Consider the following 227,735-nt stretch of genomic DNA (forward strand, 5'->3'; position numbering starts at 1 on the left):
GCGACCTATTAGGCGCTGATTAGTCATGAAAATAATTGATTCACATTGTCATCTTGATAGAGTTGATTTATCCGCTTTTGGTGGCAGCATGGAAAGCATGTTGGCACACGCTAAGACGCTATCGGTTGAAGAATTTTTATGCGTTTGTATTGATTTAGAACATTTTGATGATGTGTTTTCTTTGGCAAAAAAGTATCCGCGAATTTATGCGTCGGTTGGCGTGCATCCCTGCGAATTAGAAGGTCAAGACCCCACAGTAGAAGAATTATTAATCCTTGCAGCGCACGATAAAATCATCGCTATTGGTGAAACGGGGCTGGATTATTTTCATGTAGAAAAAGACACGGCTGATTGGCAACGAGAACGGTTTAGACGACACATTGCTGCGTCTAATCAATCGGGTAAGCCGATGATTATTCATACGCGTAATGCGAGAGAGGATACCATTGCCATTATGCGCGAGGAAAAAGCCGAGAAAGGGGTGATACATTGTTTTTCCGAAAATTGGGATATGGCTAAAAAGGCGATGGACTTAGGTTTTTATATTTCATTTTCAGGTATTGTTACTTTTAAAAGTGCAAAAGAGTTGCAAGAAGTGGCTAAAAAAATGCCATTGGATAGGATTTTAGTAGAAACAGATTCACCCTATTTGACACCAGTACCATTTCGTGGCAAGCCTAATTCTCCCGCTTATACTTATTATTCTGTGGAAAAAATTGCAGAAATTCGAGGCGAAAGTATTGAGAAGATTGCCGAATCGACGACGAATAATTTTAGACAATTGTTTTCAATGTAATGGCAGTTAGTTTTCAAACGATTGATGAATTTGCCACTGGTCAGCGCTTAGATAATTATCTATTAAAGCACCTGAAAGGTGTGCCGAAATCGCATATTTATCGCGTTATTCGTAAAGGTGAAGTGCGGGTCAACAAAGGTCGAAAAAAAGCAGACTATAAATTAGTGCTGAATGATATAGTGCGGGTGCCACCAATTCGGGTGTCGGAAACTAAAACGCTTAAAACCTCAGATAGCCTTAAGAAGTTATTAACCGAAAGCATTTTGTATGAAGATAAGGGTTTGTTAATCCTCAATAAGCCGAGTGGTTTGGCAGTGCATGGTGGTAGTGGTATTGATATTGGCGTGATTGAAGCCCTCAGAGATATGTATCAAACACCTGTTGAATTGGTGCATCGTATTGACCGCAGCACTTCTGGCGTGCTATTGATTGCTAAAAAGCGTTCGGTGTTGAAAAATTTGCACGAGCAATTGGTCAATCATCACATGGAAAAACGCTATACCGCTTTGGTTAAAGGCACTTGGTCAAAAAAACGCCATACTATTGACGCGCCTTTATATCAAAATTCGCGTTGCACGGTGGTGGATGCCAAAGGTAAAGATGCTGTTAGTCATTTTCAACCGATTAAGAATTTTGAAAACCTTGACGCGTCCTTGGTTGAGGTATTGATTGAAACAGGGCGTATGCATCAAATTCGTGTGCATGCACAATATGCAGGGCATCCGTTAGCAGCTGATGACAAATATGGTGATAGAGAATTTGACCGAAAAGTGCATTCACAAGGGTTAAAGCGCTTATTTTTACATGCCCATCAACTGACTTTTACCAACCCAACAACCGAAGAAATTCAAACTGTTAAAGCCCCACTTTCTAAGGAATTGATTAAATTTTTAGATAAGTTATGAACGCCTACTACCGTCTAATGCGTCTTGATAAGCCAATTGGCATTTATTTATTGCTGTGGCCAACGCTGTGGGCATTATTTTTGGCAGCTGATGGTTTTCCAGATGTAAAAAATTTACTCATCTTTATTGTCGGTACGATTTTAATGCGTAGTGCGGGTTGTGTGATTAACGATTATGCCGATAGAAAAATCGATAAATTGGTTGAGCGCACGCAACAGCGCCCAATTACTTCGGGGGAGGTTTTGCCAAAGTCGGCATTGGTTTTGTTTTTTGTGATGATGTTGCTTGCTTTTGTATTGGTATTGCTTACAAACATATTGACCATTCAATTGGCTATTATTGCAGGTGCATTGGCAACACTTTACCCTTTTACAAAACGCTGGACGCATTTGCCACAGTTTGTTTTGGGCGTCGCATTTGCAATGAGCGTGCCGATGGTATTTGCTGCAACGAATGGCTTTGTGCCGATGTCTGCATGGTGGTTATTTTTAGCGACCATTATTTGGACGGTTATTTATGACACGATGTATGCAATGGCAGATAGAGAGGAGGATTTGAAAATCGGGGTCAAATCCACGGCGATTTTGTTTGCAAAATACGATAGATTTATTATTGCTATTCTGCAAATTCTCCTACTTTTGACATTAATTCAGGTGTCGAAAGCCTTTAATCTAGATATTTTTTACGATATTTCTTTAGCAATAGTTGCCGTTTTAATGATTTTTCATCAAAAATTGATAAAAAACAGAGAAAAAAATGCCTGCTTTCAGGCTTTTTTGCATAATAATTTCATCGGCATGGCAATTTTCATCGGCATTGCATCTTCTGTTACATTGTAAAAAACTAAATGCCCCTTAATAATTCGTTAATACCAACTTTTGAGCGTGTTTTCGCATCCACCTGCTTAACAATCACTGCGCAATAAAGTGAATAACTGCCATCTTTAGAAGGTAAGTTACCAGAAACAACCACCGAACCTGCTGGTATGCGACCATAAGTTACTTCGCCAGTTTCACGATTGAAAATCTTAGTCGATTGACCGATATAAACACCCATTGAAATCACCGCACCTTCTTCAACAATCACACCTTCAACCACTTCCGACCTTGCGCCAATAAAACAATTGTCTTCAATAATCGTTGGACTGGCTTGCAATGGCTCTAATACGCCACCGATACCCACGCCACCTGATAGATGCACATTTTTACCAATTTGTGCGCAAGAACCGACCGTTGCCCAAGTATCAACCATTGTGCCTGAATCGACATACGCACCGATATTCACATACGACGGCATTAGCACCGTATCTTTACCAATGAACGAACCTCGACGCGCCATCGCAGGTGGCACGACACGAACCCCCATTGCATCAAAATCAGCTGGCGACATATCTGCAAATTTTGAAGGCACTTTGTCATAATATTGTGTAAAACCACCTGACATCGGAACATTGTCTTCTAATCTGAATGAAAGCAAAACTGCCTTTTTTAACCATTCATTCACCACCCAGTCGCCAACACCTCGTTGCTCGGCAACACGCGCTTGACCTGAGTCAAGCATTTGGATGGCTTGTGCAACAGCTTCTTTGATTTGCGCGCTGGCAGTTTGCGGAGTAAGGTTTGCCCTGTCTTCAAAGGCAGCTTCAATGATATCTTTCATAATATGTCCGTAAGTTCTAAAAAGTAGATATTATATCAGAGGAGCTAACTGCATTAACCCATCACAACTTAATCTTCGTGGCAATGGTTGTGATGATGCTCATAAGTTGCCATCAATTCATCCATTTGGTCGGCAAACAAATCGTTAAATTGACTGTCTTTAATAATGGTCTCTGGTTTTCCCATGCAACAAATATGGTGATATAGGCATAAAACCTGTGTTGATTCCTTCATCACCCGATGCAAATCGTGAGAAATCATCAATACCGCACAGCCCTTTTGCTGGTGGATGTCTTGAATGAGTTTGTAGAGTTGCATCTGCCCACTGACATCCAAATTTTGTGCGGGTTCATCGAGAATTAACACATTTGGTTTATTTAATAAAGCACGAGCAAGCAAAACGCGTTGCAATTCACCCCCTGATAAATTTTTTAACGGGGCATCTAATAGGTCTTCAATTCCTGTTAATTGTGCTGTTTCATGCAAAAAATATCGCTCAACTTTTAAATTTAAATTAAGAAAATCAATGACAGAAATCGGAATAAACGGATTTGGCGTAAAAGTCTGCGGCGTATAGCCCAATCTAATATTTTTTGAGCGTTTAACGCGACCACTATCCGCCTTAATCAAGCCTAATAAAACTTTAATCAGCGAACTTTTTCCAGCCCCATTTGGACCAATCACCGTGACAAAATCACCTTGCTGTAACTCAAAACTAACTTTGTCCAGCACGCTTTTCCCTTGATGTGTTAGACTGATATCGTGAGCGCTAATCAATGTTTGTGAGTCTTTCATATTGTCATTCAAAATAACACCTATTTTATACTGTTGATGGGTAAAATTTTCCCCTATGCCACATAAACTTATATTACTTGACGGTTCAGCCTTTTTATTTAGGGCTTATTTTTCCACGATTTCACAAAATCTTACCAATGATGCGGGTTTTCCAACGGGTGCAATGTTTGGCGTTATCAACGCTATCAAACAATTGCAACGGAAATACCCAGAGGCAAAAATGATTGCCATTTTTGACGCCAAAGGCAAAAACCATCGCCACGAACTTTATTCAGATTATAAAGCCCATCGCAAGCCTGCTGAAGACGATTTAGTGGTGCAAATCGAGCCTTTATATGAAATCATTCGCGCTATGGGTCTTCATTTTATGTGTGTGCCCAGCGTAGAGGCGGATGATGTGATTGCGACTTTGGCAAAGATTGCTGATAAACGCCAAATCAAAACTATCATTGCCAGTGGCGATAAAGATTTGATGCAGTTGGTCAGTGACAACATTACTCAATTGGATATGAAGGGGCAATTATACGACCGCCAAGCCGTGATTGAAAAAATGGGTGTTGCTCCTGAATGCATTTTAGACCTATTAGCGCTCACGGGTGATAGTGCAGATAACATTCCTGGGGTACCGAGTGTTGGGCCAAAAACAGCAGTCAAATGGTTAGAGAAATTTGAAACTATTGAGGGTGTGAAAGACAATGCCGAACAAATAGGTGGAAAAGTTGGCGAAAAACTGCGTGACAGTTTTGATAAATTAGACCTGTCTTACCAATTGGTTAAGCTCAAGTCTGATGTTGAATTACCATGCAATATCTTAGACGATGAGCCTGGCGTTGACAATGTAAAACTTGCCAATCTATACCAGCAATATGGTTTTGCAATGTGGTTGAAGCAGTTAGATGGCACAACCCCCACACCTGTTCAGACGCCACAACCAACCGAACCTGCTGCCGAAGTAGAACGCCCCTCTACTGAGTGGCTAAACGACTACACTCAAACCACTATATTCGCACAATCCGATTTTGATAATTTGATCAAACGCCTAGAATCGTGCAAGACTTTTGTCTTTGATTTAGAAACCACCTCATTAGATTATATGAACGCCAAAATCGTTGGTTGGGTATTCTTAGTTGATAAAGACAGTTTCTACATCCCTGTTGCCCATGATTATTTGGATGCGCCACAACAATTGAATTTTAACGCTGTATTAAATATTTTAAAGCCGATTTTAGAAAGCAATACCATCGGCAAAATTGGACAAAATCTTAAATACGACAGTCACATTTTGGCCAATTATCAAGTAACTTTGCAACATATTGCCGACGACACTATGATAAAGTCTTACTGTCTAAATTCAGTTGCCACTCGTCATAATATGGACGATTTATCTGAGCATTATTTGGGGCATAAAACCATTCATTTTGCCGATGTTGCTGGCAAAGGTAAAAAGCAACTGTCGTTTAATCAAGTTAATTTGGAAGTCGCCGCCCCATACGCCTGTGAAGATGTCATTGTCACCCACAGACTTAATGAAGTGTTGGCTAATGCGTTGGTTAAATTCCCTGATTTATACAAACTTTATCTAAAAATAGAACTGCCTCTCATTCCCATCTTGGTGCGAATGGAGCGCAACGGCGTGGCATTAGATGTACAAGCCCTTGCCACCCAACAAGTGGATATCGTCAAACAAATGGCAGATATTACCACGCAAGTGTTTGCATTAGCGGATAAAGAATTCAACTTAGAGTCGCCAAAACAAGTCGGTGAGGTGTTATTCTCAGAAGAGGGCTTGGGTTTAGAAGCCAAAAAGAAAACCCCAAAAGGTGTGCCTTCCACTAACGAAGAGGCATTGAGGTTATTAGACCATCCTGTTGTTGATTTAATCCTCAGTTACCGCGCCCTGACCAAACTCAATTCTACCTATCTTGAGGCCTTACCAAAACAAGTTGATTTGCACACCAAACGCCTACATACTTCTTATCATCAGGCTTTAACTGCCACAGGTCGCTTATCTTCCTCTAATCCAAACTTGCAAAATATTCCGATTCGCTCTGAGCAAGGTGCTCGTATCCGTGGTGCTTTTATCGCCCGCGAGGGCTGTAAAATCCTCGCTGCCGATTACTCACAAATCGAACTACGAATTATGGCACATATCTCTCAAGACACCCATTTATTAGATGCTTTCAACAACGATATGGATGTCCATAGTGCCACTGCATCAATGATGTTCGGCATCCCCATTGACGAAGTTACCAAGGACCACCGTCGCAAAGCCAAAGCCATTAATTTCGGACTCATCTATGGCATGAGTGCGTTTGGTCTTGCCAAACAAATTGACATTTCTCGCACAGAGGCTAAGCAATACATTGACGCTTATTTTGCTAATTATCCTGGCGTCGCCCAATATATGGAAAACATAAAAGAAACCGCCAAATCCCAAGGCTTCGTAGAAACCGTCCTAGGTCGTCGCCTCTATCTCCCCCAAATTAATCACAAAAACAAAATGCTGCAACAGCACGCCTTACGCACCGCCATTAATGCCCCGATGCAAGGCTCTTCTGCCGACATCATTAAAAAAGCCATGATTGATGTCAACAACTGGATTGGCAAAGATAATCCTGATATTAAAATGATTATGCAGGTGCATGATGAATTGGTGTTTGAAGTTAAAGATTCAAGGATAGATGAGTTTGCTCAGAAAATACAAAGTCTGATGGAAAATGCACACGGACTAGATATTCCGCTAAAAGTGGACGCGGGTATTGGTGATTCTTGGCAGCAGGCACACTAAAAATGAAAAAATTTAATCAAAACAATTTTATTAAAAGGCTATCTGAAAATATAATGTCTGAAGCTGAATTTGATCAGTGGATGGATAATGAAAAAAATTGGAATGATAATAGGACTAGAAATAATACTAGAAAACATGCTGACACTCATTGGAATAAAATAAGAAGGGTATTTAATGAGGCACATAAAAACCACAATACAGCTAACCCAGATGAAGAAAATCAATTAAATAAAAACTTTTTAAATAAGCGTATTGGATTGGAAGAGTATTTTAATAGGCTAAAAAACGGTCCTATGTCTGATGAGACATTTAAAAAGATATGTTCCTCTGATAACACCTCATCTGAGTTTAATGAATACAAAAAGAATGGAGAGAAAAACAAGAATAAAAAAGTTGTTTTTTATAATTTAATAAGAAAATATATTAACCACATTTACAAAAAACAGATATGAATACAAAAGAAATACACGAAAAAGCATTTGGCGTTTACTTAAGATATTACGAGTCCACAAAACAAACTTTTTATTTACGCAAGAATAAAACAAAAGAGTTGATTAATGGCTATTGGTTCCAAGGAAAGAAGGAAAATAATTATGTTGCTACTTCACCATTTAAACCAGCTGATAACGATAATAAAACTCAAAGAATATGTTTTGTAATCAAAAATGATAAAAGCTGTTGTTTAGAATTTTCTTATAGGGCGTTTACTACAGAAGAAGAAAAATATCAAGACTTTTACAAAAGCGTGCTTGAATATTTTGATATTTCTTTTGGTAGCCTTAAAAATAGACATATTAAAAAAATCAATTATTCATCCACTCATCAAAACTGGGAGACAGAATTACAGAAGTTTTTACATACAGATGTAAAAAAAATTATCGAGATTGCAAAAGAGCATAATGTTCCAGATGAATATTTGTTTTTTTCAGATCAAGAGTTTGAAACAAGAAGGTCAGCTATCAATAAGATACAGATAGTGTTAAAACAAATGGATTTGTATGATGCCCGTTCTGGTGGTTTTAAAATTAATGCTAATGTCCATTGGCATTTTAAAATACTAGGCAGGGAGGGTGAAAAATCTTACCCCACTAAGGCAATCACAAAAAATATTGCTAGTGAAATAGACTTAGCTAACGAATACTCTACTCGTCAGGCAGAGTCTAATTTAAAAAGTATTTTTGGCAAATATGTTGGGTTTATTGATATTAATGATAAAGGATACACAATGACGGCATCAAAACAACCACTAAACCAAATTTTGTACGGACCACCAGGCACAGGAAAAACTTATTCTACCGTTGAGAAAGCGTTAAAAATTCTCGCACCTGATGACTATGAGTTACAAAAAGAATCAATCACAAGTATTGGAAAATTAAAAGAAAAATTTACCCACCAGGTGGAATTTGTTACTTTTCATCAAAGTTTTAGTTACGAGGATTTTGTGGAGGGGTTGAAAGCTAAAACTGAGAATGGGAAAATTTCTTATGAAATCGAAAACGGTGTTTTTAAAGAAATTTGTAATAATGCATCATCAAAAGCAGAAATAACAAATGTAGGTATAGATCTTAAGACAGATATAACAATTTGGAAAATGTCTCTTGGTAGCAAAGGGGACACAGCAAAACAATATTTTTCTGAGGCTGAAGAAAGCGATTCTTTAGTGCTTGGCTGGGGTGAATTGGTTGATTTTACTGATTGTAAAAATAGAGAAGAAATTAACGACAAATTAGGCAACAATATCAAAGCCTCCCAAGTTAATTATTTTAAAAATGAGATGAAAATTGGCGATATTGTTATTATTAGCGACGGTAACTATAAATTTAAAGCTATTGCTGAGATTACGGGAGAATATTATTTTGACGAAGCGTCAGAATTGCCACAAAAAAGAAAAATAAAATGGCTACAAAAGTTTTCAAATTCTCGCCCAGTATTGGAAATCAGTAGCAAAAACTTTACGCAAACTACCATTAACAAGCCAAAACATATTGATAGAGGTAAGTTGCAAGCCTATTTAACCGATACGCAAAGTATCGATAACAACAAGCCCTACATCTTAATCATCGATGAAATCAATCGTGGTAATATCTCACGGATTTTTGGCGAGTTGATTACCTTGATTGAGCCGAGTAAACGAACAGAAGAGGAGGAAGAAATATCCGTTAAATTACCTTATTCTAAAGATGATTTTTCAGTGCCAAAGAATCTTTATATTATCGGCACGATGAATACCGCTGATAGAAGTTTGGCGTTGATGGATACGGCACTTCGTAGGCGGTTTGATTTTATTGAAATGATGCCAGATGTCGGTTTAATTACTAATGATTGTGGTGGTGTCAATTTACAAGAAATGCTAGAAACTATCAACCAAAGAATTGAGGTTTTGTACGACAGAGAGCATACGATTGGACATTCTTTTTTAATGGGTATTGATAATTTAGAACAATTACGAAACGCGTTTAAAAATAAAATTTTGCCGTTATTAGAAGAATATTTTTATGATGATTTTGAAAAAATAAATCTTGTTTTAGGTAACGATAGTTTTTATAAAAAAGAAACAAAACAAGTAGGAGAAATTAGTAAGGATATTTATCAAAAACAAGATATTAGCGAATTGAATGCCGAATACTTTATTCAAATTTATTCACAGAAAGCTGATACGGAATAATGCAATTGCTATACATTCGTGAGTTTGGAAAAATTGTCAGGGGTGAAGAAAACGAACAGAAAAGTGTTGATGAGATAACACTCAATCGCAGTGCTTGGGATTTTTTGGCAAAGTATGCTGAGTCTGATAAAGAAGACGATAGATTTATTAGATTTGTTAAGTCTACAACCTTGAAAGTTAAAAATTTTGTCGGCGTAATCACAACACCTGATGGCACGCAGATTGAGATTTTGCCGAAAATTGAAGAAGTGGCAAATGACAAGAGCGTTGAGCAGAGTCGTTCTATTTTAGAAAAAATGCTCAAAGTAGTGAATGATTTGCCGTTTATTCAAACAACTGAAGCGGATTTAAAATTAAAAAACCGACCTTTGCCTGAAGTGTTAATTGGGTGGTTTTTAAAATCGGTTGATAAAATTATCAAGCAAGGTATTCGCAGGGATTATTTAAGAATGCGAGGGCACGAAAAGTTTTTAAAAGGGCAACTGCAAACACATAAACAACTCAACGAACCGCCACACAAGCAGCATTTATTTCATATTGAGTACGATATTTTATCGCCTAATCGATGCGAAAATCGGTTGATCCATTCGGCACTTTTGCAGATATTGAAGTGGAGTAAGGATTTTGATCATCAGAAAACGGCAAAGCATTTTTTGATGCTTTTTGACGAAGTGCCTGCGTCTGAAAATATCAAAAATGATTTTAATCAATGGGCAAGTGGGCGAGATATGAATTATTATCAAAGCGTTTTACCGTGGTTGAAATTGATTTTAAATCAACAAAGCCCTTTTGCTTTGAAAGATAAAAACGCAGGTATTTCGTTTTTGTTACCGATGGAGGTTTTATTTGAAAGGTATGTGGCAAAGAAGTTGGCAGAGCGGTTGCCAAAGGGTTATAAACTGACTGAGCAAAAACCACAAAAACCTTTGGCGTATTTTGAAAATAACGGTGTTTTTATGATGAAACCAGATATTGTCATTTCAAAAATTTCAAATAAAAACCCTGTTTGCATCCTTGATACTAAGTGGAAGTTGATTGATGAAAATCAAACTTATAAAAATGGCAGTGTGGATAATAAGAGGGGTATTAGTCAGAGCGATATGTATCAACTTTTTGCCTATGGTAAGAAATACAAAGTGGCAAAAGTGGTGTTAATTTACCCACAATGGACGCAGTTTGAAAATGAATTTGCATTTCAGATTGACGAGAATTTAGATTTATGTGTCAAGCCTTTTGCACTTGATGACGATAAGATGACAGCCTTTGGTTTAAGCATTGCTGGATAAAATTCTCATCTTAGTGCGAATGGAATGCAACAGCGTGGAATTAGATATACAAATCCTTGCCGCTTAATAATTGAATTGGTTTGTAGATATTGGAAACTCTTGGCAAGAGGTATATTGATGGCAATATTAAATAGTGTATAATAATACTTAACCACTAAAAAAGGGTTATTTTTAAATGAGTAAGCAGCAAAAAATCTTAGATGTGATGAAAAGCAACCCTAAGAATGTTGACTTTAAAATATTAAGAAAGTTATTGGAAAAATCAGGTTACGAGTGTATCAACAGTGGTGGCAGTCATTTTGTTTTTCGTAAACAAGGCTGTTCAAGTGTTACTATCCCGTTCAAACGCCCGATTAAAGTAATTTATGTAAAAAGAGTGTTAGAAATTTTGGAGAGAAACAATGATTAAAAATAAAGAATATTACCAAGCAATTGATTACGACATTATCGTTTCAACAGTGAGCGAGGATGATGGCGGTGGCTATATGGCATACTACAAAAATATCGATGGCGTGATGGGTGATGGAAAAACAGAATCCGAAGCCGTTGCAGATGTCAAAAATGCGTTTGATTGTTATTTGGATGTTGCATTAAAAAACAAAGATGCCATTCCAGAGCCAGAAAATCTAAACAAAGCCAAGAAAATTAACATTTCAATGGCTGCCAGCAAAATCAAGAGCTTAGACATTTATGCCAAACGGCTCAACACAACAAGAAGTGGACTGCTGACTATGTTGAGCGACAAGTTATTGAATGGCGATATTGAATTACATCCAAAACCTTAATAGAGTGGCAACATATTTAAAGGCAGCTGGCTTGATAATGATAAAATGACGAGCATATCTTATTTACCAATCAAACGATGAAAGAAAAATTACAAGAATTATTGAAGCAGGCGTTAGCGATACTGGTGCAGGACGGGGGGTTGGCGTATGTGCCAGAAGATATTCGCATTGACCATTCTAAGGATAAGACACAGGGAGATTTTGCGACCAATATTGCGATGGTGCTGTCAAAGCAGGCGAAGTGTGCGCCGAAGGTTTTGGCAGAGCGGATTGTGGCGAGTTTTCCTGAATCAGATGTGGTGGAAAAAGTTGAAATTGCGGGACCAGGATTTATTAATTTCTTTATGTCACAGGGGGCAAACGCCTCTGTGGTGGGGCAGATTATTGAACAAGGTGAGGCGTATGGGTTGTCAGATTTGGGTGCGGGACAGCGGATTTTGTTGGAGTTTGTTTCGGCAAATCCGACCGGGCCTTTGCATGTGGGACATGGACGAGGGGCAGCGTACGGAGCGACGGTTTCCAATCTTTTAAAGGCGGTCGGGTTTGAAGTCGATAATGAATATTATGTGAATGATGCAGGTCGGCAGATGGATATTTTGGCGACTTCGGTGTATTTACGCTATATAAAAACTAATAAATTTCCTGATAACGGTTATAAAGGCGATTATATTTTTGATATTGCCAAACAAATTAGCGCTGTGGAAAAATATGATATTTTTACCGATGTGTGTAAAGACGAACGAGACGGTGGCGATAAAGAAAAGCATATTGATGGGCTGATTGCAAATTGTAAGAAGGCACTAGGGAGTGATTATAAAAAGATATTTGATTTGTCCATTACTGAGATTTTGGGTGATATTAAAGTTGATTTGGGCGAGTTTGGGGTTGCATATCAGCAGTGGTTTAGTGAACAATCCTTAGTGGATAGCGGGCTATCAAAGACAACGGTGGAGACTCTGCAGGCATCAGGACATATATACGAAAAGGATGGGGCACTTTGGTTTAAAACCACCGATTTTGGCGATGATTTAGACCGTGTGGTGGTGCGTGATAATGGGTTGCATACTTATTTTGCCTCAGATATTGCCTATCATCGGGAGAAGTTTGAACGAGGCTATGACAAGGTAATCAATATTTGGGGAGCAGACCATCATGGCTATATTGCCCGTGTAAAGGCAGCGATTAAGGCGCTAGGATTTGATGAGGGTAAATTAGAAATTTTGTTGGTGCAATTTGCAAATTTGTATCGCCATGGCGAGAAAGTGGCAATGTCCACGCGCTCGGGCTCGTTTGTGACTTTAAAAGAATTGCGTGAAGAAGTGGGGAATGATGCGGCGCGCTTTTTCTATATCTTGCGTAAGTCAGAACAGCATATGGATTTTGATTTGGATTTGGCAAAGTCAAAAACCAATGAAAATCCGGTGTTTTATATTCAATATGCCCACGCGAGGATTTGCTCAGTATTAGCCAAGGCACAGGGCAATGGGACGGCAGATTTATCGTTGTTAAATGATGAATATGAGCAGGCATTGATTAAGCAATTAGGGCGTTATGCAGAGATTGTAAAAAATGCTGCCATCAATTATGAGCCGCATATCTTGGCGTATTATTTGCGTGATTTGGCGAGTGATTTTCACAGTTATTACAATAATTGTGAGTTCTTGATTGAAGATAAAACATTGCAAGCCAGTCGTTTAGAATTGGCGAAAGCAACTAAGCAAGTGATTCAAAATGGTTTGCAATTATTAGGCGTATCTGCCCCTGAAAAAATGTAAAATTAGTTTATGGATAATTTATCTCACATTAAAATCAAAGGCTTTAAATCTATTAAAGAGTTAGATTTAGAAATGAAGCCGATTAATGTATTGATCGGGGCGAATGGATCAGGCAAGAGTAATTTTATTTCGGTTTTTGAATTTCTTAAATATGCTGTTGATGATAACATAGAAAAAACCGAGTTATATGTAAAACAACACGGCGGTAGTGATGCTTTTTTACTTTTTGGTAGCAATATAACCAAGAAAATAAATATTGATATTAACATACAAAAGCATAAATATAGTTTGGGATTTGAAGTAGATTACAACAAAGATGTATTAACAAGCACAAGTATTGCCTCAAATTTAGAAAATTCTTATGATAATTTTATTTATTTTGAAAAAGACATAAAAAGCATAAATACTTACCATTTTCACAATACTGGTAAAGCCGTTAGCTTTAAAAAGTATCAGGAAAAAAATGACTACGCTTTTTTGCGTTCAGATGCTAAAAATATAGCACCATTTTTATACCACATAAGAGAGAAATTTAATCAAGAGTATAGACAAATAGTTCAATCTATTCAAACAGTTGCCCCTTATTTTCATGATTTTGTGCTAAATTTAGTGGGTGAAAAAAATGACGAAAGGATTTTGTTAAGATGGCAGCATAAGAATGATCTGGACAATGATTTTTCAGCCAATCAATTGTCAGATGGCACAGCCCGTTTTATCTGTATGGCAACACTATTTTTGCAGCCTAAGGAGTTGCGACCTAAAACCATTATTTTAGATGAGCCAGAAATTGGGCTGCATCCAACTGCAATTGCTGTCTTATCAGAAATTATCCAGACAGTGGCAAATGATGGGGCGCAAGTTATTATTTCTACTCAGTCTGTTGAGCTCGCTAATTATTTTGAACCCGATGATTTTATTATTGTGGATTATGAAAATGGCGAGTCAAAATTTAAAAGGTTAAACGCACAAGATTTAGGTGATTGGATTGAGACTTATCAAGTGGGAGAGGCTTGGAGTGAAGGCTTGTTGGGCGGTGAGCCAAAATGGTAAGACTATTAATCTCGGCAGAAGGGCATTCGGAATATAAATTTATAAAAGAGAGCGTTGATCCGTATTTAGCAGGATTAAACATATTTGTGGAAATACAAAATATGAAAGGCAATGTTGGTGTTGACAGGGTGAACTCAAAACTTAATAAGTTGATTTACAATTATGATTATGTGACAACCTTGTATGATTTTTATGGCTTTAAGAAAAAATCCCAAGAAGAAACAAAACAAAGTTTAGAAAGTAGGATTAAGCAAGGTATTAAACAAGCACAGCAACATAAGATAATTCCTTATATTCAAATGTATGAATTTGAAGCCTTGCTTTTTAGCGATGCTGAAATTATGGCAAATGGGCTTGATACTTCGCAAAACTGGATTGATAGCATTGTGAATGATTTTCCAAACCTGGAAACAATTAATAACTCTAAAGAAACTGCACCATCCAAGCGCATTGGAAAGAATGCAAAGTACATAAAAACCCAACATGCACCAAAAATATTACAAGAGATTGGCTTGCTAAAAATAAGAGAAAAATGTCAAGGTTTTAATGCTTGGCTAACACAATTAGAAAAATTAGGTGAATGACCAAAAACAAAGAAATCAAGCCTTAGATATTAGCCAGTCTTTTATCGTGCAAGCGCCAGCAGGATCGGGAAAAACAGAGTTATTAACGCAACGCTATTTGAAATTATTGGCACATTGTGTAGAACCTGAGAGTGTCATTGCGATGACTTTTACCAATAAAGCGGTGGATGAGATGACGCATCGGGTGTTATCGGCGTTGAAATCGACAGTGCAATCACGACCTAGTGAGCCACATAAACAAACGACTTATGATTTGGCAGCAGCGGCAATGAGGCACTCGGATGAGCAAGGGTGGCAGTTGTTGCAAAATCCGAAACGCTTAAAAATCTCAACCATTGATGGGCTTTATAGTCTGATTACTAATCGTTATCCTTTGCCAGGTCAGTTGGTTCCGAGACAAATTATGGCGCAGCAATGGGAGCGAAATAAAGCCTATCAGATAGCAGCACAGCAGACATTAATGTTGATTGATGATGAGGAGTATGGCAAGGATATTCAAAATTTGTTGTTACACCTGGATAATAATGTCAGCAAGTTTGAGAGCTTGGTGGTGCAGATGCTGTCGAAGCGGGATCAATGGTTGGGGCGCTTGTATCGGGATAATGTGCTAGATTTACAAATATTGCAAGACAGTGCTAGAACGATTGTGAAACAATATTTTGAGTATTTACAACCATTGGCTAAAGTGTATTTAGATGATGAATTTTTTGGATTGTTGTCTGCTCGTGAAGGTAAGTTATACACCCTGCCAACGACTAATTTTTCGGATTTGGAGGCGTGGCAGACCATTGCAGATTTATGTTTGACCAAAAAAGGCACATGGCGTACAGCAGTTAATAAACTCAAGGAAAACTTGTCCGAACAAAAAGCACTTGGCGAAGCATTGCAAGGCTTAAGGAGTTTGCCAAATATTGATTTTTCGCAAGCACAGGCGGATATTTTGCAGACCATTGCACAGGTATTAAAATTATCTGTGGCACAACTCAATATCTATTTTGAAGCGCAGCAAGCACACGATTTTATTGAGGTGGCGTTGAATGCTAATCAGGCATTGGACAGTCAAATTGGCGTGAGCGATATTGCCCTATTTATGGATTATAAAGTGCAACATTTGCTGATTGACGAGTTTCAAGACACTTCGGCATCACAGTTTAATACGGTTGAAAAATTGATAGAACAATGGCAAACAGATGATGAAAAAACGCTGTTCTTGGTGGGCGATCCAATGCAATCAATTTACCGATTTAGAGAATCTCAGGTGGGGTTATTTTTGCAAGTGCGAGATAAGGGAATTGCGAACATTCGTCCAACTTCATTGGTATTGAGTACCAATTTTCGCTCTTCAAAAAGTATTGTTGAGGGCAATAATGGATTTTTCAGTAAGATTTTCCCTGAGTGTGACGATGTACATAAAGGTGCAATTTCTTACTCACCATCGCTTGCAAATTCGGATACAAAGGATGACAATGCCATTGCATTCTATCCCTTTGCCCACGACCAATATCTATGTGAAGCAAAAACGATTGGCACGATTGTCGCCGCTAGTTTGGCGAAAAATACACAAAATACAATTGCGATTTTGGTGCGTGGGCGGGCACATTTGTTGCACATCGCACAACAGTTAATGGATGAGAAAATTGCATTTGAATCGGTAGATATTACCGAATTAAAAGACCATTTATTGACGCGGGACCTGCTCTCGCTAAGTAAGGCTTTATTGCATTTGGGCGATAAACTGGCGTGGTTGAGTGTGTTGCGCGCCCCTTGGTGCGGCTTGATTTTGGATGATTTGTTGGTGCTATCTGAGGATGATAATCAGATAATTTATAGGCAACTAAATGATGAGGCGATATTGGTAAAAATGAGTGCAGATGGGCGTGAGCGTGCACAGCATCTATATCAGTGTTTGCAAGAGGTTATTAGCAATCAAGGGCGATTTAATTTTGTGGAATTATTGACCCATACAATGAATCAATTGGGGTTAAAAAATGAGACTTTAGCAAAAACGGAATTGGCAATTAAAGACAAATTTTTGCAGATTATTTATGAATGCGAACAGCAACAATTACTGAGCGCGGATACCATTGAACAGATGATAGAAAAGTTATATGCACCGAGTGAAAAGGCGCAGGTGAAGTTAATGACAGTGCATGCATCAAAGGGCCTGGAGTTTGACACGGTGATTATTCCGGGCTTGGGTCGGAGTTCTGGGAGGGATGATTCGCTGATTATTCGATTGCGTGAATTTTCGAATAAGGATTTACTATTAGCACCAATGAAGTCGGCATCTGCCACACAAGAAAGTGGGGTATATCGGTATTTGAAATCTATTGAAACAGAGCAAAACTATTATGAAAGCATGCGCTTATTGTATGTGGCAATGACGCGAGCAAAAAGCCATTTACACCTATTGGGGGCAGTAAATAAGTCAGGGAATATCGGTAAAAATACGCTGTTGGAATTATTGGGGCAGTTTTTTACACATCGGTTTGATGATATTGACAAGACGCCTGATACAGTGGAATCAGCGGAAATTTTGCAGTTAGCGCGTGTTTCCGAGTTAAAAACGCCAGTTAATCGAATGCAAGAAAAAGGCGAAATGGTAGAATATCAGCAGAATTTTGAACGCTTATTTAAGCGTGCATTAGGCACTTTGGTGCATCAATATTATGAGCATCAATTGTTTGAGCCGAGCGCAGAGAATATTCGTAATCAATTGATTAGTATAGGCACGCCGCCGAGTGAGATTGAAAAATGGCAGGCGGTTATCACTAAATTATTGAATAACACCAAAAATGATGCTCAATTCGAGTGGCTGTTTAAAGACCGAGCATCCGCACGAAATGAAGCGGAATTTAGCATTAATGGTAGCACCATCGCTATTGACAGACTATTTATTGATGAGGGGACTTTATGGGTGATTGATTTTAAAACAGCCAAACCTGCTGAGGATGAGCCATTAGAAGCCTTTATTAAACGACAACAGCAAGAACACACAAAACAATTGCAGTTCTATAAAACCGCAATGTCTGAGATTTACGACTATCCTGTGCGTTGCGCACTATATTGCCCTAGCGTCAAACAATTAATCGACATTTCCTAATCCCACAAAGCATTAATCATTGCCACCGAATTACAGCCTGCATCATAGGCAAGTTGTTGATTGTCAAAATTAATGCCACCAATGCCGACAATAGGGATAGTTAGGTTCTGTTTTGCTTGGGCGATGAGGGTTAATGCACATTGAGATGCGTTAGGCTTGGTGATTGATGTGAATAATGCACCAAATGCGACATAATCCGCGCCTTGTTGCTGTGCATTTTTTGCCAAATTAATGTCGTTATAACACGATACACCAATGACGGCATCGACACCAAGTTGTGTCCGTGCGTATTGGATTGCGCCATCATTTTTACCTAAATGTACACCATCTGCTGAGATTTTTTTCGCCAGGTTGATGTCATCATTGACGATAAATAAAGTATGATGTTTGGCACACAGTTGTTGTAATTGTGTTGCTTCGTTGAGTTGAATTTTTTTGTTAAGCGTTTTATGTCGGTATTGTAAAATACGGATTTTGTGCGTCATTATTACTTTTTCAATAGCGTCAAGGTCTAAGGCACGGTCTGGCGTAATCGCGTAAATGCCATTTATATTATGCAAAAAATCAGTTTTCATTCAAAAGGGAAATTATTAGTCACGGGCGTTATTATAGCGTTTGTTGGCGTTGTATGGCTTTTTATATCTTTGGTTTCTTTGGTTTTTATAGTGAATGAAAAAGAATTAGTAGACTTGAATGAAATCACTAACTATGTTGAGAAAATCGATAAATTTGTATTGCAAGGGTTTAATCAAAAGCAACAATTGGTGCATTTTATTGAATCGGATAAATACTATAGTTTTAAAGAAAAACCTGCTTTGTTATTAGAGCCAAAAGTGACCGTTTATAACAAAAAAGGCGAAGAACTTTATATGCTGACTTCAAAGCGTGCCAATTATTTAGAGGATGGAGAGATTATATTTAAGGGTAAGGTAAACATCAATTCTAAGTCTGGTGCCAGTTATCAAATGAATGCCAAAGAATTGTCGGTTAACACCAAAACTAACAATCTAAAGAGTGATAAACAAATTATCTATTTAGATAAAAAGGCACGAGTGGTCGCCCAAGGGATGTTGATGAAGTCTACAGAAGATAAAATGCATTTGCTTGGTAAAACAACGATTAATCAAAAGGGTGGGCAAAAAATATTTACCAAAGATTTATTTATTGACCAGTCTAACGCTAAGAAACGATATTATTCCAAACATAAAACCACTTATTTGGCATCGGGTAATAAAATTTATTCTCAAGGTTTAGATATGGATACAGGTGAAGGCATTACTATTTTACTTGGCAAGGTTGATATTTTACAAAAATCTGGAGCTAAAATTAATACCAGTAGGTTAATTGTTGACCAAAGTAAAGGTCGGGATATTTATCGGACCGTGGCGCAAGTGCATTACCAATCGGGAATATCGAATATTCATGCGAAAAAAGGTATGTATTACGATGTTAAAGACCAAAAATTGAGATTAACAGGGGGTGTTGTTGGTCGTTATGAGTAGAATTTTTCTTATTTTATTGCTGTTGCCTTTGGGGGTTCAAGCGATATTTGACAGCAAGTCTGAGATAGTTGTGCAAGCGCATACGGTGGTGGTTGATGGGCGTTCGGAGTTAAGCACTTATACGGGCGATGCCAAAATCACACAAGGCGATTTACTCATTATGGCGCAGAAGATACAAGTATTTAATAAAGAACAGGTGGTTAGCAAAATAATTGCAACAGGTGTAAAAAAGAAACCTGCCTATTACAAACAAAATCAGCCTAAGCAGTCAGGCTTTGTTGAGGCGACAGCGCAGAAGATTACCTACTTCATTGATAAACAATTAGTGCGTCTTGAAGGCAACGCCCATCTGACCCAAGATTCTAATTCTTTTAGTGGCGGGCTTTTAAATTACGACATTAAAAAGAATAAAATTATTGCCAAAAAATCTAAAGACGGCATGCAGCGTGTTAAATTTAAAATAAAATTATAGGAGACCTTGTGTAATATCTCTTAGGGGGTATAAAAAGAATGCGTTATTCAAACACTATTTGGTATAATTTCTTCTTTTAAAATCAATATAGGATGAGACATGTCAAAATTAGTCCCACCACATGGTAGCGATACAATTAATGCGTTAGCATTATCAGGCGATGCTTTAACAGCGGAATTATCAAGAGCAGAATCATTGGCAAAAATCGAATGTTCTTCAAGAGAAGAAGGTGATATTGTTATGTTGGGTATTGGCGGTTTTAACCCATTAGACGGTTTTATGGGTGAAGCAGACTGGAAAGGCGTTTGTGATAACATGACAATGACTAATGGCTTGTTTTGGCCGATCCCTGTTACTTTATCGACTAACGATGAAGCTGTAAAAGCAGGCGATGAAATTGCAATCACATCCAGTAAAACGGGTGAGGTTTTAGCAACGATGAAGGTCACTGAAAAATATACAATCGACAAAGACCACGAATGTGAAACAGTTTTTAAGACTACTGAAGATGCACATCCAGGTGTTGTTATGGTTCAAGCGCAGGGTAAATATAATCTTGCAGGACCTATTAAAGTTTTATCTGATGGCGGCTTTCCTGCGAAGTTTGGTAACTTATATATGACACCCGCTGAAACGCGTAAATATTTTGACGATAAGGGTTGGAAGACAGTTGCTGCGTTTCAAACGCGAAACCCTATGCATCGTTCACACGAATACTTAGCAAAAATTGCGGTAGAAATTTGTGATGGCGTGATGATTCACTCGGTATTGGGTGGACTTAAAGCAGGTGATATTCCTGCCGATGTGCGTTCAGAAGCGATTTCAACTTTAATTGAAAATTATTTCGTTGACAACACAATCTTGCAATCGGGTTATCCGTTGGATATGCGTTATGCAGGTCCTCGTGAGGCATTGTTGCACGCATTATTTAGACAAAACTATGGCTGTTCGCATCTAATCGTTGGTCGTGACCACGCTGGTGTTGATGACTATTACGGTCCATTTGATGCGCATAACATCTTTGACGAAATCGCTGACGATGCACTCATAACACAGCCATTGAAAATTGACTGGACTTTCTGGTGTCATGAATGTGGCGGTATGTCTTCAATGAAGACTTGCCCGCACGAAGCCAAAGACCGCGTACTATTGTCAGGTACCAAAGTGCGTAAGATGCTTTCAGAAGGTGAGGATTTGCCAGAAGAGTTCTCACGCCCCGAAGTAGCTAAAGTTTTACAGGCTTATTATGCGAGCATTAAGGACGAAGACAAAGTAGAAATTAAGTTGAGTGGCCACTCAGCTAAGTAAAAGTAGAAAATATTTAAACAGAAAGGGCTGATAGTATATAATTGTCGGGTTTTAAAAATTCGACGATTTTTTTTTAATATGATTAAACAATACAAAGGAGAAGTAAAATCATGATGGACTTTATCAATAACACACCAATTGCTAATTTAGCAAATTCAGGTATGTCATATGACACAATGCAGACTTACGTAATGGTAATGGTTGCACTGGTTATCGTTATGACAATAATGGATATGTTGCACAAGAAAAGTGCAAAATATTTCTTTGCTAATGCAAAAAAAGCAAAAACCAATGCAACAACAGAGTTAGGTGCTGGTGATAAAATCGGTATTGCAGCGGCAACAATCGTAACAGATGTTATTTCGGCGGGTGAGTTCCATAACCCGGTGCGTCGTCTTGTTCACTTGTTGACTATGTACGGTTTTATTTTATTCAACGCAGCAACTGCAATAATGATATTTAGTGCAGATGGCGCCAATTCAATGTGGACACAAGTGTGGCACATTGGTGCAATTATGCTATTGGTAGGTAGTTTTTGGTTTTGGTTTTTCTTTAAAGTGGATGTGGTTGCCGAAGGTAATTCACCGTTTAGTATTGACCTTAAAAGAGATGCGTTTAGTTTGTCGTTAATGGCAACTTCTGTTTCTGCACTTATTTGGTCTTTCAATGGCAACGCAATGGGCTGGGAATTTGGTTTTGTTATCCTTGCGACTGCTTCATTATTTGGCGGCGTTTATTGGTCTAAGTTCTCACATATGTTCTTTAAGCCATTTGCTGCATACGACAAACGCATTACTAAAGCGGACGGCTCTGCTGAAAACTTACCAACAATCACCAGAGATGAGAAAGATCAGCGAGAGCGTCATTCTATGGAATTATTAGTAGATGCCCCTATGGACATGGGTCTTGGCATCAAGCGCGAAAAGCCGCAACACTACTAATCTATTAATTAATTAAACTAAGGAGAATAATATGCCAACTTTTGTATATATGACCCGTTGTGATGGCTGTGGACATTGTGTCGACATCTGCCCATCTGACATTATGCACATCGATAAGAAGTATCGTCGTGCGCTTAACATTGAACCTAACATGTGCTGGGAATGCTACTCATGTGTAAAAGCATGCCCACATCAAGCAATTGATGTTCGTGGTTATGCAGACTTTGCACCACTAGGTCATAGTGTTCGTGTAATTCGTGATGAAGAAAAAGGCACGATTGCATGGAAAATTAAATTTAGAGATGGTCGTGAGAAGAATTTCTTATCGCCTATCACTACCAAGCCATGGGGTTCTGCAATTCCTGACTTTAGAAATGAAGCTGAGCCTACGGCTGAAGCGCGTAACTCTGAGTTGTTGGCATTTGAACCTGAGTCAATTCGTTTAGATGACGGTGGTTTACATACATTAGAATCTAATGGTTTAAAACTGGTTGAAGGAGTATATTACTAATGAGTTACAAGACAATTATTGAAGATAACATCGACATTTTAGTGGTTGGTGCAGGTTTAGGTGGCACAGGTTCTGCCTATGAAGCGAGACATTGGGGTCGTGATAAGAAGGTTGTGATTGCTGAAAAAGCAAACATCGACCGTTCTGGTGCGGTTGCACAGGGTCTATACGCGATTAACTGTTATATGGGTACGCGTTGGGGCGAAAATAATCCAGAAGACCATGTGCGTTATGCACGAATGGACTTGATGGGTATGGTTCGTGAAGACTTAGCCTTTGATATGGCGCGTCATGTTGACTCTGCTGTTCATAAGTTTGAAGAATGGGGTTTGCCTTTAATGAAGGACCCTAAGAGAGCTGAATTACCTGAAGGTGATATCGGTAAAGGTGCTTATATGCGTGAAGGTCGCTGGCAGATTATGATTCACGGTGAATCATACAAGCCTATCGTTGCTGAAGCTGCAAAAGTGAATGCTGACAAGACTTTCAACCGTATTATGGTCACACACTTATTAATGGACGATGCACAAGATAACCGTGTTGCAGGTGCTGTTGGTTTTAATGTGCGTACAGGTAACTACCATGTATTTAAATCTAAGACTGTTATTGTTGGTGCTGGTGGTGCGTCTAACATCTTTAAACCGCGTTCAGTGGGTGAAGGTGCAGGTCGTGTTTGGTATGCACCATGGTCATCAGGTTCTGCGTATGGCTTATTAATTGAAGCCGGTGCAAAAATGACACAAATGGAAAACCGTATTGTTCTTGCTCGATTTAAAGACGGTTATGGTCCTGTTGGCGCATACTTCTTACACCTTAAGACTTACACTCAAAACGCTTATGGCGACGAGTATGAGTCTAAGTGGTTCCCAGAATTAGCAGAAAGAGTAGGTAAAGCCTATCTTGATACTGAAAACCAACATTTCTCACATAAGCCTATTCCGACTTGTTTGCGTAATCACGCATTCATCTCTGAAGTGGCGGCTGGTCGTGGTCCAATTCACATGGTTACTGTTGAAGCATTCCAAGACCCACATTTAGAAGAAGTAGGATGGGAAAACTTCTTAGGTATGACGGTTGGTCAAGCGGTATTATGGGCTGCAACAGACATTGATCCTAAATATATCAACCCTGAATTAACGACTTCTGAGCCGTATGTAATGGGTTCACACGCGACAGGTTGTGGCGCATGGTGTTCAGGTCCTGAAGATATCTCAGGTAACATTCCTGAGTACTTTTGGGGCTACAATCGTATGACTACGGTTGAGGGTTTATTTGGTGCAGGTGACTCTGTTGGTGGAACGCCACATGCGTTTTCTTCGGGTTCGTTCACTGAAGGTCGTTTGTCTGCTAAAGCTGCTTGTAAATATATTGATGACGGAAAAGCCGAAGGTATCAATGTTTCACAAAAGCAAATTGATGATCGTAAGGCACAAATCTACAAACCTTTAGAAACTTATACAGTGGGTCGTAACGAAATTGTTGGTGGCACTGTGTCGCCAAGTTACATCTTGCCAATGCCGGGCCTTCAACGACTACAAAAGTTGATGGACGAGTATGCGGGTGGTGTAACCGTTCAGTATATGACGAACGATAAACTTCTAAATATGGGTCTTCACAAGTTGAAGATTATGGAAGAAGATTTAGAGAAGGTTGCTGCCGAAGACATTCATCAGTTATTGCGTGCATGGGAGCTTAAGCACCGTCATCGCACTTCTGAATGCGTAGTTCATCACACTTTATTCCGTGAGGAAACTCGCTGGCCTGGTTACTACTACCGTGGTGATAAGATGAAACTTGACGATGAAAATTGGCATGTTTTGACGACTTCACAGCGTGATCGTGTTACTGGTGAGTACAAGATGGAGAAACAACCATTGTATCACCTAGTTGGCGACGACGAGAAGTAAAAATCTCGCTTGACGAAGGGCTGGTAACAAGTCTTCATTAGACAAAATAAAAGACCAACATTTTTATGTTGGTCTTTTATTTTGAGGAGAGCTTTATATGCATTAGGTTTATACTTAGTGTATATAGCGGTCTTAAAAAAGAAAATTTAATTATAAGAGTAACAAATGAATATTATTGATAAAACAGATGAAGAATTATTAGCTATTGCCAATCCATTTTGGAATGACTTAGTGAAATTCTCTAATAATAAAAACTATGGTGCATTCACTAGAAATTTTTCTGAAGAAATGCTTCGCGGTGCAAACGAAATTGAAATGGGTAAGCAATTTGCCCGTAGTAAATTAACCAAAGGCCTGGAAAAAGATCCTGAGCATTTAGGTATGATTCGTCGTGGTGAACATGTGACTGTTCTTTATAAGCAGACTAACAAAAATATGGTTGGCGATGAATATTTAGGTCGCTTAGTTTTGGGTTATAACGAAGATGGTGATGTCAAAATTTTTGGTGCAACTATTTTTTAAAGGTTAGATAATGGTTATTGAAGACGGAAAATTTGTTGAATTAAATTACAAGGTTATTGATAAAAAAACCAAAGATGTATTGTCTGAAGTGGAATTTCCACTCGGCTATATACAGGGTATCAGTGAGATTTTATCACCTGAAGTTACCGCAGAATTGGCAGGACAAGAGCAGGGTGATGTGATTGAATTGCCAATTAATTGTGATTTAATTTATGGGCCAAGGGACGAGTCTTTGGTGTTTACTGATCATCTTGAAAATGTACCAGAAGCGTTCCGTAAAGTTGGTACAACCATTACCATGGAAAACGAGAAAGGCGAACCTAAAGATTTTATTGTTATCCGTGTCAATGAAAAAACAGTCACCGTTGATGGCAATAACCCGCTTTGTGGTAGAGATGTTATCTTTACCTTGGAAGTGTTAACTGTGCGTGAGCCTACCGATGAAGAAGCGGCAGCAGGCGGTCCACTTAATGACATTCCACCGGAACTTAAACTGCCAAATGCGCACAAAATTCATTAATTGATATGACTATTATGGCAACAGACTTTACACAAGCAGAAATAGATATTATTAAAACCCATATTGATGGGCGTTGGACCAAGAAGGACCATGGTGTTCATATGGGTGATATTGAGGTAGGCGGCGAAGAAAAACCCGCAGCTATTTGGGAAGACGGTTATTATACTTTTGTAGTGCTTAAAATAGCAGAAGGCACCTTTAAAAATATGTTCTACTTTATGCGTGACAAGCGTTTTGATACAGGTACTGATGAATACACTGATTTGGATGAATGTGTTGATTCTATTATGAGGGCGCAGGCAGATTTTTCATTGTCAAAGAACACCAAGGGTTTAACGGTAGAAATTAACAAGGCTTAACGCCATATTCACACTTTCTATTTTAATAAGGTCTCAAGATAAATCTGAACGAGTAGATTTGCGTTTAGAGCGTGGGATTTTTTCTTTCTTGCGTTTAATTTGCTCTGCTTTAGAAACGATGCTGTTGACTGACACTAAATCATCGACACTTTCACTGATTTTTTTGAAGGCTTTGGGTGCTTGGATTTCTATCATTTGTTGTACAATCCATTTTTCATCAACATCGGTCATTGCTAGTTTGACTTTTTCCGAAAAGTATCTTAAAAAATGGTAATCAGGTTCGTTGCCGACAAATTTGTATTCTGAGTAATCTTTTGAGCGTTGATTGTAAGTGTTAATAAATGCTTTCCAGTGATTGCCTTCGCTGATGCGTTCTGTTTTATTTTCTTGGTAGTAGAAGGCAGATTGTTTGGCCAGTTTATTAATTAATTCTTGGCGTTGTTCGGTGCCAAGGGTTTTAAATACTAATCTGTCAATTGATTGAATAAGGAAGCATAGATACTCTTTGATAACATCAAAGACTTGTTCTTTTTCAATCACAAAACCTTCGTTGATTAAATCTTCAAGGTGATTTTTAGTGATACGCCAGCAAATAAATGCCATTGCACTGCCAATATCCTCGATAGTTTTGACCTGAGTTTTATGCCATTTACTCTTTATTCGCATAAGCGGATTTTAACAAAGATTACACTTACTCGCAATTGTAGTTTTTGAATGAGCCTAAGTCGTTGACATTGTCGAAACCCATTTGCACTAAATAATTTTTAGCAGTGGATGAGCGGGCACCACTAACACAGTATAAAACGATGGCTTTACTTTCGTCGAGAATATTTTTGGCATTCATAACCGATTGCAAAGGCAGGTTAATGGCATTAGGCAATGATCCTTGTGAGAATTCAGAACTTGAACGAACATCGACCAATTGGGCACCAGCGGCTAAAAGTTTGCAGGCATCATCGCCCGAAAATGAGTTGAACATAGTATAATCCTTAATAAGTTTTTTGAAGGGGTGCTGATTTATCTAGCACCCCTTCTATATAAGGATATAATTATATACTAATGTTAGACATAAAACAACTAAGAAATGATATTAAATCGGTTGAAATAGCGTTAAAAAAGCGTAATTTTTCTTTTGACGCTGATGTATTGACCAGCTTAGAAGCGCAGCGTAAAAAGAATCAAGTGGAAACACAAGCACTGCAAAACTCGCGTAACGCACAGTCGAAAGCGATTGGCAGTGCAAAGGCTGCAGGCGAAGATATTAAGCCATTATTAGATGCAGTTGCTGATTTGGGCGATAAGTTAGATGTGGCGAAAAGTGAGTTGCAAAATATTCAGCAAAAGATTAATGATATCATTATGGCGTTGCCAAATATACCGCATGAATCCGTGCCAAAAGGCAATTCGGAAGATGACAATGTAGAGGTATCAAAATGGGGTGAGCCAGGAAAATTCAATTTTGAAGTGAAAGACCATGTTGATTTGGGTGAAAAACTTGGTTTGGATTTTGAGACAGCTGCAAAAATATCAGGCGCACGCTTTTCGGTAATGACAGGTAAGATTGCGCGTTTGCATCGTGCGTTGACACAGTTTATGATTGACCATCATGTTAAGAATGGCTATACAGAGGTTTATGTGCCGTATTTAGTTAACGCAGAGTCGCTGACGGGGACGGGGCAGTTGCCTAAATTTGAGGCAGATTTGTTTAAGACTGCTTTGCATGGTGAAGCCGGCGATGCAAAAACTTTGTATTTGATTCCGACAGGCGAGGTGCCGATTACCAATATTATGCGTGATACAATGGTAAAGGAAAAAGATTTGCCAATTAAATTTGTTGGACATACGCCGAGTTTTCGTTCTGAAGCAGGGGCTTATGGGCGTGATACGCGAGGTTTAATTCGTCAGCACCAATTTGAGAAAGTAGAAATGGTGCAAATTGTTAAAGCAGAGGATTCTTATGCAACTTTAGAGGCTTTAACCGAACATGCAGAGGGTGTTTTACAAGCCTTAGATCTACCTTATCGCAAGGTTAATTTGTGTGCGGGTGACTTGGGTTTTTCGGCGGCTAAGACTTATGATTTAGAAGTTTGGTTGCCAGGACAGAATGCGTATCGTGAAATTTCTTCTTGTTCATGTTTTGAAGATTTTCAGACGCGTCGTTTGCAAATCAGATGGAAGAATCCAGCGACAGATAAAGTTGAATTATTGCACACCCTGAATGGTTCGGGGTTGGCAGTGGGTAGAACTTTGGTGGCAGTGTTAGAAAACCACCAACAAGCCGATGGAAGTATTAAAATACCAAATGTGTTGCACGGCTATATGGGCGGCATCACTATTATCAATTAAACAATTTTTTATTAGGAGAAAAAGCAATGAATTTATTAGATTTAATCATATCACCAGCATTCGCTGAAGGCGAAACAACTGCGGCGGTATCGGGTTTTGGTGGGTTAGACAATTTAATACCAATGGTATTGTTGTTTATCGTTTTTTATTTTTTATTAATTCGCCCACAGCAAAAGCGCGCCAAAGACCACAAGGCTTTATTGAAAGCCTTAAAAACAGGTGACGAAGTGGTGACCAATGGCGGCGTTATCGGCATTGTAAAGTCAGTTGATGAATCTTTTGCAACTGTTGAAGTGGCGAGTGGTGTGGTAATTAAAGTGCAAAAGCAAGGCATTAATCAAAAACTACCTAAGGGTAGTGCGAAAATTTAATAATTAGGTTAATTTAATGAATCATTACTCAGGCTTAAAGAATGCATTGATTGCGTTTTTTTTACTACTTGCTACCTTGTATGCCTTGCCAAATATTTTCGGTTCGGACTTGGCAGTGCAGGTTTCCAGTGCGGGCGATAAGGCGATTACATCGGCAGATTTAACCAAAATCACAAGCGTATTGAAAAATAAAGGAGCGGGCTATAAGTCGGTAACTTTGTCAAATCGTCGTATTTTGATACGCTTTGACGATACGGCGAGTCAGTTGTCTGCCAAAGATGCGTTGAAAGAAAATTTAGGTCGCAATTATGTAACGGCGTTAAATCTTGCTCCTTCCGTGCCTAAATGGTTGACAAGTTTAGGTGGTAGGGCAATGTCATTAGGTTTGGACCTTCGTGGTGGTGTACATTTCTTATTAGAAGTAGATATGCATTCGGTACTGCAGATGTCGATGGATAAATACTATAACGAATTGCGTACACTACTGCGGACTGAACGTTTGTATAAGCGGATTACCAAGCAGAATGACAGCATTGCAATTCAATTGAAAACGGCAGATTCAAGGGCGAAAGTGTTAAAGCTTATTAAATCAGAGTTGACTGATTTAGTGATTTTAGAAACGGATAATGACAATACCCTAATGATTTTTGTAGGTATTAGTGAAAGTGCGAAAAAACTGGCTAAAAGTAGTGCGTTGAAGCAGAATATTACCACGCTGAGAAATCGTGTGAATGAGTTGGGCGTAGCAGAACCTATTATTCAACAGCAGGGATTAGAGCGTATTGTGGTGCAGTTGCCAGGTGTGCAAGATACGGCGAGAGCGAAAGAGATTCTAGGTGCGGTTGCAACATTAGAATTTAGATTGGTAGATGAAAAGAATGATCCGCAAACAGCGGTTCAATCGGGCAGAACGCCAGTTGGGTCGAAATTGTATTACTTTAAAGACGGTAGGCCTTTGTTATTAAAAACTCGAGTGATTGCAACGGGTGAGAATATTACTGGTGCAGCATCTGGTATTGACCAAGAAAGTAGCACGCCACAGGTTAATATTACTTTGGATAGTGCAGGTGGTCGTGCGATGTTGGATACGACAAAGAAATACTTGCGCCATCGTATGGCAGTTGTGTTTATTGAGAATAAGGTGGAAACGATACGCAAAGATGGTAAGGTTGTGAAAAAGCGTACTAAGACTAAAGATATTATTAATGCAGCAACGATTCAAGGGACTTTTTCGTCGCGTTTTCAGATTACTGGTATTGACAGTGCCCGTGAGGCGCGTAATTTGGCTTTATTGTTGAGAGCGGGCTCACTTTCAGCGCCGATTGAAATCATTGAAGAGCGCACCATTGGTCCTAGCTTGGGTAGCGATAATATCAATAAAGGTGTGTTGAGCGTAATTGTGGGGTTTGTACTGGTATTGCTCTTTATGGTGGCGCGTTATCGTGTATTTGGTGTGGTGGCAAATATAGCGTTAACACTTAATTTGGTGATGATTGTGGCAGTATTATCGATGTTGCAAGCGACACTGACTTTACCAGGTATTGCTGGTATCGTCTTGACGGTGGGCATGGCAGTTGATGCGAATGTGTTGATTTTTGAGCGTATTAAGGAAGAATTGGGTGCGGGGAATAATATTCAAAAGGCCATTTCAAGTGGTTATGACAAAGCAGTATTGACGATTGCAGACGCAAATATTACCACGCTAATTGCGGCTTTGGTATTGTTCAGTTTTGGCACGGGACCGATTAAAGGTTTTGCGATTACTTTGTCTATTGGTATTATCACCTCAATGTTTACGGCGATTATTGTTTCAAGGGCGATTATCAATAAAATTTATGGTGGCAAAAAAGAAATAGAGGAGTTATCAATATGAAGGCGTTAAACATCCCTAAAATTGACTTTGTTGGTAGGCGTATTTACGCCATTATTTTTTCAATGCTGTTGATTGTTGCTTCTGTCTTTTCACTAACAACGAACGGTTTAAAATTTGGTATTGACTTTACAGGCGGCACTTTGCTTGAGGTGGGTTATCAGCAAGATGCGAATTTGGCTGAGGTGAGAGAGGTACTTAATAAAGCAGATTTTAACGGTGTGAATGTTCAATATTTTGGCTCAACCAAAGAGATTTTAATTCGCCTTGAGCCACAAAAGATTTCCAGTGCTAAACTCAGCTCTAAAATTATCCATTTATTGGGTAATGAAGTTGATATTCGCCGTGTGGAATTTGTTGGCCCTAAAGTTGGTGAAGAACTGGCTAATGATGGTGGTTTGGCAATGTTATACGCATTAATCGGTATTTTAATTTATGTGGCATTTCGTTTCGAATATCGTTTTGCTTTGGGTTCAATTTCTGCCCTTATTCACGATGTAATTATTACCTTGGGTATCTTTTCAATTTTTCAAATTGAGTTTGATTTAACGGTGTTGGCAGCGATTTTAGCAGTGATTGGTTATTCACTAAATGATACCATTGTGGTCTTTGACCGTATTCGTGAAAACTTCTTATCAACACGGCATGCAGATCCTGCGAAAATTATTAATGATGCACTTAATCAAACTCTTTCTAGGACGATTATGACCTCAGTAACCACCTTATTGGTATTGGTGGCATTGTTCTATTTAGGCGGTGAAATTATTCACAGTTTTGCTTTGGCATTATTGATTGGTGTTGTTGTTGGTACTTATTCTTCAATTTATGTCGCAAGTACAATGATTTTGGCGTTAGGTATTAGCAAAGAAGATTTGCTGCCGTCAGAGAAAGAAGCGCAGGCAGTTGATAATCGCCCTTAATACAGGGGGTTTCAATCCAAAATCCACATAAAAAAAAGACCGCTACTGCGGTCTTTTTTTTATTGTCTCAAGAAGGGTATTTATTTCTTAAACTTTTCAAAGACTAAACAAGCATTCGTACCGCCAAAGCCAAAACTATTTGACATCACTCGGTTGAGCGCTTGTACAGTCGTTGCTTGAACGATTGGCACACCCTCAGCAGCCTCGTCTAACCTATCAATATTAACAGATTCTGCCATAAAATTATTTTGTAACATTAGTAATGAATAAATAGATTCATTCACACCTGCTGCACCTAATGCGTGACCAGAAAGGGATTTGGTTGAGCCAACATTTGGCACATTGTCACCGAATACGGCTTTAATTGCACCTAATTCCTTGGCATCGCCAACGGGTGTTGAGGTGCCGTGTGCATTGATGTAATCAATGGGGCCGTCAACGGTTGAAATGGCAAGTTCCATACATCGTTTGGCGCCTTCACCAGATGGGGCAACCATATCATAACCGTCAGAGGTAGCACCGTAACCTGTTAATTCTGCAAGAATGGTTGCACCACGCGCCTGCGCATGTTCTAGTGATTCTAATACTAAGGCACCACCACCACCAGAGATGACAAAGCCATCACGGTCAGCATCATAAGCACGAGAGGCTTTTTCAGGGGTTTGGTTATACTTAGAGGACAATGCACCCATTGCGTCAAATAACATTGTTAATGACCAATCTAATTCTTCACCACCGCCTGCAAATACCACATCTTGCTTGCCCAATTGGATTTGCTCCATTGCATTACCGATGCAATGAGCACTGGTTGAACAAGCAGAACTGATTGAATAATTAATACCTTTGATTTTGAACATTGTAGAGAGGCAGGCGGAAGTTGTAGAACCCATGGTGCGAGGTACGCGGTATGGACCCACGCGTTTTATACCTTTCTCTCTCAAGATATCAGCCGCTTCAACTACATTTTGGTTGCTTGCACCACCAGAACCCATAATTAATCCTGTGCGAGGATTAGAAACTTGGTCTTCGGTTAAGCCTGATTGCTTAATGGCTTCGTCTAAGGCAACGGCATTATAAATTGCCGCATCTGCCATAAAACGCTTCATTTTTCTGTCAATGATTTCACTTGAATCTACTTCAGCAACTTGACCTGAAACATGGGATCTTAACCCTAATTCTGCATAGGTTTCATCAAATTTAATACCCGATTTTGCAGTTTTTAAAGACGCTAATACTTCGGTGCAATTTGCACCCAAACTTGAAACAATACCCATTCCTGTAACAACAACTCTTTGCATTAGAAGTTGCTCGTATCTGTGAATAATCCGACCTTTAAGCCAGTGGCCTCATAAATAATTTTACCGTCAACTTCCATGGTGGCATCGCCGATACCCATGTAAAGTTTGCGTGCGATGACGCGTGACAGGCTAATTCTATAAGTTACTTTCTTAGCCGTTGGCAATACTTGGCCGGTAAATTTAATATTACCCGAACCCAATGCACGACCACGACCAGGTCCACCTAGCCAACCTAAGTAAAAACCAATCAGTTGCCACATTGCATCAACACCTAAGCAGCCCGGCATAACGGGATCTTCGCTGAAGTGACAATCGAAAAACCATAAATCGGGGTTAATGTCTAATTCAGCAATGATTTCACCCTTACCAAACTCACCCCCGTCTTCATTAATAGTGACAATCCTATCTAGCATTAACATTGGTGGTTTAGGCAATTGTGCATTGCCTGAACCGAATAATTCACCGTTGCCACACTGAATGAGTGTTTCGTAAGAATACGAATTTTGTCTTGTTTTATCTATCATAACTGAAATTATACCGAAAGTCCTTTGTTTATATCGTTTATTAAGTCGTCAGCGTCTTCTAATCCAATAGAAAGTCGAATCAATCCGTCGGTGATATTAGCACTAATTTTGTCTTCATCGCTCAGACGCCCATGCGTTGTTGTTGCTGGGTGGGTGATGGTGGATTTTGTGTCACCCAAATTGGCAGTAATAGAAAAGATTTTAGTGGCATTAATTAATTTAAATGCTGCCGCTTGACCACCATTAACTTCAAAGGACACAATACCACCAAACCCTGACTGTTGTGTTTTTGCCAGTTGATGATGAGCGTGAGATTCTAAACCTAAGTAATGTACTTTATTTATTTTAGTTTGACCTTCTAGCCAGGTGGCAATTTTCATTGCATTCTCAGAATGCGCTTTCATTCTTAGGCTTAATGTATCCAACCCTTTAAGTACAATCCACGCATTAAACGCACTCAAACTAGGGCCTGTGGCACGAGTAAAGGTCGTTATTTGCTCAATAATCTCTTCATTACCCAAGACTGCACCTGCCAAACAACGACCTTGACCATCAATATATTTGGTGGCAGAATGAATGATAATATCTGCCCCTAATTTAATAGGGGTTTGTAATGCTGGCGACAAAATTGCATTGTCTACCGCTAATAAAATATTGTTTGCCTTGCTAATTTTACTTAGCGCCTTGATGTTTACTACCTCGCCCAATGGGTTAGATGGTGTTTCTAATAAGAATAATTTTGTGTCGCTTTCAATGGCATTTTCCCACTGTGATAAATCACCCAAATCAACATAAGTGATACCGACATTGAACTTACTCACAACGGTGTTAAGTAGTACGATAGAAGTGCCAAACATATTGCGCGAAGCCACAATGTGGTCACCCGATTTAACCAATGCCATAATCACAGCAAAGATTGCTGCCATCCCCGACGCCGTAGCAACACACGACTCTGCCCCCTCAAGAGCGGCTAATTTCTTCTCAAAAGCATCCACCGTAGGATTGGTAAAGCGTGCATAAATATTACCCGGCGCTTCCTTAGAAAATCGTGCCGCCGCCTGCTCCGCTGAATCAAACTTAAAGCTGGAGGTCATAAAAATTGCTTCAGAATGCTCTTGTTCGTTGGTGGTTTGATAGCCTTCACGAATGGCTTTTGTGTTGAATTTTTTGTTTTTCATATTTTTATGCGTTAAATTTTTTTTCGGTAAATTACAAAATTATCGTTTTCTATATCTTTTTTCTTGATTGATATTTTTATTTTTCTTTCTGCTCCATTACTATTTTTTCCTTGCTTAAAATCTACTAAATATTTTTTATTAAATTGATTGATTTCCAATATAGCAAAATTATCCAGAATAACAGAGTGCTTCATTCTCGATAAATAACTATCTAATTTTTTAAACTTACCTTTACCAGTTTTTTCATAGCGTTCATTTATTTTTTTATTCCAAAATTCAGTAGTTAAGCCATTTTTATCTTTATCTTTATCTTTAATTGTACTATGGGAAAAAACTATATACCAAACTTTATTATATTGTCTTAATGCTTCGTTAATATTAGTTTTATCATTACCTATCAAATCTCTATCAACACCATGTGCTTTTAAATCCCCATAAAATTGCTTTTCTTCAAACCATAAATCCAAATCTATTGCTGTATGTTCTTTATTTTGAACATACTGACAAATGTCTTGATAACCAGGATTGTTTCTTAAAAATTCATCAAACTTATATTCTAAATAATATCCAGCCCATTCGCCAAGATAGGCTAAATTAAAATTATTATTCATCATTTCAATGTAACAATCAACACCTAGCCAATTAGCATTTAAAGTGTTAGAAAAATCATTAAAAATATTTATTTCGTTTGATAAAGTGGTTTTTTTATTTAACAAAACCACATCAAATGCCTTTTCAAAATTTTGTTCAGTAAAAACAATGATGTTATTTCCTTTTTTATCAGTTTTTTCAAATAGGCTTAATTCTTTTGCCTTGAGTATATCCATTGTATGGATGTGAGCACTTGCATTATTTGCTGAACTATTTTCATAACTTTGTTTATCAAAAATACAGAATACATTTGCATTGTCATAATGATACACGCCTAATAGCAAGGTGTTTTTTTGTTTAGATATTGGTTTAAAGTTTTCACCAATTTGTATTCGTTTTTTATAATGCTCCCAATCATCATAATTGCCAAGTTTATCTTTTTTCCTACCTAAGTAAGTAATGTTTTTTACATATAAATTTATGTCTTTATTTTTATATTTGACAATGTAGGGATTTTTGTTAGATTTAATTTCTATATACTTCTGTTTAGATAAAAGTAACTTAATTTCATTTGGTTTTAGTTTTTCATCATAATCACTAACAACCCGCCCAGTTTTTGTAATTTGCTCTATTTTAATTGGCATAACTTCTCATATTTTGAATAACTTTTTTAACTACTTCTATATTGACAGAGTTTCCTAGTTGTTTTAAAGCGATATTATTTTGGATAGGTAGTGCAAAATCAACAGGAAAAGATTGTAATTTCTTAGTTTCCTTTGGCGTTAATCTGCGTTTGTATTTTCCAATAATTTGCGGTTGGTTCATTGCCACTAAAGTTGAAAATTTATTAGGTCTTTTGACTCGAATACCAGATGGTCTAAATTGAATTAAGCCCTCATAAATATTATCAATATCTGCACCAGCCTGCCATTCCATTTTTTGTTGTGTTGGTTTCATCCAATCTAAATAATTATATTTTTTTAGCCATTTGTCAATAAATTTTTTATTACGCTTATAAAGTTCTCTATTTTTTAAAATAAAATTTACCTTCCATTTTGGCGTGTCAATAATTTTATAGTCTTTATTAAATTCCTTTGCCCATATTGGGTAACCAATGACTTTAATATCAATACCTAGATAAAATTCATTCCAAGCCTCTAAAACTTTTGTTTCATAATCAGAAATATAGAACTCTTTATTAACAGGTTTTTTATCTACAATAGCGTAAGCTCCTTTTTCATTAGCTAAAGATAAAGAAGTAGAAAGGTTTAATGAAAATTTATCTTTTTTTATTAACGCCTTTTTAATGGCTGGTATAAAAATACGCTTTCTAATGGCTGGGATTCCAAAATCATCAGGGCTTAAAATTAAAGGACTGGTATTTATTGCATAACCCAATTCATCCAAAGTATTGCAAATTGTTTCAAATGTTTTACCATTATCGTGAGTGACTAAATTTTGTACATTTTCAAGTAGTATGTAACTAGGATTATGGTGTTTTATAATTCTAGCGACATCAAAGAACAAAGTACCCCTCGTGTCTTCAAAGCCTTTTCTATGCCCTCCTTTAGAAAATGGCTGACAAGGAAAACCTGCAAATAAAAAATCAAAATTAGGGATGTCCTTTTCGTCAATCTTGGTAATATCACCTGCAAAGTTGCCTGAATAAAATAAATCTTTATTGTGCCTCAAAAAATTTGCTTCGTAAGTTTTTCGGGCATTTTCATCAAACTCACTGGCAAAAACACACTTTCCACCTAAGCTTGAAGCGGCGAGGTGAAAGCCACCAATACCTGCAAATAAATCAATAAAAGTAAAATCAGGTTTATTATAGTCATGTTCTTCTGTTTCAAAATGGTCTAATAACCCCACTTGAAAGGCATCCTCCACACCATCAAGTGTTTCTTGGTGTTCTAAGACTGGATAAAAACTACCGTATTCTTTTTTTGAGGAATAATCAATTTTAGAAATGTCTTTGATTTTTGCCATAGGGTTATTCTACGTCATTACAGATAAGTTCTGAACTTTCGTTGGATTGGTGTTTTTGTTTGACAGTGTCGGAGCGTATATCTTCGATGCCTTGTAGGTAATTTTTATCAATATCACCAGTAACATATTTACCGTCAAAACAAGAATTATCAAAGGTCTTAATATCCGGATTGCCTTGCTGTACGCACCAAATTAAATCCTCTAAATTCTGATAAATTAATTTATCAGCACCAATGGCTTCGCACACTTGCTCGGTGGTTTTGCCATGGGCAATAAATTCTTTCTCGCTTGACATATCAATACCGTAAACATTTGGATAACGCACCGCAGGAGCGGCGGAGGCAAAAAAGACTTTTTTAGCGCCCGCATCACGAGCCATTTTGACAATTTGCTCGCTGGTGGTGCCACGCACGATAGAGTCATCGACCAATAAAACATTTCTGCCTTTAAATTCAAGTTCAATGGCGCTGAGCTTCTGACGCACTGATTTTTTACGCTGTTTTTGTCCAGGCATAATGAAAGTGCGAGCGATGTAGCGATTTTTAATCAAGCCTTCGGAATATTTTACGCCGAGTTTTTGTGCCAATTGTAGGGCTGCTACGCGCGAGGTATCTGGAATTGGAATAACCACATCAATTTTTTCATTCCACTCATTTTGGATTTTTTCTGCTAATTTTTCACCCATTCTTAGGCGAGATTTATACACAGAAATATTGTCAATCACAGAATCTGGACGGGCAAAATAAACAAATTCAAAGATACAAGGGGCGTATTGAGCCTTGTCTGAACATTGCTTGGTGAAAACATTGCCTTTTCTATCAATCACAACACCTTCACCCGGCGTGATGTCACGCGTTACCTTGTAGCCCAACGCTGTGAGTGCAACGCTTTCTGATGCCAACATATATTTAGTACCACCATTCGTGGTGCGCTTGCCTAAAATCAATGGGCGAATGCCATTTGGGTCGCGGAAACCAAAAATACCATAGCCTGGAATCATACCAACCGCTGCATAGGCGCCACGGACTCTTTTGTGTACTTGGGTAATTGAGGTGAAAATATCTTTTTCATTAATGCGCTGTTTTTCTAATTTTGCCAATTCTCCAGCGAATACATTCAGTAGGATTTCTGAATCAGAATTGGTATTAATGTGGCGTAAATCCTGTTCGAATAATTCTTTTTCCAATTCTTTTGTATTGGTTAAATTGCCATTATGAGCAAAAGCAATACCGTAAGGGGAATTGACATAAAACGGTTGCGCCTCCGCACCTGATGAGCTGCCTGCTGTCGGATAACGCACATGTCCAATACCCATATCGCCTAAGAGTCCAGCCATATGCTTGGCTCTAAAGGCGTTTCTAACCAGACCATTTGACTTACGCATATAAAAGCGACCTTTGTGCGAAGTAACAATGCCAGCAGCATCTTGTCCACGGTGTTGAATAATGGTTAACGCATCATAAATATAAAGCGCTGTGTCTTTTTTTGTGGTGGATAAAATACCGACAATGCCGCACATAATTATTTCCTAATCGTTTTTGATAAATAGTAGATGTTGTGATAACTCAAGCTTAATGCTGGTAACGACATCTTGGAATACTCCTAGTGAACTTTGGGATTCAGCCCAAAAATACCCCTGTGAAATAGTGTCAATGCTTTGCAATATTAAAATCATTAGAATAATAAATGCAAAACCTTTGATGAGTCCAATAATAGCGCCGAATATGTAATTATCTCCACCACTTATGTTTGTTGCATTGAGTTTATCATCTAAGGCGGATAGTGTATTTAAAATGCCTTGAATAAAAGCACTTAAAAAGCAAGGATACGATGTGCTGATTGGGCGCTTGAATAGTTTGGACAAGGTAACAAAGAAACCAATAAATGCAAAGAACATAATGGCGAAGGATGTCATAGAATGAAAGAAATTAGAGGTGGCCATTATTTCAATAAAATTGAAATCAAAAATTACATCAATATAATAATTAAATACAGCAGTAGCAATGAGTAAAAATCCTACTAAAAAAGACTTATTTAAAGTACAAGGTTCAGAGATTTTCGATGCCATTGCTATCACTTTATAAAGCACCATTTTTGCCGCCTCTACTAAAACAAAGATAACACCAAATGCAATTGCCATATTAGATTGCAGTGATAATGACATCCAAGTGATGATCGGATGACCGGATAAATCAATATAAAACAACCAAGCAACAGTAAAAGATAGTACTAAAAAACCAAGTCCAATGAGTTCTCTTGCCATGCCGCGTTCATATCCGCGCACACCAAAACCAATAAAAATAATCAAAGAAACCCAGACGGACCAATGATAATTGCCAATATTTGTAATAAATTCAGTCATTGTTGTTAAATTCATTTAATGATTAAAAGAAGTTAATTTTACAAGATTTTGAGCGCATCGGTAACAACATAAAAAGAGCCAAAAATAACAATGCGTTGCAGTTGTTTTGTTTTTAATGCCCGATGGATTGCAGAAGACATATCTTCGCAAGCCGTTACCCTATCAGATAAAGAAAATTTTTGCGTTAAATCTTGCATGGAAATTGCACGCTCTGTATCTAGTGGAACGAGTAGCCACTCGTCAATAATTGGAGAAATAATTGAAATCATTTCTCTAATATTTTTATCTTCCAAGGCAGAAAAAATTGCAATGGTTGGCTGTTTGTTTTGTTTAAGGGTACTACTTAAGACTTGAACGGCTGCAGGGTTGTGTGCAACATCTAAAATCACCATTTTTCCATTAATTTTCTTAGTTTGAAAACGACCTGCTAATTTTGTATTTTTAATGCCATTGAAAAATTGATTTTGAGTAATAGAAAACTCAGGCAGTTGCTTAATTGCCTCAATCGCAAGTGCGGCATTGCGTTGTTGATGTTCGCCTTGTAAACCAATATCGCCCATGTAAGGTGTGTTAACAAATGTTAAAAAAGCCTTCATTTTTTTTGCCACCGCTTCAATTGTTTTTGGCGGGTTTAAATCACCACAAATACAAGGCATATTTGCACGCATAATGCCCGCTTTTTCAAAGCCAATCATCTCACGCGTATTGCCCAAATAATCTGTATGGTCAATATCAATATTGGTAATCACTGCCACATCACTATCCACCACATTGACCGAATCCAAACGACCACCTAAGCCAATTTCTAATACGGCAATTTCGACTTTTGCGTGGGTAAAAATCAATAATGCCGCTAAAGTAGAAAATTCAAAATAAGTTAAAGAGGTATTCTCTCTTGCCTGTTCGATTTGCTCGAAGGCAGTGCATATTTGTTGGTCGCTAACTTGCATGCCATTAACGCTAAAGCGTTCGTTATATTGATTGATATGTGGGGAGGTAAATGAGGCAACTTTAATGCCTGCTTGTTGATAAATGCTGCCAATAAAAGCGACGGTTGAGCCTTTGCCGTTAGTCCCCGCAACGGTGATAACTTTAAAATTTACCCCACTTGGAAAGAGAGTTTGATAAACTTTTTGTATGCGCTCTAATCCTAAATCAATCCCTACCGCATGTAGATTTTGCTGATAATCTAGCCAATCGTTGAGTTTTTTCACTCTTCCCAAAATTCGCCTTCAACAATCTTGTCGTCTTGCCTATTTTTTTGCTTTTGTTGTTGCGTTTGTGTTGAAGTAAAAATTCTATTCACATTCTTCTCCAAGAAATACCTTAAAAAGAACGCTCGACTCCAAGGCATTAGCCCTAACAATCCAACGCTATCCGTAATAAATCCAGGTGTCAAAAGCAATATGCCCGACACCATAATGACGACGCCTTGCAACATTTCAAACGACGGATTTTGCCCTTGAATCTGCATTTGTTGCACTTTTTGCAAGGTAGAGAGCCCCTGTTGTTTTAGTAAATAGGCGCCGATAAAAGCCGTCAAAATAATCAATAAAATCGTATTGCCCGTGCCAATCGCACCACCAACTTCAATTAGTACCATTAATTCTAAAGTCGTTGATATAACAAAAATTAAAAGTAACATTATGATTTCTCGTTAACAAAAATTAAATCCCAAACGCCATGACCCAAGCGATGTCCGCGTTTTTCAAACTTACTTAAAGGTCTGAAATCTGGTCTTGGTGTATATGTATGGGCGCATTGCGTGTTTTTAAAGTTTTTATTTTCTTCTAGTGTCTCCATCATATGTTCAGCATAGTTTTCCCAATCTGTTGCCAAATGAAATTTGGCCCCATTTTTTAGTTTTTCCGATAATAAATTCAAAAAACTGTGCTGAATAATCCTGCGTTTATGATGCTTTTTCTTGTGCCACGGGTCAGGGAAAAATAATTGCACGCCACTCAAGGTATCCTCTGCAATAATTTTTTCCAAGAATTCTACTGCATCACCTTTTAACACTTTTAAATTTTTCAGCGCATTGCTATGCGTACTACTAATCAATCGCCCAATCCCTGCCTCATAAACCTCAACCCCTACATAATTCAACTGTGGATTGTTCTGTGCCATATTCACCAGTGTATCGCCATTGCCAAATCCAATTTCCAAAACCACTGGATTGTCATTCCCGAAAACTGTTTCAAAATCAATTGTCTTGTCAGTCTCAATAGAATAGTCTGCCCATAATTCTGTCAAACCTCTTTTTTGAGAAAGCGTCAAACGACCAGAGCGACGGACGAAACTCTGTATTTTTCTTAAAGCAGCCATTAAAATTTATATTCCATAATCAGTGGCGCATGATCTGAAAAGCGTTGGTCTTTATAAATTTGGGTATTTTTAACCGTGCCTTTAAGGTTTGGCGTAAGAATTTGGTAGTCAATGCGCCAGCCAGTGTTGTTTGCCCAGGCTTGCCCACGGTTGCTCCACCAGGTGTATTGTCCATCTTCTTGGTTGATTTCACGAAAGGCGTCAATGAAGCCAACTTTATCGAATAATTCGTCGAGATAGGCGCGTTCTTCTGGGAGGCAGCCTGAGCGATTTTTGTTGCCAGTGAAGTTTTTTATGTCGCGTTTTTGATGGACGATGTTAACATCGCCGCAGAAGATGACTTTTTTTCCATTGGCTTTTAATTGCTTAAGGTGAGGCATAAAGCGTTGCGTTAAAAACGCCATTTTTAAATCTTGTCTTTCTTGCTTAGAGCTACCTGAGTGGATATAAATAGACACCACGGATAAATCATCAAAATCGGCTTGAATAATTCGACCTTCAAAATTCATATCTTCCCAATCGGTTTTTTTGACGACCAAGTTGGGTTTTTTCTTGCTAAAAATTGCAGTACCAGAATAGCCTTTTTTCTCGGCAGGGTGGTAATAACAGTGGTATTCTTTAGGGTAGAAGCGTTCGTCTAATTGGTCTTCTTGTGCTTTGATTTCTTGCAAGCACACCACTTCTGCATCTTCTTTTTTCAACCAATCAAAAAAACCTTTTTTTTCAGCTGCTCTAATTCCATTGACATTGACTGTTATAATTTTCATCTTTAAATTTTATCTTATTAAATATTGGACAACTATGAAAGATTATCAAAAAGACTTTATTAATTTCGTTTTAGAAGTGGGCGCATTAAAATTCGGAGAATTCAAACTAAAATCAGGTCGCATCAGTCCTTATTTTTTCAATGCTGGATTATTTAACCAGGGTAAACATCTGTCACAACTTGGTCATTTCTACGCACAGGCCATCGAAGACAGTGGTATGGATTTTGATGTTCTGTTCGGCCCCGCCTACAAGGGCATTCCTTTGGCTACTGCCACCGCAATGGCGCTCAATGACAATTTTAATAAAAATATCCCTTATAGTTTCAACCGCAAAGAAGCCAAAACCCACGGCGAAGGCGGCAACATCGTCGGACACCCGTTAACAGGAGACATTTTAATCATCGACGATGTTATTACTGCTGGCACTGCAATCCGCGAGGCAATGGACATTATCTCAGCCAACGGCGCCACCGCAAAAGGTGTTATCGTCGCATTAGACCGACAAGAAAAAGGCAAAGGCGAAAAATCCGCCATTCAAGAAGTTGAGCAAGATTTTGGACTAAGCGTTTTAAGCATCATCAATCTTTCAAGTGTTATTAATTATTTAAAACAAGGCAATGATCAAAAATTAATCACCCGTATTGAAACATATCGTGAACACTACGGAGTATGAGTACTGTGAATACGACTGATTTTTCTGAATTAAAATTAAATCCAGATTTGCTAAAAAACCTAAGTAGTTTAGAGTATGAGTCAATGACACCTATTCAGGCATTGAGTTTGCCGGTAATTTTGGCGGGGGACGATGTGATTGGGCAGGGTAAGACAGGGTCGGGGAAGACGGCGGCGTTTGGACTGGGGTTATTGCAGAAATTAGATGTAACTTCGTTTAAGGCACAGTCAATTGTATTGTGTCCGACTCGTGAGTTGGCAGACCAAGTGGCGAGTGAGATTCGAAAATTAGCCAGAGCAGTGCATAATATCAAGGTGTTGACGCTGTGTGGCGGTACACCGTTTGGTCCGCAAATTGGGTCATTGGCGCATGGGGTGCATATTGTAGTGGGGACACCAGGGCGGATTGAGGAGCATTTGCGTAAAGGTACATTGAAGTTGGGGGCTGTTAATACGCTAGTGCTGGATGAGGCAGATAGGATGTTGGATATGGGGTTTCAGGATACCATTGACGAGATTATTGAGAAGGTGCCAGAAAATCGCCAGACTTTGTTGTTCAGTGCCACTTTCCCTAAGGAAATTATGTCAATTGCGGATAAGGTAATGCAAAACCCCACTATTGTTGAAGCGCCTTCGATTGAAGAAGGGTCAACCATTAAACAATATTTTCACCTGACTAATACAGATGATGAACGAATGAAAGCATTGCGTTTATTGCTAGCAAAACACAAACCCAACGCCGCACTGGTATTTTGTAATACCAAGAGCGACACACAGGATGTGACAGACGAATTAGCTTATTATAAGTTTTATGCAATTTCTATCCATGGGGATTTAGACCAACGAGAACGAGACCAGGCCTTAATTCGTTTTTCCAATGGCAGTGTGTCAGTACTGGTGGCAACTGATGTAGCAGCCCGAGGACTGGATATTGATGACTTGGATATGGTGATTAATTTTAATGTTGCACACGACCCCGAGGTACATACACATCGCATTGGACGCACAGGCAGGGCGGGAAAGCATGGCATTGCCTGCACTTTGTATAACGATAAAGAAACACGAAAATTAGAATTATTAGATGTTGACTGGGTTGATTGCACTAGCCCATTGCCGAGTGATAATTATTTACACAAACCAATTAAACGACCATTAATGACCACGCTGAAAGTTGATGGTGGTAAAAAACAAAAGCTACGCCCTGGTGATATTGTCGGTGGATTAACAGGCAAGGATGGCATCCCAGGTGATAAAATTGGCAAAATTAATGTGGTGAGTAATTGGTCGTATGTCGCTGTCAGTTCAGAATTGGTAAAAACAGCCTTGCAAAAAATTCAAAATGACAAACTCAAAGGTAGGACTTTTAGAGTGAGGATTCTGTCTTAATTCCTAATCCAAAGATAGAAAGTGTAAATATGGCGTCAGATTTGCATTTTCTATTTTTGGATTAGGGTTAATCAGTAGGATTGTCGTTAAGGGGCTTAATGGTAAAATCTTCCCATTTTTCACTGTCGTAAGTTATCTCAAAGCCATATAATTTTTGTGAGACTTCTACTTTCGCTTCATCGGGTAATTGCCAAACTCGGTTGCATTCAGTTGGGCCTTGAATATCCATAAAATTGTTCACCCGAATCACATCTTTTTTGCTTAGTTCTAAATTGGTAAAAGTGGTAATCACTTCGTTGATAAACTCAGGTTTGGCAAGGTTGTAGTAACCCATTTTTTCATACTGTCGCACTAATCGTATGTTCTCTTTTATGTGTACTTTAACTTTGTCAAGGTCATAATATTCCTGAGTCACGGACGCAACTGTGGAATCGTCATTCAAAATAACAGTGGTAACTTCTGGGAACACCTTGATGGTTTCAGTGCTCATTGCTCCCCCTTAGTGTTTGAAATGGCGCATATCAGTGAAGACCATGGCGATGCCGTGTTCGTTGGCAGCTTTAATAGTTTCGTCGTCACGCATTGAGCCACCAGGTTGGATAATGGCTTTGATACCTGCTTCTGCGGCGGCGTCGATGCCATCTCTGAATGGGAAGAAGGCGTCGGATGCCATGACGGAACCTTCGACCACTAAATTTTCATCGGTAGCTTTGATACCAGCAATCTTGGCAGAATAGACGCGGGACATTTGTCCTGCGCCGATGCCGATGGTCATTTGGTTTTTAGCATAAACGATGGCGTTTGATTTAACGGTTTTTGCAACTTTCCAGGCGAACATTAAATCATTCATTTGCGCTGAAGTTGGCTGAACTTCACTAACGCATTTTATATCGTCAGCTGTAATTACGCCAAGGTCTTTGTCTTGAACTAACAAACCACCTGTGACGCGCTTGTAGTCAAGAGATGGCTGGGCTTTGCTTAAATTGCCACACTCTAAGGCACGAACATTTTGTTTGGTTGATAATACGGCTTTGGCATCATCATCCACACTTGGGGCAATGATGACTTCGACAAATTGACGCTCAATAATGATTTCTACGGTCTTTTTGTCAAGATTGCGATTGAAGGCGATGATGCCACCAAATGCAGAAGTGGGGTCGGTTTTGAAAGCATCGTCATAAGCATCAAAAATATTGTTACGAACGGCAACACCACAAGGGTTAGCATGTTTAACAATCACACAGGCAGGCTCGTTAAAACTACGAACGCATTCCAAGGCGGCATCTGCATCTGCCATATTATTGAATGACATTTCCCTACCTTGGAATTGCGTTGAAGATGCTACGCAAGCCTGAGTAATGTTATTTTCAACATAGAAAGCTGCATTTTGATGCGGATTTTCACCGTAACGCATTGATTGCACTTTGTGGAATTGCAAGTTTATTGTGTTTGAAAAGCCCCCTTCACCTTTGCCTAAATAGTTAGCAATTGCACCATCATATTGGGCGGTGTGTTCGAAAGTTTTTAAGGCTAATTTGACTCTAGTGGCTAATGAAGTGTCGCCGTTTTCGGTAATTTCATCCATTACTATTTGGTAGTCAGATGCGTCAACGATAACGGTTACTGAGGCGTGGTTTTTGGCGCTTGAACGCAACATTGCTGGGCCCCCAATGTCAATATTTTCAATTGCATCTTCTAAGGTGCAATCTGGGTTGGCAATGGTTTCCTGGAAAGGGTAAAGGTTAACCACGACTAAATCGATTGGACTGATGTCATTTTCTGCCATAACCGCTTCATCAATGCCACGACGCGCTAAAATGCCACCATGGATTTTTGGGTTTAAAGTCTTTACCCGACCTGCCATCATTTCTGGGAAGCCAGTGTAATCCGATACTTCGATAACAGGGATATTATTGTCGGCTAATAATTTTGCTGTACCACCTGTGGATAGGATTTCGATGTTTTTACTGGCTAATAATTTTGCCAATTCAAGTACACCTGTTTTATCAGAAACACTAATTAATGCGCGATTTATCATTTTTAATCTCTTAAAGTTTATAAAGCTCAATTTTCTTTTTAAGTGTGCCGCGATTCATACCTAAAATCCTGGCGGCTTCACTCTGGTTTTGCCCAACTTTATCTAACACGAATTTAAGGGTAATCGATTCACCTTCATTCATCACCATTTTGTGTACGCCAGTCGCTTTTTCGCCTTTTAATTGGGAGAAATAGTGCTCTAATTTTGCGTTAATGCAAGCGGGTAAATCAGTCGAGTTCATGGATGCAATTTTTGAAGTGTTGATGTTGTTGTTTAGAAGTGTCAATTTTACTAATTTTTGCCCAACAAGATTGAGGTTTATCTGAAAAATATTGTAAATACCAAAGAATGTGTTTTCTGGCAATGCGCACGCCCAATCCTTCGCCGTAAAAAACATGAATTTGCTGAATGTGCTCAATGGCAGTTTGTTTTTTTACGGTTAATGCAATCGGTTTGGCGTGTGTATTTGTTTTTAAATAATGGTCAATTTCTCTGATAATCCATGGGTTACCTTGCGTCGCTCTACCGACCATAACGCCACTTGCCCCTGTTTCGTCTAATATGCGTTTGGCTTTTTCAGCGGAAGTAATGTCGCCATTGGCAATCACGGGGATAGTGACTTGTGAGACTACTTGGGCAACGGTATCGTATTCGGCTTTTCCGTTATATTTATCCGCACGGGTTCTGCCATGGATACTGAGCATTTGAATGCCAGCTTCTTGGGCGATTTGGGCGATGGTTGGCGCGTTTTTGTTTTCACGGTTCCAACCGGTGCGTATTTTCAAAGTCACGGGTACATCAACGCTACTGACAACTGAATTAAGGATGTTTTCGACTAGGGCTTCATCTTGCATAAGTGCCGAACCTGCGGCTTTGTTACATACTTTCTTGGCGGGGCAGCCCATATTAATATCGATAATATCAGCACCAAATTCAACGGCTTTTTGTGCGGACAAGGCTAATTCTTTGGCTTCAGATCCTGCAATCTGAATGCTAATCGGGGCAGATTCCCCTAAAAAATCCAAGCGCTGTTTGGTTTTATTAGTATTGAGTAAATGTTGTTGGATTACCACCATTTCGGAAGTCGTTAGTGCCGCACCTTGCGCTCGACATAGCATTCTAAATGGTTTGTCACTGGTGCCTGCCATCGGTGCCAATAACACCTGAGAGTTGAGTTGGTAGGGGCCGATTTGAATCACTTGGATTTTCTAAACTTTTCTTTGAGTCTTTGTTGTTTAAGTTTAGAAAGATAATCAACGAATAAAATACCTTTCAAGTGGTCAAGTTCATGCTGAATGCAAACGGCCAATAAATTGCGCGCCTCTAAGGTGAAGGACTCGCCATTTTCATTAAGGGCCTCAACCACAACATGGTTAAATCGTTCAACATCTGCGTAATAACTGGGTATCGATAGACAGCCTTCTGAATGTGTTTCTTTACCCCCTTTCTCGATAATTTTTGGGTTGATAAAACACAATGGATGTTTTGCTTCAAGTGGTTTTTTTGTTTTACTTTCACGCTTTTTTAACAACAGTTGGTAGTCTTCCCCTGAATCCGGTACATCCATCACTACAATTTGCATATGACGGTCAACTTGCGTGGCAGCTAAGCCAATACCATCTTCGGCGTACATGGTTTCAAACATATCGGCAACTAAGGCTTTGATGCTGGCATTCACCGTTTCAACTTTGATGGCTTTGGTGCGTAAGCGCTTGTCTGGGAATTTTAAAATAGGCAATATCATAGTTTTATAGTAGTATTTTTAATAATATCGGATGTATTTGGGTAATCTATATTGTAATGTAAACCACGACTTTCTGTTCTTGAAATTGCAGATTTAACAATAATTTGTGCTGTAGTAATGAGGTTTCTGAGTTCAATTAAGTCACTTGAAATCAGGTATGAGCGGTAATATTCATCCACTTCATTTTGGATTTGTGTCAGACGCATTTGTGCGGTGTGTAGGCGTTTGTTGCTGCGAACAATGCCGACAAAATTCCACATAATACGCCTGATGTCATCCCATAAATGCGATACCATTACTTTTTCTTTAGACAGGCTTACCTTTGATGCATCCCAATTGTCAAAGTCTGGGTAAGGTTGTTTAAAGGGTTGTTGATTAATGTGCTGAGCACAAGTTTTAGCAAATACAATACATTCCGACAAGGAGTTGCTTGCCATGCGGTTAGCCCCATGAACGCCAGTATGAGCGACTTCGCCAACGGCATATAAGTTGTTTAAATTACTTCGTGCATTAAGGTCAGTTTGAATACCACCACAGGTGTAATGGGCAGCAGGGACGACGGGAATAGGTTGCTGAGAAATATCAATACCAAATGAAGCGCATTTGTCATCAATGGTTGGAAAATGTGCTTGTATCCATGCTCTTTCTTTGAAGGAGATATCCAAATAAACACAATCAAATCCATTTTCTTTCATTTCTGAATCGATTGCTCTGGCGACGATATCGCGAGGTGCGAGTTCGAGGCGGTCGTCATATTTATGCATAAATGCATCGCCGTTCGGTAGGGTAAGTTTGGCGCCTTCACCGCGCAGGGCCTCTGAAATTAAAAACGATTTTGCATGCGGGTGATATAGGCAAGTTGGGTGGAATTGTGTGAATTCCATATTGACAATGTTGCATTGCGCACGGTATGCCATGGCGATACCATCGCCTGTTGAGGTATCTGGATTGGAAGTATAAAGATAGGATTTAGAGGCGCCACCTGTGGCAATAACAGTTTGGTGAGCGATGAAATTTTCAACTTTATGGCTGGACTTGTTGAGCACATAGGCGCCATGGCACTGATTATTTTTTGTCAATAAATCAACGGCAATAAAGTTTTCAAAAAGGTGGATATTGTCTTTTTTTCTAACACTTTTTAATAAGTTCATCTGAATAGATTGCCCAGTTTTATCTGCGACATGGGCAACACGCCTGTTGCTATGCCCACCCTCAGTGGTTAGATGGTAGCGGTCTTTTTCTTGCGTAAAAATAACACCAGCTTGTTCTAAAGATTGAATCGCATCTGGCGCGTGTTCTACCATAAAACGAATAACTTTTTCATCACCCAAATGACAACCTGTTGATAGCGTATCGCTAATATGGGATTGGAAATTATCAGCAATGTCTAATACTGCCGAAACCCCCCCTTGTGCGTAATAAGAGCTACCCTCTAACAATTTATCTTTGGCAATTAAGGCGACGGACAAGTCGTTAGAGAGTTGTAAGGCACTCATTAGCCCTGCACTGCCCGTGCCAATAATTAGAACATCAAAGTGTTGTTGTGCAGACATTAGTTTGATGGCTCGTTCGCTTAGATTTTTGGCTTAACCATTAAAATTAATTTTGGTAACAAAGTTAAGTTGGCAAGTAGTGCACTAATCATTGCAATCGCCGTGAACACGCCAAAATAAATACTAGGGATAAAGTTTGAAAGTGCCAAAATTAAAAAGCCCAAAGTGACAGTGATAGAGGTATAGAACATAGCCAAACCGATAGAATTATGCGAGCGATACATGGTGGCAAGGTAGTCCTTGTCTTTTTGAAATTCCTCTTGAAAACGATGAATGTAATGAATAGCATTGTCAACACCAATACCAATAGCAATTGCTGAAATAGTAATGGTCATCAAATCCAGTGGAATATTCATCAGACCCATAATGCCTAAAATAAAGAGTGATGGCAACATATTTGGAATGATTGCTAACAGCGAAAGCGTAAAAGATTTAAAGATAAATAAAAACATAATAAAAATCATTGCAAACACCACAGCAATGGTTTTTATCTGTGAATCAAATAAACTTTGTAGCATATTGTTATACAGCACCAGCATACCTGTGGTGTGGAAAGTATCCTTTTTAAAGCCAATATCTTTGCTGATAAAATGTTCAATTTTCTCAATTAATGCTGCGCGTTTAAGTTCTGTATTGGTCTCACGAATGCGAATAACCATGCGTAATTGACCGCTGTCTTCGGAGAGGTATGGGTCGATTATCTGCGTTCTAGCAGCGCCTGAAATCTGATTCTTAATAATATTTAAGAAGAAGCCATTGGGCAGGGTATTATCATTTGCTTGTGCCAATATTTGCATCAGTGTGTCAATGGAAAGCACCTTGCCAGTCTCATTAAGTGAGTCTAAATATTGATGAATTTTATGAATATCAACCCGTAAATCTTCGTCATACCAATAGTCTTCTGCTAAATCATCAAAGACGATTTCTAGTGGAATGGTGCCACCGAGTTTTTTATCAATCAAGGTTAAACCTTGATTGATTTCAGTACTTTCTTTGAAGTAATCAATAAAACGATTTTCAACACTTAATTTGCTAATGCCTACCGCTGAGATGCCAATAAATAAAACTAAAACGATTAATAAGTGGTTGCCAAATTTCTCAGTAAAGCTTGCTAAACTATTAGTGATGCCTAATTCAGTATTAAAGGTTTGAATTTTTGCCTTAGGTAAAAAACTCATTATTATCGGGAAGATAATAAATGACAAAACCAAAGCAATGGTAACACCAATTGACATCATCCAGCCGAAATCAATGACTGGTCTGATGCCACTAATTAGTAGGGAGCCAAAGGCGGCAATTGTTGTTAGTGTCGTGAATAAACACGGCTTGAGCATTTGTTCCAAAGTGGTTTTAATCAGTGTTATATAATCTAAATCAGGGTCATTCTGTGCCAATTCTCGATAACGCACCACCAAGTGAATGGTCACTGAGAGTGTCATTACCAGTAGTAATGAGAAGAAATTACTGGAAATAACTGTGACTTTCCAACCTAAAAACGCCAGTACGCCTGTCATCGTTAATGCGCCAGTAATACTGATACCAATCGGTATCAATACCCAGCGAATACCTTTAAAAATGAAAGCCAAGATAAGTGTCATTAAGCCAATAACGGCAATACTGAAGACCACTAAATCACTGCTAATATAACTAATGATATCGGTGGTAATCATTGGTAAGCCACCTAAGAATAACCCTGCTTTATCACGATATTTACCGATGGTAGTGCGAATTTCTGCAATCGTTTTTGCCTGTAAATCACTTTGGGTTGTTGCATCTTGCAATACTTGTTTTTCAAGGCTGATTAACTGTGTTAATTCTTCTGTGGAGAGTTCGTTATTTGCTCTTTGAATGCGCATCGTATTGCGTTTTTGACGTCGTTGTGCAAAAACTTCATTACCCTTAAGGGTGATTAAAATCGCACTGGTTTTACCGTCTTTACTGACTAAATTATCTGCATACAATGGCGATGTTTTAAATTCCTCGAGGGCAAGTACAAGATTGGCATTACCGTTATCAATAGAGATATTTTTAGAGGCTAACTCTGTTAGTGACAAGGGTGGAGATTGAAATAAAGGTACATCTAAAATAGTGGTCACTGCTTTAACTTGATCAACGGTTTTCAGGTCTTTTCTGAAACGCGCTAAATGCTCAAGTTGTTCAGGAGCAAGAAGATTGTCTTTAACTTGGTAACTGATGATTAAATAATCATCAGAGCCATAATTCTTTTTGATGTTTTCATAATAACGAAGATTGTTATCTCCTTCTAAAACTAAAGAGTCTGAGGAGGCATCCAATTGAAAATTGGGAATTTGCAATATAAAAAACCCAAGCACAAATAATAACAATACAATGCTATAGCCTGATTTTTTTAACACAAAGTTATAAAAATATTTCATTTCAAGTTTTTTTTAAAATTCAAATTTTTCTATAGATTCTAAGCCTCGCATCGTATCTAAGTGTGTTTCAAATAGAGATTTGGTGACCCATTCGTGCTCACTGATACGCGTAATTAATTTTGCTTGCATTGCATTGCCCACACCTTCAATGACAAAAATGCGACCACCAACATTCAACAAATGGAAATAACGACCTGTGATTTTTGGTACCGAACTGCCAACGATAACCACATCAAAAAAGTCATTGGACTGCCAACCTTCAGATGCATCACCCACTTCAAGCGATACATTATTAATACCTAATTCTTTAATTTTTGCCCCTGCACTTTGGCTAAGTTCTTCATCGATCTCAACGCTAGCAACAGATTTACATAGCTTTGAAATCACTGCAGTCAGATAGCCACTGCCTGTGCCAATTTCTAGAACTGTCTCGTTTTTCTGGATATTAAGCGCATCCAGTAAGCGACCCTCAATTTTAGGGCTGAACATTTTTGCTTTATTCGTTAAAGGAATTTCAATATCTGCAAAAGCTAAATTCTGATACGCCGTAGGTACAAAAACCTCTCTTGGTGTGCCCATCAACGCATTATTGGCAATGTAATTCAATCCACCCCAAGGGCGAATTTGCGAATCAATAGCATTTTGTCTTGCTTGTTGTATATTATCCATATCAATCTTTTTGTTAAAAACAATGCTTGTAATTTTAATATATTTATTAAGGTCTAACGCGTAAAAACACAGGATATTTAAATTTTCCTTTTTTCGTTAAGTCATAATATTTAAAAGTAACGCTAGTACCAATAGTAGGTGGGTTTTCACGCTGAACATCTGTAAATCCTGACCCAATTTTAACCATTGTACCATCTTTGGTTTTACATAATGGTGAACCCATCTTGTCCGTGTATTTTCCTTTGCCAGGCAAAATTTCTGTTACCACACACTCCGTATCGAAATATTGTTTCACTTTAAGTGCCGAGCTCAATCTACCTGTTTGATAAGCAGTATTTGGGTTTCTCACCACTACGCCTTCACCACCTTTATGTACAATATCACGCAAAAATTTCTTAACTTGATTTTGATGGGTAATCGGATATTGTTTAATAATTTTAATCGGCGTATTCGCTTGATTTTTTAAATAATTGCGTAAAACCTTCAATCTATTCAACAATCCACCATCTTGATTTGGCACTTCAAAAATTTGATGACTAATTTTATGCCAGCGTTCATCAGGATTTTTGCGTCTAACAATACTACTAATTTCTTCAAAATTCCCACGCTTCGTCCATAATTCACCGTCAATCGAAAATGGCGGATAATTCTCAACAAACCAATCAGGTGCCATAATTTGTTGACCACCACGCGTTAATAATTGTTCCCCATTCCAAAAACCTCTTATCCCGTCAAGCTTTTCACTCTTCACCCAACCCACAACAGACTTTTTATCATCATAAGTTTTGAGTAGAAATAAATCTGGCTTATTTACCGCTAACAACAAACTCGGCAAACACAACAAACACAATATTTTGATTATTGTTTTCACATCTTTAAACTAATCGATATTTTTGCGTTGGGCTATTGGGTTTATCTGGTTGCGTCATTTCAATTAAGTTATTAGATATTGCAGGTAATAAATAGCGTTGACGAAAATTCTTAGCATCTTTTAATGATAAGACAAGCATTAATTCTTTTTTGCTCATCTCGCCATTTATGATTAAAATCAGCCGCTTTACTTGGGGGCTTACTTGAGGGGTTACTTGGTGGGTATCCTTATTGCAATTATCAAGAATTATCGTATTTTTTTGTGGTTATTCACGGTTTTTTTTAACCATTACCTTTCTTTAAGTTACAACTAGCACATAAAGTTTGCCCATTTTCTATAGTTGTTTTTCCACCTTTTGAATGAGGGATAATATGGTCAGCATGCATATCTTTAAACTCAATTCCACACCCGCATTGTTTGCATTTTTCATTATCTCTACGCCACATGACTATTTTTTGATTTGCATCAAATGCCCTTTGAGCATCCTTGGTTTCTAAATTCATAATTTCTCTAAATAATTTATGTGTATAAACCTCATTTCTAATTTTTATATTTCTACGCACCCCACCTGCTTTGAATGCATCAATATAATCATACAAATCTTTTGCCCAAGTATCATTTTGTTCTATCAATTCTGACGGGTCTTCAACACTTCTTCTTTCTTGCTCAAAACCAACATAAAAAGCTGCAAAATCTTGTTTTTTATTATTTGTGATATACTCTCTTGAAAGTAGTGAAATCAATAAATAAAAATCAATGAATCCCCATTGAACATTTAATTCTGGCACAACTTCATCAAATGCATCAAAAATAAAATTAAGTATTTTTTTAATGTTTTTTGCTTCTTTAGACTCAACATCAAAATTTACATTATTCTGATACATTTCTTTTAAATTTTTAGCTTTAATATCCGTCTCACCACCTGCTAATTCTAAGCAAACTACATGTGCCAACCAGTCTGCATATTTATATCTTTTATCTTCTACGGGAATAATTTGAAACACTTTATGAGTTGTTAATTCAGCAATAAAATCACGCATATTTCCCATAATAGCATTTCTATTTTCTGGAGCATTTAATGGCATTCCTTTTTGCAATCGTGAAAATAAATCTCTAATTTCTACATCAGAAGCATCTTCAATGAATACTACAGATAAAACATAAGCATCTAATTTATCTTTGGCATCAATTGGTAAATGTTCATGCTTTTTACCCGATAAATTCCCTATAGGTAAATTTATACTATCATCACCTAATGAATAATCATTATTATAATAACCCCAAATAGCTCTCAACCGTTGCTGTCCATCAATAACTTCATATTTATATTTATTGTTACTACTGTTAGTAAGGTAGATTTTAGGCATATCATAGCCTCGCAATATTGTATCTATCAATAGTTGTTTTTTCTTATCTGACCATACCTCGGGTCTTTGATATTGTGGTTTAGGATTAATTTCATTTTGCCTTCTACTGATTGAGATTAGTGGTAAAGGCTGAGGATTAATTTTCATGTTTCTTCCTTATAAATTGTTAGCAATTAATTTTATTTCTTCTCTATTTAACTCGGGAGTTTGAATTTCTATAGCCTTCCAAGCACTTAAATATGAGATTGTTTTAATGACATTGTTTAATTTTCCTTTTAAATTATTTTCATTTAAAAACAACAAAAGACCACCAAGCGTATTAATTTGGCTGATATAACTATCTTTTGAAAACATTCTTTCAGAAAAAACACCATAACTTGTTTCGTCAAAAATTGTTAGTATTTCCTCAAAATTCAAACTAATTTCGTTTGACATCTTGTTTGCCCAATTCCAACGCCAATACGCCTTACCCAAATAAAAATCATTAAACACAATTCGTTTTCCTCGAGGTGCTGGATTACCCATGGAGCGAAGAATTCTACGAACACAGTCATCTACTTTCTTGTTATCATCAGAAGTAATAGCACTATCAAGCATATAAATTCCCGTTTCATTAACGCCGTTTAAATTAGAAGCCAAATATTCAGGCTTGATACAATCATATTTAATCATATTGATAATCACATTACCCCAAAAACCACAATATCCCATATATTCTCGCTCTACTTTTTCAAAAGCATCCCAAATTATTTTTTGAGTATCTATTGGTGGAAATCTAAATTCCGCTTCGGTAAATTGATGGTCAAAATATATATTACCTCCCTCTATTATTATGTCTTTATCATTGATTAATTTTTCATTTAAATAATTTAAAAAATCTTTTTTACCATTTCTACAAATTTGTAAAAATTCTATTTGTTCATCAGACCCCTTATTATTTAAAAGACTTTTCCCAAAATTATTCCAAGCACTCTCATCAATTCTTTTATATTCAGTCATTTAGTTATCCTCCTTATTTAAGGCTTCAATATCATAAGGTATCATTTTTGTGGCAGCAAAACTTGGATTGAAATCATTTTCATTTTCCCAATCTTGTCCTGTCTGCTCCTTTACATTTTCCATATGCATTAACAACCCACTATGAATTGTCATCTGTTTTGTCTTTTATCTGATTCATATGAGCATAAACAGCACATAAAATTTGCGTAACAATTGATTGCCTCATTGCCATTTTTGTATCCATTATATTGCCTGAAAAGCCTTTATCCAATTCGTCATAAACATCTTGAGCACAAATAATTTTAATAGGCTGCTCCCCTTCTCCTTTATTTACATCAACAATAGTTCTAATAACACCATTGCTGTAACTTTCCTCCATATCTTTCCACATCAATGAAGATACATCACCACTGGTAAATTTTAATTTTGAATAATGTGCTATTCTTGCATAGGCGGGAATAGTAAATATTTCACCATTCCAAAAACCACTTAAACCAGAATTATTATCAACAGTAATTTTGACATCTTTAAAAATGATAATATTTGGTGTTATTTCAGGTGCGTAACGAAAATCAATATTTATTTCTTGTTTAGAAGTAATCTCTTTGGACTTATCATTATAATCAAAATCCTCACAAACAAACTTTTGTCTTTCGGCGTTATCTTTATAAAACAAAGCCACAGAAAATTTAGCCTTTTTATCTTTTATAAGTTGAGAAATAAAGGAATTTCCCTTAAGTGTATGAGTAATGTAGAGCTTTCTATTATTTTGTGCTTGTGTTGCCTCTACAACATAAGAAATACCATCTAAAAAATCACCGCCACCATTTTTTAAAACTGGGAAACTTAATATTAAATCATCAGTCATTATTTACTCCTTTGTTTTAAGCCTAAAAATGGCCTTAGAGCCACACTAATATCTTTGATATTTTTCGGTTTTTTGATTGTAGCTTCTACGCTATAAGTCTGTGCCTCTGACAATGTTCCTAATTTAATTTGGGTTTTGTCTGCTTCTTGTTTTTCAATATTTCCATCCTCTTGTTCTACTTCCACAAACTCTGGTATTTCTATATCCACCCCATCTATCGACAAACTAATAAAATCTAAGGCGTTTCCACTTTCATCATTGTCTTTATCTTGTGCTAAACTCATTGATAAATAAACCTCATCTTTTGCTTCAATTTTTTGTGGCGTTATATTTAATTCAATATCGATAGTGCCTCCCTTATCTTTCATTCTCATTGAATTTTTTGCCTCTAAATATCTACTAACAATGATAGGTGCCGGTCGTTTTTTACCTTTATTGGTCGTTTTTACTTTGTTGATAGGTGGCTTTGGCTTATTAGCATTAGGCTTAGCTTTGGGTGTTTGACTCCTAGGTCGACTAGTATTTGAACCCTGTGCTTCAGCCTTATTTGGAATTTCCAATAAAGGCATTGACACTAAAGATCCACTTCTATCTCTTGCTTTTAAAAAGATTTTATTTTTTCGCTTAACTCTTTCAGTAATGCTTTTAGCTGTTTTTCATCTTTTTTAATAAGACGATTTTTTTCTAATTTATTATGATATGGATTTTCTGCCCCTTTGATTAGTTCAAATAATTTAGGACATTCTTTATCATCAACATTAATTACCACTGAAAATGGTTCAAAGTCTTCATTTTTTCTAAGACTGTTTATTTCATTAGCAAGCATTTTGTCATGTCTAGCAATTAGCATACCATTTCTAATCAAGACAATAACTGAATTGGCTTCAATATTATTTCTAATATGAACACAAACCTCGTCACCATTATCTAAATCAATTTTTGATTTGTGGTTATTATTTTTAACCGCTAGCCACGCTTGATAAACATCACTACCGCATAAGATGTTGCCATCCATTGCTCTTGTATTATCTTGATTTTTTTCTAACAATCTATCAATATCACTTTTATCAATAGTGTCATGGTCAATCTTTACTATTAATTCTTGCTTGTTGATGGCATAGAAAAAATTACTAACAATAGCGTAATTTGCCTCTTTATCCCATTCTTTGTTTAACCCTAAAATCGCCACCATTGAACCAGTAGCTTCCAATTTATCCATTTTATTTTGAATAAAACTGGGGTATATTGTCGGAAAAATAAATTTTGGTTTGTTCTCATTCTCTGGAATACTTTTTAAAATTCTGCCAGTAGCTCCTCGAGTTGCGTCATCGTCTTCGAAACCAGCCAAAATTGGTGTACCGCTAAATAAAGTTTTAATAACCTCGTCGTTGTTTTTGTATTTACTAGCATATAAGACATAACGAAGAGATGATAAAAAATAAGGCGATAAATGCCCAACACCAAACGAACCACCAGACCCTTCGCTAGACTTTACACTTCTTTCACCAATTAGACCGTTCAATATATCGGGTGACATGCCTTTACCATTATCAACAAACATTAAAATTTTTAATTTATCTTTTCCTAATTCTTGCTGAATGGTATTTACTATTTGCTCTGCATTATGATTATAACTATCTACACTTTTGTGGAATTCAATTGCTGTATTTAAGGTGTCTTCATAGTCTTTTATGTGCGGAATAGTGGTCTTATTAATACTTTCAATATAAATATTTATCTCACATTTGTTATTGTCCGCATCTTTAGAAGCGTCTAAACTATTTTGTAATAATTCTCTAATAGGATTAGCGTATCCACTCTTTTTATCAGCTAATTTCTTAGAAGTAAAGCCCTCAGTTTCGCCTGTTCTAAAATACAATTTTGACATTTTTTTATTCTCCTTTTAATCGGTGCAGTTACACGGAATAGCACTATCTAACTTTAATAATTCTGGATCAATTTTTTCGCCACTATCAACTTTCTTTTTAATGTCTTCAAAAACAAACTTATTAATACCGCCAAAAAAACCCACAAATTTAGTGTTTTCTTTAGTAATAGGCCTGCCCTCTGCAACTAAATCACGACTATATTTTTTTTCTATATTTATCCACCAGTCTATGCTTTCTGGCGTGTCTTTGTCAATATTTTTTTCCAATTGCAAAGTGGCAATCTGCTGTAATTTCGCTTTGCTTTTAAGTGGGCAATAAAGACAATTAGAAAAAAGCCCTGTATTGGATAATTTTAAATTAAAGTTTTGTCGCTCCCAAAACTCTATTACTTGTTCTTGAGTAATATTATTATCAACCAATGGGGCGTAAATACTTTCACCATGAGGTTGGTTAAATAATGATTTTCCTTGATTTTCTTGAGCTTCATCAATTCTATTTTCAATTTTAGTTATTCGTCTTTGCTCATCGTTTCTAATACCTAGGACTGATACATAATCCACTGCTAAATCACCATATAATTGTGCTTTATTACCAATAACACTTTCTACCAAGTCTTCATTGTCAATGATGATATTTGCTTTTGTCCAATCCTGCCAAAACTGTTTTTCTCTAACAAACGCACAACTTCTAACAAATTCTTTTTTAGACAGCAAGATAGCCTCTGGAACGCTACCGCCATTCTTTTTATGTATTTTTTTAACATCATCATCTGACATTTTAGGATTTTTACCATAATGCCCTAATCTCTCAATACCTTGTTTTTGTGCAAACCAGTCACTTAAAAAAGCATTAGTGATAAAAATTTTCATTGATATAGTGCAAATTCTAGACACCATACTTGGTAAAAATCCGCCAAGTGAAATCATTTCTTCAAATACTTCTCCCTTATAACGATAACCGCCAAGATTATCTTGACTAAGAGGTTGGTCATTAACTAATTTATAAGAAGGTTTTCTTGACCATTGATAAGTACCACTTGAATCCTCATAAGTTTGGTATTCAATCCAAAAAAATGGAATATTATATTGCTCCTCTGACATTTTTTTCATTTGTCGAGTAAATTCATAAGTAGCAGAATGTTCAGCAGAAGTATTATTAAAGATAATGATATCACCTCGTTTTGGATCAAGCTGACCTTCTTCAAGTAGATTCATCAACATCATGCCTGACGACCTACCCCCTGAGAATTTAACAATGTGTGGCTTATTATTCATCGTTTTTGCCTAAACTATTTGGATTTAAAAAGTTGTTGTCATTAACAATTTTTTTCGTAGTTTTTTGTTCTAATTCTTTTCTAGCATTTTTGGCGATACTACCGCCTTTCTTGGCAGATTCTTTGTTTTCATTAAAGCCAATTGCACCATCACTTTGTGCAATTTGGCGGGTGGACAATTCTGCTAAAGCGGTAAAAAGTAATTCTGCTTCGCTCATATGGTCGCGCAAGTTTTGAGTGTCTAAATTTTTAAGTGCTTTGTGTTCTTTGACTGATAGATCGCTCCATTCAGAGTGAATAATGTTAGTAAGTGTTGCAAATTCTAAGCCTGTTTTAACTTCATTTTCTTGCCAATAATCCGTAAGTTTGTTACGGGTTTCTTGCCCGCTCATTCTCTTTTCAATCCATTTTTTACTTCTGCCTGCTTTCTGCCAATTTTCTCTAGCGCGATTAAGCGACTGTTCAGGGTCGGTGATTTCTTGGATTCTCTCGTTGCCTACTTTTGCAAGCCAAAGTTTAATTGGTTCGGCTTTTTTACTGGGGACGGACTGGATAATTCTAAAAAGGGTTTGGGTGTCTGCCACATCGGTGAGATATTTTTTACCATCTGCTGCCGGTAATTTCAGTTGGTCACAATTTGTGACCAACTGAGAGTTTTCTTTGTTTAGTCTTTCTTTAAGGGTGCTCCAATAAGATTTTGCTTTTTTGTAGTTATGCTGTTCAGTCAAAACTGCGACAATATCAATCACTGAGAAAAACCATTTCTCTTGTTCTTTATCAAAATGACGGCGGATTTTAAAATCTTCAAACAGTTGTGGAGCTCTTGTGATTTTTTCAGCCATTATTATCTTTTCTTCGGTGGCAGTAAGTCGGTAATCGTGCCTTCTGCCATTTCAACGGCGAAAGCAGTAGTTTCGCTGAGGGTTGGGTGGGCGTGGATGGTGAGTGCAATGTCACTCATATCGCAGCCCATCTCAATGGCAAGGGTGGGTTCGGCGATGAGCTCACCTGCGTTAGTACCGCAGATGCCCATGCCTAAAATACGGTGTGTGTGTTTGTCGAATAGGGCTTTGGAGATACCTTCACTTCTGCCGATACTTAAACTTCTTCCTGAGGCTGCCCATGGAAATTTTCCGACTTCATAATCAATACCTTCTGCTTTTAATTCTTTTTCAGTTTTACCTGTCCAGGCGACTTCTGGGTCGGTGTAGGCGACTGAGGGGATGGTCAATGCATCAAAGCCTGATTTGTGTCCACAGATAACTTCAGCAGCCACTTTGGCCTCGTGAACGGCTTTGTGGGCGAGCATAGGTTGGCCGACGATGTCGCCGATGGCGTAGATATTTTCTACATTGGTTTTCATTTGTTTATCGACTTTGATAAAGCCCCAGTCGTCAACATTAACACCTGCTTTATTGGCGTCAATTAGTTTGCCATTTGCACTGCGACCAATGGATACCAAGACTTTGTCAAAAGTATCTGTTTCTGGTGCATTTTTGCCTTCAAAGCCGACTTTTATGCCGTCATTTTGTGCGTCCATACTGGTAACTTTGGTGTTTAGAAAGATATTTTCGTATTGCTTTTTAATGCGTTTAAATAGTGGGGCAACAATGTCTTTATCGGCCGCTGCAATCAGTTGGTCTGACAATTCTACCACCGTGATTTCACTGCCTAATGCCGCGTAAACCGTTGCCATTTCCAGTCCGATGATACCACCACCAACGACCAATAAGCGTTTTGGCACACTGTCTAATTCTAAAGCATCGGTTGAGTCCATTACGCGTGGGTCGTCGAATGGAAAAGCAGGGATTTTACTAACGCGAGAGCCTGCGGCAATGATACACTGTTCAAATTCAACGATTTCGTCACTGCCCTCAATAGCAATTTGGGTGTTGGAAATGAATTTCCCGTAGCCTTTGACTACTTTCACTTTTCTTGCATTTGCCAAGGCTTTAATGCCATCTGTTAATTTAGCAACCACGGCATCTTTGTTCTTTCGTACGCCGTCAATGCTGATTTCTGGACTGCCGAATGTCACACCAAGATGTTTTGCTTCTGCGGCTTCGTTAATGATTTCTGCGGTGTGAAGTAAAGCTTTTGAAGGGATGCAGCCGACATTTAAGCACACGCCACCCAAACTTTCATAGCGTTCAATTAGCACCACTTGTTTGCCTAAATCTGCCGCGCGAAATGCAGCCGTGTAGCCTCCTGGGCCTGAACCAATAACAACAACTTGCGTTTTAATCATAATCTGCCTCGCGTAAGATTGTATTCAGTTGCGCCATAAAGCGACCACCCTGTGCGCCATCAATGACTCTGTGGTCATACGATAGGGCAAGCGGCAAGGTTAATTCGGGTGTGAAATTTTCGCCGTTCCAAATAGGCTTGTTAAATGAGCGAGAAACACCCAAAATTGCCACTTCTGGCGCATTGACAATTGGTGTAAATTGTGTGCCACCGATGCCACCAAGACTAGAAATGGTAAACCCTGCACCTTGCATATCAGCAGGTTTAAGTTTGCCATCACGAGCTTTTGCGGAAATTTCAGCTAATTCTGTGGCAAGTTCTTGCAACGATTTTTGTTCCACATCGCGAATCACAGGGACGACCAAACCATTCGGCGTGTCCATGGCAATGCCAAGATTAAAGTATTTTTTAAGGATTAAATGCTCGCCCGACTCATCTAAAGACGCATTAAATCGTGGATGTATTTGCAATGCTTGCACCACGCCTTTCATAATAAAGACTAACGGGGTTAGTTTTACGCCTGCGGCTTTTTGCGCTTGTCGGTAGACTTCCATTTTGTCAATATTAACTTCGTCAAACTGCGTGACATGCGGTATATTTAACCAGCATGCCGTTAAATGTTTGCCTGATAATTTGTTGATTCTTGAAAGCGCCAAGGTTTCAGTTTCGCCGAATTTAGAAAAATCAATAACAGGTGTTTTTGGTAAGGCACCGCCTGTGCCACCCGATAACATAATTTGTTTAACATAACCTTTTAGGTCATCTTCCAACACCCTGCCTTTTTGCCCTGTGCCCGATACATTTGACAAATCAACGCCCAATTCACGCGCCAATTTACGAATAGAAGGTGAGGCGTGAGAAGTGCCTTTTGGCATATTTGACACAGATTGGTCAAAGGTTTTCGGTGTGGGTTTCTGGGTGGGCGTTGTATGTGTCGGTGCGGTGACTGGTGTTGGTGTTTGCTCGGCAGGGCTTCGTGTTGGCGTTGAAGCACCTGTGCTTTCTATGTTTAAAATTAAATCGCCCAACTTAATTTTATCACCCAAAGCAACTTTAATATCAAGCACTATGCCCGCAAGTGGCGTTGGGATTTCCATAGAAGCTTTATCACTTTCAAGGGTAATAATACCGTCTTCTTCGGACAACTCATCGCCGACATTGACCAAGATTTCAATAACTTCAACTTCGTCAAAATCGCCGATGTCGGGGACGACAACAGGCATGCTTTTTGGTTTAGTATTGACCACTTCTTCAATAACCTCAGCGTCCTTTTCTTCACTTTCGATGGATAAAATAATGTCGCCTTGTTTAATTTTGTCGCCAAGGCTAACTTTTATTTCGCTGATAATACCCGCTGAAGGGGCAGGAATTTCCATCGATGCCTTGTCGCTTTCAAGGGTTATTATGCCGTCATCTTCGGCGACTGTGTCGCCAATAGATACTAAAATCTCAATAACTTCAACTTCGTCAAAGTCGCCGATATCAGGTAAAGGTACATTTTTAATGTCAGACATAGGTCAAAATATAGTGCAATTTTAAAGTGGGTAATTATCGCATAAATATTACTGATAGCGTATTAAAAGTGGATAATATTCGCCTATGTTGAGAGCACTTGAAATTAATAACCTTACAAAAACTTATGCCAACAATTTTTATGCCTTAAAAGGGGTGAATTTATCGGTAACAGAAGGCGACTTTTTTGCCTTATTGGGTAGTAACGGCGCCGGAAAAACGACAATGATTGGCATTATTTGCGGATTATTAGAAAAAACAGCAGGTGAAATCAGCGTACTGGGACTCAATCAATCAAAAAATGTTGCCAAAGTAAAAGGGTTGATTGGCTTGATGCCACAAGAATTTAATTTCAATCCCTTTGAGCCGATTGAAGAAATTTTGATTAATCAGGCGGGTTATCACGGTATTGAACGCAGTGAGGCGAGAAAAAATGCTGAGATTTTGCTTAAACGCGTGGAATTGTGGGACAAACGCCGTGATATGGCGAAGTCGCTTTCGGGCGGCATGAAAAGGCGGTTAATGTTGGCAAGAGCGTTGATTCATCAGCCGAAAATTCTGATTTTAGATGAGCCAAGTGCGGGTGTTGATGTGGAAATCCGTCGTTCAATGTGGGCTTTTCTTAAAGAATTAAATCGGGATGGGATGACCATTATTTTGACCACGCATTATTTAGAAGAGGCAGAATCTCTGTGCCGAAATATTGCTATTGTTAATCAAGGAAAAGTGGTTGAACAGACCAGTATGAAGCAATTATTGACACAAATTTCGCAACAAGTGTTGATTTTAGAAAGTGCGGAAAAATTGACGGATATGCCAACAGATTTGGATTTTTCAATCACAAAATTAGATGAGTATTCTTTAGAGGTATTGGTAGAATCTGGCGTTAGCATTACTCAAATATTGCAAAATCTTGCGCAAAAAGGTGTTGAAATTACCCATGTGAAAAGTGCACAAAATCGCTTAGAAACTTTGTTTTTAAATTTGATTGAGAAATAATATGCAAAATAATATATTCATCCAATACAAAACCATTGTTATTAAAGAAATCCTGAGATTTTCACGGATTTGGTTGCAGACAATTTTCCCACCGGTTATCACCACTTCTCTATACCTTTTAATTTTTGGTGGCTTGATGGGTGAACGCATTGGAGCAATGCAAGGTGTGGGATATTTGCAGTTTATCATTCCTGGCATTATTTTAATGACGGTGATTCAAAACTCGTATTCAAATACGGTTTCCTCATTTTTCCTGGCAAAATTTAACCACAGTATTGAAGAAATTCTGGTATCGCCCGTGCCTTATTGGGTGCTTTTGTTGGGCTATGTTTCGGGTGGTGTAGCCCGTGGATTTTTTGTCGGTATTGGCGTGTTTATTGCGGTTTCATTCTTTGTAGATTTTCAGATTTATTCTGTGCCGATTGCCCTTGTTACTTTCTTATTGACTGCGATTTTATTTTCCTTAGCGGGATTTATTAATGCGATATTTGCACAATCTTTTGACGATATTTCTATTGTTCCTACCTTTATTTTGATGCCGATGACTTATCTTGGCGGAATGTTTTATAGTGTTGAAATCCTGCCTGAATTTTGGCAGTCAGCGAGTCAGTTCAACCCGATTTATTATATGGTAGACAGTTTTAGATTGGGCTTTTTGGGTACGAGTACTTCTGATTTTGCAACTTCAATATTGCTGTTAATTGTGATGATTGTTATCCTTATTTCGGTGTCGCTTTATTTGCTGAAAAGAGGGGTAAATATTAAGACCTAATTTTGCCTTCATCACCTGAGATAATTCTTTGAATGTTATCTTTATGCGTAAAGAAAACCCATACACAAATAAGGGAAATCACATAAGTTGCATTTAAATCTTTGCCATTTAAAAAATAAAAAATAGCAGGAGTGAGTAGGGTGGCAATCAATGCAGACAGAGAAGAAATTTTCAACACTTTGGCAATGAAGATCCAAATCAAAGCGAAACTCAAACCGACAAAAATATTCAACGCAAATAGCGTACCTAGTAGTGTTGCTACGCCTTTTCCACCTTTGAATCCAAAGAAAATTGGATAAACATGCCCCAAGAATGACGCCAAAGCAACGAAGGTTGTTGTTAATAAATCAACCCCTAAATATTGAGCAATAAGCACGGGAATTGCCCCTTTGGCACCGTCGCCAATTAGGGTGATGGCAGCGGCTTTTTTACCGCCGATGCGCAATACATTGGTGGCACCTGGGTTATTTGAGCCTTGTGTACGAGGGTCGGGAAGTCCGAAGGCTTTACAGACTAAGATTGCACTGGAAATTGAGCCGATTAGATAGCCAATAGTAATCAAAATAGGTAACATAGCGGTCTCTTTTAATAAAAGTTTGAATGTTACTATGGATATTGTATTTATACAAGGTTTGAAGATTGATTGTGTGATTGGTATTTATGATTGGGAGCGTAAAATTCGTCAAGATATTGTACTAGATATTGAAATGTCAGCAGATATTAAGGCGGCGAGTGAGACCGACCATATTGACCAAACGCTTGATTACAAAGCGGTTTCCAAGAGATTGATTGATTTTGTGAAAAACAGCGAATTCCAACTGGTAGAAACCTTGGCGGAAAAAATTACACGAATTATTATTGATGAATTTGGCGTGGAAAAAGTAAAATTAACTTTAAATAAAGGTAAGGCAGTGACGGGCGCAAAGGGTGTCGGCGTGATTATTGAACGCCATGCATAAGATTCATATTAATATTGGTTCAAATGAAAATCGTGAGCATAATATTCTGCAAGCGGTAGAGGCTTTGCGAATGAACTTTTTTGATATTGAATGTTCAGATGTGTTTGAAAGTGCATCAGCGGGCTTTAAGGGTAATGATTTTTATAATGTGGGCGTGAATGCAACCACGGATTTGAGCATCGTAGATGTTATCAGCGTGCTGCATACGATTGAAGATAAACAGGGGCGTGATAGGTCACAACCAAAATTTTCTGATAGGGGTGTGGATTTGGATTTGGTATTGTATGATAATGTGATTGATAAAGTACACAACTTGCCAAGAGAGGATATTTTAAGATACAACTTCGTACTTGCACCATTGGCACAACTTAATGCAAAAAGCATACATCCAATTGAAAATAAAACTTATGGGCAATTAAATGCAACAATGGCAATGTTAAAATCGTATAATATTGAAACTTTAATGGAGTAATCTTATGAAAAATTTTTCACTGGCTTTATTGTTAATATTCTCAACGCTATCATTTGCTGAATCTGATTTTGATGAAGGTATTGATTATGTGGTGCTAGAAAAACCTGTTAAAACTGTAACAGGAGACAAGGTAGAGGTGCGAGAGTTGTTTTGGTATTATTGTTCACATTGTTATAATTTAGAGCCTACACTTAACGCTTGGGTAAAGAACATACCTGAAAATGCAGAGTTTTTACGCCAGCCTGCGATGTTTTCTAAGCGTTGGTTAAATGGCGCTAAATTCTACTTTGTATTAAAAGAATTAAATTTACTTGATAAACTTCATGAGCCTCTTTTTAACGCCATTCACGAGCAAAACAAAAAATTTAGATCCAAACAAAGTTTTGTTGATTGGGTGGCAAGTTTTGGGGTTGATAAGCATAAAGTCGAAAATGCTTTTGACTCTTTCAGCGTGAGCGTCAAAGTCAATAAATCTAAAATTAATACCGCTAAATATAAAATCAGTGGCGTACCAACCTTGGTTGTTAATGGTAAATATTTGGTTGATTCTACCCATGCAGGGTCTCGCGTACGAATGATGAAAGTTATTGACCATCTTATTAAAATTGAAACCAAGGTTGAATGAATCTGTTTTAGTTTTATCAGGGCTTGATCCTTGTGGTGGTGCAGGTATCAGTGCTGATATTGAAACCATTCATCAGTTTGGGTTAACTGCATTACCAATAATAACCACGCTGACAGTGCAAAATACGCAGTCGGTTACAGACATTCAAGCTGTTGATACGGTGTTCATTGCTAAGCAATTCTATCATCTTCAAATAGATATAGATATTCAAATAGTTAAGATTGGACTGCTTTCTTCTGTGTCGCAAATTTATGAAATCGCTAAACTATTAAAAGACAAAGCATTGAAAATCGTCTTGGATCCGATTGTCAAATCTAGCACTGAAGATACCTTGTTAAAAGAACAAGCGATAGTCATTTTAAAAGAATATTTATTACCTTTGGTGTATATTCTCACGCCCAATTCAGCAGAATTATCTGCGTTATCGGCGGGTAATAGCGAACAGGAAAAAGTGGCATCTCTGCCATGTGAATGGATATTAGTAACCACAACGGATGTGTCAGACAGTGAGATTGAACACCGCTTATACCAGTATGGTAAATTGAAGAAGCGTTACGCCTATAAAAAATTATTAGGTGATTATCACGGTTCAGGTTGCACTCTATCCAGTGCCATTGCTGCTTTGATTGCTCAAGATTTGTCGGTAATAAGCGCTTGCCAGAAAGCCTTGGACTACACCTATCAAACTTTGTTAACGGCAAAGAATATTGGTAAAATGCAGAAACATCCTAATAGACAAAAATCATTATGAGTTTTATTGACAATTGGCTCCGCGTAGACATTAAAGACATTAACGCATACCATGTCCCCCCATCGAAAGATATGGTTAAATTGGACGCAATGGAATCCCCATTCCCGTTGGCAGATGATTTAATCGGTCAATATTTAGCCTATTTAGCAGATGCAGATTTAAATCGCTATCCCAATCCAAATGCCCTAGAATTGCAGCAGACTTTACGAGAATTAATGGCAATTCCAGAAGAATTCGGCGTGCTATTAGGTAATGGCTCTGATGAGTTAATCCAATTATTAGCCTTGGCCTGTGAGACAGGAGACACGGTTTTGAGTGTTGAGCCGAGTTTTGTGATGTACGATATGATTTCAAAATTTACCCGCTTAAACTATCAGGGTGTGGATTTGACTGAGGATTTTGAGATTGATTTGCCCGCAATGCTATCGGCAATCGAAACCCAACAACCAAAACTGATTTTCATCGCCTATCCAAATAATCCAACTGGTAATTCTTTTGACAGAGTAACGATTGAAAAAATCATTACTTCAACCAATGCAATGGTGGTGCTAGATGAGGCATATTATGCCTATGCTGACGACAGTTTTTTAGCCGATATTGCAAAATATCCAAACCTAGTTTTACTGAGAACTGTGTCAAAAATCGGTTTTGCCGGTTTGCGTTTGGGCTTGTTAATAGGTGCAAAAGATACCGTCGAGCAATTAGACAAATTACGCCTACCTTACAATATTAATATACTAACTCAAGTGAGTGCTAATTTTTTATTGAGTGAGCGAGAAGACATTGATGCCAATGCAAAAACCATATTAGAAGAGCGCACCAAGTTATCTTCCACACTCACCGAGATTTCTGCCTTAAAAGTCTACCCATCGCAAGCAAATTTCATCCTATTTAAAGCCCCAAAAGCCAATGAATTATTCGAAAACCTCAAACAAAATGGCGTGCTAATTAAAAATCTAGCTAACGCCAAAAAACTTAACGATTGTTTGCGTGTTACCGTTGGCAGTAGTGAGCAAAACCAACAATTTATGCGTATTGTGGAGGAATTTTATGGTTAACAACAAGACCCTATCTGAGTATTGTCATGCTTATTTAAATGTTGATGCTTTTAAAGATTATAGCCCAAACGGCTTACAGGTTGAAGGTAGGTCTGACATTCAAACCATTATTTCAGGTGTTAGTGCCAACCAAGATTTAATCGACCGTGCCATCGACGAAAAAACTGACGCACTTTTTGTCCATCATGGTTTTTTCTGGAAGGGCGAAGACCAACGCATCACTGGTATCAAAAAAAATCGCATCAAAGCCTTATTGGATAACAACATCAATTTATTTGGCTACCATTTGCCCCTTGATGCCCACACCGAAGTCGGTAATAATTTCCAACTTGCCGAACGCTTTGGTATCAAAAATCCCACACCCATTGGCGATACCTTGGTTTGGAAGGGGGAAGTTGATACAACACTGGGCGCACTTTCGAAAACTATTGAACAGGCGTTAAGTCGCAAGCCACTAATATTTGGCAATGAAGACAAACCTTTAAAAACGATTGCTTGGTGTAGTGGTGGTGCACAAAATTATATGGATCACGCCATCGATATTAACGCCGACTGTTTCATCACTGGCGAAGTCTCCGAACAAAACCCCGCCATTGCTAAAGAGAATAATATTGCTTTCATCGCTGCTGGACACCACGCCACTGAACGCTACGGTGTGCAAGCCCTTTGTCAGCATTTAAGCGAAAAATTCAATCTCAAACATCAGTTTATTGATATTGATAATACTGTTTGAGGTTTTTTGGTGATGTATTATGAAACACATAAAACATCACCTTTTCCACTCAAAAACTCGTCAAATAACTGGCTATTTGTTTAATCCCACAATCTTATGGTGTGTCATTACCCCGGCTATAGGAGACTAACTTATGGGAAACATAAATAACAAGCAATCTTTTAGAGAAAATCCAAACCATGAGATTGTAGGGCTAAACAGATAAGTAGAGAAAAAGCAAAAAAAAAAACGATTATTTTCTGTGTATAATGCATGTTTTATCTTAGTCCATTATTAATTTATATTATGAATACATTATTAACAAACTCAACCCAAACCCACTCATCAATAGCAAATATCGCGGGGGGGCACATTTCTAATGTACTCAACAAACTCAAACAACTCCTCCTCTTCAGCGCACTAACCTTATCACTGAATGTTACCGCTGTTGACAAGCCTCAAAGCTTTGATAAAGAAGCCTACTTAAACCTTAACCAAGAATACAACTGGAACAACCCTCAAACTTATTACAAAAAAGACAACCAAGGGCTGCTAATACTCAAGCAAGTCGGTAGCACAGTGCGTAACACTCTAGGCGCTACTAATTCAGACAATGCCAACCAATTTGGCAGCACACTTAAAAACAACCTTAAAAACCAAGCCATTAACCAAGCCGTTAGTGGTACCGAAGGCTATATCAACAACAAAGCCAACGAATATGCCAATCAATTTGGCGCTGGTCGCACTGAAATCCAATTAGGTGGATTTAACTCAGAAGCACTCAATTACAACATTAGAACCATTCAACCCCTCTCTGAACTTAACGAAGACAGCCAAGATTTAATCTTCTTCCAAGGACAACTAACCTCAGGTCAAAATCACAGCGAACGCCGTGAAACCTTAAACCTAGGTATCGGCTATCGCAAATTACTAGAAGCAGGGCAATCGATTGCCGGCATCAACCTCTTCACCGACTATGAAACCCAATCTGCACACAAACGCGCCAGCATCGGCTTAGAATACCAAAGAACCAATTTTAAAGCCAACTTTAACAAATACCAATCACTCTCAGACAAAAAAGTCATTGGTAGTTTTACTGAAGAAGTACTTGATGGTTATGATGTGAAACTAGAAGGACAAATCCCTTACCTGCCTTGGGCTAAAATCAAAGGCACCCGCTATGTTTGGGACAAAACCACCAACGCCAACAGCGTAGATATTAAAGGCACCATTCTTGGTGTTGAAGTGCAACTCTCTGACGCCGCTCGCTTTGAGTTCGGCACTGAGAAGTCCAACAGCGCTGATAGTAACAGCTACGCCCGCCTAAGCATGGCAATACCTTTTAAAGACAGTAAGTTCACCAACTTTAAAATAGCCGATAAAGCCTTTAAAAACACAAACAAAATGCAATTGGGTGAATTTGCCTGGGTAGAACGAAGCAACAAAATCCGTATTGAAAAAGTCACAAATGGTGGCACTATTATCCTAGGTGAATACAATGCCTTTACTGTCGGCGCAACTTGTACCATCACTGACAGTGCAAGCGTATCAACAGTCGCAACCACAGGATCCGATGGCTCTGTTACCCTGCCAAGTCTTAGTATTCCAGCAGGCTTAGTGACTATGAGTTGTACTGGCGGTACCTACACCGATGAGGCAACAGGACAAACTGTTGACCCTGCACCAACCTTACGCGTGGTAAAAAAATACTCAGGCACAGGCCCTTTAACGATAATAGCTTCACCACTGTCTGAGATTGCTTATCAATTAGCAGACGCAGCAGGTGGCATTGCAGGTAATATTGCCGACAAAAACACTGATGTTGCTACTGCCTTTGGTATTAAAGGGGTTGACTTTACTGGCACCATTCCAACTGATCTTAATAACGAAGCAGCAGGCAACGACGACGCTGGCAAATTTGGTTTGGTATTAGCAGGCATCTCACAAATGCAAGAGTCTACCCCATCAGTTACCATCGCTACTTTGGTCGCAGACCTAAATACTGACGGTATTTTAAATATGCCAAATCAAGATTTGACAACTGCGATAAACACTTGTATGGCTGGAAACACAGCTTCTGATACAGACGGTATTGCTTGTAATGGCGCTTCAGGTAATCCAGGCACTGCAGCCACAGCCGTCAAAGACAACCTAGCCATTCTTGCCTCTGACAGTGTGCTAGCCGATATTGGTACTGATGCTAATACTTCTAGCACCTCTGACACCACCATTGCTGAGTTTGGCAGTATCTTGCCAGCACTCACTGATTTTGTGAATGCCAACTTGAGCGCTTATCAAACTTACATTGATGCCAACCCAGGCAGTTTTGCCTCGCCTGCCACGCAAGCTGAAGTACAAGCAATGATTACTGCGGTGAATGCTGCGGTAACTGCTGCTGCCTCTGACAGTGTGCTAGCCGATATTGGTACTGATGCTAATACTGCTAGCACCTCTGACACCACCATTGCTGAGTTTGGCAGTATCTTGCCAGCACTCACTGATTTTGTGAATGCCAACTTGAGCGCTTATCAAACTTACATTGATGCCAACCCAGGCAGTTTTGCCTCGCCTGCCACGCAAGCTGAAGTACAAGCAATGATTACTGCGGTGAATGCTGCGGTGAATACTCCACCAACTCTAAGCAGCTCTACCCCAGCTGACAATGCATCTGCTGTTGCTGTCGCTAGCAATATCGTACTAACCTTTAGTAAACCTATGATAAAAGGCAGCAGTGGTGATATCGTACTCCGTAGATTGATTTCAGGCACCGACACAATCATTGAAACCTTTGCTTTTAATAGTGCAAAAGTTACGATAGGCACAGGTGCCACACAAAATGTGGTTACCATTAACCCAACGGCTGATTTAGTGTTTAATGGTGTCTACCATATCACCATTGCCAGCGGTGCACTAACAGATGTTTCAGCCAATGCCTATACAGGTATTACTAATGCTACGACACTGAACTTTGAAGTGATTGCACAAAGTATAGACGGCTATAAAACAGTGCGCTCTCCAGATACAGATAAACTATGGCTAGATAGAAACCTAGGAGCAACACAAGTAGCCACTTCAAGCACAGATAGCGCTAGTTATGGTGATTTATACCAATGGGGCAGAAAGGCTGATGGACATGAAGACAGAACAAAGACTAGCACATCAAGCACACTGACTTCTGATATCACCAATGCAAGCACAACGCTATTTATTACTAGTGCTAGTGATTGGGTAAATGTAGATTCATCAGGTGCATCGCGCACTGCCGCTTGGGCAGATGGTGGCAGTAATGACATTTGTCCAGCAGGCTTTAGTGTGCCAACTGATGCTGAACTAGCCGCTGATACTACCGGTGCCACCACCACGGATATTATCAACAGCGCCACAGCCTTCTCTAGCTTCTTGAAAATCCCACTTGCTGGCTTCCGCGCTCGGTCGAATGGCACGCTTAACGGTGTTGGCACTTACGCCCTCTTGTGGAGTCGCTCTGCTTATGGGTCGTCGGCTGCTCGCAGTTTGTACATCGGTGGTGGCGGTGCGGACTTCGCCAGCGATGATCGTGCCCTCGGCTTTAGTGTTCGTTGTATTAAGGATTAAGCGCAGCGTGATACTTTGATTTATTTGCACACTTTGACCCTTGACACAGACATTCCGCAGGGTGGCTGGGTGCTCTTAAATATAAAGGGACGCTACCCTTTTTATGCTAAAATATCCAAATGCCAAGACAAGCCAGAAGTGTATTTGCCAATATTCCACACCATGTAACTCAGCGAGGTAATCGCAAAACTGATGTGTTTTTTTGTGATAAAGATAAAGATTATTACCTAGAATTATTACAAGAATACACTACAAAGCACCAAGTGAAAGTATTAGCATATTGTCTAATGACAAACCATATTCATTTAATTTTACAACCAGCCACAGCAGATGGGCTACAAAAAGTCTTAAAACTATTGCATATGCGCTATAGCCAATATATCAATAAACAACAAAATACGAGTGGTATTTTATGGCAAGGCAGGTTTTTTTTCTTGTGCTTTGGATGAAAAATACACTTATTACGCATTTGCTTATGTTGAGAATAACCCTGTAAAAGCAAATATGGTAGAAAATGTGCAAGATTATTTTTATTCAAGCGCAAGATTTCATCTTGGGTTGAGTAAAAATAGTTTGTTGGTTGAGTATGATATTGGCGTTAGGCAAGATGAGTATGACAATTATTTAAAAAGTATGTCTTTTCAAAATAATGATATTTTAAAATGCAATACTAGAAAGGGCTTACCTTGCGGAAGTACTGGTTTTGTAAAAAAACTTGGAAAAATTGTAGGTAGAGATTTGAGTTTTAAAGGCGTTGGTAGATCTAAAAAAGGGTAGCGTCCCCTTTAATCCAAAAACTGACGCACTTTTTGTCCATCATGGTTTTTTCTGGAAGGGCGAAGACCAACGCATCACCGGTATCAAAAAAAATCGCATCAAAGCCTTATTGGATAACAACATCAATTTATTTGGCTACCATTTGCCCCTTGATGCCCACACCGAAGTCGGTAATAATTTCCAACTTGCCGAACGCTTTGGTATCAAAAATCCAACGCCCATTGGCGATACTTTAGTCTGGAGGGGGGAATTGACGCAACACTGGGCGCACTTTCAAAAACGATTGAACAGGCGTTAAGTCGCAAGCTACTAATATTCGGCAATGAAGGCAAGCCTTTAAAAACGATTGCTTGGTGTAGTGGTGGTGCACAAAATTATATGGATCACGCCATCGATATTAACGCCGACTGTTTCATCACTGGCGAAATCTCCGAACAAAATCCCGCCATCGCTAAAGAAAATAACATTGCTTTTATTGCCGCCGGACACCATGCCACTGAACGATACGGTGTGCAAGCCCTTTGTCAACATTTAAGCGATAAATTTGGTATTAAGCATCAATTTATTGACATTGACAATCAAGTATAATATCTCATTTTTATAATCTTTACATTTTTATATAATGAGCAAAAAATTTGATGTATGTGTTGTTGGCGCAACAGGGGCTGTGGGCGAGACGATTCTTTCTATTTTAGAGCAACGAAACTTTCCGATTAATAATTTATATCCGTTGGCCAGTAGCAATTCTGCGGGTAAGAAGATAATGTGCCAGGGTAAGACTTGGATGGTGCAAGATTTGGCAACTTTTGATTTTTCACAGGCGCAGATCGGTTTGTTTTCGGCGGGTGGGCATATTTCTGAAAAGTATGCGCCAATTGCAGCGCAAGCAGGCTGTGTGGTGATTGATAATACAGCGCATTTTCGTCGTGATGAAGATATTCCATTAGTGGTGCCAGAGGTGAATCCACACGCGATTGCGGGTTATACAAAACGCAATATTATTGCCAATCCAAATTGTTCAACTATTCAAATGTTAGTAGCGTTAAAACCTATTTATGATGCGGTGGGTATTGAACGAATCAATGTCGCGACTTATCAGGCGGTGTCGGGTTCTGGCAAGGAGGCGATTTCGGAATTGACCAATCAAGCGGTTAATTTGTTGAACGGTAAGGAGGTCGATGTTGAAGTTTATCCTAAGCAAATTGCGTTTAATGTGATTCCGCATATTGATGTTTTCCAAGACAATGGTTACACCAAAGAAGAAATGAAAATGGTGTGGGAAACAAAGAAGATTTTTGAAGACGAAGACATTTTGGTTAATCCAACTGCGGTGCGTGTGCCAGTTCTGTATGGGCATTCTGAGGCAATTAATATTGAAACTAAGACTAAAATTACAGCAGCAGAAGCCACTGCAATTTTAGAAAAAGCCGACGGCGTTAAGGTGATGGATGTGCGCGGGGATGGTGGTTATGCGACACCATTTGTTGAGGCGACGAACCACGATGAAACTTTTGTTAGTCGTATTCGTGAAGATATTTCACACGAGAAAGGCTTGAATTTATGGGTGGTTTCTGATAATATCCGCAAGGGTGCTGCATTAAATAGCATTCAAATCGCTGAAATTCTAATTGAAAAATATTTATAGGAGCGTATTATGGTAGAAAAATTACCAACTAAAAGCCTTATTGTTGCTATCCTTTTGGCGGTATTTTTTGGTCCAATTGGTTTATTTTATGCTAGCGTTGTTGGTGCATTAGTTATGCTAGTTATTACTGCAATTATCGGCTTTGTTACTTTCGGATTTGGCTTGTTTGTTCCTTATATTATTTGTATTATATGGGCAATTATTGCTGTTAATAATTACAATAAAAAGATAATTGAAATTTCAAAATAATATGATAAAAGTATCCAGAAAAACCAATGAGACTGACATTGAAGTAGCATTAAATTTGTATGGTACAGGTCAGGCAAATATTGATACAGGCGTGCCATTTTTAGACCATATGCTTGACCAAATTGCACGCCATGGTTTGATGGATTTAACCATTAAATGTGATGGTGATACGCAAATTGATGACCATCACAGTGTTGAAGATATTGGCATTACTTTTGGTCAGGCGTTCACCAAAGCGGTGGGTGACAAAGCAGGACTTACTCGTTATGGGCACGCTTTCGTGCCGCTAGATGAAGCATTGTCACGCGTGGTTTTAGACTTATCTGGTCGTCCAGGTTTGGAACTTAATGTCGCTTTCACTCGTGCGATGATTGGCACATTTGATGTAGACTTAATCTCAGAATTTTTTCAAGGTTTTGTCAATCATGCGTTAATTACGCTACACATTGACAATCTAAAAGGGGTGAATTCCCACCACCAGGCTGAAACGATTTTCAAAGCATTTGGTCGTGCATTGCGTATGGCAGTTACTTTAGACGATCGTCAGGTAGGCATTATTCCTTCAACCAAAGGTAGTCTGTAAAATCTAATGCCCCAAAGTATTGCGATTGTTGACTATGGTATGGGTAATGTGCGTTCGGTGCAAAAGGCATTGGCGCATGTTGCGCCGAACGACAACATTTTCTTAACCGATAATGCTGATTTAATTCGTAGTGCAGACCGCGTTGTGTTTCCTGGACAAGGGGCAATTGGTGCTTGTATGCAGGCATTGAATGCGCATAATTTGGTTGAGGTTATTAAGCAATCAGCACTCGAAAAACCATTTCTTGGTATTTGTCTTGGCTTGCAATTATTGTTTGACCATTCACAAGAAAATGGGGGTGTTGAGGGTTTATCTATCTTGCCTGGGAATGTGGTGCATTTTCCAAAAAGTGCACTGAAAATCCCGCATATGGGATGGAACACTGTCAAGCAAACCTCAGAGCATCCACTTTGGCACAATATTGATGATAATGCGCGCTTTTATAGTGTCCACAGTTATTTTGTGGAGACGCTCGATACTGATGTAATTACAGGGTCAAGCAGTTATGGTATTGATTTCACTTGCGCTGTGGCAAAAGACAACTTATTCGCCGTGCAATTTCACCCTGAAAAATCTCAGCACGACGGCTTACAATTATTGGAAAACTTTGTTAATTGGGCGTGAATTAACGCAGAGAGTTGTTCTCCAGGCAGTGTATATATGCTTGATGATCCATCGGGGTTTTGTTTTTTTGTGAAGAGAAGATCATTTCGGCGATACAGTCCATCATCTTGTGTTCTGCTGCGTGAGGGTCTTGGACTTTTTTCACAATTTTTTGATAATACCCTTGAATGCCTATTGGCTGGTTGATGGATAATTGTTCTCTGAGAGATAGGTGTAAATTAATGTGTAAAAAAGGGTTGACTTCGCCCTGTTCTGGAAAATAATCTGACTCTATGTCATTGATGTATGTGTGATATTCAGGGTGCATTTCAATCACTTTCGTGAGCTGATCTTCTAGGGGGTCTAAGGGTTTTTTATTTAAAAATTTTTGCCATGCATTAGCAAGGAATTGGCGTTGTTGCGTTCTATCTTGTGTGTAAAGCACTTAGTCTAAATTCTTTTCTTCGTACTCACATAAGTCAAGCAAAATACACTCAGGGCACAACGGCGAACGCGCTTTACAAGTATAACGACCGTGTAAAATCATTAAGTGATGTGCGGGCACACGATATTCATCAGGGATGAATTTAACCAATTTCTTTTCTACTTCTAACACAGTCTTACCACTGGCAATCGCTGTGCGATTGGCAACACGATAAATGTGTGTGTCAACAGCAATGGTCGGATGTCCAAAAGCTGTGTTTAAAACCACATTTGCTGTTTTGCGACCAACGCCTGGCAGGGCTTCTAGTTCTTTGCGTGTTTCGGGTACTTTAGAATCGTATTTATCAATCAAAATTTTGCATGCTTGAACGATATGCTTGGCTTTTGAGTTAAACAGACCGATGGTTTTGATGGTTTCTCTCACTGCATCTTCACCCAATTCATAAATTGCTTCAGGTGTATTTGCCAATGGGAAAAGTTTCTCCGTGACCTTGTTGACACTTTTATCCGTCGCTTGTGCTGATAAAGTTACCGCGACCAACAATTCAAAAGGCGTTGAATAGTTTAATTCTGTTGTTGGATTAGGTATCTTTTTTAGTAACCTACCAAATATTTCACTGCGAGTTTCGGCGTTCATTGTTTTTTTTGTATCACTTTGATTGAGCAAATATTATACAGTGAAAACCCATAAATAGCAAAGTCATGCTACAGCATACTTTATAAGAGATATGGGTCCTATAAAAAGGATTCTGCATATTGTTCTAATTGCGCCCATAAGTTTTCTTTTTCAGGGTGTATCTTACGCATTGTATTGATGGTATTTGAATATTTATCAATTGACAAATATCCATTTTCTCCAGACTGCATACGCCCCTGCACGGTTTCAAACCAGTTTTCTTGCTCATCTTCAGTTAAAGATTCTGGATAATTTCTAGCTTTAAAATGGATTAATAAGGTATTGAGTTTTGCATCTTTAAATTTTGGATGAAATGCCTTTAACTGCTCTACACTCAGTGTTTGAATTTGATCGCAGATTACCCTATCTGTGTTATCTATAAAACCGTCATACAACAACTGGTCGGCATCCGTACTTGGTGCAGGTCTATCGCCTTCATTGCGATATAAATCTTGTGCTACTTTACCAAGTGCAATTTGATTATCTTTAATAAATTCCAACCTTTGTAACCTAATATCCATATCCAGTTGCAATTGCCCTGCAATCGCAGGGTCTAATTTGTAAACATTTGGTACAAACATTGGACTTTTGTTAAAAATTAAATCTTTAATTTGCAATCTTTCCATGCCCTCTGGTAAATCTGACTGTTTGGTGAACATTAATTTTTTTAATTCATCAATTTCCAATTCCAATAAAATTGCAGGATCTTGGTCAAGATTAAACACAATTGCACGGTCATTATATTCAGGGTGATACGCTAATGCTGTACATAGACGCGTACAAGAAAGCATAGCAGGATACATTCCTGAAGTATGCAGCATTGGTTCAAACAGTTTGATTTTATTCTCAACCGTTTTCTTTTCTCTGAGACTGAATGCATACGCAAATAATTTCGGTTGCGTGTCCTTGATAATTTTCGCAATCGCAATCGTCGCCCGTACATCTGCCAATGCATCGTGGGCATCACTATGTTCAATGCCATTCGCAGGTGCAAGTTGGTCTAATCTAAAGACAGGTTTACCATTTTCATCAAATACCCATTTTAGGCAATTGTCTTTTTTTAATGCATAACACAAGCGCACTACATCTAAAATATCCCAACGCGTATTGCCATTTTTCCAATGCCAAGTATAAGGATCAATGAAGTTTCGATATAAAGTGTAGCGGGTAAATTCATCGTCAAAACGAATGCTGTTGTAGCCAACCACACAGGTGTTCGGCGCTGAAAATTCAGTGTGAATTTTCTTAATAAATTGGTGTTCAATTAAGCCATTTTGCTCACAATATTGTGGTGTGATACCCGTCACTGCACACGCCTCTGGCGATGGTAAGCAATCATTCGTCGGCTTACAATAAAACATATGCTCATCTAAGATATTTAGATTTTCATCTGTGCGAATGCCTGCAAATTGTGAGATGCGAGATGTTTTCGGGCTCAATCCAAAAGTTTCGTAGTCGTACCAATAAAATGTTTTCATATTTATACAAAGACCTCCATGGGTTATTTTAGCAATAAAAAACCCAGTCATTAAGACTGGGTTTTTTTAATTCTAAATAAATAAATTTACTGTGGAATTACATTTACAGCTTGAGGGCCTTTAGCACCGTCTTCTAAATCGAACACAACTTCCTGACCTTCATCTAGTGATTTATAGCCATCACCCTCAATAGCGCGGAAGTGAACGAATACATCGTCACCACTTTCTTGCTCAATAAAACCAAAACCTTTTTTTGCGTCAAACCATTTGACCTTTCCTGTTGTAGACATAATAGTCTCCTTTATTATAAAAAAAAATACCGAAAAAAAACGAGACCACTTTTATAACTCAGAGTTGATGCAAAGCATCAGTACCACATAATAAACAGCAGCTGTATTCTTACCAGCATTTGCTATTTTAATGAATTATACGACGATGTGAAGCTTATTTGAATTTTATTGGGAGTGACACTCATGGAAAATCTGCGCTGGACAGGTGGCACAGATTTCCCTCTCCAATCTTTTGTAAATAGAGGCGATTGCCTGTGATTTTGAGTCAAAGAAATTCGCTCTACCGATACGCTCAATGAAATGTGACTTGGCGGAAAATTCATAAACAGGGGCTTTTAGACCTACAAAATATAAGCCACCTCCATTTTTTACCAAACTATTGTTCTCCGAAATGAGTGCCTCTGTGCCTGCTAAGTCAATAAAGTTAATGCCACTGGCAACAATTAAAATATGGTTGATACGCTCATTTTCAACAATGGTGGCAATGCGTTTTTGAATGTGACTCACAGAGCCAAAATAAACCGACATATCGATACGGATAATTTTAAGTTGAGGACATTGTTTGAGTGGTTTTTCCTCAATATTGATCAATTTGCGCTTACCACTAGTTTCGACATTATCCAATGATAGAGTGGGGATGCTTGGGGTGGAGGTTTTACTCAAAAATAGCACCAATGAAAGCAAAACACCCAAATAAATAGCAAATTCTAATTCAAGAAAGAGGGTGGCCAAGAAAGTGGTTATTAAAACTGCCGACTCTTCCATGCTAAAACTCAGAGTCTCGCGAATATGATGAAAATCAATCAAATTATAGGCAACCACCAAAATCACACCTGCCATTGCAGCAATTGGTAAATATGCCATTAAGGGTGCGATTAATAACACGATTGCCATCAAAATAATGGCTGCAAAAATAGCAGATAACGGGGTTTTTGCACCAGATGCATAATTCAATCCTGAGCGGGTAAATGAACCAGAGCCTGCGTAACTTGACATAAAACTACCGAATATATTTGACATGCCTTGTCCAATAAATTCTTGGTTAGAATTGATGCGTTGATTGGATTTAGTGGCAACAGCCCGGCTGATTGAAACAGCTTCAATTAAACCCAGTAGAGCCACAGCAAAGGCCTCAGGTGCTAGCATCTTGATGGTTTCAAGAGAGAAACTTGGCATTGACAATGGTGGTAAATGTGCGGGAATTTCACCGACTAATTTAATTTCTGAGGTAAATTCCTTAAAATACAAAGCAAGCACACTACCAACAATCATTCCTATTAATAAATTCGGCAATTTAGGTAGAAATTTTTTGATTAAAATCGTTGTAATTAGGGTGGCTAAGCCAATAGTGACAAGATAAAAATTGGTATTACCTACGCCTTGATATAAGTCTATTAAAGTGTGAAAAAAAGACTCACCTTTGGGGATAAAAATCCCTGTAATATGCTTTAACTGACTGCTGGCAATTAAAATCGCTGCACCTGCAGTAAAACCAATAACCACTGTATGCGAAACGAAATTAACCATTGCACCTAATCGTGCCAAGCCAAAGGCTAATTGATATACGCCTGCAAGGAAAGTGAGCGTCAATGTTAAAGAAACAAATTCAGTAGTACCAGGTTCTGCATGATGAGAAATCGCAGAAAAAACCACAATAGAAATTGCCGTTGTTGGCCCCGACACTAGATGTAGTGACGAGCCAAATAAAGCAGCAATAATCGGCGTGACCATTGCGGTATAAAGTCCGTATTCAGGGGGTAATCCTGCGATTGTTGCAAATGCCACACCTTGTGGTAGGACGATAACTGCACCTGTTAAACCTGCGATTAAGTCTGCTTTAATCGTGTCTTTAGTAATAAGTTTGAACCACGCTAAAAAAGGGAAAAAGTTTCTAAAATTAAAATTCATTACTTACCTCGAAAATTTTGGTTTCTTGCTGCGTCGGTTATTTCCATCGCTGCCTTTGCCTTTGTAGTTTGAACTTTTTCCTTTACTTCTGCGGTCTTTTGAGAATTTCTTGCGACCAAATTTACGGTCTCTATCACCACCATTAAAATTTGAACCACCGATTCTTGCTGTGTTATTTTTATCCGTCAATGCAACTATATTTAGACGCTTACCGCAAACCACAGTTTTTTGTAATAATGTCAAAACCTCTTTTGGCATTTCATCTGGTAAATCAACGGTTGAAAAATTATCAAAAATCTGAATTGAACCGATATATTCACTATCAATATCGGCTTCATTTGCAACCGCACCCAAAATATTGCCTGGCTTTACGCTGTTATTATTACCGACATCAACACGGTAACGCAACATTGGAACTTGTGGATTGTCTTTGAGTGGTGAGGCTTCTGTTGAAATGGTTTTTTCTTCGCCTTGCCTTTGCTCTCTGCCAAAACTTTGGGTTTTATCAGAAATCAACAATGGCTCTTTGCCTTGTGCGATAAATGCTAAGGCAGCAGCTACTTTTACCGATTCTAATTCTGGATTTGCTTCTTGGAATTCAGTCACTAATTTCTCAAAAACTTCTAAGTTTTGGTTGTTAATCGTGTCTGAAATATTGTTTTTAAAAGTTTCAATGCGTTTTGCGTTGATAATTTTGGCAGTCGGCAATTCAATTGGTTCAATTTTTTGGCGTGTGACTCGTTCAATGGTATTTAGCATGCGTCTTTCACGGTTTGAGACGAATAAAATTGCCTCTCCAGAACGACCTGCACGACCTGTTCTGCCAATGCGATGCACATAGGTTTCGGCATCTTGTGGAATGTCGTAATTAACCACATGTGAAATTCGTTGTACATCTAAACCACGCGCGGCTACATCTGTTGCCACTAAAATATCAATCTTACCTTTTTTGTAATTATTAATAATGCGTTCGCGTTGATTTTGAGCGATGTCGCCGTTGATTGCAGCCACAGAAAACCCACGAGCAGAGAGTTTTTCTTCTAATTCAACCGTCATGGTTTTAGTGCGAGCAAAAACAATCATTGCGTCGAACGAAATAACTTCTAAGATACGCGTCAACGCATCTAATTTCATTGCCATATTACTCACCATCATATACTTTTGAGTAATTGTTAGCGCTGTTTCTGTCTTGTTTTTAACTTGGACAATCTTTGGGTTGTTTAAAAACTTTTCTGCCACTTTCTTAATGACAGTGGGCATTGTCGCTGAAAATAAGGCAATTTGACGCGCTTCTGGAATGCGCTCCATTACCCATTTAATATCATCAATAAAACCCATCTTTAGCATTTCATCGGCTTCATCTAAAACGAATGATTTCAAGTTATCCAACTTCAAAGTGCCGCGTTTAATATGGTCCATCACCCTGCCAGGTGTGCCAACCACAGCGTGGACGCCGCGTTTTAACGGTCGTAATTGCACATCGTAAGATTGCCCGCCATAAATTGGCAATACATGAAAACCTTTTAAACCTCGTGCATAGGTCTGCACTGCCTCGGATACTTGAATGGCAAGTTCACGCGTTGGTGTTAAAATCAGAAGTTGTGGCGCATTTAAATCCAGATTAATTTTGTCTAATAAAGGTAAAGCAAAAGCGGCCGTTTTACCTGTGCCTGTTTGTGCTTGACCGATGACATCTTTACCATCTAGTAGGTAATTAATACATTGTTCTTGAATGGGTGACGGTGTCTCATAACCGATTTTGTCCAAAACCCCTAAAATAGAGTCAGATAATCCCAAGTCACTAAACTTGATTTGCGGTTTATTGTTTTCTTGCTTTTCTTGAGAATCAGACATGGTGTCTTTTATAGGGGGCGTGTGTTAAAGAATGAAATTATACACTATTGCGTACCTAATATTAGTATTTCATTATATAATAATCAACTTTTACGATAATAGGCGATTTTTATGGTATCGTTAAACAAATGAAAACTCAGATAAATACGGCTAATTTAGAATTTTCTGATTGTAGCCAATGTGCTGTCAGGTCAAGAGCTTTATTCAGTGCAGTTGACGAGGACAAAGTGCATATTACGCAAGAATATCGTGACAAATGCCGTGTTTTTTCAGCGGGTGATATTATTCATATAGAGAAAGAGCCTATTAATTATGCTTTCACACTACGCACTGGCTGTTTGATTTTGTACAATGATTTAAGCAATGGCGAGCGCCAGATTTTAAGAGTTGCGCTACCAGGTGATTTTGTCGGCTTTAGTCGTAACCGTAATGGCGAATTGTTGTATTCCATCAAGGCAGAAACCGATTCCAGTATTTGCTTATTTTTTGATGATAATGTCACCAAAATGATTTCAGAGAATGCTGAAATTGCCAAAAGATTGATTGAATTACAATCGCACGAAGCCAGTTTATGCCAACAACGCCTCTTAAATTTAGGGCAGAAAACGGCGACTGAAAGTTTGGCTTATTTGATTATGGAGCTTTATTCACGCATTCGCATGCAATCCCCCAAAGAGTTTAACTTTACAACGGGTGAGGCATTTTTCCCACTCAGTCAGGCAGATATGGGCGATGCCTTAGGATTAACTAAGGTGCATGTAAATAGAGTAATTACCAATTTTAAAAAGCAAGGATTGATTGCTTATAGTCGTAAAAAAATACGCGTGATTGACGAACAAAAACTCTCTGAGGTCGCACAGTTTGATATTGCGTTAATTGAAGATCCATTTCGCCAATTTATTTAAACAAAAGCAACATAAGTTATTTATTTAAAATAAATAACTCGATATAATGTTCAGCAATTATCAAAAAAATGTAGTGTTAGATGCAATATTTTAATTATTCAACTGGTAAAGACACAGGAAGGTTATTATGATTCAAGCAAGTATTCAGCGTTTAGTAGATTCGCAATATTCCCCCGCTAAATTATTTTTTGGCTTTTCAGTTTGGTTGATTCTTATTCCACCTATTAGCGCATTTTATGGCAGTTATTATACGGGCTGGTCATTAGGTATTGGCGAACCAATTCACTTGTCTTTTTCAGAGTCTATCGCTATTGCAATTTTTTATGCTATGGCATTAATCATAGCCTGGTTTTTAACCGCATTTATTATTAAATGGATGTCCAGAGTTTATGCCCCAGAGGCAACATTAAAAGACGCCTTTGCTGTTGTAACAGTAGTAACTACACCAATTATGATAGGCGGTTTTGCACATTTGTATCCTTCTGTGTTATTCCATGTTGTTGCACTTACGCCTGTTTTTATTTTAAGTGGGTATTTATTATTTGCCTCTATTCCAGTATTGTTAAAAACCAACTATGATCGTGGCATTTTTATGGGTTGCTCACTATTAGGATTTGTGGCGACTGGTTTTTTATGTTTTTTAGGTATTGTTACTACCGCTTGGGTACAAGGTATCGGCCCTAACTTAGGAGTTTAAAATTATGAACAAAAATAGTTACTACACGGATTCTACAACTGTATTTTTAATTGCCTGCACCATGCTTTGGGCGGTAATAGGTATGAGTGCCGGGGTTTATTTGGCGGCTGAGTTGGTGATGCCACATCTTAATTTTGATATTCCGCAAATCACCTTTGGTCGTTTACGCCCCTTTCATACTAATGCCGTTATTTTTGGTTTTGGTGGGTCAGCTTTGATTGCTACCGCATTTTACACAGTGCAACGCACCTGCCATGTGCGTTTATTTTCACCAAAATTAGCATGGATTGTGGCGATTGGTTGGCAAATTGGCGTAGCTCTTGGTGTGGGTAGTTTGCTAATGGGTTATACTTCAAGTAAAGAATATGCAGAATTTGAATGGCCTATTGATATTGCTGTTACCATCGTTTGGGTTAGTTTTGCTATTGTATTTTTCGGCACATTGGCAACCAGAAAAATTCGCCCTATTTACGTGTCTAATTGGTTCTATGGTGCTTTGATTATCGTAGTGGCAATGCTACACATTGTTAATAATTTGGCGATTCCTTATAGTTGGACGCAGGCTTATCCAATTTATGAGGGCGCACAAGATGCCATTGTGCAATGGTGGTATGGACATAATGCGGTTGGTTTCTTTTTAACCGCAGGTTTCTTAGGTATGTTTTATTATACATTACCCAAACAAGCAGACAAACCAGTATGGAGTTATCGCCTTTCAGTGATTGCATTTTGGGCATTTGTCTACACTTATATTTGGGTAGGTCCGCACCATTTACACTACACCGCTATCCCTGATTGGCTGATGACAGTGGCAATGATAATGAGTGTGATTTTAGTCCTGCCTTCTTGGGCAACCATGATAAATGCAGTGATGACCATGAGTGGTGCTTGGGACAAACTCAAAACCGACCCAGGAATGAAATTTGTGGTTGTGTCGATGATTTTTTATGCCATGGCAACCTTTGAAGGGCCGATGATGGCGATTAAGAGTGTGAATGTAATTAGTCACTATACCGATTGGACGATAGGGCATGTGCATTCGGGTGCGCTTGGTTGGAATGCTTTTGTAACCTTTGGGACACTTTATTTCCTAGTGCCTAAATTATTAGGCACAACAGAGTTATTTAGCAAGCGATTGGCAAATATCCATTTTTGGTTAGCACTAATAGGTGTTTTGCTTTATATTGTGGCACTTTGGGGCTCGGGCGTTTCACAGGGCGTTATGAACTTATCTTTGAATAATTATGGACAATTGAATTATAGTTTTATTGATATAGTGATTGTTACTATTCCTTATCATTGGATTCGATTAACGGGTGGCTTGTTATTCTTATCAGGTGCATTGTTAATGACTTATAATTTATATAAAACTTACTCTACTAACAAAAGTGCATTACCAGTATTGGTGAAGATACCTAAGGTTCATCCAGGTAACGAAATTTAGGAGATTTATAATATGTTAAAACTACATAAAACCATTGAAAGCAATTCAGCGTTATTAATTTTTGGCATCTTGATTGTTGCCTCAATTGGTGGCTTCGTGCAAATCGTGCCAAATTTATTTGATGAATCTTTACATAAAGGCACGGAAAATGTTAGACCTTATTCTGCTTTGGAGTTAACAGGCAGAGATATCTATATTCGCGAAGGTTGCGTTGGTTGTCACTCCCAGCAAATTAGACCTTTGGTGGCAGAAGTAATGCGTTATGGCGAGGCTTCAGTAGCAGGAGAAGGTATTTATGACCGTCCATTCTTATGGGGTTCAAAACGCACAGGTCCTGATTTGGCACGCTTAGGTGGTAAATATAGCGACAAGTGGCATGAGTTACATTTGAACAACCCAAGATCGGTTGTACCTGCTTCTATTATGCCAGCTTACCCTTGGTTGACTAAAAATAAGGTAGATAGCAAAGACATTGTTGCTAAATTAGAATTGCTTAAATGGTATGGGCATCCTTACACAGATGAAGAGATTAGGCAATCAAAATCAGCAATTGAAGGCAAGACAGAATTAGAGGCCATTACTGCCTACCTACAAATATTGGGCACTTTCCGATAATGTGGCAGTTTGTTCTTATTGGCGATATGATAGCAATGGGCTTTATGATTGTATTGGTGATGTGGATGTCAATGAAACAAAGCAAAGAGGCACAGGATTTTTGTATGAATATTCCATTATTTGACGAAGAAATAACAACAGGAGATAATAACCATGGCTAATTTACCTTTTTTATGGCAGACCGTTGTCGTTGTATTAACAGTTGCGGGGTTATTGTATTTACTATTTTTAGGTATTACGATTTACTTTGACAAAAAGCCAGTTGCGCACGAGGTTATCTGGGATGAAAATTTAGAAGAAGGACAAGCTCCCGTTCCCTCTTGGTGGTTTTGGTCAGGTATTGCTGCTGCGATTTTTGCTTTATTGTATATGGCTTTCTATCCGAGTTTTGGTAATTACAAAGGCTTATTTGAGAATGCACTTAATGTTGAGCGTTATGCCGAAAGTAAAGCAAGTATTGATCATGATTATTACAGAGAACTTGAAGCATTGAAGCAAGAAGATATAGCAACTTTGCAATCTAATGACGATGCAATGAAACTGGCAAAAAATACCTTTGCCCAAAATTGTGCTGTTTGTCATACCAGTAATGCCAAAGGTCAAACCAATTTTCCCAACTTAACCGACCATGCTTGGATTTGGGGTGGCTCATCTAATCAAATTACTCGTAGTATTGCTTTTGGCAGGAAAGCACTAATGCCACCTTGGGGTTCAGCTTTAGGTGAAGAGGGGGTAGATAATGTTGCCCGATATGTGAAGAGTATTGCTGATAATACTTACAATGAGGGTGACCATGCCGCTGGAAAAGCAATTTTTCAACAATCCTGCGTTGGTTGTCATGGTGCTAATTTACAAGGAAACCCAGCATTGGGTGCGCCTAACTTAGGTGATAGCGCTTGGATTTATGGCGGTGATTTAGACAGAATTAAGCAAACAATTAAATTCGGTAGAAACGGCGTTATGCCAGCACATAAAGACCGATTGACGCCACTACAAATAAAGTTATTAGTGGCATGGTTAAGTCGTAATAAAGAAGATAGCACGCCTTCACCAGCGTCAACAGTAACAAAAAAAGTTTCAGCAGCGCCAGTAGTGGTAGAAAAGATAGCAAATTCAACAGATCAAGTAGATGGTAAAGCGGCATATGCAGCTGGTGGTTGCGCCGCCTGTCACGGCGCTGCTGGCAAATCATCGGTTCCAATTTATCCAAAGTTGGCAGGTCAAAAATCCGCTTATATCGTTAAACAACTAAAAGACTTTCAATCTGGCGCACGCAAAGATCCAACCATGAGTGCAATGGCGGCAATGGCAGCTGGCAAAGAACAAGCAATTGCTGATTGGTTAGCCACACAATAATTCTCGACAGAGAACAAATAAAAAAAACACCTTTCGAGGTGTTTTTTTTATTTATACAAAGGTTTTTTAATAATATGAATACAATCAATATTTGCATAAATACGAACAAAGAGTATAACTTGAGAACTATACTTTTCAAAGGCCTTAAGTTATTCTTTTGGATAGCGCTATTAAGTTTCAGCCCTTCAAGTATGGCTGATAAGACGCAGGCTTCACAAGAATCTGCCAAAGCGCAATATATTCAAGCCATTGCTTATTACGATAAGAAAGATAAGAGACAGGCGCTTATTTGGCTTAAGAAATCAGCCGAACAAGGTTATGTTGAGGCGCAGTTTTTATATGCAAATAAGTTACCTTTTGAGCGCGCTATTAAATGGTACGAAAAATCAGCCAAACAAGGGTATATCAGAGCACAATATATGCTAGGATTGATTTATTTTACTGGTAGTTATACACAAGCAAAAAAGTGGACGCAAAGGGCCTATGAGAGCAAGGACTCTGCCATGAAAAATAATATGGAATCTTTATGGAAGGCGTATAAAGATCGTTAAAAAATGAATGACATAGGATTACCAAGTAAAGATGAGGATGTAGAAAAGGCAGCTAAGGCGCTAAAAGCGATGACACACCCATTGCGCTTAAAGATTTTGTGTATATTAAAGAATAATTTGAAATCAGGAAACAAGCTGAGTCCTCGCAATCCAATGTTTCCCAGCATATTGATATTCTTAGATCTAAAAATATTATTGAATCACGACGCGAAGGTAATAAAATATTGTGTAAAGTAAAAGATGAAAAAGTTTTGGCGCTAATCACCAATATACAAGCAACTTTTTGCGTTAAAAATAGTATAACTTGAATAAAAATTATATTAGAATATCATTGTTTTCTAATATAATTTGTGTATAATGCGCATTTGTCAAGAAGGATATTTGGCGCAAACAAGGTGTATCAATAATGATGCATTAAAATTATTTGGGAGAATAAAATGAAAAAAATTATCGCAATCACTGCTTTAGTGGCAGCTACTTCAGCTTCGGCTTTCTTTAACAATGGTTCTAACGGCAACAACTGGGATCCAATGAACGGTTCTAGTAACTGGGATCCAATGAACGGTTCTAGTAACTGGGGTCCAATGAACTCTGGTTCAAATTTTGGTCCTATGAATGGTGGTTCAAACTGGGGTCCTTTTAACGGTGGCAACAACTGGGGTCCTTTTAATGGTGGCTCAAATGCTGGTCCTTTCAGCGGCTCTAATAACTGGGGTCCTTTCAAAGGCGGCAATAACTGGTTGAATGATACTGACTTCGGTATGAATTTCGATACTAAGAATAAGAACGACGCTCAAGCTGCTGGCATTGCTGATGCAACTGCTAAAGGTGCTGCTGATGCATTCGCTAAAGGTCAAGCTGACGGTTTTGCTAAGGCACAAGCAGATGCATACGCTAAAGGCTACGCTGATGCAATGGCTAAGGCTAAGGCAACAAACAATACTAAGTAACTCTTAAAGTATTGTTCAAAGAAACCACCCTGCGGGGTGGTTTTTTTATGGGTAAAGCAATTGGATAAGACTTTTAGTAGTCATTATCAGATTGATACTTCTTTTCTGTATATTTCAATACACCTGCAGCAACCGCTAGAACTAAAATCGCAGATACCATCACAATAATGTTAAGCTTATCATGTGATACTAAAGATTTCATATCGATAACCAGGAAACGCGTAATCGCTGTTATGGCAATAAATATTAGGAAAACAACGGGCATTTTATGGGTTTTAAAATAAATACCTGTCATCGCCCCTAATTCCAAATAAATAAATAAAAGTAAAATATCTTTAAGTGTGGCAAAGCCCATCTCATGCTGCATAATAATTAAGTATTCGTGGACAGACGACCAAACAATAGTGCCACCAATCACAAACAAACCAATAATATGAAACAATTCAATCAGCGCATCACCAAATTGGTCAATTTTCTTTTTTGTCGTTGTGCTTAGCATATTACATCTCCCTTTTTTATTAAATGTTAATTGTAACTTATAAATATTAAATCTAATACCATTTAATAGAACAACCTATTGACGGGATTTGTTGTTTTGGACCTTTACCAGTTGTCGCTACTTGGCGCATTGCTTCAAATAAATCACGCTTAACATCCGCCTCCGCAGATTCTTTACCAGAGGCATCAAGTCGTCCGCGATATTGCAATTCCAAATTGCCGTTATAACCAAAGAAATCAGGTGTGCAAACAGCACCATAAGCCTTTGCCACTGCTTGCGTTTCGTCAATCAGATAAGGAAATGGAAAAGCCATTTGTTTGGCAATTTTTTGCATATTTTCAAAAGAATCGGCTTGGTATTCATTAGGATTGTTTGACATAATTGCCACTGCATTTACCCCCAATACCTTGAGTTCTTTGGTATCACGAATAATGCGGTCGATGATGGCTTTGACATACGGACAGTGGTTACAAATGAACATGATTAACAGTCCATTCTCGCCCTTGCAACTGTCCAAAGTATGTGTTTTTCCATCTGTGCCTTTGAGATTGAAATCAATCGCTGGGGCGTTAAAATCGCAAATTGGGGTTTCTGTACTTACCATTAGTCCTCCTTGTTCATTAATGTTTGAATGATATATCCTGCCATCATCAATCCGAAGATATTAGGCATATAAGAAATTGCACCATTCACTGCTCTTGGCCTTCCAGCGGGGGCGGTGTCGGTTGCTGTAACTGCTTGATGGGGTAACGCTTTAATTGGCACTTCAACAGAATGCACCACTGGGAATTTCATTGAGGCACGAATGCGTCGTAATTGTTTACGCATTTCTCTCGCCAACGCACAATTCTCCGTTTTATCCATTCGTGAAATCTTAACCTTCGTTGGATCCAGTCGTCCTCCAGCCCCCATACTTGAAATAATCGGCATTCCAGATTGATTGCAACTGTCAATGAGTACCGTTTTGTAGGCAATTGCATCAATGCAATCTGCCACAAAATCCAAATCCTCTTCAACAGCAATTGCCTGAGCTTTCTCACGGTCAATAAATTCATTGCGCTTGTTAATAATTGTATCAGGATTAATGTCGTGTAATCTATCTGCCAACACATCAATTTTCATTTTTCCAAGGGTTGAATTCAATGCAACCAATTGTCTATTAAGGTCGGTTTTTTCAATAATATCAAAATCTACCAAAGTGAGGGTGCCAATTCCGGCACGACACAATGCTTCCGCACAAGCACCACCAACACCACCTAATCCTGCGATGAGAATGTGTGATTCTGCCAACTGCGCCAATCCGTATTGTCCGAGTAATATTTCTGTGCGTGCACAACTTCCGCCCATTATTGCAATCTAAAAAGTGAAATAGCGTTATTATCACATTGCTGGACCAATTTTTCCACCGAAATTTTCTTAAGTGCCGCAATTTCTTTCGCAACAATAGATAAATCTGCTGCATTTGGATGGTCGTCAGTTTCAATTAGTAAGGATTCTATCGGTAAATTTTTCACAATTTCTCGTAAACGGATAGATTTTTGGTTGGTAATTTGCATGCCAAATCCTAAATAAAATCCCATTTTCACCAGGGTATTTGCCTGTTGTTCACTGCCCGAGAAGCCGTGAATTTCACCAACTACTTTAGGGTATTTCTTTAATAAAAAAATCACATCTTCGGTAGATTTCACTGCGTGAATAATAACAGGCAAGTCATATCGTTGTGCTAAGTCCAATTGTGATGTGAAAAAATGTAGTTGCACCTTTTTATCAATATCTTGCGTGTAATCTAGTCCAAATTCTCCAATTGCAATTGGGTTATTACATTTAATATGGTATTCCAAATCCTCTAAATCTCGCTGTTGATGATGCGCTACCATCCACGGATGAATCCCTAATGCAAAATAGGGATACATTTGCACGAGTGCCCAATTCTGACTGCCGATACTTGGTACAATGGCAACTGCATTTTCGGCAATACCTGCGACTTCGTCAAAATCAAGATGTGCATGTGAATTAATCATCTTGACTATGATACTTTATTTACAGATAATCAACATTTAAGTTTAAAAATGATTATAATAGTCCGATTATTTTGTACGAACTATAGATTTATGAAAACATTTAGCGCCAAAGCACATGAAGTAAAAAGAGATTGGTTATTGATTGATGCCGATGGCAAAACATTAGGTCGTTTGGCAACGCAAGTTGCATCTCGCCTTCGTGGCAAGCACAAGCCTGAGTTTACACCACATACAGATACTGGCGATTACATCGTGATTATCAATGCGGAAAAAGTGACAGTGACAGGTAACAAATTTGATGACAAAACTTACTATCACCATACAGGCTATGTTGGTAATTTAAAGTCAATCAAATTTAAAGATTTACAAGCAAAAAAACCTGAAGAAATCATCAACAAAGCCGTTAGAGGTATGTTGCCAAAAGGCCCTTTAGGTAGAGATATGTTCAGAAAAATGAAAGTATTTGTGGGTAGCGAGCACACGCATGGTGCACAGCAGCCACAACTTTTAGAGATTTAATTTTAAGGTAAACAATTATTATGGCAAAGACAGAAATATTTTACGCAACAGGCAGAAGAAAGACTTCAGTAGCTCGTGTTTATATGACAAAAGGTAAAGGTGTATTTACCGTTAATAAACGCCCAATGGGTGAATATTTTGGACGCGAAACTTCTTCAATGATTATTAATCAACCGTTAGACACTGTTGAGATGCGTGATAAGTTTGACTTCAACATCATCGTTAAAGGTGGTGGCGACACTGGTCAAGCGGGTGCAATTCGTTTAGGCGTTACCCGTGCATTGATGGAATACGACAACAACCTAAGACCTGACTTGCGTAAGGCAGGTTTTGTTACGCGTGATGCAAGAATTGTAGAGCGTAAGAAAGTCGGTCATAAGAAAGCGCGTAAGAGCGAGCAGTACTCAAAGCGTTAATCTTAGTTCAAATTATTATAAAAAAACCCGCAAACTTTGCGGGTTTTTTATTGCCTGTCTTTCAAAGTAATTAGTCAAAGCGTGTTAGGTTATTTTGCCTAATGACACTTTGTATTAATTCAATATACTCATAGCCAACCGCTGAATATTTATCCAATCCTTCGGCAAGGCTTCTACCTGTGAGTTTTAGATTGTGTTTGCGTTTATGGAATCTAATTTGTCGGAGTAATTGATAGTGATGACTGCGATTAAGGTTAAGCATATAATATTCAATAGATTTATGCGTGGAAGCAAAATTCATTATTTCGTGTTTGGCGCCTTCGTTACGATTTTTAGGTACGATTCCACAGCCCTTGGTAAAGCACCAAATGCCAAAATAATTATTCCAATACTTGGAGAATCTAGACCTGCCCCAATTAGATTCAATCGCCGCCTGTGCTAAAACCAAAGAAGTAGGGATAGTATCCACTCTCTCTAATAAGGTGGTTTTATCTATTTTTTTAAGGTGATATTTCTTGGCTATTTTTTTCAACTGCGATTGACCGAGGCGATTATTTTTAATCAAAGAGCGGACGGTGTTAATTTTTTGATTTTCTTTTTCCACCATCGGTAGTAAATAATTAAAAAATGCAATTTTCATTCGTTTAACATCTTTATTTTCTGAAAAATTAGGTGTATTAAGTGAGTTGATTAAGGAAGTAATACGCCAAGTGCCACTTGCCTGAGTTGTTATAGTAGCAGTGACAACGAGTGCTAATAAAATTTTTTTAACAGGATTATCCATAGAAGACCTTTTTTTATAATTCAAATCGTTCACAAGATGCGGAAATGACTTCCATTGTAAACATTTTTTCAATCGGCAGATTGAGTAAATGTGATTTAATGATTCTGATAACGCCTGCATGGGCAACAATTAAAACAGACTGTTTTTTTCTTGTTTGCGTTATTTGCGTAAAAGTTGACAACACTCGCTCTTGAAAATCAAACAAATTTTCCGCACCCGGCGGAGCGTTATTAATAGGGTCGTATTTGAACATATCAACGATTTCCTGCCCAATGTCTTTGACGCTTTTTCCTTGCCAATCGCCGAACCCTAATTCTTTCAAACCCTCAAAAACTTGCATTTTAGTATTCTGTGTTTGTGATAAATTCTGAGCAAATGCTTGACAACGAATCATTGGAGAAGTGGCAATAAAGTCCCAGCGTTTGCCATTTGTGGATGCCTGCATTTGTTGCCAGCCTTTTGCTGTTAACGAATCATCAACTTTATTACCACGATATAAGCGACCACCTTCGGGTTCTCCGTGCCTTAACAGGTCAAGCGTCATTCTTGAATTCTAACTCTTGACATTAAATGACCAACTGCTTGATTTGGCGTTACTTGCCCATCAATCACTTGTTTTACTTGTTCGCAAATCGGCATTTCAACTTTGTTGTCTTTGGCAATGGACAAAACCAACGCTAAAGTATTCACCCCTTCAACCGTTGCATCGACATTTTTTAATGCCTGTTTAGTCCCACAGCCAGCCGCTAGTTCTTTGCCAAATCGACGATTTCTCGACAGGTCATCAGAGCAAGTCAGCACTAAATCGCCTAATCCTGACAAACCATTAAAGGTAGACGGGGTTGCACCTAATGCCACTCCTAAACGAATCATTTCAGCCAAACCCCGTGTAATCAAAGCTGCCTGCGTATTGGCGCCATAGCCCAGCCCTGAGGCGATACCCGCTGCAATTGCCAAAATGTTTTTAACCGAGCCACCGACTTCCACGCCAATGACATCATCATTGGTGTAGGCTCTCAGTGCATCAGTATCAAAGGCTTGCGACCAGTAATTTTGCATTGCCATGTCTTTTGAGGCAACAACCAGTGCTGTTGGTTTGCGATTGGCAACTTCCAATGCAAAACTAGGGCCGGAAATCACACAAGCCGAATAATCAGCCAAAATAGATTCAAAACTTTCGTGTAAAAAGCATTGCGCATCTGTGTCAAAACCTTTGGTAACCCAAGCAATTGGTTGTTTGTTTAAAAAAGGCTTAATGGCTTTGAGCGTTGTAGAAAAACCATAACTCGGCACAGCGATTAAAATGCTTTCAGAGTGTCGAATCTTAGACAAATCAAAAGTTAGCATGACATTGTCAGCATAATTGACAGATAGAGCGGGGTGTTGCGGTTGAAAACACTCAGATTCTTCTTGAGTATGCGTATGCAAATAAATGCTATCAAAGTTATCAGCCAGTGCAATAGACAGCGCACTACCCCAAGCGCCTGCACCAATAATGGAGAGACTAGCCATTAAGAATATCGTCTAATTTACCCGACTGTTCTGCTGCAGATAATTCATCAAAGCCACCAATATGCGTACCGTTAATGAAAATCTGTGGCACTGTATTTCTGCCTGTTGCTTCCATGACTTCATTCCAATCGTTTTGGTCTTTAACATAACGCTTTTTAAAAGCAATGCTTTTGCTTTCTAGTAATTGATAAGCCCTCTGACAAAATGGACAACTGTCTGAGCAATAGATGTAATTCTTATTCATAGTTATTTCCTATTTTTTCTTTTTCTTGTTTTTATTTACTTTAGTGCTGATTGGTAGGTTAGCCTTTTTCCAGGCGTTAATACCACCTTTTAAACTATAGACATACTCAAATTCATGACGAGTCAACATCCCTGCAACATGGGCTGAACGCGCACCACTACGACAATACACCAAGATTTTTTTAGTTTTATCTATCTCGTTTAATTTATTTTTAACTTGCGCTAGTGGAATGTGTATATCGTTCGCAATAAAACCCGACTTTCGTTCTTTTTCTTCGCGCACATCTAAGATGATTAAACCTTCTTCATCCATTAGCGTGGTCGCTTCAGTTGCTGTGATTTCTTGGTATTTCCTTAATTTATCGGCAACAAGATTGCCAATGAATAAAGCGATTAAAACGACCAGTGTAATTGTGGTAAATATTTGGTCGTCATTCAATAAAAATTCTAAAAGTTCCATAAGTATTTTTTCCTAATTTATCTGTTTAAAAAGTTGTTTAACATCTCATGACCTTGTTCGGTCAAAATTGACTCTGGATGAAATTGCACCCCTTCAATTGCCATTTCCTTGTGCTGAATACCCATAATTTCATCCATTTCACCCACCTCATCTTTAGTCCAGGCTGTAATTTCAAAGCACTTAGGTAGGCTAGATTGTTCAGCAACCAATGAATGATAACGAGTGGCATTTAACGGATTCTTTAAATCAGTAAACACACCTTTACCATTATGGTGCACTGATGATACTTTGCCATGCATAATCTTTTTTGCGCCAATCACCTTGCCACCAAATGCCTGCGTCATCGCCTGAAAACCCAAGCACACACCTAATATTGGAATCTTTCCAGCAAAATGGTTAATTGCTTCAATCGAAATCCCCGCCTCATTCGGCGTGCAAGGTCCCGGTGAAATTACCAAAAACTCTGGATTTAGTTGCTCAATTTCTGCCACACTAATCTCATCATTTCGATAAACAATCACTTCCTGCCCTAACTCGCCAAAATACTGAACCAAGTTATAGGTAAACGAATCGTAATTGTCAATCATTAAAAGCATAGTGTTTGCTATTTTACAATTATTTGATGGCTAAGAAAGACGCAAAATTCAAGCATTTGAAATGACAAAGGCTTTCTGCAAATCCTGCGTCATCAAAACGCTTGAAATGTGTGGATTGATTATCGGTAATCAATACATTTTCGATTGACTGGCGTTTGGCGGCAATTTCCATTTCACTGTACCCATTCGCCCGTTTAAAATCCAAGTGTAACTGTGTCATTTCTGCTTGTTTTTTCACATCGTCAAAATGGATTTTTTCCGATACAATTAACACGCCGCCTTTATTCAAGCCTTGATAAATGCCATCAATTAAGGTTTGTCGTTGCTCAGGATTAATAAATTGTAGCGTCAAATTAAGCACCACCACTGATGCATTCTTAATGGCAACTTCTTGAATATTCGTACACATTACTTCAAAATTCCCTGCCTTTCCTGTGAGATTTTCCATACATTTTTTCGTCATCTCTACAGAATTGTCTACTGCAATAATTCGATTGTTTTTGTGTGGATTGTTGATACCAAGGGCAATTGAAGTTGCACCAGTTGAAGCACCGAGGTCGTAATATTGACTGTTATCCTGCCCATATTTCCGCACCATGAGTCCAATCATTTCAATCATTGACTGATACCCAGGCACCGAGCGTCTGACCATGTCATCAAACACATTGACGACGCTGGCATCAAAAGTAAAGTTTACTAAGTCATTTTTCTTAGCAAAAATATCGTCACGCATATAAAGCCTCTAAGAAAAATTCACTCACCAGTAATTTTGTCTGTCCAATAGTAAAAGTTGAGCGCCTACCCCAAATCTCACCCAATTGTGTTATCTGTAATTGCCCGCGAACGATACTTGTATCGTTAAATAAAATCTCTCCCAACGGTTTAGAGCCAATAGTAAGTAAATCTTTAGTGTCATTGGTAATAGGAATGATAGAGCGGGCAAAAACTATTGCCTGTTGGTTGCCCAGTAATTCTACTTCGCGGATAATGCAATCGTCTTGTGATTGAATCAAGTCTATTTCGTTGTCATAAGCCTTTCCCTCTATCTGTGACAACACATTGACTGAAAAATCTGGAAATTTTTGTTTGAGTTTTTTGGTTAAGGAGGTGTTATCAGATAGCCAAGAAAAGAAAAGATGGTCGGCGTCCTTTATTTCCTGCGCATCCAAATTTTTCCAAATAAGATTTTTAGTATTCATAGTTTTAATATTTTACTGCCCAATTCCAAACTAAAGTTAAATATTCAAAGGTCTCTCAAAATTTGGTTTTGAATTAAGTGTTGGCATATTGTGATTTATCGTCGGTAATCCAGCGGGCAATTAATGCCTGCTGTTTAGTTTCGTCTTCTTGCATAAACTGCTCACAATAAAAACGCGCCTTTTCAATCAAATATCCATCACGCACAACATTGGCAATTTTCATATCGGCAACGCCTGTTTGCTGTGTGCCAAGGATTTCGCCTGGACCTCGGAGTTGCAAATCTTTTTCGGCAATTTTAAAGCCATCGTTGGTCTCTCTAAGAATTCCTAGGCGTTGTTTGGCATTGCTGCTGAGTGGCGCTTGATACATTAAAATACAAATACTTTTATCGTTGCCGCGTCCTACGCGACCGCGTAATTGATGTAATTGTGCCAAACCCAATCGCTCTGAGTTTTCAATCACCATTAAAGATGCATTCGGCACATTGACGCCAACTTCAATCACTGTTGTTGCTACTAAAACATTGATTTCACCTTGCTCGAATTGTTGCATAATCTCAGTTTTTTCGTCTTTATTCATTCTGCCGTGAATTAAAACCACCGATAAATTGGGTAAATTTTCTTGCAAATAAGCGTGCGTATTTGTCGCCGATTCTGCCCGTAAGACCTCCGTTTCATCAATCAAAGTGCAAACCCAATATACCTGATTACCCGCCTTGCAGACTTGCTCAATCTTCCCGATAATTTCATCTTTTCGTTCATTGTTTAACGCCACCGTTTGCACTAGTGTTCTACCTGGCGGTAGTTCATCAATGATTGATGAGTCCAAATCTGCATAGGCACTCATCGTTAATGAACGCGGAATAGGGGTGGCAGTCATTACCAATTGATGTGGCGTGTTATAGGCTTTTTGTGCCAAAGATAAGCGCTGATGCACGCCAAATTTATGCTGCTCATCAATCACCACCAAGCCGAGTTTTTTAAATTCTACCGATTCTTGAAATAAAGCATGTGTGCCAATGACGACTTGCGCTTGTCCCGATTGTATTTTTTCCAATTGCTCCTTGCGGGTCGTTGTATTCTGTGACCCTGTCAAGAACGCTACCTCAATTCTCAGCGGGTTTAAATAATCTGAAAATCCTTGAAAATGTTGATGAGCAAGAATCTCTGTTGGTGCCATAATTGCCGTCTGAAACCCGTTCTCCACCGCCTGTAAACAGGCAAAAACCGCAACAATGGTTTTTCCCGAGCCCACATCCCCCTGCAGCAACCGTAACATTGGGTGATTAGACGACAAATCTGTATTAATATCCGCGATACAACGCTGTTGTGCATTGGTCAAGGTAAAACCCAAATTTTGATGCAGTTGCCTAAATAAACACTCTTTAATTGCAAAAACATTTGCAATTTTATGCTTGCGCTCTTCTTTTAATCTCAACAAACTCAGTTGCTGTACACACAATTCCTCGATAATTAATCGTTGCTGTGCAGTGTGCCTAAATTCTGCAATTTCAGTCAGATTTTCACCCTCTTTTGGATGGTGTAAAATTGCCAACGCCTGCTTCAACGACGGCATTGAATGACTAATCCCTTTAAAGTTATCCACCAATGGCGAATTTTGCAACGCCTCCATTGCCATGCCCACCCACTTCTTCATCTGCGCTTGATGGATACCTCCTGTCAGTGGATAAATCGGACTTAAAGTCTTTTCCAACAGCGTACTTTGTCCCTTAGAAATCAGACGATATTCAGGATGATGCATCTCCAATCCATCTTTACCAATTTTCACCTCGCCAAAACATTGAATAATGTCTTCTCGTGTTAACTGTTCTCGTTGCCACTGGTTAAAATGAAAAAACCGTAACAACAATCGCCATCCATTTTCATCTGACAAATGACATACCATCTGTCGCGTTCGCAACGGAGTAACCTGCACATCATCAATCGTTAACTGCACTAAAATCTCATTACCTACGTGTGCTTCATTCAGTTTTGTAAAGTGGGTTTTATTCTGATAACGGAACGGCAAATGAAACAATAAATGTTCCAAATTATAAATCCCAATGCCATTCAAATTGTCCCGCGCCTTAGGCCCCAGTCCGTGAATAGAAATAACAGGATCTGATAATTTACTCATTTTATTTTACCAAAACAGCATCCATTTCTACCTGTGCAGCTTTCGGTAATTCCTTAATGCCAACTGCCGCTCTGGCAGGATATGGCTGGGTGAAATACTGAGCCATAATCTCATTGACAATTGGAAAACAACTCAAATCGGTCAAGAAAATATTCAGTTTCACAATATCATTCAACCTGCCATCCGCAGCCTCACACACTGCTGTCAAATTTTTAAATACCTGATGAATCTGCGCACTAATATCGCCCTCAATCATCTCCATTGTTTCAGGTAATAATGGAATCTGCCCCGAAAGGTAAACCGTCGTCCCGCCTGTTACTGCCAGTGCTTGTGAATAAGTACCAATTGCTTGGGGTGCGTTGTTTGTTGAAATGACATCTTTGTGCATAAAAAACTCCTAAATTGACAATATCACTCAATTTTACTTTATCTATTTACGCAAAGGATCTGCATTGCCTCAAAAAACCGGACACCATCTTCTAAATTTATGACTATAAAACCACCGAACAAGATGCTTTTTTTGTACTTTAAGTAAAGTGTAAATAAGATTTATTTGGAATAACTAAAAATTTTGATTGGCAATATTTTTTAAGGTTGGGACAGGTAAATTAAACGATTTTGCTAATTCAAGTGTGCGTTTTAGTCTTGCGGGTGCAGATATGCCCATACATTGGTGTGCTAGGTCGCCTTCAAAGGCATCCATCATGCCCTTTTCTAATTTATCTTTGGCGAGGGTTTTGCCTGTGAGCGCATTTTGTAATTTCAAAATATCACTGGATACATTAAGCATTAAATCAAGATGATTATTGCATAAATCATTTAAAATAAAAGGGTAGTGTCCCTTTCTACTTTAATTATTTCTGACCCTAATTTTTTTCCCATTTTTGATTACATTTCTATATTTTGAAATAGAAAAAGATTTGGCTCACCATTTAAGTTTTCAGTGTTTATGAGACCTTTGCATAAATATGAATAATCATCAAAAATCCACTTTTCACCCACTTGGAAATTTTTTAAACCCTGCCTTAGCCCTGCTAGGACTGGGTTTAAGAAAATCACCAATTGGGCAAAAATTGAATTTTGCTAATCACCCCTATTTATGCAAAGGTCTCTAAGTATATTAAATTCCACCTGTATATTTTAAGACGAGAGGTGTTTATATACTTAGAAACAAGACAACTCAAAATAAGATTGACTAACAAATTCTTGGTAATTGATCCCCTACAAGTTTGTCAATAATTTTAGTGCCGCCAAACAAAGTTTCTAATGCAACAACACCTTTTGGACCGTCTACCACTTCACCAATAATACAGGCATCTTTACCTTCTTCGGTTTGTTGCATTGCTCTGAGCACCAAATCGGCTTCTTCTGCCGACACTACACAAATCAAAGTACCTTCATTAGCAAGGTAAAGTGGGTCTAGCCCAAGAATTTCACAGACGCCGCGTGTAGGCACCCTGACGGGCAAGTTATCTTCTTTCAAAGTAATACATACCTTGGAATCATTGGCAATTTCATTCAGTATTGTAGCTACGCCACCACGGGTGGCATCACGCATTGCGTTAATACCGTTAGAAACATTCAGCATTTTTTCCACCAAATGGTTAAGCACCTGGCAGTCACTATCAATATCGGCCGATATGGCAAGTTCTGCCCTAGATTGCATAATGGTTGCACCATGGTCGCCGATGAAGCCATTTACAATAATTTTGTCCCCAATGCGCGCACCACTTGAGTGAATCTCAACACCATCTGGGATGACGCCCACACCAGCTGTATTAATAAATATTTTATCGGCACTGCCTTTTTCTACCACTTTAGTATCGCCACATACTATTTTAACGCCGGCCTCTTGTGCGGTTTTTTGCATGGACTTAATAATCTTATCCAGTGTCTCAATCGGCAGACCTTCTTCTAAAATCAAGCCACACGTTAGATACAGTGGCTTTGCACCACTCATTGCCAAGTCATTAACTGTTCCAGTAACTGCTAATTTACCGATATCACCGCCTTTAAAAAATATTGGACTAACCACATAACTATCTGTAGTTAGTGCAAGACGACCCTCTGGCATATCAAACCTTGCCTGATCCTCCATAGTTGATAGATAATCATTATTAAAAGTATCAACGAAGATGTCTTTAATTAAATCACTACTCGCCTTGCCACCACTACCATGTGCCATGGTGATTTTTTTATTCTGATATTTTTTATTCATTATTTTGTGTTAATTAGATCAATGTTTTGCCCATAAGAATATTGGGCAGAGCAGGCACCCTCTGTTGAAACCATGAGAGCACCAAGTGGTGTTTCTGGCGTGCACTCTTTACCAAACACCTTGCACTCCCACGGTTTTAATATGCCTTTTAATACTTCGCCACATTGACAAATATCAGGGTCAGTTACGGTCACTTCTTTGAGTTTAAACTCCACCTCTGCATCAAAGTCAGCATAATTGTCGTTGATTTTAATCCCAGAGTGGTTAATTGAACCTAGCCCGCGCCATTCAAAAAAATCTCTCAACTCAAATACCTCTTGAATGGGCGCTAAAGCACTGGCATTACCATCTTTATGCACCAATCTTTGGTATTGATTTTCAATTTTTGCCTCGCCATTTTTAAGTTGTTTGAGAATCATCCATACCGATTGCAAAATATCCAACGGCTCAAATCCAGCAGCTACTAGAGGCTTATGATAATCATCAGCAATAAAATCATATGGATTGGTGCCAATGATTAAACTCACATGTCCTGGGCCTAAAAACCCGTCAATACGCATACCTGGTGAGTCCAAAACCGCCTTAATGGTTGGAATGATGGTGATATGGTTACAGAATAAATAAAAATTATTAATACCTTGTTTCTTGGCCTGCATAATAGATAGTGCAGTTGACGGCATGGTTGTTTCAAAACCTAAACCAAAAAACACCACGCGTTTATCAGGATTTTCTTGCGCAATAGTAAGCGCGTCTAACGGCGAATATACCATACGGATATCAGCACCTTCTGCCTTTAAATCAAGCAAACTTTGCTTACTTCCTGGCACCCGCATCGCATCACCAAAAGTAGTAAAGATTACATCGTCATGCTTAGCAATACGAATACAATTGTCAACCACAGAACGAGGTAAAACGCAAACAGGACACCCTGGTCCATGAACAAACTCTAATTTTTCAGGTAGTAATTGATTCAGTCCATAACGAAAAATAGAATGTGTGTGTCCGCCACAGACTTCCATAATTTGAATCGGTCTATCTTCTGTAAGTTTAATTTGAGAGCAGAGGATATCTATCTCTTTAAGAATTTTTTTTGCTTGACTAGGGTCTCTAAATTCATCAACATATTTCATATTATTCCCCTTGCTTAATGTCTTCTATGGCGGCAGAAAGCTCGCCTATCTCATCTAATATCTTCAGCGTTTTATGCGCCTCCTCTTCATCAACAATGCTCAGAGCAAAGCCAACATGAACCAGTACCCATTTATCTACTAAATCACTTGCTTGGTGGGTATCGCCTAAAACACAGGCAATGTTTACCTCCCTAGATACACCCGACAGGTCAACCATTGCGATTTGATTGTCAGTATCTATAATTTCTTTAATTTGCGCTGGAATACCTAAACACATTAGCATTTCTCCTTTAATTTAGTTGACAGACTCTCAAAGGTAATCACACTGGTTTTGGTTAAAATCATGGCTTTTTGAATTTCATTTTGCAATTCTCTAACATTGCCAGGCCAGGTGTAATTTTCAAGTGCTTGACTTGCATCCTCGTCAATTGTTGTAACTTCTTTATCAAACAACAAGTTGCCTTGTTCAATGATGCTCATACAAATCGGCAAAATATCTGCTTGCCTCTCTCTTAAAGGCGGAATTTTGAATTCTACACCTGCCAATCTGTAAAACAAATCCTCTCTAAAGTTGCCCGCTTTTATTTCTTTCTTTAAGTCTTTATTAGTCGCCGCAACGATTCTTATATCAATGGGTATATAATTATTTCCACCCAGTTTACGAATCACACCTTCTTGCAAAGCACGCAGTAATTTCACCTGAAAGGCTGGCGATATATCACCTATTTCGTCAAGAAAAACTGTCCCTCCTTTGGCTTGTTCAAGCAGTCCTTTTTTATCGCTATAAGCACCAGTAAAGGCACCTTTAACATGTCCAAACAATTCACTTTCCAATAAATCATCTGGTATGGCGGCGCAGTTTTCTATAATCAAAGGTTTTTCTTCTCTAGTGCTATAATAATGAATAGCTCTTGCAAACAACTCTTTCCCAGAGCCAGATTCACCGTAAATTAAAACAGGAATATCATAGCTAGAAAATTGCTTAACATCATCACATAAATTGTTTAAAGGACTCTGATCAGAACGCACTAACTGATCAAAAGAATATTTTTTTTGTTTATTTTTCTTAGTGATAATGGCGCAAGTTGTGGTTTTCGGTGAATCATGCTTAAACACCAGCGGCAATATTTTACCTTTATCTTGAAAAGAAAAAATTTTGGCAGCATTACCAACAATCAGCCTTAAATTATCGGCTTGAAAAGGTTTGTAAAGAAATTGGTAAATTCCAGCACTATTGCCATGCATACACATTTTTATGTCTTGAAAATCTGCAATCATTAAGCGCACAGTTTCAGGGTATTTTTTTTGAACTTGTGTTAAAAAATCTATACCTTTGGTCTTTTCTATGTTTTCATCTACAATAATGACTTCAATAGCGTATTCGTATAATAGTTCCCAAGCATCATGAGCAGTATCAGCAAAGTAACACTTAAAATCAGCATTGAGTATAGTTGCATAGAACTTCTGATAGGATTTATCCCCATCCACAATTAAAACCTTTGCCTTGACTGGGTTTTTATACATTTGTTTTAATGCTCCTTAAGGAGCCCCTGAAGAGTGATGATAAAACTCTGCAAAACTTAACGCTATTAGTTTCAAGGCAAAATCTGAAGTTGCTAGTTATTCTTAACAACAAAAATTTTAACGCAAAAAATAATGGCGTTAAGCTTTGCCCTACGGGACTTAGCAGATTTTTCACAGTCAAGGCATTTGTCTTGTTAAGGCAATAAGCATTACCTGCAACAAATGCCTTGACTGTGAAAAATCTGCGTTGTTAGAGATTGTCATCACTCTTCAGAGGTTCCTTCAGCGCAGCAATACTGGCCATTTGTGCTTTAAGCCAGTTATACCATTTATCCATACCCTCACCTGAAGTGGCAGATACTTGCAAAATTTGAATCTTAGGGTTAACCTGGCGGGCATAATCAATACACTTTTGTACATCAAAATTAAGGTGTGGCAATAAATCAATTTTATTAAGTAGCATTAAGTCTGCTGCGGCAAACATATCGGGATATTTAAGGGGCTTGTCTTCACCTTCGGTTACTGACAAAATAGCCACCTTACAATACTCACCTAAGTCAAATGCCGCAGGGCAGACTAAATTGCCAACATTTTCAATAAACAGCAAACTGTCTGGCTCAATATTCAGTTCGTCAAAAGCATGTCCAATCATGTGTGCATCCAAATGACAGCCTTTACCCGTATTCACTTGCAAGGCTTGCACGCCAGTTTTGTTGATTCTATCTGCATCTTGCGTAGTTTGTTGATCACCTTCAATAACCTTAAGGTTTATTTCATCTTTTAAATTTATCAAGCTGGTTTCTAAAATCGAGGTTTTTCCCGACCCAGGACTTGATACCAAATTAAGCGCTAAAATACCTTTTTTAAGAAAAAAGGCGCGATTTTCATTGGCGTAATTATTGTTCTTAGAGAGGATGTCTAATTCTACTTGGACGATTTTTTCTTGACTCATTCCTGCAATATGTAGACCCGCAGCCCCTTTACCATAATGCTGTTGTTGAGAATGGCTATGCTCATGCTCATGTTCGTGTGAATGCTCATGCCCATGGCTATGTTCGTGTGAATGCCCATGCCCATGGCTATGTTCGTGTGAATGCCCATGCTCCTCTTCTGTTTCATTACAACCACATACTGTGCACATAATCTACTCCTTAATTGATATTTGTTTAATTTTTAATTCTTCGCCGCCAGTAACGGTTAATTGACTGGAACGACATAATGGACAAACATCATATCTCTGCTTGATTACCACTGTTTTATCACAACCAAAACACCAAGCCTGCCCCGGTGTTTGAACAACCTCCAACTCGGACTCATGTGCAATACTACCACGAGTTGCCACCTCAAAACTAAACTCTAAGGCACGCACTTCTACGCCCGAAAAGGGACCAACCTCTAGCCAAACCTTGTCAATACCTTGATAATTATTCTCTTTTGCAGTTGTTTCTAAAGACTCAACGATGTCCATACAAATACTCATTTCATGCATCAACCACCTCTATCTGATAACCCACACAAGGATCAATTGCATTAACCAGCAATTTTATTTTAGCATTAAAATCTTGCTTGTTTTCAAAATTAATGGATGTAATCATTTGTTTTAACACCCCCTGAGGATGAAAATTCCATTGTGTTGGTGAGAGTATCCGATACGCTTTAATTTTCTCATCTTTAATGGTTAAAGTATGTATCAGTTTCCCGCGTGCTGCATCAATATCAACCATTGCCATGGTGTCGGCAGAAGTATTAACCTCATAATGAATATGCTCATTGTGAATTTGTGTGTAATTATTCTTTACCCGCTTTAATAGTTCAAATATTTCCAATAATTGAGCGCTAGACCTAGTAAACACCCCGCTGCCATATGTATCAAGCAGCTGTTGCATCAAAAGGTGTTTATTTTGTCGTGCGTATGGTGTGGTTTCATAACACCTATTTTGATAACTTGGTTGGCTAATAAAAGCATCATTATTGAGTAATGTTGCCAGTTCTTTTGTTGCTATATTTGGTAAAAAATTAGTCTTAGCATTGCCCAAATCTTTGAATTTAGATTGCTGTATATGGTGTAAAAATATCGCACAATCGCTACTTTGAGTCGCTATCCAATAGTCAAAGCTGCCACGACTGTCAAAAACAGTTTCAGGATGAAACTGTTTACCAATGAGGATGATGGTCAATTGTTTTGCTAATTTTGCCACTAAAGGCGCAATACTGCCAAAAGATTGTAATGTTTTATCTTCTAAAGACAGCGGGCTGCCTGATGAAAACAAACTGCTATTGATTGCTCTAATCGTGGTAAGCAAATCAATCATACTTTTGTTGATTGTCTGATTATCATTCGCGCGCCACTTTGTGGCAATACTAAAACAATGCTCTCTAATGGTTTCCAAATCTAACAACAATTGATAAGCCGTTATTTCATTTTGACTTAAACCAATGACTTTGCACTTGTCCAGCAAGCGTAAAAAAGCAAATCGGTGCGCAGTATTACATAATTGATATAAGGCATCCAGCGTTGTCGCTACTTTTTGGATAGGTTGTTCGGCAAACAATTGGGTAATATGTAGCGGACGAGATGAAGTAATTGAGACCTCTTTAACGCTGTCAAAATCAACCGTGACTTTAACTGCAATCTCTCCTTCAATTGACATTACGGGTGCCCTGCACTAGATTTTCCACGAAGAAAATCTCGTCTTGAGGCAACTTTATTTAAAATTTCATCATCTTTAATTTTTTGTTGTCTTTTCTCTTCATTTTTCTTTGTTTCTTTAAATTTATCACTCTGCAACAATTGTGCCATTATCGCTTCAGCTGTCTCAACCGCCTGCTGTTGGGTGCTGAAATTAGACATTGGAGAGAACAAAGAACAGGTTAAATAAATACCAAATTCGTCATCTAACTGAGTTAAAAAAGAATACTCGCCATCGGGAAATAATATGTTGGCAGTCTTGCCCACTCTTGCTTTTTGTTGCATAATTTCCTTCGGCAACAAAACGATATTCATAAACCAAGGTGTGATTAAAATACCAACTTCAGATGCAAATTTACTATTTTCTTCACCCCAATTAACAAAACCTACCGTCTCAACCTCGAGCTTATTATTAAGAATAGGAATATCATTCATTTTGTGCGTATGCACATATTGGTAATGACTTTTTAAACGCTTAACATTGTCGCTATCCATGTTACTGGCTACAGGATATCAGCACGTGCAATCACCATAAATTGGTCCTGAAGACCATCGCAATTTGGGCAATGCCAATGATCAGGTAGTTTTGAGAAAGGCGTGTTGGCTTCAATTTGCCAATAATCATCCCCTTCTTCTGGCTTGTAAACATAGTGACAAATCTTACATTCCATACAGGCGTCGTCTGCTATTTTTTCGTTATCACCTAAATAGCTACCCTCAAAGGTCTTCATAATTCATCGCTAAATTCTTTGAGACGCTCAATACTGTCCGCTAAATCTTCTTGTGCTGCACAAGCAACAATAGGGATATCCACGACTTCAATGGTGCTGAGTATTTCATTATCGGTAGAATTAAAGTATTTGACCCACCAGATTGAAGAAATCCCTGTAGAGGTAATACGGCAATTACCATACCCTCTAGAAAGGATAACAGTATTACCTACACCTAATATATTATTAATACAGGCAATGTCTTCTTCGGTATGTGGCAATAATGTTAAATTAATCGCCTCTGGCATCAAATCGTCTGAATTTAAATTATTGTATTCTGCTCTTTTGTCTTCCAATTCTGTCAAAATTGCTGGTGCATTAATGACATTTTCTGGCAATAAAGCACTGTTAAATCTAACCTTATCAGACAATTGTTGATTTAAATTAACAATAACCGAAGGTATATCACCAACCTCAACATAATCATCAACTAAATTACCCTCCTTAATGACACTAATACGCCAAACACCGGTAAAAATTGACTCTTGAATATTGATAACTTCGTCCGTAGCGTTAATGATAGCACTAACCTCACCCTCACCTAATAAGGCGTTTAAATAAGCAATGTTCTCGTCATTAAGGCCTTCAACTTTAAACAATAGGTTATCATCAGTAATATTATGACCCTCCATTGAAGTATAGATATTTTCTAAAAACGCCTTACATTGAGACAAGTCAATACTTTCATCCCATTCATAAATCTTGCTATTCACATCAAATGTGGACATTTCAGTAGGCATTTCCATATACTCAAGCTTGTCTTCTTCAGAAACCTCTTGTGAGCCTGCGCCGAGTAAAAAATTTGCTGGAATAGGGGGGGCGGGTATTGATGACATATAATTTTTCCTTTTTTTAGTTTTGCGATAAAGCGATTTTAATCGGTGGGGTGGTTGGTTTTGACATGATAAGTGTTTGAATTTCATCAAGGTATTCATCCCAATCTCTAACTTTGGATATCGTACCCAAATAACCACCCTCTTTAAAAAATACCAAGGATGGCCAAGTAGTAAAGCCGTAATTACGTTGAACTTTCATATCGTCATCTCTGCTAATAATGGCGGGGACGATTCTTCCATTAAATGCAGACATTAATTCTGGCAATATAACAGCAACATCTAAGGTTTCTGGAAAAAGTTTGGCATCGTTACAAAAAAATAAAACGCTATAAGGGTGTTTGTTAATAAATTCACTAACATCACTTTCACCCAAAAGTGGATAGTGATGGGTTGTGATAAGTTGTTGTACTAATTCTGGAAACATAAAATTACTCGCTATTATTCAAAAAAGGGTTAACGGGTTCACGATTGATTAAATCGCCAAACAATTGCTGCACTCTGTCTTCTTGTCCGCCAGTTGCTGCTAAGGCAACTGCCGCTAACGCAGCATCAATTTCTTTAGCCTTGCCTGCTGAGATAACCTCTCTGGCAGCATCAATAAAAACCAACACCCATGTGCCAGTAATTTGTGGGCCGACTAACTGCATATTAATGGTTTTATTGATGCCATTATCTTGGCAAGTTGCAAAAGTATCACTAACAGAATCTACAACCTGCATGGGTATACCAATACACATCTACTTATCCTCAAAGTGTTTGCGACCATCAACAAAAACATTGGTGGCACAATTACCATCTATTAACTCGCTATCCCTTTGTTCAAAAGAATTATCAAACAAAATCCGGTCATCGCCTTTTCTACAAGCCAATGCCTCTGAAGGGCGGTTGGCTTCATAATCCGTTATATCAATAGTTGGGCTGTTGACGCCTTCATCCCCATCAAGTAGCTTAGTGCGTTTTTTGTAAGAAACTGAGTAACTGTTAAGATATTTTAAACATTCTTTGATTGCTGGCTGAATTTGTGCTTTTACTTCATCGCGTAAACTGCCTCCAAAATCATCTAATTGCACAGGTTGAACGCCGATCAAAAAAATATGATCCGGTGTTTCGCCCGTTAGTTCAGCAGTTGATAAGACTTCTTGAAAGCCTGTTTGATGCAGACTCATTTTTTTAGCACCCATAAACTTAGGCACTTCTTCATCCTGAATTAACTTCATTGTTCCTGGCTCTAAACCATAATCAATCGCATCAAATACAATCAATAAATCGCATTCCTGCACATGCTGAATAAGATAAAGACCTTGTGTGCCACCATCCATTAATTTAACATCATCATCAAATTCATATTGCTGATTGATGGCCTCAACTGTGCGAACACCAAAGCCCTCGTCCGCCCAAAGGATGTTACCCACACCTAATATTAGAACTTTCATCAAGTAACCTCAAAATAAACAACCAAAAGGCGTACAATTAGACGCCTTTTGGTTGAATCAAATTAAAAAAAATTATCTACGGTCGTCCTTCCAAGTTCTCCAGCCATTAATCATTGTACTTACAAGTGATTGTCTTGACATGATATCCTCTCTAATCGCAGCATAAATGTGAATCATGACAAAAGTCAGAATAAACCACATGCCTATATGGTGCCAAGTGTGCACATCTTGACTTTGTCCAAATAGCGGGATTAGCCAGCCTGCAAAAGCATCATACCACCAACTGTCCATACCCTGACCTTCAGCATACAGTGCAAAACCTGTAAAAATCATAAAGATAGAACCTGTTACGAACATCAAAAACATGAACAATGATGCTAGCGGATTGTGCCCTACATATTTCTGTGGCTCTTTTTCTAAAAAAGCATACCATCTGGTTTCTTGCCATACTTCTGACCACCAATGTTTACTAAGAAAGGGTGGTAAAAATAATTGTTTAGCATGCCCATTGCCTACAAATGCCCAATATATTCTACCAATCATTCCGATAGCAAAGATATAAGCCGCTGCAAAATGAAAAAAGCGAATATAGCCCATAACATAAAAATCACTTGCCTCTCCCGACATGCTTGGCAGTGGCGAGCCAATAAAATAACCCGTTATAGACAATACCAAGATTGCTGCTGCATTCACCCAATGCCATAAACGCACCGGTGCTTCATACACATAAGTTGCCTCTACTGTAGACTCAATGCCTGATGAACTTAAATCACCAATCGCACTCTCCATCTTTTTTGTGCTCATAACTTACTCCTCAAATCAATAAAAGTTTAAGACAATAAAAGACTCATACCCAACATTAAGCCAACAAGGCCTAACACCATCAACACTGCACTCAGTATTTGCTTTCTCTTAGAAACAATAACTGCGCTTAGCATAAGTGCAACACCAATCGTTAACATTGCAATAATGTGATATGAGCTGGCAAAATAATGTTTAAAAACTTCGGTTACGCCAACAAATTCAAATGGTGTATGACCTGAGTGTGCCAATACTGATACAGAAAACAAACTTGACACTATTATTAATAATTTTTTCATTGTAATACTCCTATCGTACTTTAACATTAATTAACTCTTCACCATCTTCACTCATCACATGAGTAGAGCAAGCAAGACATGGATCGAAACTGTGAATGGTGCGTAGAATTTCAACAGGCTCATTGGCTCTTTCAACTGGCGTTCCCATTAAACTGGCTTCAAATGCACCAATATTACCTGCGGGGTCACGAGGTGATCCATTCCAGGTAGTAGGCACAACGCATTGATAATTTTCAATCTTACCGTCCTTAATCTTAATCCAATGCCCTAATGCGCCACGAGGTGCTGCGGCTGTTCCATAACCTTTGGCTTCTTTTGGCCAAGTTTTAGGGTCCCATTTCTCCATGTTGGCTGTTGAGGTGTCACCATTTTTAATATTTTTCATCAAATCGTGCCAGTCATCAACCATCATATCAGCCACATACTTAGACTCTAATGCTCTACCAAGTGTTCTACCAATAGTTGACTGCAGCACTTGTTTGGCATTTAAATTTGTCTTAGCAAGACTATTAAAATCCGACACACTGCGATTAATTTGGTCTATCACATACTCTGAGCCTTGTGCATAAGCCAATACATAGCGAGATAGTGGACCCACTTCAACCGCATGACCTCTCCAACGAGGGGCTTTAATCCATGAATATTTAGCACTTTCATCCAACTCTTTAATGTCAGTTCTGGTGCCTTTAGTTTTAGAGCCCAACTCATAATTTGCTTCAGTAATACCATCCCAAGGGTGTAAGCCTTTAGACTCATCTGGGTATTTGTACCAAGAATGTGTCACAAATTCTTGCACTTGCTCTGGGTCTGCTGGATCAACCGGGAATACTTCGTTCCAATTGTCATTCAAAATTACACCGCCTGGCAATTGATCGGTTGACTTATCATAGTTAACCTTAGGGTAAGCGCCATAATCCATTACACTCTTAGCGCCAATACCACCACCCCACAATTGACCTTTATAGAAACTGGCAATCGCAATCACATCAGGCACATAAACATTGGTATTAAATTGCACCATTTCATCAATACGAGCCTTAACAAAATTCAAGCGCTCCATATTTAGAGGCGCACCAGCAGCCATATCGCCATCCATATTAATAGCACATGGCACACCACCAACTAAATAGTTAGGGTGAGGATTCTTACCACCGAAAATTGTATGTAATTTAACAAATTCTTTTTGCAAATCTAACGCTTCAAGATAATGCGCAACCGCCATTAAATCAGCCTCAGGAGACATTTTATAGGCAGGATTGTCCCAATAACCATTCTTAAACGGACCCAATTGACCCGATTCAATGAATTTTTTAATTCTGGTTTGAATATCTTTGAAATAACCAGGGCTTGATTTGGCATGCTTAGGCGACACTATATGTTGTAAGCCAGAAGTAGCTTTTGGATCGGCCTTTAAAGCATTTACTGGATTTACCCAGTCCAACGCATGAAGATGATAAAAATGCACAACATGGTCATGCACTTGCAGTGTTTTTGCCATCATCTCACGAATTAAATGTGCATTAGGTGGAATCTCAATACCCAAAGCATTTTCAACGGCTCTACAAGATGTTAATGCGTGACAACCTGTACACACGCCACAAATTCTTTCAACAAAAGCCCAAGCATCACGAGGGTCTCTGCCTCTTAAAATAACTTCTAAACCACGCCACATTGTGCCGGTTGATACGGCATTAACAATCACATTATTTGCGTCTAAATTTACCTCGCAACGCATGTGCCCTTCAATTCTAGTAACAGGATCAACAACAACACGTTTGCCGCTATTATCCAGTGTATAACCATTAGGTGTATTGATAACTGACATTTTCTATTCTCCTTTAGTGTCTTCTTGATTATTCTTAGCACTTTTCAATGCACTAGCGGCGGCATGTGCTGCAATAACAGCGCCTGTTGCACCTGCCACGGCAAAACCAATTTCATCTGCATCGGCCTCAACACCAAAGCCATGAACTTCGGTTAAGCGATCATAAAATGAGCCTTTATCCCAAAATCCATCTTCTGAACAACCGATACAACCGTGCCCTGCTTGAATTGGAAAGGAGGTGCCTTCATTCCAACGAATGGTAGAGCAAGCGTTATAAGTTGTTGGTCCTTTACAACCAACTTTATACAAGCAATAGCCTTTTTTCGCATTTTCATCATCAAACTCTTCAACAAATTGACCCGCGTCAAAATGTGGACGACGGTAACATTTGTCATGAATTCTTTGAGAATAAAACATTTTAGGGCGACCTTGTCTGTCTAAAGTTGGCATCTTGTCAAAAGTCAACATATAGGTGATAACACCCGTCATAACCTCAGCAATTGGCGGACAACCTGGCACCTTGATAATAGGTTTATTGGTAATTAGTTTATGTGTTGGCGTTGCCTGAGTAGGATTAGGCCTGGCGGCTTGCACACAGCCCCATGAAGCACAAGAGCCCCATGAAATAATTGCCTTACAGTGTTTCGCGACTCTTTCAATTTGATGATGGAAAGGTTTACCTGCAATAATACAAGACATGCCATCTTGATTAAGTGGTGTATTACCCTCAACAGCAAGGATAAAATTACCATCATATTTCTCGATAGTTTCATCAATAATGGCTTCTGCCTGCTGACCCGCTGCCGCCATAATCGTATCATCATAATCCAATGAAATCATCGATAAAATTACATCTTTGGCTAGTGGGTGAGCTGAGCGAATAAACGACTCTGAACAACAAGTACATTCTAAACCATGCAACCATAAAACCGGTATTCTGGGTTTGTTTTCCATTGCATAAGCAATTTTACCGACAAACGATGGACCCAAGCCTAAAGCGGTTGCTGTCAAACTACAATACTTTATAAAGCTACGACGACTGATGCCTTGTCTACGCATGACATCATAAAAGCTCTCAATTGGCGATTTAACTATTTCTGTATTGGCCATAACACTACTCTCCTGTAAAAATCAATTAAAACCCATTATTTTTAACAAACGTTATAATGGCTTACTTAATATACAAGCAATAACTATGCCAAAAATAGCACTACAAACCAAAATAGGGTTTAATCTTAAACTAAGCCCGACTCTTAAAAATTCAATAAACCTTTTATCTATACCGCATATAGAACTTACAGCTGAGATAAATAAAGCCCTAGAAAATAATATGTTATTAACTGAAGTTGAGCCAAAAACACATGAATATAATACTTATTCAGGACAGAATAAAAATGAAGAAGCCTATGAATTACAAATAAAATCTGAGGAATCGTTATTTACTAAATTAGAAAAACAGTTGCTCACCTCTAATTTAAGTGTCCAGCAACTTGCCATTGCCAAAGTAATCATTGACAACTTAGATGAATTTGGATTTTTAAAAGCAAGCATTGAGATGATTTTTCATGTTTATCAGCGACAATATTCTAAAGAAAAAATCAATATACAAGAGTGTGAAGTGGTTAGAAATTATATGCAGCATAATTTTGAACCTTTGGGTATTGCCTCATTTAACACACAAGATTTTTTATTATTGCAAGTTGGCAAGCAGGCAAATATTATTGAGAAACCTTTGATTATTGGGCTCTTGTCTGAGGATATTAGCATTGATACCATTACGCCAACGCAAAAAAGTATTTTTCTTAAAGTGGTTAAATCACTACTGAAAACACCCCTTGATAATACCCAAGACGATGTGCAAACACAGTTTATTCAGGCTGATGCCAGTATTTATAAAGACGAGGGGGGTTGGCACATCAAACTAAAGTCACTACCTACAATAGCGATTAATAAGCAATATTTGGCATTGCGTAAAAAAATCAAAGACAAGGCTCTGTTTAATCAGCATTTGTCTAGTGCACGCGGACTAATGAGTTTTATTGAATATCGCAATAAGTCTTTACAAGTGATTGTTAGTACACTGATTAACAAACAAGAATTGGCTTTAATTAAGGGCGAGAGATTTTTAAAACCTTTAAGTCAAAAAGAAATGGCTTTAGAGTTAAACATCGGCGAGTCCACATTATCTCGCCTAATTAAAAATAAATATATTGATACACCTATTGGCACTATTAAAATACAAGACTTATTCTCCGCCAATGTTGGTCAAAATTCCTCAAAATCTGTCAAGCAAATGATTATTGAGATTATTCAACAAGAAAAAAATGCACTTTCAGACCAAAAAATAACTGATATCTTAATGCAAGATAATATCAATATTGGTAGAAGGACGGTAACGAAATACAGAAAGTCTGTTAATATTCCTTGTGCTAGAGATAGAAATCACCAATTAAGATAACGCAATCAATAGTGCTTCCATAGTAGTCTTGGCATCGCCAAACAGTATTTTAGTATTTTTCTTATTAAACAATGGATTGTTAATATCTGAGTAACCATTAGGCATACCTCGTTTTAGCACTATGGTGGCCTTACTATGTCAAACCTCAAGCACAGGCATGGAGTATCAAGGCCTTCTAACGCAGAAAGAGGCTGTGTCATGAGCACTAATGATTACACCGATATTTTTAAAATCCTCATTGATTTATTCCATTTCAAAGACGGCGTCTTAGAGAGTAAGGGAATGTTTAGCAAAACCAGTGCCTATTATCATTACAACCAAAAATCAATACCCTGATTCTTAAATTCATCATAGCGTAAATAGTGCGTACCATCGCATGAAAAATTTAAACCAATAAAGCCATTAACCAAGTTTAATGACGCCGATCGTAAATAAATGGTTTCATCCATAAAACGCAAGGCTTTGAATTGATTGAATATGTCCATAATATCCAATGAAGGCACAATGGCTCGTTCAAAATAGGGGCGGCGTGGATAAGCCAGGCAGATATTGGGGTCGCATAATTCATCAATAGTCAATATACGATATACATAACAATCATCCGCATGCCAGATGGTCGCCCTATTACTTGAAAAATGAATCTGACAATGGTAAACACCATGCTCCAGCATCAATTCTTCCATTAAGTACAAGACATTATCAATAGACTGATCAAGCTGACTTTCAACGCGCTCTTGTAAAAACAGCCCACCTCGAATAGAAGGGTCTCCTTTCATTTGTCGCCATTCATCTGATTCTTGATAAATATTGCCTGTAAAAGGCAATTCGCGTAAATCATAATCAACACCCAGAAAACCAATGCGCTCATTTTTATCGTTCTTAATCACTTGGATAGCTGTTAATGAGGGGGCGTTTTTTATTCTTGCTGATGTAGGAATCTGACAGCTTAAACTCTTTTTCCCCGAACATATTTTTCATATAAGGGCGATTTGAACGATTACGCCCATAGGCATCATGCTCAATCTTTTCTCGATTCATGGTTGAGCTGATTTGCACGCCCTGAGAATCCAGGGCATAGAGGTTTTTACAAAAAGATAATTCCTTACAGGCACTTGATAAGTGTTCATTGAGCAGCAACTGACTATTTATGACTGGTGATAGCTTTCCAGCCAAGTTCTGCAACGACATGCCTAGGGTTTTTGTCAGTAATTCTTGTTGTTGTTTTATGGATTGTTTAAGATTTTTCATTGTAATTTTATTTCTAGGCTGTATTAAATGTATTCACCATTGACTAAATAACTCTTATTTCAGAGGTGCATAAACAGCATAACGATTTATAGGTCAAGACAATGCAACCAAAAGTGCCTCCATACTGGTTTTAGCATCACCAAACATCATTCGAGTATTTTCTTTGGTAAATAATGCATTATCAATACCCGAATAACCCGTTGACATACCACGTTTTAGCACAACGGTGGTCTTGCTATGCCAAACCTCAAGCACAGGCATACCTGCAATAAGGCTATCAGTATCTTCTAACGCAGAAGGATTGACAGTATCATTAGCGCCAATGACAATGGTTACATCAATATTCTCAAAATCGTGATTAATTTCATCCATTTCAAAAATAGTCGCATAAGGTATATTTGCCTCTGCTAACAAAACATTCATATGTCCTGGCATACGACCAGCAACTGGGTGGATACCAAAACGCACATTAATGCCTTTACTTATTAGCAACCCCACAACACCAGAAACAGCATATTGTGCTTGTGCAACTGCCATACCATAACCTGGCACAATCATCACTTTTTTAGCTTGATTCAGTAAATCTGCCAAACTATTGACATCAATACTAACCACTTCATCTTGACTATTTTTAGTGCTGTTTTGAGTAGGTATTGTGGCGTTTAATCCACCACCGGTAATCACACTGATGAAGCTACGATTCATAGCCTGACACATAATATAACTTAAAATTGCACCACTACTACCTACTAAAGCACCGATAATAATCAACAAATCATTGCCCAACATAAACCCAGTCACTGCCGCTGCCCAACCTGAATAACTGTTTAACATTGAAATCACCACAGGCATATCGGCACCACCAATCGCAAGTACCATATGTAGCCCGTAAATAACACCAATGGCGGTCATAACATACAATGCCATATAAGCAATTTCTGTTGTTTGGGTAGTAACAAATATCCAGCCTAAAACAATAACAACGACCAGCATCACTAAATTGATCATATGCCTAGCAGGTAATAACAATGGTTTGCCACCAAGCATAGCACTCAATTTAGCAAAGGCAATGATGGATCCAGATAAAGTTATCGCACCAATATAAATACCCAAATAAACTTCAATATCATGAATATTCTTTTCCAATCCACTAAATTGAATACTGGTATCCATATAGTTGTTATAGCCAATTAGCACCGCTGCTAAACCCACCAAACTGTGTAATATGGCAATCAGTTGTGGCATTTGCACCATTTGCACCCGCACTGCTAAAATTAATCCTAAAACCGCACCTATTGCTATGCTGATAAAAATCATTAGATAATTGCTCACAGCACTACCCCCCACAGTCGCACTGACTGCCAACACCATGCCTAAAATCCCATACATTAGTCCTTTTCGAGCATTGTCATTGCTACTCAAACCACTTAAGGCCAGAATAAAAAGAATTGCCGCTATGAGATAAATTGCACTAGTAAGATTTTCAGACATAAGAATCGTTATTTATTAAACATTTTAAGCATACGATGGGTTACTGCAAAACCAGCAACAATATTGATGGTAGTAATTAAAACAGCAATGCCTGATAACCACATCACTGTATTTGAAGAAGATGAAACTTGTAATAACGCACCTAAAATAATAATACTGCTAATCGCATTGGTGATACTCATCAGTGGCGTATGTAAAGAATGCGACACATTCCAAATCACCATATAACCAATAAAACAGGCTAAAACAAACACGGTTAAATGATTCATAAAAGCAGTAGGTGCAAAGACACCAACACCCCATAACAAACCACCCATAATCAATAGTAGGACTATATTTTTTAAAGATTTATTTGATGTTGATTGTGTTACATCTACACTTGGAGGAGCAACCATCTTAGCCACCTCCTCTTTGGCAGCAACCTTAACTGGGGCAGCAGCAGGTAGCTGCCAGACAATCTCACCATCATGCACCACTGTTGCACAGCGGATAACCTCATCTTCCATATTTAATGCTATCTGCCCGTCTTTCTTAGGGGTTAATTCAGTCAGTAAGTGCGCTATATTGGCAGCATAAAGTTGACTTGATTGTGGTGCTAATCTGCTCGGTAAATCACAATAACCAATAATACTTACCCCATGCTCTACGCTGATTGCATGTGCTTTTGTTAGTTCGCAATTACCGCCTTGCTCAGCCGCTAAATCAACAATCACACTGCCCGCTTTCATTGATTTCACCATAGCAGCGGTGATCAATATAGGCGCAGCTTTGCCAGGAATAAGTGCTGTGGTAATAATTATATCCACTTCCTTTGCCTGCTCAGTAAATAATGCCATTTCTGCATCAATAAAGGCTTTACTCATAGTCTTGGCATAGCCGCCTTCGCCACTAGCATCTTCGGCAAAATCCAATTCTAAAAATTCTGCATTTAAACTCAGAATTTGTTCTTTTACCTCAAGCCTAGTGTCAAAGCCACGCACAACCGCACCTAGAGATTTTGCTGTGCCAATAGCAGACAAGCCTGCCACGCCTGCGCCAATAACTAAAACTTTAGCGGGTGCAATCCGCCCTGCCGCGGTAATTTGTCCAGTAAAAAATTTTCCAAAAATATTCGCCGCTTCAATCACTGCTCGATAACCCGCAATATTTGCCATTGAACTGAGAGCGTCCATTTTTTGTGCCCGTGAAATTCTAGGAATGGTGTCCATTGCCAGAGTATTAACTTTTTGGTCTGCCAGTCTTTGTAATAACGCTGGGTTTTGTATTGGCCAAATAAAACAAATTAGGGTTGTACCAGGCTCCATCAACGAGATTTCATCAGAATCATTATCTGTCTCTAATTCAGGTGCACGAACTTTTAAAATAATATCAGCCCCAGCAAAAAGTAGCTTGATGTCATCTGTAATAACAGCACCAGCAGACTGGTATGCCATATCATCAAAACTTGCTGAGATGCCAGCATTCGTTTCGATTGATACATTAAAACCTAAATCAATTAATTGACTTACTACAGAGGGTGTTACTGCTACACGCTGTTCTCCGGGGTAGCGTTCTTTTGGAATTGCAATTTTCATATCAATTTAAAAGGTTCTATTTTTAATGTTATATTCAAAGCAATGAGCGAATATGATAAATCTATTTTTGATAAGCGGCAAAAGAGTCGCATAATTCTTGTTTGGCTTCATCAGCATCGCCCCAACCGTCAATTTTTACCCATTTACCTTCATCAAGATCTTTGTAATAAGTAAAGAAATGTTCAATTTGGTCTTTTAAAGTTGCACCAACATCATTAATTCCTTGAATATCGTGATAAGATTTGCAGAGCTTATCTGTCGGCACTGCTAAAATCTTAGAATCTTTACCAGCCTCATCAGTCATCCGCAATACCCCAATTGGGCGGGCTGTAATTACTGCATCGTGAATCAGTGGGTAGGGGGTAATAACTAGCACGTCCGCAGGATCGCCATCATCAGCAAGCGTTTCAGGGACAAAGCCATAATTGCATGGGTAAAACATTGGCGTGGTGATAAATCTATCGACAAACATTGCTCCTGTTTCCTTGTCAATTTCATATTTGACTGGCGATGAATTGGCTGGAATCTCAATAATGACATTGATTTCATCAGGGATATTACCTGCTGATACGGGCCTTAGACTGTTTTGCATTTTTTAACTCCATTTTTATTATAAATTTTCGCACATTCTGAATGATTCAAATCCCTCGCCAGGCTGCAGGTTTATTATCTCATTAGCAGACACTCGAGAGTCTGAACAGCCAATCCATAAATATTTAGGCGTTTGCTGCTTGAATAATTTGGAAAAAAAATTAGGATGTTTTTCTTGTAATTGTGCAACCCATAATACATTATTGTCTACAAAGGTGCTGTAAGTCCATTTAAGTATTCTTATGCCAAGCATCTACATTGCTGATTTTTCCTTGCCAAGGTAATATCCACATTTGATAAAGTGAGGTTGATAACATCACAGTTGAGGCAAGACTGTAACCAACACCACCAATAATGACCAGCCAAGCAAAAGCAGGGTCTAAGCGCGTTAGCCACCAGGCACTGACATCAAGCAGTAAAAAAGCGAATGGAGTAAAAATAATGAGTATTTTGAGCCATTCATTAAACCCAGTTGCTAACGAAAAAATCAAACCGACAAAAAAGAAAATAAAAGCAATGCCGAACAAATGAATATGAGAAATACGCGTTAAACTGGATATATCTACCGAAGATTCAGTTTTTGCTAACTCTTTAATTACTGCATAGTTAGTAAGGTTTGGGAGTGTAGCTATATTGGCATGGCAAGCCGCACAATTTGATGCAACAATCGGTTTAATATCAGTTTTCCATGCTTGCTCGTCAGCTCCTTTTTTAACCCAGTGGATAATGGCTTTCCGGTCTTGTTCAGATGCCTTATCTTTCATTGAGCCATTGAGTTTGTTTTCTAATGTAGAATTTGAACGATTGCCATAATAACTATAGACCACATCATCAATTGACAATCCAACTTTGCCATCAGACGCACCATGAGTCAGCATAATTTGTGCACCTGCCATCATTAACCCCACGCCAATGACCAAAATATAGCCAGTAAACAATCCTTTAATAGATAAAGGTAAGTTTGATAAATTCATTAACACTGCTCCCAATTAGGCTCGTCTAACCAAGACACCAAAACACTATCAATTGCATGACCTACAAACTTATACTCCGCACAAGATCGCACGTCTAAAAATAAGATATTTTTATCATTTTGCAGTTTTTGGTAGGCTTGTTTTGGCGTTAAAGCAATAACTTTACTCATTTTTTTTCAGCAATAAAAATTAGGTGGCAGAATTTAATACAAACTTAAGGGGGAAATATCCCGCTCTGCCAAACGGTATAAAAAGGTTGTATATCTAATTCAAGCAATAACTATGCCAAACTGGTAAATTACCCTACTTTCAAGGCATATAGAAGGTTTAGAGAAAGCTATGCACTAAATCCCAAAGAATATGATAACTGGTTAAATGAGATTCTTGCACTCTATGAATACTGTCTGTCTCAACAGTCAAACACAAATCAATGGAAGTGCATTTAGCCATCTCACCCCCTGTTTGACCTGAAAATCCAATGGTAGATAAACCCATTTCTTTAGCTTGAACAAAAGCCTGAATCAAGTTTTTTGAATTACCGCTGGTAGAAAATCCAATCAACACATCGTTTTTTCTTGCCAAACAAACCAGCTGACGTAAAAAAACATGCTCCTTGCCTACATCATTAGAAACAGCTGTTAGAGTAGCAATATCAGCTGTTAAGTTAGTTGCAGCCAAAGCTTTTCTGCCTGTGGTTACTGGGTGCATAAATTCAGTGGTAATATGTGCGGCGTCACAAGACGAACCCCCATTACCCATGGCAAATAAATGACCTCCTTGTTGGTAGCTTTTAGCAATGATTTGTGCGGCATCAATTAATTTATCAGCATTGTTTTGAAAAAAAACTTGCTTAGCCCGAATGCTGTCTGCTACTTTTTTATTGAGAGATTGTAATAAATCTGGTGTTACACTTTTATTTTTATCCAAGAATGGATACAAACTTGATAGCGTGTCTTTATTCCCCATATTTTTTCTCCCTTGCTCTACAAATTGCAGCCTGACCAAGGCTAATACCGCCATCGCCAAATGGAAGTTGTGACGGGGTAAGTAATGTTATTCCATCTATTTTATTGAATAACTCACAGGTTAATGCTAATAATAATTTGTTATTAAAAACACCACCTGACAAAACAACGGTTTCAAATAGGTAATCTTGTTTTAATTGTTGTGTAATTTCAAATAACAACCGAGCCAAACAAAGATGAAATTTATAAGCAATAATTGAGCATTCTACTTGATTTTTTAAATCTAATAGAATACCCAACCATATTTGCTTAATATCAATTTGGCAGTGGCTTGAAGTGGTTTTTAATTCAAACTCATATCCCTCTAATTTGGCATTATTATCATAACAACAACTTTTGGCTAAACTCTCCAATTCAATTGCTGCCTGTGCCTCATAACTGATATGTTTTGGGCAAATACCTAACACATAGGCTACAGCATCAAACAATCTGCCCACTGAAGAAGTCAAGTTAAGCGGAATATTGCTACCCAGCAAAGCCTCTAAATCTTGAGTCGGTTTATTGGTGAAAAAATCCCCTAACTCTAAATTATAATGTTTGAAGTAAGCGTATGCCATGCGCCATGGCTGGGTAGCTGCTTTATCACCGCCCAACAAAGGCACATATTCAAATTGTGCTAAGCGCTTAAAACCAACATAATCTGCTAACAAGAACTCTCCGCCCCAAAGACTATTATCCCCACCTAAACCAATGCCATCCCAAACCACGCCTAAAACTTTATCGCTATCTATGGCTCCACCATGTTCAAACAAACAAGCGGCGATGTGCGCATGGTGGTGTTGTATCGCTTCTAGTTTAATGTTGTTAGTTTGTGCATAATTATCAGCATATTTAGAAGATAAATATTCTGGATGCAAATCGCAGGCTAACTGCTTAATTTTTGCGCTATATAGTTGCTGATATAAGTCAATATTATTTTGAAAATCTTGATAACTTTCTAAAGTTTTTAAATCACCAATATGTTGCGAAACAATCGCTTGTGATTCAGTCAACAAACAAAATGTATTTTTGAGTTCTGCACCAACCGCCAATAACCCACTATGGCTTGAAAATCCCTTGGGCAAGGATAATGAAGTTGGACCGTAACCTCTTGCTCTGCGAATAACTCTAAGGTCGCCCGCAACATACTGAACCACTGAATCATCAACACGGTTGACAATATCACGATTGTGCATTAAAAAATAATCAGCAATACTTTCAAGTTCATTCAACGCATGCTGATTGTCTATAATTTGAGGATTGTGGCTTTGGTTGCCAGAGGTCAGTACTAAAGGTTCGCCCAACTCTTGTAACAATAAATAGTGTAACGGCGAATAAGGCAGCATAAACCCCAAATTTTTCTGTTTAGGGGCAATCTGGTCAGGCAATCTATCATTTGCTTTATTCAGCAATACAATAGGTGATGCCTTATCTGTTAACAAACACTCCTCTTGGTCAGAGACAAAACAATATTGCTTCACCATGGAAAGATTTTTAGCCATTAAAGCAAATGGCTTATGTTTTCTGTGCTTTCTTTCTCTAAGTGCAACAACAGCAAATTCAATGCTCGCTAAACAAGCCAAATGAAACCCACCAATACCTTTAATAGCAACAATTTTTCCTTGTTTTAATAATGAAACAGTTTCCTTGATAATATTATCAACGACAATATCATTGCCATGCATATCTGTTAATTGTAATTGTGGTCCACAATCAGCACAAGCATTGGGCTGAGCATGAAACCGTCTGTTGACAGGATTTTGATACTCTTTCTTGCACTGCTCGCACATTGAAAAAACCGACATACTGGTCGAGTTTCGGTCATAAGGTATCTCTTTAATGATAGAAAATCGAGGACCGCAATTAGTACAATTGGTAAACGCATAACCATAACGACGATTATTTTTATCGGTGATATCAGCTATGCAATCCTTACAAATACTGGCGTCAGGTAAAACAATTGCCGAGATCTCGCCTTTGCTACTTTGTCCAATACTAAAATCGTCATAAAATTGATTACTTTGATAATCGTTCTCAATGTTAATATTGGCTATTTTGGCAAGCATCGGCACATCACTTTTAAGTAACGATAAGAATTGATCAAGCTGTATTTGCGTACATTGAACAATCACAACAACGCCAGCACTATCATTATAAACTTCCCCAACAAGATTAAATTGTCGTGCAATTTTATAAACAAACGGTCGAAATCCAACACCCTGAACAGCGCCAGTAATCGTTATTTTTTTGCTAATTAGCGTTTTAATGTTTGGTTTATTTTTTTTTGTTTGCTGGCTTTTTATCAAACGTGGATTCATATTGCCTCATATGTTCTTTTAACATTTTGCTGAACTCTTGCGTATAAAATTCAACAGCATCATCAGAATTTTTTTGGTAATTCTCTTTTGATTCAGATAAAGATGCAGTAATAAATACACTAAAACGCGCCGCTGCATATAGTAATGATGCATTAACCAATTGATGGTCGTTAGACTCGCATTGTTGATTGGCTTGCGCTATAAAAACATCTGCGATTTTAATAAAGTTTTTATCAGCATTTTCTTGTTTCTTGCCCTTACTCATACTATATTTCTCCCATTTAAATTGTGAATAATAACCATTTAAACATCTATTTCCTCAATATTTCAAGCAAAATTTGCAAAAAATTTTCTTACGATTATTGAATCTAAATTCTAAGAAAAGTATCAAATAACTACAAATATCAAACTAGTCGCGCTATAGGTGGACATAAAAATCTAGATTAGGAGGTTTAGAATAAATTATCCTAGATAAAGATTTCATCATGCGGGGCGGCATATTGATGATTAGGTTTTTGAGACCCTGTAAACCAGATTGTGTAAACACCTCTTTCAAAAATCAGACATAATCCTTTAATCTATCCTCATGTAAGATTATAAACTGATTCATTGCTTGTGACCAATTTCGTATTGGCATTGTCCATTTCTTACTGGCTGCTTCAATGGCTAAAAAGACCACTTTAAAAGCAGAGTTATCATGATTAAAAATCTTTCTGTTTTTGATAGATTTTCTAATCACTGAGTTTAAGGATTCAATGGCATTAGTGGTATAGATTGCCTTTCTGATTGCCTCAGGATAAGCAAATAGAGTAGCAACATTATCCCAATTTCGTCGCCACGATTTGGCGATACTTGGGAACTGCGTATCCCATTTATACTCAAACTCATCTAACGCCAATAAAGCTTCTTCTTCAGTAATAGACTGATAGATTTGCTTTAAATCACTAGCAACATTCTTACGTTCCTTATAGCCCACATATTTAAGCGAGTTGCGAACCATATGAACAATACACAGTTGTACATCAGCCTGTGGGAACACGGCATTAATAGCTTCGGGGAATCCCGTTAACCCATCGACTGAGGCGATCAGGATGTCTTTTACGCCACGATTAGCAATATCGTTAAGAACGCCCAACCAGAACTTAGAAGATTCATTTTTGGACAACCATAAGCCAAGACATTCTTTTTTACCCTCAAGATTAACGCCTAGGGCAATGTACATGGTCTTTTTAATGATTTGTTTATCTTGCCTAACTTTAATGACAATACCGTCTAAATAAACAATGGGGTAAATCTCATCCAATGGACGATTACGCCACTCTGTGGCTTGAGCAATAACCGCTTGTGTTACATTGGACACCAACGTTGCTGAGATGTCAGCGTCATACATCTCTTTAAAGGTTGTGACAATATCACGGGTGCTCATGCCTTTGGCATACAGGCTTAATATTTGATTATCAAAAGTGCCTAATCTGGTTTGACCCTTCTCAATGATAGCAGGCTCAAAGTTAGCATTGCGATCCCTTGGAATAGCAAGTTCAACTTCGCCATGATTACCTTTAACAATTTTAGAGTAGTAGCCATTGCGAGCGTTATTACTGGCATTAGATTCATTGCCATTTTGTCCATATTTTGGATAGCCAAGGTGATGTTCCATCTCAGCACCAAGTGCCGCTTCTATGGTCATCTTAACCAATGATGCAGACAAGTCTGCCAAGTCATCTTGGGTGTGGATGTCTTTGGCAAGCTCACCAGCAAAAGCACGGAGTTTTTGTTGGTTAATGCCTGTGTTGTTCAGTTGGTTCTTTTGGTTTTTTCTTAGTGTTGCGTTACTCATGTTTTTTCTCCTTTTTAGGGATTATAAAATATGAGGGTTTACACAATCTGGTTTACAGGGTCGCCCCAGAGAGTGATTTATTTTTGAAAACTATTTGTATTGTTGTTCGGGACCAAACAATTAATTCAATTAAATACGAGTTTAAGGTCTAAAATTTATTTGTAACAATTAAAAAACTTGATTGGCAATATTTTTTAAGGTTGGGACAGGTAAATTAAACGATTTTGCTAATTTAAGTGTGCGCTTTAGTCTTGCGGGTGCAGATCTGCCCATACATTGGTGTGCTAAATCGCCTTTAAAGGCGTGTATCATGCCTTTTTCTAATTCATCTTCGGCAAAATTTTTACCTGTGAGTGCACTTTGTAATTTCAAAATATCACTGGACACATTGCGCATTAAGTCAAGATGATTGTTGCGTAAATCATTAACCGTTGCACCCGTTTCAATAGACAATCCTGCAATATTAGTGGTGAGAATATAAATATTTTTTAGCACCAGTTCAAATAATAATTCATTCTTGGTGTTAAGTGTGCGGGCGGGAATATCAATCAACGCCAAAGAATCTACTAAAATTTGTGCTTTTTTGCCATAGGCAGGGGAGGAGATTAACACATTAGAATCCATACCTTTTTTCTTTTCAAACCAAACCGAAATAACCGTTGGATTTGTAAAATTATGCACCTCCCAATCTCTTGGTAAAAGCTCATTTTGCATCATTGCTACTCTGTCCTTCCATTGTTTTGGAATGGATTTTAAGGCATTTTGCAAATCCACTTCTGCAGTGCAAACCAAAATGAGTTCTGGGTCGATAGTATTTGCTAATTTATTAATATTAGTTTCACGAGTAATAGGGTAAACGGGGTAATTGTTTTTTAAAAATGCCCGTGCAAAAACACTACCAAGTTCGCCGATTCCCAAGACTACGATGGGTTTCTTCATGTTATTTACCAAGGGCCGCGACTACCAGGAATATATGAAGTGCCATCATCATTCCGGTGTTGATTGGGTTTATAAATACTTTCATCGTAGACCCAATTTTGGACAAATTTTGGTATTAATGAGTAATGCAAACGACATTCTTCTGCTTGCTGGGTAAATCTTAATATAAATGCAAATCCAATTAAGGGCACTAGCCAAATAAAAACAATTCTGACTATTTTTATCCACAAGTGGCGAATATCTTTTTCTTGCACGGCAATAATAGAAGTGACAATATTAAAATATAAAATAAAGGCAATAAAAATCAGGATGAAACCAATAATTATTTCTTTCATTTTAAAACCTCAAGTAAAGTTTTACCCATTGTTGCAGGAGTAGGAGAGACGGCAACACCCGCTTTTTCCAAGGCGTTGATTTTATCAATGGCTTTACCCGAGCCAGCACTGATGACGGCACCCGCATGCCCCATGCGTTTGCCTTTTGGGGCGCTGAGTCCAGCGATATAGGACACCACAGGTTTTGACACATGGGATTGAATGTATTCGGCAGCCTCTTCTTCTGCCATGCCACCGATTTCGCCGACCATGATGATGGACTGCGTTTTTTCATCAGCTTCAAATAGTTTAAGGCAGTCAATGAAATTCATACCCTGAACTGGGTCGCCACCGATGCCGATACAGGTGCTTTGCCCTAATCCCACTTGGGTGGTTTGGTGCACGGCTTCATAAGTCAATGTACCAGAACGAGAGACAATGCCGACACTGCCTGCTTGATGAATATTGCCAGGCATAATGCCAAGTTTACATTCATTTGGGGTGATGACACCTGGGCAATTTGGACCGATTAAGGTCGAATTTGAGTCTTTTAAAATCGCCTTTATTTTAAGCATATCTTGCACGGGGATGCCTTCGGTAATACAAGTGATGACAGGCATTTGCGCTTCAATCGCTTCAATAATTGAAGCGTAGGCAAAACGAGGCGGAACATAGATCATACTGGCATTTGCACCAGTTTCACGCATTGCTTCGGAGACACTGTTGAATACGGGTAAATCTAAGTGTGTTTGCCCGCCTTTTCCTGGGGTAACGCCGCCGACGAATTGGGTGCCGTAGGCAATAGACTGCTGCGAATGAAAAGTGCCTTGTTTACCTGTAAAACCTTGGGTAATTACCTTGGTGTCTTTATTGATTAATATACTCATTTTGATAACGCCACAATTTTAATTGCCGCTTTGGTTAAATCGGCTTCGGTGTGAATATTAACGCCAGATTCATCTAATAATTTAAGCCCTGCCGCTGCATTTGTACCTTCAAGCCTTACTACAATCGGTAAATTTAATCCTACTTTTTCAATCGCTTGCAAAATCCCTTCTGCAATCAAATCACAACGCACAATCCCGCCAAAAATATTCACTAAAATCCCCTTAACATTTACCTCGCTCTGAATGAGCTCAAACGCTTTTGCAACGCGTTGCGCCGTCGTGCCACCACCAACATCTAAGAAATTCGCAGGTGAACCTCCATGATGCTCAATCAGGTCCATCGTTGCCATTGCCAGCCCAGCACCATTGACCATACAGCCGATTGTACCGTCGAGTGAGATGTAATTCAGTTGCCATTCGCTGGCAGTCATTTCCTTCTCATCTTCTTGGGAAATATCACGCATTGCCAAAATATCTTCGTGGCGATACAAGGCATTATCGTCAAAATCAATTTTTCCATCCAGTGCTAACAGCGTGTTTTCTGCTGTTGTAATGAGTGGATTAATTTCAATTAAACTAACATCTTTTTGCGTGAAAATATTATACAAACCCAATAATGCAGTGTTAAATTGCTTGGTTAATGCCGTGTTTAATTCTAATTTTTTTGCAATTTCAGCACAGTCCTTTGTAGATAAAACCCCTAATGGGTCAATGCCAAATTTAATAATTTTATCAGGTGTTTCACTGGCAACTTTTTCAATGTCCATGCCACCTTCAGTTGATGCTAAAACTGTGATTTTTTGCGTCTGCCTATCAATCAATAAACCTAAATACAATTCGCGTTCAATATTTTGCCCCGCTTCAATTAACAACTGATTAACCGGCAAACCCTTGGCGTCCGTTTGCGGTGTAATCAATTGTGTGCCCAATAATTTGTCGCAAGTATTTTCAACTTCTGCCACCGAGTGACATAAAATTACACCGCCCCCTTTACCGCGACCCCCCGCATGCACTTGCGCTTTAACCACCCAAATATCACCACCCAAAGTATTGCAAGCATCGCTTGCCTGGGCAGTGGCGTCAATCAAAATACCATTCGGGGTTTGAATGTTATTTTTCTTAAATAATGTTTTCGCTTGGTATTCGTGAATGTGCATAATGTTTGTTTTTTTTAGTTAGAGTCAAGAACCAGTAAAGAAAATAATATACATATAAGTAATTGATTTATAATATTTTTTTTATTAAAAAATATAAGATACTTAGTCAAAATCAAGAACTAGTCAAGAAAATGTCACACCCAAAATGGGTGATGGCCCCTTCTAGGACCTTCCATGTCAGCAATTTTTATTATAGGTTTTATAAATATGTTTCTTTAAATGTTTCGTAACTACCAACTTTAGCAAAATTTATTTCAAATTCTAAATCATTTATCTTGTCAATTCGTACAGAATCTATTCCTAAAAATTGTAATTTTGCGTAAGTTAGCAATTCACCTTCAGGTAATTCTAAAACATCTCTAAGAAGCCATTGCCCTAATTCTTTATTAGAATATGACATTAAGGCTTTACTGCTATCTTGACACATTTTACTTTTCATTATTTTACCATTTGGCAGTTTTAATGAAAAAGGCATATCTCTACTTGGAAAAAAATTTGGAAAGTTGTTATGGATTACTATAGGGACAGGTATATAAATTTCATTTGCATGCCTTACTCTACCTTTTGCATTCCATTGATTAAGTCCACTTTTTTCAAAAACCTCCATATTTTTACTGTATAAAGGCAAATAAACAGTTTGCTTGATTTTAGTGTCAGTTAAAAATATTTTTTCTTGTGTAAAACATTCTTGCAAAGTTAACAACGGGTCTTTTAATATATTAATATCAAATTCATCAAGAATTAGGCTAGGATTGGTACTATCGAATCTTTTCGATAGGGTACTTTTTGAAAGTGAAAAAGAATAATCATTAATATCGTCATCAAATTTGATGACATTTTTTTTGGCATTGATTTTAATGTGTTGGATATTATTAATAGCAATTTTGTCCATGTTACTTTCAAATATTTTAAACTTACTTTCTTCTCGTAAAACACAATGATAAATAGAACTTTGTGTTTGATAGGTTTTTTTGGCAAACTGAATTCTAGCATTTCTGAGATTTGCTACCTTTTCAATGAGTTTTTTGTTGCTTAAACCTATATATAGTTCCCTGTCATTATTAAACTCTGCGATTTTTTGAAAGGTTTTATTATTATTTGCTAAAAATGTTTTTAGCCCTATACCAATAAGGCCCTTTTTGGCATCTATCGATACATCACCTCTAGACAAATCATCTGCTTTGAATGCTCTGCAAAATAATTTTTCAGCTATTCTATAATAAAGATATGGTGTTTTTGAATCCGAATATAAGTTTGATAAAGAGCCAACTATTTCTAAAAAATTCTGATAGTCTCCTTGTTGATTATTTGATTGATTTTCAAAAAACATTTGATTAAGTTTCCAAGGCTAAAGTTATATTATTTATAATTCTCTCTACCAAAGGAACGCAGATAGAGTTGCCAAATTGTTTATACAAATTAGAGTCAGTTATGTTTGGCAGTATATAGTTTTCTGGATACCCTTGAAAATTCGCACACTCTTTAGGTGTTAACTTTCTAATTCCTTTATTATCTAAAATGATTGGCACATTGTGTCCACCCATACCCATATTTGCTGTTAATGTTGGACAGACAGCACTTTTATTTTCTCGAACATATTTTCTACGCCATTGATAAATAGTATTTTTTTTAGTAATATCATCTTTTAATTTTTTATGCAAGGGTTTATTATTGTAGTAATATTTTTCATCAACTGCTTTTTCCAAACAACTGCTAATGGTTTTTTTGAGTTCTATTTTCTTCGGAAATGAAAAATTATTAAATGCTTTTTGTTCTAGAAAACCCACAATAAATATTCTTTCTCTATTTTGTGGCGTGTTGCCATATTTCATGGCATTCAAAACATTGTCAGTAACTTTATACCCTAATTTCTGTAATTTATTATAAATGACTTTGATTGTATTACCTTTATCATGAGTTTTTAAATTTTTTACATTCTCCAAAATAAAGGCTTTTGGTTTTTTTTCTTTAAGGATTTTAACTATATCAAAAAACAAATTTCCTCTGCCATTTTTATCATCAAAACCCTGTCTATGACCTGCAATAGAAAATGGTTGACAAGGAAAGCCTGCAAATAAAAAATCAAAATCGGGTATATCTTTTGCTTTAACTTCGATGATATTGCCAGCAAAATTACCTGAATAAAATAAATCTTTATTGTGTTTTAAAAAATTAGCCTCATAAGTCTTTCTAGCATTATCATCAAATTCACTAGCGAAAACACATTGACCACCTAAATTTGAAGCTGCTAGGTGAAAACCACCGATACCTGCAAATAAATCAATAAAAGTAAAATTGGGTTTTTTATTGACATCAGACTCTTTTGTCTCGAAGCGATCTAATAATCCCATTTGAAAGGCGTCCTCTACACAGTCAGTGTTTTTTTTGAGGGAATTTTCTTGGATGTAGTTAACATCTTTTATTTTTAGCATAGCATTATTTTACAAACAAAATACAGTGTAGTTTAAGTAAAATAAGATATTTTATTTTTCGTAATTTTTAAAAATGGCAACTTATTCCACTAGTCAGTTCAAAAACGGCTTAAAACTTATTTTGGATGGTAATCCTTGTTCGATTATTAATAACGAAATTCGCAAACCTGGCAAGGGGCAGGCGTCTAATAAAGTCAAACTTAAAGATTTAATCACGGGTAAAACTTTGGAAAAAACTTTTAAATCTGGCGAGTCTGTGGAAGGTGCTGATGTGATGGAAACAGATATGCAATATTTGTATAATGACGGCGATGGTTATAATTTTATGGACCCCAAAACTTTTGAACAATATACGCTGAGTGAAGTGGGTATGGGTGATGCGGTGAAATATTTGGTTGAGCAAGATATGTGTGTTATTACGCTTTGGAATGACAATCCGATTTCAGTCACACCACCAAATCATGTGATGTTGGAAGTGGTGGACACAGATCCTGGACTCAAAGGTGATACCGCAGGTACAGGCGGAAAACCAGCGACAATGAACACGGGCGCGGTGGTACAAGTACCTTTATTCATCAGCATTGGCGAGAAAGTTAAGGTTGATACGCGCACGAACGAGTATGCGGGACGCACTTAAAAAAAATAGCGTTTTTTTTAATCAAATACGACAATTTTTTGCCCAAAGAGATGTCGTTGAGGTGCAAACTCCGCAACTTTTAAACTACCCCGTTACCGATGTTTATATTGACAGCATTACCATGCAAGTCAATCAAGACATTGAACCACAAGCCAAATACCTGCACACCTCCCCCGAATTGGAAATGAAAAAACTGTTGGCGGGCGGTAGCGGTAATATTTATCAGATTTGCCCTGTGTTCCGTGACAATGAGCAAGGTGCTCAAAACTTTAATGAATTCACAATGTTGGAATATTATCGTGTGGATTTTGACATGCACCAATTGATGAATGAGGTTGTAGAACTGTTGCAACACTTGGGTTTTCAAGGTGAAGTGTCAAAATTATCTTATGCACAAGCGTTCAGAAAGTTTGCTGATATTGATATTTTAAATACCGATTTTGATAAACTTAAGTCCATCGCTAAAACCTATGGACTGTGTACAGATTTTGAGTGGATTGAAGACTTGCAAATCTTACTATTTACCCACTTAATAGAGCCAGAATTGGAAGATATCCCCTTTTGTTTCATCTACGATTATCCTGTAGAGCAATCCGCCCTTGCTAAGGCTAAAGGGCAAGTGGCACAGCGTTTTGAGTTATATGCGCACGGCATTGAAATCGCCAACGGCTACGATGAATTACAAGGGGCGGGCGAATATCAACAGCGTTTTGAAGACGAAATCAGTAAGCGCGCTGTATTGGGCAAAACCTCCGTTGATTTAGACAAAGATTTCTTATCAAGTTTAGCCAATCCTTTGCCACAATGCTCAGGTGTGGCAATTGGCATTGAACGATTATTATCGGTAAAATAACACTTATGAAATTTTTAATTATCCTGATTATCAGTCTAAATACCCATGCATTGCAACTGTTGCAGCCTAAGAGCGGGCACAATACCATCAAGCAACAATCGGAGCAATCAACCCTATCGGCCAGCAAACTTTTAACGCAATTAAAAAAAGATGCCAAACGAGGCAATGCAAGAGCACAGTTTAGTTTAGCAAATATGTATTACCATGGTATTAGTACCAATCAAGATGTCAAGTTGGCGCTTTATTGGTACACTCAAGTGGCTGAATTGGGCTATCCGAGCGCACAATTTAATTTAGGTAATTTTTATTATGAAGGCATCGGTACTCAGAAAAATTTTCAACAAGCGATATTTTGGTATGAAAAATCTGCCAACCAAAATTTGATTAAAGCACAATATAAATTGGCCAAAATTTATCATCAGCAAGGTGATGAAAATACTGCCAAATACTGGTATGAAAAATCTGCACAATTAGGCTTTGTCCGTGCACAATTAGACTTAGCAAAATTATATGAAGTGGGTTTGGGTATTGACAAAGATTTAAAATTGGCACAACATTGGTATGAAAAAGCTGCAATGCAATTCAACGCTGAAGCGCAAGCGTATTTAAACAAACTTATTCGTGACAAAAAATCAATCAACGGACCAAGTTTGCAAGAAATCTCAGACTCATTAGCAGAAAATAGCAAGCTTTTAAATAATGAGACTGTTGAACATTGAAAAATAATTTTTGGGAAGTGCTTACGCTTGAAGAGATGACTCGTACGCAATGGGAATCGTTATGCGACAATTGTGGACGCTGTTGCCTGCACAAAATCGAAGATGAGGACACTGAAGAAATTTATTTCACTGATGTTGCTTGTCAATATCTTGATGTAGAAACTTGCCAGTGCCCGCACTACGAAATGCGACAATCTTTCGTACCTGATTGTCTAACTATCTACCCAGATTGGGGTAAAAAATTTAATTGGCTGCCCGCTAGTTGTGCCTACCGCCTATTATCCGAAGGTAAGCCCTTATTCGATTGGCACCCATTGATTAGTGGTAATGTAGATTCTGTACATTTGGCGGGGATTTCTGTTCGCGGACGGACATTCAGCGATGAAGAAGTAGCGGCAGAAGACATTTATAAGCATGTTATCACTTGGGTTGATTGATGAAAAAAATCTGTTAAAATTTGTCTTTAATATTTTAAACTAAGAATTTGCAATGAAAAAAATCTTATTATTGGCTTTATTGCTTACCACGCAAGCATTCGCCGCATGGCCACATAAAGACATTTCACAAGCGGTATTTGCAAAATCAGTAGAAGAAAGAGCGCCAATTGACATCATTACCGAAATCGATAACTCCGTAAAAAAAGTCTATTTTTTTACCAATATCCGTCATTTAAAAGGGGATAGAATTACCCATCGTTGGCTGTATAAAAGCAAAGTAAAGGCAGAAATCAGTTTTGACATCAAAGGCAATAGATGGCGCGTTTGGTCAAGTAAAAACCTTTGGCACAGATGGACAGGGGAATGGACGGTTGAAGTTGTCAATCAAAACGCAGAAATTTTATTAACAAAAACATTCGAGTATAAAAAATCATGAATAAAGTAGTATTAGCCTATTCAGGTGGATTGGATACCAGCATCATCGTTAAATGGTTGCAGGACACTTACCAATGTGAAGTCGTTACTTTTACAGCGGATATTGGTCAAGGAGAAGAAGTCGAGCCCGCCCGCGCTAAAGCAAAAGCCGCTGGTGTAACCGATATTTATATTGAAGATTTGCGTGAAGAATTTGCTCGTGATTTTATCTTTCCAATGTTCCGTGCTAACGCAATTTATGAAGGCGAATATTTATTAGGCACTTCAATTGCGCGTCCGCTAATCTCTAAGCGTTTGGTAGAAATTGCCGACGAAGTTGGTGCCGATGCCATTAGCCACGGCGCAACAGGCAAAGGTAATGACCAAGTGCGTTTTGAATTAAACGCTTATGCGCTGAATGCCGATATTCAAGTAATTGCCCCTTGGCGTGAGTGGGATTTGTCATCACGAGAGTCATTGATGAATTACGCAAAAAAGCACGGCATTGAGATTGATTACCAAAAACAAAACAAAAAATCTCCTTACTCAATGGACGCAAATTTATTGCATATTTCTTACGAAGGCGATATTTTGGAAGACCCATGGGCAGAGCCAGAAGACGATATGTGGCGTTGGACAGTTTCCCCTGAAGATGCCCCTGACAAAGCCGAGTATGTGGAACTTACTTATTTAAAGGGCGACATTATTGCCATCAATGGTAAGGCGATGAGCCCCGCAACCGTAATGGAAGATTTGAACAAACGCGCAGGTGCTCACGGTATTGGCCGTGATGATATTGTTGAAAACCGTTTTGTTGGTATGAAGTCTCGTGGTTGCTATGAGACACCAGCCGGCACAGTAATGCTAAAAGCCCATCGGGCTATGGAAAGTCTTACTCTCGACCGAGAGGCGGCACATCTAAAAGACGAATTAATGCCAAAATATGCCAAAATGATTTATAACGGTTTTTGGTTTGCGCCAGAGCGAGAAATGCTACAAGCTGCCATTGACCAAACGCAATCCGTCGTTAACGGCACCGTGCGCCTTAAATTTTACAAGGGTAATGTCATCATCGTCGGTCGTAAATCTGACAACTCATTGTTCAGTGAAAAAATTGCAACTTTTGAAGACGATCAAGGTGCGTATGACCAAAAAGATGCAGCAGGTTTTATTAAACTCAATGCATTGCGTTTACGCCTTAAGGCACTAAGTTGATATTCAACCTTAAATTTAAATAATAGACAATAAAAAGCCCGATAATCACCGGGCTTTTTATTGTACTTTATATGGAGGCCGGAACCAGAGTCGAACTGGTCTATAAGGCTTTGCAGGCCCCTGCATAACCGCTTTGCTATCCGGCCAAGGTGTGGAAGCGGTAATAAAAAAAAGCCTGTTCTCACAGGCTTTTTTTAAATTTGGAGCGGGAAACGAGATTCGGACTCGCGACATTCACGTTGGCAACGTGATGCTCTACCAGCTGAGCTATTCCCGCATAAGCGACATATTATAATGTGTTTTTATTGGGGTTTGAAGGTTTTTATACCTTCTTTTAAATAAATAAACCCAGAGTATAAAGTTAACAAAGTGGCAGCAACCAATAAGCTCACCCCAATCTCAAAACTCGGCAAGCCAAAAAATGGCTGCTGATAAAGTAAAAATAGAATGGCAAAGATTTGCACGAAGGTTTTTACCTTGCCAACAAATGATACATTGATCGTTGAACGCTGGCCAATCGTACCCATCCATTCTCTAAGAGCAGATACCAAAATCTCTCTGGAAATAATAATCAACGCACAAATACTAATATACCAGTGCGTATCACTTGGATAAAAATCAACTAAAATTACCAGTGCTGTTGAAACCATTAATTTATCTGCAACAGGATCCAAAAACGCACCTAATCTCGAAGTCATATTTAATTTTCTTGCAAGGTAACCATCTAAATAATCCGTCACGCTAATCATTGCATAGATTAGCGTGACTGCAAAATTTATCCAAGTAAATATCGGCGTGTCAGTATAAGCGGGTTGAAAATAATACAATACTACAAATAACGGGATGAGCGCAATTCTTGATAAAGTTAAAATATTTGGTATTGTCATCATAAGATAATAATCAGTATAAACAAAAAACCCCTGCATATTTGCAAGGGTTTTAAAAATATGGTGCGCCCGGCTGGAGTCGAACCAGCAACCGCTCGGTTCGTAGCCGAGTACTCTATCCAGTTGAGCCACGGGCGCAAATTTTTGCTTGAAAATGCAAGCTACTGCGTTATTTTCCAACTGGTGTATATGTAATACTACCTGTTGAAAAATGCCTTGTATTTTACGCCTTCAAACAAAAATTGTTATAGAGCGTAAAGCGTTACTTTTCACAAGATGGGGAATTATACGCAAATTTTTTCAATAATTCGTTCTAATTTTGCAACTCTTGAGCCTTTAAAAAGAAGGGTGGCATTTTTGTGTTGTTTCAGTGTTGCCACTAGTTCCTCTGCATTATCAAAATTTTGCACACCATAATCTGCTTGATAACTGTATAAATATTCAATATCTAATGACTTTGCAAATGCACCCACTTGCTGATGATAAGCCTCAGATTTATCGCCAAGCTCTGCCATTTGCCCCAATACTGCAATTTTTTCACCTGCAAAACCCTTTAATACTTCTAGTGCATATTGACTTGAGCTTGGACTGGCATTATAACTATCATCAATAATCGTCATTTCATCATAATGAATAACATTCAGCCGACCTTTTTCCGCCTGCGTATTTTCCAAGCCCTGTTTAATAGTCGCAATATTCACCCCCAATGCAGCCGCACAAGCACTTGCGCTCAAAGCATTATCAATATTATGTCTGCCTAATAGCGGTAAATTTACAGTAATTTTTTCATTAAAAATCGTCAAGCAAAATTGATTATTGTTAATCTCACTGGCAAATATATCACCCCCTTCGCCAAAACTGATATCACCCGTAAACCCTGTTTGCGTATTCACAATATTCTGCGAATGCGATGCGTAAATTTCACCTTTCGCTTTCACCAAATTCTCAAACCCACCAAATTCACCTATATGCGCATCCAAAGTATTGGTAACAAGTGCAATATCGGGGTTAACCATGTCACGCAAATATGCGATTTCTTCCAAATGATTCGCCCCCATTTCAATGACGGCATATTGGTGTTTTTCTTCTAATTTAAGCAAGGTCATTGGTACACCGAGATGGTTATTGAGATTGCCTTTGGTTGCCAAAGTGGGTGCTTTTAATTTAAGAATGTTTTTCAACATATTCTTGGTCGTGGTTTTACCGTTGCTACCCGTAATTGCAACCACTTTCGGCTTCAGCCTTTCTAAATTCCACCGTGCAATCTGCGTAAATGCAACCTGCGTATCTGCCACCACTAACGATGGCAAATCCACCACCACAGAATGATGCACTACAACTGCCACAGCCCCCATTTCTTGCGCCTTTTCTACATAGTCATGCGCATCAAAATTCTCCCCCACCAACGCCACAAACACGCCGCCATCCATTCTTTTTCGAGTATCTGTATAAATACCAGTTACTGCCACATCGACAGAACATTCCGTTTTTAAAATTTTGGCAAGGGTGCAGGTTGTGGTTTTTAACATAGGGTTTATTATAAACCAAATTCATTTTTCCTTTTAAAAACTCTGTTCCTGCAATAAAAAAAGATGTTATTGCCTATTTTTTATTTTTGCCAATCTTGCGCCTTCAATGATGGCAGCAATGATAATGTCGTTGTCGTTAGATTTTAGGGTTTTGTCTTTAAATGTTTGGGTGGTTTCATGGCCTTTGCCAGCGATGAGTAGGCATTCTTGTTCGCCGAGGCTAATGACAGCGCCCTCAATAGCAAGTTGACGGTCTTCGGTGATGTTGACTTCGTAGCTGTCATCGATGCCGTCGAGAATGTCATCAATGATGGCGCGTGGGTCCTCGTCTCGTGGGTTGTCGTTGGTGAGAATGAGGGTGTCGGCAAGTTTTGAGGCAATTTTACCCATTTGTGCACGCTTGTTTTGGTCGCGATTACCACCACAACCGAAGACGACGCGGATAGCGTATTCTGGGTAGTGGGTGCGTAGGGTGGTAATGGCATTCTCAATGGCATCAGGGGTGTGGGCGTAATCAACCCAAATTGGCTGACTGGCATTTTTTTGCATTCTACCTGGGGGTGGGGTCAGCCTGTGGAGTAGAGGGATAACCTCTTCATCGCTAAATCCTAAAGTTTTTAGGGTGTGGAATGCAGCTAAAACATTTTGTAAATTAAACTTACCTAAGAAGGGAATTTCGAAAACAAAACCGTTTAGTGTGGCTAAAAAACCTTGTTCAGTGGTTTTGATATCGGTGAAATCGGATAAGGCGTAGGTGCTGATTTTTTTGTTTTTGGCGGCGGTGAGGAAATCGGCATAATTGGCATCGTCTTGGTTGAGGACGACGGATTGTACGCTACTCTGTGAGAATAGGCGGGTTTTGACCTGTTTATAGCTTGCTAAATCTGAGTGGTAATCTAAATGGTCTTGGGTTAGGTTGGTAAAAACGGCAGTGCGGATGTTGAGACCTGCGATGCGGTTTTGGTCGATACCGTGAGAGGAAACTTCTAAAACGGCGGTGTTAATACCATCTTTTGCGTAGCCGTCCAAAGTGCGATACAGCGTGAGAATATCGGGGGTAGTTTGTGCTGAATTTTGCTCAGAATTGCTAATGCCTAAGGTGCCGATGAGTCCATTTTTGATACCTAATGCAGCCAATAGTTGCGAAATGAAACACGCCACAGAGGTTTTGCCATTGGTGCCAGTGATGCCGACAATATCAACTTTGATGGCATTATCGTAGAAAGTGGTGGCTAATGTTGCTAAATGTTTTGATAAGTTGTCAACTCGAATAGAAGGGACGCTACACTCTATGTCTTTTGAATCGACTAAAACAGCAACACAACCTTTGTCAATCGCTTGGTCTATGTAGTCGCTACCGTGTCCAGTCGCACCTTGTAGGGCAATGAAGAGGTCGCCATTTTGGACTTGGCGGGAGTTGAGACAGAGACCTTCTATAGAAAAATCGAATTCGGTAGGGGCAATGGTTTGCAGAAGTTTTTTGATATTCATAGGGGGGTATTATAACGAAACCACGGGCGTTAAAACTATTTCAGAATATTATAATGTAATGATAGTTTTGTGTTTTGTCGGCAAACATAGTAGAATTACAATCTTGATTATATAAGGAAAAAAAATGGCTTTAACGCGTAGAGAGTTTATCAAGGTATTGGGCGCTGGTTCGGCAGCGGGTTTGATTAGTGGTTGTGGGAACGATGCGGATAAATTATCGTCGCAAGAGAATATGTATGAGGTGGCAAAGACGGGCAGTGCGCGTATTTTGCATATTACCGATACGCATGGTAATTTGTTGCCAAATTATTTCCGTGAGCCAAATGTGAATTTGGGTTTTGGATCCACTTTTGGGCAATTACCACATGTGGTGGGGGATAAATTACTGAAAGAAATTGGTTATAAAAAAGGTTCTCCTGAAGCTTACGCTTTTACTTATAATAATTTTGAAGATTTAGCGGCTAAATACGGTAAGACCGGTGGCTTTGGACAGATTAAAACCGTTTTAGATTCGTTGCGTGAAAGTGCGGGCGGTGTGAAAAACACGCTAACACTGGATGGTGGTGATACTTGGCAGGGTTCAGGTACATCGTTGTGGACGCGTGGTGCGGATATGGTGGAAGCTTGTAATATGTTGGGTGTTGATGTGATGGTTGGGCATTGGGAGTTTACTTATAAAGAGCAAGAAGTATTGAAAAATGTCGGGTTCTTTAAGGGGGATTTTTTGGGTCAAAATGTGCGTATCTTAGAAGATGCTTTATTAGACGACAAATATATTACAATGACAGAAAAATATGATGGTAGAGGTCTTTATAACGAAGATGATGCATTGCCGTTTAAACCTTATGTAATTAAAAATGTGGGCGGGCATCGTATTGCTGTAATTGGTCAAGCGTTTCCACGCACCTCAAATGCAAACCCTCAAAAATACTTCTTTCCAGACTGGTCATTTGGTTTGCGTGAAGACGAGATGGCAGAATTAGTCGCTGATATTCGTAAAAATGAAAAGCCAGATGCGGTGATTGTGATTTCTCATAATGGTATGGATGTGGATATCAAGATGGCATCGCAAGTCGTTGGTATTGATGCTATTTTTGGTGGACATACGCATGATGGCATGCCGAAACCTATCGAGGTGAAGAATGCTGGTGGCGTAACCGTGGTAACCAATGCGGGTTGTTCAGGTAAATATATCGGGGTAATGGATTTAGACATTAAAAACCATAAGGTTGTTGGTTACAATTATAAAATGTTGCCGATTTTGACAGACTTTATTAAGCCGGATGCAACTGTTGTGTCATATATTAATAAAATGCGTAATACTAAGTATGATAAGAATGTGGTGGAAGCGCGCAGTAGTACAATGAGCAACAATCCAAACCGTATTGGTAAAACTTATGATGAAATTTTGACTGAAAAACTCTGTACTACGGAACAAACACTCTATCGTCGTGGCAACTTTATGGGCACCTGGGATCAAGTGTTGGTGAATTCGTTGCGTGAAGAGCATAATGCAGATTTTTCCATGTCGGCAGGTGTGCGTTGGGGCACTTCAGTGCCAGCGGGACATGATGTAACCATGGAAGATTTGATGACCAATACTTCAATGACTTATGGCGAGACTTATGTGAATGAGTTAAAAGGTTCGCAACTTAAAGATATTTTTGAAGGTATTGCTGAGAATCTCTTTGTCCAAGATCCTTATTTGCAATCTGGCGGTGATATGGTGCGTATCGGTGGCTTGGACTATACGATTGATCCGGCAGCAAGTTTGGGTAATCGTATTAGCGACATTAAAGATGATGAAGGTGTAGCAATTGATATGAATAAATCTTATAAAGTCGCAGGTTGGGCACAGGTTGGTTCAGTGGGCAATGGTCGTTTGATGTGGGATGTAGCAGCAGATTATTTGCGTAAGCAGAAGCATTTGAATTTGACCAAAGTTAACCATCCGACCATTAAAGGCGTGCAGGATAATCCAGGTATTGAAAACTATGCAGGTAAATTAATTTAAATTCTAAGGAGACCACTACATCAACCCATCACAACTTATGAAACACATAAAACAACGCCTTTTTTACCCAAAAACTCGTCAAATAGCTGGCTATTCTCCTCATTTTTGGGTAAAAAATGCACTATTTTCTATATTCCCTAAGTCGTACTGGGTTAATGCAGTGATCTCTTAATGAAAATTACAACGGTTTTTAAAAATTTGTGGTTTCGTGATTTAAGCGAGGACAAAATACATATTAATGATGCTGCTGTGCAAGTTCGTGCGGGGATTTTATTGATTATTCCAATTTATATGGTGTTCACTTTTGTGAATGTGGTGTATGGTCCAACTTGGGAGGTATCACCTGAGGTTATTGCTGCAGATACTTATGAAACTGATATGGAGGACCGCACGCTATATGTTGTTGAAGCGACGAAGCGGGTGTTTGAGTATGCGTTTCAGACAAAGTTATTGGTTTATGCTTTGATTGAAATGTTATTGGGTATGTCAGTGATTGGCGCTCGGTTTTCGCCGACAATTTTGTTGGCAAGTTTTTTAACGCTAAACAAACCACCTGAGTGGAAGCCAATTGGACCCAAGCGTTGTGCGTGGATTATGGGGGCGAGTTTTATTTCTGTGTGCATTGTGTTTTTTAATCCTGATGCGATTGCTGATGCGATTAACGGGGTATTGGGCACAAGTATTCCAGTGGATGTAAATTATGTGCCATCTACATTAGCATTGAGTTTGGTGGCATTGTGTTTATCGTTTATGTGGTTGGAAGCGATTGTGGGTTATTGCGTGGGCTGCAAAGTGTATGCATTATTGGTCAAAATCGGTATTGCTAATCGTCATTGTGATGCTTGTGAAAATATTGACTGGGATGAAATTAAACGCAAAAAACAGCAAAAATTAGATAAAAAATAGTAGAAAAAGTGTTTAAATTTTTTGTTTTATTTTGGCTGTTTGTTAGTGCATCAGTTGCCGATGTGGTCAAACCTGCTTTGGTTGAAATCTCAATTTATCCCGATAAAAAAGTTGAAATTGTCATTGATTTGAACCTTGAAGCAATGATGACAGGTATTGGTACACAATACAAAAAAACCACGGATGCACCAAACTCAGTCGAGTATGACGAATTGCGCGCCTTAAAGCCAGCAGAACTGCGCAAACGATTTGAAGTATTTGAGTCACAGTTTCTAAAAAAAATTCAATTCACGGTTAATCAAAAAGTTCAAGTCCTACATCTGGAAAAGATATTTATTGATATTATTGGCTATAAAAAACGCCCAAGAAAAACGCTGCTGACCTATGCAACCCAACTTGAGAAATGGCCAAAAACATTCTCTTGGCAATATGATAAGGCATCCGGTAATAGTGCGTTGCGCTATCAAATATTTAAAAAAGATGAATATAATTGGAGTCAATGGCAATGGCTGAATAATGGAAAGCCCAGTGGCGTGATTGATATTGAACATCCTGAGTCTGTAAGTGCCATGCAGCGTTTGACGCAGTTTATTGCCATTGGTTTTGACCATGTGGTTCCTTTAGGTTGGGATCATATTTTATTTATTATTGGCATGGCGCTTTCCTCACTTTTATGGCGTAAATTATTGCTATTAGTAACGACCTTTACCCTTGCACACACCCTAACATTGGGATTGGCAATGATAGGGGTGGTAGAAATCTCAGCGCGCATCATTGAGCCGTTGATTGCATTTTCAATTGCTTATGTTGCTATTGAGAATTTATTTTTAAATCAATCTATCAAGCGGAAAAGTATTGTTGTATTTTGTTTTGGTCTGATTCATGGACTAGGTTTTGCGACCATGCTCAAGTCTTTTGAAATGACTGATGATAACTTTGCCACCACTTTGATGGGTTTTAATGTGGGCGTGGAATTGGCTCAGATTATGATTGTGTTAAGTGTGGTAGCAGTTCTTTTAATTATTCGCGCTTTAAGTTTAAATTATCGAAAAGTGGCAGTGACGCCTATTTCTGTATTGATTGCTTTGATTGGAATTTGGTGGGGGATTGAGCGGATTATTGGTTAGATAATTTTCGCCTGCATTAAGGTATGCGTGTTGATTGCACCGACCACTTGATTATTTTCATCAACCACAGGCAGTGAATTTAGGTTAAATTTATCCATCATTGCGACCGCTGCCATCGCAGGTTTGTCGGCTAAGATGGACTTACAATTCGAGGTCATTACTTCGCCAATAGTCAAGTCTTGAATGTTGGCATGTGTTTCTAAAACGCGACGCAAATCGCCATCAGTAAATACTCCTTTAAGGTTTTTTTCTTCAGTGATTAACACCATGCCTAAGGCTTTTTGACTCATGACTAATAAAGCATCTAACAACCTAGTATCTGCGCTAACATAAGGGATATCATCGCTCGTTTTCATAATAGTGTTAACAAAAGTAAGCAAGCGCCTGCCAAGTGCGCCCGATGGGTGGGAGCGGGCGAAGTCGTCGGGACTAAAGCCTTTGTCATTGAGCAAACTGACTGCCAATGCATCGCCCATCGCTAATGCTACTGTGGTTGACGAAGTTGGGGCTAAATTGTGCGGACAGGCTTCTTTTTCGACGCTGACATCTAAATGTACATCGCTGATTTTTCCAATAGAAGAATCTGCATTGCCAGTCATGCTGATGATTGACACGCCGAGGCGTTTGATAACAGGTATCAAAGTCATAATTTCATCGGATTCACCTGAGTAAGAAATGCAAATGGCAACATCATTTTGTTCAATCATTCCTAAGTCTCCATGTCCTGCTTCAGCAGGATGGACAGCAAAAGCAGGGGTGCCTGTGGAGGCGAAAGTGGCAGCAATTTTGTTGCCAATATGTCCTGATTTTCCCATACCTATTAAAATGACTTTGCCAGTGCATTTTTGGATTAAGAGGCAGGCATTAACAAAACTTTGATCAAGTTTGTCAGCTAGTTGCGTGACAGCCTGTGCTTCAGTGAGGATAACTTGTTTGGCGGATTGTAGGAGTGAGTCAGACATATTGGTAAGTTAAATATATATAATGTTGGATTTTATCTAATTAATATGTATATGAGCAACGAAAAAATCAAAATTTTATTTGTATGCATGGGAAACATCTGTCGTTCGCCGACTGCGGAAGGTGCTTTTCGGGTGCAAATGAAAAAACTCGGTGTGGAAGATTTGTTTGAGGTTGATTCGGCAGGAACTCATGCTTATCATATTGGCGAACAGCCAGATGCTCGTTCACAATTATCGGCGAATAAGTATGGCGTGGATTTATCAACGCAACGCGCCCGTCAAGTGCATGAGTCAGATTTTTATCATTATGATTATATTTTTGCGATGGACGCTAGTAATTTAGCGGATATGATGGATATTTGCCCAGCGGAGCATCAGCACAAACTTTCTTTGATGCTTGATAATATTCCGAACAACAACGGCAAAGGTGTTCCTGATCCCTATTTTAAAGGGCGATTTGATGCCATTTTTGAAATGTTGAATAGGGCAAGTACTTTTTTGTTGAATAAATTACTTATATCCTAATCCAAAGATAAAAAGTCTGAATATGGCGTTAAGCCTTGCTATCAAAGTGCTTTCAAAATCCAGTGGTTCTACGGCGATTTTTTGAAAGCGCTATGGTGGTAAGGGTTGGCGTCAGATTTTTGTTTTCTATTTTTGGATTAAGGTTATATAAAAACAGTCTTTCAACGCAAGTGAATAAAAATCGGTAAATATGTTGACTAGGATTATTTTGCACAGTATAATATGACCCTTTATTGCTCCTTGAAAGAGGAGTGATTGGTATGTATTTAAAAAAATATTTAGACAATTATTGGAGTTCAGATTTATGTCAACGGTTAATCAATTAGTGCGTAACCCGCGTAAAAAGAAAGTAACAAAGAGTGGTGTACCTGCATTGGACAGTTGCCCGCAAAAGCGTGGTGTATGTACTCGTGTGTATACAACAACCCCTAAGAAGCCTAACTCGGCATTGCGTAAAGTTGCTCGTGTTAGATTAACAAACGCTGCTGAAGTAACGACCTATATTGGTGGTGAAGGTCATAACTTACAAGAACACTCGGTCATTTTGATTCGTGGTGGTCGTGTTAAAGATTTACCAGGTGTTCGTTACCACACAGTTCGTGGTGCATTAGATACAGTTGGTGTTGATGGCAGAATGCAAGGGCGTTCTAAGTATGGCACTAAAAAACCAAAGAAATAAACTAACTTAAAACAAGAGAAATACTATGAGAAGAAGATCCGCACCAAAAAGAGAAATCCTACCAGACCCTAAGTTTGGCGATTTAGTATTGGCTAAGTTTGTAAACATCTTAATGTTAGATGGTAAAAAATCTGTAGCCGAGAAGATCGTTTATGATGCGTTAGACACAATTGAAGCGAAAGGCAATGTTGAGCCGATTGATACTTTCAAACAAGCACTAGAAAATATTGGACCACAAGTTGAGATTAAGTCTCGTCGTGTTGGTGGCTCTACTTACCAAGTGCCTGTTGAAGTCAGGGCAGAGCGTAAAATTGCATTGGCAATGCGTTGGATTATTGAAGCATCACGCAAACGAGGCGAAAAAGGCATGAAGTTAAGATTGGCAGGTGAAGTGTTAGATGCTGTTCAGAACCGTGGTACTGCATTTAAGAAAAAAGAAGACACACACAGAATGGCAGAGGCAAACAAAGCGTTTGCGCACTTCCGCTGGTAATAATAAGGATTTAAGAAAATGGCAAGAAATCACCCACTGAAGCATTATCGTAATGTTGGCGTTATGGCACACATTGACGCTGGTAAAACAACCACTACTGAACGCGTTCTTTTATATACAGGTCGTACACACAAAATTGGTGAAGTGCATGATGGCGGCGCCACTATGGATTGGATGGAGCAAGAGCAAGAACGCGGTATTACCATTACTTCTGCGGCGACTACTTGTATGTGGAAGGGTATGGATGATCAGTTTGAAGAGCATCGTATTAATATTATTGATACTCCAGGTCATGTTGATTTTACGATTGAAGTTGAGCGCTCTCTTAAAGTATTAGACGGTGCATTGGCTTTATTTTGTGCAGTTGGCGGCGTTGAGCCACAATCTGAGACAGTATGGCGTCAAGCAAACAAATACAATGTGCCAAGAATTGGTTTTGTTAACAAAATGGACCGTGCAGGTGCTGATTTCTTGCGTGTTTGTGAGCAAATTAGAACGCGCCTAGGTGCTAATCCAGTGCCAATGCAAATTGCCATCGGTGCTGAAGAAGACTTTAAAGGTGTGATTGATTTAATCACTATGAAAGCAATATACTGGAATGAAGAAGACCAGGGCGCAACTTACGAAGCCAGAGAAATTCCTGCTGAATTACAAGACTTGGCAGACGAAAAGCGTGAAGATATGATAGAAGCAGCGGCAGAAGGTAATGATGAGTTAATGGAAAAATACCTAGAAGAAGGCGAATTAACGAACGACGAAATCAAACAAGGTATTCGTCTGCAATGTATTGACAACCAAATTATTCCTATGTTCTGTGGTTCAGCTTTTAAGAATAAAGGCGTGCAAGCAGCATTAGATGCAATCATTATGTATATGCCATCACCGCTTGATGTAGATGCGATTGAGGGTATTTTAGATGACAAAGATGAGACCAAAGTGCCACGAAATGCTGATGATAATGAGCCTTTTTCAGCCTTAGCGTTTAAAATTGCCACCGACCCATTTGTGGGTAACCTAACCTTTTTCCGTGTGTATTCAGGCGTCTTAAAAGCAGGTGATTTTGTTTATAATTCATCTAAAGGTAAAAAGGAGCGTATTGGTCGCATGGTGCAAATGCACTCTAATGAACGCGATGAAATTAAAGAAGTGCGTGCTGGCGATATTGCAGCGGCAATTGGCTTGAAAGATGTAACCACAGGCGATACTTTGTGCGATATGAAAGAAAAAATCATATTAGAAAGAATGGAGTTTCCAGAGCCAGTCATCGCCTTGGCGGTTGAACCAAAAACTAAAGCAGACCAAGAAAAAATGGGTATTGCCTTGGGTAAATTAGCTGCTGAAGACCCATCATTTAGAGTTTCTAGTGATGAAGAGTCAGGTCAAACGATTATTGCAGGTATGGGCGAGCTTCATTTGGATATTATTGTTGATCGTATGCGTCGTGAATTTGATGTTGAATGTAATGTTGGCGCACCGCAAGTAGCTTATCGTGAAGCGATTACAACCTTGGTTGAGCATCAGCATAAATTCGCTAAGCAATCAGGTGGTCGTGGTCAATACGGGCATGTACATTTGCGTATTGAACCTCAGGAGCCTGGTGCAGGTTATGAGTTTGTTGATGAAATTAAAGGCGGTGTAATCCCTAAGGAATATATTCCTGCGGTCAACAAAGGTATTCAAGAGCAAATGGAGAATGGTGTATTAGCAGGCTTCCCGTTAGTGGATATGAAAGTTACCGTTTATGATGGTTCTTACCATGATGTTGATTCAAACGAAATGGCATTTAAAATTGCAGCGAGTAAATGTTTGGCAGAAGGCGTTAGAATGGCAAACCCTCAGTTACTTGAACCAATGATGGCAGTCGAGATTGTGACCCCTGAAGAGTATATGGGTGATGTTATGGGTGACCTTAATCGTCGTCGTGGTTTAGTAGGTGCTATGGAAGACTTGCCAAATGGCAAACAACTCAAAGCAGATGTACCACTAGCTGAAATGTTTGGTTACGCTAATGATTTGCGTTCTATGACTCAAGGGCGTGCAAGTTATTCAATGGAATTTTCAAAGTACACAGCCGCACCGAAAAATGTTGCCGATGATGTCATTGAAAAATTAAACAAATAAATTTACTTAAAGTAGCAGGAACTTAAAATGTCAAAAGAAAAATTCGAAAGAAACAAACCCCATGTCAATGTTGGCACAATCGGTCATGTTGACCATGGTAAAACTACCCTAACAGCAGCCATCACCAAAGTAATGGCAGAAGCAAACGGCGGTGAATTTAACGACTATGCAGATATTGATAACGCTCCTGAAGAAAGAGAACGCGGCATTACTATCTCAACAGCCCATGTAGAATACGAAAGTGAAACGCGTCATTATGCTCATGTAGATTGCCCAGGACATGCGGATTATGTTAAAAATATGATTACCGGTGCTGCCCAAATGGACGGCGCTATTATTGTTATCGCTGCCACAGATGGCCCAATGGCACAAACCCGTGAGCACATTCTTTTGTCTAAGCAAGTTGGTGTTCCATACATCCTTGTTTATATGAATAAAGCCGATATGGTTGACGATGAAGAATTGGTAGAATTGGTTGAAATGGAAATCCGTGAGTTATTAACAGAATACGATTTCCCAGGTGATGACACGCCAGTTATCTTTGGCTCTGCACTTAAGGCATTAGAAGGCGATACTTCAGACATCGGTGTGCCTTCAATCGTCAAACTGGTTGAAGCATTAGACACTTATATTCCAACCCCTAAGCGCGACACAGATAAGACATTCATTATGCCAATTGAAGATGTATTCTCAATCTCTGGCCGCGGCACCGTTGTAACAGGTCGTATTGAAGCAGGGGTTGTTAATGTTGGTGACGAATTAGAAATTGTTGGTATCAAAGAAACAAAAACCACCACTTGTACAGGTGTTGAAATGTTCCGTAAGTTATTAGATTCTGGTGAAGCAGGTGACAATGTTGGCGTGCTTCTTCGTGGCACCAAGCGAGAAGAAGTTGAACGCGGTCAAGTATTGGCGAAACCAGGCTCTATCAAACCACATGCAAAGTTTGAAGCAGAAATCTATGTCTTAAGCAAAAATGAAGGTGGTCGTCATACACCATTCTTCAACAACTACCGTCCACAGTTTTATTTTAGAACAACAGATGTAACTGGCGCATGTCAATTACCTGAGGGCGTAGAAATGGTAATGCCTGGCGACAATGTGAAAATGCAAGTAGAATTACTTTCTCCGATTGCTATGGAAGATGGTTTAAGATTTGCCATTAGAGAAGGCGGTCGTACGGTTGGTGCGGGTGTTGTTGCTAAGGTGACAGATTAAAGGAAATAGTTAATTTAAGGGTGAATATTCTTGTATAATGTTCGCTTTTTCGTTGAAAGACATAAATCGATTTTAAATAGGGATTAGACACATGAGCAATCAAAATATTAGAATTAAGTTAAAGGCATTTGACCATCGTTTAATCGACAAGTCAGCCATTGAGATTGTAGCAACTGCAAAGAGTACAGGTGCAAGTGTCAGGGGTCCAATTCCTTTGCCGACGAAGAAAGAACGCTTTACCGTATTAACTTCTCCGCATGTTAACAAGAAGGCGAGAGACCAGTACGAATTAAGAACATATGTTAGATTAATGGATGTTATTAGCCCAACTGATAAAACAGTAGATGCTTTAATGAAGTTAGATTTGGCAGCAGGTGTTGATGTAGCAATCCAGCTTAATTAACAAACGAATAAGTAATAGGAAGAAATATCATGGCAATTGGTTTAGTAGGACAAAAATTAGGAATGACTCGCATCTTAGCTGACGATGGTTCGGCGACTGCAGTAAGCGTTATTAAAGTTGAGCCTAATCGTGTTGTTCAAACAAAAACAGTAGAAGTAGATGGTTATAGTGCCGTTCAAGTGACTACTGGCGCTAAAGTTAACAAGAAAGGCGAAGCAAAATTGCGTCGTGTTTCTTCGGCAACTAAGGGTCATTATGCAAAAGCTTCACAAGACATTGGTTTAGGTCTTTGGGAATTCAGAGCAGATGCCGATGAGATCGCAGGTGCAACAAGTTTTGATTTATCAATTTTTGGTGCAGGCCATTTCGTTGATGTCACTGGACAATCTAAAGGTAAAGGCTTTCAAGGTGGTGTTAAACGACACAATTTCCAAATGCAAGATGCGACGCACGGTAACTCAATCTCTCATAGGGCAATTGGTTCTACTGGACAGTGTCAAGAGCCTGGTCGTGTATTTAAAGGTAAGAAAATGGCTGGTCACATGGGTGATGAGCAAGTAACACAAGAATGTTTAGAAGTAATTCGTGTTGACAACGAAAGAAACCTAATCTTGGTAAAAGGTGCAATTCCTGGTGCTACTAAAGGTTTCGTTAAAGTTAATTTTTCTACTAAGAAAGATAAGATTAACACTGGCGTTAGTAAGCAACTTCAAGAGCAACAGACTGCTGATACAGCAGTTGAAGCTGAAACAGAAGAATAAGGTTTTAAAATGAAATTAAAAGTATTAGATATCAGTGCCAAGAAATCAACTTCTACCGAAGTTGCTGATGCGGTATTTGCAAGAGACTATAATCAGTCGTTGGTTCACCAAGTGACAACCGCCTATATGGCAACGGGTCGTCAAGGTTCTAAGGCGCAGAAAAATCGTGCGGCAGTGAGTGGTGGCGGTAAGAAACCTTGGGCGCAAAAAGGCACAGGTCGTGCTCGTGCAGGTACTTCGCGTGGTCCTATTTGGCGCTCAGGTGGTGTGACATTTGCTGCACAACCAAGAAGTTTTGCACAGAAAGTTAATAAGAAAATGTACAAAGGTGCAATTTCTGTTATATTCTCTGAATTGGCACGCACTGAGCGCTTAAAGGTTGTTAAGGATTTTGGTGTTACAGACGCAAAAACAAAGAATATAACAGCATTACTTAAAGCATTAGATGTAACAGACGCTTTATTGATGACAGAAGAATTGGATGAGAATTTATATCTTTCTTCACGCAATTTATACCATGTCGGTGTTTGTGACACACAAAGTATTGACCCAGTTAGTTTGATTGGTTACAAGAATGTGGTGATCACTGAAGCGGCATTAAAGAAAATTGAGGCGCAATTATGAACCAAGAAAAAGTATTAAAAACCTTGTTGGCACCGATTGTTTCTGAGAAAACGACAATGTTGTCATCAACAAGCAATCAGTATGCCTTTAAAGTACGCATTGATAGTAATAAAAAAGAAATTAAAGCAGCAGTTGAAGCCTTATTTGGTGTAACGGTAGAAAATGTAACCACTTCTGTTGTTAAAGGCAAGGTAAAAGTTTATAAAGGAAAAAAAGGTCGTCGTATTAATTGGAAAAAGGCAATGATAAAAGTGTCTGAAGGTCAAATGATTGACGTAAGCGCATCTTAAGAGAGAGATTATGGCACAAGTAATTAAAAGAAAACCAACTTCACCTGGCAGACGATTTGTTGTCAATATTGTTGATAAAGATTTACATAAAGGCGCGCCTTATGCACCTTTGACAGAAAGCAAAAATAGAATCAGCGGTCGTAATAACCGTGGAAAGATTACGGTTCGTCATAAAGGTGGTGGTCATAAGCGTCGCTATCGCATTATCGATTTTAGACGAAACAAAGATGACATGGTTGCAAAAGTTGAGCGCTTAGAATACGATCCAAATCGTAGTGCCAACATTGCTTTGGTTTTGTATGCAGATGGTGAGCGTAAGTATATTATTGCACCAAATGGCTTGAATGCAGGTGATGAAATTATTTCAGGTGTCAGTGTTGCTATTAAAGCTGGTAATGTAATGCCATGTGCAAACATTCCACTTGGTAGTGTTATTCACTGTATTGAACTTAAGCCAGGTAAGGGAGCGCAAATGGCACGCAGTGCAGGTACTTCTGCGCAGTTGATTGCAAAAGAGGGTGCTTATGTGACTTTGAGATTGCGTTCTGGTGAAGTTCGTAAAGTATTAGCAGATTGTCGTGCAACCATTGGCGAAGTGTCTAAGAAAGAGCACAGTTTGAGAAAATTAGGTAAAGCGGGCGCAACACGCTGGAGAGGTGTTAGACCGACAGTTCGTGGTGTTGTAATGAACCCAGTTGATCACCCACATGGTGGTGGTGAAGGTAAAACCAGTGGTGGTCGCCATCCGGTTTCTCCTTGGGGCACGCCAACTAAGGGTTATAAAACACGCAGTAATAAGCGCACTGATAAACTTATCGTGCGCCGTAGAAATAAATAGGAATAATCATGGCTAGATCATTAAGAAAGGGTCCATTTGTTGACGAACATTTAATCAAAAAAGTATTAACTGCTCAAGAGAACAATGATAGAAAACCAATTAAAACTTGGTCGCGTCGTTCAGTAATTGTACCTGAGATGATTGGTTTGACAATCGCAGTGCACAATGGCAGAGCGCATGTACCAGTCTCTATTAATGAGCAAATGGTTGGTCATAAATTAGGCGAATTTGCAATAACCAGAACATTTCACGGACACAGTGGCGACCGCAAGGCGTAAATTAAAGGATTAAAAATGAAAGAAGTTAAAGCAAGTCATAAATATGCAAAAACCTCGGCTTTTAAAGCGCGATTGGTAGCGGATCAAATTCGCTCAAAGTCAGTTGAAGAGGCACTTAATATTTTATCGTTTAGCAATAAAAAAGCATCAGTGCTTGTTAAGAAAGTCTTAAATTCGGCGATTTCAAATGCTGAAAACAATGACGGACTAGACATTGATGAACTAAAAGTGAGCAGCGTCTATATTGACGAAGGCTCAACAATGAAAAGAATTCGTCCAAGAGCAAAAGGTCGTGCGAATCGTATTTTAAAAAGAACAAGCCACATTACAGTTGGCGTAAGCGCAGGTTAATTATGGGTCAAAAAGTAAATCCAAAAGGTATTAGATTAGGCATCGTTAAAGATTGGGATTCTAAGTGGTATGCGAATTCTCAAGACTACCCTAAGTACTTATTATCTGATATCGAAGTTAGAGATTTCTTGTTTGAGGAATTAAAAGAGGCTTCTGTTAGTCGTGTTCAAATTGAACGCCTAGCAAATAATGCTAAAGTAATTATTCATACTGCTCGCCCAGGTATCGTCATTGGTAAAAAAGGTGCAGACATTGAAGCATTAAAAGTCATCATTACCAAGATGATGGGTGTGCCGGTACATATTAGCATTGAAGAAATTAAAAAGCCAGAATTAGATGCGCGCCTAGTGGCAGAGAATATTGCACAACAGTTAGAAAAGCGTGTGATGTATCGTCGTGCTGTTAAGCGTGTATTGGGTAATGCTACTCGCTTAGGTGCCCAGGGTATTAAAGTTATGGTTAGTGGTCGCTTGAACGGTGCAGAAATTGCTCGTTCTGAGTGGTATCGCGAAGGTCGTGTGCCATTACATACATTTAGAGCGGATGTTGATTATGCGCATTATGGTGCAAACACACAGTATGGTGTAATTGGTATTAAGGTTTGGATCTTTAAAGGTGAAATCTTAGACCATAAGAAAGGCACATTAGATGAGGTTGCTCGTCGTGGTGCTACTAATCAAATTGGCAAGAAATAAAGGATTGAGAAATGTTACAACCTAAACGCACAAAATTTAGAAAAATGATGAAAGGTCGCAACCGCGGTCTCGCAACTGGTCACAAGGTTAGTTTCGGTGAAATTGGTTTGCAGGCTGTTGGTAGGTGTCGCATGACTGCCAGACAAATAGAATCTGCTCGTAGAGCGATGACGCGTCATGTAAAACGCCAAGGTAAGATTTGGATTCGTGTATTCCCAGACAAGCCTATTACCAAAAAACCATTAGAAGTTCGTATGGGTAAAGGTAAAGGTAGCGTTGAATATTGGGTTTCGCAGATTAAACCGGGTCAAATGTTATTTGAAATGCAAGGGGTTGATGAGGCTGTTGCGGTTGAAGCATTTGCACTTGCGTCAGCAAAATTACCAGTAAAAACAAAAGTAATTAAAAGGATGGCAATGTAATGGACGCAAAAGAATTAAGAGGTCAAGACACTTCTGCACTTAACGAAACTTTGATGACACTTCTAAAAGAGCACTTTGAGTTGCGCATGCAACACAAAAGTTCACAATTAGATGATGCATCTAAGTTAAGAAAGATTAAAAAGTCAATTGCACGAGTTAAAACTATTATCAAAGAGAAACAAGTATGAGTGAGAATAAAGTAGAACGCGTATTAACAGGTAAAGTTGTTAGCAATAGTCGTGATAAAACAATTGCGGTTGAAATTGAGCGTAAAGTAAGACACCCGATTTATAAAAAGTACATCAAGCGTAGTACTAAGGTGCACGCACATGATGCAAACAACGAATGTGGTTTAGGTGACACAGTAAGAGTAGTTGAGGCGAAGCCATTTTCAAAAACTAAATGTTGGGCGTTGTTAGAAGTCCTTGAAAAATCAGTTGCGATTGATTAATTATTAGCATAATAAAAAGAGAATAAGACATGATTCAAATGCAAACAAAACTTCATATTGCCGACAACAGTGGTGGTGTCAAAGCAATGTGTATTAAAGTATTAGGTGGCTCTAAGCGTCGTTATGCGAATATCGGTGATGTGGTTAAAGTCAGTATTAAAGAAGCCGCACCGCGCGCTAAAGTGAAGAAAGGTGATGTTTATGACGCTGTTGTTGTTCGTACGGCGCAAGGTGTTCGTCGTGCTGACGGATCGCGTATTCGTTTTGATAATAATGCCGTGGTATTGTTAAACACAAAACTTGAACCAGTTGGCACGCGTATCTTTGGTCCTGTAACTCGTGAGTTGCGTAACGCTAAATTTATGAAGATTGTGTCATTAGCACCCGAGGTACTATAATGCAAAAAATTAAATTAAACGATGAAATAATCGTCATTGCAGGTAAAGATAAAGGCTCAAAAGGTACAGTAACAAAAGTTATCGGTGCTAAGGTTATTGTTGAAGGTTTGAATATTGCTAAAAAGCATGTTCGTCCTAATCCAAATGCAGGTGTTACAGGCGGTATTGTTGATACTGAAATGCCAATGGCAATTTCAAATGTCGCACTTTACAATGCAAAAACTAAGAAAGCCGATAGAGTTGGTATTCGTACTGACAAAGACGGCAACAAAGAAAGATTTTTTAAATCAAACGGCGATGCAATCGTTTGAGACAGTTAAAGGATAAAGGAAAATACAGTGTCTAGATTACAACAACAATATAAGAATGAGATTCTACCTGCTTTACAAAAAGAGTTAGGTCAGAAGAATCCAATGGCAATCCCTAAGATTGAAAAAATTACTATCAATATGGGTTTGGGTAGTGCCTTGGGTGATAAGAAAATTTTGCAAAGTGCATTAGAAGAAATGAGTTTAATTGCAGGTCAAAAACCAATGACCTGTATTGCACGAAAATCAGTAGCAAGCTTTAAGTTAAGAGAAGGTAACGCTATTGGTTGCAAGGTAACTTTACGCAAAGAAAAGATGTATGAATTCTTGGATCGCTTGGTTAACATTGCGATTCCGCGTATTCGTGATTTTCGTGGTTTGAATGAGAAATCATTTGATGGTCGCGGTAATTACAATATGGGTTTAACAGAGCAAATCGTATTCCCAGAAATTGATTTCGAAAAAGTAACAAGCGTGCGTGGTATGGATATTGCTATCACTACCAGTGCACAGAATGATGAAGACGCTAAGAAACTATTGGCAATGTTTAATTTCCCATTTAAAGGATAAAGAAAATGGCTAAAAAGTCTATGATAAATAGAGACATCAAGCGCATGAAGTTGGTTGCAAAATACCAAACGAAACGCCTCGAACTCAAAAAAATAATTAAGAGTGTGCATTCCTCTGATGAAGAGCGCTTCCAAGCGACTATTAAGTTACAAGGTTTACCGCGTGATGCATCGCCAACTAGGCAGCGTAGTCGCTGTGGTTTGACAGGTCGTCCACACGGTTTTTATCGTAAGTTTGGTTTGTCAAGAATCAAATTAAGAGAGCGCACCATGAACGGTGAAGTTCCTGGTTTATCTAAAGCAAGTTGGTAGGAGAATAGATTATGAGTATGTCTGATCCAGTCGCTGATATGTTAACCCGCATTCGTAATGCACATATGGTTGAAAAGAAAGAAGTTAACATTCCAGCATCAAATTTAAAGTCTGCTATTGCAAGTGTTATGCAACAAGAAGGTTATATTGAATCATTTAGTGTTGCAGGTGAAAAGGCCACTAAAACTTTAACGGTTAAGTTAAAGTATTATGATGAGAAGCCTGTTATTGAAACATTGAAAAGAATTTCAAAGCCAAGCTTGCGTGTTTATGCGAAGAGTACCGAAATGCCAAGTGTTATGAATGGCCTAGGTATTGTTATTGTTTCAACGCCTAAGGGTGTAATGACTGGACAAAATGCAGCGGCCCAAAATGTGGGTGGTGAAGTTTTGTGCAGCGTTTCTTAAAGGAGTTATAAGATGTCTAGAGTAGCAAAAGCACCCATTACAATACCAACTGGTATTGAAGTATCGTTAAGCGGTTCTTCAATGATTGTTAAAGGTAAATTAGGTCAAATGCAGATGGTCGTTCATCCGTCAGTAACGGTTACCAATGCGGAGAATGTTTTAACCTTTGATATTGCCAAACTTGATAAAAAAGATCAAAAGAAAGCCTGGGCGCAAGCGGGTACCGCAAGAGCCAACACAGCGAATTTAATTCAAGGTGTTTCAGAAGGCTGGGTAAAAACACTAACACTTATTGGTGTTGGTTACCGTGCAAAATCAGCAGGTAAAGTAATAGATTTAACTTTGGGTTTTTCACATCCTGTTCAGTACACATTGCCAGAAGGCATTAGCGCTGAAACACCCTCTCAAACAGAGATTGTTATTAAGGGTATGGACAAGCAAAAAGTAGGTCAAGTAGCTGCGGAAATTCGTGCTTATCGCCCACCAGAGCCTTATAAAGGCAAAGGTGTTCGTTATACTGATGAGCATGTGGTTCGTAAAGAAGCGAAAAAGAAATAGAGCGAATAATTAATTAAAGGTATTGTATGAAACTTTCTAAAAAACAAGCTCGTTTAAGAAGAGCAACTAAGTTTAGAGCAAAGCATGCTGAGAAGGGTGTTGAGCGTTTATGCGTTTATAAGTCTTCTCAACATATTTATGTGCAAGTGATTAGTGCTTGTGGCACGAAGACTTTGGCTCAAGCGTCTAGCTTAAAAGAAAAAAATGGCGGCAATGTCGCAGCAGCAACTAAGATTGGTGCAGAGATTGCCAAATTAGCAAAAGCAGCAAAAGTGACCAAGGTTGCGTTTGACCGCTCTGGTTTTAAATACCATGGTCGTGTTAAGGCATTAGCAGAAGCAGCTAGAGATGGCGGCTTAGACTTTTAAAAAAATATAAAAAGGCATAGAGAATGGCAGATTTTAGAAAAAAAAATAAAGAAGACGGCGATGACTATATTGAAAAATTGGTCAACATTCGTCGTGTTGTAAAAGTAGTTAAAGGAGGTCGTATCTTTGGCTTCTCAGCATTGGTTGTTGTTGGTGATGGTAATGGTAAAGTAGGTTATGGTACGGGAAAAGCTCGTGAAGTGCCTATTGCCATCCAAAAAGCAATGGACAAAGCCAAGAAAGCAATGAAGAAAGTTCCCCTTAAAAATGGCACCCTTTATTATTCAATTACTTCAAGTGTCGGTGCTGCAAAAGTTTATATGCAACCTGCATCAGAAGGTACTGGCGTTATTGCTGGTGGTCCAATGCGTAGTGTATTGGAAGCAGTTGGTGTTCATGATATCTTAGCAAAATGTAACGGTACCCGCAACCCTATTAGTGTTGTTCGTGCAACGATTGAAGGTTTGACGACAATGTCATCTCCACAGTTGGTAGCAGCCAAGCGTGGCAAGAGTGTTGAAGAAATTACTGGAGAAGTGTAATGGCTGAAGAGAAAAAAGTAACAGTAAAGAAAGCCACTGCTAAAAAAACAGCACCTAAAAAGGTAGTCGCTAAAAAAGCGGCACCTAAAAAGAACACGGTAAGCGTTACTTTGGTTAAGAGCTTCTTTGGTCGCCTACCATCGCATCGTGCAACCGTAACAGGTCTTGGGCTTAAGCGTATTAATCACACAGTAGAGTTGGTTGATACGCCAGAAGTCAGAGGCATGATTAACAAGATAGCTTACCTATTAAAGGTAGAAGGTTAAAATTATGAATACTATGCAATTAAACACATTGTCTCCTGCAGAAGGTGAGAAAAAATCTAGAAAACGCGTTGGTCGTGGCATTGGCAGTGGCTTTGGTAAAACTTGTGGTCGTGGTCACAAAGGTCAAAAGGCTCGTTCTGGTGGTTTTACTAAAATCGGTTTTGAAGGTGGTCAGATGCCCCTGCAACGACGCCTTCCTAAGGTTGGTTTCTCTTCCCGTGTTTCAATCATTACTTCGCAAGTTACTTTGTCTGAACTTGACAAGTTAGAGGAAAAAGAAATTACGATTGATGTATTAAAGCAGCATAATTTAGTGACTAAGAATATTAAGCGTGTCAAAGTGATGCTTTCTGGTGAAATCAATAGAGCAATTACTTTAACAGGTATTAAAGCAACTAAAGGTGCAAAATCAGCGATTGAAGCGGCCAAAGGCACAATAAAAGAGTAATTTTATGAGTCAGTCTGGAATTTCCCAAGATTTATCAAAGCGCATTTTCTTTTTATTGGGTGCGTTAATTGTTTTCAGACTGGGTACACATATTACCATCCCTTTTATTTCTTCAACTGCGCTAGCGTCATTGGTGCAAGATCAGCAAGGCACGATTTTAGATATGTTCAATATGTTTTCTGGTGGTGCTTTAGCAAGATTATCGATTTTTACATTGGGTATTATGCCTTATATTTCGGCATCAATTATCATTCAGTTAATGACTTCAGTGGTGCCAAAATTAGAGCAACTTAAAAAAGAAGGTGAAACTGGAAAACGAAAGATTACCCAATATACGCGTATGGGCACGGTGTTATTGGCGGTGTTTCAGTCATATGGTATCTCTATTGCTTTGCAATCACAAAGCGCAGGTGGCGTGGCTTTAGTAACAAGTGGTGGTTTTACTTTTAGTTTGGTAACAGTAGTTACTTTGACCACGGGAACTTTGTTTTTAATGTGGTTAGGCGAACAAATTACAGAAAAAGGCATTGGTAACGGTATCTCGATGATTATTTTTGCAGGTATTGTTTCGGGTCTGCCTAAGGCAATAGGCTCAACTTTATCGTTGGTTTCTACGGGAGAATTGGCGGTTATTTTAGTTGTTATTTTATTGGCAATGACTTTATTAGTAACGGCTTTTGTGGTATTTATGGAACGAGGGCAACGCCGTATTACGGTGAATTACGCTAAGCGTCAGCAAGGCCGTAGTATGGTAGGTGGACAGAGTTCATACTTGCCATTAAAGATTAATATGGCGGGTGTGATTCCACCAATTTTTGCTTCTTCGATTATTTTGTTCCCAGCAACTTTAGGCGGCTGGTTTTCACAATCGGATGGCTTGGGTTGGTTAGCTGATTTGACGGCGAGTATTTCTCCAGGTCAGCCGTTGTATGTTATGTTTTATGGTTTAGCAATTGTATTTTTTACATTTTTCTACACGGCGTTAACTTTTGATTCAAAGGATATGGCTGATAACTTGCGTAAGTCAGGCGGCTTTATTCCAGGCATCCGCCCAGGTAAGCATTCAGCGGATTATATTGACGCAGTAACATCGCGTTTAACAGCATCAGGTGCGGTTTATATTACTGCAGTTTGCCTGTTGCCAGAATTTTTGATTTTATATTGGAATGTACCCTTTTATTTTGGTGGTACCAGTTTGTTAATTATTGTGGTTGTGGTAATGGATTTTATTACTCAAGCGCAATCACATTTAATGTCTAATCAGTATGAGTCATTAATGAAAAAATCAGGTTTAAATTAGAAGGTAAGTATTATGAAAGTAAGAGCATCAGTTAAGAAAATTTGTATCAATTGTAAAATCATCAAGCGACACGGCGTTGTTCGTGTTATTTGTAAAGAGCCTAGGCACAAACAAAGACAAGGTTAATTGAGAATTGACAGGGGAAGGCTGGCAAGGTATAATTGCCCGCTTTGCAAATTTTAATTTCGTTACTGTTTTTAAAGAAGAAAGAAACAGGATGGATTTTAATAAAAATAAGATATAAAGGAAAAGGTAAATGGCTAGAATAGCGGGAATAAATGTTCCAACACATAAACATATTGTTATTGGCTTACAGTCAATTTTTGGTATTGGCGCAACGCGTGCAAAAGCGATTTGCACAGAACTTAAATTAGATGAAAGCACCAAGGTGTCAGACATAGCTGAAGACCAGTTGGAGTTAATTCGTGCTGCTGTTGCAAGCTTTGAAGTTGAAGGTGACCTTCGTCGTGAGATCGCAATGAATATTAAGCGTTTGAAGGATTTAGGTTGTTATCGTGGCATTCGTCACAGAAAAGGATTGCCACTTCGTGGACAAAGAACTAAGACAAACGCTAGAACTCGCAAGGGTCCTCGTCGTTTAATTAAATAATTATTAGGTAACTATTATGGCTAAAACACCAGTAAAGAAAAAATCAAAGAAAGTCGTCACCGACGGTATTGCGCATATTCACGCAACATTCAACAACACCATTGTTATGATTACTGATCGTCATGGTAATGCAGTATGTTGGGCGACTTCTGGTGGTTCTGGTTTTAGAGGCTCTAGAAAATCAACCCCATTTGCAGCACAAGTAGCAGCTGGTAATTGTGGTGAAAAAGCATTGACTTTCGGCATGAAGAATTTAGATGTTCGTGTTAAAGGTCCTGGTCCTGGTAGAGATTCAGCCATTCGTGGTTTGAACGCACAAGGGTTAAAAATTCAATCAATCACAGATGTGACGCCAATCCCTCATAATGGTTGTCGTCCTTCTAAGAAACGCAGAGTATAAGGATAAATTATGGCTAGATATACTGGACCTACTTGTAAATTAGCGCGTCGCGAAGGCACGGACTTATTTCTAAAAAGTGGCATTAGATCATTAGATTCTAAATGTAAAGTAACGCAACTCCCTGGTATGCACGGTGCAACTGCCCGTCCAGCGAAACCTACTGAGTATGGTTTGCAATTACGCGAAAAGCAAAAAGTAAGACGCATTTATGGCATCTTAGAAAAGCAATTCCGCTCATATTACAAGAAAGCATCTCAAAAGAAAGGTTCAACTGGTGAAAACTTACTTAGCCTTTTAGAGTGTCGTCTTGATAATGTGGTTTACCGTATGGGTTTTGGCTCTACGCGTGCTGAATCTAGACAGTTAGTGTCTCACAAATCTATTTTAGTCAACGGCTGCGTGATTAATATTCCTTCTTACCAAGTGAGTGCTAACGATGAGATTTCTATTAGAGAAAAAGCAAAAAAACAAAGTCGCATTCAATTGGCAGTAGAACTTGCTGGACAAGGTGAGCAGCCCGAGTGGATTGATGTTGATACTAAAGCACTTAAGGGTGTATTTAAAAATGTTCCTGCCCGTGATGATTTGTCGTCTGACATCGCAGAGCATCTAATTGTTGAACTATATTCAAAATAAAGGTACTATTATGCAAGGAAAAGCAAAAGATTTTTTAAAGCCAAAGTTAGTTGATTTAACAGAAACGGCAACCAACCAATATAGAGTTATTCTTGAGCCTTTAGAAAAAGGTTTTGGTTATACACTAGGTAATGCACTCAGGAGAACACTGTTATCCTCTATGGTGGGTTCAGCGATTACTGAAGTGGCGATTGACGGTGTGATGCACGAGTTTTCAACTATTGATAGCGTCCAAGAAGATGTATTGGATATTTTATTAAACCTTAAAGAGGTTTCAGTTGCACTAAATACTTCTGAATCAGCTGAAGTTGTTATTGATAAAAAAGGCCCTTGTGAAATCACAGTGGCTGATATTGAAGCAAATGGTACTGATGTTCAGGTGTTTAATAAGGATAAAGTGATTGCCACGGTAAATGCTGGTGGACATATACGCATGACGCTTAAGATTGCTACGGGTACTGGTTATGATGCCGCTGCAGCACGCGATGATGAAGCATCAGCCATCGGCGGTATGCAACTAGACGCAAGTTTTTCCCCAATTAAGCGTGTTAGCTTTACAGTTGACGCGGCGCGTGTTGGGCAAAAGGTTAATCTTGACAAATTAAACATTGAACTTGAAACGAATGGCTCTGTTAATGCTGAAGCAGCGATTAAGCGTGCAGCAACTATCTTACAAGACCAATTGTCTTCATTTGTTGAGTTAGAATTAGTTGAAGAAGAAGAGGTATTACCTACTTCAGATGATTTTGATCCACAATTGTTAGCAGCAGTAGACGAGTTAGAGTTAACGGTTCGTAGTGCAAATTGCTTAAAAGCTGAGCAAATTTATTACATTGGTGATTTAATCCAGAAATCTGAACAAGATTTACTAAGAACCCCTAACTTAGGTCGTAAGTCGTTGAATGAAATTAAAGAAGTATTAACTGACAAAGGCCTAGAATTAGGTACAGCCATTGAAAATTGGCCGCCAGTTGATTTAATGAGTGAATAAGGAAATAGTATGAGACATAGAAAGTCAGGTAGACAGCTAAATCGTAACTCTTCTCATCGTAAAGCGATGTTTAAGAATATGGCAAATTCATTGTTTCTTCACGAAACAATCAGAACAACTTTACCAAAGGCGAAGGAACTTCGTCGCGTTGTTGAACCATTAATCACTAAGGCTAAGATAGACAGCGTTGCTAATCGTCGTTATGCGTTTGCAAGGTTGCGTGATGATGCAATGGTTGCTAAGTTGTTCACTGAATTAGGTCCATTCTACGAGAAGCGCCCAGGTGGTTATATCCGTATTCTTAAAGCCGGTTTTCGCACTGGCGATAAAGCGCCAATGGCGATTGTTCAATTAGTTGATTTCGATAGCGCTGCTAACGATTCTGCAGATTCATAAAGGAAATTTAATATGCCTTCAATTAAAGTAAGAGACAACGAACCATTTGATATCGCACTTAGACGCTTTCGTCGCACTTGTGACAGAGCTGGTGTTATTACTGATGTTCGTAAGAAAGAATTCTATGAAAAGCCAACTTGGGTTAATAAGCGTATGAAGGCAGCAGCCGTCAAGCGTACCCATAAAGAAATGGCTAAAAACCGCATTCATCGTAAGCGCATGTATTAATGTTTACAATAGAAGGATTTTTTAGGTAAGATATATAGGCGTGACTAGAAAAGGAGAAGGTTATGAGTATTTGGGTCGAAAATTATGGGTTTTCAGAAGAGAGTTCGGTAATAATTAATGAAAATATTAATGAGTTTAATAAAATTGCAGGAACAATAGAAGAAACATGTGTTAAAGATAATCATGAGTGTGAAAAAATCAAGGAAGATTTAAAAGAATACCAGTAATTTAATGCATTATTTTTTTTAAAAGGCTTTGCTTGACAAAGCCTTTTTTTTTACATAAACAATCTTATAATTTAAAAAATATGAATATAAACATAACAGAAGAAACTCTCGCCCCTTATTGCGGTTTAATTTATGAAATTTATAAAACCAAAGGCAATTTTTTTAAAGAAGAAGAGGGATTTAAAGAAATTTTTTATGTTGCAATAAGTCATTCATTGCCAGACATAGCAAATTACGTTAAAGAAGTTAGAATTAATATTACTGAACTTGATATTGTAAAGGTATTAGTGTTTTCTATTCAACATCTTCAAGGCAGTATTATCATCGAGCGTTATATTAGAAGTATATTTTCTTATTTAGAAGAGACATATTCTGTTACTTTTGACCGTAAAGAATTAAATCAATCTATAAAAGTTTGTGAAAACCTTATAAAGGAAGAGCAAATTATACCTGTATATACCTTTATTAAAGGCATGCAAGAGGGCGCTAGAGCGGTGAGAAAAGAGTGTTGAAACAACGCATCACTGACGATATGAAATTGGCAATGAAGGCAAAAGATAAAGATGCCTTAAAAGCCATTCGTATGATTTTGGGTGCCATCAAACAAAAAGAAGTTGATGAACGCATCGAAGTTAGTGATGACCAGGTGCTTGCTGTTGTTCAAAAAATGGTCAAGCAACGCAAAGACTCAATCTCACAGTTTAAAGAAGCGGGTCGCATCGACTTGGTAGAAGTGGAAGAGGCAGAGTTGGCAATCATTAATAACTATATGCCAGCCCAACTATCAGAGGCTGAAATTGTTACAGCAGTTGACAAAGCTATTGCCGATAGTGGCGCAAGTTCTATGGCGGATATGGGTAAGTTAATGGGTGCGTTAAAAGGTGTATTGGCTGGTAAAGCCGATATGGGTGTAGTCTCAGCGGTTATTAAATCTAAATTCTCGTAATACAGGCTTAAAACTACTTATTGCTTAAATAAGGTAGATCATGAAACTCTATATGAGACCTTTGCACAATTCATAATCTGTTTCCTTAATTTCAGTTTGTCTGTTTTTCAAAAATATTTTCTATAATCCACTGTATTTTTCTTATAAAAATCTTTGATTTATCTATATTTTATTGCTTTATCTCTTTATTTTTTACTCTTTCTCCGTTCATTGGATACAACAATCCCTCAGATTGTACATTCGCTTAAAAATATTCATCCCAGTTTTTCATTACTATTTTTATTGGCATAGGCACTATCAGCAAAGACTTGCCCACAGGTTTTGGCTTTACTTATATCAAGCAGTTTGTCAAATTCTTTTGAGTCATGCACATTGCCAGGGTATAGGTCATCTTTTTAACAAAGCCATCTTCATCACTCAGATTGTACCACGCTTGAAGGATGAGGATTTTAAACATCATCAGTGGCGGATAACTAGATACGCCTCATACAGATGAATATAAGTTTGAAAGTGTTTGCTCTATCTCACCCCAGTTGATGATGTCATGCACATCATCAAGTTCTGATAGGGATTTATGTTTGATAAAGAGAGAATCTGCAAATGAGTTTTGTTTTGTGTTTTTCCAAGACATTTTTAGTATTTTTATGATTGATTTAGATGGGTGTTATTTTGCCAGATTGGTGGTTTTGGAGACCCTGTAAACACAGATTGTGTAAACCCTCATATTTTATAATCCCTAAAAAGGAGAAAAAACATGAGTAACGCAACACTAAGAAAAAACCAAAAGAACCAACTGAACAACACAGGCATTAACCAACAAAAACTCCGTGCTTTTGCTGGTGAGCTTGCCAAAGACATCCACACCCAAGATGACTTGGCAGACTTGTCTGCATCATTGGTTAAGATGACCATAGAAGCGGCACTTGGTGCTGAGATGGAACATCACCTTGGCTATCCAAAATATGGACAAAATGGCAATGAATCTAATGCCAGTAATAACGCTCGCAATGGCTACTACTCTAAAATTGTTAAAGGTAATCATGGCGAAGTTGAACTTGCTATTCCAAGGGATCGCAATGCTAACTTTGAGCCTGCTATCATTGAGAAGGGTCAAACCAGATTAGGCGCTTTTGATAATCAAATATTAAGCCTGTATGCCAAAGGCATGAGCACCCGTGATATTGTCACAACCTTTAAAGAGATGTATGACGCTGACATCTCAGCAACGTTGGTGTCCAATGTAACACAAGCGGTTATTACTCAAGCCACAGAGTGGCGTAATCGTCCATTGGATGAGATTTACCCCATTGTTTATTTAGACGGTATTGTCATTAAAGTTAGGCAAGATAAACAAATCATTAAAAAGACCATGTACATTGCCCTAGGCGTTAATCTTGAGGGTAAAAAAGAATGTCTTGGCTTATGGTTGTCCAAAAATGAATCTTCTAAGTTCTGGTTGGGCGTTCTTAACGATATTGCTAATCGTGGCGTAAAAGACATTCTGATCGCCTCAGTCGATGGGTTAACGGGATTCCCCGAAGCTATTAATGCCGTGTTCCCACAGGCTGATGTACAACTGTGTATTGTTCATATGGTTCGCAACTCGCTTAAATATGTGGGCTATAAGGAACGTAAGAATGTTGCTAGTGATTTAAAGCAAATCTATCAGTCTATTATTGAAGAAGAAGCTTTATTGGCGTTAGATGAGTTTGAGTATAAATGGGATACGCAGTTCCCAAGTATCGCCAAATCGTGGCGACGAAATTGGGATAATGTTGCTACTCTATTTGCTTATCCTGAGGCAATCAGAAAGGCAATCTATACCACTAATGCCATTGAATCCTTAAACTCAGTGATTAGAAAATCTATCAAAAACAGAAAGATTTTTAATCATGATAACTCTGCTTTTAAAGTGGTCTTTTTAGCCATTGAAGCAGCCAGTAAGAAATGGACAATGCCAATACGAAATTGGTCACAAGCAATGAATCAGTTTATAATCTTACATGAGGATAGATTAAAGGATTATGTCTGATTTTTGAAAGAGGTGTTTACACAATCTGGTTTACAGGGTCGTTTTGGATTGATTTATGCAAAGGCCTCTATATAATATTAAGTTACTAATTCATTGTAGCAAACATAGAATTAGTATACTTATAATATAAAGGAAATTAATATGAATAAAATTCTATCAAAAATCACAGCACCCGCTGTACTGTCATTATCATTAATTGGCGCTGTCAATGTGCATGCTACGAGTGTCGCTGTCAAGCCAAGTGCTTATAGTGATAATTTAAAAAATTTACCAGATCCAAATGTTGTTGGGAAACCGGTTAAAACTAAGACGCCACGCTATGTCTATTTTGAAGATAGGGATTATATAATTCCTGAAGGCAGAGAAGTTAGTGCATACTATGCGACTTGGGGTGTATATGGTGGTCGTGATTACAAGCCAAGCGATGTTCCTGTTAAGAAATTATCGCATGTTTATGTTGCTTTTGGCTCTATTTGTGGTGACAATCCAGGTGCTTATGGCGGCGGATCGGGTTCTAAAACCGCCTGTAGTAATATGCAGTCAAGTAACGGTGGTTATTGGATGCCAGGTATAAAATCTCTAAGCAAGGGCGACCTTTCGCTTGTTGATGATGTTGGTGCTTTTTGGCAAAAAGGTGGCGTTGGCGTTGGACCAATTACCAAAGGTCAAATGAGCGGCATGATTGACTGGAAAACTAGAAACCCAAACCTAAAGGTTATTTGGTCTTTGGGCGGATGGTCTTATAGTCGTCCTTTTTTCGAGATGGCAAGTACTGAAGCAAGCCGCAAACAATTCGTTAAATCTGTTGTTTTGTGGTTGTCTCAACCTGTAATGGACTTTGTTGATGGTATTGATATTGACTGGGAATTTCCTGGCGGTTTAGGTCTTGATAGCGATGTAGGCGATCCTTCATCTGATGGTGCAAATTATGTTCTATTATTAGAAGAACTTAGAGAAGCACTTGATGGTTTAGGTAAGTTGAAGAATGATCGTCATTATGACCTTAGTGCTGCAATTGGTGTTGGTACTGACAAGTTAGCTAATTTCAAGGCTAGTGGAGCTGTTGTTGGTGATATGTTGCCATACCTTGATAGACTGGGACTTATGACTTATGACTTTAGCGGTGGTTGGAGTAATACTATTGGATTTAATGCTGGTGTTGATGGCAAAGTTGCTAATGATGCTCAAACTATAAATGGTGCTATTGAAATATTGCGTAATGAACACAATGTTACTGATTTCTCTAAAGTATCACTTGGTGTGGGTTTTTATGGTCGTGGACAAAAAGCTGCTGCCAGTATAACTAATCCTAGTAAAGTTCCAGGTATGCCTAGTAAAGGTATGAGTAAAAGACAAGGGTCAGTCGAGGAAGGAGTTTATTCTTATTTTGATCTTCACAAAAATATACTAGGTGAAAATTTAGATGGTATTAATGGTTGGGAAAGTTACTACTATCCTGAATTTAAATCTAATCTAGTTTTTAATCGTCAAACAGGTGATGTTATTAGTTATACCTCTCAACAAAGCATAGATGATATTGTTGCTTACGCAAAAGAAATTGGTGCTAAAGGTATATTTGCATGGCAAATTGACGATGATAATGGTATGTTATTAGAAAAAATTCATCAATCTTATGGACATTCTCAAGAGCAAATTGACGATGGCACACCTTGGGTTTTCGCTCCTTCGTGTAAGGCAATTTTTAATGCTAATGTAGAAATTTTAGCTGGTGCTTATTCTTACCATAAAGGTAAAGTTATGGAGAGTACTAGTTGGACTCAGAGTTGCGATAAAGGCTGGCAAGAGGCAATTTCTTATGGTGATATTGATATAAGTGATTCTAGTAATTATCATCTAATGGACGGAGTTGGTCGTTATGCTTTGGGAGCTAAAAATCCTGGAGTTTACACAGGTTATAATAGCAACGACGATGGCAATGGCAACGACGATGGTAACGACAACGACAACGACAATGGCAATGGTAATGGTAACGACGATGGTAATAATAACAATACTACATTAAGTGCTGCTAGTTGGGATGTGTCAAAAGTCTATAATACTGATGACAAGGCATCGTACAAGGGAAAAGTCTATAGTGCTAAATGGTGGTCATTAGGAAATCCTCCACCTGCAAGCGAATGGAAAGAGATCGGTATTGCTAATAATGACAATGACAATGGCAATGGCAATGACAACGACAACGACAATGACAATGTCAATGACAATACATCAAGTGCCGATACTTGGGATTCTCTACAAGTCTATAATAATGGCGATAAAGTGCTGTATAAAGGCGTTGTTTATAGCGCTAAATGGTGGACACAAGGAAATCCTCCTCCAGCACCTGAATGGGGTCGTGTTAGTGCAGAGACTGATTCTTCTGGTGTTGCTATTTGGAAGGCTAGTGATGTCTACAATGGAGGCGATACTATAGTTCACAACGGTAAGAAATATACCGCTAAATGGTGGACACAAGGAAACCCTCCTCCGGCGTCTGAATGGACAGAAGTTAAGTAATTAATATTTCAGGAGGGTAAAACCTCCTGCTTTTTTTACTTAAATAGGAATCCAAATAACTGTGAATGATTATTGAAAATAGCGAGATGATATTTTGATAATCGTTTACAGTTGTGTGAATTTCTTAAATAAAATTTTTTATGGGTCTTAACTAGTTAAGCAATTAAAAATTGCTTAAGATACTAGTTATGACAAGGAAAAATAAGTATTACAACCGCTCAAGACTTTCAGAGGCAAAATTTAGAGAGATAATTAAATATTTTTCTCTAGATTTAAGTGCCACACAAATTGCACACACAAATTTAAATTTAAATACTGTTAATAAATTTTGACACTTGTAAGAATAAGAATTTTTGAATTATCAGCCCAAGATCAACTTCAATCTGCCCCACTAGTGGGGCAGATTGAAGTTGATGAAAGTTACTTTGGCGCACGGCGCATCCGCGGGAAACGCGGTAGAGGCGCCAGAGGTAAAACAATAGTATTTGGCTTATTAAAACGAGGAGATAAGGTCTATACTCAAATTATAGAAAAGTGTGATAGAATAACGCTTCACAGTATAATAAAAGACAAAACATCAACCGATAGTATTATTAATTCTGATGGATGGCGTGGACATAATGGCTTAGTAGATTTTGGCTATAAAAAGCATTACCGTGTTCATCACGGCAAGAATGAATTTGCCAGAGGAAATTCTCATATTAACGGTATTGAATCTTTTTGGGGCTATGCTAAAATTAGACTAGTTAAATTTAAAGGAATGAATAAAAAAATGTTTAAATACCACCTTAAAGAATGTGAATTTAGATTTAATAATCGCAAGCAAGATGTGTATAAAATCTTGCTTGATAATTTTAAAAAAGATCCGCTTAACTAGTTAAGACCCTTTTTTATTAAATAATGAAAAAATGGATACTACATTTAATTCTAAAATTAGCAATTTATGTTTTGGCTGTTAATAATATCTCTTATGCTGAATATAATAATTTTTTAGATATTACTAAAAATAACTTTAAGTTTCAAAAGATAGAAGATGTAAATACAGTTGATAATATTTTTAATGATGCTTTTGTAGAAATTAATTTAGAAGAATATGAGAATGATTTTAATTTAGAGAAAACAATTGGTCATACGATAAACTCACAACAAGAGACAAAAGCCAAAAAAACTATTAGTAGTATGACTTGGTCTAATCAGACTTTGTATGATGTTCCTTATATTAAGGTTTTATGGAAGGGTGCAATATGGGAAAATATTTTTTCCACTATTGGAGAAGAACCTGGTGTATCTGAAGTATGGCATCAAGTAGGCGTTAACTCTAAAGATCTTAATTCATGGGATTCTGAATATATTTATCAGGATATAGATACTGCGGTTTACTGGAAAGGATTTGTGTGGCGAAATACTGCTTACACTATAAATGAAGAACCGGGTGAGAGTGAAGTTTGGAAAAAAATCGGCTTATCTGGGCGTAATACGATTAGTAAATGGTCCCCTGATGTATTTTATAAAGAAGCCGGTGAAGTTGTATTTTGGAATGGAAGAAGTTGGCGTAGTATAGGTCCAACTAAAGGGGCTGAACCTGGTAAGTTTAATGACTGGGAAAGAATTGGTTATGTTGAAAATAACACTAAAGATGATGAAATAACATGGCAAGCTAACAAATCATACAATCATACTGGTATTGTTGTAAAACATAATTCTATTATTTATTCTAGTCGTCGATTATCAATAGGAGAAGAGCCTGGCACTACTGACGCATGGGTTGTAGTTTCAATAGCTACTGACAATCCAGCAACCAAATGGTTGAATGATAGAAATTACAATATAAATGATATCGTAATTTACGACAATAAACTTTGGCAAGCTGCATATAAAAATATAGGGGAAAGACCTTCTTATGCGGAAGATGTATGGAGTAGTATTGTAATAGATTCAGATTTTGAAAAAAATACCAGAAATTTCATTAACGAACAAGTTGGAATTCAAACAGATAGTCTTACAAAGTGGGACATAAATAAACCATATCCAGAACATAGTAGAGTTGTTTATAAAGGAAGAAGATGGGAAAACTTATATTATTCATCAGGAGAAACTCCGGGAGTAGGTATAAATTGGGTTTTACTTGATAAATATGTTGATGAGAATGGTATTCTTATTTGGCAGCCTTTTGAAATTTATCGGAATCCAGGTACGGTTGTGTCGCACAATGGAAAAACCTGGCACAACAAATGGTATACCGTAGGTGATGAGCCAGGAATAGATGATGTTTGGAGTGACACCAATGTTGATGGCACGCACTTAATTGATGACAATGGAATTATTATTTGGCAGTCTGAGGTCGGTTATGAAAAAACATTGGCTGTGCATAATGGTAAATACTATAAGAATAGATGGTATGCTGACGCTGGATTAGAGCCAGGACAGAGTAATATTTGGTATGAAGTTAATCAAGATGGTAGCAACTTAACCGATGAAAACGGTGCAATTATTTGGCAGTCTAATGCTGTATACGAATCAGTAACATTGGTTGTACATAATGGTAAATACTACAAGAATAAATGGTATGCTGATCCTGGATTGGAGCCAGGACAGAGTAATATTTGGTATGAAGTTAATCAAGATGGTAGCAACTTAACCGATGAAAACGGTGCAATTATTTGGCAGTCTAATGCTGTATACGAATCAGTAACATTGGTTGTACATAATGGTAAATACTACAAGAATAAATGGTATGCTGATCCTGGATCGGAGCCAGGACAGAGTAATATTTGGTATGAAGTTAATCAAGATGGTAGCGACTTAACCGATGAAAGCGGTGCAATTATTTGGCAGTCTGATATTGTATACGAATCAGTAACATTAGTTGTACATAATGGTAAATACTACAAGAATAAATGGTATGCTGATCCTGGATTGGAGCCAGGACAGAGTAATATTTGGTATGAAGTTAATCAAGATGGTAGCAACTTAACCGATGAAAACGGTGCAATTATTTGGCAGTCTGATGCTGTATACGAATCAGTAACATTGGTTGTACATAATGGTAAATACTACAAGAATAAATGGTATGCTGATCCTGGATCGGAGCCAGGACAGAGTAATATTTGGTATGAAGTTAATCAAGATGGTAGCGACTTAACCGATGAAAGCGGTGCAATTATTTGGCAGTCTGATATTGTATACGAATCAGTAACATTAGTTGTACATAATGGTAAATACTACAAGAATAAATGGTATGCTGATCCTGGATTGGAGCCAGGACAGAGTAATATTTGGTATGAAGTTAATCAAGATGGTAGCAACTTAACCGATGAAAACGGTGCAATTATTTGGCAGTCTGATATTGTATACGAATCAGTAACATTGGTTGTACATAATGGTAAATACTACAAGAATAAATGGTATGCTGATCCTGGATCGGAGCCAGGACAGAGTAATATTTGGTATGAAGTTAATCAAGATGGCAATTAATAAGACCATGTACCATCTTATATTCTGTAAAATATAACAATTTTGACAGATTGTGTTAATCCAAAAACTTGAATAAAAAAAATGGGTCTTAACTAGTTAAGTAATTTTTAATTGCTTAAAATACTAGTTATGACAAGGAAAAATAAGTATTACAACCGTTCAAGACTTTCAGAGGCAAAATTTAGAGAGATAATTAAATATTTTTCTCTAGATTTAAGTGCCACACAAATTGCACACACAAATTTAAATACTGTTAATAAATTTTGACACTTGTAAGAATAAGAATTTTTGAATTATCAGCCCAAGATCAACTTCAATCTGCCCCACTAGTGGGGCAGATTGAAGTTGATGAAAGTTACTTTGGCGCACGGCGCGTCCGCGGGAAACGCGGTAGAGGCGCCAGAGGTAAAACAATAGTATTTGGCTTATTAAAACGAGGAGATAAGGTCTATACTCAAATTATAGAAAAGTGTGATAGAATAACGCTTCACAGTATAATAAGAGACCTTTGCGTAATTCATAATTTATTGCCTTAATTTCAGTTTGTCTGTTTTTCAAAAATATTTTCTAGAATCTACTGTATTTTTCTCATAAAAATCTTTGATTTATCTAGATTTTATCGCTTTATCTCTCTATTTTTACGCTTTCTCCGTTCATTGGATACAACAATCCCTCAGGTTGCGCATTCGCTTAAAAATATTCATCCCAGTTTTAAGATTATGACTTATGGCAATCAGTTGCGCTCTAGTCTTGTTTCGTTCTAACCCAAGGTATCTTGCCTTGCCTAAACCGTGATGAAGCTTTAGCAAGCCAAAGGTTCGCTCAACAATATAGCGAATAGATGAGCGTTGTTTATTCTCTTGTTTCTGCTCTTTGGTTAAAGGCTTGTTTCTGTAGGCACGGTGCAATATTTTATTGTTTTCTTTACCCAATTTTTCATTATTATTTTTATTAGCATAGGCACTATCAGCAAAGACTTGTCCACAGGTTTTGCTTTTGCTTATATCAAGCAGTTTGTCAAATTCTTTTGAGTCATGCACATTGCCAGGGGTATAGGTCATCTTTTTAACAAAGCCATCTTCATCAGTATTAGCATACATCTTGAAGCCATAGGTGGTTTTCTTTTTGCCATCGGCTGCTATTTTGACATTGTAGTTGGCTTCAGGGTCTTGGGTATTGTTGCCATCCTTGCCTTTGTGCTTTCTACATTGCTTGACTTCAATGACAGTGGCATCAATAATGTTAATTGAGCCTAATGAGACAATGATTGAATTTTGTTCTAGATGAGTGTTGATTTGTTCTAGTAGAGGTTCTAAGAGTTTTTCAGTATTGAGTAGTTGTCTAAAACGCCAAATGCTGGAATGGTCTGGCACACTCTCAGATAATGATAAATCAATAAAACGCCTGAACATTAAGTCTCTGGCTATTTGTTTTTCTAAGGCTTCATCACTCAGATTGTACCACGCTTGAAGGATGAGGATTTTAAACATCATCAGTGGCGGATAGCTGGGTGCGCCGCGTACAGATGAATATAAGTTTGAAAGTGTTTGCTCTATCTCATCCCAGTTGATAATGTTATGCACATCATCAAGCTCTGATAGGGATTTGTGCTCTACAACGAGAGAATCTGCAAATGAGTTTTGCTTTGTGTTCTTCCAAGACATTTTTAGTATTTTTATGATTGATTTAGATGGGTGTTATTTTACCATATTGGTGGCTTTGGGTTGATTTATGCAAAGGTCTCAATAAAAGACAAAACATCAACCGATAGTATTATTAATTCTGATGGATGGCGTGGATATAATGGCTTAGTAGATTTTGGCTATAAAAAGCATTACCGTGTTCATCACGGCAAGAATGAATTTGCCAGAGGAAATTCTCATATTAACGGTATTGAATCTTTTTGGGGCTATGCTAAAATTAGACTAGTTAAATTTAAAGGAATGAATAAAAAAATGTTTAAATACCACCTTAAAGAATGTGAATTTAGATTTAATAATCGCAAGCAAGATGTGTATAAAATCTTGCTTGATAATTTTAAAAAAGATCCGCTTAACTAGTTAAGACCCATAATTAAACTAAAAAAACAATGAAAAAAACACTTGTATTTATTATATTGACATCATTTTTATTTGTCGGATGTACCCCTACTAAGGCGCCAAATATATTTTCTAAAAGAAATGAAGTTGTTCACGCAGCAATAGAAGCAATAAAAAATCAAAAAACAGGAGAAACACTTGCTAATGTTGTTAATACATATAAAGATAAATTTAACAAATCAAACGATCTTACTGATTTTGTAGATTATCAATATATTAAATTTTCTAGTATCTCTAATTTGGAAAAATTAGCAAATTTGAGCGCTCAAAATAATAATATCAAAGACACTATAAGATTTTTAGAAGAAATAATCCAAATTGACCCATCAAGTCAAAAGCATATTCTCACATTGAATCGTTTAAAAGGAACAGACAAAGCGACAAAAATTGCCTTAGAGCTTTCGCCTTTCTCAAAAAATGGTGTTATTATTAACGAAAAGTTTTTTCGTCATGCATTGTTTTTTGCGGGAAATAAACCTAAGCAATTAAGGTCATTAGATGATTTTACTGATTATAACAGTTCAGTCTACACGAAAGTTATTAATAAGTTATTTATACCTTATCAAGAAATTGCAAAAAATAAACACAATACAGACTTAAATAAAAAGAAAAAATTGAATCAATCTAAAATCACTTCTAAGAAGGCTTTTAAGAACACTAAAAATGATTCTAAAAGCACCTCTAAAAGCATCTCCTATGGACGAATTACTTTAAATTACCGTACAGGCGAAACTAAGAGAAAAAAGAAAGAAACAATAACTTTGCCTGAATATGAAAAACCTGTTTTAAATAAGAGCAATGAAGCCGTTCCAATTAAAGATGTCTATAATGTTCTTTCTCATGAATTTGGTTATCACATCGTAACTCATAAATCCGCATCAAGAGTTTTAAATGACCCTAAAGCAACAATTAAAATTAACAGCGACATGTTGGTTATTGATGTATTAAGTCAAATAGCAACTCAAAACCACATAAACTTTGTATTTAATCAAGATAAAGTTTATGTTTATGGCACTGAGGAAATCCCATTAGATCTTAATAATAAACGAAGTGTTCATGTGATTCGTTCTGAATTTCAAGATATTGAAAGTAGTTTTATTGCACTTGAAGCCTCTGGTTTTGGTGGAAATATTTCTGGGCTCGATCTTAATTCAAATGTTATATGGTTTCATGGAAATGATGGTGAATATTTGCGCGCTTTGTTGATTGTTGCCGTTTCTGATTCCCACAGTGCAGAGGTCATTGTTGATATAGAAATAGTAGAAGTGGAGAGTTCTTTTTTAAGTAATATAGGTTTGCGCATTCCTCATCTTGTAGAATTAAGCTTAAGCAATCCTACTTATCGTAAATATAGCACCTATGGAGGAGAAATTGGAAATAACGGTGTTATTGTTTCTAATGCAATTGTCAACAGCGCAAATCTCACCAATATTCTTAAGCAAAAAACAAGTGATGTCCTGAAGGCGACAATTAATGACCCAGCTTTTCGTCTAGCAATGCAAGAAAAAAATGAAAGAATTCAGATTATTGAAAAACCAACGCTGCGTGTTCGTCACGGAACAGAATCCACAATAGATGTTGGTAATAAAGTGCCTGTATTTACTACTACAGTAAATTCTAATGGAGTAATAAAAGAGTCACCATCTTATTTAAGCACTGGCGTTAAAGTTAAAGTTAAAGCGGATATTTTATCTAATAATGAAGTAAGGCTTGATTTAGATATCTCTATTTTAAATTATGTGCGCGATATAGTTACTGAACGCGGCACTAGGAAGGCTCTTCTTGGCAATAGAGATATAAAAACAATTTTAACAGTCAGTGATGGTGATACTTCTATCATAGGTAGTTTAACTTCTACATCTAATAATAAGAATAATGATACCTTGCCAGGTATGTCCAATAGCGCATTTGGCTTTTTAGGCGGAGAGATGGGCAACAATCAGCATAATAGTGAATTACTGGTTTTTGTAACACCAAGAATAGTTCGCCCTCGGGGAATGCCGTCTAGGGCATCCATGCAAACTACTGGAGGGCGCTCATTCAACGCTAAGTCTATCAAACAATTAAAGAAAGATATAAAAGAGTTTAAGAAGAGTCGTGATAAACTATCTAGATATTCTAGAAGATAGCTTGAATTTATATTAGTGTAATAACTGATCAAAAGAGTGCGTTAACCTTAACCACCTTTTAATCTTATAAAAAACTGTACAGCAGGAAAATATACAATGAGACCTTTGAATAATTCGTCTATATTAATTTTATTGCTAATCAGTAATTTTGCATTTGCACAGGTTGTGCCAAATTATGCCAAAGAAAAACGCTGGGCATCACAAGTAGAAGATGGCTTGATGGATGGTGATGTAGTTTGGCTAAATGCCAACAAACGACAATTTATGTCGCTTTATACGCCTAGTGAAACTAATACTAAGCGTGCGGCATTAATTGTTCATGGTTTAGGTGTGCACCCAGATTGGGCGCAAGTTATTCAACCTTTACGCGTTGCACTTAGTGAAAAAGGCTGGCATACCTTGTCTATTCAAATGCCAGTATTGGCAAACGATAAAGATGCAATGCAATATATACCTTTACTAACTCAAGCTGACAATCGCATTAAAGCCGCAGTTGACTACCTGCAGCAACAAGGATTAAATGCAGATGCAATTGTGTCTCACAGTTTAGGCAGTCTAATGAGTGCGCATTATTTGGACAATCAACAGCATTCATTCAAATATTTTATTGCTATTGGGATGCCAGATTTAGCGGTTAAATATTTGGGTAAGATTCGCATTCCAATGTTGGATTTATATGGTGTGGATGATATTGAGCCGGTGCTTAAATCTATTAAAGAGCGAGCACAAGCCTCTAAAAAAAATAAACATTACACACAAAAAAGAGTGGATGCCGATCATTTTTTTAACGACAAGGATACCTTGTTAATTGACGAGGTTGGCACCTGGTTGAAATAGCGCTCTTATTATTGCTCGGTGCATTTTCTGGCTTTATTGCTGGATTACTGGGCGTAGGCGGTGGTTTGATTATTGTGCCGGTATTGTTGTATGTATTGGCATTTGAGGTTCAAGAGGCGGTGTTAATGCATACAGCGATTGGCACCGCACTTGCGGTGATTGTTTTTACCTCTATATCTAGCGTTTGGGCGCATCATCGTCATGGTGCTATTTATTGGCAATATTTTATAAAACTCACGCCTACTATTTTATTGGGTGCTTTTAGCGGAGCGATTATTGCCCAATATTTGAGTTTTGATTTCTTGCGAATTTTCTTTGCAATCTTTGAAATAATGGTTGCAATGATTATGTGGTTTGGTATCAGTGCTGCTGGGCATGTAGATAATTTAAACAGATGGGTTTGGTTGGTAACAGGCTACATTATCGGATTGGTTTCAGCCATAGTTGGTATTGGTGGCGGTACAATGACCACGCCATTTCTAATTTACAATAAGGTCGATATTAAAAATGCTATTGCTACTTCAGCAGCTGTGGGCATGCCGATTGCAATTGCTGCCAGTATTGGTTTTATTGTGGCTGGCTGGAATACCAAAAATGTTGTGGGTAGTCTAGGTTTTATCCACATTCAAGCGTTATTTAGCATAGTTGTGATGAGTGTGATTTTTGCCCCACTTGGTGTTAAAGTTGCGCATAGTGTAGACGGGAAAAAACTAAAGAAATTTTTTGCGTTATTTTTGGTAATATTAGCAATTTCAGTTTTAAGTTTCTAATTGAGCAATGAGTCTGCTGAAAATATTTCCAAACCCACCGTTTGACATTACCACAAAATGACCTTTTTTGATTTGACCGAGTGCAGTAACGATGTCCTCAACAGAATTAAACAAACTACCTTTATCAAACAAAGCACCAATATCCCAATCTAGACTGTCTGGTTTTAAGATAAGTATTTGGTCGGCTTCACTAAGGGCGTCTACCAAAGTTTGTTGATGGAACCCGGATTTCATTGTATTAGAACGCAACTCTAAAATCGCGATAATTCTTTCACTGCCAACTTTAACGCGCAATCCCGACAGCGTGGTTTGGATGGCAGTTGGGTGATGGGCAAAATCATCGTATAGAGTAATCTCATTAGTTTGGTGTTTAATTTCTAAGCGGCGTTTGACACCTTGAAATGTATTCAGCGCTTCGCAGGCGACATCAAAAGGTACACCGATATGATGCGCAGCATAAATGGCATTAAGCCCATTTTGCATATTATGTTCGCCCAATAGATTCCAATCTACCGTGCTATTTTCAACAGTGAAGGTTGTGCCATTTTTACTCAATGATAAATCAGCAGTTGGCAAGATTTGTTGTTCTGAATAAATACCCATTTCAATGACTTGGTTAATATTTTCATTGCCCTGTGGGTGGATAATAACGCCATGACTTGGCACGGTGCGAATTAGGTGGTGAAATTGTTTTTGGATATCTTTAATGGAATCAAAAATATCGGCGTGGTCAAATTCTATATTATTAATCACCAAAGTTTTGGCATGGTAATGCACGAATTTTGAACGCTTGTCGAAGAAGGCAGTGTCATATTCATCGGCTTCAATGACAAAAAAGTTGGAATCGGTTAGTCGCGATGATATGCCAAAATTTTCTACCACACCACCAATTAAAAAACTGGGGTTGTAGCCTGCATCTTCCAAAATCCACGCTAACATACTCGCCGTTGTAGTTTTACCATGTGTGCCAGAAATAGCAAGCACCCATTTATTTTGTAGCACGCATTCGCTTAGCCATTGTGCGCCTGATGTATAAGTATATTGTTTATTTAAAATTTCTTCTACGCACGCATTACCCCGCGAAAGCGCATTGCCAACGATATAAACATCGGCTTTGGGCATATCTTTGGTTTGGTAGCCGTGGGTATAAGTAATACCTTGTTCATTGAGTTGGGTGCTCATCGGTGGATAGACACCCTGATCTTGCCCAGTGACAGTATGTCCGAGTTGTTTGGCAATTAATGCTAACGAGCCCATAAAAGTGCCAGCAATACCGAGAATGTGAACATGCATTTTTAGTCACCCTTTTTAAAATTCTATTCGTGTATTATATGCAAATCCTTTATTTATTTATTCTGATTTGTAATAACAATGAAAAAGTATTTAGTCGGCGGCGCAGTCCGTGATCAATTATTAGGTATTGCTGATGAGAATACTGAAAACGATTGGCTTATTGTTGGCTCATCGCCTGAAGAGATGTTGGATTTGGGCTATCGTCAAGTTGGCAAAGAGTTTCCTGTGTTTTTACACCCAGGCACACAAGAAGAATACGCGCTTGCTAGAATTGAACGCAAAGTTGGTAAAGGTTATACAGGTTTTGAATTTGATACCTCCAAAGGCGTTACCCTAGAGCAAGATTTATCCAGGCGAGATTTAACCATTAACGCCATTGCTAAGTGCAACGGCGAATTATTTGATCCATTCAATGGGCAAGAAGACTTAAATAATGGCTTACTCCAACATGTGTCCGATGCATTTAGTGAGGACCCTGTGCGCGTGTTACGCGTGGCACGCTTTGCAGCACAATTTAAAAAATTTGGCTTTAAGGTTGCACATAAAACCCACAAATTAATGAAAGAAATGGTGACTTCGGGCGAGGTAGATGCGTTGACACCCGAACGCATTTTCAAAGAATTGGAAAAATCTTTATTGTCAACAACACCATCTGCATTTTTTAAAGTGCTGTTAGCGTGCGGTGCTTATGACAGGATATTTTCAGCACTTGAAAAACATAATAACCAAAGTCATCAAAATCCTTTTGAATTTTTAGACGATTTAAAGACGAGTAATCCACGGATAAAATTTGCAATTTGGCTAAAAGATGAAAAATCAATTGCCATTACTGAATTGTGTAAGTCTATAAAGTGTCCAAAGAAATATCAAGAATTAGCAAAATTGACCAATACCTATTATAAATTTACTGAAAAATTCAGCACTCAAACTGCAGATGAAATTTTCGATTTTTTTAAAAAAACTGATGCACTCAGACGCAAAGAGCGATTTGTAGCGTTACTTGAAACTTTTGAGTTATTAGGTATTGATGTGAGCAATATGATTAAATGTCGAGATTTGCTAGATACAATTGACGCCTCTCAATTCAATAAAATCGATATTGCCACCGCTATTCAAACTGAGAAGCGCCGTATTATCTCCTCGCTTCTCGATAACTTATAAAACTGGAAAATTTTATTTATATCCTTGTGGTTGAATGATTGCTGGGATTACTTTTCCATTCATTAAAACCATATAAATATTGTATTTTGACTTCATGGATTTGTTAGCAACTTTAATTAGATAGTGCCACTGGTTTTTATGTTTTGGTATTGTTCTTATTTCAATTTCTTTGATTGGTTTTAGTGATTTTGTGAATTTTTTAACAGCTTGAATGGCTTCATTAACCGTTAAAGGCGGCGCTTCCAAGTTAGGGTTCCATTCAGGGTTATTACGCATATCTTCTGGGTTGGTAAAGGTGACTATATTTAAGTCGTCAAACTGTTCAACTGTTTCAACTTTAAATTGAAAGGCATAAGCATTTGAAAATACGGCAATAATAAATATTAATAAATAGCGATAGTTATTCATTTTTAACTCCTAATAATTGAACTTGTTAATTTGTTGGGATATTATAGTTTAACAATGCATGGTATTTTAATGAACTATCAAGTTATTATTTTTCAACACGACACAGCGAGTCAAAATCGCAGTAGTTACAAGCACTATTGGTTGGATTAACTTGTGCCTTGCCTACTTGGAAATTTTGACTGGCAGATTCTAATAACAGCTTCCAATTGACAATCTGTTTATCCCATTGTGTACACGAATTGTTAGTGCGTTGTTTAGGCAAAGATTCTTCGTCTTTTGACAGACCTTTGATGCTGACTTTATTGGCGTTGAGTTGAATAAAGGCAATGCCTTGTGTGTCTTTGCTAATCGCATAGATAGGCAGTTGCGGCTCTTTAATGACTTCGCCGCACCAATGACTGACTGTAGGGTTGCCAATTTTGTAGTCGAAAATGATTTTATCGCCATTTTCCATCTCATCTAATCTGTCAAGTCGGGTGCTAAACTTTAGTCCGGCAATGTTAGTTTCTAATTTTTCCTCGGTGGACAATACCGTAAATGCACTTCTGTTTTTATCCTCTTCGAGGAATTGATGAAGGATGCGTGAGATTCTGATTTTTTCAATTTCTTTAAAGCCCGATGGCTCATAATGTTTCAATGCAGACAATATTTTTTGTTTAATTAGCACTTTTAATTCATCCTGTTGCAATGCCAATAATGCCGATTGCGTGGTAATATCTTGGTAAAAATATTGCAAAGTAGCATGGATAATATAGCCTTGTTCCATTCTGTTGAGTCCAATATGAGGGGTATCAAAAGTGCGAGTATTTAATCGGTGTGCAAAGCCTTTGAATTCACATGCCATTTGGTCTTTTAAGATACCGACACCGCCGTTAACTTGTGTATCTGACACAGAATTGGCTTTAATATCTAATAGAGTTTCTAAGATTGTAGACTGGTGTTTATGCTGAGGTGACGCATTCTCGTCGCTAAATGTCAGTAACGGTGAAGGCTGCCGCTCATTCTCAGAATGGGTTTTAGCATACGAAAAAATCACACTGCCTGCTAAGTGGGTTAAATTGTTCAGTGTGTCCTCTGCATCTTTGGCAATTAACTCAAAATTGCTGTGCGGAATTTTATGTGCCTGAGCGATGTCATTGGGGATAAAACGCGGTGTATTGATTGAAGCGGGTAAGAATTCATCACTCATTCCGACCACCCAAGCATGGTCAAAAAACAAACCTTCGGCTTCCAAACTGCCGAGTATTTGAATCGGTGTTTTTGCTGATTGTGGTTGGAAAATTACTTGCGATAGCCACTTTATTAAATCAAGAATAGCAGTTGAAACACTTATAGAATCACTGATTTGTGCCAATTGATTCAGTCCAGAGCGGGCAGATTGGTATTTATTAAACAGTTGATATTCGGTGCTGGATAAGGTTCTGTCTGTGGCAAACCCCCAAGTTTGTAAATAACGATCAAACAAAGACAGCCATTGGTCGTGACCTTGTTTTGGTTTTGACGCTTGAATAAGGATAGATTCTAAAATATTTTTCAGTTGTGGCACTGTGTCTAAATGGTCTTTCAGGCGCGAAAATTTAAAGTGCATTTTGGAAAAACTCAGTACCTTATTAACCAATAAAGCACGGGCAGATTGCTCTTCTTGTGCGTAGGCAATATAGGGTGATGTAACCACAGCGTTAAAAGTTTCGGTGCTAATATGGTTACTTTGAAACTGCTGACTGAGTTTTATTATGTTAATAATATGGCGAATTAACGGATAGTCGCTCAACGGCAAACCCAAAGAAATGTTATAAGATTTTTTCCCTGTTTCCACTAGCGTGTCGGAAAATACTTGGTCAAAAATAGATTTTATTTGATAGTGATTTTTATTTAAAGTAGGGCAAATAATAGCAATATGCTGATTTGGGTTTTGTTTATTTAAGCCCTTCGCCCATAAAGCCGTTGCTAGAATCTCATCGTCGGTTGTTTGAAAGACTTGCTGTGTGTTCTGTGGTTTTTCTTGTATGGTTTCAAGTGTTTGATAACCAATTTTATTGAGTAATAATGATTGCACAGGTGTCAGCGTTTTAAAGCCATAAATATAAGGTTTGACAAAGTCAATGCACGATTCAAGCACCAATACAGGTAAATCATTCGCGTCTAATAAGTTTTTATCGTATTTGCTTTGTTGATAATCTTCCATCCAAGCAACAAACGAAGTAGCGTTTTCAATGTTGGTTTCCGATAATTCTGCATAATCAATCAAATGTGCCATGCAATAGTCGTTATTTTTTATCACCTCATCCAACAAACGATTGTCAATTTTCCCTTGTTTTAATTTCAACATTGAGCGTTCAATCAAAGTGCGAGATTCATTATTTGAAATTAATCGTTTAGAGGAATTTGATTTGATTTTCATCCAAGATTCTTGCAAATATTGCTGCCAAGACATAGCTTTTGGCAAGGCAGAATTTCTTTTTTGCATTCCCCAAGTTTTTTTGAACGCCAAGACCTGACGATTATTTGCTAGAATAATGATATCATCTTGCGTGAGTTTTTCCGTATTTACATTAATCCACATAGGCAAAAAAAGTATCCAAACGAGAACCTAACAAATCCAACCCCTGTTTTTTCAAACTGGAAAATAGCTGCACTTGCACGAAAGGATATGGCTCAATTGCACGCTTAACCTTCATCAATGAATTACTGGCAGCGCCTTTTTTAACCTTGTCCGATTTGGTTAAGATAATCTGTGTCGGTAAATTTACATTGACACACCAATCTAACATCATCTGATCAAATGGTGTCAATGGACGACGCACATCCATCACCAAAACTGCCCCTGACAAACAGCGGCGTTTGGCAAAATATTCGCCCATATCAATTTGCCATTGCTTTTTCACGGCTTCCGGAACTTTGGCATAACCATAGCCGGGCAAATCTACCAAACGACGGTCTTCATCGAGTTCGAAAAATACCAAATGTTGTGTTCTACCTGGTGTGCGAGACACTTTTGCAAGTTTTTTCTGTAAGGTAATAGTATTGATGGCACTAGACTTTCCAGCGTTAGAGCGACCAGCGAAGATGACTTCGTAACCGCGGTCATCTGGACAGCCTTTGAGTGATGGACAGGAAAGCAAAAATTTTGCGGGATGATAATTATTGTGCATTTAATTTAACAAGCGTATAATAAAAAATTGTGACGATGAGTCATTATTATATATATTTAAAAAATAAGGAGACAGTATGATTAAGAAAGTTTTAGTAGTAGCGGCGGCAGTAATGTCAATGAGTTCAATGGTTCAAGCAGATGGCAAAGGTGCTTATGCTGCTGGTGGTTGCGGTGGTTGTCACGGTGCTACTGGTAAATCAGTGGTACCAATCTATCCGAATTTAGCAGGCCAACATGCTGCTTATATCGTTAAGCAATTAAAAGATTTTCAATCTGGCGCGCGTAAAGATCCAACTATGAGTGCAATGGCTCCTCTAGCCAAAGGCAAAGAGCAAGAAATTGCTGATTGGTTAGCCAAGCAGTAACATTTGCCTCGTATGGCTTTTTAGTCATAAAAAGGTCTTATATTATAAGCCGATATTTAATCCTTTTTTTCTTGGATGTAATATCGGCTTATTTTGTTTATAGAAGAAGAGAGTTTTGTATAAATATGAATAAATTAACAACAATGAGCGTAATAACATTAACGCTACTATCGGTTCAATCTTTTGCAAATGGTGGTTTGTTATATGAAGCCTTAGGTTGTATAGGTTGTCATGGTCCTGATGGTAAATCTACGCTTACAGCTTATCCATCATTAGCAGGCAAACCTGCTGCCTATATCGTTAAGCAGTTAAAAGATTTTCAGTCTGGTGCACGTAAAAATGCTACTATGAATGCAATAGCACCGATGGTCGCTGGTAAAGAGCAAGCAATTGCTGATTACCTAGCTGCAGAATAGCCACCTAAAAACTTAAATTCTATATTATAATAAGTCGATATTGAGTATAATACTGCTTTATTTTTTCACATAAAAGGAAACACGCTTATGAACAAATTAGCACTAATTTTTACCGTGGTATTGTCTTTAATTTCAATTCAGTCTTTCGCTAAAGGCGACGCAGTCGCAGGAAAAGCCAAGTCAGTTACCTGTATTGGTTGTCACGGTGTTGATGGCAATTCAGTGGCACCTACTTTTCCAAAGTTAGCAGGGCAGAGTCAGGCTTATCTATTAAAGCAATTGCAAGACTTTAAAGCAAGCAAGCGTAAAGATGCAATAATGCTGGGCATGGTTGCACCATTGACAGACACAGATATGGTAAATTTATCGGCATATTACGCATCACAAAAAGTGTCTAAAGGTATAGTTAATCCAAGTGCTAATATAGCACTAGGTCAAAAGATTTATCGTGGTGGCAAGAAATCAACAGGGGTAACGGCTTGCATCGCTTGTCATGGTCCACGCGGCAGGGGCGTTCCATCAGCAGGTTTTCCGTCGTTGTCCTCACAGCATGCAATTTATGTTGCCAAACAACTTAAATTGTTTCGTCAACATTCAATTAATCAGCAAACGGGTGAGACACTACCTAGTAGAACCAATGATTACGAAGGCATGATGATTAACTTTACTAAGAACTTGACCAATAAAGAGATTGATGCGGTTTCGGCTTACATCTCTAGTTTGTACTAAACTTCACACATTAGGTTATAAAAAAAGGCAGTCTTTACTGCCTTTTTTATTGTCTCAGTATAAGGTATAATTTAGCCTTTTTTAAAAAGTAATATCGGATTGACAATATATGAAAACTTCACTAGAAACATTGGACGGACTAGAAAGAGCGTTAACGGTTGAATTACCAGTTGACATATTTAAGCAAAAGACGGACGCCGTCCTTAAAAAAATAGCGGCCAATACACAAATTGACGGCTTTAGAAAAGGTAAGGTGCCTATGTCTATATTGCGTAAGCAGTTTGGCGCTCAAGCGAGTTCAGAAGCGGTTAATGATGTTGTCAATGACACTTTAGTAGATGCATTAACAGATGCAAAAATGAACCCCGCCTCTAGACCAGATATTACAAAAATTGATGCGGATAATGAAAAAACTTTTTCTTATACCGTTAAATTTGAAGTATATCCAGAGATTAAAATTAATGATTTTTCCAAGTTGAAGGTTGAGCAAGCAGAGGCCGTAGTTACTGCAGATGATGAAAAGAAAACATTAAAAGGCTTGATCGATCAAGCGGTTGAATATAAAGCAGTTAAACGAAAATCTAAGGATGGCGACCAAGTCGTTATCGACTTTAAAGGTATGCTAGATGGCGAAATATTTGAAGGTGGTGTTGCCGCTGATTTTAAAATGGTCTTGGGTAAGGGCTCAATGATTGCAGGTTTTGAAGAGGGGCTACAAGGTCTATCTGCTGGCGACTCTACCAAACTGGATTTAACTTTCCCGAAAGAATATCATGCGCCGCAATTAGCAGGTAAAGCCGTTGTATTTGAAGTGGACATGAAAACGGTTGAAGCGCCAACATTGCCAAAATTAGATGATAAATTTGCAGAAAAATTCGGTGAAAAATCAATAGACGATTTAAAGACAAGCATGAGCACACAAATGGGGGTTGAATTAGCGACTCGTTTATCCAACCAAAATAAAGATGTTTTATTTACAGCCTTATTAGAAGCGAATGATTTTGAAGTGCCACAGGCAAGCATTGACCAAGAGGCGGAAGTATTATTGAAAGATATGCAACAGCGTATGCAGCAACAAGGTATGTCATCCCAGAGTGATATGCCTGCTTCTACTTTCAACCCAGAAGCAAAACGCCGTGTTCAGTTAGGCTTATTGGTTAATCAAATCGCAACTGAAAATAAAATTGAAGCAACTAAAGAGCAGTTAGACGCCAAATTGAAAGAAATGGCAGATTCATATGGTGAACAAGCGCAACAAATTATGGATTATTACAACGCAGATCCTTCAAGGATGACTTCTATTGAGTCAATGGTTGTGGAAGAAATGGTTCAAGCGCTTATTTTGAAAGAGGCAAAAGTAACCAAAATTACAAAAACTTTTGAGGAAGTTACACAAGCACAAGCATAATGACAATAGAAAACTTAAATCAAATTCCAATGGTGGTGGAGCAATCTGCCCGCGGTGAACGCGCTTACGATATTTATTCGCGCCTTCTAAAAGAACGCGTTATTTTTATGGTGGGCCCTGTTGAAGATTATATGGCAAATGTTATTGTCGCACAGATGCTATTTTTAGAATCTGAAAACCCAGACAAAGACATTCATTTGTATATCAATTCTCCAGGTGGGTCGGTATCTGCGGGTCTTGCAATTTATGACACCATGCAATTTATCAAGCCAGATGTTTCAACGCTTTGCATTGGTCAAGCGGCAAGTATGGGTGCTTTGTTATTGACCGCAGGTGCCAAAGATAAACGCTTTGCCTTGCCAAATGCAAGAATGATGATTCATCAGCCATTGGGTGGTTTTTCTGGTCAAGCCAGTGATATTGATATTCATGCACAAGAGATTCTTAAGGTGAGAGAAAAACTCAATAACATCTTGAAAACACACACGGGTCAATCGATTAAAAATATCCAAAAAGACACAGACAGAGACAACTTTATGTCAGCAGCCGAATCGGCTAAATATGGACTGATTGACAAAGTCTTAAACAAGCGATAACCCAGCACCAAGGATTTATTATGGCAGAGCAAACAACAAGCAACAAAGGATTAAACTGTTCATTTTGCGGCAAAGAAAAATCTGCCGTTGCGCGTTTGATTGCAGGTCCTGGTGTTTATATTTGTAACGAATGCGTTGAATCTTGTCATGGTTTACTTGAAGAAGAAACCATAAAAAAAATGACTGAGGCGCACCAAGATTGGGATTACACACCTAAGCAATTACGCGATTTTTTAAACGAATATGTGATTGGTCAAGCACATGCAAAAAAAGTATTATCAGTTGCAGTTTATAACCACTATAAACGCTTGCAAAGTGGTTATATTTCTAATGATGTAGAATTAGATAAATCTAACATCTTAATGATTGGGCCAACAGGCTCGGGTAAAACATTATTAGCGCAAACTTTGGCACGGCTTTTGGATGTGCCGTTCACTGTTGCAGATGCAACTACTTTAACGGAAGCTGGTTATGTGGGCGATGATGTGGAAAATGTGATTAAAAGTCTATTATCAAAATGTGATTTTGACGCTGACCGTGCTGAACGCGGTATCATCTTCATTGATGAAATTGACAAGATTTCCCGTCGTTCAGATTCGCCATCAATTACCCGCGATGTTTCGGGTGAAGGCGTGCAACAGGCAATGTTAAAATTGATCGAAGGGACAATCGCTTCTGTGCCACCACAAGGCGGACGCAAGCATCCAAATCAAGAAACCATTGATGTTGACACCTCTAAGATTTTATTCATTTGCGGTGGTGCGTTTGATGGCTTGGACAAAGTCATTGGCAGGCGCGTTGAAAAAGCCACAGGTATCGGATTTTCAGCAGATGTCAAAGATTTGAACGGAGAAAAGACACTCACGGATTTATTTAATTTAATTGAGCCAGAAGACTTGATTAGTTATGGATTAATTCCAGAATTGGTTGGTCGTTTGCCAGTGCAAACTGCATTGGGAGAATTAGATGAAGAGGCTTTAATTCAAATTCTCACCAAGCCGAAGAACTCAGTGGTCAAGCAATTTCAAGAAATATTTTTAATGGAAGGTGTTAAATTAATCTTTAAAAAACCTGCGTTGGCTGCGATTGCAAAATTGGCGATTAAGCGTAAAACAGGTGCCAGAGGCTTGCGTTCTATCTTGGAAGATTTGCTATTAAACACAATGTTTGAATTGCCTTCATTAGAAGATGCGAGTGAAGTGGTGATTGATAAGTCCGTGGTTGAAAAAACCAAAGACCCAATTATTGTTTATAAAGTAAAAAAACCTAAGACTACTAAAACCAAGAGCGCCAAAAAGGCTTCTTAGGTATTTTTTGGAATTATTTGACAAGCAAAAAGACGCCGTCGGTCAAGGCGAACGCACGCTATTAGTCTATGTAGAACTCCCTAATAACCGACATATTCATAATGGTATGGATGAGTTTGCCGAATTGGCAAGCTCATCTGGTTTGAGCGTTCTCAAAAATCTAAAGGTCTCTCGTAACAACGCCAAAGCTAAACATTTTATCGGCTCTGGTAAAGTAGAAGAATTAGCGGAACTTGTTAAAGAATTAGAGCTAGATTTGGTTATTTTCTCAGCCGAATTATCCCCCTCGCAAGAGCGCAATTTAGAGGCAGACCTTAAATGCCAAGTCATGGACCGCACAGGTTTAATCTTAGATATTTTTTCCCTTAGAGCCAGTTCATTCGAAGGCAAATTACAAGTCGAATTGGCACAACTCCGACATCTATCGACTCGATTAGTCCGAGGTTGGACACATCTTGAAAGGCAAAAAGGCGGTATTGGTATGCGTGGCCCAGGTGAAACGCAATTAGAAACCGATAAACGATTGATTGCCGTGCGTATCAAGAATATCACCAAACGATTGGATAAAGTCCATAAACAGAGAGATTTAGGGCGTAAATCTCGTATCAAGAATGAACTGCCAATGGTGGCTTTAGCGGGCTATACCAATGCGGGAAAATCCACGCTATTTAATACCATCACCAAGGCAGAAGTCTTTGCTAACGACCAACTGTTTGCCACTTTGGATTCTACTATTAGACGCGTAATATTACCCGCATCAGGTGAAGCCGTCATTGCCGATACCGTTGGATTCATTCAAAACCTACCCCACGATTTAGTTGCTGCTTTTAAATCTACTTTGGAAGAAACCAGTCAGGCGAATGTGTTATTGCATGTCGTTGATGCTGCCGACGAATACAACATCGAAAAAATCGAGCAAGTGCAAGAAATTATTACCGACATTGGTGCCGACAAGGTTCCAAGTATTCTAGTAATGAATAAAATTGATTGTGTAGAAAATCTTGAACCCAGATTAGACCGTGACGAAAATGGCAGGATTTTTCGAGTATGGATTTCTGCACAGACAGGTGATGGCATCGACTTATTGTATCAAGCATTGGCAGAACAATTGAGCGGAATGATGACACGCGCCAAAATACAAATTGATGTTAAAAGTGCCTATATTCGCAGCGAAATTCATAATATCGGTTATATCCACAATGAAAAAGTGGATGATTTTGGGCAATGGGTACTTGAAATCAATGTCACTCATCACTATCTATCTAAAATATTAAGTTTAAAAGGTGTAACACTATTATGGGAACAGAAAGCACAGTAGATATCATTGATTTAAATCAAGCGTTGGTGCCATTATTGCCACTGCGTGATGTGGTGGTATTTCCGCACACTGTTATACCCCTTTTTGTCGGCAGAAAATCATCCGTTAACGCCATCACACAGGCAATGGGCACCAATAAATACATTTTCTTGGTCGCCCAAAAAGACGAAAAAACCGAAGAGCCAGCTAATAAAGACTTACATAGCGTTGGCACCTTGGCAACGATTTTACAAATGCTAAAACTGCCTGATGGCACCATTAAAGTTTTAGTTGAGGGTGTTAAGCGTGCAAAAATTGAAGAATTTGTCGAAGCTGAGGGTTATACCGAAGTGAAAGTCAACGAACTTCAACTCAAAGTCGGCGCAGATGTGGAGCTAGAGGCAATGATGCGTTTGGCATTAGAAAACTTTGAAAAATATATTAAGCTCAACAAAAAAATCCCAGAAGAAGTTTTAAACATGCTTAAAGATGTGAGCGATATTGAGCGTTTCAGCGATATTATTATTGCTAATTTAACTTTGAAAACTGATGAAAAACAAGAATTATTAGGCGGTGATAGCGCCCAAATTAGACTGGAAAAAATTCTCTCTGCAATCCAAGGTGAGATTGATGTTTTAGGTACTGAGCGCAAAATCCAATCCCGTGTGCGCAAGCAAATGGAATCCAACCAAAGAGACTATTATTTAAATGAACAAATGAAGTCTATTCAAAAGGAACTTGGACAAGCAGAAGATGAAAACGAAATTGAAGACTTGCAAGCAAGTATCAATAAAGCCAAAATGCCTAAAGAAGCCAAGGAAAAGGCTGAGTCTGAATTGAAAAAGTTGTCCAGAATGTCCTCGCAATCTTCCGATGCTTCCATTATTCGCACTTACATTGAAAATTTATGCGATGTACCGTGGAAAAAGAAAACTAAAATCAACAGCAATTTAGCCAAAGCAAAAAAGATTTTAGATGACGATCATTACGGTCTAGATAAAGTCAAAGAACGCATCTTAGAGCACCTCGCCGTACAAACACGCGTCACCCATAACAAGGCAAACATCCTATGTTTAGTTGGACCTCCAGGCGTTGGTAAAACTTCATTGGGCGAATCCATTGCCAGATCTGTCAACCGTAAATTCGTGCGTATGGCACTCGGTGGCGTCAGAGATGAAGCGGAAATTCGTGGACACCGTCGCACTTACATTGGTGCAATGCCAGGCTCTATCATTCAAAAAATGCAAAAAGCGAAAGTCAAAAACCCACTTTTCTTATTGGATGAAATAGAAAAAATGGCATCTGATGCTCGTGGCGACCCTTCCAGTGCAATGTTAGAAGTTTTAGATCCAGAGCAGAATAACAGTTTTAACGACCATTACATAGAAGTTGATTACGACCTTTCACAAGTGATGTTCGTAGCAACTGCAAACTCATTAGACCTACCACAACCGTTACTGGATAGAATGGAGATTATCGAATTATCGGGTTATACTGAAAATGAAAAATTAGAGATTGCCAAGCGCCACCTCATCAAAAAAGCAATGGAAAACAACGGCGTTACCGCCAAAGAAATTTCATTCAAAGATTCTGCTATCCTTGATATTATCCGCTACTACACGCGTGAAGCAGGTGTGCGTAGTTTAAGCAGAACCATCAGTACTATTTGCCGTAAAGTCGTCAAAGAAGTGGTCTTGAAAAAACGCAAAACCAAAGCCACTATCAGCGACAAGACTTTGGAAAGGTATTTAGGTGTTCACAAACATCGTTTCGGACTGGCAGAAGAAAAAAACCAAGTTGGTGAAGTCACTGGTTTAGCTTGGACTTCTGTCGGTGGTGATTTACTCACCATTGAAGCCGCCGCTTACAAAGGCAAAGGCAAGCTTAACTACACCGGTCAACTCGGTGATGTAATGAAGGAATCTATCCAAGCTGCAATGAGCGTCACCCGCACTCGTGCTAAAGACCTTAATATTGCTGATGATTTCCAAGAAAAACTCGATATCCACATTCATGTCCCCGATGGTTCAACACCAAAAGATGGTCCAAGCGCTGGCGCTGCTATGTGCACCGCATTGGTCTCTGTGCTAACAGGTAGAAAAGTCAAAGCCGATGTTGCCATGACGGGTGAAATCACTCTGCGTGGAGAAATCACCCCAATCGGCGGACTCAAAGAAAAAATGCTCGCTGCTCTCCGTGGTGGCATTAAAACCGTCATTATCCCCAGCGACAACGAACGCGAACTCTCAGAAGTCCCCGATAAAATCAAAGGAAAGTTGAATGTCATTAAAGTCCAATGGATTGACGAAGTTTTGGATATTGCCTTAGAAAAATAGTATTCACTCAAATTACTTTGTTTTTTTTTGTTAAAGCTTTTTAAGTTTGGCGTAGTAAAATCCGTCGAATTCTCTGCAAGGTAGTTGTTGTCTGCCATGGGTGGTTTCAACGCCCCAATCTATATTAATTTTTTCTTCAATAGCGTCGGGGTGGGCGGAGAGAAAGGTGGCAATTTGTTGTTCATTTTCGGGTTTTAGGATGGAGCAGGTGGCGTAGAGTAATGTGCCACCTGGTTTAAGCATTACCCATAAATTATTGAGAATGTCTTTTTGCAGAGTAACTAAAGCACTGATATCTTTGGGTTTTCGCAGTAGTTTGATGTCTGGGTGGCGACGGATGACGCCGGTGGCAGAGCAGGGGGCATCAAGCAGAATTTTGTCGAATAATTGACCATTCCACCAATCTTGGGTTTGGGCGTTACCTTGGGCAAGACTGATGTTTTTAATGTTGAATCTATCAATATTTTCTTGGACGCGTTTTAGCCGGTCATTATCGCTGTCAAGAGCGGTGATTTTGGCGTTTGGGGCGAGTTCGCTGATGTGGGTGGTTTTGCCACCTGGGGCACAACAGGCATCTAAGATTTTGTCATTATTTGTGGGTGCTAATAGCTGGGCAGCGAGTTGGGCGGAAGCGTCTTGGACGAAGCACGAACCTTGTTCAAAATCAGCAATATCATAGACATCCATTGCTTGATTAAGCACGCGTGCTTGAGGTGCGACAGAGATTTTGGTAGCATCAAGCTGGGCATCAATGTCATGTGCAGGGTGCAGGCGTAGAGTCATTGGCGCTTGAGTGTTGTTCTGTGTAAATATTTGTTCAAAATCATTTGGATAATATTGCTTTATTTTCTTTAACAGCCAAGTTGGGTGAGAGTAATGGGTTTGTGCAAGGAGTTTTTCTTTATCGCGTTGGACCTGCCTCAAGATAGCGTTGACTAAGGGTTTTGCCCATGGTTGCCCAATGACTTCTGCAACATTAACAGTTTCAAAAATACTGGCGTGTTCGGCAATATTACTGTGTAGGATTTGATAGGCACCTAATAGCATTAGACAGTGAATATCTAAATCTTCTTTTTCTAGTGAATGATTGAGTCGCTCGGTAACGATATCGTTCAGTTGATGGTAAAAACGCAGCGTACCAAAAACCAAAGATTTTGTCAGTGAACTAACATCAGTTGGGTAAGGGAAAGCAGAAAGTGATTTTTTCTCTAAAACAACCGAGTAGATTGCCGCTAAAGCAACACTGCGAGTATTGTTATTTTCCAAGCGTTTTAATTGCTTTTAGAAGTTTGTCGGCTGGAGCGTATCCAGGAATATGCGTACCGTCAGAGAGGAAAATAGCAGGCGTGCCATTCACACCAAGTTTACTAGCGAGGGCCAATTGCTCGGCAACTGGGTTGTCGCAGTTTTTTGAATCGGGAATGGTTTTGTACTTTTTATAATCATCCATGGCTTTTGCCTTGTCAAGCGCACACCAAATCTTCTCCATTGAACCTTGTGCAGTTGGGTGTAACGAAGCCAGGGGCGAAGCGAGGTATTTTACGGTGATGCCCATCTCATTCATTGTTGGCACTTCGGCGTGTAATTTTCTACAAAATGGACAATCCACATCGGTGAACACATGGACGACATATTTTTCATCTTCAGCCTTAAAAATGATTTTATCTTTATCATTAAGAGTGTCAATAAGTGATTTTTTTAATTGCTTGACCTTGTTGCTAGCAGTCATTTTTTTTCTGTTGAATAAATCAACAACATCGCCTTCAATCAGGTAACGACCGTTATTGGAGATAAGAACAGATCTAATAATGGGTGAGCGTAACAGCACTTCAGAGACACCTTTAAAGTTAGTTTCTTCGATATCGTTTGCATTAATTTCGCCAAAAAAAGGCGCAAGGTTTTTAATGATATTGTCTTTGTCGGCAATAGATTGGGTGCTAGCAAGCATAAGAACAAGTAGTATTTTTTTAAACATAGTATTAAGGCTGATTGTAATTGGTAAAATTATACATTTAATTCAGCGAATAGGTTGCAAGAGTATGAAGTTTAAAATCAGTGAACGAATTGCCAATGGGCAAACACAGGTAATATTTGATATGACTTTGGCGTCAAATGAGATTATTTTTGAGGTGGATAGTAGCCTTAGATTTGGACTAGGAGATGATAATCTTAACGCTAAAACGGTAAAAAAAATGGCCATCAGTTTAGCGCAAATGGCTAATAAGTTTAATCTATCAGCCTTATTTTTACCAACGCTTGAAGTGGATGGTTTTGTTGCTATTGTGACTCAGGCAATGGCAAATAACGATTACCAAATACAAAAAGTGGGTTTAAAAAATCCTGATGAAAACACTTTACAAAGTGTTACTTTTGAAAATGGCAAACAATCTGAGATTGATAAGGCGTTGGCAATTGCAAGCGGTATGGCACTGGCACGCACACTTGGTGATATGCCTTCGAATATTTGTACACCGACTTATTTGGCGCAAACAGCGCAGGGATTGGCACAGGAATTTGGACTGGAATGTGAGGTATTGGAAGAATCCGATATGTCGGCATTGGGTATGGGTTCGCTGTTATCGGTATCTAAAGGCTCGATTGAAGCACCAAAATTAATCAGTTTGAGTTATGTGGCTAATGGCAGTGCCAAGCCGATTGTTTTGGTGGGCAAAGGCGTGACTTTTGACTCGGGTGGCATTTCTTTGAAGCCAGGTACGGGTATGGATGAGATGAAATACGATATGTGCGGTGCGGCAGGTGTATTGGGTGTGATGCGTGCGGTGGCAGAGATGCAACTTAAAGTGAATTTAACTATTGTAGTGCCAACAGTTGAGAATATGCCAGCGCATAACGCCTCTAAGCCTGGCGATGTGGTGACTTCGATGTCGGGGAAAACCATTGAAATTTTGAACACTGATGCGGAAGGGCGTTTAATTTTGTGTGATGCGCTGACTTATGTGGAGAAATTTAACCCAGAAGTGGTGATTGATACTGCCACTTTAACAGGGGCGGTGATTGTGGCACTTGGCAAGCATCATTGTGGTGTGATGGCGAACGATCAAGCGTTAGCAGATGATTTAATCACAGCGGGAAAAACAGCGTTGGACACTGCGTGGCAACTGCCATTAGACGATGAATATGATGAATTATTAAAATCAAATTTTGCTGATATGGGTAATATTGGTGGGCGTGAGGCAGGAACGGTAACTGCCGCTTGTTTTTTATCTCGCTTTACCACAGATTATCGTTGGGCGCACTTAGATATTGCAGGAACGGCTTGGGTTAGTGGTAACAGTAAAGGGGCAACAGGTCGTCCAGTGCCACTATTAACGCAATATATTATGGATACAATGTAATGTCAAATTTTGAAAATGTTACTATTGTTAAAGCAGCCAATATTTATTTTGACGGCAATGTTACCAGTCGCGTTGTCCAATTTTCCGATGGTAGTAAAAAAACTTTGGGCATTATGATGCCAGGCGACTACGAGTTTAGTACCGACGACAATGAATTAATGGAAATTCAAGCCGGTGAAATGGATGTGTTATTGCCAGAAAAAAGCGAATGGCAAACTTTCATAAAAGGCACCTCATTTGAAGTGCCAAAGGATGCCAGTTTTAAGTTAAAGGTAAAAACAGTGGTTGATTATTGCTGCTCATATTATTAGAGACCTTTACGCAAATACGAATCATCTAACCAGACACCCAAACCTTGGGCGCAGATTTCTAAATCGCCTTTGAACAGTTTGACTTGTTGCGCTTCGTCGAGCGAGACGCCGTGTTTACTGGCTATTTCCAGTAGATAATTTAATAAACTTTCTTTGATTTTCTTGTGGCGATTTTTTTCGTTTTGAAATTGTTCGGCAATAGTAACAAAGCCATCAATATGTTCAATCAACATATTAGCAGATTTTTGAGTAAATTCAATGCGATTAAAGTGTGTCAAATAGGCATATTTTGGCTGATATTGCATCAATTTTTTAAGAGTGTTTTTCCATGCATCGGGGTCAAATTGAATCGGCGTGGTTGGTGGAAATATTAGTTCGCCTTGGTCGGTATCAAATTCACGGTAACTTACACCTAAGGTGTCGCCACTAAAAATACCTTGAGATTTTTCATCCCAAATACAGATATGGTGGCGGGCATGACCTGGGGTGTTGATGAATTTTAGCACGCGCTTACCAAGAATAATCTCATCGTTATCCTTGGCAATGACAATCTTATCTTTTGGAATTGGGATTAAATCACCAAGGAATTGTTTAAAAAATAATTCGCCATACACTTTGATAACACCAGCTCGCAATTTAGATGGGTCAATTATGTGATTGGCACCATATTCGTGAACATAGACTTTAGCATTGGGCAAGTGCTTAATGAGTTCGCCAGCACCACCTGCGTGGTCGAGGTGAATGTGGGTTAAGAGGATGTAATCCACATTTTCTACTTGGATATTTTTTGCCACCAAAGTGGCGAGTAACATTGGTACAGACAAGTGACAGCCAGTATCTACAAAGGCAGCACGACCGTTGTCTTCAATTAAATAAGCGGCAACGAAATTATCACGCATATGTTGCGTATCGATGCAAGTGATGCCAAAATCGAGGTCGTGGTAAATAGAATTCATAAGGGTTATTTTAGACAATAAAAAACCGCTCAAAAGAGCGGTTTTTTAAAATTAAATAATTGTAAAATTATTCATCCTCTATTTCTATGCCCGCACCTGCTTTTTGAATGGCATTCATTGTTGCTTTTACTTCTAATGCTAATTCAAGTAACGCTGGCGGTAATGGCGCACCACCGTAAATCATAAAGTCCATATTTAAGGAATACAGCCATTTTTGACCTTGCTTATCTTCAATCAAGGCGATTCGACAAGGTAAATAAGCAGAGAATGCATCTGAATGGTCAACCATAATCATTGCCGTTGTTGGCTTACAGAATTGGTAAATCTTTAAAAAACGCTGTTTTTTGTCAAGTTGCAGTTCAACTTGCTCAGAAAGCGGTAATTGACCTACATCTTTAATGTTTCTTTCTATGACAACTTCTGCCATTGCCTCTTCAATGTCTTCGATTGACATTTCAGGGTCAACTTTATCACGCACAATAGATGCCATAGTGATATCACCCGTGTCTAATAAAATATTCGTCATTGGCATATAAACTTTTGCCATTGCATCTGGGTGCAAGGTTGGTGAAATCATCTCACTGATAACTTTCGTTGTAACGCCGTATTGGACTTGCAACGACACCATATAGTAAGTCGCAATTGCGCCAATTATCATCAGTAGGCTTTTAATTATGCTCATTTTTTTCTCCGTATTATTTATTAAGTTAAAACAGCGGACTATTCTAACAGTATCCAAATATAGTGCAAGTCTATCACTATATGGTAATTTTCTAATATGAAACCACTGGCTTAATGCAGTGGTCCCAATGTCTGTTATACAATCCGTAAGCCATTCAGCACGATGTTTGTCAAACTCACCACACCAACAATTTTGCCATTGTCCAAAACAGGGCAGCGGGACAAATTAAGACGCGTGAGAAATCTAGCACAATAGCGAATGTCCATATTAGGGTGGACGGAAATCGCAGGTTTGCTCATAATTTCATAAGCGTTGACACGCTCCAAAGAGCGCCCTTCGGCAATCACTTTGGCGGCGATATCGGCAATTAAAACCACACCATATTCATCATGGTCGTGTGCTTTGTCAACGATTAGCATCTTGGTTTTTTTATGCTGCATATCGTTTAAGGCACTTTGCACGGTGCTTTTACTGTCAATAATATCTACTTCTCGCCACATGACGTCTTTTACTAATACTGGGGTATTCATATTTTTTCCTCCACGGTTGCTTCTAATGCTTTAATTTGATGGGCAATGCCAACGGCATCTTCCACATCGATTTGAAAAGCGATTCCCTCTTGGTCGTCGCGGTCAAACTCGCCTGCTTTGGCAATCCTTTCTATAATCGCTCTGGCAAGATGTTGCTCAACGAGCAATAATAAGACATCTCTTGGGGTTTCAATACTCAACCCTAAAAATGTTTTACTGCTTTCTAGCCCTTCCCCTCGCGCTTGAGAGATGACAGTTGAACCTGTTGCACCTTCTTCTCTGGCAGCATGCAGGATGTCGTCAGTTTTGTCACTATCAACAAAGGCAATAATTAATTTAAAGTGCATTTATTTCTCCTTTTATTAAAATATTATGTATGAGTCAGATTGACAAAGGCAATAATGAATTTGATTGTTAAATTGCATTGTTTTTTCTCCTGTTTAAATAATGGGTAATTTGTGCGTAAGCCAACACGCTCATAATCGGGAATAGCGAAGCAAAAGCAATCAACCCAAAGCCATCAATTAATGGACTTCTTCCTTCTATTGTACTCGCCAAACCCAAACCTAGGGCGGCAACCAAAGGCACCGTAACCGTAGAAGTGGTAACACCGCCTGAATCATACGCTAGTGCAATAATATCTTTGGGCGCAAAGTAAGTTTGAATTAACACAATGATATAACCAGAGATAATAAAATAATGTATTGGTATGCCAGTTACAATACGATAACTGCCGAGCGAAATACCAACAGCAACCCCTAAAGCCACAGCAATTCGTAACGACCAGATTTTAATAGAACCGCCTGATACTTGATTGGCTTTGATTGCCACTGCCAATAAAGATGGCTCGGCAATAGTGGTAGAAAAACCGATGGCAAAGGCAAAAATATAGACCCAATAATAACTGAACCAACTTGGATTTTCGCCAATAAAAGACAGACTGGTTAGCTGGTCCGCCATAATTTTTCCAATAGGGAACAAGGCTTTCTCCAGTCCAATAATAAAAAGTGTTAGCCCAATCCACACTAAGATAAAACCGATAACAACGCGCTTTAAATGTGGAATTTTTTGCCTAAGAATGAGCGCTTGAAAGCCGAATAGCACCAAAACAATCGGCGCTATATCGATAAGCATATTGATGAAAGGTTGTAATAACGCTACCATAACATTCCAAAAACCATCACCGCAATAATAGGTAGTAAAGAAGCAATGGCAATCATACCAAAACCATCAATCATCGGATTCCTACCACGAATAGAACTTGCTAAACCAACCCCAAGTGCCGTTACCAGGGGTACGGTAATAGTACTGGTAGTTACGCCACCAGAGTCATAAGCGATGCCAATAATGTTATCAGGTGCAAAAACAGTAGCAGTGATAACCAGAACATAGCCACCCATAATTAAATAGCTCAGCGACCAACCTTTGATAATTCTTAATACGCCAATTAACACCGAAAAACCTACGGATATTGCCACTGTATAACGCAATATCTGCGCATAAGTCTTTAGATCTGCATTGCTCGTTATTACCCCACCAAGTTGCGCTACATTTGCCGCTTCATTGGCGACAGCAATCAGTGCAGGCTCTGCGACCGTAGTGCCAAATCCCAATGCAAAAGCAAACATTAACAACCAGGCTAATGAGCCTTTTTTAACAAAGGCGAATGCTAAGGCTTCACCAATCGGGAAAAGCCCTAAATTTAAGCCATAGATAAACAAGGTTAAACCCAGTAGCACAAAGCCTGTTCCGAGAGCGATATTTGCAAAATTAGGAATACTTTGTTGTAGGACAGCCAACTGAAAAAAAGCAATCACCAAGACAATCGGCGCCAAATCTTTGGTGCTGTCAAGTAAATTCTTGGCAAATGCAGCAATAACTTTTTTCATGGGAGGGGCGAGGATTTTGATTACTTTATTAAGTAGAGTGAATTATAATACAGCCTATGAAACAAGTTGTCTTAATTAATGGAAAAAAGCAATCTAAGTTGAGCGTGTTTAATCGCTTGATTCAGTTTGGCGATGGTTTATTTGAAACCTGTGTGGTTAAAGACACCAAATTATTATTTTGGTCTATGCATTTTGCTCGATTAGAAAAAGGTCGTGCTCAACTTAAAATCAATAAAGTGAGTGAAAAACAATGGCTTAAAGACATCAACAAAGCACTTGGTATTGCTAATACGAGCAATGCAGTGGTCAAAGTTATCTTATCTCGCGGCGAAAGCAAACGGGGTTATGGTTTTAAGAAAAATATCAAGCCTACCCGTATTGTTATCGTTTCTACAGCGCCAAAACAAATGCCTGATAATTATACGCTTGGTGTTTGTAAAACAGGCTACGCTAACAATCCATTATTGTCTAATATCAAGCATTGTAACCGCCTTGAACAGGTATTAGCCAGAGTAGAATTGCGCAGTGATGAATGTATTATGCTAGATGAACAGGGTCATGTGGTCTCTGTAACGCAAGGTAACATTTTTGGCATTAAAGAGGGGGTTTTGTTAACGCCAAAATTGGACAAATGTGGCATCGAAGGCACGCGTCGTGCAGTGATATTGAAAATTGCCAGTGAACTCAGACTGCAAGTGAAAGTCGGCGAGCTGACCTTGCAAATGCTTTATGACTGCAACGAAGTGTTTGTCAGTAATAGCGTGATTGGCATCAAGTCGGTTGATACAATCAATGCAAAGCGTTTTTCAGAATACGAGACAACTCAAAAAATAGCAGAAGCATTAGAAAAAGATAGTCAAAAGAAAAATAATGCGGTGCCATTAAAGTATAAAAAAGCTTATATAAAAAAAATCTTAAGTTTGTCTGTCATTATTGCCACTTTGTTTGCGTTCTATTGGGCAAATACTATCAAGATTGAAAAGCCTTTCGTTTATCATTTACCGCCAGGTGCAGGTATTAGTGTAACGGCAAGTAATCTTGAAAAACAGGGTGTGATTCATTCGCGTTATTTCTTGATGGCAATGGCAAAAGTACTGGGCTTTGATGCAAAAATAAAATCGGGTTATTATGATGTAAATCCAAATATGAGCGTCTTTGAATTGCTGACTAATTTTGTTACCGCGGAAGTTGCTAGTAGAAATATTACGCTGATTGAAGGTAAAACAATTCAGCATTATTACCAACAATTAACCCATACCGAGGCATTAAAATCTAACGGTTCTTTTGCAGAAATGATGCGTTTGACAGGTATTAAAGCGCCCTATGAAGGGTATTTTTGGCCCGACACCTATCGGGTGAATGTTGGCGATAGTGTTGCCAGTGTGCTTAAAAGGTCCAATCAAAAACTCAAAGAACGACTACAAAATCATTGGCAAAATCGAGACAAAAATTTGCGCCTTAGTAGCCCATCTCAGGCTTTAATTTTGGCTTCTTTGATTGAAAAAGAAACTGCATATAGCGCAGAAAAAACGAAAATAGCTGGTGTATTTATGCGTCGTTTGCAAGTTGGAATGCCTTTGCAAACGGATCCAACAGTTATTTATGCGTTGGTTGCAAGTAAAAAATATCGCGGCTTTTTAACCCGTAAAGATTTAAAATTTAACAGTCTATACAATACTTATATTAACAAAGGCTTGCCACCGACAGCCATTGCCTCCGTAAGCGACAGTTCTCTGTATGCAGCAATGCATCCCGCTAAAGGCGATAGTCTGTATTTTGTTGCCAAAAAAGACGGCACCCATGCCTTTGCAAAAAGCTATGAACAGCATCGACTTAACATCAAAAAGTATCTAATACCATTTTCAAAAATAAAATGAATAATATAGCACCTATAATGAGACTGTTAAATATAAAAAGTACAATTTATAAAACTCATAAAACGCACTATTTCCACCTAAAAATTCGGAAAATAGCCGGCTATTATTCTCATTCTTTGATAGAAATAGCACTATTTTCTAAATTTTATAAATCACACTTTCTATCTTTGAACTAGGGGGGTAAAAAAATATGCAAAGCAAAAAAAAAAAAAACGATTATTTTCTGTGTATAATGCATGTTTTATCTTAGTCCATTATTAATTTATATTATGAATACATTATTAACAAACTCAACCCAAACCCACTCATCAATAGCAAATATCGCGGGGGGGCACATTTCTAATGTACTCAACAAACTCAAACAACTCCTCCTCTTCAGCGCACTAACCTTATCACTGAATGTTACCGCTGTTGACAAGCCTCAAAGCTTTGATAAAGAAGCCTACTTAAACCTTAACCAAGAATACAACTGGAACAACCCTCAAACTTATTACAAAAAAGACAACCAAGGGCTACTAATACTCAAGCAAGTCGGTAGCACAGTGCGTAACACTCTAGGCGCTACTAATTCAGACAATGCCAACCAATTTGGCAGCACACTTAAAAACAACCTTAAAAACCAAGCCATTAACCAAGCCGTTAGTGGTACCGAAGGCTATATCAACAACAAAGCCAACGAATATGCCAATCAATTTGGCGCTGGTCGCACTGAAATCCAATTAGGTGGATTTAACTCAGAAGCACTCAATTACAACATTAGAACCATTCAACCCCTCTCTGAACTTAACGAAGACAGCCAAGATTTAATCTTCTTCCAAGGACAACTAACCTCAGGTCAAAATCACAGCGAACGCCGTGAAACCTTAAACCTAGGTATCGGCTATCGCAAATTACTAGAAGCAGGGCAATCGATTGCCGGCATCAACCTCTTCACCGACTATGAAACCCAATCTGCACACAAACGCGCCAGCATCGGCTTAGAATACCAAAGAACCAATTTTAAAGCCAACTTTAACAAATACCAATCACTCTCAGACAAAAAAGTCATTGGTAGTTTTACTGAAGAAGTACTTGATGGTTATGATGTGAAACTAGAAGGACAAATCCCTTACCTGCCTTGGGCTAAAATCAAAGGCACCCGCTATGTTTGGGACAAAACCACCAACGCCAACAGCGTAGATATTAAAGGCACCATTCTTGGTGTTGAAGTGCAACTCTCTGACGCCGCTCGCTTTGAGTTCGGCACTGAGAAGTCCAACAGCGCTGATAGTAACAGCTACGCCCGCCTAAGCATGGCAATACCTTTTAAAGACAGTAAGTTCACCAACTTTAAAATAGCCGATAAAGCCTTTAAAAACACAAACAAAATGCAATTGGGTGAATTTGCCTGGGTAGAACGAAGCAACAAAATCCGTATTGAAAAAGTCACAAATGGTGGCACTATTATCCTAGGTGAATACAATGCCTTTACTGTCGGCGCAACTTGTACCATCACTGACAGTGCAAGCGTATCAACAGTCGCAACTACAGGAGCCGATGGCTCTGTTACCCTGCCAAGTCTTAGTATTCCAGCAGGCTTAGTGACTATGAGTTGTACTGGTGGTACTTACACCGATGAGGCAACTAACGCTGCAGGCACCGTAGCAGCAACTCTTCGTGCAGCTACAATTTACTCAGGAACAGGTCCTTTAAATCTATTCGCTTCACCACTCTCTGAGATTGCTTATCAATTGGCAGACGCAGCAGGTGGTATTGCAACTGATATTACCGCTCAAAACATCGCTGTTGCAACCGCCTTTGGTATCGCAGGGGTTGACCTTGCTACCACCATTCCAACCGACATTAGCCCTACCACTGGCACTGTCGCAGGCAATGACCCTGCAGGCAAGTTTGCTATTGCCTTAGCCGCTGTCTCACAGATAATGGAAAACTCAGCCGCCGACGGTGGACAATCGCCATCTGCTGCAGAGGCAACGACACTTATTACTGCCCTAGTAACTGATATGAGCGATGGTGACATCGATGGCATAGATGACGGTACTGGCACTATGATTGATATCGCTATGGCAATTAGTAACTTTGATAACGGCACAGGCAATAACAACCCAGCCACCGATACTGGAAGCACTAATACAGGTGACGCAGCCACAGCCACTGGCGAAGGCTCTATCAAAGGCAACCTAGCCATTCTTAAAATTAGTAACTATGATGGCACTAATGCAGTGCCAACTGTGCAAGACTACATTGATGCTGGCGTAACTGGTGTTACTGCAGCTAATTTAGTAGAAGTCAACAAAAAGGCTGACACAGCAACAACTACTGATTCTGATAGTACTGTTGAAATCCAGGCATTAGTTGATAGTGTTGCTGCTGCTGATGCCTCTGACAGTGTGCTAGCCGATATTGGTACTGATGCTAATACTGCTAGCACCTCTGACACCACCATTGCTGAGTTTGGCAGTATCTTGCCAGCACTCACTGATTTTGTGAATGCCAACTTGAGCGCTTATCAAACTTACATTGATGCCAACCCAGGCAGTTTTGCCTCGCCTGCCACGCAAGCTGAAGTACAAGCAATGATTACTGCGGTGAATGCTGCGGTGAATGCTGCTGCTGCCTCTGACAGTGTGCTAGCCGATATTGGTACTGATGCTAATACTGCTAGCACCTCTGACACCACCATTGCTGAGTTTGGCAGTATCTTGCCAGCACTCACTGATTTTGTGAATGCCAACTTGAGCGCTTATCAAACTTACATTGATGCCAACCCAGGCAGTTTTGCCTCGCCTGCCACGCAAGCTGAAGTACAAGCAATGATTACTGCGGTGAATGCTGCGGTAACTGCTGCTGCTGCCTCTGACAGTGTGCTAGCCGATATTGGTACTGATGCTAATACTGCTAGCACCTCTGACACCACCATTGCTGAGTTTGGCAGTATCTTGCCAGCACTCACGGGTTTTGTGAATGCCAACTTGAGCGCTTATCAAACTTACATTGATGCCAACCCAGGCAGTTTTGCCTCGCCTGCCACGCAAGCTGAAGTACAAGCAATGATTACTGCGGTGAATACTCCACCAACTCTAAGCAGCTCTACCCCAGCTGACAATGCATCTGCTGTTGCCGTCGCTAGCAATATCGTACTAACCTTTAGTAAACCTATGATAAAAGGCAGCAGTGGTGATATCGTACTCCGTAGATTGATTTCAGGCACCGACACAATCATTGAAACCTTTGCTTTTAATAGTGCAAAAGTTACGATAGGCACAGGTGCCACACAAAATGTGGTTACCATTAACCCAACGGCTGATTTAGTGTTTAATGGTGTCTACCATATCACCATTGCCAGCGGTGCACTAACAGATGTTTCAGCCAATGCCTATACAGGTATTACTAATGCTACGACACTGAACTTTGAAGTGATTGCACAAAGTATAGACGGCTATAAAACAGTGCGCTCTCCAGATACAGATAAACTATGGCTAGATAGAAACCTAGGAGCAACACAAGTAGCCACTTCAAGCACAGATAGCGCTAGTTATGGTGATTTATACCAATGGGGCAGAAAGGCTGATGGACATGAAGACAGAACAAAGACTAGCACATCAAGCACACTGACTTCTGATATCACCAATGCAAGCACAACGCTATTTATTACTAGTGCTAGTGATTGGGTAAATGTAGATTCATCAGGTGCATCGCGCACTGCCGCTTGGGCAGATGGCGGAGTCAATGACATTTGTCCAGCAGGCTTTAGTGTGCCAACTGATGCTGAACTAGCCGCTGATACTACCGGTGCCACCACCACGGATATTATCAACAGCGCCACAGCCTTCTCTAGCTTCTTGAAAATCCCAGTTGCTGGCCTCCGCTTTCGGTCGAATGGCACGCTTTTCAGTGTTGGCACTAGCGCCCACTTGTGGAGTCGCTCTGCTGATGGGTCGGTTGCTCGCGATTTGTACATCGGTAGTGGCAATGCGATCTTCGGCAGCCCTCTTCGTGCCCACGGCTATAGTGTTCGTTGTATTAAGGATTAAGCGCAGCGTGATACTTTGATTTATTTGCACACTTTGACCCTTGACACAGACATCCCGCAGGGTGGCTGGGTGCTCTTGGTTTTGTGCGCCGTAGGCGCCAAGTTTTTTTAAAATTTAAAATCAAGGGGTCGGAGTAATTGATTTTTTACAAATCGCTCCGACTAGAAATATAGGATAGGTTGTTTAACCCTAATCCAAAGATAGAAAGTGTTATGGTAGTAAGGGTTGGTGTTAGATTTGCATTTTCTATTTTTGGACTAGGGTAAAATATCCTCATGCAAAAAGGAAAATTTATCACTATTGACGGCGTTGAGGGGGCGGGAAAAAGTACCCAAATTAACTTCATCTTCGATTATCTAAATAACAAAGGTATTAATGTTATTCTTACGCGTGAGCCAGGTGGCAGCGATATTGGTGAGAAAATTCGTGCGTTGTTACTTAGTGCCGACTCCAACATGCATTCGGACACCGAATTGTTATTGATGTTTGCTGCCAGAAATGAACACATCCATACAAAAATCTTACCCACTTTAGCACAAGGTGATTGGGTGTTAAGCGATAGGTTTACGGATGCTTCCTATGCTTATCAAGGGGGTGGTCGTGGTTTAGACATTACTCGCATCGCTCAATTAGAAGATTGGGTGTTGCAAGGTTTTAAGCCTGATATGACGCTGCTTTTAGATGTACCTGTTGATATTGGTATGAAACGGGTGGCATCAAGAGGGGCAAAAGACCGCATCGAACAAGAGGATTTGAGTTTTTTTAAGCGTGTGCGCGACGCCTACATAAGCCGTTCTGAGCAATACCCCAAGCGCATAAAATTGATTGATGCGTCGCAGTCTGCTGAGCATACTTCCGCTCAAATTCAAACCATTTTGAGTACCTTATGACACTTCCTTGGCACCAAACTGCATTCGAAAAATTGCAACAAATGATTAAGCAAAATCACTTGCCACATGCGTTGTTGATTACAGGCGCCGCCCAAATTGGTAAGTTTGAATTAATGCAACAATTGGTCGGTGTACTGTTGAATGACGATGAAATCATCCGTAAAGACAATGTTAAAGAAGACCTTGAGCATCCGGTATTGGTTAGGCGTTCTAGTTATCCTAATATGATTTATTGTCGTGCTGGCGAACTCAATCCAAACACTAAAAACCGCTCCAAAGAAATCCGCATTGACCAGGTGCGTGAGTTTTGTGATATTTTAAATAAAACAGCAGACACTTTGCAAATTGGCGTCATTTATTACGCTGACCAAATGAATGTGAGCGCAGCTAATGGCTTGCTAAAAACTTTGGAAGAGCCAAGAGAAAATACGCTGATTATTTTATTAGCACACAATGTCAAAAATCTACCAGTAACCGTCGTTTCTCGTTGTCAAAGCGTTCATATTAGTCCCGCTTATGACCAAGCAACGCAGGATTGGATTAAGCAGAACATTGAACACAAAGAAGATTTTGATGTCCCGCAGTTATTAGAAGCCACGCATGGCGTACCTTTTAAGGTACTTGAGGGGCTCTCAGGAGATGGTTTTATTCACTATCAGCATTGGCAAGACCAATTGCTAAAACTGCCTCATCATCCAACGATGGTTAATCAAATGGAAGATTTCGAAGGTAATGAGGTTGCCGTATTAAATTGTTTACAACACTTGGTTATCGAAGGTATTCGCCTTAAATCCCTCAAACACGAAGGTGGACTGGTGGAGCTTAATCAAATCATTGATGTTGCAAAAATAGATTTCTTGTTTAAATTATTAAGCGATATTCAGCATGCCATTAATCTATCAAAAACCTCTGTCAATATGAAACTATTGCTAGATAATGTGTTGATTGTATGGTCGCATATCACCCATTTAAAAACTTACCCACAAATTTTAAGAGGATAAAAAGGAGCCCTTATAGTATGACAAAATCAGAACAACTTTTCAGCGAAGCACAAGACTACATTCCAGGTGGTGTTAATTCCCCAGTTCGAGCATTTAAAGGCGTGGGCGGTACCCCAATTTTCTTCACTAAAGGCGAAGGTGCGTATTTGTTTGATGCTGATGATAATAAATATATCGACTATGTTGCCTCGTGGGGCCCAATGATTTTGGGTCACGCCAATCAAGCGGTGGTTGATGCGGTGAGAGATACTTTGGAAAAAGGTTTGGGCTTTGGTGCGCCAACTGAAATAGAAACCACCTTGGCAAAAAAAGTTTGCGAAATGGTGCCCTCAATTGAATTAGTGCGTATGGTTAGCTCGGGCACAGAAGCGACGATGAGTGCCATTCGTTTAGCGCGAGGACACACGGGCAGGGATAAAATTATTAAATTTGAAGGCTGTTACCACGGTCATTCAGACGCATTATTGGTCAAAGCAGGCTCTGGTGCCTTAACCCTTGGCATTCCAACTTCCCCAGGGGTGCCAGCAGATTTTGCCAAGCACACTTTAACTTTAGAGTACAACAATCTTGAGCAAGTGCGTGAAGTATTAAGCGAGGTAGACAGTGAAGTGGCGTGCATTATCGTTGAACCAGTAGCAGGCAATATGAATTGTATCCCACCTGTTGAAGGATTTTTACAAGGCCTGCGAGCGTTGTGTGATGAACACGGCGTTATCTTAATTTTTGACGAAGTGATGACTGGTTTTCGCGTAGCAAAAGGTGGTGCGCAAGAAAAATTCAATGTTAAACCTGACTTGACCACCCTTGGTAAGGTCATTGGTGGTGGTTTACCGGTCGGCGCTTTTGGCGGCAGACGCGAAATTATGGCGTCTATTGCACCACTTGGACCTGTTTATCAGGCAGGCACACTCTCAGGTAATCCAATGTCAATGTCAGCAGGTTTGGCAATGCTAAATGCGATTGACAACGATAAAGATTTATACAAAAATTTAGAGCAAAAAGCCACACGACTAACCAGTGGCATTGTTGCCAAAGCAAAAGAAAACAATATCCCAATGACAGCCAATGTTGTGGGTGGGATGTTTGGTTTATTTTTTACCGATGCAGAGTCTGTAACCAATTTCACCCAAACTTCACAATGTAATGTTGAGCGCTTTAATAAATTCTTTCACTTAATGTTGAACGAGGGTGTGTATCTCGCTCCAAGTGCTTATGAAGCGGGTTTTGTTTCAACAGCACACACTGATAAAGACATTGAAAACACTATTAAAAAGGCAGAAAGATGCCTTAAAAAATTATAATGGCATTGGCATTATTTGATTTAGATAAAACCCTTTTAGGGGGCGATAGTGATTTTCTTTGGGGTGAATTTTTATCTGAAATCGGCGCTGTTGATGTTGATAATTATCAAAGGAAAAATAAAAAATTCTTTGAGGATTATGCACGAGGTGAATTGGATATTAATGAATATTTGGAATTTTGTCTAGCACCTTTAGCAGGACACCCTATCAAACAACTGAAGAAATGGCACCAACAATTTATGCTTGAAAAAATCCAACCTATTTTTTTAGAAAAAGCCAAAAAAGTCGTGGATGCCCATAAAAAGAATGGTGACAGAGTGGTGGTTATCACTGCTACCAATTCATTTGTCACTCGCCCCATTGCAGAGGCTTACGGTATTAATGAATTACTGGCTACCGAAGCAGAAATAACTGCAGGAGCATTTACGGGTAAAATATCAGGTGAGCCATGTTTTCAAATCGGTAAAGTGCACAAGTTAAAAACTTGGTGTGAAGAAAACAATGAATCTTTAACAGAGGCATACTTTTATTCTGATTCACACAATGACTTGCCTTTATTAGAGCTGGTTGATAATCCGATTGTTGTGCATGGCGATGATAAATTATTAGCCATTGCCAAACAGAGAAATTGGCAATGTATGGATTGGACTTAGGATAAGATTATGGGTTGTGATTGTGGTAATGTCTCTGTTTTAGAAAAGAATGACGGCTATCGTCGCATTTTATGGTGGGTTTTGTTTATTAATGCCAGTCTGTTTGTCATTGAGATTATCTTTGGTTTTTATGCGGGGTCGCAGTCTCTTTTGGGCGACGCATTGGATTTTTTTGGTGATTCGATTAATTATGCCATCTCACTCTATGTGCTTGATAAAGCCTTAAGTCTGAGGGCAAAGGCTTCCCTCGTTAAGGGCATAACCATGGGTATGTTTGGTTTATGGGTTTTAGGCAGTAGCGCTTATAAGGCAATATTTACCAGCCTGCCACAGGCAGAAGTGATGGGGGTTGTTGGTGTATTGGCATTGTTTGCTAATCTGGCTTGTGCGCTATTATTGTATCAACATCGTAGTGGGGACAGTAATCGTGAGTCTGTGTGGATTTGCTCCCGTAATGATGCCATCGGTAATATTGCAGTGATATTCGCCTCCATTGGCGTATTGTTAACCCATAGTAATTGGCCGGATTTATTAGTCGCCGTTATTATTGCAAGTTTGGCATTAAGTGGTGCGTGGCGTATCATTAAATCAGCACGCACTGAATTGGTTGAATAATTTCAAATTTACACGGACGAGGTCTGCGTAAATTTTTCCATGTAAGTAATAAAAAACCGCCTTTCGGCGGTTTTTTATTCATTTAAGGTGTAGAAGTTACATATATAAATGATGATTACCACTAGCAGCTTCATCAAAATACGAAGCGGCGCCAGCAAATTCAACGCCATCGATAAAATCATCTTTGCTGTAACCAAATAATTCAACGGTCATTTCACAAGCGATGAATTTAACATCAAACTCTTGACACATGGCACGAAGGTCTTCTAACTTAGCAACACCATGTTTAGCCATGGTTTTTTTCATTAAGAAAGTTACCAAGTTGTCAACAAAAGGAATGCTCCAAAAAATGTTAGGGATTTTAGGGCCGAAATCAATTTTTTGTAACCACTTTGGACCAAAAGGCATTTTCATCGGCATCGCTGGATTGCCCAAAGGTGTTACTTTAAGTTTAGAAACATCTTTAAGTAAAAGATTAAGCCCGTAGAAAGTAAAGAAAATCGTTACTTCTTTGTCCATTGCAACACCAGTAGAAGCGATAATGAAGGGCGGAAATGCCCAGTCAAAAGTACCTTTGGTGGCAATAATCGTCATCTTGTTGTTATCTGACATAATAAATCTCCGTTTAAATCGGCGTTTTAAATCTTTTCAATAGTGAAGACATATTTACCGCCGTCTTCTACTGTTGAAATAAGTTTGTTACCTGTTTGGTTGCAAAAAGCTTCAATGTCTTTTACTGAACCTGCATCGGTTGAAATCACATCCAAGATTTTTCCAGTATCCATCTTTGATAATGCTTTCTTGGTTTTTAAAATTGGTAATGGGCAGTTTAAGCCTGATGCGTCTAAAGTTTCGTCAGCCATGTGGGACTCCTTGTAGGTTGGTTAAATAAAATAATACATATTAGAAATATCTAATAAGTTTGAGTATTTTATCTTATGTGAGGTTGAATAGTCAAATATAATACTATAGTATGAAGAAGTTTTTATTCACACTACTATTAATTCCATTTTTTGCTTTTGCATTAAGCGTTCCCAATTTACAACTCACGGAAACTTTGGCGGAAAAAAAACAAGGTAGGGCATTTTTACAATTAATTTGGAATACGGGTGCAGTTGTTTCTGACATTGAAGCCAGCATTTACTTAAAAAAAATAGGCCGTGAATTGGTGGCTTACAGTGAAAATCCTAACAAACATTTTGATTTTTTCTTTTTAAGGGATAATAGTATTAACGCTTTTGCAGGGCCGTATGGCTATATTGGTGTGCATACAGGGATGCTATTGAGTTCGGATACTGAGTCTGAATTGGCAGGCGTACTTTCTCATGAAATATCGCATGTTACTCAGAATCACCTTGTGCGTCATGCTGAGAAATCGGGCAAACAAAACTATTTATTGTTGGCAGGTGTTTTGGCAGCTGCGTTGGTTGGTAATGGTAAGGTGTCAGAAGCTATTCTCACTTCTACCGTTGCAGGCACATTGCAACAAAATATTAATTTCACCCGTAAACACGAATGGGAGGCGGATAGAATTGGTACTGCGATGTTGGAGCGTTCTACCTTTGACCCAAAGGGAATGGCGAATTTTTTTACAAAGTTAAAAGACAATGCCAACGCCCAAGAATTTTTACAATCTCACCCATTAAGCGTTAATCGTATTGCCGATAGCCTGCAACGCACAGCACGCTCCGATAGGGGTGGGCGAGTAGATTCTTTTGAATATAAAACAATCAAGGCTAAATTGTACTATCAAGATAAGCAAGAGATTAAATTTGAAAAATCTCCTGCCATTACACATTATATGCAAGCTTATCAGGCATTTAAAAAGCAAGATTATCAAAATGCCAAACGCTATGTTGATGAACTATTAACCATTAATACCGACAAACCCAGCAATATTTTGGCAGGGCGTATCGCCTCTAAAATGGGCAATGTCAAATTGGCACAACAATATTTTGCTAAAAATATAACAGAAGAAAACAATGAGGTCAGTATTTATTATGCAGCTAAAGCTTATTTGGATAATCAGCAATATCGTTCAGGCATTGCAATTTTAAAACCTTTCTTGCGGACTAATCAAGGTAATTATGAGTCTTACAAACTTTTGGCTTTACTTTATATTAGACAGGGCGATGAAGGGCGCTCACATATTCAAAGCGCCAAAGCCTTAGTCGTGCAAGGCAGATTTAATAAGGCAATTGGACATTATGAGCGTGCAAAAACGCTGGTTGGTTCTCAAGATTTGTACGATGTGGTTAATGTCAAGATTAAAGGTTTGCAGGAGGTGATAGACCTATATAAAGATTAAGGGCGTTCCTTAAGCCGTTACCACGCGAACCCCATTTGGCGTGCCAAGTAACAACACATCCGCAGGGCTGTTGGCAAATAAACCATTTGTCACGACACCAATAATACTGTTTAATTCTGTTTCCAGCGCCTTTGGATCGGTAATTTTTAAATCACTCACATCTAAAATTAAGTTGCCATTATCAGTCGTAAAGTCTCTCAATTTCACTGTGCCACCAATTCTTTTGGTAATTTCACGACTGACATAATTCGCACTCATTGGTATTACTTCTACTGGCAATGGAAATACGCCCATCACCTCTACCAACTTAGATTCATCAGCGATACAGACAAATTTATCTGCCACTGCAGCGACGATTTTCTCGCGTGTCAATGCACCACCACCACCTTTAATGAGATTTAAGCCGTCATCAGATTCGTCTGCACCATCAATATAAACTGACATTTCAGACACATTATTTAAGTCAAAAACCGCAATCCCGTGTGATTTTAAGCGTTCGGCTGTCGCTTCAGAACTTGCTACCGTTCCTTTTATCTTATCTTTCATGGTTGCCAATGCATCAATGAAAAAATTTGCCGTAGAACCTGTGCCAACCCCTATAATAGTATCTTCAACGACATAGTTTAATGCTTCAATAGCAACTGCTTGTTTCATTTCATCTTGTGTCATAGTTTCCTCTTAAAATAAATAATTAACAATCATTATACATTATGCAAAAAATAATTTTAGCCAGCAACAATCCGGGAAAAATTAAAGAATTTAACGCAATGCTGGAAGGGAGTTACACCATTGTTTCTATGCAAGATATGGGCGTTGAAGAGGTGGCAGAAACGGGGTTGACTTTTGTAGAAAATGCAATTATTAAAGCCCGTAATGCTTCCGAGCAATCGGGTTTACCTGCTATTGCCGATGATTCTGGATTAAATGTTGAGGCGTTAAAAGGAGAGCCAGGTATTTATTCTGCCAGGTATAGTGGTGGCAATGATGAACAAAATATCGATAAACTTTTGCAAAATTTGCAAGGCGTTAAAAACAGAAATGCTTATTTTTATTGTGCGATTGTTTTCGTCAAATACGCCACTGATCCTACGCCTATTATTGCCCTAGGTGAATGGCATGGTGAAATTTTAGAGCAACGACAAGGCGAGAATGGCTTTGGCTACGATGCAGTTTTTTATGTGCCAGAACTAAAAAAATCCTCAGCAGAGCTTAATGCATCGGTAAAAAATACGCTTTCACATCGCGCCTTAGCAATGCAAGATTTACTTAAAAAACTATGACTCTACCACCACTCTCGCTCTACATCCATTACCCTTGGTGTGTCAAAAAATGTCCCTATTGCGATTTCAATTCGCACCAACAGAAAGAAAATAACGATGTCTTTTATATGCAAGCCGTCTTGGCAGATTTAAAAAATCAACTGCAAACAGATTTAGTGCAAGGGCGAGAAATACAAAGCATTTTCTTTGGCGGCGGCACGCCCAGTTTATGCTCCATTGAAGCAATGACCTTGTTATTTTCAGGGCTTAAAGAAATTTTGACTTTTGCCAAAGACATTGAAATCACTTTGGAAGCAAATCCAGGGGCAAGTGATGGCGAAAAATTCAACGCATTACGGCAATTGGGGGTTAATCGTCTCTCTATCGGTGTGCAATCTTTTAACGATAATCATCTAAAAAATTTAGGCAGAATACATTCCAGCCAACAAGCCATCGATACCATTGAGCAGGCACAAGCCGTTGGATTTGACAACCTTAATATTGACTTAATGTTTGGCTTTGAAGGGCAAACTGTTGCTGAATGTATCTTTGATGTTGCGCAAGCCATTGCTCTAAACCCAGCCCATATTTCCTTCTACCAACTCACCATTGAGCCTAATACCTTCTTTGCTAAATACCCACCAATCCTTTCGCAAGAAACTAACTGGGAAATGCAAGAGCAAGGACAGCAATTACTAGAAAAATCAGGCTTTCCACAGTATGAGATTTCAGCGTTTTCCAAGCGACCTGCCAAGCACAATTTAAACTATTGGCAGTTTGGCGATTATTTGGGTATTGGTGCTGGTTCACATGGAAAAATAACCCTTAATGATAAAATTATCCGCACACTACAATCAAACGCCCCCAAGGATTTTATTAAAAATAATCAAAATACAATCACCGAAGTCAAACAAATAAGTTTTGAATTTATGCTTAATGCGCTACGACTCAAAGCAGGATTTAACCCCGCTTTATTCACGCAAAGAACAGGGCAATCAATACAAACTATTCAGCCACAATTAAGCAAAGCACAGGCATTGGGTTTGCTTATATTGAGCGACAAACGCATTCAACCTAGTGAAAAAGGCTTTAATTTTCTAAACGACTTGCAAGCTATTTTTTTATGATAAAATAATTTTTATGAAAATTTTATTGTCATTAATTTTACTTGCATTTATGTCATTGGCAAATGCTAATGCTGACAATATTATTGCACACAACAATATCCAGCATTGCCTGATGAATGAGCAGTCAATGGATATGTCTGCTGAACAACATTTATCAGGGTGTTGTGATATTAGTTGCGCACAACATTTAGTTACTGATGCACAAATTACCCCTTTAGAATCTTATATCTCCCAACCACTTTTAGTGGTTGTTAATGTTGATAATTTTTACACATCTTTTTCCTCGAAGATGCTTCTCCCTCCTCCAATCGTTTAAATTTTCTAGCGTATTGACGCTTTTATCTGTGCCTGTGTAAGGCAGTTTTTCTATCGTCAATCGTAAATCAACTTAAGTTTTTATTAAGAATTGCAATTCAATTCAAGCAGTTATTGATTAAGGAGAATTAAAATGAATAACAAAACATTATCACGCAGACAATTTGTTACTGGTGTAACAATGGGGGCTGCAGCATTAGCGATTAACCCAAGTATTTTATTTGCGGGGATGCGCAACAATATAACAACACTTACAGGTAATACTTTTAACCTTAGTATTGGCGAGCAAAGTGTCAATTTTACTGGCACAATGCGTCAGGCAACCACAGTAAACAACTCACTACCCGCACCTTTATTAAGGTTTAAAGAAGGGGAGATGATTACGCTACATGTTAAAAATAACCTTAAAGAGTCAACCTCCATTCATTGGCATGGTTTGATTCTTCCATCGGAGATGGACGGCGTGCCTGATATCAGCAATGATTTTCACGGCATTGAACCGGGGCAAACCTTTACTTATCGTTTTAAAGCTAAACAAAGTGGCACTTATTGGTATCACTCACACTCTGGTTATCAGGAGCAAACGGGTTTATATGGTCCAATTGTGATCGACCCAATTGACAAAGATCCAGTGGCTTATGACAAAGACTATGTAGTGATGCTCTCTGATTGGACCGATGAAGACCCAAATGATGTGTATGCCAAACTTAAAAAACTTTCGCATTATTATAATTTTGGCGAAAGAACGCATACAGATTTAGTCAACGACATTGATAAAAAAGGCTTAGCAAACACTTGGAATAATCGAAAGATGTGGAACCAAATGCGTATGAGCCAGCGTGATTTATCTGATGTTACTGGCTATACTTACACTTATCTCACTAATGGTGTCACTCCCGACAAGGGTTGGGTGGGTCTATTTGAAAAAGGCGATAAAGTTAGATTAAGGTTTATCAATGGCTCAGCGATGACATTTTTTGATGTGCGTATTCCTGGGTTAAAAATGACGGTAGTGGCAGCAGATGGTAACAATATTCAACCTGTGAGTGTGGATGAATTTCGTATTGGCATATCAGAAACTTATGATGTGATTGTTAAACCAAAAGAAGACAGTGCTTATACAATTTTTGCACAAGATATTGCCAGGAGTGGTTATGCCAGAGGTACGCTAACCCCTGATGTATCAATGACGGCTGAAGTGCCTAAACTTGACAGCATACCAAATTTAACGCATGCCGATATGGGCATGGATATGTCAAATATGACAGGTATGGATCATGGGTCAATGGGTATGAGTACTAAGCCTAGTGCAGGTGTGGATCATTCAAAAATGGGGCACAACACTATGGCAATGACGGAAAAGCCAATGGTAGACCATTCTAAGATGAATCATGGTGCGATGGCAATGGATAAGCCAATGGCAGTCATGGACCATTCTAAAATGGATATGTCAGGTGGTAAAAAAATGTCAACCATGGATTCAATGATAACCCATGCGGATACCGAGTTTGGTCCACATGTAGATATGCGTTCTGCCAGTCCACAATATCGTCTCGATGATCCAGGTGTTGGACTGCGTAATAATGGCAGAAAAGTCTTAACTTATGCAGATTTACGCAATTTACATATGACTCATAATTACCCAGACCCAGACCGTGAAGCTCAATTGCATTTAACCAGCAATATGATGCGTTATATGTGGTCAATCAATGGCGTTAAGTTTTCTAAAGCCGAGCCGTTACACTTTAAGTTAGGCGAGGTGATACGCATTACATTGGTGAATGATACAATGATGAATCATCCTATGCACTTGCACGGTTTATGGAGTGATTTAGAGACTGGAGATAATATGTACATTCCGCGCAAACACACAGTCATTGTTCAACCTGGTGCAAAAATCAGTTATCGAGTTATCGTTGATGCTAAGGGTTCTTGGGCGTACCACTGTCATTTACTTTATCACATGGCAGGTATGTTCCGCCAGGTGATTGTAGCTTAATATAGGAGAAAATTATGAAATTATTAAAAATAACATTAGTAAGTTGTGCTATTTCTTTATCGTCAGTGGCATTTGCCAGTATGGAGGACGACCCTGTTTTAACTAAAGTGATGGGTGAAGTAGAGTTGCGAAGCACAGAAGGTGCCAACCCTAGGGCTTGGAATATTGACGCTTGGGTGGGGCAAGATTTGAACAAACTTTGGATTAAAACTGAGGGTGAACGCGTTGATGGAAAAACTGAAAGTGCAGAATTGCAACTGCTTTATTCAAAAGCGCTTGCTCCTTTTTGGGATGTGCAGTTTGGTGTAAAGAAAGATTTCCAACCCAAACCAAGTCGCAATTGGGGGGTAATTGCCGCTAAAGGCTTAGCACCCTATTTGTTCGAAGTTGATGCCTCATTATTTATTGGAGAATCTGGGCGTAGTGCAGTGCGTTTAGATGCTGAGTATGAATATATGTTTAGTCAAAAACTGATTCTTTCGCCAGAAATAGAAATCAATGCCTTCGCTAAAGACGATGAGTTGACAGGCACAGGAAAGGGCTTGTCTAGCATTGAGGCAGGGCTAAGATTGCGTTATGAGGTTAGGCGTGAATTTGCCCCTTATATTGGCATTAATTGGGAAAAGAAATATGGCAATACGGCTAATTTCTCTCTCAATGAAGGTGAAAAAACTGAAGATACGCAGCTGGTCGTTGGTGTGCGTTTTTGGTTTTAATTTGGTAACATAGAAAATTAATCCAGCCGTTAAATACTGCATGTGCAAGTATGCGGTATTTAACGGAAGGATTAACAAAGAAAGGAGAAAATAATGAAAAAGAAAATAGCAATAGTGTCAAGTGTATTGTTCTTAGCCGGTTGTTTTGACAGTGGCGATGCAGAAGCAAAAAATGTTGCATTGGGGAAAGTAGTTTTTGATAAAAATTGCGCCTCTTGTCACGGCAAGGCAGCTGTTGGTTTGACCAAAAATTGGAAGCAAGTTTTACCAAATGGTAAATATCCAGCACCTCCATTAAACGGTTCGGCGCACGCTTGGCACCACTCACCAAAATTATTACTTAGCACCATTAATAACGGCGGTGCAAAATTGGGCGGATGGATGCCTGGCTTTAAAGGCAAACTGAGTGAAGATGAAAAACAAGCAATACTAGATTATCTACATAGTCTATGGCCAAAAGACATTCAACAAAAATACGATGCGAGGTTCAAATGATTAATAGAAGACAGTTTATTCAAGCGGGTGTGATTTTAGCAACTTTACCAAAACAGCTGGTGTTGGCAAGTGCGCGGTTATTTACAAATCGTTTCCAAGTGCCAAATTTAGAGGTGGGTAAAAGAGTGGGTAAGGATGTTTATTTTGATTTAAGCATTCAAGCTGGAAAAACTAATATTATTGCCAATAAATTGACCCCAACCTTAGGTATAAATCAAGGGTTTTTAGGGGTAACACTGCAAGCCAATAAAGGCGATACAGTGCATATCAAGGCAAAAAATAATATTAACAAAACCACGACTTTGCATTGGCATGGTGTAAAGCTACCTGCTAAGGCTGATGGCGGACCGCACCAGCCAATTTTACCAGGGAAAATTTGGAAAACCCAGTTTGACATCGTTCAACCAGCGGCAACGCTTTGGTATCATTCACACCAATTGCATAAAACTGCTGAGCAGGTTTATCATGGTTTAGCGGGGCTATTTATTGTTAATGATGATACCTCTAAAAAATTGAACCTACCTTCTGAATATGGTGTGGATGACTTGCCAGTGATTATCCAAGATAGAGATTTCAAGCGTGATGGTTCGTTTTCTTATCTAGGGTCAATGATGGACAGTATGCGGGGCATGAAAGGTAACACAATACTGGTCAATGGTGTGGTTAATCCCATTTTAAAAGCCAAAAAATCTTTGTTGCGATTGCGACTGTTGAATGGTTCAAACGCCAGAACCTATCACTTAAATTTTGATGACAATCGTCCATTTACCATTATTGGTAGTGACGGAGGCTTATTGGAAAAGTCAATCAAAGTTAATACGGTGCGCCTGGCATCTGCTGAACGAGTAGAAATTTTGGTGGATGTGAGTGATGGCGGACATCCGATTCTACAACATACTGCTGTGCAAGTGTCTTCGGGTATGGGTGGTATGGGTATGATGGGTAATAGCGACAAAGACATGGATATTTTCCAAATTGACGCTCGTCAAGCGGCAAAAAGTAATCTCAGTATTCCTACTCACTTAGTCCAGCACAATAATCCCGAGCAATCAGCAGTAAGCAAGCAAAGAAAACTGATTTTACAAATGAAAATGGGACCAAGCATGATGTTTGGCGGAGATACTTTTAGTATTAATGGCAAAACCATGGATATCAATCGAATTGATGAAGTGGTTAAGGCAGGTAGCACAGAAATCTGGCATTTAGAAAATACTTCAATGATGGCGCACCCTTTGCATATTCACAATGTTCAATTCAAAGTAATTGCTCGCAAAGGCGGCGTTAAAGGGCATGAACTGGGCTTTAAAGATGTGGTGCTGGTGCACCCTCAAGAGCGAGTGAGTGTAATAATGAAGTTTCCTAAGTTTAGCGATGCAAAAACCCCGTATATGTATCACTGCCATATTTTAGAGCATGAAGACAGAGGTATGATGGGGCAATTTACCGTGGTTTAATCTTCTAAGATCTACGGCAATCGTTTGTCTCATTACTAATTTTGATGAAGATATCCCTTTTTACATCGTAGTAGCTAAGTCACGAGTTTTACAAGATGTGTTGGCTGTCGTTAATAGTGTTATTTTTTAGTGGTAAAATGATTGACTAATAAACTATCTTTTTACACGATGTCTGAAAAAACTTACAATATTGCCCATATTTTGATTGAGGCGTTGCCTTATATTCAAAAATTTAAAGGCAAGACGATTGTTATTAAATATGGCGGAAACGCGATGATTGACGAGGAATTAAAATCCAGTTTTGCACGCGATATTGTGTTGATGAAATCAGTGGGTATGAACCCGATTGTGGTGCATGGGGGCGGGCCACAGATTGGCAGAGCGCTGGAAGAACTCAACCAGGAATTTGAGTTTATTCACGGGATGCGAGTGACAAATGCGCAAGCAATAAGTACAGTTGAACGGGTGTTGGGCAAGGTGGTGAATAAGGAAATTGTGGACTTGATTCATCAACACGGCGGACAGGCAAAAGGCTTAGTAGGAAAGGATAGCGGGGTGATTTCTGCGACTAAATTGGATTTTGATGATGGTACAGATTTGGGCTTTGTAGGTGCAGTGAGTGGTGTTGATACAGCGACGATTGAGGCGTTAGAAATGAGCGTCATTCCTGTGATTGCACCGATTGGCGTAGGCGTAGATGGGGCTTCTTATAATATTAACGCAGATTTGGTAGCAGGTGCGATTGCCCAGGAGATGAATGCCGAGAAGTTGATATTGTTGACAAATACGCAGGGGCTGTTGGATTCTGAGGGGCAATTATTGACGGGATTGGATGCAGATATGGTGGATAATTTGATTGCAGATGGTACAATTTATGGTGGAATGCTGCCAAAGATTGCTTGTGCTTTGTCTGCGGTGAAGTACGGTGTTAAAGCATCACATATTATTGATGGGCGTGTTTCTCATGCGGTTCTTTTGGAAGTTTTTACCGATGATGGTGTCGGCACACTAATTACCAGCAATGCGTAAATTACACAGAGAAACAATCAAAGTTTGTGATTGTCAGATTTTGGCACATTACAAATTTGAGGGCGAGCAATATATTTTGACTTTGGCATCAGATACGATTGCCCGCGATACCAAGCCAGGGCAGTTTGTGCATATTACAGTATCAAGTTCGCTATCAATGCGTCGTCCAATTTCGGTGATGTCGGTGGATGTTGAGAACGGGTCGTTTGATTTGCTGTATAAGGTTGTGGGCGAGGGTACACGGCAATTGTCAGAGCGCAAGATTGGCGATGTTTTGTCGATTATTGGGCCGATTGGTAATGGATTTAAAATGACAGATAAAAAATTACCATTGTTGATTGGCGGCGGTGTGGGGATGCCGCCAATGATTTCTATTGCCCAACAAATGCAACATTCTGAGTATGACCCGTTTGTGATTTTAGGCTCTGAAGTGCCGTTTCCCTTTACGCCAGAACTGAGGAAAATAGGCAATCCTTGTCCAAAAGCAAGCCACACAATGCCACTGTTAGAAGAATGGGGCATTGCCTGTCGCCTTGCCAGTTTGCAAGACTATAAAGGTGTATTTAAAGGTTTCGTAACAGATTTGGCACGCATTTATTTAGACACATTGTCGCCAGAGGCGTTAACGCAGGTAGAAATATATGCTTGTGGTCCACATCCAATGTTGGAGGCGGTAGCAAAATTGGCGCAGGAATATGATTTACCTTGTCAGGTGTCGCTGGAAGAATATATGGCATGTGCTGTTGGTGGTTGTGCAGGTTGCGTGGTGGAAGTGCAGACGGATAATGGCTCAGTAATGAAACGCATTTGCGTTGACGGACCGATTTTTGATTCGCGTTCAGTCTTTTGATTGCCGATAATTTACAACGCGTTAAAGCACGCATAAAAACTGTTGATGATCATCAGCAAGTCACCTTAATTGCCGTTAGCAAAACCAAACCTGTCTGTGATTTACAACAAACTATTGACGCAGGGCAGCGCCATTTTGGTGAAAATTATTTACAAGAAGCTTTGAATAAAATTGAAGCCTTGAAAGGGCGAGGTTTGATTTGGCATTTTATTGGTCCAATCCAATCTAATAAAACAAAAATGATTGCTCAAAATTTTGATTGGGTGCATAGCGTTGATAGAATTAAAATCGCCAAACGCTTGAATGATCAGCGCCCTAAGAATTTACCTAAACTTAAGATTTTATTACAAGTAAATATTGATAATGAACCGACAAAATCGGGCGTATTGGTTGATGAAATTGATCATATTATCACCCAATTTAAAACTTTAAACAATTTAACTTTAAAGGGCTTTATGTGCATACCCAATCCTTCTAATGCCATCCAAAGTTTTGCCAAAATGAAAGATATCCTTGCAAAATATCCTAATTTAGAGGATTTATCAATGGGTATGAGTCATGATTTGGAGTCTGCCATTAAAAATGGCGCAACCTTTGTGCGTATTGGCACGGATATTTTTGGCAAAAGAGTTTAAAATTATAGTATGAAAATTAAAATACTTATTACCGGTGGAACGATTGACAAAGTCTATAATGACTTGACGGGCGAGTTAGTTTTTAAAAACACACATATTGTTGATATGTTAAATCGTGCTCGCTCAATGACGGATAGTATTTCTGAAGTGTTGTTTTTGAAGGATTCTTTAGCAATAACAAAAGAGGACAGGCAGTTGATTTTGTCCAAATGTCTTGAAGCTAATGAGAATAAAATTGTTATCACTCATGGCACCGATACGATGGTGGAAACAGCGCAGTTATTAGGGCGCAAGGTCAAAAATAAAACAGTGATCTTATTTGGGGCAATGATTCCGTATTCTGTTAATCATTCTGATGCTTTGTTTAATTTGGGTTTTGCATTAAGCAGTGTGCAAACATTAAGCAAAGGTGTTTATATAGCAATGAATGGGCGTATTTTTGAGTTTGACAAAGTTATAAAAAATAAAATAATAGGTGTTTTTGAATGAGAAAACTACAATACTATGTTGGTTAAATTTTCCAAAATAGCTATTCAAACGATAGCTGCCCTCATATCGCTTGTGTTTTTATTGGTGGCAATTTTAATGTTATTTCCAGCGTTGATTAAGACGCCAATTGAACAGCAATTATCTAAATTTAGTGATAGCAATATTACAATATCCAAACCTTATTTTGATTTTAATCAGGCTAATCTTATCTTGCATATAGATAATATAGATGCTGTTAAAAAACAAACGCCTATTGTAAATATTACTAATTTAGTTTTGAATATGGATTTTAGTTCGTTATTAAAAGATGGATATATTTCAAGCAAGCTTGCAATTGATGCTTTGACATTATATGCGGATTCCAGCTTAAATAAAACACAACACTACACTGCAATAGTAGAGGGAATAGAGGTATTTAAAAATGAGAAAAAATTAGATTTTCTCAAATCAATTAGCATTGATAAAACAGTAATTAAAGATGAGAAAAAACTTGACATTGCGCCGATATTATTAACGCATAATAAGCTTAAAATTATAGGGCAAGACCTTGGTTTTAATACATCAAATACGCAACATCCCAAGGTAAATATAGATATTGATTTAGTAAATATTTTAAGTGATGATGCATCATTAACTGTGCCAATTTTAATAAGTAATGATGAATTATCGATACAATCTGAGGCTAAATTTTTTAATAAAAAAGGTGATATTTGGTTTGAATTTAAAAGTGATTTAGATAAGGTGCGAGCTAGCAGTCTTGCTGCATATTTATCTATGATAGTGGACGACGATATTTATACTTGGATAAAGCAAGGATTTGTTGCAGGCACTTTGCAAAATATTCAACTACGCCTTAGAAAAAACTTATCTAAATTAAGCGATATTGATGTGCAAGTTAATACAAGATTAAAAGATGTAGAATTATTATTCCATCCTAATTGGGAGACATTAAAAAAACTAAATGCCAGCCTTAGCATTAAAGATAAAAAAATGATGTTAAAAGTAGATAATATGCAATTTAACGGGA

General features: G+C 38.6%; 254 protein-coding genes, 3 tRNA genes and 7 pseudogenes (2 of these 264 cut by a window edge). 145 read left to right on the plus strand and 119 right to left on the minus strand.

Translation table 11 applies throughout. The features are described 5' to 3' along the window. The 4 genes in view from BSEPE_RS00560 to ubiA are tightly spaced (at most 13 nt apart) and all read left to right on the plus strand, a layout consistent with a single transcriptional unit that may run on beyond the window. Positions 1-12 carry the end of an HNH endonuclease gene (locus BSEPE_RS00560; RefSeq protein ID WP_066042505.1) on the plus strand. It extends 915 nt beyond the left edge of the window, so 12 of the gene's 927 nt are visible here — the last part of the coding sequence; its start codon lies beyond the left edge, outside the window; the stop codon is at positions 10-12. Positions 13-25: 13 nt separating this feature from the next. Continuing rightward, positions 26-796: a TatD family hydrolase gene (locus BSEPE_RS00565; RefSeq protein ID WP_066042508.1), complete on the plus strand. Its 771-nt coding sequence runs from the start codon at positions 26-28 to the stop codon at positions 794-796. Further along, entirely contained in the window at positions 796-1,701 is a 906-nt protein-coding gene (locus BSEPE_RS00570; RefSeq protein WP_066042512.1) for an RluA family pseudouridine synthase, read from the plus strand. The genes BSEPE_RS00565 and BSEPE_RS00570 overlap by 1 nt, the downstream gene beginning before the upstream one ends. Then, a complete protein-coding gene (ubiA, locus tag BSEPE_RS00575; protein WP_066042515.1) occupies positions 1,698-2,540 on the plus strand; it encodes a 4-hydroxybenzoate octaprenyltransferase in 843 nt (280 codons plus the stop codon). The genes BSEPE_RS00570 and ubiA overlap by 4 nt, the downstream gene beginning before the upstream one ends. A 4-nt stretch (positions 2,541-2,544) precedes the next feature. On the opposite strand, the gene dapD is transcribed toward ubiA, so the two are convergent. Both dapD and BSEPE_RS00585 read right to left on the minus strand, forming a co-directional pair. Then, positions 2,545-3,360 (minus strand): 2,3,4,5-tetrahydropyridine-2,6-dicarboxylate N-succinyltransferase, encoded by an 816-nt coding sequence (gene dapD / locus BSEPE_RS00580; protein WP_066042517.1) that lies wholly within the window; start codon positions 3,358-3,360, stop codon positions 2,545-2,547. A 68-nt stretch (positions 3,361-3,428) separates the two neighbouring features. Beyond that, positions 3,429-4,154, minus strand: coding sequence for an ATP-binding cassette domain-containing protein (locus BSEPE_RS00585; RefSeq protein ID WP_066042519.1), 726 nt, complete (start codon positions 4,152-4,154; stop codon positions 3,429-3,431). Between the two features lie 55 nt (positions 4,155-4,209). Between BSEPE_RS00585 and polA the strand changes: the two genes are divergently transcribed. The 10 genes from polA (at position 4,210) to BSEPE_RS00635 (ending at position 18,190) form a co-directional block, all read left to right on the plus strand. Continuing rightward, positions 4,210-6,942, plus strand: coding sequence for a DNA polymerase I (gene polA / locus BSEPE_RS00590; RefSeq protein ID WP_066042523.1), 2,733 nt, complete (start codon positions 4,210-4,212; stop codon positions 6,940-6,942). Beyond that, a complete protein-coding gene (locus BSEPE_RS00595; RefSeq protein WP_157059353.1) occupies positions 6,924-7,394 on the plus strand; it encodes a hypothetical protein in 471 nt (156 codons plus the stop codon). Before polA ends, BSEPE_RS00595 begins: the two co-directional genes overlap by 19 nt. Next, positions 7,391-9,607, plus strand: coding sequence for an AAA family ATPase (locus BSEPE_RS08090; RefSeq protein WP_066042530.1), 2,217 nt, complete (start codon positions 7,391-7,393; stop codon positions 9,605-9,607). Before BSEPE_RS00595 ends, BSEPE_RS08090 begins: the two co-directional genes overlap by 4 nt. Continuing rightward, entirely contained in the window at positions 9,607-10,893 is a 1,287-nt protein-coding gene (locus BSEPE_RS00605) for an McrC family protein (RefSeq protein WP_066042533.1), read from the plus strand. The genes BSEPE_RS08090 and BSEPE_RS00605 overlap by 1 nt, the downstream gene beginning before the upstream one ends. A gap of 175 nt (positions 10,894-11,068) precedes the next feature. After that, complete coding sequence (locus BSEPE_RS00610; protein ID WP_066042538.1) at positions 11,069-11,302, plus strand: type II toxin-antitoxin system HicA family toxin; 234 nt, start codon at positions 11,069-11,071, stop codon at positions 11,300-11,302. Beyond that, entirely contained in the window at positions 11,295-11,678 is a 384-nt protein-coding gene (locus BSEPE_RS00615) for a type II toxin-antitoxin system HicB family antitoxin (protein WP_066042542.1), read from the plus strand. The genes BSEPE_RS00610 and BSEPE_RS00615 overlap by 8 nt, the downstream gene beginning before the upstream one ends. 77 nt (positions 11,679-11,755) lie before the next feature. Then, entirely contained in the window at positions 11,756-13,453 is a 1,698-nt protein-coding gene (gene argS / locus BSEPE_RS00620; protein ID WP_066042545.1) for an arginine--tRNA ligase, read from the plus strand. A 9-nt stretch (positions 13,454-13,462) separates the two neighbouring features. Next, a complete protein-coding gene (locus BSEPE_RS00625) occupies positions 13,463-14,503 on the plus strand; it encodes an AAA family ATPase (protein WP_066042548.1) in 1,041 nt (346 codons plus the stop codon). Continuing rightward, complete coding sequence (locus BSEPE_RS00630; protein WP_066042550.1) at positions 14,497-15,087, plus strand: DUF4276 family protein; 591 nt, start codon at positions 14,497-14,499, stop codon at positions 15,085-15,087. The genes BSEPE_RS00625 and BSEPE_RS00630 overlap by 7 nt, the downstream gene beginning before the upstream one ends. Then, positions 15,080-18,190, plus strand: a complete 3,111-nt coding sequence (locus BSEPE_RS00635; RefSeq protein ID WP_066042552.1) for a UvrD-helicase domain-containing protein — start codon at positions 15,080-15,082, stop codon at positions 18,188-18,190. Before BSEPE_RS00630 ends, BSEPE_RS00635 begins: the two co-directional genes overlap by 8 nt. Here BSEPE_RS00635 and thiE read toward each other — a convergent pair. Further along, positions 18,187-18,765: a thiamine phosphate synthase gene (gene thiE, locus BSEPE_RS00640; protein WP_066042555.1), complete on the minus strand. Its 579-nt coding sequence runs from the start codon at positions 18,763-18,765 to the stop codon at positions 18,187-18,189. The two genes, BSEPE_RS00635 and thiE, sit on opposite strands and share 4 nt — an antisense overlap. On the opposite strand from thiE, the gene lptC reads away from it, so the two are divergent. The 9 genes from lptC to BSEPE_RS00685 all read left to right on the plus strand — a co-directional run bounded on the left by lptC (position 18,745) and on the right by BSEPE_RS00685 (position 26,232). Further along, positions 18,745-19,692, plus strand: a complete 948-nt coding sequence (gene lptC / locus BSEPE_RS00645; RefSeq protein WP_066042559.1) for an LPS export ABC transporter periplasmic protein LptC — start codon at positions 18,745-18,747, stop codon at positions 19,690-19,692. The genes thiE and lptC overlap by 21 nt on opposite strands. After that, on the plus strand, positions 19,685-20,164 hold the full coding sequence (gene lptA, locus BSEPE_RS00650) for a lipopolysaccharide transport periplasmic protein LptA (RefSeq protein WP_066042562.1): 480 nt from the start codon (positions 19,685-19,687) through the stop codon (positions 20,162-20,164). The genes lptC and lptA overlap by 8 nt, the downstream gene beginning before the upstream one ends. Positions 20,165-20,263: 99 nt before the next feature. Continuing rightward, on the plus strand, positions 20,264-21,472 hold the full coding sequence (sat, locus tag BSEPE_RS00655) for a sulfate adenylyltransferase (RefSeq protein ID WP_066042565.1): 1,209 nt from the start codon (positions 20,264-20,266) through the stop codon (positions 21,470-21,472). A gap of 176 nt (positions 21,473-21,648) precedes the next feature. After that, positions 21,649-22,413, plus strand: a complete 765-nt coding sequence (locus BSEPE_RS00660; protein WP_066045961.1) for an adenylyl-sulfate reductase — start codon at positions 21,649-21,651, stop codon at positions 22,411-22,413. 31 nt (positions 22,414-22,444) lie between these two features. Beyond that, positions 22,445-22,924, plus strand: a complete 480-nt coding sequence (gene aprB / locus BSEPE_RS00665; RefSeq protein ID WP_066042568.1) for an adenylyl-sulfate reductase subunit beta — start codon at positions 22,445-22,447, stop codon at positions 22,922-22,924. Further along, positions 22,924-24,831 carry an adenylyl-sulfate reductase subunit alpha gene (gene aprA, locus BSEPE_RS00670; RefSeq protein WP_066042572.1) on the plus strand — a complete coding sequence of 636 codons (1,908 nt, stop codon included), beginning with the start codon at positions 22,924-22,926 and terminating at the stop codon, positions 24,829-24,831. The genes aprB and aprA overlap by 1 nt, the downstream gene beginning before the upstream one ends. 165 nt (positions 24,832-24,996) lie before the next feature. After that, on the plus strand, positions 24,997-25,353 hold the full coding sequence (locus BSEPE_RS00675; RefSeq protein WP_066042575.1) for a hypothetical protein: 357 nt from the start codon (positions 24,997-24,999) through the stop codon (positions 25,351-25,353). Positions 25,354-25,363: 10 nt separating this feature from the next. Then, positions 25,364-25,873 (plus strand): FKBP-type peptidyl-prolyl cis-trans isomerase, encoded by a 510-nt coding sequence (locus BSEPE_RS00680; protein WP_066042580.1) that lies wholly within the window; start codon positions 25,364-25,366, stop codon positions 25,871-25,873. A gap of 5 nt (positions 25,874-25,878) precedes the next feature. After that, positions 25,879-26,232 carry a hypothetical protein gene (locus BSEPE_RS00685; RefSeq protein ID WP_066042583.1) on the plus strand — a complete coding sequence of 118 codons (354 nt, stop codon included), beginning with the start codon at positions 25,879-25,881 and terminating at the stop codon, positions 26,230-26,232. Positions 26,233-26,265: 33 nt separating this feature from the next. Here the strand turns inward: BSEPE_RS00685 and BSEPE_RS00690 are convergent, their stop codons facing one another. Both BSEPE_RS00690 and BSEPE_RS00695 read right to left on the minus strand, forming a co-directional pair. After that, positions 26,266-26,898, minus strand: a complete 633-nt coding sequence (locus BSEPE_RS00690) for a hypothetical protein (protein ID WP_066042586.1) — start codon at positions 26,896-26,898, stop codon at positions 26,266-26,268. Between the two features lie 25 nt (positions 26,899-26,923). Further along, on the minus strand, positions 26,924-27,211 hold the full coding sequence (locus tag BSEPE_RS00695; RefSeq protein ID WP_066042587.1) for a rhodanese-like domain-containing protein: 288 nt from the start codon (positions 27,209-27,211) through the stop codon (positions 26,924-26,926). Positions 27,212-27,291: 80 nt separating this feature from the next. Between BSEPE_RS00695 and serS the strand changes: the two genes are divergently transcribed. From serS to secF, 4 genes are read left to right on the plus strand one after another with little or no spacing between them, the layout of a single operon-like run. Beyond that, positions 27,292-28,578, plus strand: coding sequence for a serine--tRNA ligase (serS, locus tag BSEPE_RS00700; RefSeq protein ID WP_066042590.1), 1,287 nt, complete (start codon positions 27,292-27,294; stop codon positions 28,576-28,578). A gap of 26 nt (positions 28,579-28,604) precedes the next feature. Beyond that, complete coding sequence (gene yajC / locus BSEPE_RS00705; protein WP_066042593.1) at positions 28,605-28,949, plus strand: preprotein translocase subunit YajC; 345 nt, start codon at positions 28,605-28,607, stop codon at positions 28,947-28,949. Between the two features lie 16 nt (positions 28,950-28,965). Continuing rightward, on the plus strand, positions 28,966-30,822 hold the full coding sequence (gene secD, locus BSEPE_RS00710) for a protein translocase subunit SecD (protein WP_066042595.1): 1,857 nt from the start codon (positions 28,966-28,968) through the stop codon (positions 30,820-30,822). Continuing rightward, complete coding sequence (secF, locus tag BSEPE_RS00715) at positions 30,819-31,739, plus strand: protein translocase subunit SecF (RefSeq protein ID WP_066042597.1); 921 nt, start codon at positions 30,819-30,821, stop codon at positions 31,737-31,739. Before secD ends, secF begins: the two co-directional genes overlap by 4 nt. Before the next feature lie 80 nt (positions 31,740-31,819). On the opposite strand, the gene fabB is transcribed toward secF, so the two are convergent. Genes fabB through BSEPE_RS00770 form a run of 11 tightly spaced genes read right to left on the minus strand, consistent with a single transcriptional unit; the run spans position 31,820 to position 42,773 of the window. After that, positions 31,820-33,037, minus strand: a complete 1,218-nt coding sequence (gene fabB / locus BSEPE_RS00720) for a beta-ketoacyl-ACP synthase I (protein WP_066042601.1) — start codon at positions 33,035-33,037, stop codon at positions 31,820-31,822. Next, positions 33,037-33,561: a 3-hydroxyacyl-[acyl-carrier-protein] dehydratase FabA gene (gene fabA, locus BSEPE_RS00725; RefSeq protein WP_066042605.1), complete on the minus strand. Its 525-nt coding sequence runs from the start codon at positions 33,559-33,561 to the stop codon at positions 33,037-33,039. Before fabA ends, fabB begins: the two co-directional genes overlap by 1 nt. Positions 33,562-33,569: 8 nt before the next feature. Then, positions 33,570-34,739: an O-succinylhomoserine sulfhydrylase gene (locus BSEPE_RS00730; RefSeq protein ID WP_066042610.1), complete on the minus strand. Its 1,170-nt coding sequence runs from the start codon at positions 34,737-34,739 to the stop codon at positions 33,570-33,572. Positions 34,740-34,750: 11 nt separating this feature from the next. Further along, a complete protein-coding gene (locus tag BSEPE_RS00735; protein WP_066042613.1) occupies positions 34,751-35,974 on the minus strand; it encodes a hypothetical protein in 1,224 nt (407 codons plus the stop codon). After that, entirely contained in the window at positions 35,964-37,319 is a 1,356-nt protein-coding gene (locus BSEPE_RS00740; protein WP_083502938.1) for a DNA cytosine methyltransferase, read from the minus strand. The genes BSEPE_RS00735 and BSEPE_RS00740 overlap by 11 nt, the downstream gene beginning before the upstream one ends. A gap of 4 nt (positions 37,320-37,323) precedes the next feature. Beyond that, positions 37,324-38,838: an amidophosphoribosyltransferase gene (gene purF / locus BSEPE_RS00745; RefSeq protein WP_066042616.1), complete on the minus strand. Its 1,515-nt coding sequence runs from the start codon at positions 38,836-38,838 to the stop codon at positions 37,324-37,326. 9 nt (positions 38,839-38,847) lie between these two features. Beyond that, positions 38,848-39,696, minus strand: coding sequence for a CvpA family protein (locus tag BSEPE_RS00750; RefSeq protein ID WP_157059355.1), 849 nt, complete (start codon positions 39,694-39,696; stop codon positions 38,848-38,850). 23 nt (positions 39,697-39,719) lie between these two features. Further along, complete coding sequence (locus tag BSEPE_RS00755) at positions 39,720-40,895, minus strand: bifunctional folylpolyglutamate synthase/dihydrofolate synthase (protein WP_331710347.1); 1,176 nt, start codon at positions 40,893-40,895, stop codon at positions 39,720-39,722. Further along, entirely contained in the window at positions 40,892-41,326 is a 435-nt protein-coding gene (locus tag BSEPE_RS00760) for an FxsA family protein (protein ID WP_066042625.1), read from the minus strand. The genes BSEPE_RS00755 and BSEPE_RS00760 overlap by 4 nt, the downstream gene beginning before the upstream one ends. Further along, entirely contained in the window at positions 41,326-42,006 is a 681-nt protein-coding gene (gene trmB, locus BSEPE_RS00765; protein ID WP_066042627.1) for a tRNA (guanosine(46)-N7)-methyltransferase TrmB, read from the minus strand. The genes BSEPE_RS00760 and trmB overlap by 1 nt, the downstream gene beginning before the upstream one ends. Then, positions 42,006-42,773, minus strand: a complete 768-nt coding sequence (locus tag BSEPE_RS00770) for an exodeoxyribonuclease III (protein WP_066042630.1) — start codon at positions 42,771-42,773, stop codon at positions 42,006-42,008. Before BSEPE_RS00770 ends, trmB begins: the two co-directional genes overlap by 1 nt. A gap of 34 nt (positions 42,774-42,807) precedes the next feature. Between BSEPE_RS00770 and pyrE the strand changes: the two genes are divergently transcribed. Together pyrE and dbpA are read left to right on the plus strand one after the other, a co-directional pair. Further along, positions 42,808-43,446 carry an orotate phosphoribosyltransferase gene (gene pyrE, locus BSEPE_RS00775; protein WP_066042633.1) on the plus strand — a complete coding sequence of 213 codons (639 nt, stop codon included), beginning with the start codon at positions 42,808-42,810 and terminating at the stop codon, positions 43,444-43,446. 5 nt (positions 43,447-43,451) lie between these two features. Continuing rightward, positions 43,452-44,831: an ATP-dependent RNA helicase DbpA gene (dbpA, locus tag BSEPE_RS00780; protein WP_066045965.1), complete on the plus strand. Its 1,380-nt coding sequence runs from the start codon at positions 43,452-43,454 to the stop codon at positions 44,829-44,831. A 67-nt stretch (positions 44,832-44,898) separates the two neighbouring features. Here the strand turns inward: dbpA and BSEPE_RS00785 are convergent, their stop codons facing one another. Genes BSEPE_RS00785 through BSEPE_RS00875 form a run of 20 tightly spaced genes read right to left on the minus strand, consistent with a single transcriptional unit; the run spans position 44,899 to position 64,259 of the window. Beyond that, positions 44,899-45,321 (minus strand): hypothetical protein, encoded by a 423-nt coding sequence (locus tag BSEPE_RS00785; protein WP_066042636.1) that lies wholly within the window; start codon positions 45,319-45,321, stop codon positions 44,899-44,901. A 9-nt stretch (positions 45,322-45,330) separates the two neighbouring features. Continuing rightward, the gene (gene purH, locus BSEPE_RS00790) at positions 45,331-46,869 is read right to left on the minus strand and encodes a bifunctional phosphoribosylaminoimidazolecarboxamide formyltransferase/IMP cyclohydrolase (RefSeq protein WP_066042640.1); all 1,539 of its coding nucleotides are present in this window, start codon (positions 46,867-46,869) and stop codon (positions 45,331-45,333) included. Between the two features lie 10 nt (positions 46,870-46,879). After that, entirely contained in the window at positions 46,880-47,110 is a 231-nt protein-coding gene (locus BSEPE_RS00795; RefSeq protein WP_066042642.1) for a helix-turn-helix domain-containing protein, read from the minus strand. Then, the gene (dusB, locus tag BSEPE_RS00800; RefSeq protein ID WP_066045968.1) at positions 47,097-48,017 is read right to left on the minus strand and encodes a tRNA dihydrouridine synthase DusB; all 921 of its coding nucleotides are present in this window, start codon (positions 48,015-48,017) and stop codon (positions 47,097-47,099) included. The genes BSEPE_RS00795 and dusB overlap by 14 nt, the downstream gene beginning before the upstream one ends. A 47-nt stretch (positions 48,018-48,064) precedes the next feature. Next, positions 48,065-48,613, minus strand: coding sequence for a peptide deformylase (gene def, locus BSEPE_RS00805; protein ID WP_066042645.1), 549 nt, complete (start codon positions 48,611-48,613; stop codon positions 48,065-48,067). Next, positions 48,610-50,166 carry an L-aspartate oxidase gene (nadB, locus tag BSEPE_RS00810; RefSeq protein WP_066042648.1) on the minus strand — a complete coding sequence of 519 codons (1,557 nt, stop codon included), beginning with the start codon at positions 50,164-50,166 and terminating at the stop codon, positions 48,610-48,612. Before nadB ends, def begins: the two co-directional genes overlap by 4 nt. A 20-nt stretch (positions 50,167-50,186) precedes the next feature. Continuing rightward, positions 50,187-52,562 carry an efflux RND transporter permease subunit gene (locus tag BSEPE_RS00815; protein ID WP_066042651.1) on the minus strand — a complete coding sequence of 792 codons (2,376 nt, stop codon included), beginning with the start codon at positions 52,560-52,562 and terminating at the stop codon, positions 50,187-50,189. Positions 52,563-52,574: 12 nt separating this feature from the next. Further along, on the minus strand, positions 52,575-53,231 hold the full coding sequence (locus tag BSEPE_RS00820) for a protein-L-isoaspartate O-methyltransferase family protein (protein WP_066042654.1): 657 nt from the start codon (positions 53,229-53,231) through the stop codon (positions 52,575-52,577). A 46-nt stretch (positions 53,232-53,277) separates the two neighbouring features. Beyond that, positions 53,278-54,102 (minus strand): DNA ligase, encoded by an 825-nt coding sequence (locus BSEPE_RS00825; RefSeq protein ID WP_231893505.1) that lies wholly within the window; start codon positions 54,100-54,102, stop codon positions 53,278-53,280. Positions 54,103-54,106: 4 nt separating this feature from the next. Next, a complete protein-coding gene (locus tag BSEPE_RS08225; protein ID WP_331710351.1) occupies positions 54,107-54,352 on the minus strand; it encodes a Fic family protein in 246 nt (81 codons plus the stop codon). 31 nt (positions 54,353-54,383) lie between these two features. Beyond that, entirely contained in the window at positions 54,384-55,616 is a 1,233-nt protein-coding gene (locus BSEPE_RS08110; RefSeq protein ID WP_066042658.1) for an HNH endonuclease family protein, read from the minus strand. Positions 55,617-55,625: 9 nt separating this feature from the next. After that, a complete protein-coding gene (locus BSEPE_RS00840) occupies positions 55,626-56,468 on the minus strand; it encodes a hypothetical protein (protein ID WP_066042661.1) in 843 nt (280 codons plus the stop codon). Beyond that, a complete protein-coding gene (locus BSEPE_RS07940) occupies positions 56,469-56,621 on the minus strand; it encodes a hypothetical protein (RefSeq protein WP_157059356.1) in 153 nt (50 codons plus the stop codon). Further along, complete coding sequence (locus BSEPE_RS00845; protein ID WP_066042663.1) at positions 56,608-57,336, minus strand: hypothetical protein; 729 nt, start codon at positions 57,334-57,336, stop codon at positions 56,608-56,610. The genes BSEPE_RS07940 and BSEPE_RS00845 overlap by 14 nt, the downstream gene beginning before the upstream one ends. Next, on the minus strand, positions 57,336-57,905 hold the full coding sequence (locus BSEPE_RS00850) for a hypothetical protein (RefSeq protein WP_066042666.1): 570 nt from the start codon (positions 57,903-57,905) through the stop codon (positions 57,336-57,338). Before BSEPE_RS00850 ends, BSEPE_RS00845 begins: the two co-directional genes overlap by 1 nt. Positions 57,906-57,937: 32 nt before the next feature. Next, the gene (locus BSEPE_RS00855) at positions 57,938-59,224 is read right to left on the minus strand and encodes a hypothetical protein (RefSeq protein ID WP_066042669.1); all 1,287 of its coding nucleotides are present in this window, start codon (positions 59,222-59,224) and stop codon (positions 57,938-57,940) included. Between the two features lie 15 nt (positions 59,225-59,239). Then, positions 59,240-60,499 (minus strand): adenine nucleotide alpha hydrolase family protein, encoded by a 1,260-nt coding sequence (locus BSEPE_RS00860; protein WP_066042672.1) that lies wholly within the window; start codon positions 60,497-60,499, stop codon positions 59,240-59,242. Next, positions 60,492-61,340: a BRO family protein gene (locus BSEPE_RS00865; protein ID WP_066042675.1), complete on the minus strand. Its 849-nt coding sequence runs from the start codon at positions 61,338-61,340 to the stop codon at positions 60,492-60,494. Before BSEPE_RS00865 ends, BSEPE_RS00860 begins: the two co-directional genes overlap by 8 nt. 2 nt (positions 61,341-61,342) lie before the next feature. Continuing rightward, complete coding sequence (gene lpdA, locus BSEPE_RS00870) at positions 61,343-62,746, minus strand: dihydrolipoyl dehydrogenase (protein WP_066042678.1); 1,404 nt, start codon at positions 62,744-62,746, stop codon at positions 61,343-61,345. After that, positions 62,739-64,259, minus strand: a complete 1,521-nt coding sequence (locus tag BSEPE_RS00875; RefSeq protein ID WP_066042681.1) for a dihydrolipoyllysine-residue acetyltransferase — start codon at positions 64,257-64,259, stop codon at positions 62,739-62,741. Before BSEPE_RS00875 ends, lpdA begins: the two co-directional genes overlap by 8 nt. A gap of 85 nt (positions 64,260-64,344) precedes the next feature. Between BSEPE_RS00875 and BSEPE_RS00880 the strand changes: the two genes are divergently transcribed. Next, positions 64,345-65,256, plus strand: a complete 912-nt coding sequence (locus tag BSEPE_RS00880; protein ID WP_066042684.1) for an ABC transporter ATP-binding protein — start codon at positions 64,345-64,347, stop codon at positions 65,254-65,256. Between the two features lies 1 nt (position 65,257). After that, positions 65,258-66,028, plus strand: coding sequence for an ABC transporter permease (locus tag BSEPE_RS00885; RefSeq protein ID WP_066042687.1), 771 nt, complete (start codon positions 65,258-65,260; stop codon positions 66,026-66,028). Here the strand turns inward: BSEPE_RS00885 and plsY are convergent. Beyond that, on the minus strand, positions 66,018-66,602 hold the full coding sequence (gene plsY / locus BSEPE_RS00890; RefSeq protein ID WP_066042690.1) for a glycerol-3-phosphate 1-O-acyltransferase PlsY: 585 nt from the start codon (positions 66,600-66,602) through the stop codon (positions 66,018-66,020). The two genes, BSEPE_RS00885 and plsY, sit on opposite strands and share 11 nt — an antisense overlap. A gap of 34 nt (positions 66,603-66,636) precedes the next feature. Here plsY and folB point away from each other — a divergent pair, with 34 nt between their 5' ends. The 14 genes and pseudogenes from folB (at position 66,637) to hisH (ending at position 78,077) form a co-directional block, all read left to right on the plus strand. Then, a complete protein-coding gene (folB, locus tag BSEPE_RS00895) occupies positions 66,637-66,987 on the plus strand; it encodes a dihydroneopterin aldolase (protein ID WP_066042693.1) in 351 nt (116 codons plus the stop codon). Further along, positions 66,980-67,459 carry a 2-amino-4-hydroxy-6-hydroxymethyldihydropteridine diphosphokinase gene (gene folK, locus BSEPE_RS00900; RefSeq protein WP_066042697.1) on the plus strand — a complete coding sequence of 160 codons (480 nt, stop codon included), beginning with the start codon at positions 66,980-66,982 and terminating at the stop codon, positions 67,457-67,459. Before folB ends, folK begins: the two co-directional genes overlap by 8 nt. A 4-nt stretch (positions 67,460-67,463) precedes the next feature. Continuing rightward, positions 67,464-68,084 (plus strand): thiol:disulfide interchange protein DsbA/DsbL, encoded by a 621-nt coding sequence (locus BSEPE_RS00905; protein ID WP_066042700.1) that lies wholly within the window; start codon positions 67,464-67,466, stop codon positions 68,082-68,084. Continuing rightward, entirely contained in the window at positions 68,077-68,835 is a 759-nt protein-coding gene (thiD, locus tag BSEPE_RS00910) for a bifunctional hydroxymethylpyrimidine kinase/phosphomethylpyrimidine kinase (protein ID WP_083503013.1), read from the plus strand. Before BSEPE_RS00905 ends, thiD begins: the two co-directional genes overlap by 8 nt. Next, a complete protein-coding gene (gene hisC, locus BSEPE_RS00915) occupies positions 68,832-69,893 on the plus strand; it encodes a histidinol-phosphate transaminase (RefSeq protein WP_066042703.1) in 1,062 nt (353 codons plus the stop codon). The genes thiD and hisC overlap by 4 nt, the downstream gene beginning before the upstream one ends. Then, complete coding sequence (locus BSEPE_RS00920; protein WP_066042706.1) at positions 69,886-70,626, plus strand: Nif3-like dinuclear metal center hexameric protein; 741 nt, start codon at positions 69,886-69,888, stop codon at positions 70,624-70,626. The genes hisC and BSEPE_RS00920 overlap by 8 nt, the downstream gene beginning before the upstream one ends. 285 nt (positions 70,627-70,911) lie before the next feature. After that, positions 70,912-74,199: an inverse autotransporter beta domain-containing protein gene (locus BSEPE_RS00925; protein ID WP_162262072.1), complete on the plus strand. Its 3,288-nt coding sequence runs from the start codon at positions 70,912-70,914 to the stop codon at positions 74,197-74,199. A 119-nt stretch (positions 74,200-74,318) separates the two neighbouring features. Then, entirely contained in the window at positions 74,319-74,648 is a 330-nt protein-coding gene (locus BSEPE_RS07790; RefSeq protein ID WP_066042712.1) for a transposase, read from the plus strand. Continuing rightward, the gene (locus BSEPE_RS07795) at positions 74,641-74,976 is read left to right on the plus strand and encodes a hypothetical protein (protein ID WP_066042717.1); all 336 of its coding nucleotides are present in this window, start codon (positions 74,641-74,643) and stop codon (positions 74,974-74,976) included. The genes BSEPE_RS07790 and BSEPE_RS07795 overlap by 8 nt, the downstream gene beginning before the upstream one ends. Then, a pseudogene (locus tag BSEPE_RS08285) lies at positions 74,954-75,564 on the plus strand (Nif3-like dinuclear metal center hexameric protein). The gene BSEPE_RS07795 and the pseudogene BSEPE_RS08285 overlap by 23 nt, the downstream one beginning before the upstream one ends. A 34-nt stretch (positions 75,565-75,598) precedes the next feature. After that, positions 75,599-76,621, plus strand: coding sequence for an aspartate-semialdehyde dehydrogenase (locus BSEPE_RS00945; RefSeq protein WP_066042726.1), 1,023 nt, complete (start codon positions 75,599-75,601; stop codon positions 76,619-76,621). Positions 76,622-76,630: 9 nt separating this feature from the next. Beyond that, the gene (locus BSEPE_RS00950; RefSeq protein ID WP_066042729.1) at positions 76,631-76,870 is read left to right on the plus strand and encodes a hypothetical protein; all 240 of its coding nucleotides are present in this window, start codon (positions 76,631-76,633) and stop codon (positions 76,868-76,870) included. A gap of 1 nt (position 76,871) precedes the next feature. After that, positions 76,872-77,453, plus strand: coding sequence for an imidazoleglycerol-phosphate dehydratase HisB (gene hisB, locus BSEPE_RS00955; RefSeq protein ID WP_066045976.1), 582 nt, complete (start codon positions 76,872-76,874; stop codon positions 77,451-77,453). Positions 77,454-77,459: 6 nt separating this feature from the next. Beyond that, a complete protein-coding gene (hisH, locus tag BSEPE_RS00960) occupies positions 77,460-78,077 on the plus strand; it encodes an imidazole glycerol phosphate synthase subunit HisH (protein WP_066042733.1) in 618 nt (205 codons plus the stop codon). Position 78,078: 1 nt separating this feature from the next. Here the strand turns inward: hisH and BSEPE_RS00965 are convergent, their stop codons facing one another. From BSEPE_RS00965 to BSEPE_RS00990, 6 genes are all read right to left on the minus strand, one after another. Then, a complete protein-coding gene (locus BSEPE_RS00965; RefSeq protein WP_066042736.1) occupies positions 78,079-78,501 on the minus strand; it encodes a DUF1841 family protein in 423 nt (140 codons plus the stop codon). Further along, a complete protein-coding gene (gene nth, locus BSEPE_RS00970; RefSeq protein ID WP_066042740.1) occupies positions 78,502-79,137 on the minus strand; it encodes an endonuclease III in 636 nt (211 codons plus the stop codon). It lies immediately after the preceding gene. 98 nt (positions 79,138-79,235) lie between these two features. After that, positions 79,236-80,654, minus strand: a complete 1,419-nt coding sequence (sbcB, locus tag BSEPE_RS00975; RefSeq protein ID WP_066042743.1) for an exodeoxyribonuclease I — start codon at positions 80,652-80,654, stop codon at positions 79,236-79,238. An 86-nt stretch (positions 80,655-80,740) separates the two neighbouring features. Continuing rightward, positions 80,741-80,944 carry a cold-shock protein gene (locus BSEPE_RS00980; RefSeq protein ID WP_070104545.1) on the minus strand — a complete coding sequence of 68 codons (204 nt, stop codon included), beginning with the start codon at positions 80,942-80,944 and terminating at the stop codon, positions 80,741-80,743. A gap of 165 nt (positions 80,945-81,109) precedes the next feature. Then, a complete protein-coding gene (locus tag BSEPE_RS00985) occupies positions 81,110-82,852 on the minus strand; it encodes a SulP family inorganic anion transporter (protein WP_066042751.1) in 1,743 nt (580 codons plus the stop codon). A gap of 3 nt (positions 82,853-82,855) precedes the next feature. Next, entirely contained in the window at positions 82,856-84,706 is a 1,851-nt protein-coding gene (locus BSEPE_RS00990) for a DEAD/DEAH box helicase (protein ID WP_066042754.1), read from the minus strand. A gap of 128 nt (positions 84,707-84,834) precedes the next feature. Between BSEPE_RS00990 and BSEPE_RS00995 the strand changes: the two genes are divergently transcribed. The 9 genes and pseudogenes from BSEPE_RS00995 to BSEPE_RS01030 all read left to right on the plus strand — a co-directional run bounded on the left by BSEPE_RS00995 (position 84,835) and on the right by BSEPE_RS01030 (position 91,224). Next, positions 84,835-85,611, plus strand: a complete 777-nt coding sequence (locus tag BSEPE_RS00995) for a Crp/Fnr family transcriptional regulator (protein WP_066042757.1) — start codon at positions 84,835-84,837, stop codon at positions 85,609-85,611. Positions 85,612-85,738: 127 nt separating this feature from the next. Continuing rightward, positions 85,739-86,308 carry a Yip1 family protein gene (locus BSEPE_RS01000; RefSeq protein ID WP_066042760.1) on the plus strand — a complete coding sequence of 190 codons (570 nt, stop codon included), beginning with the start codon at positions 85,739-85,741 and terminating at the stop codon, positions 86,306-86,308. Between the two features lie 4 nt (positions 86,309-86,312). Further along, positions 86,313-87,752 (plus strand): cytochrome-c oxidase, cbb3-type subunit I, encoded by a 1,440-nt coding sequence (gene ccoN / locus BSEPE_RS01005; protein WP_066042763.1) that lies wholly within the window; start codon positions 86,313-86,315, stop codon positions 87,750-87,752. 12 nt (positions 87,753-87,764) lie between these two features. Beyond that, positions 87,765-88,367, plus strand: a complete 603-nt coding sequence (ccoO, locus tag BSEPE_RS01010; RefSeq protein ID WP_066042766.1) for a cytochrome-c oxidase, cbb3-type subunit II — start codon at positions 87,765-87,767, stop codon at positions 88,365-88,367. After that, positions 88,367-88,528, plus strand: coding sequence for a hypothetical protein (locus tag BSEPE_RS07945; protein WP_157059357.1), 162 nt, complete (start codon positions 88,367-88,369; stop codon positions 88,526-88,528). Before ccoO ends, BSEPE_RS07945 begins: the two co-directional genes overlap by 1 nt. Next, on the plus strand, positions 88,521-89,723 hold the full coding sequence (gene ccoP / locus BSEPE_RS01015) for a cytochrome-c oxidase, cbb3-type subunit III (protein WP_066042769.1): 1,203 nt from the start codon (positions 88,521-88,523) through the stop codon (positions 89,721-89,723). The genes BSEPE_RS07945 and ccoP overlap by 8 nt, the downstream gene beginning before the upstream one ends. 191 nt (positions 89,724-89,914) lie before the next feature. Next, a complete protein-coding gene (locus BSEPE_RS01020; protein WP_162262073.1) occupies positions 89,915-90,274 on the plus strand; it encodes a tetratricopeptide repeat protein in 360 nt (119 codons plus the stop codon). Between the two features lie 3 nt (positions 90,275-90,277). Continuing rightward, positions 90,278-90,582: pseudogene (locus tag BSEPE_RS08115) on the plus strand (ArsR/SmtB family transcription factor). Between the two features lie 129 nt (positions 90,583-90,711). Continuing rightward, positions 90,712-91,224: a hypothetical protein gene (locus BSEPE_RS01030; RefSeq protein ID WP_066042775.1), complete on the plus strand. Its 513-nt coding sequence runs from the start codon at positions 90,712-90,714 to the stop codon at positions 91,222-91,224. Between the two features lie 73 nt (positions 91,225-91,297). Here the strand turns inward: BSEPE_RS01030 and BSEPE_RS01035 are convergent, their stop codons facing one another. The 4 genes from BSEPE_RS01035 to BSEPE_RS01050 are packed head-to-tail and all read right to left on the minus strand — an operon-like array spanning position 91,298 to position 93,744. Beyond that, positions 91,298-91,723 (minus strand): phosphate-starvation-inducible protein PsiE, encoded by a 426-nt coding sequence (locus BSEPE_RS01035; protein WP_066042778.1) that lies wholly within the window; start codon positions 91,721-91,723, stop codon positions 91,298-91,300. Between the two features lie 52 nt (positions 91,724-91,775). After that, positions 91,776-92,327 carry a thioredoxin family protein gene (locus tag BSEPE_RS01040; protein ID WP_066042782.1) on the minus strand — a complete coding sequence of 184 codons (552 nt, stop codon included), beginning with the start codon at positions 92,325-92,327 and terminating at the stop codon, positions 91,776-91,778. Then, positions 92,327-93,070: a tRNA threonylcarbamoyladenosine dehydratase gene (locus BSEPE_RS01045; protein WP_066042788.1), complete on the minus strand. Its 744-nt coding sequence runs from the start codon at positions 93,068-93,070 to the stop codon at positions 92,327-92,329. Before BSEPE_RS01045 ends, BSEPE_RS01040 begins: the two co-directional genes overlap by 1 nt. Further along, positions 93,070-93,744: a TatD family hydrolase gene (locus BSEPE_RS01050; protein ID WP_066042793.1), complete on the minus strand. Its 675-nt coding sequence runs from the start codon at positions 93,742-93,744 to the stop codon at positions 93,070-93,072. Before BSEPE_RS01050 ends, BSEPE_RS01045 begins: the two co-directional genes overlap by 1 nt. 90 nt (positions 93,745-93,834) lie before the next feature. Here BSEPE_RS01050 and rplM point away from each other — a divergent pair, with 90 nt between their 5' ends. Both rplM and rpsI read left to right on the plus strand, forming a co-directional pair. Further along, entirely contained in the window at positions 93,835-94,263 is a 429-nt protein-coding gene (rplM, locus tag BSEPE_RS01055; RefSeq protein WP_066042797.1) for a 50S ribosomal protein L13, read from the plus strand. Positions 94,264-94,283: 20 nt separating this feature from the next. Beyond that, the gene (gene rpsI / locus BSEPE_RS01060; RefSeq protein ID WP_066042799.1) at positions 94,284-94,679 is read left to right on the plus strand and encodes a 30S ribosomal protein S9; all 396 of its coding nucleotides are present in this window, start codon (positions 94,284-94,286) and stop codon (positions 94,677-94,679) included. Between the two features lie 70 nt (positions 94,680-94,749). Here rpsI and BSEPE_RS01065 read toward each other — a convergent pair whose 3' ends face one another. The 28 genes from BSEPE_RS01065 to BSEPE_RS01205 all read right to left on the minus strand — a co-directional run bounded on the left by BSEPE_RS01065 (position 94,750) and on the right by BSEPE_RS01205 (position 116,215). After that, positions 94,750-95,463, minus strand: a complete 714-nt coding sequence (locus tag BSEPE_RS01065) for a glucosaminidase domain-containing protein (protein ID WP_066042801.1) — start codon at positions 95,461-95,463, stop codon at positions 94,750-94,752. 13 nt (positions 95,464-95,476) lie between these two features. Next, positions 95,477-96,007, minus strand: coding sequence for a histidine phosphatase family protein (locus tag BSEPE_RS01070; protein ID WP_066042804.1), 531 nt, complete (start codon positions 96,005-96,007; stop codon positions 95,477-95,479). Further along, positions 96,004-96,975: an NAD(P)H-dependent glycerol-3-phosphate dehydrogenase gene (locus BSEPE_RS01075; RefSeq protein WP_066042808.1), complete on the minus strand. Its 972-nt coding sequence runs from the start codon at positions 96,973-96,975 to the stop codon at positions 96,004-96,006. Before BSEPE_RS01075 ends, BSEPE_RS01070 begins: the two co-directional genes overlap by 4 nt. Continuing rightward, positions 96,968-97,219: a glutaredoxin domain-containing protein gene (locus tag BSEPE_RS01080; RefSeq protein WP_066042811.1), complete on the minus strand. Its 252-nt coding sequence runs from the start codon at positions 97,217-97,219 to the stop codon at positions 96,968-96,970. Before BSEPE_RS01080 ends, BSEPE_RS01075 begins: the two co-directional genes overlap by 8 nt. 9 nt (positions 97,220-97,228) lie before the next feature. After that, positions 97,229-97,678 (minus strand): rhodanese-like domain-containing protein, encoded by a 450-nt coding sequence (locus BSEPE_RS01085; protein WP_066042814.1) that lies wholly within the window; start codon positions 97,676-97,678, stop codon positions 97,229-97,231. A gap of 17 nt (positions 97,679-97,695) precedes the next feature. Then, the gene (locus BSEPE_RS01090) at positions 97,696-98,274 is read right to left on the minus strand and encodes an aminodeoxychorismate/anthranilate synthase component II (protein WP_066042817.1); all 579 of its coding nucleotides are present in this window, start codon (positions 98,272-98,274) and stop codon (positions 97,696-97,698) included. Between the two features lie 19 nt (positions 98,275-98,293). Continuing rightward, the gene (gene cmoA / locus BSEPE_RS01095) at positions 98,294-99,007 is read right to left on the minus strand and encodes a carboxy-S-adenosyl-L-methionine synthase CmoA (RefSeq protein ID WP_066042820.1); all 714 of its coding nucleotides are present in this window, start codon (positions 99,005-99,007) and stop codon (positions 98,294-98,296) included. After that, entirely contained in the window at positions 99,000-99,473 is a 474-nt protein-coding gene (locus BSEPE_RS01100) for a chorismate--pyruvate lyase family protein (protein ID WP_066042823.1), read from the minus strand. The genes cmoA and BSEPE_RS01100 overlap by 8 nt, the downstream gene beginning before the upstream one ends. Before the next feature lie 73 nt (positions 99,474-99,546). After that, positions 99,547-101,610: an ATP-dependent DNA helicase RecG gene (gene recG / locus BSEPE_RS01105; RefSeq protein ID WP_066042825.1), complete on the minus strand. Its 2,064-nt coding sequence runs from the start codon at positions 101,608-101,610 to the stop codon at positions 99,547-99,549. Between the two features lies 1 nt (position 101,611). Beyond that, positions 101,612-101,998: a RidA family protein gene (locus BSEPE_RS01110; RefSeq protein WP_066042828.1), complete on the minus strand. Its 387-nt coding sequence runs from the start codon at positions 101,996-101,998 to the stop codon at positions 101,612-101,614. Between the two features lie 174 nt (positions 101,999-102,172). Then, entirely contained in the window at positions 102,173-102,400 is a 228-nt protein-coding gene (locus BSEPE_RS01115; protein ID WP_066042830.1) for a hypothetical protein, read from the minus strand. 405 nt (positions 102,401-102,805) lie between these two features. Then, positions 102,806-103,828: a hydrogenase expression/formation protein HypE gene (hypE, locus tag BSEPE_RS01120; RefSeq protein WP_066042833.1), complete on the minus strand. Its 1,023-nt coding sequence runs from the start codon at positions 103,826-103,828 to the stop codon at positions 102,806-102,808. Further along, on the minus strand, positions 103,828-104,958 hold the full coding sequence (gene hypD, locus BSEPE_RS01125; protein WP_066042837.1) for a hydrogenase formation protein HypD: 1,131 nt from the start codon (positions 104,956-104,958) through the stop codon (positions 103,828-103,830). The genes hypE and hypD overlap by 1 nt, the downstream gene beginning before the upstream one ends. A 1-nt stretch (position 104,959) precedes the next feature. Then, positions 104,960-105,235 carry a HypC/HybG/HupF family hydrogenase formation chaperone gene (locus BSEPE_RS01130; protein ID WP_066042839.1) on the minus strand — a complete coding sequence of 92 codons (276 nt, stop codon included), beginning with the start codon at positions 105,233-105,235 and terminating at the stop codon, positions 104,960-104,962. After that, positions 105,235-106,446 carry a sigma-54-dependent transcriptional regulator gene (locus BSEPE_RS01135; RefSeq protein WP_162262074.1) on the minus strand — a complete coding sequence of 404 codons (1,212 nt, stop codon included), beginning with the start codon at positions 106,444-106,446 and terminating at the stop codon, positions 105,235-105,237. The genes BSEPE_RS01130 and BSEPE_RS01135 overlap by 1 nt, the downstream gene beginning before the upstream one ends. 286 nt (positions 106,447-106,732) lie before the next feature. After that, positions 106,733-107,623: a hydrogenase nickel incorporation protein HypB gene (hypB, locus tag BSEPE_RS01145; RefSeq protein ID WP_066042846.1), complete on the minus strand. Its 891-nt coding sequence runs from the start codon at positions 107,621-107,623 to the stop codon at positions 106,733-106,735. Between the two features lie 3 nt (positions 107,624-107,626). Further along, positions 107,627-107,962, minus strand: coding sequence for a hydrogenase maturation nickel metallochaperone HypA (gene hypA / locus BSEPE_RS01150; protein WP_231893506.1), 336 nt, complete (start codon positions 107,960-107,962; stop codon positions 107,627-107,629). A 1-nt stretch (position 107,963) separates the two neighbouring features. Continuing rightward, on the minus strand, positions 107,964-109,133 hold the full coding sequence (locus BSEPE_RS01155) for a nickel-dependent hydrogenase large subunit (protein ID WP_066042853.1): 1,170 nt from the start codon (positions 109,131-109,133) through the stop codon (positions 107,964-107,966). Then, on the minus strand, positions 109,133-109,666 hold the full coding sequence (gene hybE, locus BSEPE_RS01160) for a [NiFe]-hydrogenase assembly chaperone HybE (protein ID WP_066042856.1): 534 nt from the start codon (positions 109,664-109,666) through the stop codon (positions 109,133-109,135). Before hybE ends, BSEPE_RS01155 begins: the two co-directional genes overlap by 1 nt. A gap of 8 nt (positions 109,667-109,674) precedes the next feature. After that, a complete protein-coding gene (locus tag BSEPE_RS01165; protein ID WP_066042859.1) occupies positions 109,675-109,902 on the minus strand; it encodes a rubredoxin in 228 nt (75 codons plus the stop codon). Continuing rightward, positions 109,899-110,777 carry a hydrogenase expression/formation protein gene (locus tag BSEPE_RS01170; RefSeq protein ID WP_066042864.1) on the minus strand — a complete coding sequence of 293 codons (879 nt, stop codon included), beginning with the start codon at positions 110,775-110,777 and terminating at the stop codon, positions 109,899-109,901. Before BSEPE_RS01170 ends, BSEPE_RS01165 begins: the two co-directional genes overlap by 4 nt. A gap of 16 nt (positions 110,778-110,793) precedes the next feature. Further along, a complete protein-coding gene (locus tag BSEPE_RS01175) occupies positions 110,794-111,201 on the minus strand; it encodes a thioredoxin domain-containing protein (RefSeq protein ID WP_066042867.1) in 408 nt (135 codons plus the stop codon). Between the two features lie 4 nt (positions 111,202-111,205). Then, positions 111,206-111,514 (minus strand): HypC/HybG/HupF family hydrogenase formation chaperone, encoded by a 309-nt coding sequence (locus tag BSEPE_RS01180; RefSeq protein ID WP_066042870.1) that lies wholly within the window; start codon positions 111,512-111,514, stop codon positions 111,206-111,208. Continuing rightward, a complete protein-coding gene (locus BSEPE_RS01185) occupies positions 111,515-112,210 on the minus strand; it encodes a HyaD/HybD family hydrogenase maturation endopeptidase (RefSeq protein WP_066042873.1) in 696 nt (231 codons plus the stop codon). Positions 112,211-112,282: 72 nt separating this feature from the next. Beyond that, positions 112,283-112,999 carry a Ni/Fe-hydrogenase, b-type cytochrome subunit gene (gene cybH / locus BSEPE_RS01190; protein ID WP_408065663.1) on the minus strand — a complete coding sequence of 239 codons (717 nt, stop codon included), beginning with the start codon at positions 112,997-112,999 and terminating at the stop codon, positions 112,283-112,285. A 41-nt stretch (positions 113,000-113,040) separates the two neighbouring features. Continuing rightward, on the minus strand, positions 113,041-113,310 hold the full coding sequence (locus BSEPE_RS01195; RefSeq protein WP_066042879.1) for a hypothetical protein: 270 nt from the start codon (positions 113,308-113,310) through the stop codon (positions 113,041-113,043). Between the two features lie 10 nt (positions 113,311-113,320). After that, complete coding sequence (locus tag BSEPE_RS01200) at positions 113,321-115,135, minus strand: nickel-dependent hydrogenase large subunit (protein ID WP_066042882.1); 1,815 nt, start codon at positions 115,133-115,135, stop codon at positions 113,321-113,323. 3 nt (positions 115,136-115,138) lie between these two features. After that, the gene (locus BSEPE_RS01205) at positions 115,139-116,215 is read right to left on the minus strand and encodes a hydrogenase small subunit (RefSeq protein WP_066045981.1); all 1,077 of its coding nucleotides are present in this window, start codon (positions 116,213-116,215) and stop codon (positions 115,139-115,141) included. Positions 116,216-116,330: 115 nt separating this feature from the next. Between BSEPE_RS01205 and BSEPE_RS08245 the strand changes: the two are divergent. Together BSEPE_RS08245 and BSEPE_RS01210 are read left to right on the plus strand one after the other, a co-directional pair. Further along, a pseudogene (locus tag BSEPE_RS08245) lies at positions 116,331-116,465 on the plus strand (hypothetical protein); the annotation flags it as partial. After that, the gene (locus tag BSEPE_RS01210; protein ID WP_231893507.1) at positions 116,466-117,593 is read left to right on the plus strand and encodes an RNA polymerase factor sigma-54; all 1,128 of its coding nucleotides are present in this window, start codon (positions 116,466-116,468) and stop codon (positions 117,591-117,593) included. Here the strand turns inward: BSEPE_RS01210 and BSEPE_RS07805 are convergent. Continuing rightward, entirely contained in the window at positions 117,585-117,716 is a 132-nt protein-coding gene (locus BSEPE_RS07805) for an NAD(P)(+) transhydrogenase (Re/Si-specific) subunit beta (RefSeq protein WP_269450675.1), read from the minus strand. The genes BSEPE_RS01210 and BSEPE_RS07805 overlap by 9 nt on opposite strands. Before the next feature lie 75 nt (positions 117,717-117,791). Here BSEPE_RS07805 and BSEPE_RS07950 point away from each other — a divergent pair, with 75 nt between their 5' ends. Next, entirely contained in the window at positions 117,792-117,929 is a 138-nt protein-coding gene (locus tag BSEPE_RS07950) for a hypothetical protein (RefSeq protein ID WP_157059360.1), read from the plus strand. Here the strand turns inward: BSEPE_RS07950 and BSEPE_RS07810 are convergent. The 18 genes from BSEPE_RS07810 to dcm all read right to left on the minus strand — a co-directional run bounded on the left by BSEPE_RS07810 (position 117,905) and on the right by dcm (position 134,359). Then, positions 117,905-118,480 (minus strand): hypothetical protein, encoded by a 576-nt coding sequence (locus BSEPE_RS07810; protein ID WP_066042888.1) that lies wholly within the window; start codon positions 118,478-118,480, stop codon positions 117,905-117,907. The genes BSEPE_RS07950 and BSEPE_RS07810 overlap by 25 nt on opposite strands. Next, positions 118,473-118,841 carry a hypothetical protein gene (locus BSEPE_RS07815; RefSeq protein ID WP_066042891.1) on the minus strand — a complete coding sequence of 123 codons (369 nt, stop codon included), beginning with the start codon at positions 118,839-118,841 and terminating at the stop codon, positions 118,473-118,475. The genes BSEPE_RS07810 and BSEPE_RS07815 overlap by 8 nt, the downstream gene beginning before the upstream one ends. Positions 118,842-118,934: 93 nt before the next feature. Further along, positions 118,935-120,332, minus strand: coding sequence for an NAD(P)(+) transhydrogenase (Re/Si-specific) subunit beta (locus BSEPE_RS01220; protein WP_066042898.1), 1,398 nt, complete (start codon positions 120,330-120,332; stop codon positions 118,935-118,937). Between the two features lie 8 nt (positions 120,333-120,340). Next, on the minus strand, positions 120,341-121,906 hold the full coding sequence (locus tag BSEPE_RS01225; protein WP_066042901.1) for a Re/Si-specific NAD(P)(+) transhydrogenase subunit alpha: 1,566 nt from the start codon (positions 121,904-121,906) through the stop codon (positions 120,341-120,343). A gap of 61 nt (positions 121,907-121,967) precedes the next feature. Beyond that, positions 121,968-122,498, minus strand: a complete 531-nt coding sequence (gene ppa, locus BSEPE_RS01230) for an inorganic diphosphatase (protein ID WP_066042903.1) — start codon at positions 122,496-122,498, stop codon at positions 121,968-121,970. Positions 122,499-122,516: 18 nt separating this feature from the next. Continuing rightward, positions 122,517-122,750: a carbonic anhydrase gene (locus BSEPE_RS08250; RefSeq protein WP_066042905.1), complete on the minus strand. Its 234-nt coding sequence runs from the start codon at positions 122,748-122,750 to the stop codon at positions 122,517-122,519. Continuing rightward, positions 122,728-123,471, minus strand: coding sequence for an elongation factor-1 alpha (locus BSEPE_RS01240; RefSeq protein WP_066042907.1), 744 nt, complete (start codon positions 123,469-123,471; stop codon positions 122,728-122,730). Before BSEPE_RS01240 ends, BSEPE_RS08250 begins: the two co-directional genes overlap by 23 nt. Beyond that, positions 123,471-123,641: a rhodanese-like domain-containing protein gene (locus BSEPE_RS07955; protein WP_157059361.1), complete on the minus strand. Its 171-nt coding sequence runs from the start codon at positions 123,639-123,641 to the stop codon at positions 123,471-123,473. Before BSEPE_RS07955 ends, BSEPE_RS01240 begins: the two co-directional genes overlap by 1 nt. A 157-nt stretch (positions 123,642-123,798) precedes the next feature. After that, positions 123,799-124,437 (minus strand): D-sedoheptulose-7-phosphate isomerase, encoded by a 639-nt coding sequence (locus BSEPE_RS01245; protein WP_066042909.1) that lies wholly within the window; start codon positions 124,435-124,437, stop codon positions 123,799-123,801. Further along, positions 124,427-126,793, minus strand: coding sequence for a carbamoyltransferase HypF (gene hypF, locus BSEPE_RS01250; protein ID WP_066042911.1), 2,367 nt, complete (start codon positions 126,791-126,793; stop codon positions 124,427-124,429). The genes BSEPE_RS01245 and hypF overlap by 11 nt, the downstream gene beginning before the upstream one ends. Then, positions 126,750-127,058 (minus strand): DUF3144 domain-containing protein, encoded by a 309-nt coding sequence (locus tag BSEPE_RS01255; RefSeq protein ID WP_066042913.1) that lies wholly within the window; start codon positions 127,056-127,058, stop codon positions 126,750-126,752. The genes hypF and BSEPE_RS01255 overlap by 44 nt, the downstream gene beginning before the upstream one ends. A 294-nt stretch (positions 127,059-127,352) precedes the next feature. Next, positions 127,353-128,576 carry an IS256 family transposase gene (locus tag BSEPE_RS01260; RefSeq protein WP_066045985.1) on the minus strand — a complete coding sequence of 408 codons (1,224 nt, stop codon included), beginning with the start codon at positions 128,574-128,576 and terminating at the stop codon, positions 127,353-127,355. Between the two features lie 222 nt (positions 128,577-128,798). Beyond that, positions 128,799-129,569: a hypothetical protein gene (locus BSEPE_RS01265; RefSeq protein ID WP_066042915.1), complete on the minus strand. Its 771-nt coding sequence runs from the start codon at positions 129,567-129,569 to the stop codon at positions 128,799-128,801. Between the two features lie 5 nt (positions 129,570-129,574). Next, positions 129,575-129,904, minus strand: a complete 330-nt coding sequence (locus BSEPE_RS01270) for a hypothetical protein (RefSeq protein WP_066042917.1) — start codon at positions 129,902-129,904, stop codon at positions 129,575-129,577. Continuing rightward, a complete protein-coding gene (gene sucD, locus BSEPE_RS01275; RefSeq protein WP_066042919.1) occupies positions 129,901-130,770 on the minus strand; it encodes a succinate--CoA ligase subunit alpha in 870 nt (289 codons plus the stop codon). The genes BSEPE_RS01270 and sucD overlap by 4 nt, the downstream gene beginning before the upstream one ends. Beyond that, positions 130,767-131,927: an ADP-forming succinate--CoA ligase subunit beta gene (gene sucC / locus BSEPE_RS01280; protein WP_066042921.1), complete on the minus strand. Its 1,161-nt coding sequence runs from the start codon at positions 131,925-131,927 to the stop codon at positions 130,767-130,769. Before sucC ends, sucD begins: the two co-directional genes overlap by 4 nt. Before the next feature lie 199 nt (positions 131,928-132,126). Then, positions 132,127-133,257 carry a phospholipase D-like domain-containing protein gene (locus BSEPE_RS01285; RefSeq protein WP_066042923.1) on the minus strand — a complete coding sequence of 377 codons (1,131 nt, stop codon included), beginning with the start codon at positions 133,255-133,257 and terminating at the stop codon, positions 132,127-132,129. A gap of 4 nt (positions 133,258-133,261) precedes the next feature. Continuing rightward, the gene (dcm, locus tag BSEPE_RS01290) at positions 133,262-134,359 is read right to left on the minus strand and encodes a DNA (cytosine-5-)-methyltransferase (protein WP_231893508.1); all 1,098 of its coding nucleotides are present in this window, start codon (positions 134,357-134,359) and stop codon (positions 133,262-133,264) included. 73 nt (positions 134,360-134,432) lie between these two features. Between dcm and efp the strand changes: the two genes are divergently transcribed. The 6 genes from efp to BSEPE_RS01320 are packed head-to-tail and all read left to right on the plus strand — an operon-like array spanning position 134,433 to position 138,634. Further along, entirely contained in the window at positions 134,433-134,996 is a 564-nt protein-coding gene (efp, locus tag BSEPE_RS01295; RefSeq protein ID WP_066042925.1) for an elongation factor P, read from the plus strand. Beyond that, a complete protein-coding gene (gene epmA / locus BSEPE_RS01300; RefSeq protein ID WP_066042927.1) occupies positions 134,980-135,849 on the plus strand; it encodes an EF-P lysine aminoacylase EpmA in 870 nt (289 codons plus the stop codon). Before efp ends, epmA begins: the two co-directional genes overlap by 17 nt. Before the next feature lie 5 nt (positions 135,850-135,854). Next, positions 135,855-136,568: a tetratricopeptide repeat protein gene (locus BSEPE_RS01305; RefSeq protein ID WP_066042929.1), complete on the plus strand. Its 714-nt coding sequence runs from the start codon at positions 135,855-135,857 to the stop codon at positions 136,566-136,568. Continuing rightward, a complete protein-coding gene (locus BSEPE_RS01310; protein WP_066042931.1) occupies positions 136,565-137,005 on the plus strand; it encodes a YcgN family cysteine cluster protein in 441 nt (146 codons plus the stop codon). Before BSEPE_RS01305 ends, BSEPE_RS01310 begins: the two co-directional genes overlap by 4 nt. Positions 137,006-137,057: 52 nt before the next feature. After that, positions 137,058-137,441 (plus strand): DUF2914 domain-containing protein, encoded by a 384-nt coding sequence (locus BSEPE_RS01315; RefSeq protein WP_066042933.1) that lies wholly within the window; start codon positions 137,058-137,060, stop codon positions 137,439-137,441. Continuing rightward, complete coding sequence (locus BSEPE_RS01320) at positions 137,438-138,634, plus strand: argininosuccinate synthase (RefSeq protein ID WP_066042965.1); 1,197 nt, start codon at positions 137,438-137,440, stop codon at positions 138,632-138,634. Before BSEPE_RS01315 ends, BSEPE_RS01320 begins: the two co-directional genes overlap by 4 nt. Positions 138,635-138,706: 72 nt before the next feature. Here BSEPE_RS01320 and BSEPE_RS01325 read toward each other — a convergent pair. The 6 genes from BSEPE_RS01325 to BSEPE_RS01350 all read right to left on the minus strand — a co-directional run bounded on the left by BSEPE_RS01325 (position 138,707) and on the right by BSEPE_RS01350 (position 142,541). Beyond that, positions 138,707-138,780: transfer RNA gene (locus BSEPE_RS01325), tRNA-Cys, on the minus strand. 55 nt (positions 138,781-138,835) lie between these two features. Further along, positions 138,836-138,911, minus strand: a tRNA-Gly gene (locus tag BSEPE_RS01330). Between the two features lie 25 nt (positions 138,912-138,936). Next, on the minus strand, positions 138,937-139,524 hold the full coding sequence (pgsA, locus tag BSEPE_RS01335; RefSeq protein ID WP_162262075.1) for a CDP-diacylglycerol--glycerol-3-phosphate 3-phosphatidyltransferase: 588 nt from the start codon (positions 139,522-139,524) through the stop codon (positions 138,937-138,939). Positions 139,525-139,582: 58 nt separating this feature from the next. Next, positions 139,583-139,659 (minus strand) — tRNA-Arg (locus BSEPE_RS01340). Positions 139,660-139,805: 146 nt separating this feature from the next. Beyond that, complete coding sequence (locus BSEPE_RS01345; RefSeq protein WP_066042969.1) at positions 139,806-141,050, minus strand: UDP-N-acetylmuramoyl-tripeptide--D-alanyl-D-alanine ligase; 1,245 nt, start codon at positions 141,048-141,050, stop codon at positions 139,806-139,808. A 66-nt stretch (positions 141,051-141,116) separates the two neighbouring features. Then, the gene (locus tag BSEPE_RS01350; protein ID WP_066042971.1) at positions 141,117-142,541 is read right to left on the minus strand and encodes a UDP-N-acetylmuramoyl-L-alanyl-D-glutamate--2,6-diaminopimelate ligase; all 1,425 of its coding nucleotides are present in this window, start codon (positions 142,539-142,541) and stop codon (positions 141,117-141,119) included. Between the two features lie 124 nt (positions 142,542-142,665). On the opposite strand from BSEPE_RS01350, the gene BSEPE_RS01355 reads away from it, so the two are divergent. The 3 genes from BSEPE_RS01355 (at position 142,666) to BSEPE_RS01365 (ending at position 146,588) form a co-directional block, all read left to right on the plus strand. After that, positions 142,666-144,555, plus strand: a complete 1,890-nt coding sequence (locus BSEPE_RS01355) for a 5'-nucleotidase C-terminal domain-containing protein (protein WP_066042974.1) — start codon at positions 142,666-142,668, stop codon at positions 144,553-144,555. 171 nt (positions 144,556-144,726) lie between these two features. Then, positions 144,727-145,461 (plus strand): DUF4395 domain-containing protein, encoded by a 735-nt coding sequence (locus BSEPE_RS01360; RefSeq protein ID WP_066042976.1) that lies wholly within the window; start codon positions 144,727-144,729, stop codon positions 145,459-145,461. An 8-nt stretch (positions 145,462-145,469) separates the two neighbouring features. Beyond that, positions 145,470-146,588, plus strand: coding sequence for a HupE/UreJ family protein (locus BSEPE_RS01365; RefSeq protein ID WP_066042978.1), 1,119 nt, complete (start codon positions 145,470-145,472; stop codon positions 146,586-146,588). On the opposite strand, the gene BSEPE_RS01370 is transcribed toward BSEPE_RS01365, so the two are convergent. Then, positions 146,585-147,550: a KpsF/GutQ family sugar-phosphate isomerase gene (locus BSEPE_RS01370; protein ID WP_066042980.1), complete on the minus strand. Its 966-nt coding sequence runs from the start codon at positions 147,548-147,550 to the stop codon at positions 146,585-146,587. The two genes, BSEPE_RS01365 and BSEPE_RS01370, sit on opposite strands and share 4 nt — an antisense overlap. Positions 147,551-147,601: 51 nt before the next feature. On the opposite strand from BSEPE_RS01370, the gene BSEPE_RS01375 reads away from it, so the two are divergent. From BSEPE_RS01375 to BSEPE_RS01545, 37 genes are all read left to right on the plus strand, one after another. Then, the gene (locus BSEPE_RS01375; protein WP_066045991.1) at positions 147,602-148,075 is read left to right on the plus strand and encodes a low molecular weight protein-tyrosine-phosphatase; all 474 of its coding nucleotides are present in this window, start codon (positions 147,602-147,604) and stop codon (positions 148,073-148,075) included. A gap of 304 nt (positions 148,076-148,379) precedes the next feature. Beyond that, positions 148,380-148,754 (plus strand): 30S ribosomal protein S12, encoded by a 375-nt coding sequence (gene rpsL / locus BSEPE_RS01380; RefSeq protein ID WP_066042982.1) that lies wholly within the window; start codon positions 148,380-148,382, stop codon positions 148,752-148,754. Between the two features lie 25 nt (positions 148,755-148,779). Next, positions 148,780-149,247: a 30S ribosomal protein S7 gene (gene rpsG / locus BSEPE_RS01385; protein ID WP_066042986.1), complete on the plus strand. Its 468-nt coding sequence runs from the start codon at positions 148,780-148,782 to the stop codon at positions 149,245-149,247. Between the two features lie 18 nt (positions 149,248-149,265). Beyond that, positions 149,266-151,368: an elongation factor G gene (gene fusA, locus BSEPE_RS01390; RefSeq protein ID WP_066042988.1), complete on the plus strand. Its 2,103-nt coding sequence runs from the start codon at positions 149,266-149,268 to the stop codon at positions 151,366-151,368. A gap of 27 nt (positions 151,369-151,395) precedes the next feature. Then, positions 151,396-152,586: an elongation factor Tu gene (tuf, locus tag BSEPE_RS01395; protein WP_066042991.1), complete on the plus strand. Its 1,191-nt coding sequence runs from the start codon at positions 151,396-151,398 to the stop codon at positions 152,584-152,586. Positions 152,587-152,677: 91 nt separating this feature from the next. Further along, the gene (gene rpsJ / locus BSEPE_RS01400) at positions 152,678-152,989 is read left to right on the plus strand and encodes a 30S ribosomal protein S10 (RefSeq protein WP_066043009.1); all 312 of its coding nucleotides are present in this window, start codon (positions 152,678-152,680) and stop codon (positions 152,987-152,989) included. Between the two features lie 29 nt (positions 152,990-153,018). Beyond that, the gene (rplC, locus tag BSEPE_RS01405) at positions 153,019-153,750 is read left to right on the plus strand and encodes a 50S ribosomal protein L3 (protein ID WP_066043011.1); all 732 of its coding nucleotides are present in this window, start codon (positions 153,019-153,021) and stop codon (positions 153,748-153,750) included. A 9-nt stretch (positions 153,751-153,759) separates the two neighbouring features. After that, a complete protein-coding gene (gene rplD / locus BSEPE_RS01410; RefSeq protein ID WP_066043013.1) occupies positions 153,760-154,374 on the plus strand; it encodes a 50S ribosomal protein L4 in 615 nt (204 codons plus the stop codon). After that, complete coding sequence (rplW, locus tag BSEPE_RS01415; protein ID WP_066043015.1) at positions 154,371-154,664, plus strand: 50S ribosomal protein L23; 294 nt, start codon at positions 154,371-154,373, stop codon at positions 154,662-154,664. Before rplD ends, rplW begins: the two co-directional genes overlap by 4 nt. Before the next feature lie 10 nt (positions 154,665-154,674). Further along, the gene (rplB, locus tag BSEPE_RS01420) at positions 154,675-155,502 is read left to right on the plus strand and encodes a 50S ribosomal protein L2 (protein ID WP_066043017.1); all 828 of its coding nucleotides are present in this window, start codon (positions 154,675-154,677) and stop codon (positions 155,500-155,502) included. Between the two features lie 8 nt (positions 155,503-155,510). Beyond that, positions 155,511-155,780, plus strand: coding sequence for a 30S ribosomal protein S19 (rpsS, locus tag BSEPE_RS01425; RefSeq protein ID WP_066043018.1), 270 nt, complete (start codon positions 155,511-155,513; stop codon positions 155,778-155,780). A 15-nt stretch (positions 155,781-155,795) separates the two neighbouring features. Further along, complete coding sequence (gene rplV / locus BSEPE_RS01430; protein ID WP_066043021.1) at positions 155,796-156,131, plus strand: 50S ribosomal protein L22; 336 nt, start codon at positions 155,796-155,798, stop codon at positions 156,129-156,131. Positions 156,132-156,133: 2 nt separating this feature from the next. After that, positions 156,134-156,826, plus strand: coding sequence for a 30S ribosomal protein S3 (gene rpsC / locus BSEPE_RS01435; RefSeq protein ID WP_066043033.1), 693 nt, complete (start codon positions 156,134-156,136; stop codon positions 156,824-156,826). 11 nt (positions 156,827-156,837) lie between these two features. Beyond that, positions 156,838-157,248, plus strand: coding sequence for a 50S ribosomal protein L16 (rplP, locus tag BSEPE_RS01440; RefSeq protein ID WP_066043036.1), 411 nt, complete (start codon positions 156,838-156,840; stop codon positions 157,246-157,248). Next, positions 157,248-157,436 carry a 50S ribosomal protein L29 gene (rpmC, locus tag BSEPE_RS01445; RefSeq protein WP_066043064.1) on the plus strand — a complete coding sequence of 63 codons (189 nt, stop codon included), beginning with the start codon at positions 157,248-157,250 and terminating at the stop codon, positions 157,434-157,436. Before rplP ends, rpmC begins: the two co-directional genes overlap by 1 nt. Then, positions 157,433-157,699 carry a 30S ribosomal protein S17 gene (gene rpsQ / locus BSEPE_RS01450; protein WP_066043066.1) on the plus strand — a complete coding sequence of 89 codons (267 nt, stop codon included), beginning with the start codon at positions 157,433-157,435 and terminating at the stop codon, positions 157,697-157,699. Before rpmC ends, rpsQ begins: the two co-directional genes overlap by 4 nt. Positions 157,700-157,728: 29 nt before the next feature. Beyond that, positions 157,729-158,097, plus strand: coding sequence for a 50S ribosomal protein L14 (gene rplN / locus BSEPE_RS01455; protein ID WP_066043068.1), 369 nt, complete (start codon positions 157,729-157,731; stop codon positions 158,095-158,097). Continuing rightward, complete coding sequence (gene rplX / locus BSEPE_RS01460; RefSeq protein ID WP_066043070.1) at positions 158,097-158,408, plus strand: 50S ribosomal protein L24; 312 nt, start codon at positions 158,097-158,099, stop codon at positions 158,406-158,408. The genes rplN and rplX overlap by 1 nt, the downstream gene beginning before the upstream one ends. A gap of 27 nt (positions 158,409-158,435) precedes the next feature. Further along, positions 158,436-158,975, plus strand: coding sequence for a 50S ribosomal protein L5 (gene rplE / locus BSEPE_RS01465; protein ID WP_066043072.1), 540 nt, complete (start codon positions 158,436-158,438; stop codon positions 158,973-158,975). 5 nt (positions 158,976-158,980) lie between these two features. Then, entirely contained in the window at positions 158,981-159,286 is a 306-nt protein-coding gene (gene rpsN, locus BSEPE_RS01470; RefSeq protein ID WP_066043075.1) for a 30S ribosomal protein S14, read from the plus strand. Between the two features lie 11 nt (positions 159,287-159,297). After that, positions 159,298-159,693, plus strand: coding sequence for a 30S ribosomal protein S8 (gene rpsH, locus BSEPE_RS01475; RefSeq protein WP_066043077.1), 396 nt, complete (start codon positions 159,298-159,300; stop codon positions 159,691-159,693). A 12-nt stretch (positions 159,694-159,705) separates the two neighbouring features. Next, positions 159,706-160,251 (plus strand): 50S ribosomal protein L6, encoded by a 546-nt coding sequence (rplF, locus tag BSEPE_RS01480; protein WP_066043079.1) that lies wholly within the window; start codon positions 159,706-159,708, stop codon positions 160,249-160,251. Positions 160,252-160,277: 26 nt separating this feature from the next. Then, positions 160,278-160,619, plus strand: coding sequence for a 50S ribosomal protein L18 (gene rplR / locus BSEPE_RS01485; RefSeq protein WP_066043081.1), 342 nt, complete (start codon positions 160,278-160,280; stop codon positions 160,617-160,619). A gap of 23 nt (positions 160,620-160,642) precedes the next feature. Further along, a complete protein-coding gene (rpsE, locus tag BSEPE_RS01490; protein ID WP_066043084.1) occupies positions 160,643-161,161 on the plus strand; it encodes a 30S ribosomal protein S5 in 519 nt (172 codons plus the stop codon). Next, positions 161,161-161,427: a 50S ribosomal protein L30 gene (gene rpmD / locus BSEPE_RS07820; RefSeq protein WP_083502942.1), complete on the plus strand. Its 267-nt coding sequence runs from the start codon at positions 161,161-161,163 to the stop codon at positions 161,425-161,427. Before rpsE ends, rpmD begins: the two co-directional genes overlap by 1 nt. Before the next feature lie 13 nt (positions 161,428-161,440). Next, positions 161,441-161,875 carry a 50S ribosomal protein L15 gene (gene rplO, locus BSEPE_RS01500; RefSeq protein WP_066045996.1) on the plus strand — a complete coding sequence of 145 codons (435 nt, stop codon included), beginning with the start codon at positions 161,441-161,443 and terminating at the stop codon, positions 161,873-161,875. 4 nt (positions 161,876-161,879) lie between these two features. Then, entirely contained in the window at positions 161,880-163,175 is a 1,296-nt protein-coding gene (gene secY, locus BSEPE_RS01505; RefSeq protein WP_066043087.1) for a preprotein translocase subunit SecY, read from the plus strand. 12 nt (positions 163,176-163,187) lie between these two features. Continuing rightward, positions 163,188-163,301: a 50S ribosomal protein L36 gene (gene rpmJ / locus BSEPE_RS07825; RefSeq protein ID WP_083502943.1), complete on the plus strand. Its 114-nt coding sequence runs from the start codon at positions 163,188-163,190 to the stop codon at positions 163,299-163,301. A 130-nt stretch (positions 163,302-163,431) separates the two neighbouring features. Further along, positions 163,432-163,785, plus strand: coding sequence for a 30S ribosomal protein S13 (gene rpsM, locus BSEPE_RS01510; RefSeq protein ID WP_066043089.1), 354 nt, complete (start codon positions 163,432-163,434; stop codon positions 163,783-163,785). Between the two features lie 16 nt (positions 163,786-163,801). Continuing rightward, positions 163,802-164,185 carry a 30S ribosomal protein S11 gene (gene rpsK / locus BSEPE_RS01515; protein WP_066043090.1) on the plus strand — a complete coding sequence of 128 codons (384 nt, stop codon included), beginning with the start codon at positions 163,802-163,804 and terminating at the stop codon, positions 164,183-164,185. 9 nt (positions 164,186-164,194) lie between these two features. Continuing rightward, entirely contained in the window at positions 164,195-164,821 is a 627-nt protein-coding gene (rpsD, locus tag BSEPE_RS01520; RefSeq protein WP_066043092.1) for a 30S ribosomal protein S4, read from the plus strand. 10 nt (positions 164,822-164,831) lie between these two features. Beyond that, positions 164,832-165,812 carry a DNA-directed RNA polymerase subunit alpha gene (locus tag BSEPE_RS01525; protein ID WP_066045999.1) on the plus strand — a complete coding sequence of 327 codons (981 nt, stop codon included), beginning with the start codon at positions 164,832-164,834 and terminating at the stop codon, positions 165,810-165,812. Positions 165,813-165,821: 9 nt separating this feature from the next. Then, the gene (gene rplQ, locus BSEPE_RS01530) at positions 165,822-166,208 is read left to right on the plus strand and encodes a 50S ribosomal protein L17 (RefSeq protein ID WP_066043094.1); all 387 of its coding nucleotides are present in this window, start codon (positions 165,822-165,824) and stop codon (positions 166,206-166,208) included. 12 nt (positions 166,209-166,220) lie between these two features. Further along, positions 166,221-166,436: a 30S ribosomal protein S21 gene (rpsU, locus tag BSEPE_RS01535; RefSeq protein ID WP_066043096.1), complete on the plus strand. Its 216-nt coding sequence runs from the start codon at positions 166,221-166,223 to the stop codon at positions 166,434-166,436. Between the two features lie 62 nt (positions 166,437-166,498). Next, on the plus strand, positions 166,499-166,663 hold the full coding sequence (locus BSEPE_RS07960; RefSeq protein WP_157059362.1) for a hypothetical protein: 165 nt from the start codon (positions 166,499-166,501) through the stop codon (positions 166,661-166,663). An 80-nt stretch (positions 166,664-166,743) separates the two neighbouring features. Continuing rightward, on the plus strand, positions 166,744-167,175 hold the full coding sequence (locus BSEPE_RS01540) for a hypothetical protein (protein ID WP_157059363.1): 432 nt from the start codon (positions 166,744-166,746) through the stop codon (positions 167,173-167,175). Beyond that, a complete protein-coding gene (locus BSEPE_RS01545) occupies positions 167,172-167,609 on the plus strand; it encodes a GatB/YqeY domain-containing protein (RefSeq protein ID WP_083502944.1) in 438 nt (145 codons plus the stop codon). The genes BSEPE_RS01540 and BSEPE_RS01545 overlap by 4 nt, the downstream gene beginning before the upstream one ends. A gap of 331 nt (positions 167,610-167,940) precedes the next feature. Here BSEPE_RS01545 and BSEPE_RS08255 read toward each other — a convergent pair. Together BSEPE_RS08255 and BSEPE_RS07965 are read right to left on the minus strand one after the other, a co-directional pair. Further along, a pseudogene (locus BSEPE_RS08255) lies at positions 167,941-168,078 on the minus strand (transposase); the annotation flags it as partial. Positions 168,079-168,093: 15 nt separating this feature from the next. Next, on the minus strand, positions 168,094-168,240 hold the full coding sequence (locus BSEPE_RS07965; RefSeq protein ID WP_157059364.1) for a hypothetical protein: 147 nt from the start codon (positions 168,238-168,240) through the stop codon (positions 168,094-168,096). A gap of 177 nt (positions 168,241-168,417) precedes the next feature. Between BSEPE_RS07965 and BSEPE_RS01550 the strand changes: the two genes are divergently transcribed. The 5 genes and pseudogenes from BSEPE_RS01550 to BSEPE_RS07970 form a co-directional block, all read left to right on the plus strand. Further along, entirely contained in the window at positions 168,418-169,641 is a 1,224-nt protein-coding gene (locus tag BSEPE_RS01550) for an IS256 family transposase (protein ID WP_066046006.1), read from the plus strand. A 141-nt stretch (positions 169,642-169,782) separates the two neighbouring features. Further along, on the plus strand, positions 169,783-172,158 hold the full coding sequence (locus BSEPE_RS01555) for a glycosyl hydrolase family 18 protein (protein ID WP_066043100.1): 2,376 nt from the start codon (positions 169,783-169,785) through the stop codon (positions 172,156-172,158). A gap of 188 nt (positions 172,159-172,346) precedes the next feature. Continuing rightward, a pseudogene (locus BSEPE_RS01560) lies at positions 172,347-173,035 on the plus strand (IS1595 family transposase). Positions 173,036-173,337: 302 nt separating this feature from the next. Then, positions 173,338-175,632 carry a hypothetical protein gene (locus BSEPE_RS01565; RefSeq protein WP_162262076.1) on the plus strand — a complete coding sequence of 765 codons (2,295 nt, stop codon included), beginning with the start codon at positions 173,338-173,340 and terminating at the stop codon, positions 175,630-175,632. A gap of 129 nt (positions 175,633-175,761) precedes the next feature. Next, positions 175,762-176,094, plus strand: a pseudogene (locus BSEPE_RS07970) (transposase); the annotation flags it as partial. Between the two features lie 191 nt (positions 176,095-176,285). On the opposite strand, the gene BSEPE_RS01570 reads toward BSEPE_RS07970, so the two are convergent. Further along, on the minus strand, positions 176,286-177,296 hold the full coding sequence (locus tag BSEPE_RS01570; RefSeq protein ID WP_066043104.1) for an IS5 family transposase: 1,011 nt from the start codon (positions 177,294-177,296) through the stop codon (positions 176,286-176,288). An 81-nt stretch (positions 177,297-177,377) separates the two neighbouring features. Here BSEPE_RS01570 and BSEPE_RS01575 point away from each other — a divergent pair. The 4 genes and pseudogenes from BSEPE_RS01575 to BSEPE_RS01590 form a co-directional block, all read left to right on the plus strand. Continuing rightward, positions 177,378-177,692 (plus strand): annotated as a pseudogene (locus BSEPE_RS01575) (IS1595 family transposase); the annotation flags it as partial. A gap of 29 nt (positions 177,693-177,721) precedes the next feature. Then, positions 177,722-179,860, plus strand: coding sequence for a type II secretion system protein GspD (locus tag BSEPE_RS01580; protein ID WP_066043107.1), 2,139 nt, complete (start codon positions 177,722-177,724; stop codon positions 179,858-179,860). A gap of 96 nt (positions 179,861-179,956) precedes the next feature. Beyond that, a complete protein-coding gene (locus BSEPE_RS01585; RefSeq protein ID WP_066043109.1) occupies positions 179,957-180,697 on the plus strand; it encodes a DUF3530 family protein in 741 nt (246 codons plus the stop codon). A gap of 11 nt (positions 180,698-180,708) precedes the next feature. Next, complete coding sequence (locus BSEPE_RS01590; protein WP_231893509.1) at positions 180,709-181,467, plus strand: sulfite exporter TauE/SafE family protein; 759 nt, start codon at positions 180,709-180,711, stop codon at positions 181,465-181,467. On the opposite strand, the gene mpl is transcribed toward BSEPE_RS01590, so the two are convergent. Then, entirely contained in the window at positions 181,456-182,760 is a 1,305-nt protein-coding gene (gene mpl / locus BSEPE_RS01595) for a UDP-N-acetylmuramate:L-alanyl-gamma-D-glutamyl-meso-diaminopimelate ligase (RefSeq protein WP_066043113.1), read from the minus strand. The two genes, BSEPE_RS01590 and mpl, sit on opposite strands and share 12 nt — an antisense overlap. 78 nt (positions 182,761-182,838) lie before the next feature. On the opposite strand from mpl, the gene BSEPE_RS01600 reads away from it, so the two are divergent. Then, on the plus strand, positions 182,839-183,921 hold the full coding sequence (locus BSEPE_RS01600; RefSeq protein WP_066043115.1) for a polynucleotide adenylyltransferase: 1,083 nt from the start codon (positions 182,839-182,841) through the stop codon (positions 183,919-183,921). A 12-nt stretch (positions 183,922-183,933) separates the two neighbouring features. Here BSEPE_RS01600 and BSEPE_RS01605 read toward each other — a convergent pair whose 3' ends face one another. The 3 genes from BSEPE_RS01605 to yihA all read right to left on the minus strand — a co-directional run bounded on the left by BSEPE_RS01605 (position 183,934) and on the right by yihA (position 187,481). Then, positions 183,934-184,329: a hypothetical protein gene (locus tag BSEPE_RS01605; protein WP_066043117.1), complete on the minus strand. Its 396-nt coding sequence runs from the start codon at positions 184,327-184,329 to the stop codon at positions 183,934-183,936. An 85-nt stretch (positions 184,330-184,414) separates the two neighbouring features. After that, a complete protein-coding gene (locus BSEPE_RS01610) occupies positions 184,415-186,892 on the minus strand; it encodes a PD-(D/E)XK nuclease family protein (RefSeq protein WP_066043119.1) in 2,478 nt (825 codons plus the stop codon). Next, entirely contained in the window at positions 186,882-187,481 is a 600-nt protein-coding gene (yihA, locus tag BSEPE_RS01615; RefSeq protein ID WP_066043120.1) for a ribosome biogenesis GTP-binding protein YihA/YsxC, read from the minus strand. The genes BSEPE_RS01610 and yihA overlap by 11 nt, the downstream gene beginning before the upstream one ends. Before the next feature lie 76 nt (positions 187,482-187,557). Here yihA and BSEPE_RS01620 point away from each other — a divergent pair, with 76 nt between their 5' ends. The 8 genes from BSEPE_RS01620 (at position 187,558) to lon (ending at position 195,937) form a co-directional block, all read left to right on the plus strand. After that, a complete protein-coding gene (locus BSEPE_RS01620) occupies positions 187,558-187,848 on the plus strand; it encodes a c-type cytochrome (protein ID WP_083502947.1) in 291 nt (96 codons plus the stop codon). Between the two features lie 125 nt (positions 187,849-187,973). Beyond that, positions 187,974-188,264, plus strand: a complete 291-nt coding sequence (locus BSEPE_RS01625) for a c-type cytochrome (protein WP_066043122.1) — start codon at positions 187,974-187,976, stop codon at positions 188,262-188,264. 87 nt (positions 188,265-188,351) lie between these two features. Further along, positions 188,352-188,993, plus strand: a complete 642-nt coding sequence (locus BSEPE_RS01630) for a c-type cytochrome (RefSeq protein WP_066043124.1) — start codon at positions 188,352-188,354, stop codon at positions 188,991-188,993. 109 nt (positions 188,994-189,102) lie between these two features. After that, complete coding sequence (tig, locus tag BSEPE_RS01635) at positions 189,103-190,401, plus strand: trigger factor (RefSeq protein WP_066043128.1); 1,299 nt, start codon at positions 189,103-189,105, stop codon at positions 190,399-190,401. Next, a complete protein-coding gene (gene clpP, locus BSEPE_RS01640; protein WP_066043130.1) occupies positions 190,401-190,997 on the plus strand; it encodes an ATP-dependent Clp endopeptidase proteolytic subunit ClpP in 597 nt (198 codons plus the stop codon). Before tig ends, clpP begins: the two co-directional genes overlap by 1 nt. A 20-nt stretch (positions 190,998-191,017) precedes the next feature. After that, on the plus strand, positions 191,018-192,304 hold the full coding sequence (gene clpX / locus BSEPE_RS01645) for an ATP-dependent Clp protease ATP-binding subunit ClpX (RefSeq protein ID WP_066043132.1): 1,287 nt from the start codon (positions 191,018-191,020) through the stop codon (positions 192,302-192,304). 7 nt (positions 192,305-192,311) lie between these two features. Continuing rightward, positions 192,312-193,622 (plus strand): ribosome rescue GTPase HflX, encoded by a 1,311-nt coding sequence (gene hflX, locus BSEPE_RS01650; RefSeq protein ID WP_066043134.1) that lies wholly within the window; start codon positions 192,312-192,314, stop codon positions 193,620-193,622. After that, positions 193,601-195,937, plus strand: coding sequence for an endopeptidase La (gene lon, locus BSEPE_RS01655; protein ID WP_066043136.1), 2,337 nt, complete (start codon positions 193,601-193,603; stop codon positions 195,935-195,937). Before hflX ends, lon begins: the two co-directional genes overlap by 22 nt. 30 nt (positions 195,938-195,967) lie before the next feature. Here lon and rsmB read toward each other — a convergent pair whose 3' ends face one another. Both rsmB and BSEPE_RS01665 read right to left on the minus strand, forming a co-directional pair. Next, positions 195,968-197,203 carry a 16S rRNA (cytosine(967)-C(5))-methyltransferase RsmB gene (gene rsmB, locus BSEPE_RS01660; RefSeq protein WP_066043138.1) on the minus strand — a complete coding sequence of 412 codons (1,236 nt, stop codon included), beginning with the start codon at positions 197,201-197,203 and terminating at the stop codon, positions 195,968-195,970. Further along, entirely contained in the window at positions 197,193-197,912 is a 720-nt protein-coding gene (locus BSEPE_RS01665; RefSeq protein ID WP_066043140.1) for a DsbC family protein, read from the minus strand. The genes rsmB and BSEPE_RS01665 overlap by 11 nt, the downstream gene beginning before the upstream one ends. Positions 197,913-197,976: 64 nt before the next feature. Between BSEPE_RS01665 and BSEPE_RS01670 the strand changes: the two genes are divergently transcribed. Together BSEPE_RS01670 and ppnP are read left to right on the plus strand one after the other, a co-directional pair. Continuing rightward, complete coding sequence (locus BSEPE_RS01670) at positions 197,977-199,293, plus strand: leucyl aminopeptidase (protein WP_083502948.1); 1,317 nt, start codon at positions 197,977-197,979, stop codon at positions 199,291-199,293. Then, a complete protein-coding gene (ppnP, locus tag BSEPE_RS01675; RefSeq protein WP_066043142.1) occupies positions 199,293-199,604 on the plus strand; it encodes a pyrimidine/purine nucleoside phosphorylase in 312 nt (103 codons plus the stop codon). The genes BSEPE_RS01670 and ppnP overlap by 1 nt, the downstream gene beginning before the upstream one ends. Here ppnP and BSEPE_RS01680 read toward each other — a convergent pair. From BSEPE_RS01680 to BSEPE_RS01705, 6 genes are all read right to left on the minus strand, one after another. Further along, positions 199,601-200,560, minus strand: a complete 960-nt coding sequence (locus tag BSEPE_RS01680) for an MBL fold metallo-hydrolase (protein WP_070104581.1) — start codon at positions 200,558-200,560, stop codon at positions 199,601-199,603. The two genes, ppnP and BSEPE_RS01680, sit on opposite strands and share 4 nt — an antisense overlap. A gap of 67 nt (positions 200,561-200,627) precedes the next feature. Then, on the minus strand, positions 200,628-201,242 hold the full coding sequence (locus BSEPE_RS01685) for a DUF302 domain-containing protein (RefSeq protein ID WP_066043145.1): 615 nt from the start codon (positions 201,240-201,242) through the stop codon (positions 200,628-200,630). A gap of 134 nt (positions 201,243-201,376) precedes the next feature. Further along, positions 201,377-201,772, minus strand: coding sequence for a CBS domain-containing protein (locus tag BSEPE_RS01690; protein ID WP_066043147.1), 396 nt, complete (start codon positions 201,770-201,772; stop codon positions 201,377-201,379). Then, complete coding sequence (locus tag BSEPE_RS01695; RefSeq protein WP_066043149.1) at positions 201,769-202,119, minus strand: P-II family nitrogen regulator; 351 nt, start codon at positions 202,117-202,119, stop codon at positions 201,769-201,771. The genes BSEPE_RS01690 and BSEPE_RS01695 overlap by 4 nt, the downstream gene beginning before the upstream one ends. A gap of 67 nt (positions 202,120-202,186) precedes the next feature. Beyond that, a complete protein-coding gene (locus BSEPE_RS01700; RefSeq protein WP_066043151.1) occupies positions 202,187-202,936 on the minus strand; it encodes a DUF1538 domain-containing protein in 750 nt (249 codons plus the stop codon). Continuing rightward, the gene (locus BSEPE_RS01705) at positions 202,930-203,661 is read right to left on the minus strand and encodes a DUF1538 domain-containing protein (RefSeq protein WP_066043153.1); all 732 of its coding nucleotides are present in this window, start codon (positions 203,659-203,661) and stop codon (positions 202,930-202,932) included. The genes BSEPE_RS01700 and BSEPE_RS01705 overlap by 7 nt, the downstream gene beginning before the upstream one ends. A gap of 56 nt (positions 203,662-203,717) precedes the next feature. On the opposite strand from BSEPE_RS01705, the gene mltG reads away from it, so the two are divergent. The 7 genes from mltG to BSEPE_RS01740 all read left to right on the plus strand — a co-directional run bounded on the left by mltG (position 203,718) and on the right by BSEPE_RS01740 (position 214,032). After that, positions 203,718-205,538: an endolytic transglycosylase MltG gene (mltG, locus tag BSEPE_RS08075; RefSeq protein WP_083502949.1), complete on the plus strand. Its 1,821-nt coding sequence runs from the start codon at positions 203,718-203,720 to the stop codon at positions 205,536-205,538. 269 nt (positions 205,539-205,807) lie between these two features. Next, entirely contained in the window at positions 205,808-209,572 is a 3,765-nt protein-coding gene (locus tag BSEPE_RS01715) for an inverse autotransporter beta domain-containing protein (RefSeq protein ID WP_162262077.1), read from the plus strand. 275 nt (positions 209,573-209,847) lie between these two features. Beyond that, positions 209,848-210,462 carry a dTMP kinase gene (gene tmk, locus BSEPE_RS01720; protein WP_066043157.1) on the plus strand — a complete coding sequence of 205 codons (615 nt, stop codon included), beginning with the start codon at positions 209,848-209,850 and terminating at the stop codon, positions 210,460-210,462. Then, a complete protein-coding gene (locus tag BSEPE_RS01725) occupies positions 210,459-211,463 on the plus strand; it encodes a hypothetical protein (RefSeq protein ID WP_066043159.1) in 1,005 nt (334 codons plus the stop codon). The genes tmk and BSEPE_RS01725 overlap by 4 nt, the downstream gene beginning before the upstream one ends. A gap of 17 nt (positions 211,464-211,480) precedes the next feature. Further along, positions 211,481-212,764: a glutamate-1-semialdehyde 2,1-aminomutase gene (gene hemL / locus BSEPE_RS01730; RefSeq protein ID WP_066043161.1), complete on the plus strand. Its 1,284-nt coding sequence runs from the start codon at positions 211,481-211,483 to the stop codon at positions 212,762-212,764. Beyond that, complete coding sequence (locus BSEPE_RS01735; protein WP_066043163.1) at positions 212,764-213,417, plus strand: histidinol-phosphatase; 654 nt, start codon at positions 212,764-212,766, stop codon at positions 213,415-213,417. The genes hemL and BSEPE_RS01735 overlap by 1 nt, the downstream gene beginning before the upstream one ends. 9 nt (positions 213,418-213,426) lie before the next feature. After that, positions 213,427-214,032, plus strand: coding sequence for a cation transporter (locus BSEPE_RS01740; RefSeq protein WP_066043165.1), 606 nt, complete (start codon positions 213,427-213,429; stop codon positions 214,030-214,032). A gap of 96 nt (positions 214,033-214,128) precedes the next feature. On the opposite strand, the gene BSEPE_RS01745 is transcribed toward BSEPE_RS01740, so the two are convergent. Both BSEPE_RS01745 and BSEPE_RS01750 read right to left on the minus strand, forming a co-directional pair. Further along, entirely contained in the window at positions 214,129-214,644 is a 516-nt protein-coding gene (locus BSEPE_RS01745; RefSeq protein WP_066043167.1) for a DsrE/DsrF/DrsH-like family protein, read from the minus strand. A gap of 26 nt (positions 214,645-214,670) precedes the next feature. Then, positions 214,671-214,895 carry a sulfurtransferase TusA family protein gene (locus BSEPE_RS01750; RefSeq protein ID WP_066043192.1) on the minus strand — a complete coding sequence of 75 codons (225 nt, stop codon included), beginning with the start codon at positions 214,893-214,895 and terminating at the stop codon, positions 214,671-214,673. Between the two features lie 110 nt (positions 214,896-215,005). Between BSEPE_RS01750 and BSEPE_RS01755 the strand changes: the two genes are divergently transcribed. Continuing rightward, the gene (locus BSEPE_RS01755) at positions 215,006-216,340 is read left to right on the plus strand and encodes a M48 family metalloprotease (protein ID WP_066043194.1); all 1,335 of its coding nucleotides are present in this window, start codon (positions 215,006-215,008) and stop codon (positions 216,338-216,340) included. A gap of 9 nt (positions 216,341-216,349) precedes the next feature. Here the strand turns inward: BSEPE_RS01755 and rpiA are convergent, their stop codons facing one another. Then, a complete protein-coding gene (gene rpiA / locus BSEPE_RS01760) occupies positions 216,350-217,009 on the minus strand; it encodes a ribose-5-phosphate isomerase RpiA (RefSeq protein WP_066043196.1) in 660 nt (219 codons plus the stop codon). A gap of 41 nt (positions 217,010-217,050) precedes the next feature. Here rpiA and rdgB point away from each other — a divergent pair, with 41 nt between their 5' ends. The 12 genes from rdgB to BSEPE_RS01820 form a co-directional block, all read left to right on the plus strand. Continuing rightward, positions 217,051-217,620, plus strand: coding sequence for an RdgB/HAM1 family non-canonical purine NTP pyrophosphatase (rdgB, locus tag BSEPE_RS01765; protein WP_066043198.1), 570 nt, complete (start codon positions 217,051-217,053; stop codon positions 217,618-217,620). Next, positions 217,617-218,726 carry a radical SAM family heme chaperone HemW gene (gene hemW / locus BSEPE_RS01770; protein WP_066043200.1) on the plus strand — a complete coding sequence of 370 codons (1,110 nt, stop codon included), beginning with the start codon at positions 217,617-217,619 and terminating at the stop codon, positions 218,724-218,726. The genes rdgB and hemW overlap by 4 nt, the downstream gene beginning before the upstream one ends. A 13-nt stretch (positions 218,727-218,739) precedes the next feature. Continuing rightward, entirely contained in the window at positions 218,740-219,042 is a 303-nt protein-coding gene (locus BSEPE_RS01775; RefSeq protein WP_066043202.1) for a hypothetical protein, read from the plus strand. A 132-nt stretch (positions 219,043-219,174) separates the two neighbouring features. After that, positions 219,175-221,040, plus strand: a complete 1,866-nt coding sequence (locus BSEPE_RS01780; protein ID WP_066043204.1) for a copper resistance system multicopper oxidase — start codon at positions 219,175-219,177, stop codon at positions 221,038-221,040. Positions 221,041-221,054: 14 nt separating this feature from the next. After that, complete coding sequence (locus BSEPE_RS01785; RefSeq protein WP_066043206.1) at positions 221,055-221,756, plus strand: copper resistance protein B; 702 nt, start codon at positions 221,055-221,057, stop codon at positions 221,754-221,756. Positions 221,757-221,849: 93 nt separating this feature from the next. Next, the gene (locus tag BSEPE_RS01790; protein WP_066043208.1) at positions 221,850-222,251 is read left to right on the plus strand and encodes a c-type cytochrome; all 402 of its coding nucleotides are present in this window, start codon (positions 221,850-221,852) and stop codon (positions 222,249-222,251) included. After that, complete coding sequence (locus BSEPE_RS01795; RefSeq protein WP_066043210.1) at positions 222,248-223,705, plus strand: multicopper oxidase family protein; 1,458 nt, start codon at positions 222,248-222,250, stop codon at positions 223,703-223,705. The genes BSEPE_RS01790 and BSEPE_RS01795 overlap by 4 nt, the downstream gene beginning before the upstream one ends. 168 nt (positions 223,706-223,873) lie before the next feature. After that, positions 223,874-224,734 (plus strand): acetylglutamate kinase, encoded by an 861-nt coding sequence (gene argB, locus BSEPE_RS01800; protein ID WP_066043212.1) that lies wholly within the window; start codon positions 223,874-223,876, stop codon positions 224,732-224,734. Continuing rightward, complete coding sequence (locus tag BSEPE_RS01805; protein WP_066043214.1) at positions 224,727-225,584, plus strand: dihydroorotate dehydrogenase electron transfer subunit; 858 nt, start codon at positions 224,727-224,729, stop codon at positions 225,582-225,584. Before argB ends, BSEPE_RS01805 begins: the two co-directional genes overlap by 8 nt. Then, positions 225,581-226,219 (plus strand): YggS family pyridoxal phosphate-dependent enzyme, encoded by a 639-nt coding sequence (locus BSEPE_RS01810; protein WP_066043216.1) that lies wholly within the window; start codon positions 225,581-225,583, stop codon positions 226,217-226,219. The genes BSEPE_RS01805 and BSEPE_RS01810 overlap by 4 nt, the downstream gene beginning before the upstream one ends. A 9-nt stretch (positions 226,220-226,228) precedes the next feature. Further along, positions 226,229-226,708 carry an asparaginase domain-containing protein gene (locus BSEPE_RS01815; protein ID WP_066043218.1) on the plus strand — a complete coding sequence of 160 codons (480 nt, stop codon included), beginning with the start codon at positions 226,229-226,231 and terminating at the stop codon, positions 226,706-226,708. 15 nt (positions 226,709-226,723) lie between these two features. Further along, positions 226,724-227,735, plus strand: the beginning of a protein-coding gene (locus BSEPE_RS01820; protein WP_066043220.1) for a YhdP family protein. Its footprint extends 1,433 nt past the window's final position; the window shows 1,012 of its 2,445 coding nt (coding positions 1-1,012); it begins with the start codon at positions 226,724-226,726; its stop codon lies beyond the right edge, outside the window.

Origin of the sequence: endosymbiont of Bathymodiolus septemdierum str. Myojin knoll, from assembly GCF_001547755.1 — a bacterium.
In the GTDB taxonomy this organism is placed as follows: Bacteria; Pseudomonadota; Gammaproteobacteria; order PS1; family Pseudothioglobaceae; genus Thiodubiliella.

Bases quoted from the DNA above. Each gene is read 5' to 3' on its own strand.
- serS (WP_066042590.1), top strand. From the start codon at position 27,292: ATGTTAGACATAAAACAACTAAGAAATGATATTAAATCGGTTGAAATA.
- BSEPE_RS01630 (WP_066043124.1), top strand. From the start codon at position 188,352: ATGAACAAATTAGCACTAATTTTTACCGTGGTATTGTCTTTAATTTCA.
- BSEPE_RS01155 (WP_066042853.1), bottom strand. From the start codon at position 109,133: ATGTCAATTGAAGGAGAGATTGCAGTTAAAGTCACGGTTGATTTTGAC.
- folB (WP_066042693.1), top strand. From the start codon at position 66,637: ATGGATATTGTATTTATACAAGGTTTGAAGATTGATTGTGTGATTGGT.
- BSEPE_RS01665 (WP_066043140.1), bottom strand. From the start codon at position 197,912: ATGTTTAAAAAAATACTACTTGTTCTTATGCTTGCTAGCACCCAATCT.
- rpsK (WP_066043090.1), top strand. From the start codon at position 163,802: ATGGCTAAAACACCAGTAAAGAAAAAATCAAAGAAAGTCGTCACCGAC.
- BSEPE_RS01525 (WP_066045999.1), top strand. From the start codon at position 164,832: ATGCAAGGAAAAGCAAAAGATTTTTTAAAGCCAAAGTTAGTTGATTTA.
- rplX (WP_066043070.1), top strand. From the start codon at position 158,097: ATGCAAAAAATTAAATTAAACGATGAAATAATCGTCATTGCAGGTAAA.
- rpsI (WP_066042799.1), top strand. From the start codon at position 94,284: ATGGCAAAGACAGAAATATTTTACGCAACAGGCAGAAGAAAGACTTCA.
- BSEPE_RS01700 (WP_066043151.1), bottom strand. From the start codon at position 202,936: ATGGTAGCGTTATTACAACCTTTCATCAATATGCTTATCGATATAGCG.
- purH (WP_066042640.1), bottom strand. From the start codon at position 46,869: ATGATAAATCGCGCATTAATTAGTGTTTCTGATAAAACAGGTGTACTT.
- BSEPE_RS07790 (WP_066042712.1), top strand. From the start codon at position 74,319: ATGCCAAGACAAGCCAGAAGTGTATTTGCCAATATTCCACACCATGTA.
- BSEPE_RS01195 (WP_066042879.1), bottom strand. From the start codon at position 113,310: ATGAAAAAATTATTAATAATAGTGTCAAGTTTGTTTTCTGTATCAGTA.
- BSEPE_RS01210 (WP_231893507.1), top strand. From the start codon at position 116,466: ATGTTATTAACTGAAGTTGAGCCAAAAACACATGAATATAATACTTAT.
- BSEPE_RS01705 (WP_066043153.1), bottom strand. From the start codon at position 203,661: ATGAAAAAAGTTATTGCTGCATTTGCCAAGAATTTACTTGACAGCACC.
- BSEPE_RS01695 (WP_066043149.1), bottom strand. From the start codon at position 202,119: ATGCACTTTAAATTAATTATTGCCTTTGTTGATAGTGACAAAACTGAC.
- BSEPE_RS01200 (WP_066042882.1), bottom strand. From the start codon at position 115,135: ATGTCAGTTATCAATACACCTAATGGTTATACACTGGATAATAGCGGC.
- hisC (WP_066042703.1), top strand. From the start codon at position 68,832: ATGAGTTTTATTGACAATTGGCTCCGCGTAGACATTAAAGACATTAAC.
- purF (WP_066042616.1), bottom strand. From the start codon at position 38,838: ATGTGCGGCATTGTCGGTATTTTATCCACCACAAAAAAAGACACAGCG.
- hypB (WP_066042846.1), bottom strand. From the start codon at position 107,623: ATGTGCACAGTATGTGGTTGTAATGAAACAGAAGAGGAGCATGGGCAT.
- hemL (WP_066043161.1), top strand. From the start codon at position 211,481: ATGACAAAATCAGAACAACTTTTCAGCGAAGCACAAGACTACATTCCA.
- clpP (WP_066043130.1), top strand. From the start codon at position 190,401: ATGACAATAGAAAACTTAAATCAAATTCCAATGGTGGTGGAGCAATCT.
- rplQ (WP_066043094.1), top strand. From the start codon at position 165,822: ATGAGACATAGAAAGTCAGGTAGACAGCTAAATCGTAACTCTTCTCAT.
- rpsG (WP_066042986.1), top strand. From the start codon at position 148,780: ATGAGAAGAAGATCCGCACCAAAAAGAGAAATCCTACCAGACCCTAAG.
- BSEPE_RS00820 (WP_066042654.1), bottom strand. From the start codon at position 53,231: ATGGATAATATACAACAAGCAAGACAAAATGCTATTGATTCGCAAATT.
- BSEPE_RS00905 (WP_066042700.1), top strand. From the start codon at position 67,464: ATGAAAAATTTTTCACTGGCTTTATTGTTAATATTCTCAACGCTATCA.
- rpmJ (WP_083502943.1), top strand. From the start codon at position 163,188: ATGAAAGTAAGAGCATCAGTTAAGAAAATTTGTATCAATTGTAAAATC.
- BSEPE_RS00925 (WP_162262072.1), top strand. From the start codon at position 70,912: ATGAATACATTATTAACAAACTCAACCCAAACCCACTCATCAATAGCA.
- rpsJ (WP_066043009.1), top strand. From the start codon at position 152,678: ATGAGCAATCAAAATATTAGAATTAAGTTAAAGGCATTTGACCATCGT.
- rpsN (WP_066043075.1), top strand. From the start codon at position 158,981: ATGGCTAAAAAGTCTATGATAAATAGAGACATCAAGCGCATGAAGTTG.
- BSEPE_RS01080 (WP_066042811.1), bottom strand. From the start codon at position 97,219: ATGAATAAGAATTACATCTATTGCTCAGACAGTTGTCCATTTTGTCAG.
- ppnP (WP_066043142.1), top strand. From the start codon at position 199,293: ATGTCAAATTTTGAAAATGTTACTATTGTTAAAGCAGCCAATATTTAT.
- BSEPE_RS01540 (WP_157059363.1), top strand. From the start codon at position 166,744: ATGAATATAAACATAACAGAAGAAACTCTCGCCCCTTATTGCGGTTTA.
- BSEPE_RS07960 (WP_157059362.1), top strand. From the start codon at position 166,499: ATGAGTATTTGGGTCGAAAATTATGGGTTTTCAGAAGAGAGTTCGGTA.
- BSEPE_RS01265 (WP_066042915.1), bottom strand. From the start codon at position 129,569: ATGAAGAAACCCATCGTAGTCTTGGGAATCGGCGAACTTGGTAGTGTT.
- cybH (WP_408065663.1), bottom strand. From the start codon at position 112,999: ATGGAGAGTGCGATTGGTGATTTAAGTTCATCAGGCATTGAGTCTACA.
- hypA (WP_231893506.1), bottom strand. From the start codon at position 107,962: ATGAGTATTTGTATGGACATCGTTGAGTCTTTAGAAACAACTGCAAAA.
- BSEPE_RS07940 (WP_157059356.1), bottom strand. From the start codon at position 56,621: ATGACAATTCATAGTGGGTTGTTAATGCATATGGAAAATGTAAAGGAG.
- BSEPE_RS07955 (WP_157059361.1), bottom strand. From the start codon at position 123,641: ATGAGTAAAGTTATTGCTTTAACGCCAAAACAAGCCTACCAAAAACTG.
- lptC (WP_066042559.1), top strand. From the start codon at position 18,745: ATGCAAAAAATCAGTTTTCATTCAAAAGGGAAATTATTAGTCACGGGC.
- BSEPE_RS01100 (WP_066042823.1), bottom strand. From the start codon at position 99,473: ATGAATACTAAAAATCTTATTTGGAAAAATTTGGATGCGCAGGAAATA.
- BSEPE_RS01740 (WP_066043165.1), top strand. From the start codon at position 213,427: ATGGGTTGTGATTGTGGTAATGTCTCTGTTTTAGAAAAGAATGACGGC.
- dusB (WP_066045968.1), bottom strand. From the start codon at position 48,017: ATGGCAGGCACCAGTGACAAACCATTTAGAATGCTATGTCGAGCGCAA.
- rpsS (WP_066043018.1), top strand. From the start codon at position 155,511: ATGGCTAGATCATTAAGAAAGGGTCCATTTGTTGACGAACATTTAATC.
- fabA (WP_066042605.1), bottom strand. From the start codon at position 33,561: ATGATAGATAAAACAAGACAAAATTCGTATTCTTACGAAACACTCATT.
- rpsM (WP_066043089.1), top strand. From the start codon at position 163,432: ATGGCTAGAATAGCGGGAATAAATGTTCCAACACATAAACATATTGTT.
- BSEPE_RS00875 (WP_066042681.1), bottom strand. From the start codon at position 64,259: ATGTCTGACATTAAAAATGTACCTTTACCTGATATCGGCGACTTTGAC.
- BSEPE_RS01350 (WP_066042971.1), bottom strand. From the start codon at position 142,541: ATGAATATCAAAAAACTTCTGCAAACCATTGCCCCTACCGAATTCGAT.
- BSEPE_RS01780 (WP_066043204.1), top strand. From the start codon at position 219,175: ATGAATAACAAAACATTATCACGCAGACAATTTGTTACTGGTGTAACA.
- BSEPE_RS00675 (WP_066042575.1), top strand. From the start codon at position 24,997: ATGAATATTATTGATAAAACAGATGAAGAATTATTAGCTATTGCCAAT.
- yihA (WP_066043120.1), bottom strand. From the start codon at position 187,481: ATGCACAATAATTATCATCCCGCAAAATTTTTGCTTTCCTGTCCATCA.
- tuf (WP_066042991.1), top strand. From the start codon at position 151,396: ATGTCAAAAGAAAAATTCGAAAGAAACAAACCCCATGTCAATGTTGGC.
- rpsC (WP_066043033.1), top strand. From the start codon at position 156,134: ATGGGTCAAAAAGTAAATCCAAAAGGTATTAGATTAGGCATCGTTAAA.
- clpX (WP_066043132.1), top strand. From the start codon at position 191,018: ATGGCAGAGCAAACAACAAGCAACAAAGGATTAAACTGTTCATTTTGC.
- BSEPE_RS00865 (WP_066042675.1), bottom strand. From the start codon at position 61,340: ATGGCTGAAAAAATCACAAGAGCTCCACAACTGTTTGAAGATTTTAAA.
- BSEPE_RS00695 (WP_066042587.1), bottom strand. From the start codon at position 27,211: ATGTTCAACTCATTTTCGGGCGATGATGCCTGCAAACTTTTAGCCGCT.
- sbcB (WP_066042743.1), bottom strand. From the start codon at position 80,654: ATGAAAACATTTTATTGGTACGACTACGAAACTTTTGGATTGAGCCCG.
- BSEPE_RS00660 (WP_066045961.1), top strand. From the start codon at position 21,649: ATGCAGACTTACGTAATGGTAATGGTTGCACTGGTTATCGTTATGACA.
- BSEPE_RS01750 (WP_066043192.1), bottom strand. From the start codon at position 214,895: ATGGCTGACGAAACTTTAGACGCATCAGGCTTAAACTGCCCATTACCA.
- rpsU (WP_066043096.1), top strand. From the start codon at position 166,221: ATGCCTTCAATTAAAGTAAGAGACAACGAACCATTTGATATCGCACTT.
- dcm (WP_231893508.1), bottom strand. From the start codon at position 134,359: ATGCTAAAAATAAAAGATGTTAACTACATCCAAGAAAATTCCCTCAAA.
- sucD (WP_066042919.1), bottom strand. From the start codon at position 130,770: ATGAGTATATTAATCAATAAAGACACCAAGGTAATTACCCAAGGTTTT.
- BSEPE_RS01270 (WP_066042917.1), bottom strand. From the start codon at position 129,904: ATGAAAGAAATAATTATTGGTTTCATCCTGATTTTTATTGCCTTTATT.
- BSEPE_RS00990 (WP_066042754.1), bottom strand. From the start codon at position 84,706: ATGTCTGATTCTCAAGAAAAGCAAGAAAACAATAAACCGCAAATCAAG.
- BSEPE_RS00615 (WP_066042542.1), top strand. From the start codon at position 11,295: ATGATTAAAAATAAAGAATATTACCAAGCAATTGATTACGACATTATC.
- rplF (WP_066043079.1), top strand. From the start codon at position 159,706: ATGTCTAGAGTAGCAAAAGCACCCATTACAATACCAACTGGTATTGAA.
- fusA (WP_066042988.1), top strand. From the start codon at position 149,266: ATGGCAAGAAATCACCCACTGAAGCATTATCGTAATGTTGGCGTTATG.
- tmk (WP_066043157.1), top strand. From the start codon at position 209,848: ATGCAAAAAGGAAAATTTATCACTATTGACGGCGTTGAGGGGGCGGGA.
- rplV (WP_066043021.1), top strand. From the start codon at position 155,796: ATGAAAGAAGTTAAAGCAAGTCATAAATATGCAAAAACCTCGGCTTTT.
- BSEPE_RS01785 (WP_066043206.1), top strand. From the start codon at position 221,055: ATGAAATTATTAAAAATAACATTAGTAAGTTGTGCTATTTCTTTATCG.
- BSEPE_RS08250 (WP_066042905.1), bottom strand. From the start codon at position 122,750: ATGCTTGGCATAAGAATACTTAAATGGACTTACAGCACCTTTGTAGAC.
- lon (WP_066043136.1), top strand. From the start codon at position 193,601: ATGGGAACAGAAAGCACAGTAGATATCATTGATTTAAATCAAGCGTTG.
- BSEPE_RS01375 (WP_066045991.1), top strand. From the start codon at position 147,602: ATGAGCAACGAAAAAATCAAAATTTTATTTGTATGCATGGGAAACATC.
- ubiA (WP_066042515.1), top strand. From the start codon at position 1,698: ATGAACGCCTACTACCGTCTAATGCGTCTTGATAAGCCAATTGGCATT.
- BSEPE_RS01790 (WP_066043208.1), top strand. From the start codon at position 221,850: ATGAAAAAGAAAATAGCAATAGTGTCAAGTGTATTGTTCTTAGCCGGT.
- BSEPE_RS01240 (WP_066042907.1), bottom strand. From the start codon at position 123,471: ATGAATTTATCAAACTTACCTTTATCTATTAAAGGATTGTTTACTGGC.
- BSEPE_RS01775 (WP_066043202.1), top strand. From the start codon at position 218,740: ATGAAAATTTTATTGTCATTAATTTTACTTGCATTTATGTCATTGGCA.
- efp (WP_066042925.1), top strand. From the start codon at position 134,433: ATGGCAACTTATTCCACTAGTCAGTTCAAAAACGGCTTAAAACTTATT.
- nth (WP_066042740.1), bottom strand. From the start codon at position 79,137: ATGAACGCCGAAACTCGCAGTGAAATATTTGGTAGGTTACTAAAAAAG.
- BSEPE_RS01345 (WP_066042969.1), bottom strand. From the start codon at position 141,050: ATGTTAAAAACCACAACCTGCACCCTTGCCAAAATTTTAAAAACGGAA.
- BSEPE_RS01090 (WP_066042817.1), bottom strand. From the start codon at position 98,274: ATGCTTTTAATGATTGACAATTACGATTCGTTTACCTATAACTTGGTT.
- argS (WP_066042545.1), top strand. From the start codon at position 11,756: ATGAAAGAAAAATTACAAGAATTATTGAAGCAGGCGTTAGCGATACTG.
- BSEPE_RS01045 (WP_066042788.1), bottom strand. From the start codon at position 93,070: ATGGGCGGAAGTTGTGCACGCACAGAAATATTACTCGGACAATACGGA.
- BSEPE_RS01000 (WP_066042760.1), top strand. From the start codon at position 85,739: ATGATTCAAGCAAGTATTCAGCGTTTAGTAGATTCGCAATATTCCCCC.
- BSEPE_RS00980 (WP_070104545.1), bottom strand. From the start codon at position 80,944: ATGTCTACAACAGGAAAGGTCAAATGGTTTGACGCAAAAAAAGGTTTT.
- rdgB (WP_066043198.1), top strand. From the start codon at position 217,051: ATGCAAAAAATAATTTTAGCCAGCAACAATCCGGGAAAAATTAAAGAA.
- hypD (WP_066042837.1), bottom strand. From the start codon at position 104,958: ATGAAATATGTTGATGAATTTAGAGACCCTAGTCAAGCAAAAAAAATT.
- rplB (WP_066043017.1), top strand. From the start codon at position 154,675: ATGGCACAAGTAATTAAAAGAAAACCAACTTCACCTGGCAGACGATTT.
- BSEPE_RS01565 (WP_162262076.1), top strand. From the start codon at position 173,338: ATGACTTGGTCTAATCAGACTTTGTATGATGTTCCTTATATTAAGGTT.
- BSEPE_RS01680 (WP_070104581.1), bottom strand. From the start codon at position 200,560: ATGAATTCTATTTACCACGACCTCGATTTTGGCATCACTTGCATCGAT.
- BSEPE_RS00815 (WP_066042651.1), bottom strand. From the start codon at position 52,562: ATGAAATATTTTTATAACTTTGTGTTAAAAAAATCAGGCTATAGCATT.
- BSEPE_RS01115 (WP_066042830.1), bottom strand. From the start codon at position 102,400: ATGCTTAATGTATCCAGTGATATTTTGAAATTACAAAATGCGCTCACA.
- ppa (WP_066042903.1), bottom strand. From the start codon at position 122,498: ATGCAAAACAGTCTAAGGCCCGTATCAGCAGGTAATATCCCTGATGAA.
- BSEPE_RS01605 (WP_066043117.1), bottom strand. From the start codon at position 184,329: ATGAATAACTATCGCTATTTATTAATATTTATTATTGCCGTATTTTCA.
- BSEPE_RS01165 (WP_066042859.1), bottom strand. From the start codon at position 109,902: ATGAAGACCTTTGAGGGTAGCTATTTAGGTGATAACGAAAAAATAGCA.
- BSEPE_RS01360 (WP_066042976.1), top strand. From the start codon at position 144,727: ATGAAAATTACAACGGTTTTTAAAAATTTGTGGTTTCGTGATTTAAGC.
- rplR (WP_066043081.1), top strand. From the start codon at position 160,278: ATGAAACTTTCTAAAAAACAAGCTCGTTTAAGAAGAGCAACTAAGTTT.
- BSEPE_RS01570 (WP_066043104.1), bottom strand. From the start codon at position 177,296: ATGTCTTGGAAGAACACAAAGCAAAACTCATTTGCAGATTCTCTCGTT.
- BSEPE_RS07945 (WP_157059357.1), top strand. From the start codon at position 88,367: ATGTGGCAGTTTGTTCTTATTGGCGATATGATAGCAATGGGCTTTATG.
- BSEPE_RS00565 (WP_066042508.1), top strand. From the start codon at position 26: ATGAAAATAATTGATTCACATTGTCATCTTGATAGAGTTGATTTATCC.
- sucC (WP_066042921.1), bottom strand. From the start codon at position 131,927: ATGCACATTCACGAATACCAAGCGAAAACATTATTTAAGAAAAATAAC.
- yajC (WP_066042593.1), top strand. From the start codon at position 28,605: ATGAATTTATTAGATTTAATCATATCACCAGCATTCGCTGAAGGCGAA.
- BSEPE_RS00920 (WP_066042706.1), top strand. From the start codon at position 69,886: ATGGTTAACAACAAGACCCTATCTGAGTATTGTCATGCTTATTTAAAT.
- hypF (WP_066042911.1), bottom strand. From the start codon at position 126,793: ATGAATCCACGTTTGATAAAAAGCCAGCAAACAAAAAAAAATAAACCA.
- BSEPE_RS00585 (WP_066042519.1), bottom strand. From the start codon at position 4,154: ATGAAAGACTCACAAACATTGATTAGCGCTCACGATATCAGTCTAACA.
- BSEPE_RS01370 (WP_066042980.1), bottom strand. From the start codon at position 147,550: ATGTCTGACTCACTCCTACAATCCGCCAAACAAGTTATCCTCACTGAA.
- rpsQ (WP_066043066.1), top strand. From the start codon at position 157,433: ATGAGTGAGAATAAAGTAGAACGCGTATTAACAGGTAAAGTTGTTAGC.
- BSEPE_RS00680 (WP_066042580.1), top strand. From the start codon at position 25,364: ATGGTTATTGAAGACGGAAAATTTGTTGAATTAAATTACAAGGTTATT.
- rplD (WP_066043013.1), top strand. From the start codon at position 153,760: ATGAAATTAAAAGTATTAGATATCAGTGCCAAGAAATCAACTTCTACC.
- BSEPE_RS01170 (WP_066042864.1), bottom strand. From the start codon at position 110,777: ATGTCATCAATACCCGCCCCCCCTATTCCAGCAAATTTTTTACTCGGC.
- plsY (WP_066042690.1), bottom strand. From the start codon at position 66,602: ATGTTACCTATTTTGATTACTATTGGCTATCTAATCGGCTCAATTTCC.
- folK (WP_066042697.1), top strand. From the start codon at position 66,980: ATGCATAAGATTCATATTAATATTGGTTCAAATGAAAATCGTGAGCAT.
- def (WP_066042645.1), bottom strand. From the start codon at position 48,613: ATGATATTGCCTATTTTAAAATTCCCAGACAAGCGCTTACGCACCAAA.
- BSEPE_RS01185 (WP_066042873.1), bottom strand. From the start codon at position 112,210: ATGAAAGTTCTAATATTAGGTGTGGGTAACATCCTTTGGGCGGACGAG.
- BSEPE_RS01670 (WP_083502948.1), top strand. From the start codon at position 197,977: ATGAAGTTTAAAATCAGTGAACGAATTGCCAATGGGCAAACACAGGTA.
- BSEPE_RS01625 (WP_066043122.1), top strand. From the start codon at position 187,974: ATGAATAAATTAACAACAATGAGCGTAATAACATTAACGCTACTATCG.
- BSEPE_RS00760 (WP_066042625.1), bottom strand. From the start codon at position 41,326: ATGTTACTTTTAATTTTTGTTATATCAACGACTTTAGAATTAATGGTA.
- BSEPE_RS00750 (WP_157059355.1), bottom strand. From the start codon at position 39,696: ATGAATTTAACAACAATGACTGAATTTATTACAAATATTGGCAATTAT.
- BSEPE_RS00730 (WP_066042610.1), bottom strand. From the start codon at position 34,739: ATGAAAAACAAAAAATTCAACACAAAAGCCATTCGTGAAGGCTATCAA.
- BSEPE_RS00995 (WP_066042757.1), top strand. From the start codon at position 84,835: ATGAAAACTCAGATAAATACGGCTAATTTAGAATTTTCTGATTGTAGC.
- secY (WP_066043087.1), top strand. From the start codon at position 161,880: ATGAGTCAGTCTGGAATTTCCCAAGATTTATCAAAGCGCATTTTCTTT.
- BSEPE_RS01690 (WP_066043147.1), bottom strand. From the start codon at position 201,772: ATGAATACCCCAGTATTAGTAAAAGACGTCATGTGGCGAGAAGTAGAT.
- secF (WP_066042597.1), top strand. From the start codon at position 30,819: ATGAAGGCGTTAAACATCCCTAAAATTGACTTTGTTGGTAGGCGTATT.
- lptA (WP_066042562.1), top strand. From the start codon at position 19,685: ATGAGTAGAATTTTTCTTATTTTATTGCTGTTGCCTTTGGGGGTTCAA.
- BSEPE_RS00630 (WP_066042550.1), top strand. From the start codon at position 14,497: ATGGTAAGACTATTAATCTCGGCAGAAGGGCATTCGGAATATAAATTT.
- pgsA (WP_162262075.1), bottom strand. From the start codon at position 139,524: ATGATGACAATACCAAATATTTTAACTTTATCAAGAATTGCGCTCATC.
- BSEPE_RS01315 (WP_066042933.1), top strand. From the start codon at position 137,058: ATGAAAAAAATCTTATTATTGGCTTTATTGCTTACCACGCAAGCATTC.
- BSEPE_RS00690 (WP_066042586.1), bottom strand. From the start codon at position 26,898: ATGCGAATAAAGAGTAAATGGCATAAAACTCAGGTCAAAACTATCGAG.
- BSEPE_RS01030 (WP_066042775.1), top strand. From the start codon at position 90,712: ATGAAAAAAATTATCGCAATCACTGCTTTAGTGGCAGCTACTTCAGCT.
- ccoP (WP_066042769.1), top strand. From the start codon at position 88,521: ATGGCTAATTTACCTTTTTTATGGCAGACCGTTGTCGTTGTATTAACA.
- BSEPE_RS00770 (WP_066042630.1), bottom strand. From the start codon at position 42,773: ATGAAAATTATAACAGTCAATGTCAATGGAATTAGAGCAGCTGAAAAA.
- dapD (WP_066042517.1), bottom strand. From the start codon at position 3,360: ATGAAAGATATCATTGAAGCTGCCTTTGAAGACAGGGCAAACCTTACT.
- BSEPE_RS01795 (WP_066043210.1), top strand. From the start codon at position 222,248: ATGATTAATAGAAGACAGTTTATTCAAGCGGGTGTGATTTTAGCAACT.
- polA (WP_066042523.1), top strand. From the start codon at position 4,210: ATGCCACATAAACTTATATTACTTGACGGTTCAGCCTTTTTATTTAGG.
- BSEPE_RS01255 (WP_066042913.1), bottom strand. From the start codon at position 127,058: ATGAGTAAGGGCAAGAAACAAGAAAATGCTGATAAAAACTTTATTAAA.
- BSEPE_RS01130 (WP_066042839.1), bottom strand. From the start codon at position 105,235: ATGTGTTTAGGTATTCCAGCGCAAATTAAAGAAATTATAGATACTGAC.
- rpmC (WP_066043064.1), top strand. From the start codon at position 157,248: ATGGACGCAAAAGAATTAAGAGGTCAAGACACTTCTGCACTTAACGAA.
- BSEPE_RS01110 (WP_066042828.1), bottom strand. From the start codon at position 101,998: ATGCACAAAGATGTCATTTCAACAAACAACGCACCCCAAGCAATTGGT.
- secD (WP_066042595.1), top strand. From the start codon at position 28,966: ATGAATCATTACTCAGGCTTAAAGAATGCATTGATTGCGTTTTTTTTA.
- BSEPE_RS00840 (WP_066042661.1), bottom strand. From the start codon at position 56,468: ATGACTGAATATAAAAGAATTGATGAGAGTGCTTGGAATAATTTTGGG.
- BSEPE_RS01755 (WP_066043194.1), top strand. From the start codon at position 215,006: ATGAAGAAGTTTTTATTCACACTACTATTAATTCCATTTTTTGCTTTT.
- BSEPE_RS01600 (WP_066043115.1), top strand. From the start codon at position 182,839: ATGAAAAAGTATTTAGTCGGCGGCGCAGTCCGTGATCAATTATTAGGT.
- sat (WP_066042565.1), top strand. From the start codon at position 20,264: ATGTCAAAATTAGTCCCACCACATGGTAGCGATACAATTAATGCGTTA.
- BSEPE_RS00885 (WP_066042687.1), top strand. From the start codon at position 65,258: ATGCAAAATAATATATTCATCCAATACAAAACCATTGTTATTAAAGAA.
- hisH (WP_066042733.1), top strand. From the start codon at position 77,460: ATGCCCCAAAGTATTGCGATTGTTGACTATGGTATGGGTAATGTGCGT.
- hisB (WP_066045976.1), top strand. From the start codon at position 76,872: ATGATAAAAGTATCCAGAAAAACCAATGAGACTGACATTGAAGTAGCA.
- BSEPE_RS01815 (WP_066043218.1), top strand. From the start codon at position 226,229: ATGAAAATTAAAATACTTATTACCGGTGGAACGATTGACAAAGTCTAT.
- rpsH (WP_066043077.1), top strand. From the start codon at position 159,298: ATGAGTATGTCTGATCCAGTCGCTGATATGTTAACCCGCATTCGTAAT.
- BSEPE_RS01070 (WP_066042804.1), bottom strand. From the start codon at position 96,007: ATGACGCTTGACCTGTTAAGGCACGGAGAACCCGAAGGTGGTCGCTTA.
- BSEPE_RS01735 (WP_066043163.1), top strand. From the start codon at position 212,764: ATGGCATTGGCATTATTTGATTTAGATAAAACCCTTTTAGGGGGCGAT.
- BSEPE_RS00860 (WP_066042672.1), bottom strand. From the start codon at position 60,499: ATGAATAATAAGCCACACATTGTTAAATTCTCAGGGGGTAGGTCGTCA.
- rplP (WP_066043036.1), top strand. From the start codon at position 156,838: ATGTTACAACCTAAACGCACAAAATTTAGAAAAATGATGAAAGGTCGC.
- BSEPE_RS01225 (WP_066042901.1), bottom strand. From the start codon at position 121,906: ATGAAAATTGCAATTCCAAAAGAACGCTACCCCGGAGAACAGCGTGTA.
- BSEPE_RS00570 (WP_066042512.1), top strand. From the start codon at position 796: ATGGCAGTTAGTTTTCAAACGATTGATGAATTTGCCACTGGTCAGCGC.
- BSEPE_RS01725 (WP_066043159.1), top strand. From the start codon at position 210,459: ATGACACTTCCTTGGCACCAAACTGCATTCGAAAAATTGCAACAAATG.
- BSEPE_RS01305 (WP_066042929.1), top strand. From the start codon at position 135,855: ATGAAATTTTTAATTATCCTGATTATCAGTCTAAATACCCATGCATTG.
- BSEPE_RS01040 (WP_066042782.1), bottom strand. From the start codon at position 92,327: ATGGTAAGTACAGAAACCCCAATTTGCGATTTTAACGCCCCAGCGATT.
- rplM (WP_066042797.1), top strand. From the start codon at position 93,835: ATGAAAACATTTAGCGCCAAAGCACATGAAGTAAAAAGAGATTGGTTA.
- BSEPE_RS01555 (WP_066043100.1), top strand. From the start codon at position 169,783: ATGAATAAAATTCTATCAAAAATCACAGCACCCGCTGTACTGTCATTA.
- BSEPE_RS00735 (WP_066042613.1), bottom strand. From the start codon at position 35,974: ATGCCAATTAAAATAGAGCAAATTACAAAAACTGGGCGGGTTGTTAGT.
- recG (WP_066042825.1), bottom strand. From the start codon at position 101,610: ATGAGTAAATTATCAGATCCTGTTATTTCTATTCACGGACTGGGGCCT.
- BSEPE_RS01715 (WP_162262077.1), top strand. From the start codon at position 205,808: ATGAATACATTATTAACAAACTCAACCCAAACCCACTCATCAATAGCA.
- aprA (WP_066042572.1), top strand. From the start codon at position 22,924: ATGAGTTACAAGACAATTATTGAAGATAACATCGACATTTTAGTGGTT.
- BSEPE_RS00785 (WP_066042636.1), bottom strand. From the start codon at position 45,321: ATGAGCACTGAAACCATCAAGGTGTTCCCAGAAGTTACCACTGTTATT.
- tig (WP_066043128.1), top strand. From the start codon at position 189,103: ATGAAAACTTCACTAGAAACATTGGACGGACTAGAAAGAGCGTTAACG.
- BSEPE_RS00985 (WP_066042751.1), bottom strand. From the start codon at position 82,852: ATGAATTTTAATTTTAGAAACTTTTTCCCTTTTTTAGCGTGGTTCAAA.
- rpmD (WP_083502942.1), top strand. From the start codon at position 161,161: ATGGCTGAAGAGAAAAAAGTAACAGTAAAGAAAGCCACTGCTAAAAAA.
- argB (WP_066043212.1), top strand. From the start codon at position 223,874: ATGTCTGAAAAAACTTACAATATTGCCCATATTTTGATTGAGGCGTTG.
- BSEPE_RS08110 (WP_066042658.1), bottom strand. From the start codon at position 55,616: ATGAAAATTAATCCTCAGCCTTTACCACTAATCTCAATCAGTAGAAGG.
- BSEPE_RS00605 (WP_066042533.1), top strand. From the start codon at position 9,607: ATGCAATTGCTATACATTCGTGAGTTTGGAAAAATTGTCAGGGGTGAA.
- BSEPE_RS01805 (WP_066043214.1), top strand. From the start codon at position 224,727: ATGCGTAAATTACACAGAGAAACAATCAAAGTTTGTGATTGTCAGATT.
- BSEPE_RS01175 (WP_066042867.1), bottom strand. From the start codon at position 111,201: ATGTTTCCAGAATTAGTACAACAACTTATCACAACCCATCACTATCCA.
- fabB (WP_066042601.1), bottom strand. From the start codon at position 33,037: ATGCAAAGAGTTGTTGTTACAGGAATGGGTATTGTTTCAAGTTTGGGT.
- nadB (WP_066042648.1), bottom strand. From the start codon at position 50,166: ATGTCTGCACAACAACACTTTGATGTTCTAATTATTGGCACGGGCAGT.
- mltG (WP_083502949.1), top strand. From the start codon at position 203,718: ATGAAACAAGTTGTCTTAATTAATGGAAAAAAGCAATCTAAGTTGAGC.
- rpsD (WP_066043092.1), top strand. From the start codon at position 164,195: ATGGCTAGATATACTGGACCTACTTGTAAATTAGCGCGTCGCGAAGGC.
- rplW (WP_066043015.1), top strand. From the start codon at position 154,371: ATGAACCAAGAAAAAGTATTAAAAACCTTGTTGGCACCGATTGTTTCT.
- thiE (WP_066042555.1), bottom strand. From the start codon at position 18,765: ATGAAAACTGATTTTTTGCATAATATAAATGGCATTTACGCGATTACG.
- epmA (WP_066042927.1), top strand. From the start codon at position 134,980: ATGCGGGACGCACTTAAAAAAAATAGCGTTTTTTTTAATCAAATACGA.
- BSEPE_RS01320 (WP_066042965.1), top strand. From the start codon at position 137,438: ATGAATAAAGTAGTATTAGCCTATTCAGGTGGATTGGATACCAGCATC.
- BSEPE_RS00845 (WP_066042663.1), bottom strand. From the start codon at position 57,336: ATGACTGATGATTTAATATTAAGTTTCCCAGTTTTAAAAAATGGTGGC.
- BSEPE_RS00950 (WP_066042729.1), top strand. From the start codon at position 76,631: ATGGTAGAAAAATTACCAACTAAAAGCCTTATTGTTGCTATCCTTTTG.
- ccoN (WP_066042763.1), top strand. From the start codon at position 86,313: ATGAACAAAAATAGTTACTACACGGATTCTACAACTGTATTTTTAATT.
- rpsL (WP_066042982.1), top strand. From the start codon at position 148,380: ATGTCAACGGTTAATCAATTAGTGCGTAACCCGCGTAAAAAGAAAGTA.
- rpsE (WP_066043084.1), top strand. From the start codon at position 160,643: ATGGCAGATTTTAGAAAAAAAAATAAAGAAGACGGCGATGACTATATT.
- BSEPE_RS01075 (WP_066042808.1), bottom strand. From the start codon at position 96,975: ATGGCTAGTCTCTCCATTATTGGTGCAGGCGCTTGGGGTAGTGCGCTG.
- trmB (WP_066042627.1), bottom strand. From the start codon at position 42,006: ATGGCTGCTTTAAGAAAAATACAGAGTTTCGTCCGTCGCTCTGGTCGT.
- BSEPE_RS00945 (WP_066042726.1), top strand. From the start codon at position 75,599: ATGAGCAAAAAATTTGATGTATGTGTTGTTGGCGCAACAGGGGCTGTG.
- rplN (WP_066043068.1), top strand. From the start codon at position 157,729: ATGATTCAAATGCAAACAAAACTTCATATTGCCGACAACAGTGGTGGT.
- BSEPE_RS00625 (WP_066042548.1), top strand. From the start codon at position 13,463: ATGGATAATTTATCTCACATTAAAATCAAAGGCTTTAAATCTATTAAA.
- BSEPE_RS01065 (WP_066042801.1), bottom strand. From the start codon at position 95,463: ATGGATAATCCTGTTAAAAAAATTTTATTAGCACTCGTTGTCACTGCT.
- hemW (WP_066043200.1), top strand. From the start codon at position 217,617: ATGACTCTACCACCACTCTCGCTCTACATCCATTACCCTTGGTGTGTC.
- hypE (WP_066042833.1), bottom strand. From the start codon at position 103,828: ATGAATAAAAAATATCAGAATAAAAAAATCACCATGGCACATGGTAGT.
- BSEPE_RS01745 (WP_066043167.1), bottom strand. From the start codon at position 214,644: ATGTCAGATAACAACAAGATGACGATTATTGCCACCAAAGGTACTTTT.
- BSEPE_RS01610 (WP_066043119.1), bottom strand. From the start codon at position 186,892: ATGTGGATTAATGTAAATACGGAAAAACTCACGCAAGATGATATCATT.
- rplC (WP_066043011.1), top strand. From the start codon at position 153,019: ATGGCAATTGGTTTAGTAGGACAAAAATTAGGAATGACTCGCATCTTA.
- rpiA (WP_066043196.1), bottom strand. From the start codon at position 217,009: ATGACACAAGATGAAATGAAACAAGCAGTTGCTATTGAAGCATTAAAC.
- BSEPE_RS07950 (WP_157059360.1), top strand. From the start codon at position 117,792: ATGAGCACTAATGATTACACCGATATTTTTAAAATCCTCATTGATTTA.
- BSEPE_RS01050 (WP_066042793.1), bottom strand. From the start codon at position 93,744: ATGATTAATTCACATGCACATCTTGATTTTGACGAAGTCGCAGGTATT.
- BSEPE_RS00685 (WP_066042583.1), top strand. From the start codon at position 25,879: ATGACTATTATGGCAACAGACTTTACACAAGCAGAAATAGATATTATT.
- BSEPE_RS00880 (WP_066042684.1), top strand. From the start codon at position 64,345: ATGTTGAGAGCACTTGAAATTAATAACCTTACAAAAACTTATGCCAAC.
- lpdA (WP_066042678.1), bottom strand. From the start codon at position 62,746: ATGATTAAAACGCAAGTTGTTGTTATTGGTTCAGGCCCAGGAGGCTAC.
- pyrE (WP_066042633.1), top strand. From the start codon at position 42,808: ATGAAAGATTATCAAAAAGACTTTATTAATTTCGTTTTAGAAGTGGGC.
- BSEPE_RS01580 (WP_066043107.1), top strand. From the start codon at position 177,722: ATGAAAAAAACACTTGTATTTATTATATTGACATCATTTTTATTTGTC.
- BSEPE_RS07815 (WP_066042891.1), bottom strand. From the start codon at position 118,841: ATGAAAAATCTTAAACAATCCATAAAACAACAACAAGAATTACTGACA.
- BSEPE_RS01245 (WP_066042909.1), bottom strand. From the start codon at position 124,437: ATGGGGAATAAAGACACGCTATCAAGTTTGTATCCATTCTTGGATAAA.
- hybE (WP_066042856.1), bottom strand. From the start codon at position 109,666: ATGGATAGCGACAATGTTAAGCGTTTAAAAAGTCATTACCAATATGTG.
- BSEPE_RS00610 (WP_066042538.1), top strand. From the start codon at position 11,069: ATGAGTAAGCAGCAAAAAATCTTAGATGTGATGAAAAGCAACCCTAAG.
- BSEPE_RS01685 (WP_066043145.1), bottom strand. From the start codon at position 201,242: ATGAGCATAATTAAAAGCCTACTGATGATAATTGGCGCAATTGCGACT.
- BSEPE_RS01035 (WP_066042778.1), bottom strand. From the start codon at position 91,723: ATGCTAAGCACAACGACAAAAAAGAAAATTGACCAATTTGGTGATGCG.
- BSEPE_RS07965 (WP_157059364.1), bottom strand. From the start codon at position 168,240: ATGTCTTGGAAAAACACAAAACAAAACTCATTTGCAGATTCTCTCTTT.
- BSEPE_RS01285 (WP_066042923.1), bottom strand. From the start codon at position 133,257: ATGTTTTTTGAAAATCAATCAAATAATCAACAAGGAGACTATCAGAAT.
- BSEPE_RS01620 (WP_083502947.1), top strand. From the start codon at position 187,558: ATGATTAAGAAAGTTTTAGTAGTAGCGGCGGCAGTAATGTCAATGAGT.
- ccoO (WP_066042766.1), top strand. From the start codon at position 87,765: ATGTTAAAACTACATAAAACCATTGAAAGCAATTCAGCGTTATTAATT.
- BSEPE_RS01585 (WP_066043109.1), top strand. From the start codon at position 179,957: ATGAGACCTTTGAATAATTCGTCTATATTAATTTTATTGCTAATCAGT.
- BSEPE_RS01355 (WP_066042974.1), top strand. From the start codon at position 142,666: ATGGCTTTAACGCGTAGAGAGTTTATCAAGGTATTGGGCGCTGGTTCG.
- mpl (WP_066043113.1), bottom strand. From the start codon at position 182,760: ATGCATGTTCACATTCTCGGTATTGCTGGCACTTTTATGGGCTCGTTA.
- BSEPE_RS01085 (WP_066042814.1), bottom strand. From the start codon at position 97,678: ATGGAACTTTTAGAATTTTTATTGAATGACGACCAAATATTTACCACA.
- BSEPE_RS01180 (WP_066042870.1), bottom strand. From the start codon at position 111,514: ATGTGTATTGGTATACCCATGCAGGTTGTAGATTCTGTTAGTGATACT.
- BSEPE_RS00855 (WP_066042669.1), bottom strand. From the start codon at position 59,224: ATGTCAAAATTGTATTTTAGAACAGGCGAAACTGAGGGCTTTACTTCT.
- BSEPE_RS08090 (WP_066042530.1), top strand. From the start codon at position 7,391: ATGAATACAAAAGAAATACACGAAAAAGCATTTGGCGTTTACTTAAGA.
- BSEPE_RS00740 (WP_083502938.1), bottom strand. From the start codon at position 37,319: ATGGCAAAAATCAAAGACATTTCTAAAATTGATTATTCCTCAAAAAAA.
- aprB (WP_066042568.1), top strand. From the start codon at position 22,445: ATGCCAACTTTTGTATATATGACCCGTTGTGATGGCTGTGGACATTGT.
- rplO (WP_066045996.1), top strand. From the start codon at position 161,441: ATGCAATTAAACACATTGTCTCCTGCAGAAGGTGAGAAAAAATCTAGA.
- BSEPE_RS00795 (WP_066042642.1), bottom strand. From the start codon at position 47,110: ATGAACTCGACTGATTTACCCGCTTGCATTAACGCAAAATTAGAGCAC.
- BSEPE_RS01020 (WP_162262073.1), top strand. From the start codon at position 89,915: ATGGCTGATAAGACGCAGGCTTCACAAGAATCTGCCAAAGCGCAATAT.
- BSEPE_RS00850 (WP_066042666.1), bottom strand. From the start codon at position 57,905: ATGCCTTTATTGGAAATTCCAAATAAGGCTGAAGCACAGGGTTCAAAT.
- cmoA (WP_066042820.1), bottom strand. From the start codon at position 99,007: ATGCGTGACGATATTTTTGCTAAGAAAAATGACTTAGTAAACTTTACT.
- BSEPE_RS01220 (WP_066042898.1), bottom strand. From the start codon at position 120,332: ATGTCTGAAAATCTTACTAGTGCAATTTATCTCATAGCGGCAATTCTT.